The sequence below is a fragment of the Streptomyces sp. NPDC056361 genome (genome assembly GCF_042262805.1).
Lineage (GTDB): Bacteria > Actinomycetota > Actinomycetes > Streptomycetales > Streptomycetaceae > Streptomyces.
The window spans coordinates 1-181,743 of sequence record NZ_JBHJQI010000001.1 but is presented as its reverse complement, the minus strand read 5'-3'; the positions used below and the strand labels follow the sequence as shown (position 1 = coordinate 181,743).

The 181,743-nt window shown below is 72.4% G+C and carries 157 protein-coding genes, 5 tRNA genes, 2 pseudogenes and 2 riboswitches; of the genes and pseudogenes, 91 read left to right on the top strand and 73 right to left on the bottom strand.

The genetic code is table 11. The features are described from left to right. Positions 1 to 304: 304 nt before the first annotated feature. Positions 305 to 1,738 carry a hypothetical protein gene (locus ACFCY7_RS00820; protein WP_376480279.1) on the bottom strand — a complete coding sequence of 478 codons (1,434 nt, stop codon included), beginning with the start codon at positions 1,736 to 1,738 and terminating at the stop codon, positions 305 to 307. Positions 1,739 to 1,837: 99 nt separating this feature from the next. Between ACFCY7_RS00820 and ACFCY7_RS00815 the strand changes: the two genes are divergently transcribed. Next, on the top strand, positions 1,838 to 3,205 hold the full coding sequence (locus ACFCY7_RS00815) for an FAD-binding oxidoreductase (RefSeq protein WP_376480278.1): 1,368 nt from the start codon (positions 1,838 to 1,840) through the stop codon (positions 3,203 to 3,205). A gap of 25 nt (positions 3,206 to 3,230) precedes the next feature. Here the strand turns inward: ACFCY7_RS00815 and ACFCY7_RS00810 are convergent, their stop codons facing one another. After that, positions 3,231 to 3,722, bottom strand: a complete 492-nt coding sequence (locus ACFCY7_RS00810) for an SsgA family sporulation/cell division regulator (protein WP_376480277.1) — start codon at positions 3,720 to 3,722, stop codon at positions 3,231 to 3,233. A 365-nt stretch (positions 3,723 to 4,087) separates the two neighbouring features. Here ACFCY7_RS00810 and ACFCY7_RS00805 point away from each other — a divergent pair, with 365 nt between their 5' ends. Together ACFCY7_RS00805 and ACFCY7_RS00800 are read left to right on the top strand one after the other, a co-directional pair. Continuing rightward, the gene (locus ACFCY7_RS00805) at positions 4,088 to 5,680 is read left to right on the top strand and encodes an RDD family protein (RefSeq protein ID WP_376480276.1); all 1,593 of its coding nucleotides are present in this window, start codon (positions 4,088 to 4,090) and stop codon (positions 5,678 to 5,680) included. 229 nt (positions 5,681 to 5,909) lie between these two features. Further along, on the top strand, positions 5,910 to 6,644 hold the full coding sequence (locus ACFCY7_RS00800; protein ID WP_376480275.1) for an RDD family protein: 735 nt from the start codon (positions 5,910 to 5,912) through the stop codon (positions 6,642 to 6,644). Positions 6,645 to 6,711: 67 nt separating this feature from the next. On the opposite strand, the gene ACFCY7_RS00795 is transcribed toward ACFCY7_RS00800, so the two are convergent. Beyond that, positions 6,712 to 6,990, bottom strand: coding sequence for a hypothetical protein (locus ACFCY7_RS00795; protein WP_376480274.1), 279 nt, complete (start codon positions 6,988 to 6,990; stop codon positions 6,712 to 6,714). 330 nt (positions 6,991 to 7,320) lie between these two features. On the opposite strand from ACFCY7_RS00795, the gene ACFCY7_RS00790 reads away from it, so the two are divergent. Then, positions 7,321 to 9,729, top strand: a complete 2,409-nt coding sequence (locus ACFCY7_RS00790) for an immune inhibitor A domain-containing protein (RefSeq protein WP_376480273.1) — start codon at positions 7,321 to 7,323, stop codon at positions 9,727 to 9,729. 122 nt (positions 9,730 to 9,851) lie between these two features. After that, positions 9,852 to 10,163, top strand: a complete 312-nt coding sequence (locus tag ACFCY7_RS00785; protein ID WP_033208243.1) for a hypothetical protein — start codon at positions 9,852 to 9,854, stop codon at positions 10,161 to 10,163. Between the two features lie 9 nt (positions 10,164 to 10,172). Here ACFCY7_RS00785 and ACFCY7_RS00780 read toward each other — a convergent pair whose 3' ends face one another. Then, positions 10,173 to 10,772, bottom strand: coding sequence for a nicotinamidase (locus ACFCY7_RS00780; protein WP_376480272.1), 600 nt, complete (start codon positions 10,770 to 10,772; stop codon positions 10,173 to 10,175). Positions 10,773 to 10,892: 120 nt separating this feature from the next. After that, positions 10,893 to 12,221 carry a nicotinate phosphoribosyltransferase gene (locus ACFCY7_RS00775; protein WP_376480271.1) on the bottom strand — a complete coding sequence of 443 codons (1,329 nt, stop codon included), beginning with the start codon at positions 12,219 to 12,221 and terminating at the stop codon, positions 10,893 to 10,895. A 115-nt stretch (positions 12,222 to 12,336) separates the two neighbouring features. Between ACFCY7_RS00775 and clpS the strand changes: the two genes are divergently transcribed. The 4 genes from clpS to ACFCY7_RS00755 all read left to right on the top strand — a co-directional run bounded on the left by clpS (position 12,337) and on the right by ACFCY7_RS00755 (position 15,486). Beyond that, the gene (clpS, locus tag ACFCY7_RS00770; RefSeq protein WP_017237073.1) at positions 12,337 to 12,642 is read left to right on the top strand and encodes an ATP-dependent Clp protease adapter ClpS; all 306 of its coding nucleotides are present in this window, start codon (positions 12,337 to 12,339) and stop codon (positions 12,640 to 12,642) included. After that, positions 12,642 to 13,226, top strand: a complete 585-nt coding sequence (locus tag ACFCY7_RS00765; RefSeq protein ID WP_376480270.1) for a DUF2017 domain-containing protein — start codon at positions 12,642 to 12,644, stop codon at positions 13,224 to 13,226. The genes clpS and ACFCY7_RS00765 overlap by 1 nt, the downstream gene beginning before the upstream one ends. Before the next feature lie 321 nt (positions 13,227 to 13,547). Then, positions 13,548 to 14,984 carry an amino acid permease gene (locus tag ACFCY7_RS00760; protein ID WP_376480269.1) on the top strand — a complete coding sequence of 479 codons (1,437 nt, stop codon included), beginning with the start codon at positions 13,548 to 13,550 and terminating at the stop codon, positions 14,982 to 14,984. 76 nt (positions 14,985 to 15,060) lie between these two features. Beyond that, positions 15,061 to 15,486, top strand: coding sequence for a Mov34/MPN/PAD-1 family protein (locus ACFCY7_RS00755; RefSeq protein ID WP_376480268.1), 426 nt, complete (start codon positions 15,061 to 15,063; stop codon positions 15,484 to 15,486). On the opposite strand, the gene ACFCY7_RS00750 is transcribed toward ACFCY7_RS00755, so the two are convergent. After that, the gene (locus ACFCY7_RS00750) at positions 15,477 to 16,448 is read right to left on the bottom strand and encodes a GlxA family transcriptional regulator (RefSeq protein WP_376480267.1); all 972 of its coding nucleotides are present in this window, start codon (positions 16,446 to 16,448) and stop codon (positions 15,477 to 15,479) included. The two genes, ACFCY7_RS00755 and ACFCY7_RS00750, sit on opposite strands and share 10 nt — an antisense overlap. Positions 16,449 to 16,521: 73 nt before the next feature. Here ACFCY7_RS00750 and ACFCY7_RS00745 point away from each other — a divergent pair, with 73 nt between their 5' ends. The 7 genes from ACFCY7_RS00745 (at position 16,522) to ACFCY7_RS00715 (ending at position 21,694) form a co-directional block, all read left to right on the top strand. Then, the gene (locus tag ACFCY7_RS00745; protein WP_376480266.1) at positions 16,522 to 17,160 is read left to right on the top strand and encodes an HD domain-containing protein; all 639 of its coding nucleotides are present in this window, start codon (positions 16,522 to 16,524) and stop codon (positions 17,158 to 17,160) included. Next, a riboswitch (cobalamin riboswitch) is annotated at positions 17,153 to 17,288 on the top strand. (Overlaps the previous gene by 8 nt.) A gap of 41 nt (positions 17,289 to 17,329) precedes the next feature. Next, positions 17,330 to 18,301, top strand: a complete 972-nt coding sequence (locus tag ACFCY7_RS00740) for an ABC transporter substrate-binding protein (protein ID WP_376480265.1) — start codon at positions 17,330 to 17,332, stop codon at positions 18,299 to 18,301. Then, positions 18,298 to 19,368 (top strand): FecCD family ABC transporter permease, encoded by a 1,071-nt coding sequence (locus tag ACFCY7_RS00735; RefSeq protein WP_376480264.1) that lies wholly within the window; start codon positions 18,298 to 18,300, stop codon positions 19,366 to 19,368. Before ACFCY7_RS00740 ends, ACFCY7_RS00735 begins: the two co-directional genes overlap by 4 nt. 31 nt (positions 19,369 to 19,399) lie before the next feature. Next, positions 19,400 to 20,185: an ABC transporter ATP-binding protein gene (locus tag ACFCY7_RS00730; protein ID WP_376480263.1), complete on the top strand. Its 786-nt coding sequence runs from the start codon at positions 19,400 to 19,402 to the stop codon at positions 20,183 to 20,185. Positions 20,186 to 20,229: 44 nt separating this feature from the next. Next, the gene (locus ACFCY7_RS00725; RefSeq protein ID WP_017237079.1) at positions 20,230 to 20,346 is read left to right on the top strand and encodes a putative leader peptide; all 117 of its coding nucleotides are present in this window, start codon (positions 20,230 to 20,232) and stop codon (positions 20,344 to 20,346) included. A gap of 113 nt (positions 20,347 to 20,459) precedes the next feature. Further along, positions 20,460 to 20,738 carry a MoaD/ThiS family protein gene (locus tag ACFCY7_RS00720; RefSeq protein WP_376480262.1) on the top strand — a complete coding sequence of 93 codons (279 nt, stop codon included), beginning with the start codon at positions 20,460 to 20,462 and terminating at the stop codon, positions 20,736 to 20,738. Between the two features lie 5 nt (positions 20,739 to 20,743). Continuing rightward, the gene (locus ACFCY7_RS00715) at positions 20,744 to 21,694 is read left to right on the top strand and encodes a PLP-dependent cysteine synthase family protein (protein ID WP_017237081.1); all 951 of its coding nucleotides are present in this window, start codon (positions 20,744 to 20,746) and stop codon (positions 21,692 to 21,694) included. 10 nt (positions 21,695 to 21,704) lie between these two features. On the opposite strand, the gene ACFCY7_RS00710 is transcribed toward ACFCY7_RS00715, so the two are convergent. After that, positions 21,705 to 22,202 carry a type II toxin-antitoxin system PemK/MazF family toxin gene (locus ACFCY7_RS00710; RefSeq protein ID WP_376480261.1) on the bottom strand — a complete coding sequence of 166 codons (498 nt, stop codon included), beginning with the start codon at positions 22,200 to 22,202 and terminating at the stop codon, positions 21,705 to 21,707. Positions 22,203 to 22,406: 204 nt separating this feature from the next. Between ACFCY7_RS00710 and ACFCY7_RS00705 the strand changes: the two genes are divergently transcribed. Further along, positions 22,407 to 23,159 (top strand): MBL fold metallo-hydrolase, encoded by a 753-nt coding sequence (locus ACFCY7_RS00705; RefSeq protein ID WP_376480260.1) that lies wholly within the window; start codon positions 22,407 to 22,409, stop codon positions 23,157 to 23,159. 118 nt (positions 23,160 to 23,277) lie between these two features. Here the strand turns inward: ACFCY7_RS00705 and ACFCY7_RS00700 are convergent, their stop codons facing one another. After that, positions 23,278 to 24,543: a PTS transporter subunit EIIC gene (locus ACFCY7_RS00700; RefSeq protein ID WP_367823984.1), complete on the bottom strand. Its 1,266-nt coding sequence runs from the start codon at positions 24,541 to 24,543 to the stop codon at positions 23,278 to 23,280. Between the two features lie 261 nt (positions 24,544 to 24,804). Beyond that, positions 24,805 to 26,115, bottom strand: a complete 1,311-nt coding sequence (locus ACFCY7_RS00695; RefSeq protein ID WP_376480259.1) for a PTS transporter subunit EIIC — start codon at positions 26,113 to 26,115, stop codon at positions 24,805 to 24,807. Positions 26,116 to 26,311: 196 nt separating this feature from the next. On the opposite strand from ACFCY7_RS00695, the gene ACFCY7_RS00690 reads away from it, so the two are divergent. The 4 genes from ACFCY7_RS00690 to rdgB all read left to right on the top strand — a co-directional run bounded on the left by ACFCY7_RS00690 (position 26,312) and on the right by rdgB (position 28,493). Further along, on the top strand, positions 26,312 to 26,584 hold the full coding sequence (locus ACFCY7_RS00690) for a glucose PTS transporter subunit EIIB (protein WP_376480285.1): 273 nt from the start codon (positions 26,312 to 26,314) through the stop codon (positions 26,582 to 26,584). Positions 26,585 to 26,669: 85 nt separating this feature from the next. After that, positions 26,670 to 27,401, top strand: a complete 732-nt coding sequence (gene rph / locus ACFCY7_RS00685) for a ribonuclease PH (RefSeq protein ID WP_376480258.1) — start codon at positions 26,670 to 26,672, stop codon at positions 27,399 to 27,401. A 118-nt stretch (positions 27,402 to 27,519) separates the two neighbouring features. Further along, positions 27,520 to 27,876, top strand: a complete 357-nt coding sequence (locus tag ACFCY7_RS00680; RefSeq protein ID WP_376480284.1) for a hypothetical protein — start codon at positions 27,520 to 27,522, stop codon at positions 27,874 to 27,876. 8 nt (positions 27,877 to 27,884) lie between these two features. After that, complete coding sequence (gene rdgB / locus ACFCY7_RS00675) at positions 27,885 to 28,493, top strand: RdgB/HAM1 family non-canonical purine NTP pyrophosphatase (protein ID WP_376480257.1); 609 nt, start codon at positions 27,885 to 27,887, stop codon at positions 28,491 to 28,493. Positions 28,494 to 28,546: 53 nt separating this feature from the next. On the opposite strand, the gene ACFCY7_RS00670 is transcribed toward rdgB, so the two are convergent. From ACFCY7_RS00670 to bcp, 4 genes and pseudogenes are all read right to left on the bottom strand, one after another. Beyond that, positions 28,547 to 28,619: transfer RNA gene (locus ACFCY7_RS00670), tRNA-Leu, on the bottom strand. Between the two features lie 12 nt (positions 28,620 to 28,631). Further along, the gene (locus tag ACFCY7_RS00665) at positions 28,632 to 29,291 is read right to left on the bottom strand and encodes an HNH endonuclease (RefSeq protein ID WP_376480256.1); all 660 of its coding nucleotides are present in this window, start codon (positions 29,289 to 29,291) and stop codon (positions 28,632 to 28,634) included. Beyond that, positions 29,288 to 29,930 (bottom strand): annotated as a pseudogene (locus tag ACFCY7_RS00660) (HNH endonuclease). Before ACFCY7_RS00660 ends, ACFCY7_RS00665 begins: the two are co-directional and overlap by 4 nt. A gap of 126 nt (positions 29,931 to 30,056) precedes the next feature. After that, positions 30,057 to 30,524: a thioredoxin-dependent thiol peroxidase gene (bcp, locus tag ACFCY7_RS00655; RefSeq protein ID WP_376480255.1), complete on the bottom strand. Its 468-nt coding sequence runs from the start codon at positions 30,522 to 30,524 to the stop codon at positions 30,057 to 30,059. Positions 30,525 to 30,650: 126 nt separating this feature from the next. On the opposite strand from bcp, the gene ACFCY7_RS00650 reads away from it, so the two are divergent. From ACFCY7_RS00650 to ACFCY7_RS00640, 3 genes are all read left to right on the top strand, one after another. Continuing rightward, positions 30,651 to 30,971, top strand: coding sequence for a DUF3618 domain-containing protein (locus tag ACFCY7_RS00650; RefSeq protein ID WP_376480254.1), 321 nt, complete (start codon positions 30,651 to 30,653; stop codon positions 30,969 to 30,971). Between the two features lie 46 nt (positions 30,972 to 31,017). Next, positions 31,018 to 31,356 carry a GroES family chaperonin gene (locus ACFCY7_RS00645; protein ID WP_376480253.1) on the top strand — a complete coding sequence of 113 codons (339 nt, stop codon included), beginning with the start codon at positions 31,018 to 31,020 and terminating at the stop codon, positions 31,354 to 31,356. 49 nt (positions 31,357 to 31,405) lie between these two features. After that, positions 31,406 to 31,479: riboswitch (guanidine-III (ykkC-III) riboswitch) on the top strand. A gap of 31 nt (positions 31,480 to 31,510) precedes the next feature. Continuing rightward, on the top strand, positions 31,511 to 31,831 hold the full coding sequence (locus ACFCY7_RS00640; RefSeq protein ID WP_015033851.1) for a multidrug efflux SMR transporter: 321 nt from the start codon (positions 31,511 to 31,513) through the stop codon (positions 31,829 to 31,831). Here the strand turns inward: ACFCY7_RS00640 and ACFCY7_RS00635 are convergent. Beyond that, a complete protein-coding gene (locus ACFCY7_RS00635) occupies positions 31,825 to 34,059 on the bottom strand; it encodes a transglycosylase domain-containing protein (RefSeq protein ID WP_376480252.1) in 2,235 nt (744 codons plus the stop codon). The genes ACFCY7_RS00640 and ACFCY7_RS00635 overlap by 7 nt on opposite strands. Positions 34,060 to 34,252: 193 nt before the next feature. Here ACFCY7_RS00635 and ACFCY7_RS00630 point away from each other — a divergent pair, with 193 nt between their 5' ends. The 4 genes from ACFCY7_RS00630 to ACFCY7_RS00615 all read left to right on the top strand — a co-directional run bounded on the left by ACFCY7_RS00630 (position 34,253) and on the right by ACFCY7_RS00615 (position 38,320). Then, positions 34,253 to 35,053, top strand: a complete 801-nt coding sequence (locus tag ACFCY7_RS00630) for an ABC transporter permease (RefSeq protein ID WP_376480283.1) — start codon at positions 34,253 to 34,255, stop codon at positions 35,051 to 35,053. Between the two features lie 217 nt (positions 35,054 to 35,270). After that, positions 35,271 to 36,047 carry an ABC transporter permease gene (locus tag ACFCY7_RS00625; RefSeq protein WP_376480282.1) on the top strand — a complete coding sequence of 259 codons (777 nt, stop codon included), beginning with the start codon at positions 35,271 to 35,273 and terminating at the stop codon, positions 36,045 to 36,047. A gap of 10 nt (positions 36,048 to 36,057) precedes the next feature. After that, a complete protein-coding gene (locus tag ACFCY7_RS00620; RefSeq protein ID WP_376480251.1) occupies positions 36,058 to 37,038 on the top strand; it encodes an ATP-binding cassette domain-containing protein in 981 nt (326 codons plus the stop codon). Positions 37,039 to 37,051: 13 nt separating this feature from the next. Continuing rightward, entirely contained in the window at positions 37,052 to 38,320 is a 1,269-nt protein-coding gene (locus ACFCY7_RS00615) for a DUF445 domain-containing protein (RefSeq protein WP_376480250.1), read from the top strand. 53 nt (positions 38,321 to 38,373) lie between these two features. Here ACFCY7_RS00615 and ACFCY7_RS00610 read toward each other — a convergent pair whose 3' ends face one another. Further along, positions 38,374 to 38,676 (bottom strand): hypothetical protein, encoded by a 303-nt coding sequence (locus ACFCY7_RS00610; protein ID WP_376480249.1) that lies wholly within the window; start codon positions 38,674 to 38,676, stop codon positions 38,374 to 38,376. A gap of 100 nt (positions 38,677 to 38,776) precedes the next feature. Between ACFCY7_RS00610 and ACFCY7_RS00605 the strand changes: the two genes are divergently transcribed. The 4 genes from ACFCY7_RS00605 (at position 38,777) to ACFCY7_RS00590 (ending at position 43,405) form a co-directional block, all read left to right on the top strand. After that, positions 38,777 to 39,244 (top strand): very short patch repair endonuclease, encoded by a 468-nt coding sequence (locus tag ACFCY7_RS00605; RefSeq protein ID WP_376480248.1) that lies wholly within the window; start codon positions 38,777 to 38,779, stop codon positions 39,242 to 39,244. Positions 39,245 to 39,357: 113 nt separating this feature from the next. Beyond that, complete coding sequence (locus ACFCY7_RS00600; RefSeq protein ID WP_376480247.1) at positions 39,358 to 41,460, top strand: helix-turn-helix transcriptional regulator; 2,103 nt, start codon at positions 39,358 to 39,360, stop codon at positions 41,458 to 41,460. Further along, positions 41,457 to 42,440, top strand: coding sequence for a hypothetical protein (locus ACFCY7_RS00595; protein WP_376480246.1), 984 nt, complete (start codon positions 41,457 to 41,459; stop codon positions 42,438 to 42,440). The genes ACFCY7_RS00600 and ACFCY7_RS00595 overlap by 4 nt, the downstream gene beginning before the upstream one ends. After that, positions 42,437 to 43,405, top strand: a complete 969-nt coding sequence (locus tag ACFCY7_RS00590; RefSeq protein WP_376480245.1) for a DUF6339 family protein — start codon at positions 42,437 to 42,439, stop codon at positions 43,403 to 43,405. The genes ACFCY7_RS00595 and ACFCY7_RS00590 overlap by 4 nt, the downstream gene beginning before the upstream one ends. Before the next feature lie 8 nt (positions 43,406 to 43,413). Here the strand turns inward: ACFCY7_RS00590 and ACFCY7_RS00585 are convergent, their stop codons facing one another. From ACFCY7_RS00585 to ACFCY7_RS00560, 6 genes are all read right to left on the bottom strand, one after another. Further along, a complete protein-coding gene (locus tag ACFCY7_RS00585; RefSeq protein WP_376480244.1) occupies positions 43,414 to 44,397 on the bottom strand; it encodes a DNA cytosine methyltransferase in 984 nt (327 codons plus the stop codon). A 167-nt stretch (positions 44,398 to 44,564) separates the two neighbouring features. Next, a complete protein-coding gene (locus tag ACFCY7_RS00580; RefSeq protein WP_376480243.1) occupies positions 44,565 to 45,548 on the bottom strand; it encodes a DNA cytosine methyltransferase in 984 nt (327 codons plus the stop codon). A gap of 14 nt (positions 45,549 to 45,562) precedes the next feature. Beyond that, the gene (locus ACFCY7_RS00575) at positions 45,563 to 48,562 is read right to left on the bottom strand and encodes a Z1 domain-containing protein (RefSeq protein WP_376480242.1); all 3,000 of its coding nucleotides are present in this window, start codon (positions 48,560 to 48,562) and stop codon (positions 45,563 to 45,565) included. A gap of 48 nt (positions 48,563 to 48,610) precedes the next feature. Next, positions 48,611 to 49,594 (bottom strand): PD-(D/E)XK motif protein, encoded by a 984-nt coding sequence (locus tag ACFCY7_RS00570; RefSeq protein WP_376480241.1) that lies wholly within the window; start codon positions 49,592 to 49,594, stop codon positions 48,611 to 48,613. Then, positions 49,587 to 51,134 (bottom strand): ATP-binding protein, encoded by a 1,548-nt coding sequence (locus ACFCY7_RS00565; RefSeq protein ID WP_376480240.1) that lies wholly within the window; start codon positions 51,132 to 51,134, stop codon positions 49,587 to 49,589. The genes ACFCY7_RS00570 and ACFCY7_RS00565 overlap by 8 nt, the downstream gene beginning before the upstream one ends. Before the next feature lie 89 nt (positions 51,135 to 51,223). Beyond that, the gene (locus ACFCY7_RS00560; protein ID WP_376480239.1) at positions 51,224 to 52,231 is read right to left on the bottom strand and encodes an SEC-C metal-binding domain-containing protein; all 1,008 of its coding nucleotides are present in this window, start codon (positions 52,229 to 52,231) and stop codon (positions 51,224 to 51,226) included. Positions 52,232 to 52,294: 63 nt separating this feature from the next. On the opposite strand from ACFCY7_RS00560, the gene ACFCY7_RS00555 reads away from it, so the two are divergent. Then, complete coding sequence (locus tag ACFCY7_RS00555) at positions 52,295 to 53,119, top strand: class E sortase (protein WP_376480238.1); 825 nt, start codon at positions 52,295 to 52,297, stop codon at positions 53,117 to 53,119. On the opposite strand, the gene ACFCY7_RS00550 is transcribed toward ACFCY7_RS00555, so the two are convergent. After that, the gene (locus ACFCY7_RS00550; RefSeq protein ID WP_376480237.1) at positions 53,067 to 54,563 is read right to left on the bottom strand and encodes an MFS transporter; all 1,497 of its coding nucleotides are present in this window, start codon (positions 54,561 to 54,563) and stop codon (positions 53,067 to 53,069) included. The genes ACFCY7_RS00555 and ACFCY7_RS00550 overlap by 53 nt on opposite strands. A 90-nt stretch (positions 54,564 to 54,653) precedes the next feature. Here ACFCY7_RS00550 and ACFCY7_RS00545 point away from each other — a divergent pair, with 90 nt between their 5' ends. The 5 genes from ACFCY7_RS00545 to ACFCY7_RS00525 all read left to right on the top strand — a co-directional run bounded on the left by ACFCY7_RS00545 (position 54,654) and on the right by ACFCY7_RS00525 (position 59,109). Next, entirely contained in the window at positions 54,654 to 55,235 is a 582-nt protein-coding gene (locus ACFCY7_RS00545; RefSeq protein ID WP_376480236.1) for a winged helix-turn-helix transcriptional regulator, read from the top strand. Positions 55,236 to 55,299: 64 nt separating this feature from the next. Continuing rightward, a complete protein-coding gene (locus tag ACFCY7_RS00540; RefSeq protein WP_376480235.1) occupies positions 55,300 to 55,596 on the top strand; it encodes a DUF6412 domain-containing protein in 297 nt (98 codons plus the stop codon). Positions 55,597 to 55,695: 99 nt separating this feature from the next. Beyond that, positions 55,696 to 56,439 carry a YidC/Oxa1 family membrane protein insertase gene (locus ACFCY7_RS00535; RefSeq protein WP_376480234.1) on the top strand — a complete coding sequence of 248 codons (744 nt, stop codon included), beginning with the start codon at positions 55,696 to 55,698 and terminating at the stop codon, positions 56,437 to 56,439. 137 nt (positions 56,440 to 56,576) lie between these two features. Beyond that, positions 56,577 to 57,434 carry a fumarylacetoacetate hydrolase family protein gene (locus ACFCY7_RS00530; RefSeq protein ID WP_376480233.1) on the top strand — a complete coding sequence of 286 codons (858 nt, stop codon included), beginning with the start codon at positions 56,577 to 56,579 and terminating at the stop codon, positions 57,432 to 57,434. Positions 57,435 to 57,510: 76 nt separating this feature from the next. After that, positions 57,511 to 59,109 (top strand): choice-of-anchor A family protein, encoded by a 1,599-nt coding sequence (locus tag ACFCY7_RS00525; protein ID WP_376480232.1) that lies wholly within the window; start codon positions 57,511 to 57,513, stop codon positions 59,107 to 59,109. On the opposite strand, the gene ACFCY7_RS00520 is transcribed toward ACFCY7_RS00525, so the two are convergent. Together ACFCY7_RS00520 and ACFCY7_RS00515 are read right to left on the bottom strand one after the other, a co-directional pair. Beyond that, positions 59,081 to 59,563 (bottom strand): heme-degrading domain-containing protein, encoded by a 483-nt coding sequence (locus ACFCY7_RS00520; RefSeq protein WP_376480231.1) that lies wholly within the window; start codon positions 59,561 to 59,563, stop codon positions 59,081 to 59,083. The genes ACFCY7_RS00525 and ACFCY7_RS00520 overlap by 29 nt on opposite strands. Next, a complete protein-coding gene (locus tag ACFCY7_RS00515; RefSeq protein WP_376480230.1) occupies positions 59,560 to 60,648 on the bottom strand; it encodes a Gfo/Idh/MocA family oxidoreductase in 1,089 nt (362 codons plus the stop codon). The genes ACFCY7_RS00520 and ACFCY7_RS00515 overlap by 4 nt, the downstream gene beginning before the upstream one ends. Before the next feature lie 71 nt (positions 60,649 to 60,719). On the opposite strand from ACFCY7_RS00515, the gene ACFCY7_RS00510 reads away from it, so the two are divergent. The 14 genes and pseudogenes from ACFCY7_RS00510 to ACFCY7_RS00445 all read left to right on the top strand — a co-directional run. Next, complete coding sequence (locus ACFCY7_RS00510; protein WP_376480229.1) at positions 60,720 to 61,901, top strand: ROK family protein; 1,182 nt, start codon at positions 60,720 to 60,722, stop codon at positions 61,899 to 61,901. Positions 61,902 to 62,029: 128 nt separating this feature from the next. Beyond that, positions 62,030 to 62,890 (top strand): hypothetical protein, encoded by an 861-nt coding sequence (locus tag ACFCY7_RS00505; RefSeq protein ID WP_376480228.1) that lies wholly within the window; start codon positions 62,030 to 62,032, stop codon positions 62,888 to 62,890. Between the two features lie 51 nt (positions 62,891 to 62,941). Beyond that, a complete protein-coding gene (locus ACFCY7_RS00500) occupies positions 62,942 to 63,700 on the top strand; it encodes a GntR family transcriptional regulator (RefSeq protein ID WP_376480227.1) in 759 nt (252 codons plus the stop codon). Between the two features lie 131 nt (positions 63,701 to 63,831). Then, entirely contained in the window at positions 63,832 to 64,965 is a 1,134-nt protein-coding gene (locus ACFCY7_RS00495; protein WP_376480226.1) for a TIGR03364 family FAD-dependent oxidoreductase, read from the top strand. A 5-nt stretch (positions 64,966 to 64,970) separates the two neighbouring features. Next, complete coding sequence (locus tag ACFCY7_RS00490) at positions 64,971 to 65,648, top strand: phosphonatase-like hydrolase (RefSeq protein ID WP_376480225.1); 678 nt, start codon at positions 64,971 to 64,973, stop codon at positions 65,646 to 65,648. After that, positions 65,645 to 66,697: an ABC transporter ATP-binding protein gene (locus tag ACFCY7_RS00485; RefSeq protein ID WP_376480224.1), complete on the top strand. Its 1,053-nt coding sequence runs from the start codon at positions 65,645 to 65,647 to the stop codon at positions 66,695 to 66,697. The genes ACFCY7_RS00490 and ACFCY7_RS00485 overlap by 4 nt, the downstream gene beginning before the upstream one ends. Then, complete coding sequence (locus ACFCY7_RS00480; protein WP_376480223.1) at positions 66,690 to 67,583, top strand: 2-aminoethylphosphonate ABC transporter permease subunit; 894 nt, start codon at positions 66,690 to 66,692, stop codon at positions 67,581 to 67,583. The genes ACFCY7_RS00485 and ACFCY7_RS00480 overlap by 8 nt, the downstream gene beginning before the upstream one ends. Next, positions 67,570 to 68,367, top strand: coding sequence for an ABC transporter permease (locus ACFCY7_RS00475; protein ID WP_376480222.1), 798 nt, complete (start codon positions 67,570 to 67,572; stop codon positions 68,365 to 68,367). The genes ACFCY7_RS00480 and ACFCY7_RS00475 overlap by 14 nt, the downstream gene beginning before the upstream one ends. Before the next feature lie 122 nt (positions 68,368 to 68,489). Further along, positions 68,490 to 69,548: a 2-aminoethylphosphonate ABC transporter substrate-binding protein gene (locus ACFCY7_RS00470; RefSeq protein WP_376480221.1), complete on the top strand. Its 1,059-nt coding sequence runs from the start codon at positions 68,490 to 68,492 to the stop codon at positions 69,546 to 69,548. Positions 69,549 to 69,711: 163 nt separating this feature from the next. Then, positions 69,712 to 71,253: an alkaline phosphatase family protein gene (locus tag ACFCY7_RS00465; protein WP_376480220.1), complete on the top strand. Its 1,542-nt coding sequence runs from the start codon at positions 69,712 to 69,714 to the stop codon at positions 71,251 to 71,253. Between the two features lie 80 nt (positions 71,254 to 71,333). Next, positions 71,334 to 72,113, top strand: a complete 780-nt coding sequence (locus ACFCY7_RS00460; RefSeq protein ID WP_376480219.1) for an HAD-IIA family hydrolase — start codon at positions 71,334 to 71,336, stop codon at positions 72,111 to 72,113. Positions 72,114 to 72,187: 74 nt separating this feature from the next. Next, on the top strand, positions 72,188 to 72,796 hold the full coding sequence (locus tag ACFCY7_RS00455) for a hypothetical protein (RefSeq protein WP_376480218.1): 609 nt from the start codon (positions 72,188 to 72,190) through the stop codon (positions 72,794 to 72,796). 2 nt (positions 72,797 to 72,798) lie between these two features. Further along, positions 72,799 to 73,458: a class F sortase gene (locus ACFCY7_RS00450; RefSeq protein WP_376480217.1), complete on the top strand. Its 660-nt coding sequence runs from the start codon at positions 72,799 to 72,801 to the stop codon at positions 73,456 to 73,458. Positions 73,459 to 73,961: 503 nt separating this feature from the next. Continuing rightward, positions 73,962 to 74,230, top strand: a pseudogene (locus ACFCY7_RS00445) (glycoside hydrolase family 6 protein); the annotation flags it as partial. Positions 74,231 to 74,367: 137 nt separating this feature from the next. Here the strand turns inward: ACFCY7_RS00445 and ACFCY7_RS00440 are convergent. After that, a tRNA-Lys gene (locus ACFCY7_RS00440) sits at positions 74,368 to 74,441 on the bottom strand. A 184-nt stretch (positions 74,442 to 74,625) separates the two neighbouring features. Between ACFCY7_RS00440 and ACFCY7_RS00435 the strand changes: the two genes are divergently transcribed. From ACFCY7_RS00435 to ACFCY7_RS00420, 4 genes are all read left to right on the top strand, one after another. Beyond that, positions 74,626 to 76,128, top strand: a complete 1,503-nt coding sequence (locus tag ACFCY7_RS00435) for a peptidoglycan-binding protein (protein WP_376480216.1) — start codon at positions 74,626 to 74,628, stop codon at positions 76,126 to 76,128. 707 nt (positions 76,129 to 76,835) lie between these two features. Then, positions 76,836 to 78,755: an SPFH domain-containing protein gene (locus ACFCY7_RS00430; RefSeq protein ID WP_376480215.1), complete on the top strand. Its 1,920-nt coding sequence runs from the start codon at positions 76,836 to 76,838 to the stop codon at positions 78,753 to 78,755. A gap of 127 nt (positions 78,756 to 78,882) precedes the next feature. Beyond that, positions 78,883 to 79,476 (top strand): lytic polysaccharide monooxygenase, encoded by a 594-nt coding sequence (locus ACFCY7_RS00425; RefSeq protein ID WP_376480214.1) that lies wholly within the window; start codon positions 78,883 to 78,885, stop codon positions 79,474 to 79,476. A gap of 90 nt (positions 79,477 to 79,566) precedes the next feature. After that, positions 79,567 to 81,234 (top strand): AMP-binding protein, encoded by a 1,668-nt coding sequence (locus ACFCY7_RS00420; RefSeq protein ID WP_376480213.1) that lies wholly within the window; start codon positions 79,567 to 79,569, stop codon positions 81,232 to 81,234. Positions 81,235 to 81,249: 15 nt separating this feature from the next. Here the strand turns inward: ACFCY7_RS00420 and ACFCY7_RS00415 are convergent, their stop codons facing one another. Then, the gene (locus tag ACFCY7_RS00415) at positions 81,250 to 82,533 is read right to left on the bottom strand and encodes a PucR family transcriptional regulator (RefSeq protein WP_376480212.1); all 1,284 of its coding nucleotides are present in this window, start codon (positions 82,531 to 82,533) and stop codon (positions 81,250 to 81,252) included. A gap of 290 nt (positions 82,534 to 82,823) precedes the next feature. Between ACFCY7_RS00415 and ACFCY7_RS00410 the strand changes: the two genes are divergently transcribed. The 3 genes from ACFCY7_RS00410 to ACFCY7_RS00400 all read left to right on the top strand — a co-directional run bounded on the left by ACFCY7_RS00410 (position 82,824) and on the right by ACFCY7_RS00400 (position 85,250). Beyond that, complete coding sequence (locus ACFCY7_RS00410; protein WP_376480211.1) at positions 82,824 to 83,237, top strand: SsgA family sporulation/cell division regulator; 414 nt, start codon at positions 82,824 to 82,826, stop codon at positions 83,235 to 83,237. A gap of 118 nt (positions 83,238 to 83,355) precedes the next feature. Continuing rightward, positions 83,356 to 84,660, top strand: coding sequence for a sensor domain-containing protein (locus tag ACFCY7_RS00405; protein ID WP_376480210.1), 1,305 nt, complete (start codon positions 83,356 to 83,358; stop codon positions 84,658 to 84,660). Continuing rightward, the gene (locus ACFCY7_RS00400; protein WP_376480209.1) at positions 84,588 to 85,250 is read left to right on the top strand and encodes a LuxR C-terminal-related transcriptional regulator; all 663 of its coding nucleotides are present in this window, start codon (positions 84,588 to 84,590) and stop codon (positions 85,248 to 85,250) included. Before ACFCY7_RS00405 ends, ACFCY7_RS00400 begins: the two co-directional genes overlap by 73 nt. Before the next feature lie 64 nt (positions 85,251 to 85,314). Here ACFCY7_RS00400 and ACFCY7_RS00395 read toward each other — a convergent pair. Both ACFCY7_RS00395 and ACFCY7_RS00390 read right to left on the bottom strand, forming a co-directional pair. Beyond that, positions 85,315 to 85,388 (bottom strand) — tRNA-Lys (locus ACFCY7_RS00395). Between the two features lie 76 nt (positions 85,389 to 85,464). Next, positions 85,465 to 86,223 carry an IclR family transcriptional regulator gene (locus ACFCY7_RS00390; protein WP_376480208.1) on the bottom strand — a complete coding sequence of 253 codons (759 nt, stop codon included), beginning with the start codon at positions 86,221 to 86,223 and terminating at the stop codon, positions 85,465 to 85,467. A gap of 405 nt (positions 86,224 to 86,628) precedes the next feature. On the opposite strand from ACFCY7_RS00390, the gene ACFCY7_RS00385 reads away from it, so the two are divergent. Together ACFCY7_RS00385 and ACFCY7_RS00380 are read left to right on the top strand one after the other, a co-directional pair. Further along, positions 86,629 to 87,720 carry an LLM class flavin-dependent oxidoreductase gene (locus ACFCY7_RS00385; protein WP_376480207.1) on the top strand — a complete coding sequence of 364 codons (1,092 nt, stop codon included), beginning with the start codon at positions 86,629 to 86,631 and terminating at the stop codon, positions 87,718 to 87,720. Between the two features lie 257 nt (positions 87,721 to 87,977). Beyond that, positions 87,978 to 89,678, top strand: a complete 1,701-nt coding sequence (locus ACFCY7_RS00380; RefSeq protein ID WP_376480206.1) for a glycosyl hydrolase family 18 protein — start codon at positions 87,978 to 87,980, stop codon at positions 89,676 to 89,678. A 183-nt stretch (positions 89,679 to 89,861) separates the two neighbouring features. Here ACFCY7_RS00380 and ACFCY7_RS00375 read toward each other — a convergent pair whose 3' ends face one another. Further along, positions 89,862 to 91,781, bottom strand: a complete 1,920-nt coding sequence (locus ACFCY7_RS00375; protein ID WP_376480205.1) for a putative bifunctional diguanylate cyclase/phosphodiesterase — start codon at positions 91,779 to 91,781, stop codon at positions 89,862 to 89,864. Positions 91,782 to 92,106: 325 nt separating this feature from the next. Here ACFCY7_RS00375 and ACFCY7_RS00370 point away from each other — a divergent pair, with 325 nt between their 5' ends. Then, positions 92,107 to 93,387: a M6 family metalloprotease domain-containing protein gene (locus ACFCY7_RS00370; protein WP_376480204.1), complete on the top strand. Its 1,281-nt coding sequence runs from the start codon at positions 92,107 to 92,109 to the stop codon at positions 93,385 to 93,387. 69 nt (positions 93,388 to 93,456) lie between these two features. Here the strand turns inward: ACFCY7_RS00370 and ACFCY7_RS00365 are convergent. The 7 genes from ACFCY7_RS00365 to ACFCY7_RS00335 form a co-directional block, all read right to left on the bottom strand. Beyond that, a tRNA-Lys gene (locus ACFCY7_RS00365) sits at positions 93,457 to 93,530 on the bottom strand. Then, on the bottom strand, positions 93,521 to 94,150 hold the full coding sequence (locus ACFCY7_RS00360) for a hypothetical protein (protein WP_376480203.1): 630 nt from the start codon (positions 94,148 to 94,150) through the stop codon (positions 93,521 to 93,523). The genes ACFCY7_RS00365 and ACFCY7_RS00360 overlap by 10 nt, the downstream gene beginning before the upstream one ends. A gap of 194 nt (positions 94,151 to 94,344) precedes the next feature. Then, on the bottom strand, positions 94,345 to 94,707 hold the full coding sequence (locus ACFCY7_RS00355; RefSeq protein ID WP_376480202.1) for a hypothetical protein: 363 nt from the start codon (positions 94,705 to 94,707) through the stop codon (positions 94,345 to 94,347). Between the two features lie 155 nt (positions 94,708 to 94,862). Continuing rightward, positions 94,863 to 96,200 (bottom strand): AAA family ATPase, encoded by a 1,338-nt coding sequence (locus ACFCY7_RS00350; RefSeq protein WP_376480201.1) that lies wholly within the window; start codon positions 96,198 to 96,200, stop codon positions 94,863 to 94,865. Beyond that, on the bottom strand, positions 96,197 to 97,786 hold the full coding sequence (locus ACFCY7_RS00345) for a hypothetical protein (protein WP_376480200.1): 1,590 nt from the start codon (positions 97,784 to 97,786) through the stop codon (positions 96,197 to 96,199). The genes ACFCY7_RS00350 and ACFCY7_RS00345 overlap by 4 nt, the downstream gene beginning before the upstream one ends. Beyond that, a complete protein-coding gene (locus ACFCY7_RS00340; protein WP_376480199.1) occupies positions 97,777 to 98,937 on the bottom strand; it encodes a hypothetical protein in 1,161 nt (386 codons plus the stop codon). Before ACFCY7_RS00340 ends, ACFCY7_RS00345 begins: the two co-directional genes overlap by 10 nt. After that, positions 98,873 to 99,709: a phosphatase PAP2 family protein gene (locus ACFCY7_RS00335; RefSeq protein ID WP_376480198.1), complete on the bottom strand. Its 837-nt coding sequence runs from the start codon at positions 99,707 to 99,709 to the stop codon at positions 98,873 to 98,875. The genes ACFCY7_RS00340 and ACFCY7_RS00335 overlap by 65 nt, the downstream gene beginning before the upstream one ends. 144 nt (positions 99,710 to 99,853) lie before the next feature. Between ACFCY7_RS00335 and ACFCY7_RS00330 the strand changes: the two genes are divergently transcribed. Beyond that, entirely contained in the window at positions 99,854 to 100,447 is a 594-nt protein-coding gene (locus ACFCY7_RS00330; RefSeq protein ID WP_376480197.1) for a histidine phosphatase family protein, read from the top strand. A gap of 61 nt (positions 100,448 to 100,508) precedes the next feature. On the opposite strand, the gene ACFCY7_RS00325 is transcribed toward ACFCY7_RS00330, so the two are convergent. Then, complete coding sequence (locus tag ACFCY7_RS00325) at positions 100,509 to 101,795, bottom strand: tetratricopeptide repeat protein (RefSeq protein WP_376480196.1); 1,287 nt, start codon at positions 101,793 to 101,795, stop codon at positions 100,509 to 100,511. A 222-nt stretch (positions 101,796 to 102,017) separates the two neighbouring features. Here ACFCY7_RS00325 and ACFCY7_RS00320 point away from each other — a divergent pair, with 222 nt between their 5' ends. Continuing rightward, complete coding sequence (locus tag ACFCY7_RS00320) at positions 102,018 to 102,461, top strand: hypothetical protein (RefSeq protein WP_376480195.1); 444 nt, start codon at positions 102,018 to 102,020, stop codon at positions 102,459 to 102,461. Positions 102,462 to 102,521: 60 nt separating this feature from the next. Further along, complete coding sequence (locus ACFCY7_RS00315; RefSeq protein WP_376480194.1) at positions 102,522 to 103,388, top strand: spermidine synthase; 867 nt, start codon at positions 102,522 to 102,524, stop codon at positions 103,386 to 103,388. A gap of 12 nt (positions 103,389 to 103,400) precedes the next feature. Here ACFCY7_RS00315 and ACFCY7_RS00310 read toward each other — a convergent pair whose 3' ends face one another. Then, positions 103,401 to 103,985: a hypothetical protein gene (locus ACFCY7_RS00310; protein WP_376480193.1), complete on the bottom strand. Its 585-nt coding sequence runs from the start codon at positions 103,983 to 103,985 to the stop codon at positions 103,401 to 103,403. 87 nt (positions 103,986 to 104,072) lie between these two features. Between ACFCY7_RS00310 and ACFCY7_RS00305 the strand changes: the two genes are divergently transcribed. The 3 genes from ACFCY7_RS00305 (at position 104,073) to ACFCY7_RS00295 (ending at position 107,849) form a co-directional block, all read left to right on the top strand. Further along, positions 104,073 to 104,774: a response regulator transcription factor gene (locus tag ACFCY7_RS00305; RefSeq protein ID WP_017237144.1), complete on the top strand. Its 702-nt coding sequence runs from the start codon at positions 104,073 to 104,075 to the stop codon at positions 104,772 to 104,774. Further along, a complete protein-coding gene (locus tag ACFCY7_RS00300) occupies positions 104,771 to 106,177 on the top strand; it encodes an ATP-binding protein (protein WP_376480192.1) in 1,407 nt (468 codons plus the stop codon). Before ACFCY7_RS00305 ends, ACFCY7_RS00300 begins: the two co-directional genes overlap by 4 nt. Before the next feature lie 166 nt (positions 106,178 to 106,343). Beyond that, on the top strand, positions 106,344 to 107,849 hold the full coding sequence (locus ACFCY7_RS00295; protein WP_376480191.1) for a cellulose binding domain-containing protein: 1,506 nt from the start codon (positions 106,344 to 106,346) through the stop codon (positions 107,847 to 107,849). A 108-nt stretch (positions 107,850 to 107,957) separates the two neighbouring features. Here the strand turns inward: ACFCY7_RS00295 and ACFCY7_RS00290 are convergent, their stop codons facing one another. The 4 genes from ACFCY7_RS00290 to ACFCY7_RS00275 all read right to left on the bottom strand — a co-directional run bounded on the left by ACFCY7_RS00290 (position 107,958) and on the right by ACFCY7_RS00275 (position 113,070). Further along, entirely contained in the window at positions 107,958 to 109,604 is a 1,647-nt protein-coding gene (locus tag ACFCY7_RS00290; RefSeq protein WP_376480190.1) for a bifunctional aspartate transaminase/aspartate 4-decarboxylase, read from the bottom strand. Between the two features lie 195 nt (positions 109,605 to 109,799). After that, positions 109,800 to 110,624 carry a carbohydrate ABC transporter permease gene (locus tag ACFCY7_RS00285; RefSeq protein WP_376480189.1) on the bottom strand — a complete coding sequence of 275 codons (825 nt, stop codon included), beginning with the start codon at positions 110,622 to 110,624 and terminating at the stop codon, positions 109,800 to 109,802. Continuing rightward, on the bottom strand, positions 110,621 to 111,712 hold the full coding sequence (locus ACFCY7_RS00280) for a carbohydrate ABC transporter permease (protein ID WP_376480188.1): 1,092 nt from the start codon (positions 111,710 to 111,712) through the stop codon (positions 110,621 to 110,623). The genes ACFCY7_RS00285 and ACFCY7_RS00280 overlap by 4 nt, the downstream gene beginning before the upstream one ends. A 5-nt stretch (positions 111,713 to 111,717) precedes the next feature. Then, positions 111,718 to 113,070, bottom strand: coding sequence for an extracellular solute-binding protein (locus ACFCY7_RS00275; protein ID WP_376480187.1), 1,353 nt, complete (start codon positions 113,068 to 113,070; stop codon positions 111,718 to 111,720). Positions 113,071 to 113,260: 190 nt separating this feature from the next. Between ACFCY7_RS00275 and ACFCY7_RS00270 the strand changes: the two genes are divergently transcribed. Both ACFCY7_RS00270 and ACFCY7_RS00265 read left to right on the top strand, forming a co-directional pair. After that, positions 113,261 to 115,915, top strand: a complete 2,655-nt coding sequence (locus ACFCY7_RS00270) for a cellulose binding domain-containing protein (RefSeq protein ID WP_376480186.1) — start codon at positions 113,261 to 113,263, stop codon at positions 115,913 to 115,915. After that, positions 115,900 to 117,240 (top strand): endo-1,4-beta-xylanase, encoded by a 1,341-nt coding sequence (locus ACFCY7_RS00265; protein WP_376480185.1) that lies wholly within the window; start codon positions 115,900 to 115,902, stop codon positions 117,238 to 117,240. Before ACFCY7_RS00270 ends, ACFCY7_RS00265 begins: the two co-directional genes overlap by 16 nt. 56 nt (positions 117,241 to 117,296) lie before the next feature. Here ACFCY7_RS00265 and ACFCY7_RS00260 read toward each other — a convergent pair. From ACFCY7_RS00260 to ACFCY7_RS00245, 4 genes are all read right to left on the bottom strand, one after another. Further along, positions 117,297 to 117,369: transfer RNA gene (locus ACFCY7_RS00260), tRNA-His, on the bottom strand. Positions 117,370 to 117,486: 117 nt separating this feature from the next. Continuing rightward, positions 117,487 to 118,089: an oligoribonuclease gene (gene orn, locus ACFCY7_RS00255; protein WP_376480184.1), complete on the bottom strand. Its 603-nt coding sequence runs from the start codon at positions 118,087 to 118,089 to the stop codon at positions 117,487 to 117,489. A 128-nt stretch (positions 118,090 to 118,217) separates the two neighbouring features. After that, on the bottom strand, positions 118,218 to 119,381 hold the full coding sequence (locus ACFCY7_RS00250) for a helix-turn-helix domain-containing protein (RefSeq protein ID WP_376480183.1): 1,164 nt from the start codon (positions 119,379 to 119,381) through the stop codon (positions 118,218 to 118,220). Between the two features lie 415 nt (positions 119,382 to 119,796). Further along, entirely contained in the window at positions 119,797 to 120,171 is a 375-nt protein-coding gene (locus ACFCY7_RS00245; RefSeq protein ID WP_376480182.1) for a hypothetical protein, read from the bottom strand. A gap of 342 nt (positions 120,172 to 120,513) precedes the next feature. Between ACFCY7_RS00245 and ACFCY7_RS00240 the strand changes: the two genes are divergently transcribed. Continuing rightward, positions 120,514 to 121,035, top strand: coding sequence for a universal stress protein (locus tag ACFCY7_RS00240; protein WP_015033782.1), 522 nt, complete (start codon positions 120,514 to 120,516; stop codon positions 121,033 to 121,035). 228 nt (positions 121,036 to 121,263) lie between these two features. Next, positions 121,264 to 121,824 (top strand): GPR1/FUN34/YaaH family transporter, encoded by a 561-nt coding sequence (locus ACFCY7_RS00235; protein WP_376480181.1) that lies wholly within the window; start codon positions 121,264 to 121,266, stop codon positions 121,822 to 121,824. Between the two features lie 139 nt (positions 121,825 to 121,963). Here ACFCY7_RS00235 and glmS read toward each other — a convergent pair whose 3' ends face one another. Both glmS and ACFCY7_RS00225 read right to left on the bottom strand, forming a co-directional pair. Next, positions 121,964 to 123,781, bottom strand: coding sequence for a glutamine--fructose-6-phosphate transaminase (isomerizing) (glmS, locus tag ACFCY7_RS00230; protein ID WP_376480180.1), 1,818 nt, complete (start codon positions 123,779 to 123,781; stop codon positions 121,964 to 121,966). 42 nt (positions 123,782 to 123,823) lie between these two features. Next, complete coding sequence (locus ACFCY7_RS00225; protein WP_026057838.1) at positions 123,824 to 124,099, bottom strand: hypothetical protein; 276 nt, start codon at positions 124,097 to 124,099, stop codon at positions 123,824 to 123,826. A gap of 191 nt (positions 124,100 to 124,290) precedes the next feature. Here ACFCY7_RS00225 and ACFCY7_RS00220 point away from each other — a divergent pair, with 191 nt between their 5' ends. Next, entirely contained in the window at positions 124,291 to 125,937 is a 1,647-nt protein-coding gene (locus ACFCY7_RS00220) for a beta-N-acetylhexosaminidase (RefSeq protein WP_376480179.1), read from the top strand. Positions 125,938 to 126,031: 94 nt separating this feature from the next. Here ACFCY7_RS00220 and ACFCY7_RS00215 read toward each other — a convergent pair whose 3' ends face one another. The 10 genes from ACFCY7_RS00215 to ACFCY7_RS00170 all read right to left on the bottom strand — a co-directional run bounded on the left by ACFCY7_RS00215 (position 126,032) and on the right by ACFCY7_RS00170 (position 139,260). After that, entirely contained in the window at positions 126,032 to 127,252 is a 1,221-nt protein-coding gene (locus ACFCY7_RS00215) for an FG-GAP-like repeat-containing protein (protein ID WP_376480178.1), read from the bottom strand. A 119-nt stretch (positions 127,253 to 127,371) separates the two neighbouring features. After that, complete coding sequence (locus tag ACFCY7_RS00210) at positions 127,372 to 129,150, bottom strand: IucA/IucC family protein (RefSeq protein WP_376480177.1); 1,779 nt, start codon at positions 129,148 to 129,150, stop codon at positions 127,372 to 127,374. After that, positions 129,147 to 129,677 (bottom strand): GNAT family N-acetyltransferase, encoded by a 531-nt coding sequence (locus tag ACFCY7_RS00205; protein WP_376480176.1) that lies wholly within the window; start codon positions 129,675 to 129,677, stop codon positions 129,147 to 129,149. The genes ACFCY7_RS00210 and ACFCY7_RS00205 overlap by 4 nt, the downstream gene beginning before the upstream one ends. After that, positions 129,674 to 130,957, bottom strand: coding sequence for a lysine N(6)-hydroxylase/L-ornithine N(5)-oxygenase family protein (locus tag ACFCY7_RS00200; protein ID WP_376480175.1), 1,284 nt, complete (start codon positions 130,955 to 130,957; stop codon positions 129,674 to 129,676). Before ACFCY7_RS00200 ends, ACFCY7_RS00205 begins: the two co-directional genes overlap by 4 nt. Continuing rightward, a complete protein-coding gene (locus ACFCY7_RS00195) occupies positions 130,944 to 132,422 on the bottom strand; it encodes a pyridoxal phosphate-dependent decarboxylase family protein (protein WP_376480174.1) in 1,479 nt (492 codons plus the stop codon). The genes ACFCY7_RS00200 and ACFCY7_RS00195 overlap by 14 nt, the downstream gene beginning before the upstream one ends. Before the next feature lie 147 nt (positions 132,423 to 132,569). Then, the gene (locus ACFCY7_RS00190; RefSeq protein WP_376480173.1) at positions 132,570 to 133,418 is read right to left on the bottom strand and encodes a siderophore-interacting protein; all 849 of its coding nucleotides are present in this window, start codon (positions 133,416 to 133,418) and stop codon (positions 132,570 to 132,572) included. Positions 133,419 to 133,608: 190 nt separating this feature from the next. After that, complete coding sequence (locus ACFCY7_RS00185; protein WP_362557035.1) at positions 133,609 to 134,769, bottom strand: acyl-CoA dehydrogenase family protein; 1,161 nt, start codon at positions 134,767 to 134,769, stop codon at positions 133,609 to 133,611. 8 nt (positions 134,770 to 134,777) lie between these two features. After that, positions 134,778 to 135,707, bottom strand: a complete 930-nt coding sequence (locus ACFCY7_RS00180) for a hydroxymethylglutaryl-CoA lyase (RefSeq protein WP_376480172.1) — start codon at positions 135,705 to 135,707, stop codon at positions 134,778 to 134,780. Further along, positions 135,704 to 137,638, bottom strand: a complete 1,935-nt coding sequence (locus tag ACFCY7_RS00175) for an acetyl/propionyl/methylcrotonyl-CoA carboxylase subunit alpha (RefSeq protein WP_376480171.1) — start codon at positions 137,636 to 137,638, stop codon at positions 135,704 to 135,706. The genes ACFCY7_RS00180 and ACFCY7_RS00175 overlap by 4 nt, the downstream gene beginning before the upstream one ends. A 14-nt stretch (positions 137,639 to 137,652) precedes the next feature. Then, on the bottom strand, positions 137,653 to 139,260 hold the full coding sequence (locus tag ACFCY7_RS00170; protein WP_367824136.1) for a carboxyl transferase domain-containing protein: 1,608 nt from the start codon (positions 139,258 to 139,260) through the stop codon (positions 137,653 to 137,655). Positions 139,261 to 139,347: 87 nt separating this feature from the next. Here ACFCY7_RS00170 and ACFCY7_RS00165 point away from each other — a divergent pair, with 87 nt between their 5' ends. Continuing rightward, positions 139,348 to 139,956 carry a TetR/AcrR family transcriptional regulator gene (locus ACFCY7_RS00165; protein WP_376480170.1) on the top strand — a complete coding sequence of 203 codons (609 nt, stop codon included), beginning with the start codon at positions 139,348 to 139,350 and terminating at the stop codon, positions 139,954 to 139,956. A 60-nt stretch (positions 139,957 to 140,016) separates the two neighbouring features. Here ACFCY7_RS00165 and ACFCY7_RS00160 read toward each other — a convergent pair whose 3' ends face one another. Beyond that, on the bottom strand, positions 140,017 to 141,651 hold the full coding sequence (locus tag ACFCY7_RS00160; RefSeq protein ID WP_376480169.1) for a hypothetical protein: 1,635 nt from the start codon (positions 141,649 to 141,651) through the stop codon (positions 140,017 to 140,019). Positions 141,652 to 141,854: 203 nt separating this feature from the next. Here ACFCY7_RS00160 and ACFCY7_RS00155 point away from each other — a divergent pair, with 203 nt between their 5' ends. Beyond that, positions 141,855 to 142,628 (top strand): phosphatase, encoded by a 774-nt coding sequence (locus tag ACFCY7_RS00155; RefSeq protein ID WP_376480168.1) that lies wholly within the window; start codon positions 141,855 to 141,857, stop codon positions 142,626 to 142,628. 15 nt (positions 142,629 to 142,643) lie between these two features. On the opposite strand, the gene ACFCY7_RS00150 is transcribed toward ACFCY7_RS00155, so the two are convergent. The 4 genes from ACFCY7_RS00150 to ACFCY7_RS00135 all read right to left on the bottom strand — a co-directional run bounded on the left by ACFCY7_RS00150 (position 142,644) and on the right by ACFCY7_RS00135 (position 146,916). After that, positions 142,644 to 143,594 carry a cation diffusion facilitator family transporter gene (locus tag ACFCY7_RS00150; RefSeq protein WP_376480167.1) on the bottom strand — a complete coding sequence of 317 codons (951 nt, stop codon included), beginning with the start codon at positions 143,592 to 143,594 and terminating at the stop codon, positions 142,644 to 142,646. A 23-nt stretch (positions 143,595 to 143,617) separates the two neighbouring features. Beyond that, a complete protein-coding gene (locus tag ACFCY7_RS00145) occupies positions 143,618 to 144,487 on the bottom strand; it encodes an acyl-CoA thioesterase (protein WP_376480166.1) in 870 nt (289 codons plus the stop codon). Then, positions 144,488 to 145,645 carry an acyl-CoA dehydrogenase family protein gene (locus ACFCY7_RS00140; RefSeq protein ID WP_017237177.1) on the bottom strand — a complete coding sequence of 386 codons (1,158 nt, stop codon included), beginning with the start codon at positions 145,643 to 145,645 and terminating at the stop codon, positions 144,488 to 144,490. It lies immediately after the preceding gene. An 80-nt stretch (positions 145,646 to 145,725) separates the two neighbouring features. Then, positions 145,726 to 146,916 carry a helix-turn-helix domain-containing protein gene (locus ACFCY7_RS00135; RefSeq protein ID WP_376480165.1) on the bottom strand — a complete coding sequence of 397 codons (1,191 nt, stop codon included), beginning with the start codon at positions 146,914 to 146,916 and terminating at the stop codon, positions 145,726 to 145,728. A gap of 164 nt (positions 146,917 to 147,080) precedes the next feature. Here ACFCY7_RS00135 and ACFCY7_RS00130 point away from each other — a divergent pair, with 164 nt between their 5' ends. Next, a complete protein-coding gene (locus ACFCY7_RS00130) occupies positions 147,081 to 147,689 on the top strand; it encodes a hypothetical protein (protein ID WP_376480164.1) in 609 nt (202 codons plus the stop codon). Between the two features lie 191 nt (positions 147,690 to 147,880). Then, positions 147,881 to 148,903, top strand: coding sequence for a hypothetical protein (locus ACFCY7_RS00125; protein ID WP_376480163.1), 1,023 nt, complete (start codon positions 147,881 to 147,883; stop codon positions 148,901 to 148,903). A gap of 2 nt (positions 148,904 to 148,905) precedes the next feature. On the opposite strand, the gene ACFCY7_RS00120 is transcribed toward ACFCY7_RS00125, so the two are convergent. Further along, positions 148,906 to 150,549, bottom strand: coding sequence for a PucR family transcriptional regulator (locus tag ACFCY7_RS00120; protein WP_376480162.1), 1,644 nt, complete (start codon positions 150,547 to 150,549; stop codon positions 148,906 to 148,908). A gap of 120 nt (positions 150,550 to 150,669) precedes the next feature. On the opposite strand from ACFCY7_RS00120, the gene speB reads away from it, so the two are divergent. From speB to ACFCY7_RS00095, 5 genes are all read left to right on the top strand, one after another. Continuing rightward, a complete protein-coding gene (speB, locus tag ACFCY7_RS00115; protein WP_017237185.1) occupies positions 150,670 to 151,647 on the top strand; it encodes an agmatinase in 978 nt (325 codons plus the stop codon). Positions 151,648 to 151,749: 102 nt separating this feature from the next. Beyond that, entirely contained in the window at positions 151,750 to 153,432 is a 1,683-nt protein-coding gene (locus tag ACFCY7_RS00110) for a thiamine pyrophosphate-binding protein (protein WP_376480161.1), read from the top strand. Positions 153,433 to 153,587: 155 nt separating this feature from the next. Beyond that, positions 153,588 to 157,313 (top strand): ABC transporter ATP-binding protein, encoded by a 3,726-nt coding sequence (locus ACFCY7_RS00105; RefSeq protein WP_376480160.1) that lies wholly within the window; start codon positions 153,588 to 153,590, stop codon positions 157,311 to 157,313. A 260-nt stretch (positions 157,314 to 157,573) separates the two neighbouring features. Continuing rightward, positions 157,574 to 158,032 (top strand): hypothetical protein, encoded by a 459-nt coding sequence (locus ACFCY7_RS00100; RefSeq protein ID WP_376480159.1) that lies wholly within the window; start codon positions 157,574 to 157,576, stop codon positions 158,030 to 158,032. A 99-nt stretch (positions 158,033 to 158,131) separates the two neighbouring features. Continuing rightward, positions 158,132 to 159,583, top strand: a complete 1,452-nt coding sequence (locus ACFCY7_RS00095; RefSeq protein WP_376480158.1) for an aminopeptidase — start codon at positions 158,132 to 158,134, stop codon at positions 159,581 to 159,583. Positions 159,584 to 159,636: 53 nt separating this feature from the next. Here the strand turns inward: ACFCY7_RS00095 and ACFCY7_RS00090 are convergent, their stop codons facing one another. Then, complete coding sequence (locus ACFCY7_RS00090; RefSeq protein ID WP_376480157.1) at positions 159,637 to 161,460, bottom strand: glycoside hydrolase family 3 protein; 1,824 nt, start codon at positions 161,458 to 161,460, stop codon at positions 159,637 to 159,639. Between the two features lie 108 nt (positions 161,461 to 161,568). Then, entirely contained in the window at positions 161,569 to 162,480 is a 912-nt protein-coding gene (locus ACFCY7_RS00085) for a LysR family transcriptional regulator (protein WP_376480281.1), read from the bottom strand. A gap of 101 nt (positions 162,481 to 162,581) precedes the next feature. Between ACFCY7_RS00085 and ACFCY7_RS00080 the strand changes: the two genes are divergently transcribed. Together ACFCY7_RS00080 and ACFCY7_RS00075 are read left to right on the top strand one after the other, a co-directional pair. Further along, positions 162,582 to 163,622 carry an EamA family transporter gene (locus ACFCY7_RS00080; RefSeq protein WP_376480156.1) on the top strand — a complete coding sequence of 347 codons (1,041 nt, stop codon included), beginning with the start codon at positions 162,582 to 162,584 and terminating at the stop codon, positions 163,620 to 163,622. A gap of 29 nt (positions 163,623 to 163,651) precedes the next feature. Beyond that, entirely contained in the window at positions 163,652 to 164,215 is a 564-nt protein-coding gene (locus ACFCY7_RS00075) for an AAA family ATPase (RefSeq protein ID WP_376480155.1), read from the top strand. A 20-nt stretch (positions 164,216 to 164,235) separates the two neighbouring features. On the opposite strand, the gene ACFCY7_RS00070 is transcribed toward ACFCY7_RS00075, so the two are convergent. After that, entirely contained in the window at positions 164,236 to 164,799 is a 564-nt protein-coding gene (locus ACFCY7_RS00070; protein ID WP_376480154.1) for a Uma2 family endonuclease, read from the bottom strand. Positions 164,800 to 164,840: 41 nt separating this feature from the next. Continuing rightward, positions 164,841 to 165,887, bottom strand: coding sequence for a LacI family DNA-binding transcriptional regulator (locus ACFCY7_RS00065; protein WP_376480153.1), 1,047 nt, complete (start codon positions 165,885 to 165,887; stop codon positions 164,841 to 164,843). Between the two features lie 111 nt (positions 165,888 to 165,998). On the opposite strand from ACFCY7_RS00065, the gene ACFCY7_RS00060 reads away from it, so the two are divergent. Genes ACFCY7_RS00060 through ACFCY7_RS00050 form a run of 3 tightly spaced genes read left to right on the top strand, consistent with a single transcriptional unit; the run spans position 165,999 to position 169,101 of the window. After that, the gene (locus ACFCY7_RS00060) at positions 165,999 to 167,150 is read left to right on the top strand and encodes a Gfo/Idh/MocA family protein (protein WP_376480152.1); all 1,152 of its coding nucleotides are present in this window, start codon (positions 165,999 to 166,001) and stop codon (positions 167,148 to 167,150) included. After that, positions 167,147 to 168,301, top strand: a complete 1,155-nt coding sequence (locus ACFCY7_RS00055; protein ID WP_376480151.1) for a dihydrodipicolinate synthase family protein — start codon at positions 167,147 to 167,149, stop codon at positions 168,299 to 168,301. The genes ACFCY7_RS00060 and ACFCY7_RS00055 overlap by 4 nt, the downstream gene beginning before the upstream one ends. Before the next feature lie 26 nt (positions 168,302 to 168,327). Next, positions 168,328 to 169,101 (top strand): sugar phosphate isomerase/epimerase family protein, encoded by a 774-nt coding sequence (locus tag ACFCY7_RS00050; protein ID WP_376480280.1) that lies wholly within the window; start codon positions 168,328 to 168,330, stop codon positions 169,099 to 169,101. 53 nt (positions 169,102 to 169,154) lie between these two features. On the opposite strand, the gene ACFCY7_RS00045 is transcribed toward ACFCY7_RS00050, so the two are convergent. Then, positions 169,155 to 169,613, bottom strand: coding sequence for a DUF937 domain-containing protein (locus ACFCY7_RS00045; RefSeq protein ID WP_376480150.1), 459 nt, complete (start codon positions 169,611 to 169,613; stop codon positions 169,155 to 169,157). Positions 169,614 to 169,713: 100 nt separating this feature from the next. Between ACFCY7_RS00045 and ACFCY7_RS00040 the strand changes: the two genes are divergently transcribed. Then, positions 169,714 to 171,939 (top strand): ATP-dependent RecD-like DNA helicase, encoded by a 2,226-nt coding sequence (locus ACFCY7_RS00040; RefSeq protein WP_376480149.1) that lies wholly within the window; start codon positions 169,714 to 169,716, stop codon positions 171,937 to 171,939. Between the two features lie 179 nt (positions 171,940 to 172,118). Further along, entirely contained in the window at positions 172,119 to 173,408 is a 1,290-nt protein-coding gene (locus ACFCY7_RS00035) for a citrate synthase (protein WP_026057844.1), read from the top strand. Between the two features lie 410 nt (positions 173,409 to 173,818). Here the strand turns inward: ACFCY7_RS00035 and ACFCY7_RS00030 are convergent, their stop codons facing one another. From ACFCY7_RS00030 to ACFCY7_RS00020, 3 genes are all read right to left on the bottom strand, one after another. Then, on the bottom strand, positions 173,819 to 176,023 hold the full coding sequence (locus tag ACFCY7_RS00030) for a heavy metal translocating P-type ATPase (protein WP_376480148.1): 2,205 nt from the start codon (positions 176,021 to 176,023) through the stop codon (positions 173,819 to 173,821). A 73-nt stretch (positions 176,024 to 176,096) separates the two neighbouring features. After that, positions 176,097 to 176,321, bottom strand: coding sequence for a heavy-metal-associated domain-containing protein (locus tag ACFCY7_RS00025; protein WP_376480147.1), 225 nt, complete (start codon positions 176,319 to 176,321; stop codon positions 176,097 to 176,099). Positions 176,322 to 176,372: 51 nt separating this feature from the next. Next, positions 176,373 to 177,314: a PrsW family intramembrane metalloprotease gene (locus ACFCY7_RS00020; RefSeq protein WP_376480146.1), complete on the bottom strand. Its 942-nt coding sequence runs from the start codon at positions 177,312 to 177,314 to the stop codon at positions 176,373 to 176,375. A gap of 64 nt (positions 177,315 to 177,378) precedes the next feature. Here ACFCY7_RS00020 and ACFCY7_RS00015 point away from each other — a divergent pair, with 64 nt between their 5' ends. Beyond that, entirely contained in the window at positions 177,379 to 178,593 is a 1,215-nt protein-coding gene (locus tag ACFCY7_RS00015) for a cation:proton antiporter (RefSeq protein ID WP_376480145.1), read from the top strand. On the opposite strand, the gene ACFCY7_RS00010 is transcribed toward ACFCY7_RS00015, so the two are convergent. After that, positions 178,571 to 179,236 carry a TetR/AcrR family transcriptional regulator gene (locus ACFCY7_RS00010; protein WP_376480144.1) on the bottom strand — a complete coding sequence of 222 codons (666 nt, stop codon included), beginning with the start codon at positions 179,234 to 179,236 and terminating at the stop codon, positions 178,571 to 178,573. The genes ACFCY7_RS00015 and ACFCY7_RS00010 overlap by 23 nt on opposite strands. Before the next feature lie 163 nt (positions 179,237 to 179,399). Here ACFCY7_RS00010 and ACFCY7_RS00005 point away from each other — a divergent pair, with 163 nt between their 5' ends. Beyond that, entirely contained in the window at positions 179,400 to 181,709 is a 2,310-nt protein-coding gene (locus tag ACFCY7_RS00005) for an MMPL family transporter (protein ID WP_376480143.1), read from the top strand. Positions 181,710 to 181,743 lie beyond the last annotated feature (34 nt).

The window sequence follows — 181,743 nt, the reverse complement described above, 5'->3', positions numbered from 1 at the left end:
CCACAGGTACGGCTCACTGTCGGTGCGGGTCCAGGCGCAAGGGGCGGGGGCGCCGCCGAGGGCGCCGCCCCGTGTGCCCACCCGTCCCGCCCTGGGGGTCCCCCCGGACGAAGTCTGGGGGAGGGACGATTGCCCACACGGCGGTGGGCCGGGGCGACGGCCGGCGCGCGGGGGCCCACACGGTGGGTGGGTGGCGGGGGCGCGTGCGTCTGCATGGGGCAGCGGTGGGGATGCGTGCGCCCACACGGGTGTGGGTGCGTGTTCGGGCAGAGTGTCCCGGCCCGTACGGGGGCGGGTCGGGGCGTTATTCCCCCGGTTCCGTCGGCGTGGACGCCGATGGGGCCGGGGGTTTCGTGGGTTTGGGGGACGGGGCGGCGGGGCGGAGTTCGAGGGGGAGGTCGTCGGGGAGGTCGGAGAGGACCGCGAGGGCGGTGGAGGCGCGGGGGGCGTGGAGGGGGGAGAAGTGCGGGTTGATGCGGAGGGCCTCGGCGAGGTGCCGACGCGCGGGCCCGGCGAGGTCGAGGGTGCGTTCGATCTCGGCGCGGTGGTAGGTGAAGAGGGCGCTGCGTAGCCCCTCGTCGGTGGCGATCCGGGCGTAGCCGAGGGCTTCGCGGGTGGAGCCGGAGCGGTGGAGGGCCCAGCCGAGGGCGTCGGCGGCGCGCAGCGAGCGGTGGCCGCGGGCCCATTCCGCGCGCATGCGGACGGCCGCGGCGGCGGGGTCGCCGTGGTCCGCCTCGTAGAGGCCGAGGGTGGTCTCGGCTCCGGTCCAGGTGCCGGTGCGCAGGCGGGTGTAGAGGGCCTGGGCGTCACCGTCGCGGCCGAGCGACTCGTGGAGTTCGCCGGCTTCGAGGAGGTACTCGGGGAGGGGCAGCCGGGCGAGGGCGGCCCGCCAGTCGCGGAGTGCGTCGTCCGTGCGGCCGAGGGCGGCGAGGGCCCGGGCCCGGCCGGCGAGGGAGGGCCCGTGGCCCGGTAGGAGCCGGAGCGCGGCGCCGTACCGGGTGAGGGCTTCCTCCGGTTCGCCCCGTTCCCAGGCGAGGTCGCCGAGCCGGGCGAGCGACGCGGTCTTCTCGGCGTCGGTCTCGGCGAGGGCGGCGGCGTCGAGGGCGGCCGCGTCGGCGTCCTCGCGCCAGCCGCGGTCGCGGTAGGACTGGGCGGCCCGGGTGCGTACGGACGCGCCCGCGTGGAGCCCTTCGAGGGTCTCCATCGCCTTGCGCGCGGCCTTGCGGTCCCCGAGGCCGTTGTACGCGTCGATGAGCACCGGGTAGGCGGTCCAGCGCCGCGGGTCGGCCTTCCGGACCCGCTCGCCCCATTCCTTGGCGGTCTTCCAGTCGCCGCGCGCGCCCGCGAGCGCGCCGAGCCCGAGCTGCGCGTCGAGGTTGCCGCGGGCGGCGGGCCGTTCGGCGAGGGAGCGCCGTAGGGCCCGTTCGGCCCGCGGGTAGTCGCGGACGTCGCCGAGGCGCGTGCCCCGTTCCGTGTACGCGGCGCCGAGCTCCGCCCAGGACGCGTCGTCGTCCGGGTGGGCGCGCAGCCACTTCTCGCGGTCGGCGATCAGCGCGGCCAGGTCGGGGAGCGCGGCCTGCGCGCCCGCGTGGGCGGCGATCGTCGCCCGCTCGGCCGGACCCGGCGGGGGCGGCGGCCCCTGGCCGACCAGCTCGGGGACGTACAGCAGCGCCGTCGCCGCGAGCACCGCGGCCACCCCGGCCGCGAGCACGGTCCTCGACACGTTCTGGGTCTTCATGGCGCTCACTGTGCTCCCGGACGCGCCCATCCGAAGACCGTGTGAAGCGCCCGCCCCGGCGGGTTCACACCGATGGCCCCGGGTGCCAGGCTGGGACGCATGGACGATCTCCTGACGCGGCTGCGCGCCGGTCTTCCCGCCGAGGCGCTGCTCACCGATCCGGACGTGACGGCGTCGTACGCCCGTGACATGGCGAGCTTCTGCGAGGCCGGGGCGCCCGCGGTCGTCGTGCTCCCGCGCTCCGTCGAGCAGGTGCGGCACGTCATGCGGACGGCGACCGAGTTCCGCGTCCCCGTCGTGCCCCAGGGGGCCCGTACCGGCCTCTCCGGCGGCGCCAACGCCTCCGACGGCTGCATCGTGCTCTCCCTGGTGAAGATGGACCGCATCCTGGAGATCAACCCGGTCGACCGGATCGCCGTCGTCGAGCCGGGTGTCGTCAACGCCGTGCTGTCGCGGGCCGTGGCCGAGCACGGCCTGTACTACCCGCCGGACCCGTCAAGCTGGGAGACGTGCACCATCGGCGGGAACATCGGCACCGCCTCCGGGGGTCTGTGCTGCGTCAAGTACGGGGTGACCGCGGAGTACGTCCTGGGTCTCGACGTCGTCCTCGCCGACGGCCGGCTCCTGACCACCGGCCGGCGCACCGCGAAGGGCGTCGCCGGATATGACCTGACCAGGCTCTTCGTCGGCTCCGAGGGAAGCCTCGGCATCGTCGTGGGGGCGGTGCTCGCGCTCAAGCCGCAGCCGCCCGTGCAGCTCGCGCTCGCGGCCGAGTTCCCCTCCGCGGCCGCGGCCTGCGCGGCCGTCTGCACCATCATGGAGCGCGGCCATACGCCGTCACTGCTCGAACTGATGGACCGCACCACCGTCCAGGCGGTCAACAAGCTGGCGCGCATGGGGCTGCCGGACACCACCGAGGCGCTGCTCCTGTGTGCCTTCGACACCCCGGACCCGGCCGCCGACCTCGCCGCCGTGGGGGAGCTGTGCGTGGCCGCGGGCGCCACCGAGGTCGTCCCGGCCGCGGACGCCGCCGAGTCCGAACTCCTCCTCCAGGCGCGCCGGCTCTCGCTCACGGCCCTGGAGACGATCAAGTCCGCGACGATGATCGACGACGTGTGCGTGCCGCGGACGCGGCTGGCCGAGATGCTCGACGGCACCGCGGCCGTGGCGGAGAAGTACGGCCTGACCATCGGCGTCTGCGCGCACGCCGGCGACGGCAACACCCATCCCGTCGTCTGCTTCGACCACACCGACGAGGACGAGTCGCGGCGGGCCCGGGAGTCCTTCGACGAGATCATGGCGCTCGGGCTCGCCCTCGGCGGCACGATCACCGGCGAGCACGGCGTGGGCGTCCTCAAGAAGGAGTGGCTGGCACGGGAGCTGGGGCCGGTCGGCCTGGAGCTCCAGCGCGGGATCAAGGCGACCTTCGACCCGCTGGGGCTGCTCAACCCCGGAAAGCTGTTCTGAGGCCCCCTCAGGGCGCTGTACGGGCTCACAGCTCGCCGTCCTGCGACTCGTCCGACGGCCACGGGTCGCGCAGCCACAGCTCGTCGGTGACCACGGTGGTCGCCAGCAGTTCGGCCAGCCCGTCGTCCATGCCGAGCCGCTCGGACTCGGTGCCCGGCGGGACGGTCCGCAGGGTGCGCTCCAGCCAGGCCGACACCTGCGCGGACGGTGCTTCGAGGAGGGCGTCGCCGTCGGGGGAGGAGAGCGCCATCAGGATGACGCTGCGGCCGTCGACCTTCGTGGGCCAGATGCGCACGTCCCCGTGGCCGCAGGCCCGGAAGACGCCCTCGACGAGGAGTTCGCGCGCGAAGGTCCAGTTGACCGGGTGCTCCGTGCCGACGTGGAAGGTGATGTGGACGGCGTACGGGTCGTCGGTGCGGTAGGCGAGCCGGGCGGGGACGGGGATGGAGCGCTCGGGGGAGAGCACCAGCTTCAGCTCCAGCTCGCGCTCGACGGTGGTGTTGTCGGTGTTCTGCATGGTCGCGCTCCCTGTCTCGGACGGCCCCGTGCGGGCCTTCACAGGGAGAGAGCGGGGTCCGCGCGGTTCATTACGCGACTTCGGGAAGTTTTTTCGGGAAGTTTTTCCGGGGCGGCTCCGGGCAGGAAGCGGGGCGGGGAGTCGGGCGGGCAACCGGCCGCGAGGAAGGTCGGACGAGGGCCGGATGCACCGGCCCGAACATCACCGGGAGTGATCGATTCCGGTATGCGTCCCCCGAAGGCGTCCTTTCTCGCGGGCTCTTTGTTCCCTCGGGGACGTTCTTCGTTACTGTCCTCCTTGGGCGCGGCACGCCCGGCGCGCGGCCGTGCGGATCAAACGCGTTGTGACTGAACGGAGTCGGGGCAGTGGCTACTCCTCCCGGAGGCGGCGAAGAGGTACCGCAGGCGGGGTACTACCCGGATCCGTCCATTCCCGGGTACATCCGGTACTGGAACGGCGGCGCCTGGGTCCCCGGTACGAGCCGGCCCGCGCCCCCGGAGGGCCAGGTCCCGCCCCAACCGCCCGCCTCGGCCATTCCGGCCGGCCCGATCCTGGCCTCCGGACCCACGCCGGCGCCCGTCCAGCCCTCCGCCCGGGCCACCGCCCGACCCGCGGAGCCCACGGAGCCGCTCAGGCACACGGACCCCGCCCGTACCCCGGAACCCGCCCGGCACACGGGCCCCGCCCGTACCCCGGAGCCGGTCAGGACCCCGGACCCGGTCCGGACCCCCGAGCCCGTCCGGACCCAGGGCCCCGGCCCCGTACAGACGCAGGGCCACGTCCAGCCCCAGGGCCCCGCCCCCGTGCAGCCCGCCGCTTCCGTGCCGGCCCAGCACGGGCCCGTCGGGGCCCAGCCGCAGCACCGGGCCGCGGCTCCGGCGCAGGCGCAGGCGCACGTGCCCGTGCCGGCGGTGGAGGAGACCGGGCCCGTCTTCTTCGACGAGGAGCCGGCCGCGCCGGAGCCGGCCTCGGCCTGGCAGGCGGACAGCGCCCGGCAGACCGGCTTCGGCGGCGACCTCGACCGGAAGGTCTCCTGGGGCGCGCCCCGGGCCGCCGACCCGCGCACCCCGGCGGAGTGGCCGGTGGCGGGCGCGACCGAGCAGGCCGAGGCGCCGGCCGAGGTCCCCGCGCGTGGGCCCGACCCCCGGGCGACGGGCGGCGCAGCCCGCCTGGGCGGGATGCCGGTCACGCCGATCCCCACGCCTTCCCCGGAGCCCGTGCAGCCCCGGCCGGAACCGCAGCTGCGACCCCAGCCCCAGCCGGCCCCCCGGCCCCGGCCCGCGCAGTCGGCTCCGGCCCCCGCCGCCGCGGCCGTGCCCACCCCGACCCCTGCCCCCGCGGCGCCCTCCTGGGCGCAGCAGCAGCAGCAGTCGCAGCAGCCGCAGCAGCCGCAGTCGTCGCAGGAGCAGCAGCCCGTCGTCCCCTGGAAGCCGCCCGTCGAGGACGTGTTCCAGCAGGCGGCCCGTGAGCAGGCGGCGGCCAGGCCGGCGGGGCTCGGCAGGCGTCTGGCGGCGCGGCTGATCGACACCGTCGTCCTCGGGGCGCTGGTCGGCGCGGCCTCCTTCCCGTTCGTGACCGCGGCCCTCGACCACATCGACGGAAAGATCGAGGCGGCCCGGCAGTCCGGGGTCACCGTCCAGGTCTGGCTGGTGGACTCGACGACCGCCGTCCAGTTCGGCATCGCGCTGGCCGCGCTGTTCGTGCTCGGCGTCCTGTACGAGGCGCTGCCGACGGCCAAGTGGGGCCGCACCCTGGGCAAGAAGGTGTGCGGTCTCCAGGTGCGGGACATCGAGGGGCACCAGCCGCCGACGTTCGGGAAGGCGTTCGTCCGCTGGTTCCTCTACAGCGTCCTCGGGCTCCTGGCCATCGGCGTCCTCAACGTCCTGTGGTGCCTCTTCGACCGCCCGTGGCGCCAGTGCTGGCACGACAAGGCGGCCCGCACCTTCGTGGCCCGCTAGGGCCTGTCTGACAATTCCCGCCGGGTCCGGCCCGCCCGGCACGCACGCTCGGCGCACGGCCGAAACGCCCAAGTAGCTCCGCTACGAGGGCGCCCCGGCCGCACACCGAGCGCACGCACCGAACGACCCGGCCTGATCCGACGCGAATTGTCAGACGGGCCCTAGGGCCCGTCCCCCGAACGGGCGGCGATCTTTTGCGGGGTCGTCGCCCCCGGGATGCACTGCCCCCATGAGCACCGACCAGCCGCCCGACGACGACCCGTTCCGCAAGAGGCCGCAGGAGCCCCCGCCTCCCTCCGCCGGCGAGCCGCCGCCGGCTGGGCCGCCCCCGGGCGGACCTCCGCCGGGCGGACCTCCACCGGGAGGGCCGCCGCCGGGAGGGCCGCCGCCCGGGAACCCGTACGGCTCCCCGTACGGCGGCAACATGCCCCCGCCCCCGTACGGGAGCGGCTACGGCGGGGGGTACGGCGGGACGGATCCGCTGTCCGGGATGCCGCCGCTCGCGGACTCCGGGCGCCGCATCCTGGCGCGGCTCGTCGACTGGGTGATCATCGCGATTCCGCTGGCGATCATCGGCATCCCGTTCGACGTCTACGAGCGGGCCACCCGGGACGGGAACGACTTCGGGGACACGGTCAACAGCTTCAACGGGGGCAGCCAGCTGGTCTTCCAGCTCATCACGATCGTCGCGTACGTGGCGTACGACACGGTGATGGTGGCCAAGAACGGCCAGACCCTCGGCAAGAAGCTGATGAAGCTGCGGGTCGCGATGCTCAACGACGGCTCGACGCCCCCGATGAGCCAGGCGCTGCTGCGGGCCGTCGTCCTCTGGCTGCCCGCGCTGATCTGCTGCGCCTGCCTGTGGCCGCTGCTGCTGCTGATCCTGATCCTGGTCGACAAGCCGTACAAGCAGGGTCTGCACGACAAGGCGGCGAAGACGGTGGTGGTCTCGATCCCGCAGTAGGCAACCCTTTTGTGCGGGTACGCGTGCGAGTGCGCGGGTGTGTGCGCCTACGGGAACGGACGAAGCGTCACGAACCGATCCGGGTATCGGCCCCCGCGCCCACGCGCGGAGCCGGTACGCGGATCGTTTCGTTTCCGGGGGGCGCCGGAACCGCGGCGGGGCTCTTGACGGGCCTCGTCCGTGCGGGCATCGTCACCGCCACGAGAATGCCGAGCAGGAGTCCGGCGGCGCAGATCACCGCGATGCCGAGGGTCGTCGTCACACGCGAGAGCAGCAGCAGGGCGACGGTCGTGAGGACGACGGTGGCCGAACCGTAGGCGAGCTGTGCGGCGTTCGGACGCTGCATGACGGGTACCGCCCTCTCGGGACATCGGTTCGACTCTAAGACGGTGGATGCCCGAGCGGGGTCGGAAGTAAGCGTGACCTTACCCACGCCGTCGGTGCACGGGGGGCGCACAGGGTCACGAGATGCCCAATTCTCGACCGGGATGCGCCTGCTGGGCGTCCGAATACCGGAATCCGACTCCCGCATAGTGCACTTGGTATGTGCAAGTCAAGATCTGTCTTTTCTCGTCTCACTCCGGTCGAATGTCGTCACTTGTGACGCGCGACCCCGCCGGACGGACACCCCACCATTCGGTCCGAGGGCGGCGGGCGCCGGGGAGGAACACACCAAGTGACCAACAGACGACGGGCGATCAGAGCGTCCGCAGTCGTCGTGGCGCTCGCGGCCACCGCCGCCACCGCCTCGACCTTCACCACCGCCTGGGCCGACAACCACGTGAGCGTGGAGCCGGCCGGCATCCAGACCGTCGACAAGACGACGGTCGACCACGACCTCGAAGGTCCGTTCAGCGAGCAGCAGGACCAGCAGCGCAAGGCCGCTCTGGAGCAGGTGCTCAACGGCGAGGCCAAGGTCGAGAAGCGCGGCGGCTCTCAGGTCGTCAAGCTCGGCAGCAAGAAGTACGTCGAGCTGGGCCGCGAGAAGACCGACAAGATCTTCACCATCCTCGTCGAGTTCGGCGACCAGGTGGACAACACCACCCTGGTCGACCGCAAGGACGACGACACGCCGGACCTGAAGCCGAAGTTCGGCGGCACGCCCGGCCCGCTGCACAACGCGATAGCCCAGCCCGACCGTGCGAACGACAACTCCACGGCCTGGCAGGCGGACTACAACCAGCAGCACTTCCAGGACCTGTACTTCGGCACCGGCAAGGACGCCAAGGGACAGCCCAAGCAGTCGCTGAAGACCTACTACGAGAAGACCTCGTCCGGCCGCTACTCGGTCGACGGCACGGTCTCCGACTGGGTCAAGGTCCCGTACAACGAGGCCCGCTACGGCTCGAACTACTGCGGCCAGACCAACTGCGCCAACGTCTGGGACACCGTCCGCGACGGTCTGACCGCCTGGGTCGCCGACCAGAAGGCCAAGGGCCAGACCGACGCCCAGATCAAGGCCCAGCTCGCGTCGTACGACCAGTGGGACCGTTACGACTTCGACGGCGACGGCAACTTCAACGAGTCCGACGGCTACATCGACCACTTCCAGCTCGTGCACGCGGGCGAGGACGAGTCGGCCGGCGGCGGCGCCGAGGGCACCAACGCCCTGTGGGCCCACCGCTGGTACGCCTACGGCACCAACGCGGGCAAGACCGGTCCGGCGAACAACAAGGCCGGCGGTACCCCGATCGGTGACACCGGCATCTGGGTCGGCGACTACACGATGCAGCCGGAGAACGGCGGCCTCGGCGTCTTCGCGCACGAGTACGGCCACGACCTCGGTCTGCCGGACCACTACGACACCGCGGGCGGCGAGAACTCCACGGGGTTCTGGACGCTCATGTCCTCCGGCTCCTGGCTCGGCACCGGCAAGGACTCCATCGGTGACCTGCCCGGCGACATGACCGCGTGGGACAAGCTCCAGCTCGGCTGGCTGAACTACGCCAAGGTCGGCGACTGGCAGCGCGGCACCAAGACGACCCACACCCTGGGCGTCTCGGAGTACAACACCAAGAACCCGCAGGCGCTCCTCGTCGAGCTGCCGAAGAAGGGTGTCACCACTGACATCGTCGCTCCCGCCGAGGGTGCGACCCAGTGGTGGAGCAACATGGGTGACGACCTCAAGAACACGCTCACCCGTGAGGTCGACCTGACCGGCAAGACGTCCGCCTCCCTGGAGCTCCAGGGCTGGTACGACATCGAGGCCGAGTACGACTACCTCTACACCGAGGTGTCGACGGACGGCGGCGCCAACTGGACCGCCGTGGACGGCACCGCCGACGGCGTGGCGCTCCCGCGCGACGCGGCCGGCGCCCCGGCGCTGACCGACGTCTCCGGCGCGCACAAGAAGCTCGTCTACAACCTGGGTGCGTACGCGGGCAAGAAGGTCCAGCTCCGCTTCCGCTACCAGACGGACGGCGGCGCGGGCGGCAAGGGCTTCACCGCCGACGCCATCACGCTGACCGCCGACGGTGCCACCGTCTTCTCGGACAACGCCGAGAACGGTGACAACGGCTGGGTGGCCAAGGGCTTCTCCCGCGTGGGCAAGGGCTTCACGAAGGAGTACGAGCAGTACTACATCGCGGAGAACCGCCAGTACGTCTCGTACGACGCGACCCTCAAGGTCGGCCCGTACAACTTCGGTTTCACGGGTGACAAGGCGAGCTGGGTCGAGCACTACGCGTACCAGAACGGCCTGCTGATCTGGAAGTGGGACCTGTCCCAGAAGGACAACAACACCTCCCAGCACCCGGGCAAGGGTCTGATCCTCCCGATCGACTCGCACCCGACGCCGCTGAAGTGGTCCGACGGCACCCTGATGCGCAACCGCGTCCAGGCGTACGACTCGCCGTTCACGCTCGCCCGCACCGAGGGCTTCGCCCTGCACAAGGCCGGCGTCTCGACCTGGGTCCCGTCCCAGGCCGGCAACCCGACCTTCGACGACCGCAAGGGCGTCTACTGGTTCGCCGAGACCCCGCGTGCCGGTGTCCAGGTAACTGACACCAACACCAAGATCCAGGTCGTCAAGGAGCCGAAGAACGGCCAGACGATCACGGTCCAGGTGGGTCCGTCCACGAAGTAATCAGTAAAACCGCAGGTCAAAGCATGATCGGCCGTCGCCCCCTAGCGGGCGGCGGCCGATCGTGTTTAGGTGCCTCTGACGCTTTTCTTATTGACATCTGATCCACGGGGGAGTGGTTCCGCATGCCCAATGGAGGGTTCTGCAAGCTGCCGGGCGGCAGCGTGGTCGTCGCGATAGGGCTCCCGAGCCCGGCCCGCGACGGAGCCACGGTCCGCTTCCTGGTGCACGCCGCGAACCGTGCCCGCGCCCTGACCCGGCTGCGGAACCTCGGCCTGCGGGCGGTCTACCTCCGCGGCAACAGCGAGCCGCCCACCCCGGACGAGATCACGGCCGTCCTGCACCACCCCGACGGCCTGCTGTGGAAATCGACCCCGGGCACCGCGCAGGAGCTCTGGCACCCCGTACGGTCCCTCCCGAGGGAACCCGCCGCGTAGCGCCCGGCGCTACGCGACGACCGGCTTGCCGGTCAGCTCCACGCCCGCGGTCCGGAGCTCGTCGAGGGCCCGGTCCGTGGTCTCCTTCGCGACGCCCGCCGTCAGGTCGAGCAGCACCAGCGTCCGGAAGCCCTCCCGCGCCGCGTCCAGGGCCGTCGCCCGCACGCAGTGGTCGGTGGCGATCCCGACCACGTCGACCTCGGTGACGTCCCGGTCGCGCAGCCACTCCGCGAGCGTCTCGCCGTTCTCGTCGCGCCCCTCGAAGCCGCTGTACGCGGCGGAGTACGCGCCCTTGTCGAAGACGGCGTCGATCGCGCCGCTGGCGACGGCGGGCGCGAAGTTCGGGTGGAAGCCGACGCCCTCCGTCCCGGCCACGCAGTGCACCGGCCACGAGGACACGTAGTCCGGGTCCTCGCCGGCCGGCGCGAAGTGCGCCCCCGGGTCGACGTGGTGGTCGCGGGTGGCGACCACGTGCCGGTAGGAGGTGCCCGCCGTCTGGCCGACCAGGTCGGTGATGGCGGCGGCGACGTCCGCGCCCCCCGTCACCGCGAGGCTGCCGCCCTCGCAGAAGTCGTTCTGAACGTCCACAACGATCAATGCGCGGTGCATGGCGGGTGTCCTTAGCGCGTCGGATGGGGGTGGGGTCTCGGGGACGGGTTCGAGCCTAGAGACTTCCCCCTCCCGGCGGGAGGGGGCGTCCCCGAGGTCCTCCGGAGTGCTCCGGAGGACCTACAGGTACTCCGTCGGCAGCACCGGCTCGCCCCGGGAGAGCTGGATCGCCGACATCGGCAGTCCGCCGCGCGCCGCGATGTGCCGCGACCTGGCGGTCTCCAGCGGCTCCCGGGCCACCACGTCACCGCCCTTGACCAGCTCGACCAGGAGCTGGTGGTCGGCGAGCTCCGGCGGGACGGGACCGGTGCCCAGGACCTCCGCCTCGGCGACCCCGTACGCGTCCGGGCGGCGGGCCGCCCACTTGCGGCCGCCGACCGACGCCTTGCCGGCCACGGACTTCTTGGCGACCGGCACCAGGGGCGCCTTCGGGTCGGCCGACGCGGCCCGCGCCACCAGCTTGTAGACCATGGAGCAGGTCGGGTGGCCGCTGCCGGTCACCAGCTGCGTCCCCACCCCGTACGCGTCGACCGGGGCCGCCGCGAGCGAGGCGATGGCGTACTCGTCGAGGTCCGAGGTGACCACGATCCGCGTGTCGACCGCGCCCAGCTCGTCGAGCTGCGCCCGCACCCGGTGGGCGACGAGCAGCAGGTCGCCGGAGTCGATCCGGACGGCCCCGAGCTCGGGCCCGGCCACCTCGACGGCGGTCCGGACGGCCTCGGCCACGTCGTAGGTGTCGACGAGCAGGGTCGTCCCGCGCCCCAGGGAGTCGACCTGGGCCCGGAAGGCGTCCCGCTCGCTGTCGTGGAGCAGGGTGAAGGCGTGGGCGGAGGTGCCGACGGTCGGGATGCCGTAGCGGAAGCCGGCCGCGAGGTCCGAGGTGGAGTCGAAGCCGCCGACGTAGGCGGCGCGGGAGGCGGCGACGGCCGCCAGCTCGTGGGTGCGCCGGGCGCCCATCTCGATCAGGCGCCGTCCGCCGGCCGCGGCCGACATGCGGGACGCGGCCGCGGCGATGGCCGAGTCGTGGTTGAGGATGGAGAGGATCACCGTCTCCAGGAGCACGCACTCGGCGAAGGAGCCCTCGACGCGCAGCACGGGCGAGCCGGGGAAGTACACCTCGCCCTCGGGGTACCCCCAGATGTCGCCGGAGAAGCGGTAGCGGGCCAGCCACTCCAGGGTCGGCTCGTCGACGATGCCGTGCTCGCGCAGGAAGCCCAGGACGGCGGGGTCGAACCGGAAGTTCTCGACGGCGTCCAGCACCCGTCCGACGCCCGCGAGGACGCCGTAGCGGCGCCCTTCGGGCAGCCGCCGGGTGAAGACCTCGAAGACGGAGCGCCGGTCGGCGGTTCCGGCCCGCAGGGCCGCCTGGAGCATGGTCAGCTCGTACTGATCGGTGAAGAGCGCGGTCGACGGCACGTCCACCGGCAGCCCAAGGTCCGCAGCGTTCATGTCAGCGATGCTAGCGCAGAAATCGTCAGTCTGACGATTTCTATCGCCGGATGTCTTCCGCCGAGGGCGCGCCCCGTTTGTGCGACGGACCCCCAGGGGTGACAACATGGGGTGAGTGAGCGTCGCGCCTATTGAGATCGAACGTACGGAATCGGCTGAGGAGGTCTCCGCGGTCGCCGAGCCCGACGTGCCGTGGGTGACCCTCGTGCACAACGATCCGGTCAACCTGATGAGCTACGTGGAGTACGTCTTCCAGTCGTACTTCGGCTACTCCAAGGACAAGGCGCACAAACTGATGCTCGACGTGCACCACAAGGGCCGCGCGGTGGTCTCCAGCGGCACCCGCGAGGAGATGGAACGCGACGTGCAGGCGATGCACGGCTACGGCCTCTGGGCGACCCTCACCCAGGACCGCTTCTGATGGCCGGCCACTTCGAGTCCCTGCCCGGCGGCGGCGCCGCCGTCGCGCTCGACGACGTCGAGATCTCCATCCTGCGCTCCCTCGCCGTCCAGCTCATGGAGCTGATCGGGCCGGGCGACGAGCCGGCGGCGGACGCCGACCCGCTGGCCGCGCTGTTCTCCGAGGGGCCGAGCGAGCCGCCGTCCGACCCCGCGCTCAAGCGCCTCTTCCCCGACGCGTACGGCGACGACAGCGAGGAGCTGCGGGCGGCCGCCTCCGACTTCCGCCGCTACACGGAGAACGACCTGCGGGCCCGCAAGCGCGAGGACGCCCTCGTGGTGGTCCGCGCCCTGGACGGGCTCTCCGCCGATGCGGCGGGCGAGGGCGGCGCGGTCCTGAAGCTGACCCCCGACGAGTCCCGGGCCTGGCTCGGCGCGCTCAACGACCTCCGGCTGACCATCGGGACGCGCCTCGACGTCACGGACGACGAGGAGAGCGAGCAGCTGTACCGGCTGCCGGACTCCGACCCGCGCAAGCCGATGGTGATGGCGTACCTCTGGCTGGGGGCGCTCCAGGAGTCCCTCGTCATGACCCTGATGCCGTAGCGGGGTCTCCCCGACGGCGGATGTTCGCTCAGCGGACGCTCAAATCCGGATAACGAATGCGTTATCAGAGCGTCCGCCGTGTCGTCTTGAGTTCCTTTTGTCCGCATTTTTATGTGGTGCGCGTCACTCGCAACTCCCTCGATCGCCCCCCACCCCGTGATAAATCTTCACGACCGCTCGGGGACGCCACCCCTGTTCCCGAGGGCGCTTGGACCGGCTGACCGCCGGTGGCACTCCATCCACATCCGGGGGGATCAGGAACTGATCCGCAGCAGACGCACTCGCAGTCGCGCGGATCGGTATGGAGAAAGGCGCACCACCATGACCTCAGTGCAGGTCGACCAGCAGCACGACGGCAATGAGGCCGAGGACTCCGCACCGGGCGAGGGCTACCACCGGGCACTCGGCGCCCGCCAGATCCAGATGATCGCGATCGGCGGCGCCATCGGCACCGGACTTTTCCTCGGTGCGGGCAAGGGCATCTCCATCGCGGGACCGAGCCTGATCCTCGCGTACGCCATCGCGGGCCTCGTCATCTTCTTCATCATGCGGGCGCTCGGCGAGCTCCTCATGTACCGCCCGGTCTCGGGCTCCTTCTCGGAGTACGCCCGGGAGTTCATCGGCCCGTTCGCCGGCTTCGCGACCGGCTGGACCTACTGGCTCTTCTGGGTCGTCACCGGCATCACCGAGGTGACCGCCGCCGCGACCTACATGACGTACTGGTGGGACATCCCCCAGTGGCTCTCCGCCCTCGTCTTCACCGTGATCCTCTACGGCGCCAACCTGATCTCCGTGAAGCTCTTCGGTGAGCTCGAGTTCTGGTTCTCCATGGTCAAGGTCACCGCGATCGTCGGCATGATCCTGATCTGCGCCGGCATCCTCACCCTCGGCTTCTCCGACGCCGGCGACACCGCCTCCGTCACCCACCTGTGGGACCTCGGCGGCTTCTTCGCCGGCGAGGACGGCATCGGCTCGACCCTGATGACCCTCCAGATGGTCATGTTCGCGTTCCTCGCCGTCGAGCTCGTCGGCGTCACCGCGGGCGAGTCCAAGGACCCGAAGACGGTCCTGCCGAAGGCGATCAACACCGTGCCGTGGCGCATCGCCGTCTTCTACGTCGGCGCGCTGATCATGATCCTGTCGGTCGTCCCGTGGACCGCGTTCAAGCCGGGCGTCAGCCCGTTCGTCGAGGCCTTCGAGCGGATGGGCCTCAGCGTCGGAGCCGCCATCGTCAACTTCGTCGTCCTCACGGCGGCCCTGTCGTCCTGCAACTCGGGCATGTACTCCACCGGCCGCATGCTGCGCGACCTCGCGCTCAACGGCCAGGGCCCGAAGGTCTTCACCAAGCTGACCAAGTCCGGCACCCCGCTCGTCGGCACCACGGTCTCCGCCGCACTGATGATGTTCGGCGTCTGGATCAACTACCAGTGGCCCGGCGAGGCGTTCAACTACGTCGTCTCCTTCGCCACCATCTCCGGCATGTGGGCCTGGATCGTCATCCTGATCTGCCAGATCCGCTACCGGATCAAGGCCGACCGGGGCGAGCTCCCGCAGTCGTCGTTCAAGGCGCCGGGCGGCATCTGGTTCAGCGCCTTCTCGCTCGCCTTCATCACCATGGTCGTCGTGACCATGGGCATGGACAAGGACAACCGGGTCGCGCTGTACGGCGCGCCCGTCTGGGGCCTCGTCCTCGCCGTCTCCTACCTGGTCCTCAAGGCCCGCAACCCCGAGGGCGCCGCCTTCGCCAAGCGCTCCTGACCGGCCTCCGTCCAGCATCCGGGCCGCCCCGTACCACTCCTCGGTACGGGGCGGCCCGTCTGCTTATCCTGTCGGCATGCTGACCATCACCCGGGCCCTGTACGACCAGATCGTGGAACACTCCCGCGCGGACCACCCCGACGAGGCCTGCGGCGTGGTCGCCGGCCCGGCCGGCAGCGGCCGCCCCGAGCGGTTCATCCCGATGCTGAACGCCGCCCGCTCGCCCACCTTCTACGAGTTCGACTCCGCGGACCTCCTCAAGCTCTACCGCGAGATGGACGACCGGGACGAGGAGCCCGTCATCGTCTACCACTCGCACACCGCCACCGAGGCCTACCCGTCCCGCACGGACATCACGTACGCCAACGAGCCGCAGGCCCACTACGTCCTCGTGTCCACCGCCGACACCGACGACGCCGGCCCCTTCCAGTTCCGCTCCTTCAACATCGTCGACGGCGTCGTGACCGAGGAGGACGTCGAGATCGTCGAGGCCTACGCGTAGGACGCGTCCGCCGCCGTCGTGCGGAACCGCGCCAGATAGGCGGAGGGCGTCACCCCGAAATGCCGGGCGAACGCCCTCCGCAGCGTCTCGTCGCTCCCCAGACCGCTCCGCGCCGCCGCCCCCGTCACGCTCGCCCCGCCCTCCAGGAGCATCCGGGCCGCCTCCACCCGCACCCGCTCCACGTACCCCGCCGGCGTCGCCCCGATCTGCTCCCGGAACAACCGGGTCAGATGCCGGGCGCTCACCCCCGCCCGCCGCGCGAGCACCGGAGCGCTGTGGTCCGCCGCCGGATCGGCCACCACCGCGTCCAGCAGCGGCCGGACCACCGGATGCGCCGTCGGAGGAGTCCGCGAGGCCGCCGAGAACTGCGACTGCCCGCCCGGCCGCTGCAGGAAGACCACCAGGTCCCTGGCCACCGCACGGGCCACCGCCGGCCCCCGGTCCTCCTCCACGAGCGCCAGGCACAGGTCGATCCCGGCCGTCACCCCCGCCGAACTCCACACCTCCCCGTCCCGCACGTGGATCGCGTCCGCATCCACCACCGCCTCCGGGAACCGGCGGGCCAGCTCCGCCGCGTGCTCCCAGTGCGTCGTCGCCCGCCGCCCGGCCAGCAGCCCCGCCGCACCCAGCGCGAACGCCCCCGTGCACACCGACGCCACCCGCCCCGAGCGCGCCGCGAGCCCCGCCACGGCCGGCGCCGCCGCCACGCACAGCTCCACGTCCACCGCCCCCGGCACGACCAGCGTGTCCGCGCCCGCCACCGCCGCCACCGCCAGATCGGCCCCGATCCGCAGCCCGCACGACGTCCGCACGTCCCGACCGTCGGGCGTGCACACCAGGACCTCGTACCCGGACCCCGCCGGGTCTCCGGACCCCGCCGTGGAGAACACCTCCAGGGGAGCCGAGACGTCCAGGAGCCGGACACCGTCGAAAGCCGCCACCACCACCGTGTGCACCGTCACGTGTCCGATTCTGTGGGATGCCTGTCCGCAGGGACATGGCAGGGGTACGGGCCCGGCGACGAGGCTGGTCCCCATGAACGCACTCGCGCTGATCCCCGACAGCAGGCTCGCCACCGCCGCCACCGAACTCGTCCGCGACACCACGAGCGACCTGATCTACGACCACTCCCGCCGCGTCTACCTCTTCGGCGCCCTCCAGGGCCGCGCCCGCGGCCTCGCCTTCGACGCCGAACTGCTCTACGTCGGCGCGATGTTCCACGACCTCGGCCTCGGGGAGAAGCACCGGGGGAGCGGACGCCGCTTCGAGGTCGACGGCGCCGAGGAGGCCGCCGCGTTCCTCCGCGCCCAAGGCGCCGACGAGGACGCCGTGCGCCGGGTCTGGACCGCGATCGCCCTGCACACGACCCCCGGCGTGCCCGAGTTCATGGAGCCCGAGGTCGCGCTCGTCACCGCCGGCGTCGAGTACGACGTCCTCGGCATCGGCTACGACGACCCCGCCGCCGTCGACCCCGGCGACCGGGCCGCGATCGTCGCCGCCCACCCCCGCCCCGACTTCAAGCGCCGCATCCTGGAGGCCTTCGCCGACGGCATCGCCCCCAAGCCGGACACCACCTTCGGCAACGTCAAGGCCGACGTCCTGCGCCACCACGTGCCCGGCTTCGTCCCCGGCGACTTCGTGACCACCATCCGCGACTCGCCCTGGCCCGAGTGAGACACTGGCCGGGACCAAAGGGCGGCAGGACCCAGGAAGCCGGTGCGAATCCGGCACGGTCCCGCCACTGTGACCGCCTCCCCAGGGGGGGCGGAAGCCAGGAACTGACCTGCCGCCTTCTCACCACCGATCGGGGACGTGGAAATCCCCGGAGGAGGCCCGTTCCGCCGTGCCCTGGCGTCGCCCGCTGCTGTCCGCAGTCGTCCTGATCCCGCTGCTCGCCGCCTGCTCGGCCGCCCCCGAGGCCGCCGCGCCGCCCGCGAAACCCGCCGCGGGATTCCCGTACACCGTCACCAACTGCGGTGTGCAGCACACCTACCAGGCCCCGCCCCGGCGCGCGGTCACCATGAACCAGCACGTCACCGAGATCATGCTCGCGCTCGGCCTGGAGAAGTCGCTCGTCGGCACCGCCTACCTCGACGACGCGATCCTCCCCGCGTACGAGAAGGCGTACGGCACCGTGCCCGTCCTCGCGAAGGAGTACCCCTCCAAGGAGGCCCTCCTCGCCGCGAACCCCGACTTCGTGTACGGCGGCTACTCCTCCGCCTTCTCCGCCGAGGACGGCCGGAGCCGCGACGACCTGGCGCGCTCCGGCATCGCGACCCGCCTCAACACCGAGTACTGCCCCACCGGTTCGCCCTCCGTCGAGGACCTCTACCGCGAAGTCCGCGAGACCGGCCGGACGTTCGGCGTCGCCGACCGCGCCGAGACGTGGATCCGGCAGGCCCGCGCCACCGTCGCCGCCACGGAGAAGCGGCTCGACGGCACCCGGCCCGTCTCCGTCTTCGTCTACGACAGCGGCGACAAGACCGCCTTCACCGCCGGCGGCAAGGGCATCGGCAACGAGCTCATCACCCGCGCCGGCGGCCGGAACGTCTTCGCCGACCTCGACAAGGCCTTCGGCGACGCCACCTGGGAACAGGTCGTCGACCGCCGCCCGGACGTCATCGTGATCTACGACTACGGCTCCACCACCGTCGAACAGAAGAAGAAGCGGCTCCTCGACGACCCCGCACTCAAGGACGTCCCCGCCATCAGGAACCACCGGTTCGCCGTGCTGCCCCTCTCCGACACCGTCCTCGGCGTCCGCGTCCCCGGCGCCGTCGACAAGCTGGCCGCCCAGCTCCACCCCGCCCGGTGAGCACCGCACTCCGCCCGGCCCGGACCCCCGCCCGCACGGCGGCCCCGGGCACGGGCCCCGCACGGTACGCCCTCGTCGTCGCCGGACTCGTCCTCGCACTGGCCGCCGCCGCGCTCGCCTCCCTCGCGCTCGGCTCCGTCCGCATCCCGCCCGGCCAGGTCCTCGACGCCCTGACCGGACGGGCGGGCCCCTCGCCGTACCGGACGATCGTGCTCGACGTACGGCTGCCCCGCGTCCTCCTCGGCATCGTCGTCGGCGCCGGACTCGCCGTCGTCGGCGCCGTCCTCCAGGCCCTCGTCCGCAACCGGCTCGCCGACCCCTTCCTCCTCGGGATCTCCTCCGGAGCCTCCGCCGGCGCCGTCCTCGTCCTGGTCCTCGGCATCGGGGGAGGGGTCACCACCACCCTCGCCCTCCCCGCCGGAGCCTTCGCCGGCGCCCTCCTCGCACTCGTCCTCGTCTACGGGCTCGCGCGCCGCGGCGGCACCATGACCGGCGCCCGGCTCGTCCTCGCCGGGGTCGCCGTCTCCTACGTCCTGTCCGCCCTCGCCACCCTGCTCCTCGTCGTCGCCGGGCGCCCCGAGCAGTTCCAGGAGGCGCTCCACTGGTCCCTCGGCGGCCTCGGCAGCGCCCGCTGGGACACCCTCGCCCTGCCCGCCGCCGTCCTCGCCCTCGGCGTCGGCGTCCTCCTCACCCTCGCCCGCCCCCTCGACCTGCTCCTCACCGGCGAGGAGGGAGCCACCGTCCTCGGCCTCGACACCGCCCGGTTCCGCGCCGCCGTCTTCGTCCTCGCCTCCCTCGTCACCGCCGTCATGGTCGCCGCCAGCGGAGCCGTCGGCTTCGTCGGCCTGATGGCCCCGCACGCCGCCCGCCTCGCCGTCGGCGCCCCGCACCGCCGCCTCCTGCCGGTCGCCGCGCTCGGCGGCGCGCTCGCCCTCGTCCTCGCCGACCTCGCCGCCCGGACCGTCGCCGCACCCCAGGACATCCCCGTCGGCGTCCTCACTGCCCTCACCGGCGGCCCCTTCTTCCTCTGGCTGATGCGCCGCCGCCCGGAAGGAACACCCCTGTGACCGCGCCGCACCGCCCGGAAGGACCCCGCCCGTGACCGAGCTCCGCCTGCGCGGACTCTCGTACGAGGACCGCCTCCGCTCCGTCGACCTCACCGTCGGCCCCGGCGAGACCGTCGGCCTCATCGGCCCCAACGGCAGCGGCAAGACCACCCTCCTGCGCTGCGTCTACGGCACCCTCGCACCCACCTCGGGCCGCGCCACGCTCGACGGCGACGACCTCCGCGCCCTCGGCCCCAAGGCCCGCGCCCGCCGCGTCGCCACCGTCCCGCAGGACGGCGGAGCCGAGTTCGAACTCACCGTCCGCGAACTCGTCGCCCTCGGCCGCTCCCCGCACAAGCGCTTCTGGGAGGGCGACACGGACGCCGACCGGGAGCACGCGGCCGCCGCCCTCGCCCGCGTCGGCCTCGCGGACCTCGCCGACCGCCCCTACCCCACCCTCTCCGGCGGCGAACGCCAACGCGCCCTCGTCGCCCGCGCCCTGGTCCAGGACCCGGCCCTCCTCGTCCTCGACGAGCCCACCAACCACCTGGACATCCGCCACCAGCTCGACGTCCTCGCCCTCGTCCGCACCCTGGGCACCACCAACCTGCTCGCCCTCCACGACCTCAACCTCGCCGGGGCGTACTGCGACCGCCTCTACGTCCTCGAACGCGGCCGGATCGTCACCGGCGGCACCCCCGCCGAGGTCCTCACCCCCGCCCTCCTGGACGCCGTCTACGGGGTGGACGCCGAGGTCATCCCGCACCCGAGGACGGGCAGCCCGACCGTCGTCTACCTGCACAGTCCGCCAGGCGGTCAGGAACCATCCAGCATGTGAGATCACATTCCGGAACCCGGACCGGGAATCGATACGATGAGCCCATGGTTTCCCACGACGTGAGCGAAGAGACTCCGGGCACAGTCATGCTCGTAGGTCGCCTGCACGTCGACCTGTGCCGCCTCGCCAGCGCGATGTGTACGACCCGCGCCGCGTTCTGAACCACCGGCGAACCACCGGCGAACGACCGGCCGAGCGCACCTCACCGCACGACCCCTCCGCGCGGGGCCCCAGCAGCGCGCCCACCACGCCACTTCCGACAGGAGCCCACGCCATGGCCATCGAGGTCCGCATCCCGACCATCCTCCGCACCTACACCGACGGCGAGAAGGCCGTCGAGGGCAGCGGTGACACCCTCGCCGAGCTCTTCGCCGACCTGGAGTCCCGCCACAACGGGATCGAGGCCCGCATCGTCGACGGCGGCAAGCTCCGCCGCTTCGTCAACGTCTACCTGAACGACGAGGACGTCCGCTTCCTCGACGGCATCGACACCAAGCTCACCGACGGCGACAGCGTCACGATCCTGCCGGCCGTCGCCGGCGGCATGGTCTGATCCACATGCGCTACGACTCCTCGCTGGCCGCGGTCGGCAACACGCCGCTGGTCCGCCTCCCCCGGCTCTCGCCCTCGGACGACGTCCGCATCTGGGCGAAGCTGGAGGACCGCAACCCGACCGGCTCGGTCAAGGACCGCCCCGCGCTCCACATGATCGAGCAGGCGGAGAAGGACGGCCGGCTCACCCCCGGCTGCACCATCCTGGAGCCGACCAGCGGCAACACCGGCATCTCGCTCGCCATGGCCGCCAAGCTCAAGGGCTACCGCATCGTCTGCGTCATGCCCGAGAACACCAGCGAGGAGCGGCGTCAGCTGCTCGCCATGTGGGGGGCGGAGATCATCTCGTCCCCCGCGGCGGGCGGCTCCAACACGGCGGTCCGCGTCGCCAAGGAGCTGTCCGCCGAGAACCCGTCCTGGGTGATGCTCTACCAGTACGGCAACCCGGACAACGCGGGCGCCCACTACGCCACCACCGGGCCCGAGATCCTCGCCGACCTCCCCTCCATCACCCACTTCGTCGCCGGCCTCGGCACGACGGGCACGCTGATGGGCGTCGGCCGCTACCTCCGCGAGCACAAGCCCGACGTCAAGATCGTCGCCGCCGAGCCGCGCTACGACGACCTCGTCTACGGCCTCCGCAACCTCGACGAGGGCTTCGTCCCCGAGCTCTACGACGCCTCCGTGCTCACCACCCGCTTCTCCGTCGGCTCCGCCGACGCCGTCACCCGCACCCGCGAACTCCTCCAGCAGGAGGGGATCTTCGCCGGCGTCTCGACCGGCGCCGCCCTCCACGCGGCCATCGGCGTCGGCAACAAGGCCCTCAAGGCCGGCGAATCCGCCGACATCGCCTTCGTCGTCGCCGACGGCGGCTGGAAGTACCTCTCCACCGGCCTCTACACCGCGGCCACCACGGAAGAAGCCATCGCGACGGTCCAGGGCCAGCTCTGGGCGTAGGCCCACCCCGCTACCGCGCGAGATGGCGGACCTGGTCCCACACGACCGGGTCCGCCGTTCCGACCTTCCGGCGGAAATCCCCCACGGGAACCTCCCGCAGCTCGTCCGTCTCCAGGAAACTCGGCCGCCCCTGCGCGTCGCCCACCGCCCCCGGCGGCAGCGCGATCACCCCGGGCCGCTCGTCGTGGTACTTGCTGGTGATCTTCGCGACGAGCGCGCTGTCCCCGCGTACCGACAGCACCAGACAGGGCCGGTCCTTCGACCCGGGCCCGTCCTCGAAGGGCACGTCGGCCCACCAGATCTCGGCCGCCCGCGGCGCCCGCCCCGGAGCCCGCCGGGGTCCTTCGGGCCGCGCCTTCGGCCGGACCGGCGGCCGGGCCGGCGGACGCGTCCGCCCCGACGGCCCCCGACGCGGGCGCCGCGACGACCGCTTCCGTCCGTCGGCGAGCGCCACCACCAGTGCGATCACCACGACCGCGACCAGCGCGGGCCACCACGACGTGTCCATACCTCAAGACGGTACCGGCGCACGGTTCACTTCGCCGTAGCGGCCCGCCATCCATCCGAACCGGTGACAGAGCCCGTGAGTTCGCCCACAACGGGCCACCACGAAGGAGCGACAGGCCCTGGTGCGCCTTACGCTCGACAGATCGCACAGCCTCCCCCCTCCCTCAGCGCGCTTTCCGTACCCGTCCACGGAGGTTCACGCTCCATGAAGCTCACCGTCGTCGGTTGCTCCGGGTCGTTCCCGTCCGCGGATTCGGCCTGTTCGAGCTACCTCGTCGAGGCCGACGGCTTCCGGTTGCTCCTCGACATGGGCAACGGCGCCCTGGGCGAGCTGCAACGACACATCGGTCTGTACGACCTCGACGCGATCTTCCTCAGCCATCTGCACGCGGACCACTGCATCGACATGTGCGGGTACTTCGTCGCCCGCTACTACCGGCACGAGGGCGGACGCTGCGACGCGATCCCCGTCTACGCGCCGGAGGGCGCCGAGCAGCGGCTGACCACGGCGTACGCGGACACCCCGTCCGCCACGGCGATGAGCGAGGTCTTCGACTTCCGCACGCTGAAGTCGGGCAGCTTCGAGATCGGCCCGTTCTCCGTCCGCACGGAGAAGGTCTGCCACCCGGTCGAGGCGTACGGCATCCGGGTCGAGCACGGCGGCCGTTCGCTCACCTACTCCGGTGACACCGGCGTCTGCGAAGCCCTCCACGACCTCGCCGACGGCACCGACCTCTTCCTCTGCGAGGCCTCCTTCACCCACGGCAAGGAGGACATCCCCGCCCTCCACCTCAACGGCCGCGAGGCCGGCGCCGAGGCGACCCGCGCCGGCGTCGGCCGTCTCGTCCTCACCCACATCCCCCCGTGGACCGACGGCGAGCAGAACCTGACGGATGCCCGCGCGCTCTACCGGGGCCCGTCGGAGCTGGCCAGGCCGGGCGCGGTGTACGAGGTCTGAGTCGGATCGTACGAATCCGCCGGTACGGGATCCGCTCGTACGGAATCCGCTCGTACGGAAACGGGGAAGGCCCCGGAACCTGTCGGTTCCGGGGCCTTCCCTTCGGTGCGGGTGAGGATCACGCCTTGGTGAGGTCCTCGAGCTCCTCGTCGGACTCGCGGCCCGGGGTGGGGAGGTTGAACTTGGTGATCGCGAAGCGGAAGACCACGTAGTAGATCGCCGCGAACACGAGACCGATCGGGATGATCAGCCACGGCTTGGTCGCGAGGTTCCAGTTGAGCAGGTAGTCGATGCCGCCGGCGGAGAAGGTGAAGCCCGCGTGGACACCGAACGCCCAGGTGACGGCCATCGAGACGGCGGTCAGGACCGCGTGGATCGCGTAGAGGACCGGCGCGATGAACATGAAGGTGAACTCGATCGGCTCGGTGATACCGGTGACGAAGGAGGTCAGCGCGAGGGACACCATCATGCCCATGACGGCCTTGCGGCGCTCCGGGCGAGCGGCGTGGGCGATGGCGATGGCGGCGGCCGGCAGGCCGAACATCATGATCGGGAAGAAGCCCGACATGAAGATTCCGGCGCTCGGGTCACCGGCGAAGAAGCGGTTCAGGTCACCGTGGACGACCTCGCCGGCCGCGTTGGTGAAGTCGCCGATCTGGAACCAGGAGACGGTGTTCACGAACTGGTGCATGCCGACGGGGATCAGCGCGCGGTTGATGAGACCGAAGAGGCCGGCGCCACCGGCACCGAGGCCGGTCATCCACTCGCCGAAGTTGGAGATGCCCTCGCCGATGGGCTCCCAGACCAGACCGAACACGACGCCGACGGCGGTGCCGACGAAGGCCATGATGATCGGGACGAGACGGCGGCCGTTGAAGAAGCCGAGCCAGTCGACCAGCTTGGTGCGGTGGAACCGCTGCCACAGGACGGCGGAGAGCAGACCCATGAGGATGCCGCCGAGGACGCCCGGGTTGTTGAACGTCGCGGCGACGTCGACACCCTTGTTGGCGGTCGTGTTGACGACGGCCTCGGTGATGGGGAAGGCCTTCAGCACGTTGCTGTAGACCAGGAAGCCGACGAGCGCGGCCAGGGCGGTGGAGCCGTCCGCCTTCTTGGCGAAGCCGATGGCGACGCCGATGCAGAAGAGCAGGGGCAGGTTGTCGAAGACCGCGCCGCCGGCGGTGGCGAAGACGGAAGCGACCTTGCCCCAGCCGAGGCCGTCGGCGCCGAAGACGTCGGGCTGGCCGAGACGGAGCAAGATACCCGCGGCCGGCAGCACGGCGATCGGCAGCTGCAGGCTGCGACCGACCTTCTGCAGGCCCTGGAACAGGCCGGATCCGCGCTTCTTCGCGGGAGCGGCGGCCTGGGCGGTGGCCGTACTCATCAACTTCCTCCAGTAAGGCAAGGCGCCGCCAGGGACGTGAACACGGGGGGAGGCGACGTCTCGTGGAACGCGGTGGTCTGGACCGCGTGGTCTACACCAATGAGTGGTGTAGACCAGTTTTAGCACGTGAGACTTAGATAAGGAACCTGCGAATTTTGTGGGCTCAGCCATAGCCTGAAATGCACGACATAAGGCCCCCGGACGGTGAGGTCCGAGGGCCTTTGGCGGGGCTTACGAGGGGGGCGAAAGCCCCGAATCAGGTCACGCCTTCGTGTTGTCCCGCTCGATCTCCTCCTCCACCTCGTCGGGCTCGCGGCCCGGGGTGGGGAGGTTGAACTTGGTGATCGCGAACCTGAAGATCACGTAGTAGACGACCGCGAATCCCAGGCCGATCGGGATGATCAGCCACGGCTTCGTCGCGAGATTCCAGTTGATCACGTAGTCGATCAGACCCGCCGAGAAGCTGAAGCCGTCCTTCACGCCGAGCGACCAGGTCAGCGCCATCGAGACGCCGGTCAGCACGGCGTGGATCGCGTACAGCAGCGGGGCGATGAAGAGGAACGAGTACTCGATCGGCTCCGTGATGCCGGTGACGAACGACGTCAGCGCGACCGACAGCATCATGCCGCCGACCGCCTTGCGCCGGTGCGGCTTCGCGGTGTGGGTGATCGCGAGCGCCGCCGCCGGGAGGGCGAACATCATGATCGGGAAGAAGCCCGTCAGGAACTGCCCGGCGTTCGGGTCGCCCGCGAGGAACATGGGGATGTCGCCGTGGACCACCGTGCCGTCCGGCTTCTCGTACGTGCCGAACTGGAACCAGATCGGCACGTTCAGGAACTGGTGCAGGCCGATGACGAGCAGCGCCCGGTTCGCGACGCCGAAGATGCCCGAACCCCAGGCGCCGAGCCCGACCAGCCAGTCGCTGAAGTTCTCCAGGCCGTCACCGATCGGCGGCCAGACCCACAGGCACAGCGAGGCGAAGGCGATCGCCACGAACGTCATGATGATCGGCACGAGCCGGCGGCCGTTGAAGAAGCCCAGCCAGTCGACGAGCTTCTTCCGGTGGTACCGCTGCCAGAACCACGCGGCCATCAGGCCGATCAGGATGCCGCCGAAGACACCCGGGTTCTGGTACGTGTACCCGCTGAAGACCTGCTCGGGCGAGAGGCAGCCGCCGTTGACGTCCACCGTGCCCCCGGGGCAGGTCTCGGGGAACTGGCGCAGCACGTTGTAGTAGACGAGGAAGCCGACCACGGCCGCGAGGGCGGTCGAGCCGTCCGCCTTCTTCGCCATGCCGATGGCGACACCGATGCAGAACAGCAGCGGAAGGCCGAGACCGCCGTCGAGCAGGGCGCCGCCCGCGCCCGCCATCACCTTGGCGACGTTGTCCCAGCCGAGACCTTCCGCGCCGAACACGTCCGGCTGGCCGAGCCGGTTGATGATGCCGGCGGCCGGAAGGACGGCGATGGGGAGCTGGAGGCTGCGGCCCATCTTCTGGAGCCCCTGGAAGAGGCCGCCCCAGGACACGGACCTCTTCGGTTTCGGTGCGGCCGCGGCGCTGTCGGTACTCATCGGCGTCCTCCCTGCCCGGAACAAGCCGGGTCCGCATCTCGTTGCAGACTGGTGTAGACCAGTTGCGGTAGGCTCCGGGAACCCGCTGAGGACAGGCCGCCGGTGATCGTCATCATTCGGCAGAACGGCGGCACTCGCTCGCGAAGTTGGGCCAACCGTGGGTTACCGTGACAAAGCGGACCACAGGTGCGCCGAGATTCGCGTTCGCGCGAACGGAACGGACAGGGAGAAACACATGGCCACCAAGGCTGAGAAGATCATCGCCGGGCTCGGCGGCATCGACAACATCGAAGAGGTCGAAGGCTGCATCACCCGCCTGCGCACCGAAGTCGTCGACGCCGCCCTCGTCGACGAGGCCGCCCTGAAGGCCGCCGGCGCCCACGGAGTCGTCAAGATGGGCACCGCCATCCAGGTCGTCATCGGCACCGACGCCGACCCCATCGCCGCGGAGATCGAAGACCTCATGTGAGCGTGAGCCGCCCGCTCACCACCTGACCGAGGACCCGTTCCGGCAGGGGAACGGGCCCTCCGTCATGTCCCGCTACGCTCGTCCCATGTCTCGTATCGACGGCCGTACCCCCGAACAGCTCCGCCCCGTCACCATCGACCGCGGATGGAGCAAGCACGCCGAGGGCTCCGTCCTCATCTCCTTCGGCGACACCAAGGTCTTCTGCACCGCCTCCGTCACCGAAGGCGTCCCCCGCTGGCGCAAGGGAAGCGGCGAAGGCTGGGTCACCGGCGAGTACTCCATGCTCCCCCGCGCCACCAACACCCGCGGCGACCGCGAATCCGTCCGCGGCAAGATCGGCGGCCGCACCCACGAGATCTCCCGCCTCATCGGCCGCTCCCTGCGCGCCGTCATCGACTACAAGGCCCTCGGCGAGAACACGATCGTCCTCGACTGCGACGTCCTCCAGGCCGACGGCGGCACCCGCACCGCCGCCATCACCGGCGCCTACGTCGCCCTCGCCGACGCCGTCGCCTGGGCCCAGGGCAAGAAGCTCGTCAAGGCCGGCCGCAAGCCCCTCACCGGCACCGTCGCCGCCGTCTCCGTCGGCATCGTCGACGGCACCCCCCTCCTCGACCTCTGCTACGAAGAGGACGTCCGCGCCGACACCGACATGAACGTCGTCTGCACCGGCGACGGCCGCTTCGTCGAGGTCCAGGGCACCGCCGAGGCCGAGCCCTTCGACCGCAAGGAACTCAACGCCCTCCTCGACCTCGCCTCCGGCGGCTGCGCCGAACTCGCCGAGATCCAGCGCAAGGCCCTCGAAGGAACCCTCTGACACCTCGCTGCGTCCTGTCGGGCGGGCACCCGGATACGATCCGGGCGCCCGCCCGTCCGCTTGTACGTCCGAACGTCTCCGGAGAGGACCCGCCTTGAAGCGCCGTCTCGCACTCGCCATGGCCACGGCCGCCGCACTCACCACCGTCCTGAGCGGCTGCGGAGCCCTCGACACCGCAATGGACTGCGTCAAGACCGCCGACGCGATAGCCACGTCCGTGCAGAACCTCCAGCAGGCCGTCTCCAACGCCTCCAACGACGTCACGCAGATCGAGGAATCCCTCAACTCGATATCCACCGAGCTCGGCAACCTCAAGAACACCACCGACAACGCCGACCTCTCCAAGGCCGTCGACGACCTCACCAAGGGCGTCGACTCCGTCCGCGCAGCCGTCAAGAACGGCGACACCACCCCCGACATCACGCCGATCACCGACGCCGCCGGCGAAGTGGCCAAGGTCTGCACCCCGGGATAATCGGGCCCATGACCCGACAGCGACTGATCCTCGCCACCCGCAACGCGGGCAAGATCACGGAACTCCACGCGATCCTCGCCGACGCAGGCCTCGACCTCGAACTCGTCGGCGCGGACGCGTACCCCGACGTCCCCGACGTCAAGGAAACCGGCGTCACCTTCGCCGAGAACGCCCTCCTCAAGGCCCACGCCCTCGCCCAGGCCACCGGCCACCCCGCCGTCGCCGACGACTCCGGCCTCTGCGTCGACGTCCTGGGCGGCGCCCCCGGCATCTTCTCCGCCCGCTGGGCCGGCACCCACGGCGACGACAAGGCCAACCTCGACCTGCTCCTCGCCCAGCTCGCGGACATCGACGCCACCCACCGCGGCGCCCACTTCGCCTGCGCCGCCGCCCTCGCCCTCCCCGACGGCACCGAACGCGTCGTCGAAGGCCGGATGCGGGGCATCCTCCGCCACGCCCCCGTCGGCACGAACGGCTTCGGCTACGACCCGATCCTCCAGCCGGAGGACCACGAGGTCACCTGCGCCGAACTGACCCCGGCCCAGAAGAACGCCATCAGCCACCGGGGCAAGGCCTTCCGCGCCCTGGCGCCGGTGGTGAAGGAACTGCTGGGCTGAGGCCCGGCATGCGAACGGCCCAGCGGCACTCGGCGCGCTGGGCCGTCGTACGGTACGCCCGGTCGGATTCGAACCGACAGACACGACCACCTAAAGATCGCCGCTCAGCCCTTGGCGTACGGGCGCGTACACGTTCCCTCACTCTACCCGCCGCCCTCCCCTGCACCAGGTGTCGGTCACCGCATGGCAGTTGGGGCAGAGCAACCGCAGGTTCTCGCGCCGGTCGTCGCTCCAGTCCCCGTTGATGTGGTCGACCTCCAGCGTCATCGGCTTGCCGAGCCACTCAGGGCCGACGCCGCACCCGGCGCACTCCTCGGGTACGCCCACCTCGCTCAGCGCGCGCCGCAGCAGGTGGGTTCTCGTCCGCCGCTCTCCGCAGTGCCGTACGAGAATCTCGTCGGGCCGCCTGACCGGAGTCGGCCCCGGTTTCCCCCGCTGGTGAGCCTGACCCAGGAAGTGGGAGGTGCTGAGCCCGTCCTCCGCCACCCATTGGTGGAAGAGCGTGCGCATCTGGCCACTGGGCGGCTTGCCCAGGGCGCGCAGGGCACCCGCCACGGAGGTCGCCCCTTCGACCGCGAGGCGAAGGGCTTCCGCTGCTGGGCGAGGCGGTCGTCCGCCGCGTCGACGGTGCGGAAAGTGAGAGACGTCGATGCCGTACTGGGCGAAGCGCCGTAGCAGGTGACGACGCAGATTGCCGTACGGTCGCGTGCCCAGGAACGCGATGACCTCGTTGATGTCCGCGGATCGCGCCGCCGCCTCGGCCAGCAGCTCGCGGCTGTACCGCACGCCGGCTGTCATCCCGCACGCCTCTTGCCGCGCCCCCGGTAGCCGTCCGTCGTCGAGTGGCAGTTCGGGCAGAGGAACCGCAGGTTCTCGATCCGGTTGTTCCGCCAGTCCCCGTCGACGTGGTCGACCTCCAGGGGGAGCGGCCGGCCGAGCCAGACGGCCTTGTTGCCGCACAGGGCGCACTCCAGGCGAACGCCGGACTCCGCCATCGCCCATGCGATGCGATCGCGCGGCACGCGCCGGGTCTGCGGGCCGGTCTGCTCGACCAGCAGCGCTGCGGGTGTGCGCGGCTGCTTGGGTTCACCGCGCCGGGACGGCGGCCGGGAAGTGCGAGGTGTCGATCCCGTAGGCCTTGATGCGCCGGCTGATGTGCGCGTGCTGCCCGCCGACGACATCGATCCCCAGTCGACGCAGCACCTCGCACATGGTCGTAGAGGCGGCCGCCGCGTCCTCCAGTACCTCCCGCGTCCACCGCACCCCCTCCCGCTCGAAGTGGGACGTGTCCACCCCCAGCTTTCGCATGCGGTCGTGGAGATAGCGTCGCGAACCGCTCCTCGGGTCCACTCCCAGTCGCTCGAGCGCCTCCGTCAGCGTCCGTGCCCCTCGCGCCGCCGACTCCAGCCGGTCCTTCGTGTACGGGCTCGTCCCCATCGGGCTCCCTCCCCAGTACGGATCTCGTACGGTCTAACGAGCCGAATATCGGACGGTCACACCCGGAATGCGGAACGGCCCGCGCCGCCCTTGCGGGGGTGCGGGCCGTTTCGGCGGGGGGTGGGGTCAGATGCCCAGGTCGCGGATGATCTTGGCGACGTGGCCGGTGGCCTTGACGTTGTAGAAGGCGTGTTCGATGTTGCCGTGTTCGTCGACGACGACGGTGGAGCGGATGACGCCGGTGACGGTCTTGCCGTAGAGCTTCTTCTCGCCGAAGGCGCCGTAGGCCTCGAGGGTGGTCTTGTCGGGGTCGCCGACGAGGGTGACCTTGAGGTTCTCCTTGTCGCGGAACTTGGCGAGCTTCTCCGGCTTGTCGGGGGAGACGCCGATGACGTCGTAGCCGGCGGCGGCGAGGACGTCGAGGTTGTCGGTGAAGTCGCAGGCCTGCTTGGTGCAGCCGGGGGTGAGGGCGGCGGGGTAGAAGTAGACGATGACCTTGCGGCCCTTGTGGTCCGCGAGGGAGACCTCGTTGCCGTCCGCGTCGGGAAGGGTGAAGGCGGGGGCGGTGTCGCCGGGCTGCAGTCGCTCGCTCATGGCTGGCTCTCCTCGGAGTGTTCGCGTACGCGTTCAGAGCCTAATGGGGGTCTGGCGCGCCCCCTCGGCGCAGGAACTGACAGACTGGCCGTAATCGACTGGATACACGACTACGGAGGCAGCGCGGTGCCGGACGTCAGGACCCCTGCGCAGATCGAGGCGGACATCGTCCGCCGGCGCGAGCAGCTCGCCGTCACTCTCGACGAGATCGGCATTCGGGTGCACCCGCAGACGATCATCGGGGACGCGAAGGCCAAGGTCGCCTCGTCGGTCGACCAGACCGTCGGTCGCGCCTTCGTCGCGGTCAACCGGGTCGTGTCGGACGTGAAGGCACGTTTCACCCACGAGGACGGCACGCCCCGTCTGGAGCGGGTCGTTCCGGTGGCGCTGGCGACCGTGGCGGTCGTGGGGCTGCTCGTGGCGTCCTCGCGGAAGGGCCGGGGATGACTTCTCCCGGCTACGGGCGACACGCCCGGGCAGGTAGGTTCGGTTCGTGAGCGACAACACGCACGACAAGCTGCCCATCCGGATGCTGCACGACCGGGTCCTGGTCCGCACCGACTCTCCGGAGGGGGAGCGGCGCTCCGGCGGCGGCATCCTTATTCCGGCCACCGCCGCGGTGGGCCGCCGGCTGTCCTGGGCCGAGGTGGTCGCGGTCGGCCAGAACGTCCGTACGGTCGAGATCGGAGACCGGGTGCTGTACGACCCCGAGGACCGCGCCGAGGTGGAGGTGCGCGGCATCGCGTACGTCCTGATGCGGGAGCGGGACCTGCACGCGGTGGCCGCGGACCGGTTCCAGGGGGCTTCGGACTCGACCGGCCTGTACCTGTAGAGACGGGGATCCCTCCCGGGGCCCTGGTGACGACCGTCACCAGGGCCTTTGCGCGTTCTTTGCTAGCCTGGGGGACACCCCGACGAGACGCGCCGTACCGGGTTGACGACAAGACGACGCACCCCTGTTTCCCGTCTCGCGGAGGTGTCTCGTCATGGCCTGGGTTCTGCTCGTCGTCGCAGGTCTGCTGGAAGTCGGCTGGTCGATCGGCATGAAGTACACCGACGGCTTCACCCGGCTGTGGCCCAGTGTGTTCACGGGTGCGGGGATCGTCGCCTCCATGCTGCTGCTGTCGCAGGCGGCCAAGACGCTGCCGATCGGTACGGCGTACGGCGTGTGGGTCGGCATCGGGGCGGCCGGTGCGGCGGTGCTCGGCATGGTGGTGCTCGGTGAGCCGGCGACCGCCGCCCGGATCTTCTTCGTCTGTCTGCTGCTGGTCGCCGTGGTGGGGCTGAAGGCGACCTCGGGTCACTGACCCCGGACGGTGGTGCGCGTGGGGCGGGGGCCGCGTGAGGCGGCTTCGGGTCCCGCCTCGCCCGTCACGTACTCCTCGTCCCCGGTGTCCGGTGCCCCGGTGTCCGGTGCGCCCGTGGTGTCCGGTGCGCCCGTGGCGTCCGGCACCGGCGGTACGGCCGGCATCTCCTCCGCTCCGGGCATCAGTCGGAGGTCGAAGTCCTTGGGCGGGGTGCCGGCCAGCGCGTTCCGGGTGAACTGGCCCCAGATCGCGGCGGGCGGTCCACCTCCGCTGACGCGGGGCAGTCCGAGGGCGCCGTAGAGGGGTTCCTGGTGGCCGGATTCGGGGTCCTGGCCCATGAGGGCGACGACCGTGGCGAGTTCGGGCGTGTAGCCGGCGAACCAGGCGGCCTTGTCGTCCTCGGCGGTGCCGGTCTTGCCGGCGGCGGGGCGTCCGGCGGTCTGGGCGGCGGTGCCGGTGCCGGCCTCGACGACGCTGCGGAGGATGGACGTGGTGGTGTCGGCGGCCTCCCGGCTGACGGCCTGCCGGGCCGTTCCGTCGGGCAGGACGAGTTCCCGGCCGCCCCGGGTGACGGCGGAGACGAGGGTGTACGTGCCGTGCCGTCCGTGCGCGGCGAGGGTCGCGTACGCCGCCGCCATGTCGAGGACGCTCGCGGTGGCGGGGCCGAGGGCGATGGAGGGGGAGGCGGTGAGGTCGGGGGTGGAGCGGGGCACGCCGAGGGCGATGGCGGTCCGCCGGACGTGCGTGGGGCCGACGTCCACCGCCATCTGGGCGTACACGGCGTTCACGGACAGGTTGGTGGCGGCGCCGACGGCGATCTCGCCGTAGCTGGCGTCGTCCTCGTTGGCGGGGTCGTAGAGGGCGCCGTTCCAGCCTTCCACCGGGCGGCGGTTGGTGCCGTCGTAGAGGGTGTAGGGGGTGATGGGGAGGCCCTGCTGGGTCTGGGCGCCGCTCTGTACGGCCGCGGTGAAGACGAACGGCTTGAAGGTGGAGCCGACCTGGTAGTCGCGGCGGGTGGCGTTGTTGACGTACTGCTGGGTGTAGTCGATGCCGCCGTAGAGGGCGAGGACCCTGCCGGTGCCGGGGTCGACGGCGGCGGCTCCGACGCGGACGTAGCGGTCGGCGGGGGCGCGGGCCGGGTCGAGGCGGGACGTGACCTGGTCCTCGACGGCCTGGACGAGGGCGTCCTGCTTGGCCGGTTCCAGGGTGGTGGTGATGCGGAAGCCACCGCCGGCGAGGGTCTTCTCGTCGACGATCCCGTGGTCGGTCAGGTACTCCTCGACGGCTTGGACGAGGTAGCCGCGCTGGCCGGAGAGGGCGGTGGCGGGGCGGGCGGTCTGGGGGGCGGGGAAGCGGGCGGCGGCGCGGGCGGCGGGGTCGAGCCAGCCTTCGCCGACCATGCCGTCGAGGACGTAGTTCCAGCGGGCGACGGCGGTGGCCCGGTTCTCGGGGTGGGTGGTGACGTCGTAGGCGCTGGGGGCTTTGAGGAGGGAGGCGAGGTAGGCGCCCTCGGCGGTGTCGAGGCGGTCGACGTCCTTGCCGTAGTAGGCGCGGGCGGCGGCCTGGACGCCGTACGCGTTCCGGCCGAAGTAGCTGGTGTTGAGGTAGCCCTCGAGGATCTCGTCCTTGCTCTTCTCGCGGCCGAGCTTGATCGCGATGAAGAACTCCTTGGCCTTGCGGGTGAGGGTCTGCTCCTGGCCGAGGTAGTAGTTCTTCACGTACTGCTGGGTGATGGTGGAGCCGGACTGGCGGCCCTTGCCGGTGACGGTGTTCCAGGCGGCGCGGAGCATGGCCTTGGGGTCGACGGCCCGCGAGGTGTGGAAGTCGCGGTCCTCGGCGGCGAGGACGGCCCGCCGGACGGTGAGCGGCACCTGGCCGAGGGGGACGTTCTCCCGGTTGACCTCGCCGTCGCGGGCGAGGGGGCTGCCGTCGCGGTAGAGGTAGACGTTGGACTGGGCGACGGCGGCGGCGTTGGCGGGCGGGATCTCCACCAGGAGGTAGCCGGCGGCGAACGCGCCGGCGAGCAGCAGCGTGCCCAGCAGGAGCAGCCCGAAGAGGGTCCGCAGGAAGCGGCGGACGCCGCCGGGGCGCCGGGGGCGGCGGCGTCGTCGTTCCGGCCGCTCGTCCGGTCGCGGGGCGGGGAGGGTGGGGTCCCTCGGCTCCCAGCTTGCTTCCCGGTCCGGGCGGGATGGCCGGGGGGTGTCGCTCGTACCTGAGGAAGGGGACATGGCATCACATACTGCACGGAACGGGACGAAACTCCCGAACGCGACCCGAACCTGACGCGAAATCCGCTCGCGGTGCCCCGCCGCGCACCGCTAGGGTCGTGCGCTTCGCTGTCATTCGTGCCGAAAGGTGCGTACCGAAACGTAAGTGCTGAAAGGTGCGTGCCGAAGGTGCGCACCGGGAGGGAGCTTCATGCTGCGGCTGTACGCGACGGTGGCCGCGGGCGGCTTCCGGCGCCACGCCACGTACCGGGTGGCGACGCTGGCGGGGGTGTTCACCAACAGCGTCTTCGGCTTCATCCTGTCGTACACGTACATCGCCCTCTGGGACGAACGGCCGCAGCTCGGCGGCTACTCGATGGACGACGCCCTCGCCTACGTGTGGATCGGGCAGGGGCTGCTCACCGTCTGCGGACTGATGGGCGGCGGCTTCGAGGACGAGCTGATCGAGCGGATCAGGACGGGCGACATCGCGGTCGACCTGTACCGCCCCGCCGACCTCCAGGCCTGGTGGTTCTCGGCCAACGCCGGCCGGTCCGCCTACCAGCTCCTCGGCCGCGGCGTCGCCCCGATGGTGTTCGGCGCACTCGTCTTCGGCTTCACCCTGCCCTCCGGTCCCGGCGGCTGGCTGGCGTTCCTGGTGGCGGTGGCGCTCGGCTCGGTCGTCGGCTTCGCGATCTGGTACGCGGTGGCGATGAGCGCCTTCTGGTTCCTCGACGGCCAGGGCGTGGTGCAGGTCGCCTGGCTCGGCGGCCTCTTCTTCTCCGGCATGCTCCTCCCCCTCAACGTCTTCCCCGGCACCCTCGGCGAGATCGCCCGCCTGCTGCCCTGGGCCTCCCTCCTCCAGGTCCCCGCCGACGTGTACCTCGGCCGCTACGAGGGCCGGGCACTCGCCGGCGCGTACGCCTTCCAGGGCTGCTGGGCCCTGGTCCTGCTCGGCGCGGGCCGGGCGGCACAGGCGGCGGCGACCCGGAAGGTGGTGGTCCAGGGTGGCTGAGCACCTCCGGACGGGTGCCGCTTCGCACCCGCCCCGGGCGGCGGCCGAGTCCCCGGACCGTTCCCCGTCCCCGTCCCCGTCCCCGTCCCCGTCCCCGTCCCCGTCCCCGTCCCCGTCCCCGTCCCCGTCTCCGTACACACCCCCATCCCCACCCCCACCCCCATCCCCGTTCCCGTACGCGTCCCGGCCGGTGGTCGACTCCCTCCGCACGTACCGCATGGTCGCCGGCATGTGGATCCGCTCGACGATGACCTACCGGGCGTCCTTCGCGCTGACCGTGTTCACCAGCTTCTGCGTCACCTTCTTCGACTTCGTCGTCATCCTGCTGATGTTCGGTCAGGTCGAGGGCCTCGGCGGGTTCTCGTTCGCGGAGGTCGCCCTCCTGTACGGGCTGACGGGCACGTCGTTCGGGATCGCGGACCTCACGATGGGCTCGCTCCAGCGGATGGGGAGACGGGTCAGGGACGGTTCGCTCGACACGTTCCTGATGCGGCCGGCGCCCCTGCTCGCGCAGGTGGCGGCGGACAAGTTCGCGCTGCGGCGGTTCGGCCGGGTCGCACAGGGGCTGATGGTCCTGGTGTGGGCCCTGGTGCTGCTCGACGTGGAGTGGACGCCGGTGAAGGCGGCGCTGCTGCCGGTGACCCTGGTGTGCGGTGCGGTGATCTTCGCCGCGGTGATGGTGCTCGGGGCGTCGGCGCTGTTCCTGATGCAGGACGCGGCGGAGGTCACGAACTCGTTCACGTACGGCGGGAACACGCTCCTCCAATACCCGCCGACGATCTTCGCGCAGGAGCTGGTGCGGGGGGTCGTGTACGTCGTGCCGCTCGCGTTCGTGAACTGGCTGCCCGCCCTGCACCTCCTCGGCCGGCCGGCCCCCGCGGGCGTGCCGGACGCGGCGGCGTTCGCGTCGCCGCTGGTCGCCGCCGTCTGCTGCGCGGTCGCGGGCCTCGCCTGGCGCGCCGGCGTCCGCTCGTACCGATCGACAGGAAGCTGAGGTCAGGGGCATGCCCTTCATCGAGTTGGACGAGGTCGAGAAGACCTTCACGGTCCGCCGCAAGGCCGGCCTGTTCCGCCGGGAGAAGCGGGAGGTCCGGGCGGTCGACGGGATCGGCTTCGGCGTGGAGCGGGGCGAGATGGTCGGCTACATCGGCCCCAACGGCGCCGGGAAGTCGACCACGATCAAGATGCTGACCGGCATCCTCACCCCCACCGGCGGCCGGCTGCGGGTCGCCGGCATCGACCCGGCGCGCGAACGCACCCGGCTCGCCCAGCGGATAGGGGTGGTCTTCGGCCAGCGCACCACCCTCTGGTGGGACCTGCCGCTGAGGGACTCGTACCGGCTGATGCACCGCATGTACCGCATCCCCGACGCCCGCTACCGCGAGAACCTCGACCGCTGCGTCGACCTCCTCGACCTCGGCGAACTGCTCGACGTCCCGGTCCGCCAGCTCTCCCTCGGCCAGCGGATGCGCGGCGACATCGCGGCGGCCCTCCTGCACGACCCCGACGTGCTCTACCTCGACGAGCCGACGATCGGCCTCGACGTCGTCTCCAAGGTGCGGGTGAGGGACTTCCTGCGCGAGTTGAACGCGACCCGGGGCACCACGGTGCTGCTGACCACCCACGACCTCACCGACATCGAGCAGCTCTGCTCCCGCGTCATGGTCATCGACCACGGGCGGCTGATGTACGACGGTGAACTCGCCGGCCTGCACGCCGTCGGCGAGAGCGAACGCCTCCTCGTCGTCGACCTGGAGCGCGAGCTCCCCCCGATCACCGACGTGCCCGGCGCCCGCTTCGTACGCGCGGACGGCCCCCGCCAATGGCTCGCCTTCCCGGCCGGCGCCTCCGCCGCCCCGCTGGTCGCCGCGGTCGCCGCCGGCCATCCCCTCGTCGACCTCTCGGTGCGGGAGCCGGACATCGAGGCGGTGATCGCGAAGATGTACGGGGGAACTCGGGACGAGCGCCGGGAGTCCCTGATGTAGGAGGTCGAGTGCATTGGTGAGTTTCTCGTACACGGCGGCGGACGAGGAGAAGAGCAGAGGCGTCCGGCGGATGAAAACGCTGGCGACGTCCCTGCTCGTCGGCGTGGCCCTGGTCTACGCCCTCGCGACCTGGGCCCACCACGCGGGCTGGGGCGCCTGGACGGGCTACGTCGCCGCGGCGGCCGAGGCCGGCATGGTCGGCGCCCTGGCGGACTGGTTCGCCGTCACCGCGCTCTTCCGGCGGCCCCTGGGCCTGCCCATCCCCCACACGGCGATCATCCCCACCAAGAAGGACCAGCTCGGCGCCTCACTCGGCTCCTTCGTCGGCGAGAACTTCCTCTCCGCCGACGTCGTACGGGGCCGGCTGCACGCCTTCGGCATCGCCCGCCGCCTCGGCGGCTGGCTCGCGGAACCCGCCCACGCGGACCGCGTCACGGCCGAACTCTCCACGGCGCTGCGCGGCGCGCTGACGGTCCTGCGCGACGCGGACGTCCAAGCGGTCGTCGGCGAGGCGATCACCCGTCGGGCGGAGGCCGCGGAGATCGCCCCCGGCCTCGGCAAGACCCTGGAGAAGATCGTGTCGGACGGCGCCCACCACCGGGCCGTCGACCTCGTCTGCACCCGCGCCCACGACTGGCTCGTCACCCACGGCGACTCCGTCATGGACGCCGTCCAGGGCGGCGCGCCCGGCTGGACGCCCCGCTTCGTCGACCGGCGCATCGGCGAACGCGTCTACAAGGAGCTCCTGCGCTTCGTCACGGAGATGCGCGACATGCCCGGCCACCCCGCCCGCGGGGCCATCGACCGCTTCCTCGCCGACTTCGCCGCCGACCTCCAGGCCGACACCGACACCCGCGCCCGCGTCGAACGCCTGAAGTCCGACCTCCTCGCCCGCCCGGAAGTCCAGGACATCATCGCCTCCGCCTGGTCCTCCGTCCGCAACCTCATCATCGCCGCCGCCGAGGACGACCACAGCCAACTCCGCCTCCGCGCCCGCGCCTCCCTCATCTCCCTCGGCAAGCGCCTCGCCACCGACGCCCGCCTCCAGTCGAAGGTCGAAGGCTGGGCCGAAGACGCCGCCGCCTACCTCGTCACCACCTACCGCGACGAGATCACCTCCCTCATCACCGACACCGTCGCCGGCTGGGACGCCGTCCAGACCTCCCGCAAGATCGAAGCCAACATCGGCCGCGACCTCCAGTTCATCCGCATCAACGGCACGGTCGTGGGCGCCCTCGCCGGCCTCCTCATCTACACCGTCAGCCACGCGGCAGGCGCCTGACACCGCAGTCCGAGCGAGTCGGCCCTTCCGGCGGGTGACGGCCGGGTACGGGATCAGCTCTTCCCGCGGGTCACGGCCCAGGAGGCGACGGCCATGCCTCCGGCGACGGAGAACACCGCGGGCCAGGCCCCGATCTTCTTCGCGAGGGGATGGGACCCGGCGAACGCCGCGACGTACGCGGTGCCGAGCCCGGCAGCCACCTTCGCCCCACCGACCTGCCGCCACTCCCGAGCGGCCACCCCACCGGCTGCGGCGAGCACCACCCCACCAAGCGGCCGCTTCTTCGTCCACCGAGCAACGGCATACCCCCCGACGAGCCCGGCAGCGGCTACGGCGGAGGAGGGGATACGGGACATGGCGGTGCCTTTCGGGTCGCTGGATTTCCTCCGAGCGTAGGGCACGGCGAATCGGCGCCGAATGGCACTCCCGCTTGACGACCGCGTCACAATGGCCGCCATGAGGGCCCTGGAGACGAACCCGGCGACGAGCTCCCGGATGAGCAGGCAGCGGAGCCGGGACACCGGTGTGGAGAAGGCGCTGCGCAGTGCGCTGCACGCCGACGGGCTCCGCTTTCGGATCCATCGGCGTCCGCTGAAAGGCCTCCGCCGAGAGGCCGACATCGTCTTCGGGCCGGCCCGCGTCGCCGTCTTCGTCGACGGCTGCTTCTGGCACGGCTGCCCGGAACACGCGACGTGGCCGAAGAGGAACTCCGAGTTCTGGCGCGAGAAGATCGAGAAGAACCGCGCGCGGGACGCGAACACCGATGCGCGATTGAAGGAAGCGGGGTGGGTGTCCGTACGGGTCTGGGAGCATGAGAGCCCGGACGAGGCCGCCCCGAGAGTGGCTGCGATCGTCGCGGAGCGGCGAGCGCTTCTGCGGGGTCGATCGAAGGCCGCGGAAAAGCCCCCGCCTACCGAAAATTGACAGACTGCAAGTTGTCAAATGGCCGGTGATAGCCTGTCCAGCGGGTGCATGTGGTGTGAGCGGCGCGCGGTACGGGCACCGCTGCGCGGCGACCAGGGCTCGGGGGGATGCACATGGTGGAACGACAAGGCGAAGAGTTCGGTCCCTGGCTGGAACGCCAGCTCGCGCGGGCCGACATGAAGCAGGCCGACCTCGCGCAGCGCCTCAATCTCACCCGGGCGGCCGTCTCCGCTTGGATCAACGGTCGTGCCGAGCCCCGCGACGAGACCAAGCGGGCCATCGCCGCAGTGTTCGGGGCCGATCCCGCCTCGGTTCACGATCGGACGACCGACATCGCTTCGGCACGTCCTCGCCAGTGGCACCATCGACCGGCCCATGCCGACGGCGGGCGTGAGTACGGCAACGCCGCGGCTTTCGCCTTCGACGCCGATCTGTCCGTCCTCGCTCGTGAGGCGACCCAGAACTCGCTCGACGAGCGCCACGACTCCACGACGCCGGTCCGTGTCCGTTATGTGCTGCACGAGATCACCGGCGAGCACCTCGACGCCTTTCTCGCGGCGGCGCGGTGGGAAGAACTTCGTCCTCACTACGAGGCGGCAGCCGTCGGCGGGCAGAAGGTGTCCCGTAGTCTCCGCGCCGCGCTCGACGACCTCGACGAGCGGCGCTCGCTGCTGCTGCTCCGTGTCGAGGACTACAACGCCGCCGGTCTCACCGGCCCGGAGTACGAGGACGGCCGCTACGCCGCCGTGGTCCGTCGCCAGCTCGACAGCCACAAGCAGGCGGGAGGACGGGCCGGTGGCTCCTACGGACTGGGCAAGGCCACTCTCTGGGCCACCAGCCGGCTGGGACTCGTTCTCGTCAACTCCACCCTCTCGACATCCCACGAGGGGCGTGTCGAGCGTCGTGTCGTCGGTCGACTCGACCTGCCCTGGCACGAGCTCGAAGGCGAGGCATACGCCGGTCCCGCGTGGTTCGGCGAGACGGAGCCGGGGCCGGTCCACAAGGGCGTGTCCCGATCCTGGTGGGCGGACGAGGACGAGGTTCGTTCCCTCCATCTCGACCGGTCGAGCTCCGACTCGGGTACTTCCTTCCTCATCGTCGGCGCGCACGATGCCTCCGGCGACGCCGAGACCCTCCAGGAAATGCACGACAAGCTCGTGCGCTCCCTCGCCGACGGGTTCTGGGCGACCATGATCGGGGGCAGGACGGCCGGAGCATTGATGGAGGCCAGTGTCACCACCCTCCGCAACGGGCGCGTCCTCGTCTCCGAGGAGCGCGTCGACCCGCACGCGCACCACCCGGCTCTCGGACGTGCCCTGCAGACTTACCTCGACGGGGAGACGGTTCCCGAACTGACCGCCGGCGATCAGGTCGCGCTCGTCGAGGTCCCGCTCGTCGTCTCTCCGCTGAAGGGCCGGGGCCGTGCCCGGGACAAGGGACGGGAACATCGCGCGGTTCTTCTGCTGACCTCGGCCGCGGATCGCGACGAGCGGCACAGCCGGGTCGTCTGCATGCGCGGCAACCGGATGACCATCACCGAGCAGCGCCCCCGCGAGCTGCCCCTCGGTACGGCCCCCTTTCAGGCCGTGCTGCTCGCCGGCTTCGCGACCGGGCGGGAAGGCGAGGACGTCGAACTCGCGGAAGCATTTTTGCGTGCCTCCGAGCCGCCGGAGCACGACCGTTGGGACCGTACGGAGGAGCTCACCTCGCTCTACGAGCGCGGCGCTCTCACTCGTCTCAAGGAATTCCGAGCCGAGATCGACAAGGCCGTGCGGAGCCTGGTCGGACGGCGGGAGACCGTTCGTTCGGAGGGGCCGGCCGCACTGCGCGAGCTGCTCAGGCTGGACGGCGGTGCCGGTACCGGCGGCGGCAAGCGGACGCAGGGCTTCCCCGTAGTCCGCAACGTGGAGGCCCGCGTCGACGACAGCGGCGCCTGGAACGTCACGGTCGGCCTCAAGCTCCCCGATGCCGAGGACCCCTGGGTTCTGACCCCCGTGGCCAAGTTCGACGTACGATCCGGTGGCCGTCCTGCCGTCGGCTGGGCCGTACTCGCCGCCTCGGACGACTGCCGAGTGGAGAACGGCAACCTCGTCGTCGCCCCCGGTGTCCGGACGGCCGTGTTCACCGGCGTCACCGACCCCGCCACCCACCCCGTTCAGGGTGCCCTCGCGCGACTCGTCGTCGATGTCCAGAAGGCCCGCGGAGGAGCGGCATGAAGTCCGTCTATCCCTACCCGACCCTCTTCGGCGACGTCGATCTGGACGTCCTCTCGATCACCGTCGACGGAACGTCCTCACTCCCGTACTCGCACGTGTCCAAGTCCGAACGGACCGTGGCCCTCCACCGCTCCGGCAGGGAGAACTGGGAGCACTGCACACTGCGGCTCCAGGCCACGCTCCCCGAGCCGGAGATCGCCGACGGGCGGTGGACGGACGTCGTCTGTCTGGCGGCACTCACGGAGAAGGCGACGAACGCCCGCACGACCGCGCGCCTCGAGCGGGCAGCCGACGGGACGTGGGTCGGCAGCATCGACCTGCACCGGAGCCGACACCTCGATCGCGCGACGCTCGGCCTGACCGTCGTGGCGACCTGTGACGGCGTCGCAGGAAGGGCCATCGGCGCGACGGCGGAGGACTGGTACGTCGACCTCAAGGGAACGACTCCCGTGCGCCGACGCGAGATCGAGATCGTCGAGGCGGACTTCCGCGAAGGACCCGAGGAGTGGCTTCGTCCATACAAGGACTCGCCCTGGATCGTGGACACCACCGGAGAGGTGCCCACCGTCTATCTCAACACCGCATCCGTCGACGGCCTCGTCGGCCTGCTCGGCGGCAGCGGAGGCGGCCCGGCCGAGAAGCTCCTGCGCGACGTGACCTCCAGCCAGATCGCGCAGGACGCCTGGACGGCCATGTTCCACACGGCCGTCAGTGATCTCGACGTCGACGAGGACGGAACTCCCCTCATGCCGGCGGGATGGCGTGAGTCCGTCCTTCGGATGATGTTGCCCGACGTGCTGCCCGGCCGGCAGCTCACCGACGCCCTGTACGACATCGAGGAGCGTCGCACCAAGGGGTTCGGCTGGGCCGAGCTTCAGACGGCCGTGCAGTACGCGGCCGGCAGGAGAAGCCAGATCACGAAGAGGCTGACCAATGCGGTGAGATCCGTCGACGCCGCGGAAAGGAGCGGCAGTCGATGAGCCTCCTTGCCCCCGTCGATCCGCCGGCGGTGCTTGCGCTGTTGCCCGACGCGGCCGTCACCAAGTACCTAGGCCGCGGCATTCAGTCCGGCCTGGAACTTCCCCCGCAGGTGGCACTGACCCGTGCCTGTGTCACGTACGACCCTCGAACCGCAGAACGTCGCCGGACCGCACCGGTCCGCGAACTCCTCGACGAGGCGATGCGGCGCTTCGTCGACGATCGACGCGCCGCCGACAGCTGGCTCGCCCCCCGTGTGCACGCCACTCTCCGGATGACCCGTGCCGAGGCCGCCGACAGCCGCCTCTGGAACCACCTGGCCATGGTCGTCGCCCCCGACTACGTCGTCTGGCGCCACAGGGGCCCCGATACCGCCGACGGCCGCGGCATCGCCACCGCCGCCCGCTTCAGCGGTCCCCACTACACCCAGGCGTTCTCCCGGCTCTGGTGGGCGGCGGAACTCTTCCGCGACGGCGATGACTACGCCCCGGTCGTCACCGCCTGTCGGAACCAGGACATCCTCAACACCACGATGCGCCTGGACGTCATCGATCACCGTCCCACCGCCCAGGCGATGATCCGCCTCATCGGCGGTTTCCTCGACGCCGGAGTCCCTCGCCCCGGCGACCACGTCAACGCCTTCTCCGCCGCCGTGAACGCGGCCGGCAGCACCCTCGTCTACGACGTGCTGGCCGAGGACGTCGATCCCGACGCGGACGAGTTGCTCGAATGGATCGAGGCGGGTTCCGGCGCGGTGGTCGGCTGGGAGCGACTGCCGGAAGGCCCCTCCGACGGACGCGTCAAGCCGGCCGCCATCGACGCGTTGATCCCGCTCTTCGAGAAGCTGCGGGTCGAGGCCCCACTCCGAAAGAGGACCTCCTCCGGGGACGACATGCAAGCGGACATGTCCGTTCCTGCTCCCAGGGCCCCCGGGGTGGTGCTGTCGAAGCCCTCCGACTTCGTCTGACCGCCTGCTCAGCCCTCGGGGTCGCTCGCGTATTCCTTCGCGGTGCCGAGGGCCGCGGTCAGGACCGCCTTGCCCAGCAGCGGCGGGATGGCGTTGCCGACCTGCTGGGCGATCGCCCTGCCGGACCACGGATAGTCGCGGGGGAACGTCTGCAGCACGCCCGCCTCGTGCGCCGAGAAACGCGGAAGCTCTCGACCGTCGGTCGCGACGACCCGGTTGCGCGAGACCTTGCCGGTGACCGTGAACGCGGGTTCGCCGGAGGTTCGACGACCCCGGGTCCTGGGGTCGCCCCCGGTCCCGTAGTTCGAGACGACCTCGAAGGGCGTCGGCCGATCGAGGACCTCTGCCATGGACACCCACGGCTTCAGGGCAGGGTCGCCCTGCTCTTGGGGTACACCCTTGCGGTACAGACGGTGAGTGGGCTCCGGCAGCTCCGCGATGCGGTTGAGCCGGGCCACGAGGATCGCGCGGCGCCGGGTCTGAGGGACGCCGAACTGCTCCGTGTGCAGCACTTTCGGCTTGGCCACCCAGTATCCGTTCGCGGACAGGACCTTCGCGTACTCCTCCCAGACGGGAAGGACCGCGGGCACCTGCTCCAGCACGATCGCCTCGTAGGGCCGCCCGTCACGGAGCGCTTCCAGGGCCCAGCGCAGCGGTTCCAGGACCAGGCCGGTACGGTCGTCGTCGAGTACGGCGAGCTTGGAACGGACGTCCTCGCCGCGCGCCATCCGCCGGACGAATCCGATCACCTCGTCCAGCGCACGACGACCCGCTCCGGTGCCGGCCACGGTGAACGTCTGGCACGGGGGGCCGCCCGCCAGTACGGTCGCGTTCGGGAACTTGTGAGGGCCGAAATCCCGTACGTCGCCCTGCAGGGTGAGGAGGCCGGCCTCGGCCCGGGTGTCGCACGCGTCCTGATCGAACTCGATTCCCGTCACCTCGTAGCCGAGGTCGCGTGCCGCCACGTCGAGCCCGCCGGGCCCGGCGAACAAGTCGACAATCTCGGGGCGTGGCACGGTGGTCTCCAGGGGATGGTGTGTTCGTCAAGGGGACCGGGGACCCCGCAGCGCTACAGGTTACCCGGCGCGGCCGACCGAGCGGCTCGGCTGTCGGGCGTCGCCCCCGATCGGCCGGAGGTGATGCGTTCCGTACATCGAAGTCAGCATTTCAGAGCCGTTCCGATCGCCTCGCCGAGCGCCCGCCCGACCGGTGGAGGAGTGGCGTGGCCCACCTGCCGGTACCGCGCGGTCTTACGGCCCGCGAAGTGCCATTCCGGTGGAAAGCCCTGCAAAGCGGCGGCTTGGGGCACGGTGAGGGGCATCATCCCGGAGCGTCCGAGCGACGGATCCCAGTCGAAATCCGGCCCCGGCACGTCGTCGGCAACCGTGCCACCGTCGACGCCCATGCGTGCCCAGGCGCGCTTGCTGCCCGTCGGCCCCAGGTCCGCACCACCGCGATTCCAGGAACCTCCGACCAGTGTCGGGGCCGGGCGATCGGCCTGAGCGGCCCACGAGGCGGCCTGGGGCCAGCCGCGGGCCGCCATCGAGGAGCCCAGCACTTCCCCGACCGTCCGATGTCGTGTGACAGAGGCCATGGGAGTCGTGAAGGAGTCCAGACGTCCATCCCTGAAAGCGACGACGACCCCCTCTTTACGATCTTGCGCCACTCCGAAATCGGCGGCGTTGAGCACGAACCAATGAATGTCGTAGCCGAGGTGGACGAGTTCCTCGGTGATGTACTCCCGGATAGGGCCGTACGCCGCCTTGGTCACGAGATCGGGGACGTTCTCGATCAACAATGCGCGTGGCCGGACGCCGTGCATGAGCATGATCGTGGCCTTGAGTGCCTCCAGTTCGTCGTCCCTTTCGGGACGGTGCACGGAGGCGGTGGCCTTGACGCGGGGGAGCCCGGCCGCGAGCAGGTCCACGTCGTAGGTCTGCTGATGCTCGACGGGATCGAAATCGAGGAGGTCGAGATCGAGGACGTCCCAGGCGGGCCTGTTCGCACGGAGCGTGTCACAGGCGACGGTCCTGTTGTCGAGAAGGAGCACAGGATCGAAACCCGCCTGCTCCAACCCGAGGGCGAGACCTCCGGCGCCGGCGCAGACGCCGACGCTCCGCAGGCGGGCCGTCGTGGTGGCCATTCCGTTCGCCGTCCTCATCCGAGTCCCGCAGCCGCTCCGGAGGCCGTGTCGATGATGGCGACCCCCTCCTGAGAAGAGTCGACGGTAGTGAAGCGCAACACGCGACCGTCGTCACTGCGGGCCGAGGCCGGTGCGACGAATCCGAAGGCCATCACGACCCGGCTGGGATCGAGCGAAACGCCCTCCACGAGTGTGGCTCGGTGCTCGGGCTCGACGATCGGGTACAGGACGATCACGCCGCGGCGCGGGGCGACCAGGCTCTCGACGCTCGCGTCGCCGGCATCGGTGAGCGAGCCCGCGATGCGCAGGGCCGCCGCGCGGTGCTTGACGTCGCTGATGGCACCGAAGAGCGGGGCCCGCCGACGGTCACGGGCGAAGTAGGAGTAAGGGCGACCATCGGCCGCCAGCCGGATCCGTTTGCCCGGCTGGGCGTGCTGCGGAGCGAGCACGATCCAGTCGTCCACCTGGGCGGTGCCGCCCGCGGTGATCTCCCGCAGGTAGTCCAGGTGAGGGACGAACTGCGAAGGGGCGCCCCACCGCACTCCTGACACCAGGGCGAGGAGCTCCGCGGCGCCGATCCGGCCCGTGAGCGCGGAGAAACGATGGGTGACGTCCTTCTCGCGCAAGTGGTATGAGAGCTGTGCCGGCTCTGCCGACAAGGAGTCCAGGACGGGTGTCCACAGGCTGGTGTTGTGCCGGAGGTCGACAGCCCTCGTCGGGTAGGCCGTGGGTTCCTGCCACTCACCGGGAGAGCGGACGGTGACCAGGCGGGAGTTGTACATCTTGTTCGGGCTCGTCGGCTTGAGCCACGGGATGTGCTGCCAGACGAGCGGTGGCACCCTGTCCGGGGTGACCTGCGGACGGCCGTCGACGGTCACCGAGTACTGGGCCAGCTCCGCCCGGAACGCCTCTTCGTCCCGGCAGATCGCCTCGAAGCCCTCGTACAGGTCGATCTCCTTTTTCCCCATGGTCTCCTGGCGCCCCAGGTAGAGACGTACCAGGTCCCGGTATCCCTCGCGGAAGCCGAACCAACGGCCCATCTGCATGAGCGTGGAGGCGTTTCCGGCGCGACGCCGGAAGTACGAGACGGTCAAGCCTTCCACGGTGAACCCGCGAGCCAGTTTCTGTCCGCCGATGAGGATCTTCCAGATCGACCGCTTGTCGAAGTCGGCTTCGCCGGTCTCGATGTCCTTGTCGCCGTTGACCACGATGATCGGCTTGTCGTCACCGCCGATCCGGATTGCGGCGGGGCCGATGAACGGCGCGAGCTCCTCGAACGAGGACGGCACGGCCTGGCCGTCGGCGCGCACCGCGGAGACGGGGGCGATGTCCGTGTCGAAGAGGTGGCGCAGCCGCTCGCGGCCGGCAGGGCCGAGGTAGCCGGCGTTCCACCACAGCCGGGTGACGCGACCGAGCAGCTCTCGATGGTCGTCCTGCCGAACGGACTCGTGGATCAGCATGGTGTGGTGTTGGAAGTAGCGATCGCCGAGACCGCCCTTGTCCTCGCGGTACAACTTCATCGCCGCGGTCAGTACGAACATGTCCATGGCGCCTTCGAGGCATGCGTCGTCTTCGTCGCCCTCGCCGTCTCCCTCCACCACGATGGAGCGGACGTGCGCCCTCTCGTTGGAGTTCACGAACGTCCGCTCCTCGTCGGGCAGATCCGAGTCGAGGTCGTGGAAGTCACGGGCGCCCATGTATCCGTCCGGACGCGGCAGGGAGATGATGAAGTCCTTCGGGAAGATGTCCTCTGTGTCGCTGGGGTCGATGAAGACGTTTGCGAAGGGCGTCGCCGTGTAGCCCACGTACTGGGCGCGCGGCAACATCCGCAGCAGTTCCGAGATCTTCTGGTTGATCGCGGTCCGCTCGGCGTTCGGCTTGGCCAGGTCGGCCGTGTTCACCGATGCCTCGTCGGACTCGTCGTCCACGATCAGGACCGGGATCTCGGCGAGGGGCGTCTGGATCTTCCGCAGGTCCTTGACCAGCTTTTCCAGGACCCTCTTGTTCTTCTTGACGACCATCAGGCGGGCCGCCGCCCGGTGCAGGTTGCGCGGGTCGTACAGGGGGAGGCCGGGTTCCTGCTTGTCGGCTTCGAGAGCGGCGATCCCCATCTGGAGGCTCTGGTAGTCGACGTCGCGGGTCGTCATCCGGTGGATGTCGAAGGCGCCGAGCGAAGAGGGCATCGCTCCGAAGGCAGCGAACTTGCCCTGACTCCAGGCGGGGTCGTCGGCGTAGTCGGACTCGTACTCGTTCCCGCCGCGCAGGATGTTCTCGCGGCCCACCAGCTCCATGTCCAGGCGGCGTTGGGTCTGCGCGCGCAGCATGTTGAGCGTGCCGCCCAGGACGATCACGAGTCGGTAGCCGGCGTCGATCGCCTTGGCGATGACACCGGCGAAGTTGGCGGTCTTGCCGGATTGGACATAGCCGACCACCAGCCCCTTCGACTGGTACGCCTCGGCCGCCGTCGGGTCGGCCAGTCGCTCCACGACGCGGTCGGACGCCTCGTCGAGGCCGGCGACGATGTCCTCGGGCCATCCCTTGTCCACCAGCAGCTTGCGATACGCAGGCCAGTACCAGGGGCGACCCTGGAGCGACTGAGGCGTGTACCAGATCTTGTGCTCGGTGCTGATGACGACCGCTCCGGCGGCCTTGGACACGGGGACGAGGGCATCGAGCAGCTTGCCGGTCTCCTCGCCGAGGCCGAGCAGGGCGTACACGTCGGCCCGCCGCTCGTCCGTACGGGGAAGGTGGGACGACCACGCCACCTTCTCGTTGTAGTCCCAGCGAGTGAGCTGCTTGCGCCACGTCTCCACCAGCCGGTCGGTGGCGGCTGCCGTGCGGAGCACGGACAGGAAGTCCGCCTCGGTGGTGTACTCGAAGGCTCCCGGCTGCAGGTCCTCGGCCTGGTACTCCAGGGCGCGGACCAGCCGCTTCGGCTTGCCCGAGCTCATGTCGCCGAGCGCACGGTGGTGCAGGTCGAGACGGATGTCGGCGGCGCTGTCGGGGCTCGTCATCGGTGGTTCCTCGGCTGTCGGGGCGGTGCGGTAGGGGAGCACGGGGGATTACGGGAGGTGAAGACCGGACAGGTTCACGGGCGCGTCTGCGGTGGGGGTGAGCCCGGTGACATCGGTTTCGTAGTGGACGGCGGAGATCCGCTCGAGTGCGGCCGCGGCAAGCAGCGCCGGTTCGAGGCGCGGCACGGCCTCGGCCGCCAGGACCAGGGCCTCGTCGCGAGGTGTCCAGCGCTCGTCGTCGGCGCGCTCGACCGACCAGCCGGACCGCTCCAACGCGGAGTCCAGACGCGCGAGCGCTGCCGGGGCCTGCTCCGCCACGCAGCCGCGCACGGCCGCGACCGACTCGGCGAGCGTGCGGCCGCCGGTGCCGCCGCGGGTGAGCCGGAGCGACGCGAACCACAGCGGCCGGCCGGGAGTGGCCTGCAGCTGCCCGATTCCATGGATCATGTGACGTCGCCGTTCCGACGCCGTCGTCTTCACCTCGATGTCGAAATCCACGAGGGCGAAGTCGTGTTCCTCGCCGTACGGGCCCGTCCATGCCTCGACGGCCGCTTCCCAGCTGTACGTCTCGGCGAGCCGGGTCAGTATCGAGAGCTCGCCCAGAAGCCCGATCCGCTGCTCCAACCCCATGGCGCGCGGCCGGCCGAGCAGGGAGCTCCAACCGTCCACGGTCTCGGCGAAGGCACGGTCGAGTGAACGGTTCTTCATGACGATACGGTCGGCGACCGCGAGCAACAGATCGTGGAATTCGCGCATCAACTCCACTTGGGTGGTCCGGATGCGGGCCATGCGGACGCCCTGGCCCACGGCCACCTGGTCGATGAGGACGGCGGGCAGCGGGGAGCGGGGTGGCTGCTGGTTCCGGCCGAGTTCGACGAACAAGGCGATGTCATGACCGCCGTGCCCCACCTCGTATGAGACGACCGGGTGCCCGTCGCCGGTGGAGAGACGGTAGCTCGTGCCGAGACCTTCTCCCAGGTAGTGCTCGACGGCCGACCAGGCGAGGGCCGGGCCCGTCGTGGGGTCAGTCATCGTCCGCCACTCGATTCAGCTCGGCGCGGGCAGCCGCGACGAGCACGGACTGCCACAACTGCAGATTGTCCTTTTCGCGGCTGCCGCTGTACTCCTTTTCGAAGATGCCGTGAAGCAGCAGGTACATGAGCGACTTGAGGGTCGGGGCGTCGTTGAGTCCGCCTCGCCGACCGCCGAGGATCGCGGCACGATAGTGATGGTTGAGAATGATCGTCCGGTTCTCCCGGTCGATCTCGAAGAACGTGCCGTTGTCGATCTTCTGCCAGCGGACGGAGATCGGTTCCTCGCCGGGGATGACCGGCAACTCGTCCTCTATGGCCTCCCGCACCGACGACTCGAAGCCCTTGCCCGCAGGGATCACCGGCTTGCGGGTCGTGCCGGTCCGCTTGCGCGCCTCCCGATACGTCGCGTCCGCGTCCGCCACGTACGTGGTGAAAACGCGCCCGTCGGCATCTGTCGCGGACTCAAGGGCGGTCACGAACTCCGGAGACGTGGCGACACCGTCCTTCTTCACCGTGAGACGGAAGACGTCGGAGGTGACGGAGGAGTCGGGAAGCTCGACGGCGACCCGCGCGAGGGCGAGGTGTTGCTCGGGCTGACGGAAATTGTTCCAGCCGCCGGCCTGGACCAGGCGGTCGTGCCGGTAGAAGTAGAGGCCCTGCCGGTCGATGACCGTCCCGACCGCCTTGAACTCGTCGTTGTTCATCTTCGGCGGCCAGATGTGCGCGGTCAGGGTGACGGGTCCGACGGAGGGGACGGAAGCGACGAAGTCACGGGCGTAGTCGGGGTGCCCACTGACCGGGTAGGCGAACGGATCGAGCGGCTGGACGCCGAAGTTCATGTACTCGACGCCGGTGGAGACGTCCTCGACGGCGATGGTGATGTTGAAGTCGTCGCGTGCCAGGAAGCGGTGCAGATGCAGACCGAGGTGGAGGCCGAGCTTGTTGATCGTTCGATGCAGGTAGCGATCGGTCTGGCCACCACCGCCGGTCTGCGGAAAGTCCTTGACCGAGTCCCAGCGGACGATCGTGCCCTGCCAGACGATCGGGCAGTCGTAGTAACGATCGATGAGTTGCTGGGCGTAGTCCGGCGCGACGATGTCGCACTGGTAACCGGTCACGGCCCGTTCCATCGTCCAGCGGCGTCCGGCCGGTGCGGCCGCCCGGGTGCGTCGTACTTTGCTGACGACGGTGACGGCCCCTGCGTGACTGAGCGAGGCGGATTTCAGTCCGGTGCCGAACATGCCGAGGGCCTGAGGGGCGTAGTCACGGCGCCCGCCGACCGTCATTGCGACGTCCAGTCCCTCCTCGTCCATGCCTTTGCCGTCATCGACGATGAGCAGACTGACGAGCCTGTCCCCGTCGCGCAGGAAGTGGATCACGACATCCTTGGCGCCGGCGTCGATGGAGTTGTCCACCAGGTCCGCGACCGCCGCCTCGAAGCCGTAGCCCTGACTGCTCAGCGCTTCCATGTATCGAGCGTCCGGAGGCAGGTGTTTGCTGCCGGTGGTGGGTACCTCGAACTGCCAGTCAGTCGTCATGATCGCCCTGGGATATGCGCGCTACATCAGATCAAGCACGACCCTAACGGACGGCACTGACATCGTTACGAGGGGTTCCTTTCCCCGGGTCACGGGGAGACCAGGCCTCCGTGGCAGTCGCCGTAGGTCGCTTTCGAGCCGCACCAGCAGGGTGCGGTGCGGGCTGGGGGCCAGGGGGTGGCGCGGGCTCGGGCGGCGAGGGTGGTGGCGTATTGGGGGAGGAGGGCGGGGTGGGAGGGGTGGGTGGATTCGGAGGCGGCGAAGGCTTCGTAGGAGGGGACGGTGGCGCGGACGATGCCGAGGTTGGGGGTGCCGGCCTGGGAGAGCTCGCGGAGGGAGGCTTCGAGGTCGGTGAGGTGGGCGCGGTAGGTGGGGTACTCGGCTTCGAGCTCGGGGTAGGCGGCGAGGAGCTCGTCGAGTTCCGGTTCGGGCCAGTGGAGGACGGCGACCGGGAAGGGGCGCGAGAGCGCGGTGCGGTAGGTGCCGAGTTCGGAGCGGAGGCGGGTGATCTCGGCCTGGAGTTCCGCGGGGTCGGAGGAGCCGAGGGACCACAGGCGCTTGGGGTCGTGGAGTTCGTCGAGGGGGACGGCGGCCGTGTGGAGGCGGTCCGCGAGGTCGTCCCAGTCGTCGTGGGGGAGGGCGAGCATGCGGCGGATGCGGTGCCGGGTGGTGAGGAGTGAGCGGGTCGCGTGGGGGAGGTCCTCCGGGGTGGCGGCGAGGAGGGTCGCCGCTTCCGTCAGCGTCGACTCCGCCGCCTCCAGCTCGTCGTGGGCCTCCAGCGTCTCCGCCGTGATCTCCCAGGCCGCCGCGTCCGACGGCGTCGCGCGGCGGATGCCGTCGATGATCGCGCGGGCCTCGGCCTCGTGGCCGTACTCCCAGAGGTTCGCCGCCATGAGGGCGCGGATCAGGTGCGGGTTCGCCGGTTCGCCGGTGAGGAGCGTGTCGTAGAGGGCGGTTGCGCCCGGTCGGTCGCCGGCCAGTTCCAGGTGGGCCGCGGCCTGGAGGTAGAGGGGTTCACGGTCTCCCGGGTACTGCGCTGCCGTGCGCAGCAGGCGCTCGGCTTCGGTGGTGTGGGCGGCAGGGGTGTCGGGGCGCATGCTCTCCACCGTACTGCTGTACGGGCCTGGAGAGTTGGCGCCTCAGCGCTTATGGTGCCCCGCGTGCGGGCCAGGGTGCGGGAGCGGGTGCCGGTCGTCGTCCAGGGGCGGGGGCGGCGCCGTACGGGTGCGCGTGTGCTGTGGGTCTGTGCCGAGGCGGTCGTCACCTGCGGGGTTGTCGTCCTGCTCCTCGTCGTCCATCAGGTGTGGTGGACCAACCAGGAGGCCCGTGCGGAGGCCCGCGGCCAGGTGAGCGCGCTGGAGCGGGAGTGGGGCATGTCTCCCCCCGGCGACCCCGTGGATCCCGCGCGTTCCGCGCGTCCCGTCCGACCCGTGGGTCCTGTGGATCCGGGAGAGGCCGGAGACGCCGTCGTGCCCGTGGATCCGGGTGCGGCCGGGGACGGCGGCGCGTCCGGTGGTTCCGGGGGCGGGCCCGCCGCTCCCTCCGCCGCCTTCGCCGTGCTGCGCATCCCCCGGATCGGGCTCACCGCGCCCGTGGCGCACGGGGTGTCGAAGCGGGCCGTGCTCGACAAGGGGTACGTGGGGCAGTACCGGGGGACCGCGGCGCCCGGAGCGGTGGGGAACTTCGCGCTGGCGGGGCATCGGAACACGCACGGGGAGCCGTTCCGGTACATCGATCGGCTCGGGGTGGGGGACGAGATCTCCGTGCGGACGCGGGCGCGTACGTACGTGTACCGCGTCGACCAGGTGTTGCGGGCGACGTCGCCGAGGGACGTTGGGGTCATCCGGCCGGTGCCGCGGTCGATCGTGAAGCCGTCGTACGGGTACGGGGCGCCGGGGGCGTATCTGACGTTGACGACGTGTACGCCGGAGTTCAGCAGCGCCTACCGGCTGGTGGTGTGGGCGAGGCTGGTGTCGGCCGGGTGAGCGGTGTCGCGCCGGGTGCGGTCGGAGGCGTTCGGCGGTGCGGCCGTGCCCGTACGAGTCGTCCCAGGGCGAGGGTGAGTGCCGCGCCCGCGAGGGCCAGGGCCGCCGAGGCGAGGAGGGCCGTGTTCGGGTCGGTCGCGGCGAGGGCGAGGGTGAGGGCCACGCCGGCGGAGGAGCCGATGTAGCGGGCGGTGTTGTTGGCGCCGGAGCCCATCGCGGCGCGTTGCGGGGGGACGGAGTCGACGGCGAGGCGCGGGAGGGCGGCGTTCAGGAGGCCGCTGCCGGCGCCCGCCGTGAGGAGGCCGGGGAGGAGCCGGGGCCAGGGGCCGTCGAGGCCGCCGAGCAGGGCGAGGACGCCGGCCGCGGACAGGGCGAAGCCGAGGGCGAGTTGGTACGGGGCGGACAGGCGGCCCGCGAGGCGGCGGGCCTGGAGGGCCACGGCGAACGCCGTTCCCGACCAGAGGAGGAACAGCCAGGCGGCGCCCAGGGGGGACATGCCGGCCCCGCTCTGGAGGAGCGCCGGCACGACGCTGAACAGGCCGATCACGGCCAGGCCCGTGAAGAGCGCCCCGAGGGTCGACGCGAGGAACGCGGGCCGCCGCAGCAGGGCGAGGTCGATCATGGGCGTACGGCTCCGGTGCTCGACCGCCACGAAGGCGGCGGTGAGGGCGGCGGAGGCGAGGAGGAGCAGGCCCACGGGGGCGCGCAGCCAGCCGTCCCGGCCGAGGGTGAGCGCGGTGAGCAGCGACGCGAGGGCGAGGCCGAGCGTGACGGCGCCCGGGAGGTCGGGCCGTGCGGGGCGGGCCGCCTTCGTCGTGTCGGGGGCGAGCGCACGGGTTCCCGCCGCCGCGATGGCGAGGGCCGCCGCGCCCAGCGCCCCGTACGCGAGCCGCCAGTCGAGGAGGCTCAGCGCGCCGGCGAGCAGCGGGCCGAGGGCGATGCCGCCGCTGACCGCCGCGCCCCAGACGCCGGTGGCCCTGATCCGGTCGCGGCCCGCCGGGTGGGCCTGGGCGAGCAGGCCGAGGCTGCCCGCGAGGACGGCCGCGCTCGCGGCGCCCTGGGCGGTGCGGGCCAGGGTGAAGGTGAGGGTGGAGTCGGCGAGGGCGCCGAGGGCGGTGGTGACGCCGAGGGCGAGGGTGCCGAGGAGGAAGACGCGGCGGCGTCCGTGCGCGTCGGCGAGGCTGCCGGCCACGAGGAGGAGGACGGCGAGGCCGAGCGGGGTGCCGTTGAGCAGCCAGGCCTGGGCCGATGCCGGGGTGTGGAAGGCGGCCGCCATGGCGGGGAGGGTGAGCATCGGCGCGGTGTAGTTCATCAGCGCGACGGCGGTGGCCGCGGCGGTGACGGCGAGGGTGGCGCCGGGGCGGGGTCCGCGGGCGGGGGGTGTGGGGGCGGCGGTTCCGGCGCGGGTGGCGTCGGCGGGGCGGGGTGTGGCGGGGATTTCCACGGACAGGACCTCCACCCGTCGGTTCGGTGAATGAACTCAACGTAGCAGGAAGGTTCGGTCAATGAACCGTGAATGCGTAGGATGGGCTCCATGGCTCTCGGCAAGGACTACGCCCACCAGCAGTGCTCCATCGCCCGCGCCCTGGAGGTCGTCGGGGAGCGCTGGACCCTCCTCGTCGTCCGCGACGCCTTCTACGGCGTCCGCCGCTACAACGACTTCCTCGTCCACCTCGGCGCCCCGCGAGCCGTCCTCGCCGCCCGCCTCCAGGCCCTCGTCGACGCCGGTGTGCTGGACCGGCGGCGCTACCGGGAGTCGCCGCCGCGCGACGAGTACGTGCTCACCGAACGCGGCCTCGCCCTCTGGCCCGTCCTGCGCTCGCTCGGCGCCTGGGGGCGGGCCGAGGTCCCCGGAGCCGTGCCGGTGCGCCACTTCCACCACGCCGACTGCGGCACCGAACTCGGCGCGTACGGCGAATGCCCCGCCTGCCGCGTCCCCGTGCCGCCCGCCGACGTCGAGATGCGGCCCGGCGCCGGCCTCGACCCGGACCCCGGCGACCCGGTGAGCCGCGCCCTCCTCCGGCCCCGCCGCCTCCTGGTCCCCCTGGAGCACGGGAACACCGGCGAGTTCTCGCACGGGGGAACTCCCGAGGGGCGTCGCGCGTCCTCACGGTGAGACACGGCGTGCCGGGCGAGACGGACACGACGGACGGGACGAGCGCGACGAGGAGGTGGTGGTGATGACGGCCAGGGACCTGGTCCTGCGCGTCCTCGCGCCGCTCTTCTTCCTCCTCGCCCTCGCCGACCTGCTCCTCTCCGACGGTGCGAGCGTCTCCGCCGCCGTCGCCCTCGCCGCGACCACCGTCGTCTGCGCCCTGATCGGAGCGCGTACGGCCCCGGCCGTGCCGCCCACCGCCGTCCGTACGGCCATCCGCGACCGGGAGCGGCGGACCGCCTTCCTGCCGCAGCGGGACCCCGACGCCGCGGGCCGCAGGAGACCCCGAGCTCCCGGCCGTCCCCTCCCGACGGCCGCGTAGGGAGCCTCCGCACACCACACCGGACAGGCCCGCGCGCGGATCCGTCATGCCGAGAACCGACATCTCCCCGGCACGACGAGACCCCACGGAGGGCTCCCCTTGTCCGTCTTCGCTTCCCTGGTCGAGCGGCTCGCCGACCTGCTGCAGCCGCTCTTCGCCACCACCGCCACGGCCGCCGCGATCGTGCTCTTCACGATGCTCGTACGGCTCGCGATCCATCCGCTGTCGCGGGCCTCGGCGCGCGGCCAGAAGGCCCGCACCCGGCTCGCGCCGGAGCTCGCGGCGCTCCGCAAGAAGCACGCCAAGGACCCGGAGCGGCTCAGGAAGGCGGTCACGGAGCTGCACGCGCGGGAGAAGGTCTCGCCGTTCGCGGGGATCCTGCCCAGCCTGCTGCAGGCGCCCGCGTTCCTGCTCATGTACCACCTGTTCTCGGGCGACCGGATGACCGGGCACACCCTGCTCGCCGCCCCGCTCGGCGACCACTGGGCCGACGCGCTGTCCCACGGCGGGGTCTTCGGGCCGGCCGGGCGGGTCTACCTCGTCCTGTTCGCGCTCGTCGCCGCCGTGGCCACGTTCACGTACCGGCGTACGAAGGCGCAGCTCGCCGCCCAGCCCCTCGACCTGGGGCAGCCCACGCCGGGGGCGGGCGCGATCACCAAGGTGATGCCGCTGCTGTCGTTCGCCACCCTGATCTCGGTCGCCGTGGTGCCGCTCGCCGCCGCCCTCTACATCGTCACCAGTACGGCCTGGACCGCCGTCGAGCGGGCCCTGCTCTTCCGCACGGGTGCGGGGGGCGAGGACGGTGCCGAGGGGGTCGCCGGAGCGGTTGCTACTCGCGCGTAAGGGTCCAGTGTGTGAACGGGGTCTTGCAGAGTGACCCGTTCTCTTGGAGGATCGACCAATCCTCCGATGGCCGCACTCCATCGGCCGGGGTACCGCAGGGTCCTTCCCGGGCCCACCTCGACCACAGGGAGAAGACCATGAAGCTGCTGCGTGTCGGCCCGCCGGGAGCCGAGCGTCCCGCCCTGCTCGACCAGGACGGGACGCTCCGCGACCTGTCCGCCCTCGTCGACGACATCGACGGCAGTCTGCTCGCCGACGCCTCCGCCCTCGACCGCGTCCGGGCGGCGGCCGGCGCCGGCGTGCTGCCCGCGCTCGACGCCACCGGGCTGCGCGTCGGCCCGCCGGTCGGCCGGATCGGCAAGGTCGTGTGCATCGGGCTGAACTACCACGGCCACGCCGCCGAGACCGGCCAGGCCACCCCCGCCGAGCCCGTCGTCTTCCTCAAGGCCGCCGACACCGTCGTCGGCCCGGACGACACCGTGCTCGTCCCGCGCGGCTCCGTGAAGACGGACTGGGAGGTGGAGCTCGCCATCGTCATCGGCCGCACCGCCCGCTACCTGGAGACCGACGAGGAGGCCCTCGCGCACGTCGCCGGCTACGCGGTCGCGCACGACGTCTCGGAGCGCGAGTTCCAGATCGAGCGCGGCGGCACCTGGGACAAGGGCAAGAACTGCGAGACCTTCAACCCGCTCGGCCCGTGGCTCGTCACCGCCGACGAGGTGCCCGACCCGCAGGCCCTCGGCCTGCGGCTCTGGGTCAACGGCGAGCTCAAGCAGGACGGCCACACCTCCGACCAGATCTTCCCGGTCGCGGAGGTCGTCCGGTACGTCAGCCGGTTCATGACGCTGTACCCCGGTGACGTCATCAACACCGGCACGCCCGGCGGCGTCGCCATGGGGCAGCCGGACCCCAAGCCCTACCTGCGTCCCGGCGACGTCGTCGAGCTGGAGGTCGACGGCCTCGGCAGGCAGCGCCAGGAGCTCAAGAGCGCCTGACGGTCCGCGAGATGAAAACGGCGGCGCCCCGCGTGGGGCGTCGCCATTTTCGTATGATTTTTGCATATTGCCGGATATGGAAAGAAATTCCGATGATCAGCGGCGCGATCGGCGCCGTCTCGCCCTCATCGCCGCGGCCACGGTCGCGGCCACCGCCCTCGTCGGCACGCTGGCCGTCACCGGTCACGCCGATCCGCTGCCGGGCGGCCTCGGCCCCTGCAAGCCGGGCAACTGCCCCCCGAAGTACCCCGACGACAACGGCAGCGGCACCGTCAAGTACCGCGACGACAACATCAACGTCTTCGTCGGCGGCGACATGCTCGTCCGCGAGTCCGCGGCGGAGGCGGAGGGCAAGGTCGTCGTCCTCGGCGGCTTCGACCAGAACAAGGCGGCGGGCGTCTCCGCCGTCTACAACGTCGGCGTCGCGGGCGTCGGCTCCCGCGTCCCGCCCACCGACGGCACGGACTTCCTCACCGTCGGCGCGGACCTCACGGTCGCCACCGGCCAGCGCCTGCTCGCCGAGGAGGGCGCGACCCACGGCGTCGTGCGGTACGGCGGCGACCTCTCCGGCACGGTGAGCCCGGCCCCCGCACACGACTCCGCGGCCGCCGCCCCGTACACCGCGCTCCGCGACCGGCTCGCCGACGCCAGCCAGTGCTACGCGTACGTGGACGGGGCCTCCCGCACCCCCACCGGAACCGCCGTCAACAACGACTACGAGACGCGCTTCACGGGTGACGGGAGCTCGGCGCTCCAGGTCTTCACCGTGGACTTCGACCTGGAGTCGGCCAACGAGGGCCAGCAGGGCATCACCTTCACCGGCATCCCGGCCGACGCCACCGTCCTCGTGAACGTCCTCGGCGCCGACCGCACCGTCGACTCGTACATCAACGGCCTGCCGGACGGCCTGCGCGAACGCGTGCTGTGGAACTTCCCCGACGCGACGACCGTCAAGTTCGAGGGCACGGCCCAGTTCGCGGGCAGCGTGCTGATCGGCAACCAGGCCAGCACGGCGACGGTGACCATGCCCGGCGTCAACGGCCGCTTCTTCACCACCGGCAACCTCACCCACACCTCGGAATCCGGCCGTGGCGGCGGTCAGGAACTCCACGCCTACCCGTTCAACGGCGACCTGCCGTCGTGCACGGACCCGACGCCTACGCCTACGCCTACGGATCCCACGCCGACTCCGACGGATCCCACGCCTACGCCTACGGACCCGACGCCGACTCCGACGGATCCCACGCCGACTCCCACGGACCCGACGCCGACCCCCACGGATCCCACGCCGACTCCCACGGACCCGACGCCGACCCCCACGGATCCCACGCCGACCCCGACCGACCCGACGCCGACCCCCACCGACCCCACCCCCACCCCGACCGATCCCACCCCGACGCCCACGGACCCGACCCCGACCCCGACCCCGACGCCCACCCCCACGGACCCCACGAGCGGCGGCTCGACGGACGGTGGGGCGGCGAACGGCGGCTCGACGGACGGTGGTTCGACGGGCGGTGGCGGTGACTCGGGCGGGAATCACGGGCCGAACGGTCATCTGCCGGACACCGGCGCGGGCGCCGGGGAGATCGTCATGGGGGCCGCGGCGGTCGGCCTGGCGATCGGCGGCGGAGCGCTCGTGCTGGTCAGTCGTCGCCGGCGGCGTACGAGCTGAGCAGTCGCTCCAGCGCCTCGACGACGAGGGCGTGGTCCTCGGCCTGCGGGAGTCCCGAGACCGTGACCGAGCCGATCACGCCGGCGCCCTCGACCGCGACCGGGAACGAACCGCCGTGGGCGGCGTACCGGTCGGGGTCGAGGCGCGAGGACGCCTCGAACGTGGTCCCCTTCGCGCGGAAGCGGGCCCCGACCAGGAGTGAACTCGTGCCGTAGCGCTCGACGACCCGTCGCTTCCGGTCGATCCAGGCGTCGTTGTCCGCGCTGGACCCCGGCAGCGCGCAGTGGAACAGCTGCTGCGCGCCCCGCCGGATGTCGATGGCGACGGGGGCGCGGTGCTCGCGGGCCATGCCGACGAGGAGGGTGCCGAGCGTCCAGGCGTCCTCGTACGTGAACCGGGGGAGGACCAGGCGGGCTTCCTGGGCCTCGATCTCCAGGACTTCCGGGCTGCTCACAGGGTCACCGTGACGCCGTCGCGGGCCGAGCGCCTGGCGGCTTCCAGGACTTCGAGGGCGGTGGCGGCCTCGTGTGCGGTGACCGGGTTCGGGCCGGTGCCGCGCAGGGCGGCGGCGACGGCCGCGTAGTAGGCCGGGTAGTCGCCGGGCAGGGACTCGACCGGGGTGCCGCCGCCGGTGAGCGGGGATTCGCCGGCGCCGAGCCGGCCCCACAGCTCCGGCGGCTCGGTGCCCCAGACGGTGCCGGGGACGGGGCGGAGGCCTTCGCGGAGGGCGGCCTCCTGGGGGTCGAGGCCGTACTTCACGAAGCCGGCGCGCTGCCCGAGCACCCGGAAGCGGGGGCCGAGCTGGGCGGTGGTGGCGCTCACGTAGAGGTGGGAGCGGACGCCGTTCGCGTGCGTGAGGGCGAGGAACGTGTCGTCGTCGGCCTCGGCGCCCGGCCGGCGCACGTCCGACTCGGCGTACACCGAGACGACCGGGCCGAAGAGGACGAGCGCCTGGTCGACGACGTGGCTGCCCAGGTCGTAGAGCAGACCGCCGATCTCCTCGGGGGCGCCGGACTCGCGCCAGCCGCCCTTCGGCTGCGGGCGCCAGCGTTCGAAGCGGGACTCGAAGCGCTGGACCTCGCCGAGCGCGTCCTCGTCGAGGAGGCGGCGGAGGGTGAGGAAGTCGTTGTCCCAGCGGCGGTTCTGGAAGACCGAGAGCAGCAGGCCGTGCTGCTCGGCGAGCGCGGCGAGCGCGCGGGCCTCGGCGGCGGTGCCGGCCAGCGGCTTGTCGACGACGACGGGGAGGCCGGCCTCCAGGGCGGCCGTGGCGACCGCGACGTGCGTCCTGTTCGGCGAGGCGACGACGATCAGGTCGAGGTCGTCCGCTCCCCGCTCCCACAGGTCCTCGGGGCGGGCGGCGACGCGGACGCCGGGGTGGGCGGCCCGGGCCTCGGCGGCCCGCTCGGGGTTGCCGGTGGTGACGGCGGCGAGGACGAGGTCCTCGGAGGCGGCGATCAGCGGGGCGTGGAAGACGGATCCCGCGAGGCCGTAGCCGACGAGTCCGACGCGGAGCGGGGTACGGGGGTCGGTGCCAGTCATGCGCCTCACTTAAGCAACGCTGTTGCCAAAGTGCAAGCGACGGCGACAATGGGGGAGTGAGGAAAGACCTGGTGGGAGTGAACGTGCCGGCCCTGCGCAGCCACAACGCCGCGCTCGTGCTCGACCTGCTGCGCACGGCGGGCGAGGCGGGGATCAGCCGGCTGGAGCTGGCCGAACGGACCGGGCTCACCCCCCAGGCCGTCAGCAAGATCACCGCCCGCCTCCGGGACGAGGGCCTCGCCGCCGAGGCGGGCCACCGCGCCTCCACCGGCGGCAAGCCCCGCACGGTCCTGCGCCTGGTTCCCACCGCCGCGTACGCCGTCGCCGTCCACCTCGACCGCGACGAGCTCACCACCCTCCTGACCGACCTCGCGGGCACGGCCGTGTCCCTGCGCCGCCGGCCCCTGGACCTGGGGGCGGGGGCCGGCCCGGTCCTGGACGCCGTGACGGAGGAGGTGCGGGCGCTGCTCGCCGCCGTCCCGCCCGGCGGGACCGTGCTCGGCGCCGGGGTCGCCATGCCGGGGCCACTGGACCACCGGGCCGGCGTGCCCGGCCGGGTGACGGGCTTCCCCGAGTGGGAGGGCCGGCCCGTACGGGACGAGCTGACCCGGCGCCTCGGCCTGCCCGTCGTCCTCGACAAGGACACCAACGCCGCCGCCCTCGGGCTGGCCCTCCGCCCCGCAGCCCCCGGTTCCTTCGCGTACGTCCACCTCGGTACGGGCCTCGGCGCGGGCCTCGTCCTCGGCGGCGTGCCGCTGCGCGGCGACCGGACCGGGGCGGGCGAGCTCGGACACCAGACCGTCCAGCTCGACGGCCCCCCGTGCGCCTGCGGCGGGCGCGGCTGCCTGGAGGTCCTGTGCCTGGCGGCGGTGGCCCGCGGCGAACTCGCCGAGGCCGCGCGCGTCCTCGGCGCGGGCGCCGCCAATCTCGTACGCCTCCTCGACATCGACGAGGTCCTCCTCGGCGGCCGCGTGGTGCTCGCCGCGCCCGAGGTGTTCGCCGCCGGCGTCCGCGAGGTCCTGGCCGGGCTGGGGCTGACGGCCCCGGTGACGGTCGTGACGGAGGCGGACACCGGGGGAGCGGACGCGGGGACGGCCGCCGGGGGCGCGGGTGCGGGAACGGCCGCCGGGGGCGCGGGCGCGGGGACGGCCGCCGTCGCCGTGTCGCACGCCGGTGCCGTGGCGGTGTCGCACGCCGGTGCCGTGGCCGAGGGCGCGGTCTGGCTCACCCTCGGTCCGATCTTCGGACAATAGGCTGATCGGGCGGAACGGCCGGGCCGTTCAGGGGGACGCGCGGTGTCGCTGCCGCCTCCGCCCGTTCCCGCGTGGCAGCGTCGCGGCCGACCCGTACGCCCGCCCCGCGATCAGCAAAGGCCCCGCCCATGGCATCAGCACCCCAGCACCGGAGCCGCCGGCAGCGCACCCCCCGAGCCGCGGCCACGGCGGCGGCCACGACGGCGGCGCTGCTCACCCTGGCGGCACCGGCGCTCGGAGCCCCCGCCCCCGATCCGCCGGCCGCCCCCACCTGCGGCGAGGTGCCCGACACCGGGTTCCCGATCGACACGCGGATCCACGGGGGGCCGGCCGCCTACCCGGCCGGCGGGCCCTTCCAGGAGTGGAAGCTCGACCTGACCAACGGCACGGACGCGCCCTGCTCGGACATCCATCCGGTGCTGGTGTTCGCGGACGGCGGGCGGACGCTCCGGCCCGCGCAGATCCGCTTCGAGTTCTACGACGCCGGGTCCGCGCGCTGGCGGCCGGTGGCCTTCGAGGTCACGGAGGAGGCGGAGAGCGTGGGGGCGTTCACCGACTTCGGCGGCTTCGCGGTGCCGGCGGGCGAGACCCTCACCGTCCCCGTGCGGCTGGCCTTCGGCGCGGACGCGGCCCCCGACGAGGTCGTCGTCAACGCGGCGGTCGTCCAGCGCCGGGGCGCGGACGGCGACTGGGTCGGCGAGTCCGGCGACTACCGCCTGACGGTCGGGCCGCCCGCGCCGACCGGACCTGACACATCTGCGCCGCCCGAGGTGCCCGAGGTGCCCGGGAAACGGGTCGACCCACCGGCCACCGTCCCGGGGGTCAAGGAATCGGCGACCCCCGGCGCACCCGAGGCGCGCCGCGAACTCGCCCGTACGGGACGGGGGGCCGGACGTGACGAGGTCCTGGTCCTCGCCCCGTACGCGGCGGCACTCGTCCTGCTCGGCGCGGTGCTCGTCCGGGCCTCCCGACGCGCCCGGCACCGCTGAGCCATGCTCCGTACACCTTCCCGTTCATGACCGTCTGCGACGATCACTCGGGTGAACTACCAGAGCACCCCCGGCGCCCCCGTCCGATCCGGCGTCCCCGAGCACGGCCGTGTCCCCAAGTACTACGCGGTGAAGGCGAAGCTGACCCTGCTCGTCGACGAGTTGGGAGAGGGCGGGCTGCTGCCCACCGAGCGGGACCTCGCCGTCCGGTACGAGGTGTCCCGCGAGACCGTCCGGCAGGCGCTGCGCGAACTCCTCCTGGAGGGGCGGCTGCGCCGCCAGGGCCGGGGCACGGTCGTCGCGGGCCCCAAGCTCGAACAGCCCCTGTCGCTCGCCAGCTACACGGAGGGCGTGCGCCGCCAGGGCCGCCGCCCCGGCCGCAGCCTGATCTCGCTCGACCGCTTCCCCTGCCCGGAGGCGCTCGCCCCGGAGGTCGGTGCCGAACGCGGCGAGCCCGTCTGGCACATGGAGCGGGTGCTGCTCGCCGACGACGAGCGGGTCGGCCTGGAGAGCACGTACGTCTCCGAGGCCCGCGCCCCGCACCTGGACGCCGAGTTCGACCCGGACTCGTCCTTCTACGCCTATCTCCACGACCGCTTGGGCATCTCGTTCGGCGACGCCGACGAGCGCATCGAGACGGTGCTCGCCACCCCGCGCGAGGCCCTCCTGATCGGCACCCCGCCGGCCCTGCCGATGCTGCTGCTCCACCGCGTCTCCCGGGACACCGAGGGGCGGCCCCTGGAGCGGGTCCGCACGCTCTACCGGGGCGACCGCTTCAGCTTCACCGCCCATCTGGGGCGACAAGAGTGACGAAACGGCAGGTCGCGGAGCGCCGTTGATTACGTAAAGGTAACGGGTCTGGTCCAAGCTTGGCGGTCTGTTCACCGTTCTGTTGCCGTCCGGATTCGTCCGGTCCACACATCGGCGCGACCGTTTTCGACATGAAGGTGATCGTCGTAGGAGCCGGCGTGGTGGGAACCATGCACGCCTGGCACGCAGTGGAACGCGGCCACGAGGTCGTACACATCGAGCGCGAGGCGGAGGCGCGAGGGGCCTCCCTCCGCAACTTCGGCCAGATCTGGGTGAGCGGCCGCGCGGGCGGTGAGGAGCTCGACACCGCCCTGCGCGCCCGCGAACTGTGGGAGGGCATCGGCGCCCGCGTACCGGGGCTCGGCTTCCGGGCCATCGGCTCCCTCACCCCCGTGCGGAACGCGCTCGAACTCGCCGTCGCCGAGGCCGCCCTGGCCAGGCCCGACGCCGCGGCCCGCGGCTACAAACTGCTCACGCCCGGCGAGGCCCGCGCCGTCAACCCCGCCCTGCGCGGCGACTTCGAGGCCGCCCTCTGGTGCGAGCGCGACGCAGCCGTCGAGCCCCGCCTCGCCCAGCTCGCCCTCCGGCAGGCCCTCCTGGCCACCGGGAAGTACACCTTCCTGCCGAACCGCGAGGTCCGTGACGTCATCGGCGGCGGCAGCGGAAGCAGCGGCGTCCGCGACGACCACGGGGACGTCCACACCGGCGACGCCGTCGTCCTGTGCACCGGCGCCTGGCTCTCCGGCCTCGTCCGCGAGATCGCCGGCCCGATACCCGTCCGCCGCGTCCGGCTCCAGATGATGCAGACCGAACCCCTCGGCGAACCGCTCACCACCTCCGTCGCCGACGCCGACTCCTTCCGCTACTACCCCGCGTACGCCTCGGGGGCCCTCGACGCCCTCCAGGCCGCGCAGCCGCAGGACCCGACCGCCGCCGCCCACAAGATGCAGCTCCTCATGGTGCAGCGCCTCGACGGCGGGCTGACCATCGGCGACACCCACGAATACGAGCACCCCTTCGCCTTCGACACCCTCGAAGACCCCTACGAGCACCTCACCCGCGTCGTCGAATCCTTCCTCGGCCGCCCGCTGCCGAAGATCCGCCGACGCTGGGCCGGGGTGTACGCGCAGTGCACCGACACCAGCCGGGTCGTGCACCGCCAGCGGGTCGACGACGGCGTGTGGCTGGTGACCGGGCCCGGCGGCCGGGGCATGACCTGCTCGCCCGCCATCGCCGAGACGACCGCGAACGAACTGGGCTGGTGAACCCCATGAACAACCTGAACCTCGTCGTCCTCGACATGGCCGGCACGACCGTCGCCGACGGCGGCCTCGTCGAACAGGCCTTCACCGCCGCCGCCGAGCGCCTCGGCGAAGACCCGGCCACGATGATCGACTACGTCCGCGCCACCATGGGCGAGTCCAAGATCTCCGTCTTCCGCCACCTCTTCGACGGCGACGAGACCCGCGCCCGGCAGGCCAACCTCGCCTTCGAGGAGGCGTACGGCGAGCTGGTCGCCGGCGGCCTGATCGCCCCGATCCCCGGCGCCGCCGAGGCGATCACCGCCCTGAAGGAGCAGGGCAGGACCGTCGTCCTCACCACCGGCTTCGCCCGGACCACCCAGGACGCCATCCTCGACGCCCTCGGCTGGCGCGACCTGGCCGACCTCACCCTCTGCCCGGCCGACGCCGGCGGCCGGGGCCGCCCGTACCCGGACATGGTCCTCGCGGCCCTCCTCCGCACCGGAGCCGTGGACGACGTCCGGCGGACCGTCGTCGCGGGCGACACCTCGTACGACATGCTCAGCGGGTCCCGCGCGGGCGCCGGGATCGTGGCGGGCGTCCTCACCGGGGCGCACGACGAGCCGGCGCTCGCCGAGCACGGCGCCACGCACGTCCTCGCCTCCATCGCCGGACTCCCCGCACTGATACGGGAGTCCGAGGCATGACCAGCGGCATCCGCTTCGACGGCGTCACCGTCGCCTACGGCAGCACCACCGTCCTCGACTCCCTCGACCTGACCGTCGAGCCCGGCGAGGTCATGGCGCTGCTCGGGCCCTCCGGCTCGGGCAAGACCACCGCCCTGAGGACCGTCGCCGGCTTCGTCCGGCCGGCCTCCGGGCGGGTGTTCATCGGGGACCGCGACGTCACCGCGCTCCCGCCCTACCGGCGGGGCATCGGCATGGTCGTCCAGCAGTACGCCCTCTTCCCGCACCTGCGGGTCGACGCCAACGTCGCCTTCGGCCTGAAGGCCCAGAAGGCGCCGAAGGCCGAGATCCCCGGCCGGGTCGCCGAGGCCCTGGAGATGACCGGCATGGCGGCCTACGCCCGGCGCTACCCCCGGGAGCTCTCCGGCGGCCAGCAGCAGCGCGTCGCCATCGCCCGCGCCCTCGCCATCCGGCCCCGCGTCCTGCTCCTCGACGAACCCCTCTCGGCGCTCGACGCCCAGCTGCGCTCCGGCATGCTCGCCGAACTCGCGCGACTCCACCGCGAGTTGCCCGACGTGTCGATCCTGTACGTCACCCACGACCAGGTCGAGGCGCTCACCCTCGCCGACCGGATCGCCGTCATGGACAAGGCCCGCCTCCAGGACTGCGGCACCCCGCAGGACCTCTACCGCCGCCCCCGCACGGAGTTCACCGCGTCGTTCGTCGGCAACGCGAACCTGCTGCCGGTGACGGTGGCCACGGACGGCGTCGCTTTCGAGGGCGCCGCCCTCGACGTCCCTGTTTCCGACGCGGCCCCCGGCTCGGCCGCCACCCTCTGCGTCCGGCCCCACCTGATCGGTCTCGGCCCGGGCCCGAACGCCCTGACCGGTCGCATCACCGAGGTCCAGTGGCGCGGCTCCACCCACCGGCTGTACGTCGAGGTCGGCGGGCACCGGGTGAAGGCGGACGTGCGGGAGCTGCGGGAGACGCCGGCGCTCGGGGCTGAGGTCACGTTGCACTTCGCGCCGGAGGACGGGGTGCTGCTCGGTGCGGGGGTCACTGATGGGTAGCCGTGGCATCGGGCTCAGCGAACGGCCCCCGGCAACGGGCGTCGTGCCCACCCGTTCCGCCCCTGCGGAACGTACGCCCACAACGGTGGCCATCCCCCGTTGGGTCTGGGCCCTGCCCCCCGTCGCCGTCCTCGCCGTCGTCTTCCTCTACCCCCTCGCGCTGGTCGTCCAGGAGTCCCTCGCTCCCGGTGCGTACGCCGACGTGTTCGCGTCGGAGTCGTTCAGGGACGCGCTCGTCACGACGGTGTGGCTGGCGGTCGCCTCGACCGCGGGGTGCCTCGTCCTCGGCTTCGTCCTGGCCGTGGTGATCGCGTTCGTGCCCTTCCCCGGGGGGAAGGCGGTGTCGAAGTCCATCGACGTCTTCCTGTCCTTCCCGTCGTTCCTGATCACGCTCGCGCTGCTGTTCCTGTACGGGACGGTGGGGGTGGCGAACGGGATGTGGACGGACCTGACGGGGGACGCGAGCGGGCCGTTCCGGTTCCTGAGCACGCCGTGGGGCGTGCTGCTCGCGGAGATCACGTACTTCACGCCGTTCGTGATGCGCCCGCTGCTGGCCGCGTTCTCGCAGCTGGAGACCGCGCAGCTGGAGGTGGCGTCCTCGCTCGGCGCCCGGCCGCTGCGGATCGTCCGCCAGGTGATCCTGCCCGAGGCGCTGCCCGCGCTCGCGGCCGGCGGAAGCCTCGTCCTCGTCATGTGCCTCAACGAGTTCGGGATCGTCCTGTTCACCGGTGCCAAGGGGGTCACGACCCTCCCGATGCTCGTGTACGGCAAGGCGATCCTCGAATCGGACTACGCCGCCGCCTGCGTGGTCGCCGTCGTCAACGTCGCCCTCTCCGTGGGCCTCTACGTCCTCTACCGGGGGGTCAGCCGCCGTGCTGGTGCATAGCCGTACGGGCAAGTGGGCGGTGTGGGCCGGCTTCGCGGCCCTCTTCGTCCCGCTGTTCGCCCTGCCCCTGCTCGTCATCGTCGCCGCCTCGTTCTCCACCCACTGGTCCGGCGCCTTCCCCTCCGGCCCCACCGCCGCGCACTACACGGCGGCCGTCCGCGGGGAGTCCCTCCAGGCGCTGACCACCAGCCTGGTCACGGCCGTCACCGCGAGCGTGGTCGCGCTGACCGTCGGCACCTGGGCCGCGCTCGCCGCCGCCGCGCTCGGGAAGAAGGGCAAGCGGGTCCTCGACGCCCTCTTCATGCTGCCGGTCGCCGTGCCGTCCGTGGTCGTCGGGCTCGCCGTGCTCGTCGCCTTCTCGCAGCCGCCGGTGCTCCTCAACGGCACGCGCTGGATCGTGATCCTCGCCCACACCGTGCTCGTCACGGCCTTCGCCCACCAGTCGGTCTCGGCCGCCGTCCGCCGCCTCGACCCGATGTACGAGCAGGCGGCGGCCGGCCTCGGCGCCCGCCCCTCGTACGTCCTGTTCCGGGTGAAGCTGCCGCTCCTGCTGCCGTCCCTGACCGCCGCCGTCGGACTCTGCTTCGCCCTGTCCATGGGCGAGCTGAGCGCCACGATGATGCTCTACCCGCCCGACTGGACGCCGCTGCCGGTCCTCGTCTTCACCTCCACCGACCGGGGCTCCCTGTTCACCGGCTCGGCGCTCGCCGTGGTCCTCATGGCCGCGACCCTGCTGGCCCTCCTCGCCGTCTCCCGCATCCGTACCAAGGCCTCGTACCGCTAGTCCCGCGAGTCCTGCCCACACGGCCGGCCCTGCCCACACCGCCGGTCCCGCGAGTCCTGCCCACACCGCCGGTCCCGCTCGTACCGCCAGTCCCGCTCGTACCGCTAGGAGAGAACAACGTTATGCGCACGTACGCCAAGCCGATCGCCGCCGTCACCGGCGCGCTCGCCCTCGCCACCACCCTCACCGCCTGCGGCGGCTCCTCCGCCGCCTCCGACGAGAAGACCGTCACCGTCTACAGCGCCGACGGCCTCAAGGGCGAGGCGGGCGACGGCTGGTACGACAAGGTGTTCGCCGACTTCGAGAAGGAGACCGGCATCAAGGTCGAGTACGTCGAGGGCGGCTCCGGCGAGATGGTGCAGCGCGCCCTCCGCGAGAAGAGCAACACCCAGGCCGACGTCATCGTGACCCTGCCGCCCTTCATCCAGCAGGCCGACTCCAAGGGGCTGCTCCAGGCGTACACGCCCCAGGGCGCCGACCAGGTCGACGGCGGCGACAAGGCCGACGACGGCAAGTGGATCTCCGTCGTCAACAACTACTTCGGCTTCGTCCACAACAAGAAGGAGCTGCCGACCGCCCCGAAGACCTGGGAGGAGCTGCTCGACGCCAAGTACAAGGACAAGCTCCAGTACTCCACCCCCGGCGTCGCCGGCGACGGCACCGCCGTCCTCATCAAGGCCATGCACGACTTCGGCGGCCAGGAGCCGGCGATGGCCTACCTGAAGAAGCTCCAGGCCAACAACGTCGGCCCGTCGTCCTCCACCTCCAAGCTCGCCCCCAAGACCGACAAGGGCGAACTCCTCGTCGCCAACGGCGACGTCCAGATGAACTTCGCCCAGTCCAAGTCCATGCCGAACCTCGGCATCTGGTTCCCCGCCAAGGACGGCGGCAAGCCGACCACCTTCGCCCTGCCGTACGCCGCCGGCCTGGTGAACAAGGCCCCGCACACCGAGAACGGCAAGAAGCTCCTCGACTTCATGCTGAGCGAGCGGGCCCAGCGCGAGGTCAGCGCCATCGGCGGCGGCTTCCCCGCCCGCAAGGACGTCAAGCCGACCGACGCCAACGCCATCGAACTGGCCAAGCTGATGGAAGGCGTCGAGGTCTTCGAGCCCGACTGGGCCGACATCGACAAGAACCTCACGACGTACGTCGACGCGTGGAAGTCCGCGACCGGCAGCTGATCGACAGCGGCCGAATCCACTCGGAAGCCAAGAGTTCACCGTACGACCCTGGAACACCCCCCGCACATCGCGGAAAGATAACGGGTACGGACCAACGCCCCTGAGAAATCAGGGGCGTTGGCGTGCGTTCGCACCTCGTCACCCCCCTACGGAGGACTCCGACATGCCGATCACCGGCATCTCCCGCCGCACCGTGCTCGCTGCCGCGGGCGCCACCGCCGCCGTCGCCGCGACCGGACTCGCGGCCGCGCCCGCCGCCCAGGCCGCCGTCGCCGCCCCGACGCTCCCGAACGGCACCAGCAAGGACAAGGTCCTGGTCGTCGGCATGGACGGCCTGCGCCACGACCGGATCGACGCGGCCCAGGCGCCCACCCTCAAGTCCCTGATGGCGAACGGCACCTACGGCCGCTCGCTGCTCTACGCCAACCCGATGGCCGCGACCTCCTCCGGCCCCGGCTGGTCCACGATCTCCACCGGCGTCTGGCCCGACAAGCACGGCGTGAAGGACAACACCTTCACCGGCAAGAACTACGGCCGCTACCCCGGCTTCCTCGCCCGCCTGAACCAGGTCCGCCCCGAACTCTCGCTGTACGCCGCCGTCGACTGGCCCGAACTCGACACCCACGGCACCGTCACCCCCGGCGCCGACGCCAAGCTCGTCTACAACAACGACTACGCGGTCAACGACCTCGTCATCACCGACATCACCGAGGACGTCCTCCGCAACCAGAACCCCGACGTCCTCTTCGTCTACTTCGGCGAGACCGACGAGATCGGCCACGCGTACGGCGCCGCCAGCCCCAGGTACACCGACGCCATCGACGTCCAGGACGGCTACCTCGGCCGGCTCCTCGCCGCGATCGAGGCCCGCCCGTCGTACGCCACCGAACGGTGGACGGTCATCGTCGCCACCGACCACGGCCACACCGACGGCGGCGGCCACGGCGGCTCCAGCATCGAGGAACGCCGCACCTTCGTCCTCGCCCAGGGCCCCGGCATCGCCGCCGGCGCCCGCCCCGTCGACACCCGGCTCGTCGACGTCGCCGCCACCGTCTTCCAGCAGCTCGGCATCGTCCCCGACCCGGCCTGGGGCCTCGACGGCAAGCCGATCCAGCTCCGCTCCACCGACCCCTTCGACACCCTTTACCCGTCCCTCTCCGGCCGCGTCGACGAGACCGGCATCCCCGCCGGCATCCTCGGCTTCACCCGCACCGCGCCCAGCGGCTGGTCCATCGTCAACAACGCCATGGGAACCGGCGGCATGACCGAATGGCGCGGCTGGTCCTTCGCCACCGACGAGTTCTGGTCCCGGACCCAGCGCGACCAGTCCCGCGAACTCAACGTCCGCGCCCGGGGCGTCTTCGCCGTCGCCGACTCCGACGAGTGGGCCGACAAGGCCTTCTCCGGCCCGTACGACTCGACGCTGGTCACCCCGGCGTACAACGTCACCGGCGCGTCCACCGTGACCCTCGACTTCACCACCCTCTACCGCCAGGAGGGCGCCCAGAGCGCCCAGGTCCTGGCGAGCTTCAACGGCGGCACCCCGACGGTCGTACGGAGCTACACCGCCGACGTCCTCTCCCAGCCGCAGTCCCTCGCCGTCCCCGTCCCCGCCGGCGCCTCCAGCGTCAGCTTCCGCTTCCGCTACACCGGCGCCAACAACTGGTACTGGACGATCGACGGGGTCAAGATCAGCACATCCTGATTACGCTGGGGGGCGTCGCCACAGCGCTGTCGCGGCGCCCCCAGCACACCGCACGTTTGTACGGCAGGAGTCCCGCACCCATGGCAGAGCGCAAGCCGATCGAATCCTGGCTGACCGACATGGACGGCGTCCTCATCCACGAGGGCGTGCCGATCCCCGGCGCCGACGCGTTCATCAAGAAGCTGCGGGAGACCGGGAAGCCCTTCCTCGTCCTCACCAACAACTCCATCTACACGGCCCGCGACCTGCACGCCCGCCTCCGCCGCATGGGCCTCGACGTGCCCGTCGAGAACATCTGGACCTCGGCCCTCGCCACCGCCAAGTTCCTCGACGACCAGCGCCCCGGCGGCACCGCGTACGTCATCGGCGAGGCCGGCCTCACCACCGCCCTGCACGACATCGGCTACGTCCTCACCGACCACGACCCGGACTACGTCGTCCTCGGCGAGACCCGCACGTACTCCTTCGAGGCGATGACCAAGGCCGTCCGCCTCATCAACGCCGGCGCCCGCTTCATCTGCACCAACCCCGACGAGACCGGCCCCTCCCTCGAAGGCCCCCTCCCCGCCACCGGCTCCGTCGCCGCGCTCATCACGAAGGCCACCGGCAAGGAGCCCTACTTCGCGGGCAAGCCGAACCCCCTCATGATGCGCACCGGGCTCAACGCGATCGGCGCCCACTCCGAGTCCAGCGCCATGATCGGCGACCGGATGGACACCGACATCCTCGCCGGCCTCGAAGCGGGCATGCAGACCTTCCTGGTCCTGACCGGCCTGACCAGCCAGGCCGAGATCGACCGCTTCCCGTTCCGCCCGTCCAAGATCGTCGACTCGATCGCGGACATCGTCGACCGCGTCTGACCCGCCCCCGCGCCACCCCCTGCGGATGCGAAGAGCGCCGATCCGGGTGACCCTGCCAGTACCAGGAGGTCACGATGCGTTCAGGTCCCATTGCTCTCCGTGCCGCAGGGGCGGCGCTCGTACTCGTGCTGGCGCCCACGGCCGGCAGCGCGTACGCCCACGACGGTGTGCAGGCCACCGTCACCCCGTCCACCGCGTCACCCGGCGCCGACATCGACGTCCGCGTCCAGGGCTGCAAGGGCACCACCGGTGCCGCCAAGTCCCCGGCGTTCGTCGCCGACGCCGAGCTCACCGGCCGTGACGGCGGCAAGAACCCCCTCTTCGGCGACACCACCCTCAGGTCCGGCCTCGAAGACGGCACCTACAAGGTCAGCGTGACCTGCGACGGCCACGACCACCCGGACGTCGGAACCCTGCAGGTCCGCCGCGACCAGCCCACCCACCGGCCGACCCACCACCCGAGCCCCGTCGCCCCCGTCCGCGCCGGCGGCGGCGGCACCGCCGCGTTCGCCGCCCCGGCCGCCCCCGGCGTCGCCCAGACCGCCGGCGACAGCGGACTCGGCACCCCGTACACCCTGCTCGGCCTCGGCATGGCCGCGCTCGCCGCCGTCGCCGTCGCCTTCCGCAGCTCCCGCCGCCGCACCGCCGGGCCCGCCACCGGCCCCGGCAGCACCGAGGAGTGACCGTGTCGTCCGGAACCCGCCCGGCGGGCACCGGGCGACTCGTCACCGGCGTGGCCTGGGCCCTGCTCCTCCTCGGCCTCTGGCTCTGGGGCCGCGACATCACCGAGGGCCCCGGCGGCCTCTCCGCGCCCACCACCGGCGACATCGCCGCGGTCGGCCGCCCCCTCGGCGTCGCGCTCCCCCCGGCCCGCGACCCCCTCCCCGCCGTCGAGCCCCGCCGCGTCGAGATCCCCTCCCTCGGCATCTCCGCCCCCGTCGTCGCCCGCGGCCTCGACAGCACCGGCGCCATCGATCCGCCGCCCTTCGAGATGTCCCACACCGTCGGCTGGTTCGGACCCGGCACCCGCCCCGGCGCCGCCGGCGCCGCCCTCCTCGTCGGCCACGTCGACACCGAGACCCGACCCGCCGTCTTCTACGGCCTCAGCGCCGCCCGCCCCGGCGCCAAGGTCCTCGTCACCCGCGCCGACGACTCCCGCGCCGAATTCACCATCGACGACGTCCAGGTCTTCCCCCGCGACCGCTTCGACCCCACCAAGGCCTACGGCCCCCGTGACCCCCGCCGCTCCGAACTCCGCCTCATCACCTGCGGCGGCACCTTCGACCGCACCACCCACACCTACACCGCCAACGTAGTAATCTCCGCCTACCTCACCGGCCCCTAACCCGCCCCCCCTGCGCCCCCGCACCCATCGGCCGCGCCCCCCTGGCCCCGCCGATGGGCCTCCGCCCGATTGCCCTTCCCACGCTGCCGGGCCCGTCGCTCCGCGGCCCGCCGGGTCTGCCCGGTTGCGGTCTCACGCGCCGCCCGGGCGTCCCCCGGTTGTGGCCGCGCGCCACCCGCCTGGCCCCGGCTCCCCCGGTTGCGCCCCGGGCGCAGGCTCACGCCGGGCCCGTGCCCCCCCGTTGTGGGCAACTGTTCCGCAAGGGCGGAACGGGTGGGCACAACCCGACCACGGCGATCAGCCGCCCCCTTGTTTGTGCCCCGGGACCAGCCGGTGGGCGTGCTGGTCAGAGGGCTGGGCCTGGTGGTTGCCGTAGGTGCGGGGAGCTAGGCCCGGCAGGGGCGCCGTCCGTTGGGCGCGCAACGGGGGGCGGGGAGCCTCGGGGCCGGGATGGGGGTGGCCGTGTCTTGGTGGGGAGGGTGGCGAGGGCGCCCGCGGCACGCAAGGCGGCGGTGCTGCGGCTGAAGCGGCGGCCCGCGACGACGGTCTATCTGGACGCGGGCAACGCGGGCTGGGGAAGCCGGCGGATTTGAGGCTGCCGCTCCAGGAGGCCGGGATCGCGGACGAGGACGGCTTCGCGGTGAACGTGTCGAACTACCAGACGACCGAGGCGGGCATCGCGTACGGGAAGGGGCTGTCGGCCCTGGTGGGCGGCAGGCCCTTCGTGGTCGACACCAGTCGGAACGGGAACGGCCCGTACGCGGAGGGCGAAGGCAGGGGAGTGGTTCGATTCCTACGCTCTGGAACTGACGGGTAACGCACGGTAGTTCGGCGGCCCGGGCGGGGTGTCGGGGGGCTCCAGAAAACGACTGAGGCCCCTCACCATCGGTGAAGGGCCTCAGTCTCGCGTGCGCCGCCAGGGACTCGAACCCCGGACCCGCTGATTAAGAGTCAGCTGCTCTAACCAACTGAGCTAGCGGCGCCTGCTGACAAAGAGAACTCTACCTGACCTGAAGGCGTGCTCCTGACCAATACCGGTCGCCCCCGGCCTGTCGGATGGTCGTATCAGGCCTTCGATCCGTCAAAATGCGATTTGTCCAGACAGTTGAGACACTGGCGCCCGAAACAAGGGCAAAAAAGATCTTGACGAGTGTGGAGGGGAATCGCATGAGCGTGCCGGTCTTCGAGGAGTTCGAACCCGCGGCCGACTGCGGCTGCCCGGGCTGCGCCCGGTACCGCCGTGACCTCGTGCTGGGCCTGCCCGTCCGGGTGGGCGGTCACCCGGCCGCGCACGGCGCGCGTCGCGCGCTGGTCCTGGTGACCGCGGCGGGGGTGGTCCTGGGCGGGGGAGGGGGAGGTGTGGCCGCGGCCCTCCCGCACCCTGCGGAGCCCGCTGCCCCGGTGGGGCCGCTCACCCCGGCGGACGCGGGGGACGCCGCGGATGCCGCCGACCGTACGGGCGGCACCGCTTCCGGCGACGCCGCGGCGGCCGACTCGGCGGTCCTGCGGGAGGCGGCCGGCCCCGGCGCCACGCCCTGGCCGGGGCCCGAGAACCCGCAGGGCGGGCGGGAGCCGCTGCACGGAACGCCGGGACCCGGCTCACTGCCGGGGCCGAACGCGCCCGCCGGCACGGTCCCGGCCTCGAACCCGGACCCGAACGCGACCCCGACGACCAGTCAGATCTCGACGGGCTCGCTGCGGCAGACGACCCGGGCCGACATCATCAACCGCGCCAAGCTGTGGGTGACCGCGCAGGTCCCGTACTCCATGGAGAAGTACTGGTCGGACGGCTACCGCCAGGACTGCTCGGGCTACATCTCCATGGCCTGGAACCTCCGCAGCAACGAGTGGACCGGCAGCCTCGACCGCTTCGCCGACCGGATCGACCGCACCGAGCTCCAGCCCGGCGACATCCTGCTCTTCCACAACCCGGCCAACCCGACCCGCGGCTCGCACGTCACGATCTTCGGCGGCTGGACCGACTACACCCACACCTCCTACATCGCGTACGAGCAGACCAAGCCGCGCACGCGGAAGCAGGCGACGCCCATGGCGTACTGGGAGAACTCCGACCGGTACGTGGCCTACCGCTACAAGGGCGTGATCAGCGGCGGCAGCGGGGGCGGCGCGACCGCGACGCCGACGCCGTATCCGGGCGCGACGAAGTTCGGCCCCGGCGCCGACAACGCGTACGTCACCCAGCTCGGGGAGCTCCTCGTCGCCCGCGGCGGCAAGAAGTACTACAGCAAGGGCCCCGGCCCGAAGTGGGGCGAGGCCGACCGCCGGGCGACCCAGGCGTTCCAGCTGGCGCAGGGATGGAAGGGCAAGGAGGCGGACGGCCTTCCCGGCCCCGAGACCTGGAAGCTCCTCGTGACCGGCGGGGGCAGGAGCATCGGCGGATCGGGTGGTTCGAGCGGTCCGAGCGCGAATGCGACGGGGTTTCCCGGGCGTGGCTACTTCCGTCCGGGCCAATCCAACGCATATGTGGAGAAGCTGGGCAAACAACTGGTGAAGCGGGGCTTCGGCAAGCACTACCTGTCGGGACCCGGTCTGCGCTGGACGGAGGCGGACCGCCGCAACGTCGAGGCGTTCCAGCGGGCACAGGGCTGGCGCGGCGGAGCGGCCGACGGCTACCCGGGCCCGGAGACCTGGCGGCGTTTGTTCCGATGACCCCGAGAACATGAGGTGGACCCCGAATGACCGCATCGACCCCGAACCCCGCGGACTCCGGCGCGGCCGCCTCCCGTGACGCGGCCCGCACGGCCAGACGCCTCACCGGCGGCACCCTCCCCCGCACCTCGCCCCCGACCCCCACCGAACCCCCGTCACCCCCAGCCCCCGCCGACGGCGACGCCGAGTCCGGGACCGGGGCCGGGACCGGCGGGGCAGACGCAGGGGCAGGGGCGGAGGCCGGTTCTTCGGCGGCCGACGGCGCCATCGGGGCGCTCGTCTCGGCGCCGCTGCCCCAGGCCGTGGCGCCCGTGGGTGCCGTCGAGGCCGCGCCCTCGGCGGCCCCCGGCCCCGGCGGCTCCCGGCCCACCCCGTCCGTCGGTGCCACCGGGTCGGGACCCTCGACGTCCCGCGACGCCACCGGCCCCGGGACTCCGGCCCCCGCCCGCCCGGCCGCGTCCGGCACTCCGGCATCCGGCGAACCCTCCGCGGCACCGGCACCGGCACCGGCACCGACACCGGCACCGACACCGGCACCGACACCGGCACCGACACCGGCACCAGCACCGACGCCGGTACCGGCACCGGCACCGACCCCTCAAGGAGTCGCTACGGCCCCGGCTTCCGGAGCCACCGCCCGACCCGCCGCCGCCTCCCCGCTTCCCCACCCCGTTTCGGTCGGGACCGGGACGCCCGGCGATGCCACGGTGAACCGGACGCCCGCAGCGCCCCACCCTGCCCGGCCCCCGGCCGCGACACCGCGCGAAGCGGACCCCTCGCCCGCCAAGCGGGAGGAGACGGGCGGTACGGCGGCGTCCGCGACGCCGATCAACCAGCCCATCGAGCCGCCGATCAAGGAGCCGGTCAGGGAGCCGGCCAGGGAGGCGATCAAGCAGGAGGCCAAGCAGGAGGCCAAGGGGGAGGACGAGCAGACGGACAAACAGACGGACCCGACTCCGCACCCGACTCCGCACCCGGCTTCGGCATCGGTTCCGCTCTCGGGTTCCGCCGCTCTCACGGCCGCGCCCGAGGGCGGGATCGCCACCCGCAAGTCGGCGGAGGTCTTCGCGTCCGCCGCCGTGCGGACCGGGGGCGCGCCGGCGATTCCGGTGGCCGTCACCATCATCGGCGCCGCAGCGGAAGCCGGGACCGCCACCAACACCAACACCGTCACCGACACGGCCACCGCCACCGCCACGGCCCCCGGAACCGGAGCCGGAACCGGTGACCGCGTCCCCGACTTCGGGCGGATCGCCGGCGCGGAAGTCGGGGTCGTGGCCGTGCCGGTGGCGGCCGTGGTGAGGGTGGCGCGGCGGAAGAACGTGATCGGGACGGAGACGACCGGGTCGATTCCGGTGCATCTGCTGTTCCGGGACGAGCCGGAGGGTGTTGTTCCGGCGGGGGTGGCCGACGACGGGGGGCCCGACACCGTCGCGATGGCCGCGCCCGTGCCGTCGAACGGCTCGGCCGGGTCGAAGAGCAAGGCGAGGCCCGCGATTCCGGCACCGTCGAAGGTGCAGTCGCCGGCTGCTGCGGCGGCCGCACAGACGAAGCAGGCCAGGCACGCCAAGCCGTCCAAGCAGCCCAAGCAGCCCAAGCAGCCCAGGCCGGGCGGGCAAGTCCAGCAACCCCCGCAACTCCGGCAGCCCCAGCCCCCGCAGGGCGTACGGAAGTCCCGGCAGTCCGACGCCGTGTCGGGCTCGCGGCCCGCGCCGACGGCGGATCCGGGGCTGGTGGAGCGGCCGGGGCCGGTGCTGCCGGGGTGGGTCGGGGTGGTGGCGGGGGCGTTGGCCGTGGTCGGGTCGGCGGCGGTGGTGTGGTGGACGGGGGCGGTGCCGGACGAGGCGGCGCGGATGCTGCGGCTGCCGGTGCGGCCGTACAACGGGATTCATCTGTGGCAGTGGGTGCTGCTGGCGCTCGGTGTCGTGGCGACGCTGTTCGCGCTCGGCGGTCTGGGCCGGGTGCGGGTCGGCTACGCGTGGGTGCTGACGCTGTTCGGCGACTACCGGGGGACGGTGCGGCGCACCGGTCTGGTGTGGGTGAGCCCGCTGCTGCTGCGGCGCCGGGTGGACGTCCGGCTCCGGCACTGGCGCAGTGAGCCGCTGTCGGCGGTGGACGCCAAGGGCACGGCGCTCGACGTGGTGGTCCTGGTGGTCTGGCGGGTGCGCGACACGGTCCGGGCGGCGCTGGGGGTCGAAGGGCACGAGGAGTACCTGCGGGAGCAGGTGGAGGCGGCGATGGCGCGGGTGCTGTCGCAGCTGCCGGCGGACGCGTTCCACGAGGACGCGCCGACGCTCCGGGACGCGGAGGCGGTCGGGGAGGCGCTGACGCGGATGCTGTCGGCGGAGTGCGCTCCGGTCGGGGTGGACGTGTTCTCCGCGCAGCCGACGAGGATCGAGTACGCCCCCGAGGTCGCGGCGGCGATGCAGCGGCGGCGGATCGCGGCGATCGACGCGAAGCACCGGGACAGTGTCCTGACGTCGGTGGTGGACGCGGTGGACGACGTGGTCCACCGGCTGACCAGTCGTGGTCTGGTGGAGCTGGACGACTACGAGCGCAAGACGCTGGTCAAGGACCTGACGGTGGCGTTCTACACGGGCCGGACGGCTCCGGTCGAGGGTGCGTGAGGGGATGGACATGTTCAACTTCCGTCCATACCTTGGTACTTGGTCCAGACCAAATTGAGTCACCCGCAAGACAGCACGCGTGCAGCACGACCCAACGGAACTCCCCACGTTCTCCTGGAGCGACAGCATGCGCAACAAGTCAGTCGGGGCGGCGGTGGTGGCGCTCGGCGTCGCCGGCGTCACCCTCCTCGGTACCGGTAGTGCCGGCAGTCACGGGTACACCGACTCGCCGATCAGCCGCCAGAAGCTCTGCGCCAACGGCACCGTGACCAACTGCGGCCCCATCCAGTGGGAGCCGCAGTCGGTCGAGGGCCCGAAGGGGTTCCCGGCCGCCGGTCCCGCCGACGGCAGGATCTGTTCGGCCGGGCTCACGCAGTTCGCCCAGCTCGACGACCCCCGGGGCGGCGCCTGGCCGGCGACGAGCCTCACGGCGGGGCAGAGCTACAGCTTCCGCTGGCAGTTCACGGCCCGGCACCGCACCACCGACTTCAAGTACTACATCACCAGGAACGGCTGGGACCCGAGTCAGAAGCTGACCCGGGCCGCGCTCGACCCCCAGCCGTTCCTGACCGTCCCCTACAACAACCAGCAGCCGCCGGCGACGCTCTCGCACTCCGGGACGATCCCGGCGGGCAAGACGGGCCGGCACCTGATCCTGGCGGTGTGGACGATCGCGGACACCGCGAACGCGTTCTACGCCTGCTCGGACGTCAAGTTCTGACGGGTCGACCGGCCGGGAGCCGTCGGTGCCCGGCCGGTCGGCGGGTCGCGGCCGTTCAGTTCTGACGGTACGTCAGTTACAGTCCGGCCCATGAGGGGTGCGGACACCGTCGCGGAGCTCGTACGGCGCCAATGGGGCGACCACCGGATCGGCCTGAGGGACGAGCACCACACCCTCACCCACCACCAGGTCGCCGCCGGCGCCGCCGCGCGGGCCGCACTGCTCGTGGACCTGATGCCACCCGTGCCGGGGGGCGAGCCGCACCTCGGCATCCTGCTCGACAACACGCCGGAGTACCCGCTCTGGCTCAGCGCGGCGGCCCTCGCGGGGGCCGCCGTCGCCGGGATCAACCCGACCCGGCGCGGCGCCGAACTCGCCCGGGACGTCCGGCACACCGCCTGCCGGGTCCTGGTCACCCAACGCGCCCACCTGCCCCTCCTCGACGGGCTCCCGCTGCCGGGCGTGCGCATCCTGGTCACGGACACCGACGCCTACCGGGCCCTCCTCGCGCCCTACGCCGGCGCCCGCCCGGGAGACGCGGCCCTCGGCCCCGTACGCCCCGACAGCCGCTTCCTGCTCTCCTTCACCTCCGGTTCCACGGGCGCACCCAAGGCCGCGCTGTGCAGCCAGGGGCGGCTCGCGGCCGCCGGGGCCTCCCTCGTCTCCCACTTCGGGGTCGGCCGCGACGACGTCCACTACGTCTGCATGCCGATGTTCCACGGCAACGCCGTGATCGCCGACTGGGCGCCCGCACTCGCCGCCGGTGCCGGGGTCGCCCTGCGGGCCCGCTTCTCGGCCTCCCGCTTCCTGCCCGACGTACGCCGCTTCGGCGCCACCTACTTCACCTACGTGGGCCGGGCCGTCCAGTACCTGCTCGCCACCCCGCCCGCCCCCGACGACCGCACGCACCCGCTCCGCCTCGGCTTCGGCACCGAGGCGGGGGCGGTCGACGCGGCCCGCTTCCGGGAGCGCTTCGGGGTCCCGCTCGTGGAGGGGTACGGATCCTCCGAGGGCGGCGCGGCGATCCAACGGACCCCCGACACCCCGGCCGGGGCGATCGGCCGGGCGGCGCCGGGCGACGACCTGGCGGTGATCGACCCCGAGACGGGCGAGGTCTGCGCACCGGCCCGCTTCTCGCCCACCGGCCTGCTCCTCAACACCTCCGAGGCCGTCGGCGAACTCGTCAACCGCGGCCGCTCGCCCTTCGAGGGCTACTGGCGCAACCCCGAGGCCGAGGCGGCCCGGCTCCGCGACGGCTGGTACTGGACGGGCGACCTCTTCTACCGGGACGCCGACGGCTTCCTCTACTTCGCGGGCCGTACGGACGACCGGCTGCGGGTCGACAGCGAGAACCTGGCGGCGGCGATGATCGAGCACATCCTCGCCCGCTGGGACCGGGCCGCCGGGGTCGCCGTCTACGCGGTGCCCGACCCGGTCGCGGGCGACCAGGTCATGGCGGCGCTCGCCCTGCGCGAGGGCGCCGACTTCGACCCGGCGGCCTTCACCGACTTCCTCGCCGCCCAGCCGGACCTGGGCACGAAGATGCCGCCGCGCTTCGTCCGCGTCCTGCCCGAACTGCCCCTCACCGCGACCAACAAGGTCCACCGCGTGGGCCTGCGCCGGGCCTCCTTCCTCTGCCCGGACCCCGTCTGGTGGCGCCCCGCCCCCGACGCCCCCTACGAGCCCCTCACCGGGACCGCGCTCGACGCCCTCCGCGCCCACTACGCGCGGCAGGGCCGCCCCCAGGCCTACCCGTAGGGGCGGCCCCCGGGGTCATTCCAGCGGGTCGCGGACCACGCCGGGCAGGTGCAGCAGGGCCTGGAGCGCGATGTACAGCTCGGCCGAGTCGAGGCGCCGCTCGAAGGACCGCCCGGAGAGCTGCTCGATGCGGCGCAGCCGGTAGCGCACGGTGTTGGCGTGGCAGAACAGCAGCTTCGCCGCCTTCTCCGCCGACCCGTCCACCCGGAAGTACGTGGACATCGTGGTCAGCAGCTGCTCGCGCTGCGCCTCGGGCAGGTCCATCAGCTCGCCGAGCACCTGGTGGCCGATCCGGGAGGCGGTGGACGGGGCGCTCACCACCAGCATCGGCAGCGGGGCGTCGTCGAACAGCGAGACCGTCTCGTCGTGGGGCGCGGCCCCCGCGAGGGCGACCTGCGCGAGGTGGAGCGCCTGCGGCGTCTGGTCGAGGCGCGTGTAGCGGGGGCTGACGCCCGCCCGGTGCACGGTCAGCACCCGCAGCGTCTCGACGAGCCGGCCCATCGCGCCGTCGTCGCCGCGCATCGACACGACCCCGATCTGCGCGTCGGGGGTGAGCCGCCACGCCGACCCCATGTCCTGGTCGCGCAGCGCCGGTTCGATGTCGGGCAGCGCCTGCCGGGCGAGCCCGGGCACCTGGGCGACCACGACCACGAACGTCCCGTCGTACGGGAGGGTGAGCAGGTCCGCCGCCTCCAGGACGGAACCGGGGTTGCCCATCCCGCCGCGCAGCACGACGTCGACGAGGGCCGACCGCTGCTGGTCGCGCTGGACCATGAGGGCCGCGGCCCGCTCGTTGTAGGCGTTGACGACCGCGGTGGTGGACTCGTCGTTGAACCGCCACACGTCGCCGGCCATCGCCACCAGCTCGGCGTCGGTCGCGATGCCGGTGCGGGCGGCCTCGGCGACCATGGACCCCCAGAAGGTCCGGTAGCCGATCCGGAAGGCGGACTGCACCGACGCCAGCGGCACCCCCTGCTCGGCGCGCAGCCGGCCGGTGCTGCGGGGGGCGGCCAGGGAGACGTCCTCCTCGCGGGCCAGTCGGCGCAGTGTGAACTCGATGTTGTCCCGCACCGACAGGTACAGGTCGTCCTGCCCCGTCGGTGCCGAGGCCTGGTAGACCGACAGCTCCTCGCGGATGTGCCGGGTCGTCGCCTCGGCCAGCTCCGGCAGCCGGCGGAGGAGCGCCGTGGCGAGCCTCCTCGCCGCGTCGACGGACACCGCGTCGGCGGACACCGCGTCGACCGGTGCCTTCGCCGTCGTCGTCGTGCCGGTGGATTCCTCGCTGAGCAGTGCCCCCATGCCGTCACCGTAGGCGGGCCGGGGCGCGGTGCGCGGGGGCCGGAGGGCGGCCGGAGGCGGCCCGGGGGACGGTGCCGTGGCGGGATGCGGCGGCTGCCGCGCGCGCGTTCGCAGGGTGAGGGGGTCTCGCGGTGGTGACGCGGGGATGTCGCGGCCCCGTTTGTCCCGGCCGACAAAACCGGAGGGGCCCGCCTGTTCCCGCCGACAGCATCCGCGCCGGGCCGGTTGCCGCATCCCGCCCGTCTCGTTTCTCCGGACACCGCTGAGAGTACGAACGGAGTGATCACGTCATGGACGGCGCCGTGGTGGAACGCGACCTCGTGATGGACCTGCTGCTGTCGCCCGGGCACGGCGTCCCGGTCCTGACCCGCCTGCAGTACAGGGCGGACGACCCCTTCGCCGTGCGGATCGTCTTCCACGCCGACGCGGCCGCCCCGGTCGTGTGGACCTTCGCCCGCGAACTGCTCCTCGAAGGGACCTTCCGGGCGGCCGGCGAAGGAGACGTCCGGGTGTGGCCGACGGCGACGGGCGCCGAGCACGAACTGAACATCCTGCTGCGGTCGCCGGACGGTGACGCCTTCCTGCGCACCCGGGCCGCCGCGGTCTCCGTCTTCCTCGGCCGCACCCTCGACCTGGTCCCGCCCGGCACCGAGTCCGACGGCACCGGCCTGACCCGCGTCCTCGACGCCCTCCTCAACCCGTAGGCCCTGCCCGGACGGTCCCGCCCGGCTCGTACGGCGGCGGGGGTAGGGCCTGCCCCACCTCCGCCGCACCCTCCAGGCCCATGGCCCCGGCCGGGCGTCCCGCCTAGCGTGGGCGGACATGGAACCCCGCAACCCCTGGCAGGCACTGACCCGGCCCCGCTTCCCGCTCGGCGTCTGGCCGTGGCGGGCCGCCGGGTACCTCGCGACCGGCGCGGTGGTCGGCGCCGCCGTCTGCCTGGTGCTCCTGGTCCTCGGGGTGTTCTCGCTGTTCCTGGTCGGGTTGCCGCTGCTGCTGCTCGCCGGGCCCGCGGTCGGCGGGATCGAGCGGTGGCGGCTGCGGCTCGCGGACCGGGACCCGGCGCCCGACCCGCACCGGGTCCCCACCGCCCCCGGTCTCGGCGCCTGGCTCCGGCTGCGGGCGGGGGAGCAGGCCACCTGGCGGGAGCTCGCGTACGCCCTCCTGCTCGCGACCGTGCTGTGGCCGCTCGACCTGCTCGTGCTCGCCGTCGGCGTCGGGCTGCCCGTCGCGCTGCTCGCCGCCCCGGTCCGGTACGCGGTGGACGGGGCGGAGACGAAGGTCGTCAAGGCGTACCTGGTCACCTCCTATCCCGAGGCCTTCGCCGCGGCGCTCCTCGGCGCCGTGCTCCTGGTGGCCCTCGCCTACCCGCTGGCGGCCGTCGCCGGGGCCCGCGCCGCCCTCGCGCGCGCCCTGCTCAGCCCCCGGGAGACCGGGAGGGAGGACGGGATCGGCGAGGTCATCGCCTCACGGGCCCGGCTCGTCGACGCCTTCGAGGCGGAGCGCCGCCGCATCGAGCGGGACCTCCACGACGGGGCCCAGCAGCGCCTGGTCGCCCTCACCATGACCCTCGGTCTGGCACGGCTCGACGCCCCGCCGGGCCCGCTCGCCGAGCAGCTGGCGAAGGCGCACGCGGAGGCCGGGCAGGTCCTCACCGAGCTGCGCGAGCTGATCCACGGCATCCACCCGCAGGTCCTCGCCGACTACGGCCTCGGCGCGGCGCTCGCCGACGCCGCCGACCGCTCCGCCGTGCCCGTCGACACCGACATCGAGCTGCCCCGGCTGCCGGCGAGCGTGGAGAGCGCCGGCTACTTCGCCGGCTGCGAGGCGCTCGCGAACATCGGCAAGCACAGCGGGGCGACCCGGGCGGCGATCACCGCCCGGCACGCCGACGGCGTGCTGCGGCTCGACGTCGAGGACGACGGGCGGGGCGCGGCGGACCCGGCCCGGGGGAGCGGACTCACCGGACTCGCCGACCGGATCGCCGTCCTCGATGGCACACTGACGATCATGAGCCCGCCGGGCGGGCCGACCCTGCTCCGAGTGGAGATCCCGTGCCGACCGCTCCCCGCAAGCTCCGCGTCGTCCTCGCCGAGGACGGCGTCCTCCTCCGGGAGGGACTCATAGGGCTCCTGGCCCGTTTCGGCCACGAGGTCGTCGCCGCCGTCGGCGACGCGGACGGGCTGCGCGAGGCGGTCGCCGCCCACGCGCCGGACATCGTGGTGACCGACGTCCGGATGCCGCCCGGTTTCCAGGACGAGGGGCTGCGCGCCGCGGTCGCGCTCCGCGCCGAGCGGCCCGGCCTGCCGGTGCTCGTCCTCAGCCAGTACGTGCAGCGCAGCTACGCCGCCGACCTCCTCGACTCGGGCGACGGCACCGGCGTCGGCTACCTCCTGAAGGACCGGGTGGGCCAGGTCGAGGAGTTCGTCGAGGCCCTCGCCCAGGTCGCGGACGGCGGCACGGTCGTCGACTCGGAGGTCGTACGGCAGCTGCTGCGCCGCCACCGGGACCCCCTGGAGGCGCTGACCCCGCGCGAGCGGGAGGTCCTCGGCCTGGTCGCGGAGGGCCACTCGAACGCGGAGATCGCCCGGCGCCTGGTGGTGACCGAGGCCGCCGTCGGCAAGCACATCGGGAACATCCTGGCGAAGCTCGGCCTGCCGCCGGCGGAGGACACCCACCGTCGGGTGCTCGCCGTCCTCACCTACCTGCGGGCCTGACGGGCAGGGGCCGGAGGGAACGACAAGAAAGCCCCTCGCTTTCGCGAGGGGCTTTCTCTGTCGGTGCGCCGCCAGGGACTCGAACCCCGGACCCGCTGATTAAGAGTCAGCTGCTCTAACCAACTGAGCTAGCGGCGCCTGCTGACAGAGAAAATACTACCTGGTCCCGAGGGGTGCTTCCGACCACCCCGCGGGACCGGGTCTCCGCGTGTCCTCAGATCGCCAGCGAGAGCACCACCGGGGCGGCCCTGCGGTTGAGCGTGTCGGCCGCCGCGCGCAGCCGGTGGGCGTGCTCGATCGGCAGGGACAGCGCCAGGCAGCCCACGGCCGAGCCCGCCGTGAGCGGGACGGCGGCGCAGACCGTGCCCACCGCGTACTCCTGGAGGTCGAGGACGGGGACGGTCGCCGGCTGGCTGTCGAGCTTCGAGAAGAGGATGCGTTCGCTGGTGATCGTCCGGGAGGTCAGCCGGGCGATCTTGTGCCGGGAGAGGTGGTCCCGCCGGCCGTTCTGGTCGAGCTGCGTGAGCAGGCACTTGCCGACCGCGCTGGCGTGCGCGGCCGAGCGGAAGTCGACCCACTCGTTCACCTTGGGCGTGCGAGGTCCGTCGGCGAACTGGGTGATCTTCACTTCGCCGTCGATGTACCGGCTGATGTAGACCGCGGCGCCGACGGAGTCGCGTAGCTCGGTCAGGGTCTCCTGGAGCTTCGCCTCCAGGGCCTCGCGGCGGGTCAAGCCGGAGCCGAGGAGGACGAGGGAGTCCCCGATCACGTACGCGCCGTCGGCCACCTGCTCGACGTACCCCTCGCGCCGGAGCATGAGGAGCAGTGAGGACAGGTGGGCCACGGGCAGGCCGGTCTCGCGCGCGATCTGGACGTCCGTCACTCCGCCACCGTGCCGTGACACCGTCTCGAGGACGCGCAGGGCGTATTGCGCCGAGTGGAACGGCGCGGTGGGCTCGGGCTTCAGCGCCACGGTTTCCCCCTACCAGGTTGTGACCGCAAGCTTTCGTACCACGATAGCCGCCAAGGGCCGTTTGCGGGGCGGCTGTTGGCGAGAATGATGCGGGCGATCCGGGCCCTACGCTGGGGCGCACCCTTCTGGCATATGCCCATGTCATGAGTGGTGTGGAGAGTCTCAGGTCAGGGCTGTGCGCGACGGCGCTCCCGGGTGCGTTCGGCCGGCGGCGAACGGGAGATTTTTTACGGGGAGGCGGACCCGGTGGGCGCTCTCCCGGTGGCCGAGAACCCTCCCTTCCCGGAGGAATAACCGGAGACACCCTCCTGTTGTAGCCCTGATGTATCCGGACGCGCGTCCGGCTGCGCACCCGGAGAAGCCTCCGGAGATGGATCCGCACGTGTGCCGAGGAGGGTCTCGACGGTGACCGACGCTATTCGAGGAGAGGCGCGGGGTTCCGCGCCCGTACCGCTGTCCGTACTGGACCTGGTGACCGTCGGCAGCGGGCGGACCGCGACGCAGGCGCTCGCCACCAGCGTCGAGCTGAGCCGGCTCGCCGAGCGGCGCGGCTTCCACCGCCACTGGGTGGCCGAGCACCACTCCATGCCGGGAGTCGCCTCCTCGTCCCCGGCGGTGATCCTCGCCCACCTCGCCGCCCACACCCGGCGCATCCGGCTCGGCTCGGGCGGCGTCATGCTCCCCAACCACGCCCCGCTCGTCATCGCCGAGCAGTTCGGCACCCTGGAGGCGCTCGCCCCGGGCCGGATCGACCTCGGGCTCGGGCGCGCGCCCGGCACCGACGGGGCCACGGCGGCCGCCCTGCGGCGCACGGACTCGCTGAACGAGGGGGCCGACGACTTCCCCGAGCAGCTGGCCGAGCTGACCCGGTTCCTGGACGACGACTTCCCGGACGGGCACCCGTACGCCCGGATCCACGCCGTGCCGGGCCCGGTGCAGGGTCCGAAGGGGCGCCCGCCGATCTGGCTGCTCGGCTCCTCCGGCTTCAGTGCCCGCCTCGCCGGCCTGCTCGGCCTGCCCTTCGCCTTCGCCCACCACTTCTCGGCGCGGAACACGATCCCGGCGCTCGACCTCTACCGGGACTCGTTCCGGCCCTCGGCGGTCCTCGACGCCCCGTACGCGATGATCGGCGTCTCGGCGCTCGCCGCGGACGAGGCCGCGCGGGCCCGCCGCGAGGTCCTGGCCGGCGCCCTCGCGATGCTGCGGCTGCGCACGGGCCGGCCCGGCCTGGTGCCGACGCCCGAGGAGGCGGAGGCGTACGGATTCAGCCCCGCGGAGCGGGAGTTCGTGGACGGCTGGCTGGCGAACGTCGTGTACGGCACCCCGGACGAGGTGCGGTCCGGCCTCGACGACCTGCGCAAGCGGACGGGCGCCGACGAGTTGATGATCACGGCCAACGGGCACGGCGGGGACGCGCGGGTGCGGAGCTACGAGTTGATCGCCGACGCGTACGAACTCCCCGTGCTGCCGGACCCCGAGGAGGGTTCGGCCGGGTGAAAACGGAGTTCCGGAGGCCGGTTGGTTCACCCTCGAACGAACCCCGGATCCTGCCCTAAGTGAACCTTAAACCGCTCGTCACCGATGGTGGCGGGCGGTTCCGTTTTGTGCTGCACGTCTCTGACAAGGGCTTTCTCCGTCAAATTGGTCTAGTCCTCAATCTGGTTCAGACCATTGACGCGCCGTTCATGCGGCGGCTATCACTTCCTCAGCTCCTGTACGGCACCACCCAGTACTCCCCCCATCGGAGGCCGCACGTGCACCCCCGTAAGCCCTTGATCGCCGCGCTCCTGAGCTCGGCCCTCGCCGCCGGCACGCTCGCCGCGACCGTCGGCCTCGGCTCCGCCCAGGCGGCCGACACGTCGACCACCGCCTCTACGGGCAACGTGCGCATCGCGTACTACGACCAGTGGAGCGTCTACGGCAACGCGTTCTACCCCAAGCACCTCGACACCCGGGGCATCGCGAGCCAGCTGGACGTCATCAACTACTCGTTCGGCAACATCCACCCCACCAACCTCACCTGTTTCGAGGCCAACAAGGCCGCGGGTGACGACAACAACCCCAACGCGGGTGACGGTGCGGGCGACTCGTACGCCGACTACCAGAAGTCCTTCAGCGCGGCCGACTCCGTCGACGGCGTCGCCGACAAGTGGGACCAGCCGATCGTGGGCGTCTTCAACCAGTTCAAGGAACTGAAGGCGAAGTACCCCCACCTGAAGATCAACATCTCGCTCGGCGGCTGGACCTACTCCAAGTACTTCAGCGACGCGGCCAAGACGGACGCGAGCCGCAAGAAGTTCGTGGCCTCCTGCATCGACCAGTACATCAAGGGCAACCTGCCCGTCGAGGGCGGCTACGGCGGCGCGGGCACGGCGGCCGGCATCTTCGACGGCATCGACATCGACTGGGAGTACCCCGGCTCCTCCGGCGGTCACCTCGGCAACCACTACGCCCCCGAGGACAAGCAGAACTTCACGCTGCTCCTCGCCGAGTTCCGCAAGCAGCTCGACGAGTACGGCGCGGCCAACGGCGGCAAGAAGTACCTGCTGACCTCGGCGCTCCCGGCCGGCCAGGACAAGATCAAGTACATCGAGACCGACAAGATCGGTCAGTACCTCGACTACGCCAACATCATGACGTACGACATGCACGGCGCCTGGGACGGCGACGGGCCGACGTACCACCAGTCCCCGCTCTACCCCTCGCCGAACGACCCGACCGACGTGATCGCGCCGGGCACGGAGAAGTACAGCATCGACTCGGCCATCGACTCCTGGATCGACGGCAACCCGACCTACGGCATCACCGGCGGCTTCCCCGCCAACAAGCTGACCCTGGGCTACGAGTTCTACTACCGCGGCTGGAAGGGCGTCCCCGCCGGGACCACCAACGGCCTCGCGCAGACCGCGACCGGCGGCTCCAACGTCCGCCCGCTCAGCCAGCAGGCCGGCATCGCGCACTACAAGGAGCTCGGCGGCATCGTCGACAACGCCGCCACCACCTTCTGGGACGACCAGTCGAAGTCCTCGTACTTCTACAAGGACGGCGAGTTCTTCACCGGCCTGAACCAGAAGTCCATCCAGGCCCGCGTGGACTACGCCAAGCAGCGCGGCCTGGCCGGCGCGATGATGTACTCGCTCCTCGGCCTGGACGACAACGCCACCCTGCTGAAGCAGATCAACACCGCGCTCGGCGGCACCACCGCCCCGCCGACCACGACGCCGCCGACCACCCCGCCGACGACGCCCCCGACCACCCCGCCCACCACGCCGCCGACCACCCCGCCCACCTCGGGCTGCGGCTCCGTCCCGGCGTACGTGGCCGGCACGATCTACAACGCGGGCAACGAGGTCTCCCACAACGGCCGCAAGTGGAAGGCCAAGTGGTGGACGCAGAACGAGGCCCCCGGCACCACCGGCGAGTGGGGCGTCTGGCAGGACCTCGGCGCCTGCTGAGTGCCTGACCCGCTGAACCCCCCATGACCACTGCCCCCGCCCGGAATGTCCCTCCGGCCGGGGGCAGTTCCATGCCCGGAGCCGTACGCGCCCGCCCGCCCGCACGCGACGGATCCGGGCATCGGGCGCGCCCGGCGCCCGGGTCGTCGAGCGCGGTCGGACCGGCAGGGGCTCCGGGCGCGGTCAGACCGGCAGGGGCTCCGAGCCGATCAGCTCGGCGATCCGGTCCGGGGTCACCGCCCGCGAGTACAGCCAGCCCTGGCCCGTGTCGCAGCCGATGCGCCGCAGCCGGTCGGCCTGACCGGAGGTCTCGACGCACTCGGCGGTGACGGTGAGGCCGAGCCGGTGCGCGAGGTGCACGAGCGCCTCGACGATCAGCTCGTCCGCCGGGTTGGCGTGCTCCTCGTCCTGGAACCCCCGGACGAAGGACCCGTCGAGCTTGAGCACGGAGACGGGGAGCCGGCTGAGATAGGCCAGGTTCGAGTAGCCCGTGCCGAAGTCGTCGATGGCGATCCGCACCCCCATGTCGCTCAGCGCCTGGAGCGCCTGGAGCGGCCGGCCGGCCGAGCCCATCACGGCGGACTCGGTCAGCTCCAGCTGGAGCAGGTGCGGGGCGAGCCCGGTCTCGGCGAGGATGCCGGCGACGTCGGCGACCAGGTCGGAGTCCCATACCTGACGGACCGCCACGTTGACGCTCACGAAGATCGGGCGCTCCCGCGGATGGTCCTTCTGCCACTGCCGGGCCTGCCGGCAGGCGGTGTTCAGGACCCACCGCCCGAGCTCCACGATGGAGCCGTCCTCCTCGGCGATCCCGATGAACCGATTCGGCGCGAGGGAGCCGAACTGCGGGTGGTTCCAGCGCACCAGCGCCTCCACCCCGCGCACCCCGCCGTCCGCCAGGTCCACCAGCGGCTGGTACTCCAGGGCGAACTCGCCGAGGTCGACGGCCGGCCGCAGCGTCGAGGAGAGCGCCTGCCGGGTCATCCGGTGCGCGTTGCGCTCCGGGTCGAAGAGGGTCCAGCGGGCCTTGCCGTCGGCCTTGGCCCAGTACAGCGTGGTGTCCGCGGCCTGCATCAGGGCGGTCGCCGTCGTCCCGCGCGCGGAGCGCTCGACCACGCCGATCGAAGCGGAGACCGAGAGTCGCTGGCCGGCCAGGTCGAACGGGTGCTGGAGCGCGCACAGCACCGAGCGCGCCAGGTCCGCCAGTTGCTCGGTGCCGGTGGAGTCCTCGACCAGGATCGCGAACTCGTCGCCGCCGAGCCGCGCCACCAGGTGGCCGCCGCTGCGGGTGTAGCCGTCGCTGTCCGCGCACTCGGTCAGACGGGCGGCGACGGCGGCGAGGAGCCGGTCGCCGACCCGGTGGCCGAGGGTGTCGTTGACCGCCTTGAACCCGTCGAGATCGAGGTAGCAGAGGCCGATCCGCCCTGTTCTGCCATACCCGTACGACTCGTATGAACGGTCGGGCCGGTGCGAAGGGCCGACCGGCACCTCCTCCTCCGCGGCGTCCGGCACGGCGGTCTCCAAGGCGTCCGGTACGGCGGCCTCCAGGGCGGCCGACAGGCGCTCGAAGAACAGCGCCCGGTTGGGCAGCCGGGTCACCGGGTCGTGCATCTGGAGGTGGCGCAGCCGCGCCTGGAGCTCGCGCCGGTCGCTGATGTCGGCGACCGACAGCAGGACGCGCGGGCTGTCGGGCACGGGGGCGACGGTGATCTCCGCCCACAGGGAGCGCCCGTCGGGGTGCTTGAGGCGCCGGGTGCAGCGGAAGCGGGAGCGGCGGCCGCCCAGCACCTCGCGGTACGCGTGCCAGGTGCGGCCGTCGGAGGCGAGGTCGACGAGGTCGGCGGCGGCCTGCTCGCGGAGCGCCCCGGCGTCGGTGCCGAGGAGCGCGCCGAAGGACTCGTTGGCGGTGACGACGGTGCCGTCCTGGTCGACGACGGCCATGGCGAGCCGGGAGACCCGGAAGGCGGCGCGGTAGTCGCGGAGTTCGGAGTCGGAGCGCTCGCCGGCCCGGCCCGCGGGGCTCGGATGCTCGGTGTGACGCTCCGTGAGTGCGCGCTTCTCCGGCGGTTCTGGGTGCACCGGTCCTTCGGGGGTTCCGCTCACCGCTCGCTCCCGTAGTGCAGTCGGGCCGGTCGCATGTGGTCGGGACGGTCGGCCAAGGAAGAGTGAGCCGATCATAGAGCCCGTGCGGGGGAGCGTTCCAGCTTCGGGACGTGCGCGAGGGGCGCCCACCCGTGTGGTGATGGCCACCCCCGTGCGTCGCCCGATCGTTTCTGCGCGGGTCTGACATGGGTCGACGACGACTGACCGAATGTGACTTTCCGTGAGCTGAAGTGCGTTCGTCTCGCGTCGACCCCGTGGCGCGCCCTCACCCGACCGGGGCAGCGGAAACGTGCGAAACCTCGTAAATCGTCACAAGGTGGGTGGGGTGTCCCGCATTCGCGATCCGGAGGTCCACGTGAGGGGTCAGCAGCCACCCGGGGGAGTGGAACGCTCGCGGCTGCGCGCGGGAGCGGCCGCCTTCACCTCGCTCGCCGCCCTGGCCGCCACGGGCCTCGTCGCGGGCCCCGCCGTCGGCGCGCCGTCGGCGAGCCCCTGCGCCCTGCCCCGTACCGCCGCCCACCACTCGCTGGGCCTCGACACCTGGAACGGCTCCTACCCGCGCCCGACCCGCACCCTCGACGCGGTCATGATCTTCCTGTCGTTCCCGGACTCCGACCCGCTCACCGAGCCGGCCGAACTCGCCGCCGACCACTTCCCCGCCACCAGCGAGTTCTTCGACCGCGCCTCCTACGGACGCTTCACCCTCCGCCCGCATCCCCGGCACACCTGGACCCCGATGCCGAAGGAGTCCGGCGCGTACGACATACGGCGGGACTGGGACGCGGGGAAGCGCGCCGCGTACCTCCGCGACGCCATCACCGCCGCCGACCCGGACGTCGACTTCTCCGCGTACGACATCGTCTACCTGGTCGCCGACCCGGACGCGCCCGGCGTGGACTCGGACGCCACCAAGGTCGTCAACCTCGAACGGCCGCTGGAGGCCGACGGTGCCGAGATCAAGCGGGTCGTCACGGTCTTCGAGCGGCACCCGCCCGACCGCAACGTCCTCGCCCACGAGACCGGCCACGTCTTCGACCTGCCCGACCTCTACCACCGCCCGGTGGACGGCAAGGGCGACTGGGACACCCATGTGGGGGACTGGGACGTCATGGGCAGCCAGTTCGGGCTCGCCCCCGACATGTTCGGCTGGCACAAGTGGAAGCTCGGCTGGCTCTCCCGGGCCCAGGTGAGCTGCGTCCAGGGCGCCGGCACCCGGGTGGTCAGCCTGGAGCCCAGCGACGCCCCGCCCTCGGTCGGCGGCATCCTCGGAACCCGGCTCGCCGTCGTCCGCACCGGCCCCGACAGCGTCCTCGCGATCGAGGCCCGCAGCGCCCGGGGCAACGACGCCGAGACGTGCACCGAGGGCGTGCTCGTCTACCGGGTACGGGCCGGCGCGGCTTCCGGCGACGGTCCCGTCGAGGTCGTCGACGCACACCCGCGCACCGACGCCTGCTGGGACCGCTCGGTCTACCCGCCGCTCGCGGACGCTCCGCTGGAGGAGGGCGAGACCCTCACCGTGCCCGGGACCGGCGTCCGCGTCGAGGTCACGGACCGGATCTCGACGGGCGGCTGGACGGTACGCATCACCCCGCCGGCCGTCGACTGAGCCCCCGCGGGCCCGCGGAGCCGGAACACGAAGAAGCCCCCCGCTTCCGCGAGGGGCTTCTTCCGTCGGTGCGCCGCCAGGGACTCGAACCCCGGACCCGCTGATTAAGAGTCAGCTGCTCTAACCAACTGAGCTAGCGGCGCCTGCTGACGTCGTAGACATTAGCATCCGGATCGGCGGGAGGAAAAATCGATACCCGCACGTCGGCGGCGGAAGCCGCCCGGACGGCCCGCACGCAGGCCCACAGCACGACCTCGGGGCCCGGCAGCCACGGGTGCCGGGTGTCGGGGGCGACCAGCCAGCGGGGCCCGGCGGTGTCGGCGGAGGGCACGAGCGGCGGCACGGTCACCGCGTCCCCGACGCCGTGGCAGAGCGGCCGGGGGACCGCCTCCCCCCACTCCTCCCAGTCGAGCAGGGCCGGCAGCCGCTGCGCCGTCCCCGGCGCGGCGAACAGCATCATCCGGCCCCGGTGCATCGCGACCGGCCCCGAGCCGGGGCCCTCCTCCCACAGCCGGTCCAGCATCCGGCGCCCGAAGACCGGGTCCACGTTGACGACGTCGAAGACCGACCCGCAGGGCAGCGCCGCGGGCGAGGCCGGCCGGGCCTCCCAGCGGGTGAGCGCGGTCCCGTGCCCGCCGGCGGCCGAGGCGAGCCACGCGGCCCCGTCGGCGGTCACCCGGGCCGTCTGGTGCCGTCCCTCGTCACCCTCCCGGAGGAACCGGAAGATGTCGTGCGGGGTCTCGTCGCGCAGCCAGGTCGTCATGCGTCCAGGTCTACCGGCCGTAACCGACCGGTTTCCGAGGGTTCACGGATTCTCGGACAGGAGGGTCCGGCGAGGAGTATCGTGCGCTCCGCATATGCCAGGGGGCGCACTCGGGGCGCAGATGCTCCGGGCAGGGCGCGCAGGCTCGTGCCGGGCGCCTCACCGCCCGCACACGCCCCCCGAAGCCCGGCCCGTCAGGCCTGCTCCTCCGCGGGCCGGCCGTTCGTCCGGATCAGGTCGCGGCCGAACTCGATCATCTTCACCGCGTAGTCCTCGGTCCACTGGGCCCGCTCGGCGACGGCCGCGGCCGTCAGCCGGTCGAACCGGCGCGGGTCCGCGAGCTGGGCGGCGGCGATGGCCTGGAACTCGGTCGCCCGGTCCGTGGCCGCCCGGAACGCGAGCGTCAGCTCGGTCGCGCGGGCGAGGAGCTCCCGCGGATCCTCTATCGACTCCAGGTCGAAGAAATGCTCCGGATCGGCGGTCGCCTCGGCAGGCTCGAAGACCAGCGGGGCCGGCCGAAGCCGCCGCTGTCCGCTCCGCTCCGCGGGTTCCGCCATCGTCCTTCTCCTCCTCGCACAGGCACGGCCCGGAATCCCGGGCCGCTTTCCATTGTCCCGCGTGCCGCAAGGGCGCGAACCTCGTCCCCCACGCCCCCGCTCTCCTCCCGAGCCCCGGTTCGGGGACGCGGGGAGGTTTGCCGGCCGGGCCGGGCTCACGGCGTCCAGGTCACCCGGTGCTCCGCCAGGTGGGAGAGGACCGCGTGGTTCGCCTCCCAGCCGTCGGGGAACGACACCGCCGCGCCCAGCTGGACCGGCTCCGTCGACGGGTGCTCGTCGAGGAGTTCGGCCACGCCCGCCCGGCAGACCACCACGCAGGCGTGCCGGTGCCGGGAGGCGAGGACGCACAGCCGGCCCGTCTCCAGATGGAAGGCGGTCGCGTCCGGGCGGCCGGACAGCGGATGGAGGACGACCGTCACGTCGTACTCGCGCCCCTGGAGCCGGTTCGCGGTGTCCACCGTCACCCCGGTGACGCCGAGCTCCGCGAGCGCGGCCCGGACCGCCGCCGCCTGGTCGCGGTGGGCGGTGCCGACCGCGACCCGGTCCGGCGTCAGCGGAACCGGATGCTCCGACTGCTCCGAGACCGCGGTCCCGCCCCGGTCGAGCAGCCGGCGCACCACGAGCGCGACCGCGCCGACCGCCTCGGGGTCGGTCCGCGGGGTGTGCCGGGCCGGCAGTTCGAGCAGCCCCCAACCCGACTCGGCCGCCTCGTCGAGGACCCGGTCGGGACCCGAGCCGTCCGACGGCACCGAGAACGAGAGCGAGCGGTCCCCGGGCCCGGTGCCGCTGCGGAACGGCGTGAACGGGTAGAAGGCGTCCGAGACCAGCGGCGCCGCCGAGGCCGGCAGCCGCCACGACACCGGCAGCCGGTGCTGCGGCAGCTCCGGATTGTGCGCCAGGAGCGTGGAGACCGCGCTCGCCGACGGGTCGTACGAAAGCCCCGCCCACTGCTCCGCGCCCACCACCGAGAACGGGTCGAGCTGCCCCGGGTCGCCGACGAACAGCGCCCGCTCGAACAGCCCCGCCACCGCGAGCAGCGCGTCCGAGCGCATCTGGTACGCCTCGTCGACGATCGCGTGCGCCCACGGCTCGACGTTCTTCACGTGCGCCCACTTGGCCGAGGTGGAGAGGACCACCGGCAGCCCGGCCAGCTCACTCGCCTTCGCCGCCTTCCGCACGTTGTCCAGGGCGTCGAGCGCCTTGTCGTACGGGTCGCTGTCGCTGGAGTGCAGCCGACCCACCTCCAGGTCGGGCTCCTTCGCCGCGAGCCGCAGCACCAGGTCGTCCACCTGCGCGTTCGTCTGCGCCACCACCATCAGGGGGCGGCCAGCGGCGGCCAGTTCGAGGGCCGCGCGCACCACCAGGGTCGACTTCCCCGCGCCCGGCGGGGAGTCGACGACGACACCGCGCGACGAGCCGTGCAGGGTGTCCGCGAGGATGCCGGCCGTCGCACGGCCGGCCTCGGCGGAGGGATCGAACACGGTCACGCTCACAGCACGTCCTCGGGGGTCACGGCGTCGGGCAGCTCCACGGCGTCCGTCCGGGGCGGACCGCCGTGCGTCCAGGGGGTCTCCTCCGGATCGGGCAGCTTCGGACCGACCCGCTGCTCGTGCTCGAACAGCGTCCAGGCGATCCGCTCGCCCTTCTCCGGCACCGAACCCTCCGCCGGCTCCCTCGACCGGCCCATCCGGTCCAGCACCCGGAGCAGCAGCGAGCCGTCCTCCTCGTACCCCACGAACTCCGCCGCCTGCGGCTTCCCGCCGAGCGAGCGGAACACCCTCGTCTTCTCGCCCAGGTGCGGCCGGTCGTCCGTGCGGACCGTGACGAGCGGGCGCGGCGCGGGCCGCTTCGACTCCGTCCAGGCCATCGTCACCTCGACCACCTCGGCGGTGAACGCCTCGCCCGCGAGCCGCCGTCCGGCCAGCACCAGCGGGTCGTCCAGCGCCTCCTGCGCCTCCAGCTGCCCCTGCGCCTGCTCGCGGGCGGCCAGCTTCGAGGCCGCCGTCACGGCGTCGTCCCGGCGCGGCTGCGGCGGCTCGCCCGCGGCGACCCGGTCGCGGTGGGCGGTGAACGACCAGCGGTCCCGGGTCCAGCGGTCCTCGACCCTGGCCCCCTCCGGCAGCTCCCGCAGCAGCCCGATCGCCCGCCACACCGCGTCCCAGGTCGGCTTCAGCTGCGAGACGACCAGCCGGCGCAGCTCCCGCTCGGCCGCGTGCAGTTCGCCCAGCCCCGCGTCGGCCGCCTCGCCGTCCTCGGCCGCGCCCACCGCCTGCCGGGCCCGGTCGTACCGCTCGATCGCGGGCGCGAGGAGCCGGTTGTCGAAGGCCGGGTCGGTGGCGGGACCGGCCGGCGGGCACAGCAGCTGCCCCTGGGAGTCCCGGCCCACCTCGGCCCGCAGCGCCGCCTCGGCGCCCGGCTCCCCGTCGTACGGATCGATCCAGGCGAGCAGCGCGCCCAGGTGCTGGTCCTCCAGGGACGACTGGCCGGTCGCCCAGTGCCGGTTGAGCAGGTCGGTCGCCGCGAGCAGCAGCGAGGAGCCGGGCACCCGGGCCCGCTCGCCGAAGTGCGTCAGCCAGCGCCCGAGCAGCGGCACCCGCGGCGGCGCGGGGAACGGCGTCTCCGGATCCTGCTCGGCCGTCCGCCGGAACCGCGTCGACCGGCCGAGCAGGCGCACGTACTCCACACCCGCCCGGCTCGGCACGATCAGCTGCGGCGCGTCCGCGCACAGCTCGACCGCGACCTTCACCTTCCTGCCGGTCTCCGCGTCCACCTCGTTCCGCTCCACCGCCTCGACGGCGCCCGTGAACGAGTCGACGTACGGCAGGACCTCCTCCGCCAGGTCGGCGAGGAACGCGAACCGCAGGTCCCGGTCCCGGGGCTGGGGCACCACCAGGAGCCGCGGCTCCTCGGGATCGGTGCCGACCAGCGCCCCCAGCGGCGCGCCCGCCTCACCGGCCGTCGTCAGCGGCACGAGCACGAGCGGCCGCTCCGCGAGCCGCCGGTGCCGTACGGTCGCCAGCGGCTGCGCCCGGCCCGACTCGACGGCCTCCATCCGGGCCAGCATGGAGATCAGCGACATGCCGGGTCCCCCGTTCCGGTCAGGGACTCCCGGCCGGGGGTCCCGGCCGTCGACAGCGCCTCCTCGCGCAGCGCCCGCGCCCGGCGCAGCGCCGCCACCGCCGGGTCCCGCGGGTCGCCCTGCTCGCCGCGCGCCGCCGCGAGGACCGCGCCGACCGTCGTCAGGCCGCCGAGCTCGGCCCGTACCGAACGGCCCAGGGTCTCCACCGCGTCGGCCTCCCGGGCCCGGGACCGGCAGTGGAAGGCCAGCTCGCAGGCGGCCAGGCACTCCGGCGCGTACTGGTGGGGCACGCACTCCACGGACCGCGCGAGCTCCTCGGGCGAGCGCTCCACCACGTCGAAGCTGACGCCCTCGGGGAGGGCGCCCGCGATCTCGTCGATCCGGGTCAGCCGGTCCAGCTGGCGCCGGGTGACCGACCGCTGCTTGCGCACGTCGACGACCGAAGCCGTCGGCACGTTCGAGAAGTCCTTCGGGCAGACGAGGACCACCGAGTGCGCGACCCGCGCGCCCTCGGTGCGGGCCGCCACCCGTTCGAGCGCGAGCACGTAGACCGCGGCCTGCCGGGCCGCCGCGCCCACCTTCGCGGCGTCGGCGGAACCGTCGATCATCGGGAACGACTTGATCTCCACGACCGTCCACCCGCCGTCGGGGCGGACCACCACGGCGTCCGGCTCCAGGTACACCGGCGAGCCCGCCACCTCCAGGGCGAGCAGCGGATGGTCGAGCAGGGTCCAGCCGCCGGAACCGGTCGCCTCCCGCAGCGCCAGCGCCGTGCGGGCCGTCCGGCCCTCCGGTCCCGCCGCCGCCAGATCGGGCACGGAGACCCCGTCCGGCTCGTCGGCGCCGATCAGGCGCAGCAGCTCGCGGCCGCCGTCCGCCTTCACCTTCGCCTCGAAGGAGTTGCCGCGGACGATCGCGAACTGGGACTGGCCGAAGGGGGCCGGGGAGCCGAGCTTCGCGGCCAGGGCGGACTTGTCGACCCCGGCGCCGTCGAGCAGGGCCCGTCGCCGGCAGCCGGGGTTGGCGGCCAGCGCCGCGAGGGCCCGCGCGTCCAGCGGGCGCGGGACGACGGTCGGTCCGCGCAGCTCAGCGAGCAGCGTGCGTGTCGTCTGCGGCGGTAGGGACGGACCGCTGTCCGGGGATGCGCTCACCCGCGGAAGTCTCCCATCCGCCACTGACAACCGGGGGAGCTTCCGGTTCCCCGCGCCACCGCCCGGCGGCCCGGAGCAGGGAGGGGGCGAGGAGCAGCCCGGCGCCCATGACGGCCACCCCGGCGACCGCGTCGAGCAGGTAGTGATTGGCGGTCCCCATCACGACCAGCGCGGTGACCAGCGGATACGCGACGCCGAGGGCCTTCGTCAGCGGCGTCCGCCCGTACCGCCAGAGCATCACCCCGCACCACAGCGCCCATCCCACGTGCAGGCTGGGCATCGCCGCGTACTGGTTCGTCATCCCGCCGAGTCCGCGCGGCGCGCTGGCCTCGCCGCCCCACCAGCCGTACGCGCTGAAGTGCGCCATCGTGTCGGTGAAGCCGTACGCCGGGTCGAGCAGCCGGGGCGGGCAGGTCGGCAGCAGGGTGAAGCCGACCAGGCCGAGCAGGGTGGAGGCCATCAGCCAGGTGCGGGCGGCCCGGTAGTGCGCGGGGCGGCGCCGGAACAGCCACACGAGGATCGCCGGGGTCACCAGGTAGTGCAGGGAGGCGTACGCGAAGTCCGCCGGGATCCCCAGCGCCGGGACGTCCGTGAACAGCCGGTTCAGCGGGTGCTCGGCGTCGATCCCGAGCGCCTCCTCCGCCCTCAGGATCGCGAGCCCGTGCTCCACGGCCGTCGCCTCGTCGCCGCGCACGAGGAGCCGCCCGCCCGTGTACGCCGCGTAGACGACGGCCAGCAGCGACAGCTCGGCCCACCACCGTGGCTTGCGCATGGATCGGTCCCCCCCAACTGTGTCCGCCCCGGGGGAGGGACGCCGGACGCCGCCGGGGGGTTGCCCGGACGTCACCGCGAATTCGGTTGGGCGATGATGGGAGAGGCACGTCCCCGCACCGTGAACCCCTGGAGCGTCCTTCCCATGGCACCGCGCATCCTGCTCGCCCGGCACGGCCAGACCGAGTGGTCACTTCTCGGCCGGCACACCGGCAGGACCGACATCCCGCTGCTCGACGAGGGGCGGCGCGGCGCGAAGCTGCTCGGCGAGCGCCTGCACCGCGGGCCCTGGCAGGGGCTGCCCGGCGTGGAGATCCGCACCAGCCCGCTGGTGCGGGCCGCCGAGACCTGCGAGCTGGCCGGCTTCGGCGAGCGGGCCGAGCCGTGGGACGCGCTCATGGAGTGGGACTACGGGGCGTACGAGGGGATGACCCCACCCGAGATCCAGGCCGTCCAGCCCGGCTGGTTCATCTGGCGCGACGGCGTCCCCGAGGGCGAGACCCTCGCGCAGCTCTCGGACCGTGCCGACGAGATCGTGAACTGGGCCCGCTCGGCCGACCGGGACGTCCTGGTCTTCGCGCACGGCCACATCCTGCGCTCGATCGGGGCCCGCTGGCTCGGCGAGGACGTGTCGTTCGCGGCCCGCATCCGCCTCGACCCGACGAGCCTCTCGGTCCTCGGCTGGGCGTACGGCGACCCCGCGATCGAGCGATGGAACGACACCGGCCACCTGGAGTAGCCGGAGCCGGCGGCCCGCAGCGGGCCGCCGTACCGGACGGCCCGGACACCGGCACGGGGCCTCAGCGCGATCCGATGACCCGGTCGGTGTCGGCGAGCAGGCCGCGGATGCGGGCCGAGGCGATGCCTTCGAGGGAGTCTGCCACCCGCCTCGCCTCCACGGCGGCCTCGTCCGGGCGCCCGGCGTGCGCCAGGTCGTTGGCGAGGTGGGCGCGGTAGAGCGCGAGGTTCCGGGCGAAGTGCGGGTTCTGCAGGACCGTGGCCCGGTGGGCGTGGCGAGCCGCCCGGCCCCACTCGCCGAGCGCCGACCAGCACTGCGCCTCCAGCGCCTCCCGCTCCGGCTCGCCGAAGAAGGACATCCACTCGGGGTCGCCGTCGGCCGGGCCCCGGTCGAAGTGGCCGTGGGCGCGGCCGAGGGCCTGCTCGCAGGCCGAGCGGTCGCCGAGCCCGGCCCACGCGCCCGCCTCCCGCAGCGACAGCAGCGACAGCAGCCGGGCCGAGTCGAGCGGTTGGGCCGCCCGGAGCCCGGCCTGCGCCGCCCGTACCGCCTCGCGGTAGCGGCCGGTGTCCCGGGCCAGGAACGACGTGTTGCAGAAGGCGTGCGCCTCCAGGGCCGCGTTCCCCGCCACGCGCGCGGTGGCCAGCGCCTCGGCGTAGTGCGAGCGCGCGTCGTCGTGCCGGCCCGAGTCGTGGGCCAGCCAGCCGACCGAGAGGGAGAGCTCTCCCGCGCCCGCGTGCAGCCGGTCCTCGGTGGAGCGGCGGGTCATGGTGCCGGTGTCGAGCAGCGCGTACGCGGTGCGCAGCGGCTGGGCGGCGACCCTGTAGAGCCCGTCGGCGCCGTGCCGGTCGTCGAGCAGGCGGATCTGCCGTACGGCGTCCTCGACGGCCCGCACCTCGGTCTCGCCGATCCGGTGGGTGCCGCGGGGGGCGGGGATCGCGACGGCGGGGCCGCCGAGTCCCAGCGAGGCGGCCGCCAGGGTGGCGGAGCCGCTCGTCATGAATGCGCGACGCAGCACGTCGCTCTCCTCATCGTTCCGGGTGGTGATGGTGGCGGGAGGCGCTGCCCCGGCCGGGACGGCCTGCCGCCGGCCGCGCACCGTCTCCCGCGCGGAGAACCCCAGGTCGGCCAGGCCGAGTCCGGGGAACATGTGCAGGAAGACCCGCTCGTACGCGTAGTTGGGGCAGCGGATCTCGCCCGCCTCCACGCGCCCGATGTAGCGGGCGTCGCACGCGACCTGTTCGCCGATCTCCCGCGCCGCCCGGCGGACCACCGCCGCGAACTCCGCCGGCGAGTGCTGTCCGCGAAGCCGGCGGAAGGCGAGATTGGGAACTGCCCGTGACGTCGCCATGGCGAGCCCTCTCCTGGTGCTGCCGGGTGTCCGGCGGCAAGAACGTACCTGCTGTGACCGGATGCGTACGCTGAGTTTGGCTACAAATCGGATATCTCGCCTGCGATCTGCCATGAACTGCCATCCTTTGCGGCGGCATGGCGCCGTAGCCGTTGACGCGGACGGGCGTTGAACCGTAAAGGAGAGACGGCACGTGTCTCCTCAGGAGCGAGGAGGGGTCCCATGTCGGAGATCGGTTCGCAGTCGGCCACGCGGCACGCATCCGCCCCGGACGGCGACGCCTCCCAGCCCGCCGCCGAACCCTGGGACCTGGTCACCGTGCCGGTCCGGCAGGGCCTGGAGGCCGTCGACATCCTGCGGCGCGGCAGCGCCCCCGCCGTCGGCCCCGTCGTGCACGACGGGACCTGCGACACCCTGGGCTTCCTGGTGCCGCCCGGCACCGCCGCCGCCTGGGACATGCCGGGCAGCGCCTGTACGCGGACCTCGGGACGCGGCCTGCGCCTTCCCGAGCTGCCGGAGCTGCCCGAGCCCGCCGGTGACACGCCCCGGCCGGCCGGCTGGCTGCTGCCCCCGGGCGACACCGACCCCGTCACCGACCCGGTCGTCCTGCGCGAGGCGCTCGGCGAGGCGGCCCGGCTCATCGAGGCGGCCGACGGCTGCCGCTGACCGGCCCGCCCCCGGCCCCATCTCGGGCGGGTCCGTCCCGAGTGCGCCGATAATGGGGCCGTGGCCAGGAACAAGCAGCGTGACCGGGCGGCGGCGGCCGTCCCCGTCGTCGAGACCGTCGACGGCGGACTCGCCGAACTCATACCCGACCGGGAGCGCCCGCGAGGCTGGACGCTGCTCATCGACGGCGCCCCGCAGTCGCACGTCGACCTGGACGACCCGGCCCACCTCGCCTTCGAGTACCAGCGGCGCCTCGGGCACATCGCCGACCTCGCCGCCCCGCCGAACCGGCCGCTCCAGGTCGTGCACCTCGGCGGCGGCGCCTTCACCCTCGCCCGGTACGTCGCCGCGACCCGGCCCCGCTCCACGCAGCAGATCGTGGAGCTCGACGGGCCCCTGGTCCAGCTGGTCCGCCGGGAGCTGCCGCTCGACGCGGGAGCCCGCATCCGGGTCCGCTCGACCGACGCCCGGGCCGGCCTCGCGAAGGTCCAGGACGGCTGGGCCGACCTCGTCATCGCCGACGTGTTCAGCGGGGCCCGCACCCCGGCCCATCTGACCAGCACGGAGTTCCTCGCCGAGGTGCGGCGGGTGCTGCGGCCCGGCGGCTTCTACGCGGCGAACCTGGCGGACGGCCCGCCGCTGACCCATCTGCGCGGCCAGATCGCCACGGCCGCCGTCGTCTTCCCCGAGCTCGCGCTGACCGCCGACCCGACGGTCCTGCGCGGCCGCCGCTTCGGCAACGCGGTGCTGCTCGCCTCGGACACGCGGCTCCCGGTGGCCGAGCTGACCCGCCGGGTCGCCACCGATCCGCACCCGGGCCGGGTGGAGCACGGGCGGGCGCTCGCCGACTTCGCCGGGGGAGCGGTGCCGGTCACCGACGCGAGCGCCAAGCCCTCGCCCGTACCGCCGGCGTCCGTCTTCCGCTGAGCCGGCCGGGTCTCAGGTGGCCCGGTCCTCGATCTCGACGCGGGGCGCGCTGTCGTGCCAGAGGCAGAAGACCGACAGTTCGCGGCCGTCCTTGGTGAAGGTGACCCGGATCCACGTCGGCTGCTTCCACACCTGCATCTGCCAGCCGGAGGCGGGCGTCGCCGAGACCAGCTCGGCCGAGGTCTCCCCGAGGTCGAAGGTGACCCGGCCGCCGTCGACCGGATAGCTCTTCACCCCGGACCCGAAGTCGGAGCCGGCGCCCGGGGCGGACGTGGTGGGAACCGCCGCCGAGCTGGGCCGCGGGTCGCGGGGCGGGCGCGACGACGGGGTGGCGGCGGTCGTGCGGTTCGCGGTCGGGGTGGCCTTGGGGGCGGCCGGGGCGGAGGGCTCGGCCGACTCGGGGCCGCGGCTCGACGAGGCCAGCGGGTCGCTGCCGGAGGCGGCCGTTCCGACGCTGGCGCCGGCCGGCAGGGGCAGCGCGCGCGGGGGGTCGTAGACGGTGCCGGACAGCACGGTGTGCACTCCCCACCAGGACAGGGTGACCGCCGCGCCGGTGGCGAGCGACCAGGCCAGGGCGTGAACGAGTCCTCTTCGCACCGGGACATAGTGCACCACCCGGCCGGGGGCCGTACCGGGGGGTGGAGATTGCTCTCGGGTTCCCCCGAATGGCGTACGGTGCGCCCCATGGCAAGTGTGCTCGTGGTCGAGGACGACCAGTTCGTGCGCTCCGCCCTCATTCGGCAGCTGACCGAGGCCTCCCACACGGTACGGAGCGTCGGCACGGCCCTTGAGGCGCTGCGCGAGGTCGCCCATTTCCGCTTCGACGTCGTGATCCTGGACCTCGGTCTGCCCGATCTCGACGGGTCCGAGGCGCTCAAGATGCTGCGCGGGATCACCGACGTGCCGGTGATCATCGCGACGGCCCGGGACGACGAGGCGGAGATCGTGCGGCTCCTCCACGCCGGCGCGGACGACTACCTGGTGAAGCCCTTCTCGGTCGACCACCTGTCCGCCCGGATGGCGGCCGTCCTGCGCCGGGCGCGGTCCTCGGCGGGGGACCTCCCGCCGTCGCGGGCGATCCGGGTCGGCGGGCTCACCGTCGACCCGCTGCGCCGTCAGGCGGAGCTGGACGGGGCGCCGTTGGACCTGACCCGGCGCGAGTTCGACCTGCTGGCCTTCCTCGCGGGGCGGCCCGGTGTGGTCGTGCCGCGCAAGGAGCTGCTCGCCGAGGTGTGGCAGCAGTCGTACGGGGACGACCAGACCATCGACGTACATTTGTCATGGCTGCGGCGGAAACTGGGTGAAACGGCCGCCCGGCCCCGCTATCTGCACACCCTGCGCGGGGTGGGCGTGAAGCTGGAGCCGCCCCGGGAGCCGCAGCCGTGAGATGGGCGCTCGTCAAGGTGTCCCTGGCCGTCACCGTGATGGTCGTCGTCGCCTTCGCCGTACCCCTCGGGCTCGTCGTGAAGGAGATGGCCCGCGACCGGGCGTTCTCCAACGCCGAGCGGCGGGCCGCCGGGCTCGCCCCGGTCCTCGCGATCACCACCGACCGCGACGAGCTCGACAAGGCCGTCGCCACCACCGAGGACGGGTCCGTCGGACGGCTCGCCATCCACGTGCCCGCCGCGGAACCCGGCGGGACGCCCGTCGAGATCGGCACCCGGCGGGCCGACGCGGAGGAGCTCGACGCGACCCGCAGCCTCGGCCGGGCCTCCATCGCCGAGGTGCCGGGCGGCTTCGCGCTGCTCCAGCCCACCGCGCTCAGCAGCGGCCAGGTCGCCGTCGTCGAACTCTTCGTCCCCGAGGGCGAGGTGACCAACGGGGTCGCCACCGCCTGGCTGGTCCTGGCCGGGGTCGGCATCGCCCTGATCGTGGGCTCCGTCGCCGTCGCCGACCGCCTCGGCGTCCGCATGGTCCAGCCCGCCCAGCGGCTCGCGGGCGCCGCCCACGACCTGGGCGAGGGGCGGCTCGGCGCCCGGGTGCCCGAGGAGGGGCCGCCGGAGCTCAAGTCGGCGGCCGTCGCCTTCAACTCGATGGCCGACCAGGTCGTCCAGCTCCTCGCCAACGAACGCGAACTGGCCGCCGACCTCTCCCACCGGCTCCGCACCCCGCTGACCGTGCTCCGGCTCAACGCCGCCTCGCTCGGCTCGGGTCCGGCCGCCGAGCAGACCCGCGCCGCCGTCGAGCAGCTGGAGCGGGAGGTCGACATCATCATCCGCACCGCCCGGGAGGCGAAGCCGCAGACCCAGGCGACCGGGCCCGGCGCCGGCTGCGACGCCGCCGAAGTGGTCCGGGAGCGGATGGAGTTCTGGTCGGCGCTGGCCGAGGACGAGGGCCGCCGGGTACGGGTCGCGGGCGTCGAGCGCCCGGTCCGCATCCCGGTCGCCCGCCCCGAACTCGTCGCCGCGCTCGACGCCCTGCTCGGCAACGTCTTCCGCCACACCCCCGAGGCCACCGCCTTCTCCATCGACGTCCACAACGGCGACGACGCCGTCATCGTCCTGGTCTCCGACGCCGGTCCCGGCATCGCCGACCCGGCCGCCGCCCTGGCCCGCGGCAACAGCGGCGCCCGGGCCGGCTCCACGGGCCTCGGCCTCGACATCGTGCGGCGGATGGCCGAGGCCACCGGCGGCGACGTCCGCATCGGGCACTCGGTGCTCGGCGGCACCGAGGTCCGCGTCTGGATCGGCCTCGACGGCCGCCGCGGTGCCGAGGCCGGCCGGCGCGGACACCGCCCGGCCCGGCGCAGGCGCGGCGGAACGGGGACCCGGCGGGCCGTCGACGGCTGACCGGGACGGTGTTCCCGGCGCCGAACCTTTCCTGGTTCCGATGCCTTCCTTAAGCGGAGCGTAAGAATCCCAACCGGCGCCCCCGGAAGCCCTTTTGTCCGGTTTCCAGTCGCTAGCGTGCTGCCGCACCCCACCACCACCCCCGGCACGCAGAGGCAGGCACGCGATGGGTACGAGTTCGCACCGGCGCAGGGCGACCACCAGGACCAAGGTCGTCGGCGCGGCCGTCGCGGCGGCCGTCGTCGGCGGCGCCGTCCTCGCCCTCACCGGCACCGCCCAGGCCGCGGCCGTCGGCGCCGCGTACACCAGGACCAGCTCCTGGACCGGCGGCTACACCGGCCAGTACGTCATCACCAACGAGACGTCCGCCGTCCGGACCGGCTGGACCCTGGAGTTCGACCTCCCGGCCGGCACGACCATCGGCTCCCTCTGGAACGGCGAGCACACCGTCTCCGGCCGGCACGTCACCGTGACGCCCGCGAGCTGGAACCGGCAGCTGGCGCCCGGCCAGTCCGTCACCGTCGGCTTCGTCACGGCCGCCGCGGGCGAGGCCGGCGACCCGGCGAACTGCCTCATCGACAAGGCCGCCTGCTCGGCCGGCGGCCCCGCCCCCACCCCCAGCGGCCGCCCCACCGAGCAGCCCACCGCGACCGCCACCCCCTCGGCGACCGCCACCGTGAAGCCCACGCCGACCGCCACCGCGAGCCCGAAGCCCACCGCGACCGCCACGGCGACCCCCACCCCCACGCCCACCGCGACCTCGACGGGGGCACCCGCCGGAGCCGCGAAGTACGCCCCGTACGTCGACACCTCGCTCTACCCGGCGTACGACCTGCTCGCGACCGCCGACGCCACCGGCGTGAAGGAGTTCAACCTCGCCTTCATCACCTCCGGCGGCGCCTGCGCCCCGCTGTGGGGCGGGGTCACGGACCTGGCGAACGACAAGGTCGCGGCCCAGATCGGCGCCCTGCGCGCCAAGGGCGGTGACGTCCGCGTCTCCTTCGGCGGCGCCGCCGGCCACGAGCTGGCCCTGAACTGCTCGACCTCCTCGGCGCTCGCCGCCGCGTACGGCAAGGTCGTCGACCAGTACAAGCTGACCAAGGTCGACTTCGACATCGAGGGCGCGGCCCTGCCGGACACCGCCGCCAACACCCGCCGCTCCCAGGCGATAGCCCAGCTCCAGAAGACGCACCCGGGTCTGAACGTGTCCTTCACGCTGCCGGTCATGCCCGAGGGCCTGACCCAGCCGGGCGTGGACCTGCTCGCCGACGCGAAGCGCAACGGCGTCCGCGTCGACGCCGTCAACATCATGGCGATGGACTACGGGCCGGCGTACAGCGCCGACATGGGCACGTACGCGATCCAGGCCGCGACGGCGACCCAGGCCCAGGTCAAGGGCGTCCTCGGGCTCTCCGACGCGGCCGCCTGGAAGGCCGTCGCCGTCACCCCGATGATCGGCGTCAACGACGTCGCCAGCGAGGTCTTCAAGGTCGACGACGCCACCCAGCTCGTCGACTTCGCGAAGTCCAAGGGCATCGGCTGGCTCTCGATGTGGTCCTCCACCCGCGACAAGCAGTGCGCGGCCGGCGCCGTGAACTACGCCGACGCCACCTGCTCGTCGATCCTCCAGCAGCCCCTGGCCTTCACCAAGGCCTTCGCCGCGTACAAGTAGCCCCCTCACCCCTCCCGAGCCCCCACACCCCCACACCCCCCCACACCGCGCGCCCCGGTCGGAGCCACCCCACCCCCGACCGGGGCGCGCACCCCTTCCCGCCCTCCGCTAGGGCCTGGCCTTCCACTCCTCGGCGTAGTCGTGGAAGATCGCCCGCAGGTGGTGGCCGATCTTCAGGTAGTCGAGGTCGTCCAGGTTGGCGAGCGAGACGCGCACCGACCACTCGGGGCCGTCGAAACCGCCGCCGTTGAGGAGGACGACGCCGGTCTGCTCGGCCAGGCGGAACAGCGGGTCGACGGGCTCGTAGCTCTTCTCCAGGAAGTCCGCGAAGTCCTTCCCGTGCACCCGCTCGGCCTCCGCGAGCAGGTCGAGCTCGATGTAGTACGCGGCCCGCTCCGGGTCGTCGGCGATCTTCATCCGGGCGCCTTCGAGGAGCAGGCCGAGGCGCCGGCGCACGATCTCCCGGATCTTCTCCTTGTAGGCCCGGCCCTCCTCCAGCATGGCGAAGAGGGAGAAGAGCGACATCATCACCTGCTGGGGCAGTGAGAGCCCGGCGGTGTGGTGGAGGGCGACCTGCCGGGAGTCGGCCACCAGGCGGTCGATGAACCGGATCTTCTCCGGCTCCAGGCTGAGGGACCCGTACCGCCTGTTCAGCCGGTCCTTCTCGGTCTGCGGCAGGTCCGCGATCATCCCGTCGACCACGTTGTCGTCGTGGAGGCCGATGACGCCGAGCCGGTGGCCGGTGCAGCCGAAGTGCTTGGAGTACGAGTACACCAGCAGCGTGTTGCGCGGCAGGTCGGCGGCGAGCGAGCGGAAACCCTCCACGAAGGTGCCGTAGACGTCGTCCGTGACGATCAGCAGGTTCGGGTTCGGGCCGGCGACGATGTCCTTGATCTGGTCGGTGACCCGGCGGCTGAGCGCGAGCGACGGCGGGTTGGACGGGTTGACGACGCAGACCAGCCTCACCGACGGGTCGGCCAGCTTGGCGACCTCCTCGGTCGGGTAGCGCCACTCGCGCACGCCCGTCTCCGCGAAGAGGCTCGCGTGGACGGTGACGACGTCGAACGCGTACGTGTCGAGCTCGGGGATCTCGATGTACGGGGTGAAGACCGGCACCATCAGGGCGATCCTGTCGCCCTTCCTCAGGACTCCGTTCTTGACCAGGGAGTCGAAGACGTAGCACATGGCGGCCGTGCCGCCCTCGGTCGCGAAGAGCGACAGCGGGCCGGCGGGCGGGCGCTTGTCGAACAACTCGTCGTGGACGTAGCCGCGCACGATCTGCTCGGTGTGGGCCAGGATCCGGTCCGGCACGGGGTAGTTGTCGCCGATCGAGCTGTCGGTCAGCTCGTGCACGAAGGCGTCCTTGTCGAAGCCGAAGCGTCGGATCGCGTACTCGACGCAGTCCCGCAGGAGTTCGATGCCGGGCAGGTCCGGGTGCCGCCGCACGAAGGCGTCGAAGCGGGCGCCGGAGCCGGCGAGCTCGGGCATGCCGCCGAGGTCGTCCGCAGTCCACACCCGGCGCGACTCGGAGAGCGCGAAGTGGCCGAGCGTGAAGAACGCCTCGCGGGGGCCGGTGGCGATCCAGTTCGGGTTGCCGCGGCCCGCGTTGAGCATCTGCGTCTGCGACTTCCCCTTCTGACCGGGCCTGTCGGCCTGCGCGGCCTGCGCGATCCGGATGAACCTGTCCTTCAGCTCGAACGGTGAGAGCTGCGCGAAGGACTGGATCTCCTGGCGGGTGAACGTGGTCTTGGGCACGGCGGGTCCTTGGTGAGCCGGTTCGGGGTGGTCGCGCGGAACTTCCGTCCACCCTCACGCGACCCAAGGCGGACGAAACGTGAAGATCACGGACACAAGGGGGAAGTTAACAGGGCGCGCCGACCGTGGTGGACCATTGCCGCGCCGTACGAGTGAACGATTTCGGACCGGTCCGATCGGAGGCGTGCGCGCAGCTCAGCCCTTCACCGCGCCCCGCATCACCCCGCCCACGATGTGCCGCCCGAACAACGCGAGGACCACGAGCAGCGGCAGCGTCCCCAGCAGCGCCCCCGCCATCACCACCGACTGGTCGGGGACCGCCCCGCGCCCCAGGCCCGTGAGCGCCACCTGCACCGTCGGGTTCCCGGTCTGCGTCAGCGCGAGCACCGGCCAGAAGAAGTCGTTCCAGGCCGCCACGAACGACAGCATCCCGAGCACCGCCATCGCCGGGCGCGCCGCCGGCAGCACCACGTGCCACACCGTCCGGACCGTTCCCGCGCCGTCCATCCGCGCCGCCTCCAGGAGCTCCGACGGCAGGGCCCGCAGCAGGTGCTGGCGCATGAAGAAGACGCCGAAGGCCGACACGAGCGACGGCAGGACCACCGCCTGGAGCTCGTCCGTCCAGCGGAGCCGCGCGATGAGCAGGTAGAGCGGGACCACCCCCAGCTGGGGCGGGATCAGCATCGTGGCGCCCACGAGCAGGAGCAGCGTGCCCCGGAGGCGGAACCGCAGCTTGGCGAAGGCGAAACCGGCGAGGGTGGAGAACAGCACGGTGCCGGCCGCGACCGCCCCGGCCACCACGGCGGTGTTCGCCAGCGCCTCGCCGAGCCGGGCGTCGGTCCAGGCGATCTCCACGTTCCGCGGCAGGTTCCGACCGAACCGGAAGGGCGGCGGGGTGGCCGCGAGCCGGGTGTTGGTCCGCGAGGCCGCGACCGCCGTCCACACCAGCGGGAAGAGGGAGACGGCCGTGAACAGCGCGAGGAGGGTGTACGTACCCCAGCCGGCCCGCACCGTCCTCATCGCGACCACCCCCGGCGCACGGACCCCCGGCGACCGGAACCCCGGCGCACGGACTCCCGATGACCGGACCCCCGGCGCACGGCCCCCCGTCGACCGGACTCCCGGCGCGCGAGGCCCGCCCGCAGCAGCCGGACCGCGCCGAACAGTACGACCAGGACGAGCAGCATGGTCCAGGCGATGGCGGCGGCCCGCCCCAGATGGAGGTTCACCCAGCCCTGCTCGTACAGGTAGAGGCCCAGCGTCTGGAACTGGTGGTCCGCGCCGCCCGTCGCCCCGCCCCCGCTGCCGAACAGCAGCGGCTCGCCGAAGAGCTGCATCGCGCCGATCGTCGACACCAGCACCGTGAAGGCGAGCGCCGGCCGCAGCCCCGGCAGCGTCACGTGCAGGAACTGGCGCAGGCGCGAGGCCCCGTCCAGCGACGCCGCCTCGTACAGCTCGGGCGGGACCGTCTGCATCGCCGCCAGGTAGATCAGCGCGTTGTAGCCGGTCCAGCGCCAGATCACGATCGACGCCACCGCGAACTTCGACGCCCACGGGCCGTTCTGCCAGTCGACCGGGTCGAGACCGACCAGCCCGAGCGCCCAGTTGGCCATCCCGTGGTCCCGGCCGAAGAACAGCGCGAACACCAGGGTCGCCGCCGCCACCGACGTCGCGTACGGGGCGAGCGCCACCACCCGGAACACGCCCCGGCCCCGCAACCGCACGTCGAGCAGGTGCGCCACGCCGAGCGCGAGCAGCAGCTGGGGGACGGTGGCGAGGACCCCGATGGTCACCGTGTTCGCCAGCGCGTTCCAGAAGAACTCGTCGCCGGCCAGGCGCGCGTAGTTGTGCAGCCCCGCCCACTCCCGCTCGTCCGGCGCGGTCAGCTCCATCCGGTACAGCGACGCCCAGGCGGTGGCGGCCAGCGGGAACACCCCGAAGGCGGCGAAGAACACGAAGAACGGAGCGACGAGCACGTACGGGGTCCACCGCGATCCCGTCCGCGTGCGCCGGGGCGCGGAACGGCGCTGCGGACGGCGGGCTCCGGCGGCCCGGCCGTGCGGGCCGGGCCCGTGCGCGGAGCCCGCCGCGGTCCTCGTCACCGGCATCCCGCTCACCGGTCCAGCGCGTTGTCGATCGCCTTCATCGCCGCCCGCCACGCGGAATCGGGCGACCGGCCCGTCTGGTCGACCTGGAGCATCCCGACGTCGGCCAGCGCCTGCCAGACCAGGGCGTCCTTCGGGCCGATGGGGGCCCGGGGGACGCCCAGCGCGGCTCCGGCGAAGATCGCGCCGACCGGGGCGTCGCCGAAGTACGGGTGGCGGGCGTCCGCGACGGCCGGGAGGGTGTACGCGGCCGAGGCGCTCGGGAAGCTGCCGCGCCGTGCGAAGAGCGTCGCCTGCTGGGCGGGTGCGGTCAGCCAGGCGGCGAGCCGGGCCGCCTCGGCGCGCTGCCGCCCGGCGGACGGCACGACGAGGAAGGAGCCGCCCCAGCTGCCCGGCCGGGGTGCCGGGGCGACGTCCCACCGGCCGCGCCCGGCCGGGCCCGCCTTGTCCTCGATGTAGCCGAGCATCCAGGCGGGGCAGGCGATGGTGGCGAACGCCCCGTTGGCGAAGGCCTGGTCCCAGCCGGGGGTGAACTGCTGGAGCCGAGCGGTCAGTCCCTGCCGGGCGAACGCGGCGGCGAGGTTCCAGGCCGCGCGTACGGCGGGGTTCTCCGCCACGATCAGTTCGCCCCGCTCGTCGTAGAAGCGCGGGGACACCCCGCCGGTGACCGCCGCGAGGACCCCGGACGCGGAGTCGGTGAAGGCCGTGCCCTCCGGCGCCCGCTCGCGGTAGCGGACGCCCGCCGCCAGGTACTTGCGCCAGTCCCCGGCCCACAGCCGCCCGACCGCGCCCCGCTCGGTGGGCAGTCCGGCCCGGGCGAAGAGGTCCTTGCGGTAGCAGACGGCCTGCGGCCCGATGTCGGTGCCGAGCGCGAGGGTGCGGCCGTCGCGGGTGGTGCCCTGCGCCCACTTCCACGGCAGGAACGCCCGCCGGTCGACGCCGGGGGCGGTGCCCAGCTCGTCGAGCCGGTCCGCCTGGGTGTCGAGGACCTCGGCGATGTTGCCGACCTCGACGGCCTGGACGTCGGCGAGGCCGGAGCCCGCGGTGAGATGGGTGAGCAGCTGCGGGTAGTAGACGTCGTTGCGGGTGAGCGAGGTCTGCCGGACGGCGACGTCGGGGCGGAGCCGCATGTACGCGTCGTAGAGGCCGGCCTCCTGGAAGCCGAAGGTGCCGAACACGCCGACGGTGAGGGTGACCGGCCGCCCGCGGCCGTCGACCGGGCCGCGGGCGCCCGCCGGGCGCGGTTCGGCGGGGTCGGTCGCGCAGCCGGCGGAGGGCGCCAGGCCGAGCAGGAGGGCGAGGGCGAGTCCGTACGCCCCGCCGCGCGTCCGCTTCCGGTCCCGGATCCGTCTCCACCCCATGGCGCCCGACCGTAGTGCGGCGCCTTCCGCGCGGCCGGGGGCAGCTCGCCGGGAAGGCGTAACTCGCCGCTCCCGCTCACCCGTTCGGCCGACGGTCGTCGAACGTCTTCGACGACGTACGGACCTTGACCGTGTTCTGACGGCGACTCAATAGTGGGAGCGCTCCCATTCAATCTTCGACAGGACACCCATGCGCAGAACACGCCACCTCCTGGCAGGGCTCGCCCTCACCGCCGGCCTCCTCACAGCGGCCGCACCCGGCGTCACAGCGGCACCGGCACCCCTCGAAACGGCCACCACGAACACCTCGTACCACTGGAAGAACGTCCGGATCGACGGCGGCGGCTTCGTCCCCGGCATCGTCTTCAACCGGACCGAGAAGAACCTCGTCTACGCCCGCACCGACATCGGCGGCGCCTACCGCTGGAACCAGTCCACCGCCACCTGGACCCCGCTCCTCGACTCCGTCGACTGGGACCACTGGGGCCACACCGGCGTCGTCGGCCTCGCCTCCGACGGCGTCGACCCGAACCGGGTGTACGCGGCCGTCGGCACCTACACCAACGACTGGGACCCCGGCAACGGCGCCGTCCTCCGCTCCGCCGACCGCGGCGCCACCTGGCAGCGCGCCGACCTCCCCTTCAAGCTCGGCGGCAACATGCCGGGCCGCGGCATGGGCGAACGCCTCGCGATCGACCCGCACAAGAACAGCGTCCTCTACCTCGGCACGCCCAGCGGCAACGGCCTCTGGCGCTCCACCGACTCCGGCGCCACCTGGGCGAAGGTCACCTCCTTCACCAACCCGGGGAGCTACCGGCAGGACCCGACCGACACCAGCGGCTACAACTCCGACCAGCAGGGCGTCGTCTGGGTCGCCTTCGACGAGTCCACCGGCACCGCCGGCACCGCCACCCGCACGATCTACGCCGGCGTCGGCGACAAGGACAACGCCGTCTACCGCTCCACCGACGCCGGCGCCACCTGGACCCGCCTCCCCGGCCAGCCCACCGGGTACCTCGCCCACAAGGGCGTCCTCGACGCGGCGAACGGCCACCTCTACCTCGCGTACAGCGACAAGGCGGGCCCGTACGACGGCGGCAAGGGCCAGGTCTGGCGGTACGCCACCGCCACCGGCGAGTGGAAGGACATCAGCCCCGCCGCCGAGGCCGACACCTCCTACGGCTTCAGCGGCCTCACCGTCGACCGGCAGCACCCCGGCACCGTCATGGTCTCCGGCTACAGCTCCTGGTACCCCGACACCCAGATCTTCCGCTCCACCGACAGCGGCGCCACCTGGACCAGGGCCTGGGACTACACCTCGTACCCGAACCGCGCCAACCGCTACGCCCTGGACGTCTCCTCCTCGCCCTGGCTGACCTGGGGCGCCAGCCCCGCCCCGCCCGAGCAGTCGCCGAAGCTCGGATGGATGACCGAGGCCCTGGAGATCGACCCCTTCGACTCGAACCGCATGATGTACGGCACCGGCGCCACGCTCTACGGCACCACCGACCTCGGCAAGTGGGACACCGGGGCCACCTTCACCATCAAGCCCATGGTCCAGGGCCTGGAGGAGACCGCCGTCCTCGACCTGGCCTCGCCGCCCTCCGGCGCCCCGCTCCTCAGCGCCCTCGGCGACATCGGCGGCTTCCGGCACACGGACCTCGCCAAGGTCCCCTCGATGATGTTCACCGGTCCCGACTTCACCTCCACCACCAGCGTCGACTTCGCCGAGGCCGCGCCGGACACGGTCGTACGGGCCGGCCACCTCGACGGCGGACCCCGCGTCGCCTTCTCCACCGACAACGGCACCACCTGGCGCGGGGGACAGGAGCCCCCGGGCGTCACCGGCGGCGGCACGGTCGCCGCGTCCGCCGACGGCACCCGGTTCGTCTGGAGCCCGGACGGCACCGGCGTCCACACCGGCACCGGGGGCGCCTGGACCGCCTCCACCGGCATCCCGGCCGGCGCGACCGTCGAGTCCGACCGCGTCGACCCGCTGACCTTCTACGGCTTCAAGGCCGGCACCTTCTACGTCAGCACCGACGGCGGCGCGACCTTCACCGCCGAGGCCACCGGGCTCCCCGCCACGGGCCCCGCCCGCTTCAAGGCCGTCCCCGGCCGGAAGGGCGACATCTGGCTCGCCGGCGGATCCACCGGCTCGACGTACGGCCTCTGGCACTCCACCGACGGCGGCACCGCCTTCACCCGGGTCACCGGCGTCGACCAGGCCGACACCGTCGGCTTCGGCAAGGCCGCCCCGGGAGCCGCCTACCCCGCCCTCTACAGCAGCGCGAAGATCGGCGGCGTCCGCGGGATCTTCCGCTCCACCGACGCCGGCGCGAGCTGGGTCCGCGTCAACGACGACGCCCACCAGTGGGGCTGGACCGGCGGCGCGATCACCGGCGACCCCCGGGTCTACGGCCGCGTGTACGTGTCCACCAACGGGCGCGGCATCCTCTACGGCGACACCACCGAGACCGGCGGCGGAGACGGCGGCGGAACCGACCCCGGCACCCCGCCCACCGGCGCCTGCAAGGTCGCCTACAAGGTCACCAACCAGTGGCAGGGCGGCTTCCAGGCCGACGTCACCCTGACCAACACCTCCACCACCGCCTGGACCGGCTGGCAGCTCGGCTGGGACTACCCCGCGGGCCAGCGGATCGGCGGGATGTGGAACGCCACCCCGACCCAGGCCGGCACCGCCGTCACCGCCCGGAACGCCGGCTGGAACGGCTCCGTCGCCGTCGGCTCCTCCGCGTCCTTCGGCTTCACCGGCAGCTGGACCGGCACCAACCCCGTACCCGCCGCCTTCCTGCTCGGAGGTACGACGTGCTCCGTCGCCTGATCGCCGCGACGGCCCTGCTGGCCGCCGCCCTCACCGCCCTGCCCGCGACCACCGCCTCCGCCGCCGACACCCCGCTGCGGGACCTCGCCGCGGCCCGCGGCGTCTACCTCGGCACCGCCGTCACCTCCGGAAGGCTCACCGGCGGGTACGCGGACGTCGCGGGGGCCCAGTTCGGCTCGGTCACCCCCGGCAACGAGATGAAGTGGGGCTCCGTCGAACCCACCCGGGGCACCTTCGACTGGACCGGCGCCGACCGTGTCGTCGCCTTCGCCGAGGCCCACGGCCAGCGGGTGCGCGGCCACACCCTCGTCTGGCACAGCCAGCTGCCGTCCTGGGTCACCGACGGCACCTGGACCGCCGACCGGCTCCGCACCCTCATGACCGACCACGTCACCGCCGAGGCGAGCCGCTACAAGGGCCGCGTCGACCACTGGGACGTCGTCAACGAACCCCTGAACGACGACGGCACCCTCCGCCGGTCGGTCTTCGGCGCCACCCTCGGCGAGTCCTACATCGCCGACGCCTTCCGCGCCGCCCGGGCCGCGGACCCGGCCGCGAAGCTGTACCTCAACGACTACTCCACCGACGCCGTCGGTGCGAAGAGCGACGGCATGTACGCCCTGGTCAAGAGGCTCCTCGCACAGGGCGTCCCGATCGACGGCGTCGGCTTCCAGGCCCACCTCGTCCTCGGCCGGGTCCCCGACTCCCTGGAGACCAACCTGCGCCGCTTCGCCGACCTGGGCGTCGACGTGGCGATCACCGAGCTGGACATCCGCATGACCCTGCCGGCGACCGACGCGCAGCTCGACCGGCAGAAGGCCGACTACGCAGCCGTCGTCCGCTCCTGCCTCGCCGTCACCCGCTGCGCGGGGGTCACCGTCTGGGGCTTCACCGACTCCGACTCCTGGATCCCGGACTTCTTCCCCGGCCAGGGCGCCGCGACCCCGTACGACGAGAACCTCGCCCCCAAGCCCGCGTACGCCGGGATCGCCGGAGCCCTCGCCCCGGTCACCCCGCCGAACCCCGGTGTGTGCTCCGTCACCTACGCGGTCACCAGCCAGTGGACGGGCGGCTTCACGGCCCAGGTCACCGTCCGCAACACCGGCACGGCCCCGCTGAACGGCTGGACCGTCCGCTGGACCCAGCCCGCCGAGCAGCGGGTCACCCAGGCCTGGAACGCCACGGTCGCCCAGACCGGCGCGGAGGTGACGGCCACCCACCTCTCCTCCAACGCGACGATCGCCCCGGGCGGCTCGACCGCCTTCGGCTTCAACGGCGCCTGGACGGGCACCAACCCGGCCCCGGCGTCCCTCACCTGCGCGTAAGGCGTACGAAAACGACTCAGGCCCCGGTTCTTCCGAACCGGGGCCTGAGCCTTCAGGGTGAGTAACGGGACTCGAACCCGCGACATCCTGGACCACAACCAGGTGCTCTACCAGCTGAGCTATACCCACCATGACCGGCGGTTTTCCCGAAGGTTTCCCTGACCGGCCGAGAAGAAGTCTACAGGGTCCCGGAGGGTGCTCGCGCCCGCGTTTTCCCGAGGGGGTTCCGAGGGCGCGAGCGGGCGGTCATTCGGCGGGCAGGACGTGGCGGGCCGCGATCTGCTTCGCGGTCTCCGAGTCGGGTCCGGGCTGCGGGACGAAGACCGCCTCGCGGTAGTAGCGCAGCTCGGCGATGGACTCGCGGATGTCGGCGAGCGCCCGGTGGTTGCCGTTCTTCTCCGGACTGTTGAAGTACGCCCTCGGGTACCAGCGGCGGGCCAGCTCCTTGACCGAGGACACATCGACGATCCGGTAGTGCAGGTGGCCTTCGAGGGCCGGCATGTCCCGGGCGAGGAAGCCGCGGTCCGTGGAGACCGAGTTCCCGCACAGCGGCGCCTTGCCCGGCTCCTTGACGTGCTCGCGGATGTACGCGAGCACCTGGGCCTCGGCGTCGGCGAGCGTGGTCCCCTCGGCGAGCGCGTCGAGCAGTCCCGAGGACGTGTGCATCCGGCGCACGATCTCGGGCATGGTCTCCAGGGCCGCGTCCGGCGGGCGGATCACGATGTCCACCCCTTCGCCGAGCACGTTCAGTTCCGAGTCGGTGACCAGTGCGGCCACCTCGATGAGTGCGTCGTCCGTCAGCGAGAGCCCGGTCATCTCGCAGTCGATCCACACCATGCGATCGTTCATGTGTCCACCTTAGGGGGTGTCGTGCCGATCGGGCCGGGCTCGGGGCAGGCCGACGGGCGCCCGGGGTAGGTGTCCCCGGGCGCCCGTAGGTCCCTGCGGTGCGCGGCTTGTGGCCGTGCGGATCGTGGTTACGGCGCGCTGCGCTGGCCCGGCAGCGAGGCGCGGCCGGGGGCGTAGGCGTCGGACTGCGGCTTGCCCGGGTCGAGCGACGGGCGTCGGATGCCCGCCGGGACCTGGGCGGGCACGATCGGGTCGAGCACGACCGTGCCGGCCTCGCCCTGCGGCCGCCGGGCGCGGTACGCCGCCCGGTAGGCGGCCGGCGAGGAGCCGAGCTGCCGCCGGAAGTGGCCGCGCAGCGCCACCGGGGAGCGGAAGCCGCACCTGCCCGCGACCTCGTCGACCGAGTAGTCGGAGGTCTCGAGCAGCCGCTGCGCCTGGAGCACCCGCTGGGTGATCAGCCACTGGAGGGGGGCCGAGCCCGTCAGCGAGCGGAACCGGCGGTCGAAGGTCCGCCGTGACATGTACGCGCGAGCGGCGAGCGTCTCCACGTCGAACTGCTCGTGGAGGTGCTCCAGCGCCCAGGCGACGACCTCGGCCAGCGGGTCGGCGCCGATCTCCTCGGGTAAAGACCTGTCGAGGTAGCGCTCCTGGCCGCCGCTGCGCCGCGGCGGGACGACCAGCCGGCGCGCCAGCGCGCCCGCGGCCTCGGTGCCGTGGTCGGTCCGCACGATGTGCAGACACAGATCGATTCCGGCCGCGGTGCCGGCGGAGGTCAGCACGTCCCCGTCGTCGACGAAGAGCTCCCGCGGGTCCACGTGGACCGACGGGTAGCGCTTGGCGAGCGTCGGCGCGTACATCCAGTGCGTGGTCGCCGGGCGGCCGTCGAGCAGGCCGGCCGCGGCGAGGACGAACGCTCCGGTGCAGAGGCCGACGATCCTGGCCCCCTCCTCGTGTGCGCGGCGCAGCGCTTCGAGTGCCTCCGGCGGCGGTGGCGAGGTGATCGACCGCCAGGCCGGGACGACGACGGTCCCCGCGCGGCTGATCGCCTCCAGGCCGTACGGCGCGGTGAGTTCGAGGCCGCCGGTGGTCCGGAGCGGTCCCTCCTCACCGGCGCAGACGAGCAGCCGGTATCGGGGCACTCCGGCGTCCTGCCGGTCGATGCCGAACACGGAGAGCGGGATGGAGCTCTCGAAGATGGGGCCGCCGCTGAACAGCAGCACCGCGACGACTTCGCGACGGCGGCGCCCGGACAGCTTCCGTGCGACCTCCGGTGCGGCGGAGTCCTGGCTCATGACGCTAAGCCCCCCTCGGTGTTCGCGTCTCCCTGGTCGTGTCGCTCCTGCACGTTTCCCCTCGGTTTTGCACGAGACCCCAGTCTTCGGTACCCATGATCGAATCTACTGTGTCCCGTGGCACCGGCGTGACAAGTTCTCCATCCGGTGGATTGTCGACAAGGCAACTTGGCGTGAAGCGATCGATCGCGAACTCTCCCCTCCGGACGGCGAGTGGAAGCGGGCGCGACCGTGAATGACCCCGTACATGGGGGGTGCGGGGCCTGGGAACCGGGCTTTTGCCGGTGCCCTTAGCGGGGTTGGCCAATCGTTCCGCCAAGGACTCGCCGACGCGTGGAACTTGGCTGAAAACATATGGGTTCGGGTGTACGAACCTGTCAACTCGAAGGGGTGCGGGGGTGGCTAGGCGCCCCGCTCAGGCCTGATCGCGACGCCCGCCGCGGCCGCTCCCGGTGCGCAGTCCGCGCTCCGAGTGGCGCAGCAGCACCCGGCAGGCCGCCGTCACCGAGACGAGCCCGAGCGCCGCCCCGGCGGCCCCGCCGAGCGAGGTGCCGTAGACGACGAGCACCACCGGGACCAGGACGCAGCAGAAGACCGCCCAGCGGACGACGTCGTCGGCCGGGCCCCTCGCTCCCCCTCCCGCGCCCGCCGCCGCTCCCGGGTCCGGCTCCGCGGCGGCGGTGGCGGTCGGTGCGGGAGCGGGTGCCCGGCGGCGGCCGCGGGGGGCGCCGAGGGCGGGGGAGGAGGGGACGGCGGAGGTCTGGCCGGCGGCGGTCGATGGTGCGGGCACGGGCGGTCTCCCTGCGACGGTGGGCTGGACCTGTGGCAACGAGGAACGGAACGTTCCGGTCACTCTGGGCAACGTCCGTTTGGCCCCCGTACGGACGCCTGTAGGGCACAACCGGCATTGCCAGATCGCGAGCCGCTCGTGCATGCTCCCTGGAGCGCCGCCCGCGGGCGGCGGGCACGCCGGGCGTGACATGGCGGGCTCTGGGCAGGAGAGGAGTGGCGCCGTACCCTTGGGGGTATGGGGTTGGGAAGATGATTCCCGGACACAGCTCCGCCGTCACCCGTCGTTCGTCCCCTCTTTTCCCCGTCCCTTCGCACGAGGACCCTCTTCGCCGAGACACCGATGGCCGGTCACGAATTCCCCGAACCCGCGGACCGCAAGCGCGTCGCCGATTCCACGGTCGACCCCCTCGCGGTAGAACAGCCACGTCACGCCTGCGACCCGGCCTTCCGGCACGGGGTCGTCGTCGGCTTCGACGGCTCCACGTCCAGTGAGCGAGCCCTCGCGTACGCCATCGGCATGGCCAGGCGCTCCGGATCGGGCCTGATCATCGTGCACGTGGCCAACCGGCTGCCCACCACGGTGTGGGCCGGCTGCGAGCCGCCCGTCTTCGTCGACGTGCCCGACCACCGCACCGAGGTCCTCGGTCTGGAGCTGGCCTGCGCCGAGCACCTCTCCGAGGTGCCGTGGATCCTCGTCGAGCGCGGCGGGGACATCTGCCACGAGCTGGAGGAGGTCGGCCGCGAGTACTCGGCCGACGCCATCGTGGTCGGTTCCACGCACGGGATCGTCGGGCGGATCTTCGGCTCGGTGGCCGGCCGCCTCGCGCGCCGCGCCCAGCGGCCCGTCATCGTCATCCCGTAAATCCTCTGCGTCACCCTTCCGGGGGACTTCTTCGACCCCGTCGAGCCCCCGCGCGACCGCCCGGTCCGGCTTCTTCCCTCACGGTGTGTCAGGTCTCTTCTTCAACTGCCGTCATCCGGCCATAAATTCGGCCTTCCTCAGGTGAATTGTGCGCTTGTGAAGGGTACATAAAGGTCACCGGATCACGCAGCTCACGCAGCACGACTGCACACCTGAAGGGAGCCCGCCGTGAACAACGAAGTCGCCGCGGGAAACACCGCCTCCACTCTCGGACACCTCGCACTCGGACTGACCCTGCTGGCCTTCGGCCTGGGCGGCACGGGGGTCATCGACAACGTCGCGGCAGCGGATGCCGCAGGCCTCGCCACCTGGGTCGGCGGGGTCACGCTCTTCCTCGTCGGCCTGCTCGCGCTCAGGGCGGGCGACAAGGGAGAGGGCACGGCGTACGCGGCGCTCGGCGCCTTCTGGTTCACCTGGGGGACCGGCGTCGGCGGCACCGGCTCGGCCGACGCGGCGGGCCTGTTCCTCCTCCTGTGGGCGCTCCTCGCGCTCACGCTGACCATGGCCTCCTCGGGCAGCGGACTCTTCGGACAGGGCGTGTACGGGCTGCTGTTCGTCGCGCTGCTGCTCCTCGGCGTCGGCGCCCTCGTCGACAACGGCGGCCTCGGGAAGGCGGGCGGCTGGGTCGCGGCCGTCGCCGGCCTCGTCGCCTGGTACGGCGCCACGGCGGCGGTGGCGGGCTGGCCGACGTCCCTCCGGCGCGCGGCGAGCGCTCCGGCCGCCGGCTGACCCACCCCGCTCCACCGCGCAAAAGGACAGCGGTCCCCGTGCACCTGGGTGTGCACGGGGACCGCTGCGTGTCAGGCCGAGATCCGCCGGGGGACAGGCCCGGCGGCGCGGCTCGGGGGGACAGGCCCCGAGGTCGCTGCTACTCGACCGTGACGGACTTGGCCAGGTTGCGCGGCTTGTCGATGTCGCGGCCCATGGCGAGCGCCGTGTGGTAGGCGAGGAGCTGGAGCGGGATGCCCATCAGGATGGGGTCGAGCTCGTCCTCGTTCTTCGGCACGACGATGGTGTGGTCGGCCTTCGCCTGCGGCTGGTGCGCGACCGCGAGGATGCGGCCGCTGCGGGCCTTGATCTCCTCCAGGGCGGCGCGGTTCTTCTCCAGCAGGTCGTCGTCGGGGACGATCGCGACCGTCGGCAGGGCCGGCTCGATGAGGGCGAGCGGGCCGTGCTTCAGCTCGGAGGCCGGGTAGGCCTCGGCGTGGATGTAGGAGATCTCCTTCAGCTTGAGGGAGGCCTCGAGCGCGACGGGGTAGCCGCGCACCCGGCCGATGAACATCATCGACTGGGCGCCCGCGTACTCCGCGGCGATCTTCTTGATCTCGTCCTCGGTCTTGAGGATCTCCTCGATCTGCGCGGGCAGCTTGCGCAGGCCCTCGATGATCCGCTTGCCGTCGGTGACGGACAGGTCGCGGATGCGGCCCAGGTGCAGGGCGAGCAGGGCGAAGGCGGTGACCGTGTTGGTGAAGCACTTGGTGGAGACGACGCAGACCTCGGGGCCGGCGTGGACGTACACGCCGCCGTCGGCCTCGCGGGCGATGGCCGAGCCGACGACGTTCACGACGCCGAGGACGCGGGCGCCCTTCCGCTTGAGCTCCTGGACGGCGGCGAGCACGTCGTAGGTCTCACCGGACTGGGAGACGGCGATGTAGAGGGTGTCGGGGTCCACGACCGGGTTGCGGTAGCGGAACTCCGAGGCCGGCTCGGCGTCGGCGGGGATGCGGGCCAGGGACTCGATGAGTCCGGCGCCGATGAGGCCGGCGTGGTACGAGGTGCCGCAGCCGAGGATCTTGATGCGGCGGATGGTGCGGGCCTCGCGGGCGTCCAGGTTCAGGCCGCCGAGGTGCACGGTGGAGAAGCGGTCGTCGATCCGGCCGCGCAGCACGCGGTCGACCGCGTCGGGCTGCTCGGAGATCTCCTTGTGCATGAACGTGTCGTGGCCGCCCATGTCGTAGGAGGCGGCCTCCCACTCGACGGTCTCGGGGGTCGCGGTGGTGGACGCGCCCGAGGTCGTGTAGGTGCGGAAGTCGTCGGCCTTGAGGGTGGCCATCTCGCCGTCGTCGAGGGTGACGACCTGGCGGGTGTGGGCGATCAGGGCGGCGACGTCGGAGGCGACGAGCATCTCCTTCTCGCCGATGCCGAGGATGACCGGGGAGCCGTTGCGGGCCACCACGATGCGGTCGTTGAAGTCGGCGTGCATCACGGCGATGCCGTAGGTGCCCTCGATGCTCTTGAGCGCCTCGCGGACCTTCTCCTCAAGGGTGTCGGCCTGGGAGCGGGCGATGAGGTGGGTGATGACCTCGGTGTCCGTCTCGGAGGCGAAGACGACGCCGTCGGCCTCCAGCTTGGCGCGGAGCTCCTGGGCGTTGTCGACGATGCCGTTGTGGACGACGGCGACCTTGTTCTCGGGGTCCAGGTGCGGGTGCGAGTTGATGTCGCTCGGCGCGCCGTGGGTGGCCCAGCGGGTGTGGGCGATGCCGGTGGTGCCGGTGAAGCGCTTGGGGACCTTGGCCTCCAGGTCGCGCACGCGGCCCTTGGCCTTCACCATCTTCAGGCCGGCGGCCTTCGGGCTGGTGATGACCATGCCGGCGGAGTCGTAACCCCGGTACTCCAGCCGGGCCAGGCCCTCCAGCAGCAGCGGGGCGACGTCACGCTTACCGATGTAACCGACAATTCCGCACATATAGGTGTTACCCCTCCAGATCGGTGAGTGTGCCCGGCCGACTCAGCCGTAGACGATGCGGCGCAGCTGCCGGAGCGAGAGCTCCTGCGGCGCCACGGCCCGGTGCGGCAGTTCGCCCGAGATCCGTTCGAAGATCTCGGCGTTCACGGCCCCGCCGGACTGCAGCTCGCGGTGGCGGCGGCGGACGAACTCCTCGGTCGTCTCGTCGAAGTACGCCAGCACGTCGAGCACCACCCGGGCGGCCTCACCGCGCTGGAGCGCGGTGCTGCGGACCAGATGGTCGATGAGGTCGTCGTGCGACGGACGGCGTTCGAGCACCCATGAATAGTGAGGTGTGCGGTTCGTTTTCGCAAGAATCCTGCCCGATATCGGGCAGGAGGGTCCCGGTCCGGCCCCCGATCGGGGAAATTGGTCCAGACCTCAACTGATCGGAGTCATGGCGGTACGCAAGGTGACCGTACGGATATAGAACTCGACAGACGCGTCCAACGACCGAAGGGGAGCCGCCCGTGACACAGCGCCGAAGGATTCCACGCCTGATCGGTTCGCTGCTCCTGGTCGCGGCCGCCGGTGCCGCCTGCGGCGAGGCCGCCGCGGGCACCGGGACCGCCGCGGCCGCCGCGGGCACCGGGACCGCCGCGGCCGCCGAACCCGAGGTCCGCCCGCTCGGCCGGATCGTGCCCGTCCCCGCCTCCGTCACCCCCGAGGGCGAGCCGTACACCCTCACCGGCGCCACCCGCATCGGTGTGGACGGCACCTCCCGCGAGTCCAGGGCCCTCGGCCAGTACCTCGCCGGGCTCCTCCGCCCCGCCACCGGCTTCCCGCTCCCCGTCGTCGAGGAGGCCGCCGCCCCGGGCGGCATCCGGCTCCGGATCGACCCCGGCGCCACCGCGCTCGGCGCCGAGGGCTACCGACTCGTCTCGGGACCCGACGGCCTCACCCTCACCGCCCGCGAGCCCGCCGGCCTCTTCCGCGGCGTCCAGACCCTGCGCCAGCAGCTGCCCGCCGCCGTCGAACGCAAGACCGTCCAGAACGGCCCCTGGAAGATCGCGGGCGGCACCGTCACCGACACCCCCCGCTACGCCTACCGGGGCGCGATGCTCGACGTCTCCCGCCACTTCTTCACCGTCGACGAGGTGAAGCGGTACATCGACCAGCTCGCCCTCTACAAGGTCAACACCCTCCACCTGCACCTCTCCGACGACCAGGGCTGGCGCATCGCCGTCGACTCCTGGCCCCGCCTCACCACGCACGGCGGCTCCACCGAGGTCGGCGGCGGCCCCGGCGGCTTCTACACCAAGGCGCAGTACCAGGAGATCGTCCGGTACGCCGCCTCCCGCTACCAGGAGGTCGTCCCGGAGATCGACATGCCGGGCCACACCAACGCGGCCCTCGCCTCCTACCCCGAACTCAACTGCGACGGCGTCGCCCCGCCCCTCTACACCGGCACCAAGGTCGGCTTCAGCTCCCTCTGCGCGCCCAAGCCCGTCACGTACGACTTCGTCGACGACGTGATCCGCGAGATCGCCGCGCTCACCCCCGGCCGGTACGTCCACATCGGCGGCGACGAGGCCCGCTCCACCAGCCACGACGACTACGTCGCCTTCATGGACCGGGTCCAGCCCGTCGTCGCGAAGTACGGCAAGACCGTCATCGGCTGGCACCAGCTCACCGGCGCCACCCCCGCCCCCGGCGCCCTCGTCCAGTACTGGGGCCTCGACCGCACCCCGGCCGCCGAGAAGGACCGGGTCGCCGAGGCCGCGCGGAACGGGACCGGGCTGATCCTCTCGCCCGCCGACCGCACCTACCTCGACATCAAGTACACGAAGGACACCCCCCTCGGCCTCACCTGGGCCGGGACGGTGGAGGTCCAGCGGTCGTACGACTGGGACCCTGCGGCCTACCTCCCCGGCGTCCCCGAGACCGCGGTCCGCGGCGTGGAGGCCCCCCTCTGGACCGAGACCCTCGCCACCACGGCCGACCTCGACGTCATGGCCTTCCCCCGCCTCCCCGGCATCGCCGAACTCGGCTGGTCACCGGCCTCCACCCACGACTGGGACACCTACAAGGTCCGCCTCGCCGAACAGGCCCCCCGCTTCGACGCCCTCGGCATCGCCTACCACCGCTCCCCGCAGGTCCCCTGGCCGGCGGAGTAGCACCCACCGAAACGGAACGCCCGGCCGGGGAGACCCGGCCGGGCGTTCACGTGTCGGTGCGGCGGTCGGACGGGGCAGTCTCCCCGCCGGTGGGTCAGAAGGCGCCGTTGAGGCCCCACCACTCGCCGTCGGTCGTATCGCCGGCCGCGAAGGCGCCGGTGCCGAGGCCGCGGTAGGCGACCAGCCATCCCGGGTTTCCCCGGAAACCGCCGAGGACGTAGTCGCTGTTGGTGACGGTCGAGAGGTCGGGGCGGCCGTCGCCGGTGGTGTCACCGACCGCGAGGAACGTGTCCATCGCGTTCCAACCGCCGGTTCCGATCAGCTTGCGGGCGCCGAGGCCACCCGAAGCGGTCCCCGGGTAGGACCAGAGCCTGCCCGTGGACTTCTCCCGGGCGATCACGTCGACGCGGCCGTCGCCGTTCGTGTCGCCGGGGCCGACCAGGGCGTCCATGGCGTTCCAGCCGCCGGCTCCGAGCAGCTTGCGGGACCCGAGGCCACCGGAGGCGGTGCCGGGGTAGAGCCAGAGCTTGCCCGTGGCCGTCTCGACGGTCAGCACGTCGGGACGGCCGTCCCGGGACAGGTCGCCGACGCCGGCGATCCGGCCCATGGCGTTCCAGCCGCCCGACCCGATGAGCTTGCGCGTGCCGAGCCCGCCCGTCCCCGTACCGGTGTACAGCCACAGCCTGCCGGTCGAGCCCTCGCGGGCGAGGACGTCCTCGCGGCCGTCGCCGGAGAAGTCACCGTGGCGCACGAAGGCGTTCATGGCGTTCCAGCCGCCGGAGCCGACCAGCCGGCCCGAGCCGTCGCCGGGCAGGAACCACAGCCGCCCCACCAGGTCCCGTACGAGGACGTCGGCCTTGCGGTCACGGTTCAGGTCGCCGAAGCCGGCCGTCGTCGGCGACGCCACCGCATCCCACGAGGGGTAGGCGGGCCGGGAGCACTCGCGCTCCGTCCGGACGAACTTCACCGAGGCGATCGTGCTCGCCGTTCCGCTGGTCCAGGAGCCGTTGACCGACGGATCCTCCGACCAGTAGCCGTCGTACCACTTGTACTCCGGGGACTCGTACAGGCAGGCGTACAGGGAGGCGCGGTTGATGTACGAGCCGAACCGGGTGCCCGACGAGCCCATCGTGGCCATGTTCGTCTTCGTCTTGAGCATCGACCCCTTAGCGTTCTCCTGCGTCCAGGCGCAGAAGTAGCCCGCCGGGCAGTCGGACACGGCTGCCTGGGCCGGCGCCGCGGTGCCGACGGCGACGCCGCCCAGGGCCGCGAGGCCCAGCAGCGACGCCAGACCGCGCTTGATCATCGTGCGCATGTGTTCCCTTTCCGCCAGGCCGGACCGCCGACCTGCCGGAAGATTGTACGAGCGGGAAACAGATGCGAGCCCCGGCGGAGGACCGTACTCCGGCGGGGCTCGCATCGGTTCGGGAGGGGTCAGGCGAAGCGGGCGATCGGGTTGGTCAGGTCGCCGACGAGCTGGAGGGCGGCGGAGGGGTCGGCGAGGTCGACCATCTGCTTGTTGTTGCGGAGCTGGAGGCGGTTGAGGGCGGAGAGGGCGAAGGTGGGGGCGAACATGTCGTAGTGGGCGAAGCGGTCGGAGAGTTCGGGCTTGGAGGCCTGGTAGCCCTTCACGCATTCCGCGACCGTGCGCCAGAAGGAGTCCTCGTCGAGGACGCCCTCGGCGGCCAGGGTGGCGGCCATGAAGCGGAAGAAGCAGTCGAAGACGTCCGTGAAGACGGACAGGAGCTTCATGTCCTCGGGGACCTCGGCGCGGACCCGCTCCACGGCCGGCGGCAGGACCGCCGCCGGGTCCATGACGACGATCTCCTCGGCGATGTCCTTGAAGATCGCGCGGGAGACCGTGCCGTGCTCGTCGAGGACGAGGATGACGTTCTCGCCGTGCGGCATGAAGGCCAGGTCGTAGGCGTAGAAGCTGTGGAGGACCGGGAGGAGGTACGCGTCGAGGTAGCGGCGCAGCCAGACGGACGCCTCCAGGCCCGACTCCTTGATCAGCGCGCCCGTGAAGGAGGCGCCCGCGTGGTCCACGTGGAGGAGCGAGGCCATCGTCGCGAGCCGCTCGCCGTCGGCGAGGGACGGGACGGGGGACTCGCGCCAGAGGGCGGCCAGCATCTTGCGGTAGGGCGAGTAGCGGTCGGTGGCGGCCTCGTACTCGAGGTGGCGGTAGCCGACGGCGGCGCGCTCGCGGATGATCGAGAAGCGGGCCGCGGCGAAGACGGAGTCGGACGCGATCAGCTGGTGGAGCCAGTCGTTGATGGCCGGGGTGGCCTCCATGTAGGCGGCGGAGAGGCCGCGCATGAAGCCCATGTTGAGGACGGAGAGGGCCGTCTTCACGTAGTGCTTGGCCGGGTCCGAGGTGTTGAAGAAGGTACGGATGGACTGCTGGGCCAGGTAGGTGTCGTCGCCCTCGCCGAGGTAGACCAGGCGCTGCTGGGCGATCTCGGCGGCGAAGGTGACGGACAGCTTGTTCCACCACTGCCAGGGGTGGCAGGGCATGAGGAGGTAGTCGGCCGGGTCGAGGCCGCGGGCGGCGAGGGTCGCCGCGAAGCCGTCGACGGTCTCGTCGCCGAGCTCGGCGCGGACGAAGGCGTCGTACTCGATGTCCGCGCCGGCGGTGAAGGTGGCGCGGTCGCGGCGGGCGGCGAGCCAGATCAGGTGGAGGGGGCTCGCCGCCTCGGGGGCGTAGGCGCGGAACTCGTCGACGCCGAAGCCGAGCCGGCCGTTGTTGGCGACGAAGCAGGGGTGGCCCTCGGTCATGCCGGTCTCGACGGCCTGGAAGCCGGCGTGGGCGAGCTCGGCGGCGGTGACGGGCGGCTTGGTCGCCTTGTAGGCCGTACCGGCGAGGGTGGAGGAGATCTCCTCCAGGTAGACCGGGAGGATCTCGTCGCTGAGGCCGAGGGAGCCGCGGAGGTCGGTGATGAAGACGAGCGCGTCGAGCGGGAGCTGCTCGTCGCCGCGGTGCCGGCTGATCGACTCGGGGTAGACCTGCCAGTGGTCGAGGGCGAACCGGTCGGCGGTGAAGCGGTACTCGGTCGTGCCGTCGTCGCTGCGGACCTGGTAGCGGCTCTCGCCGAGCTCCTGCGGGTTCAGCAGCCGCTCGTGGGCGAACTCGGCGAGGCCCTTGCGGATCAGGGCGCGGTTGGCGTCGGCCCAGCGCTCGGGGGTGAGGTGGGCGACGGGGTCGGTGAGGGTCATGCCGCCACCGCCGCGACGGCCTCGAACTGCGCGCGGGTGCAGAAGCTCAGCAGGGCCTTCTTCTCGGGCTTCTGGATCTCGCGCTCGGGCACGAAGCCGACGGCCTCGTTGAGGGCGTGGACGGCCTTGTTGGAGACGTCGGGCTCGACGACGACCCGCTCGGTCGCCGGGTCGGCGAACAGCTCGGCCATCACGGCGGTGATCACCCGGCGGGTGAAGCCGTGCACGGGGGTGTCGGTGGGCGCGACGAGGAAGTGCATGCCGACGTCGCCGGGGAGCGGGTCGTAGAGGCCGACCAGTTCGAGGCGCGACGGGTCGTACCGCTCCATCAGGAAGGCGGGCTCGCCGTCGATCAGTCCGATGAAGGCGTCGTGGTGCGGGTGGGCGGTGATCGCCGTGTACTCGCGCTCGACGTCCTGGAGCGTGGCGCCCTGCATCATCCAGAAGGCGGCTTTCGGATGGGTGACCCACGGGTGGATCAGCCGGGCGTCCTTCGACGGGTCGAAGGGACGTATCTGGACGGTCATGCGGCGAACTCCTGGAAGGCGATGGTCTTCTCGACGGGGTAGTGCTCGTATCCCAGCATCGCGCCGATGATGTACGCGTTGCGGTAGGCCCCCATGCCGAGGTCGGGCGAGGTGATCGAGTGGGTGTGCACGCCGGCGTTCTGGAGGAAGACCCCGCGGCCGGTGGTGTCGATCGCGTAGTTGCGGGCCACGTCGAAGCGGCCCCGGCCGTCCCAGCGGAGGCGGTCGCGGACCGGCTCCAGGAAGGCGGGGACGGCGTACTTGTAGCCGGTGGCGAGGATCAGGCCCTCGGTCTCCAGGTCGAAGTCCTTCTCCTGCTCCTCCTGGCGGAAGCCGAGCGTGTACGTGCCGGCCGCCTCGTCGTACGCGGCGGTGTGCAGCGCGGAGTTGGTGAGGAGCCGGGTGGGGACGGGGCCGTTCAGGTTCTTCTGGTAGAGCAGGTCGAAGATGGCGTCGATCAGCTCGCCGTCGATGCCCTTGAAGAGGCCCTTCTGCTCGGTCTCCAGGCGGTAGCGGGTCCGCTCGGGCAGTGCGTGGAAGTAGTCCACGTACTCCGGGGAGGTCATCTCCAGGGTGAGCTTGGTGTATTCGAGCGGGAAGAAGCGCGGGGAGCGGGTCACCCAGTCGAGGCGGTAGCCGTGGACGTCGATCTCCGAGAGGAGGTCGTAGTAGATCTCGGCGGCGCTCTGGCCGCTGCCGACCAGGGTGATGGACTTCTTCTTCTGCAGCTCCTCCTTGTTCGGGAGGTAGTGCGAGTTGTGGATCAGGTCGCCGCCGAGGTCCCGGCAGGTCTCGGGGACGTAGGCGGGGGTGCCGGTGCCGAGGACGATCCGGCGCGAGCGGAACGTTTCACCGGCCTCGGTGGCGACCACGTACACCTGGTCGGCCTCGTCGAAGGACACCGTCGCGACGGTGGTCGAGAAGCGGATCGAGGAGAGCTTCCCGGCGGCCCAGCGGCAGTAGTCGTTGTACTCGGTCCGCAGCGGGTAGAAGTTCTCGCGGATGTAGAACGAGTACAGCCGGCCCTTCTCCTTCAGGTAGTTGAGGAAGGAGTACGGCGAGGTCGGGTCGGCCATCGTGACCAGGTCCGACATGAACGGGGTCTGGAGGTGCGCGCCTTCGAGGAACATCCCCGAGTGCCACTCGAAGTCCGGCTTGGACTCCAGGAAGAGGCCGTTCAGCTCGTCGATCGGCTCGGTCAGGCAGGCGAGTCCGAGGTTGAACGGACCGAGCCCGATGCCGATGAAGTCGTGGATCTCGGGCGTCTCAGGCGTGGACAAGGTTCTCTCCCAGGTACTGCTCGGCGTGGCCGGCGATCAGATCGAGGACGGCGGCGATGTCGGCCGCGGTGGTCTCGGGGTTGAGCAGGGTGAACTTCAGGTACTGGCGGCCGTCGACCTTGGTTCCGGCGACGACGGCCTCGCCCGAGGCGAAGAGGGCCTTGCGGGCGTGGAGGTTGGCCCGGTCGACCTCGGCGGGCGGGACGTCGCCCTCCGGGACGTACCGGTAGACGAGGGTGGAGAGCTGCGGGGCGACCACGACGTCGTAGCGCGGGTCGGCGGTGAGCAGGTCGAAGCCCTCCGCGGCCAGGTCGCACACCTCGTCGAAGAGCTCGCCGACGCCGTCGGCGCCCATCACGCGCAGCGTCATCCACAGCTTGAGCGCGTCGAAGCGGCGGGTGGTCTGGAGGGACTTGTCGACCTGGTTCGGTATCCGCTCGGCGACCGTGGTGGGGGTCTCCCCTGCTCGGGCGGAGCCGAGGGCTTGGGGGCGCGGGTTCAGGTAGTCCGCGTGGTAGGTCGCGTGGCGCAGGGTGGCGCCGTCGCGGACCAGGACGGCGGAGGAACTCACCGGCTGGAAGAAGGACTTGTGGTAGTCGACGGTGACCGAGTCGGCCCGCTCGATGCCGTCGAGGAGGTGGCGGCGGGTCCGGGAGGCGAGCAGGCCGCAGCCGTAGGCCGCGTCCACGTGCATCCAGGCGCCGTACTCCTCGGCCAGGGCGGCGATCTCGGGCAGCGGGTCGATGGAGCCGAAGTCGGTGGTGCCGGCGGTGGCGACGATCGCCATCGGGACGAGGCCCTCGGCGCGGCAGGTCTCCAGCTCGGCGGCGAGGACGACGGACTGCATCCGCTTGTTCCGGTCGACGGGGACGGAGACGACGGCGTCGCGGCCGAGGCCGAGCAGCTGGGCCGACTTCTGGACGCTGAAGTGGCTGCACTCGGAGGAGAAGATCCGGAGCTTGGCCAGGTCGGCGGTCTTGGCCTCCTCGCGGGCGAGGAGCAGGGCCTGGAGGTTGGACTGCGTGCCGCCGCTGGTGAAGACGCCGTCGGCGGCCGGTCCGAGGCCGATCCGGCCGGTGGTCCAGTCGATCAGCTTGCGCTCGATGAGGGTGCCGCCGGCGCTCTGGTCCCAGGTGTCGAGCGAGGAGTTGACGGCCGAGAGGACCGCCTCGCCGAGGACGGCGGGGATGACGACCGGGCAGTTGAGGTGGCCCAGGTAGCGGGGGTGGTGGAAGTAGACGGCGTCCCGCAGGTAGACGCTCTCCAGCTCGTCGAGCGCGGCGGAGGAGTCGCCGAGCGGCCGGTCGAGGTCGACGGCGTCGATGACGGGCGCGAGCTCGGCGGGCGTCACGCCGGTGAAGGGGCCTCGCGTCGCGGCGAGTTTGCTCGCCACCCGCTCGACTCCTTCGGTGACGGAGCGCCGGTAGCTCTCCGCCGTGGCGTCGTTGAGGAGGTGGGAGCGCATGTGGGGCCCTTTCGGGAGGGAACGCCGGGAATGCCGGATCGCTGGGCGATCAACAGTAGTTAGGTTAGCCTAACCTAATTTTACAACGCAATGACCCTCCAACCCCGAAGGGATGGAGGGTCGTCGCGCACGGTGCCCGAAGGGCCGTCAGGCTTCTTCCTGCGTCTCGTCCGGGACCTCGCGCAGCGCGTCCTCGGACAGCCCCTTGCGCCAGTAGCCGACGAACGTCACCCGGCGGCGGTCGAGTTCGCGCTCCCGCACGAAGTGCCGGCGCAGCGCCTTGACCGCCCCGGACTCGCCCGCGATCCAGACGTACGGGGACGTGCCGGGCAGTTCCGCTTCGCGCACCGCGTCCACGGCGGACGGCGCCCCCTCCTCCCGTACGAGCCAGGTGACCGTCGCGTCCGCCTCGGTCGCGAGCTCCGTGCGGTCGCCGGAGAACGGCACCTCCAGGAACACCCGGGCGCGGGTCTCGGCCGGCAGCCACTCCAGGATCGCCGAGGCCGCCGGGAGGGCCGTCTCGTCCGCCCAGATCAGCACCGAGTCGGCGTCCTCGGGCAGCCGGAAGCGGACGCCCGTGTTGTCGGCGACCGCCGGACCCAGGACCACCACCCGGTCGCCGGCCTTCGCGCGGCCGGCCCAGCGGCAGGCGGGCCCGCCGTCCTCGTGGATCGCGAAGTCGATGTCGACCTCGTGGGGTTCGGTGCGCTGCTCCCGGACGGTGTACGAGCGCATCACGGCCCGCTCGTCGTCGGGCATCGCGCGCCAGGCGCCGAGGATCGCGTACATGTCCGGGTCGTCCAGCGGCGGCAGGACGGGCGCCTCCTGGCCGGGGTGCGGCAGGAAGAGGGAGAGCGACTGGTCGCGGCCCCCGGCGGCGAATTCCTTCAGGTCGTCGCCGGTGAAGGTGACGCGGACCAGGGACGGGCCGAGCCGTCGCGTCCGGTCGACCTGGAGGGCGAAGAACTTGAAGGGGGCGGTGTCGGCGTTCGTCATGGGGGCAGGGCACCTTCTCGGTACGGGCAGGGTCGCTCCGGACGGGATGAAAGGAAGGTTAGCCTAACCTACTATCGATCAACAGGGGCGGGGTTCCCCGGAAACGACGGAGCCCGCCGCCCCCGAAGGGGACGACGGGCTCGTGCGCCGATGCAGGCCCGAGCGGGCCTCGGGTCGGTCTCGGCCGGTATCAGGCCGGGAGGCCCAGCTCCCGGGCGATCAGCATGCGCTGGACCTCGCTGGTGCCCTCGCCGATCTCCAGGATCTTCGAGTCGCGCCACATGCGGGCCACCGGGTACTCGTTCATGAAGCCGTAGCCGCCGTGGATCTGGGTGGCGTCACGGGCGTTGTCGACGGCCACGGTGGAGGAGTACAGCTTCGCGATGGCCGCCTCCTTCTTGAAGGACTCGCCGAGGACCAGGCGCGAGGCCGCGTCACGCCAGCCGATGCGGGCCATGTGGGCCTTCATCTCCATGTCGGCGATCTTGAACTGGATGGCCTGGTTGTCGCCGATCGGCCGACCGAACGCGTGGCGCTCGTGCGCGTACTTCACCGACTCGTCCACACAGCCCTGCGCGAGGCCCGTCGCGAGCGCGGCGATGGCGACCCGGCCCTCGTCCAGGATCCGCAGGAACTGCGCGTAGCCGCGGCCCTCCTCGCCGAGGAGGTTCTCCACCGGGACGCGGACGTCGTCGAAGGACAGCTCACGGGTGTCCGAGGCGTTCCAGCCGACCTTGGAGTAGGGGGCGGCGACGGTGAAGCCCGGGGTGCCGGACGGGACGATGATCGAGGAGATCAGCGGGCGCCCGTCGGGCTTGCGGCCGGTGACCGCGGTGACCGTCACCAGACCCGTGATGTCCGTACCGGAGTTGGTGATGAAGCACTTCGAGCCGTTGATGACCCACTCGTCGCCGTCCCGGACGGCCGTCGTGCGGGTGCCGCCGGCGTCGCTGCCCGCGCCGGGCTCGGTCAGGCCGAACGCGCCGAGCATCTCGCCGGCGCACAGCCGCGGCAGCCACGTGCGCTTCTGCTCCTCGGTGCCGAAGAGATGGAGCGGCATCGCGCCGAGCGAGACGCCCGCCTCCAGGGTGATGGCGACGGAGGAGTCGACGCGGGCGAGCTCCTCCAGGGCGATGCCGAGGGCGAGGTAGTCGCCGCCCATGCCGCCGTACTCCTCGGGGAACGGCAGGCCGAAGAGGCCCATGCGGCCCATCTCGGCGACGATCTCGTACGGGAACTCGTGCCGCTCGTAGTAGTCGCCGATCTTCGGGGCGACGACGTCGTGCGCGAACGCCTCGACGGTGCGGCGGAGTTCCTCGTGCTCTTCGGTGAGCCGGTGGTCGAGGGACATGGGTTTCGTCACTCCTTGTGGGAGAGGGCGCGGACGGTACGGGACGGGCTGGGGCGGCCCAGTTGTTCGGCCATCCACCCGCTCGTGGCGGTGAGGGCGGCCAGATCGACCCCGGTCTCGATGCCGAGACCGTCGAGCATCCACACGAGGTCCTCGGTGGCGAGATTCCCGGTCGCGCTCTTCGCGTACGGGCAGCCGCCGAGGCCGCCGGCGGAGGCGTCGACCGTGGTCACCCCGTGCCGCAGCGCGGCCAGGGTGTTGGACAGGGCCTGCCCGTAGGTGTCGTGGAAGTGCACGGCGATACGGGAGGTGGGGACGCCGGCCTCGTTCAGCCCCGTCAGCAGGGCCTGGACGTGGCCGGGGGTGGCGACGCCGATCGTGTCGCCGAGGCTCAGCTCGTCGCAGCCCATGTCGGCCAGGGCCTTGGTCACGCGGACGACCTGCTCGACCGGGACGGCCCCCTCCCAGGGGTCGCCGAAGCACATCGACAAATAGCCGCGGACCTTGAGCCCGGACTCTATGGCCCGGGTGACGGTCGGCCTGAACATCGCGAGCGCCTCGTCGACGGTCCGGTTCAGGTTGGCCTTCGCGAAGGACTCGGTCGCCGAGGCGAACACGGCGACCTCGCGGGCGCCGAGCGCGAGCGCCCGGTCGAGACCCCGCTCGTTCGGGACGAGGACGGGCAGCCGGACCGGCAGGTCGCGGACGAGCGGGAACAGCTCCTCGGCGTCCGCCAGCTGCGGCACCCACTTCGGGTGCACGAAGCTGGTCGCCTCGATCGTGCCGAGCCCCGCGGCGGCGAGCCGCCGCACGAACTCCGCCTTCACCCCGGTCGGGACCGTGGTCTTCTCGTTCTGCAGCCCGTCCCGCGCCCCGACCTCGTGGATCCGGACCCGGGCGGGGAGGGAGGGGTCCCTCACGGTCATCGGCAGGCTCACGCGTCCTCCTCCTCACGCGGCGCGACCACGGCCAGGATCTGGTCCATGGCGACGGTGGTCCCCGGCGTGACGTCCAACTCGGTGACGGTCCCGGCGTGCGGGGCGGAGATGACGTGCTCCATCTTCATCGCCTCCACCACCAGCAGGCTCTGCCCGGCCTCCACCTCGTCCCCGACGGCCACCTTCACCACGGTCACGGTGCCGGGCATCGGCGCCGCCAGCGTGTCCGCGCCGCCGTGCCGCGCCCCGCTGAGCGCGGCCTCGACCGGGTCGTGGTCCAGGACGTTCCAGGAGTCGCCGTCCCGGCCGAGCCAGGAGCCGGCGCGCCGGAAGTGATGGGTGATCCCGTCCACCGTCACGGTCACGGAGGTGTCCGTCACCCGGCCGCCGGCGGGGGCGTCGACCGTCACGGGTTCGAGTCCCGCGACCCGGAACGGGAAGGCGAGGGGCTTCGGCGTGCCGCCGAGGCGGAAGCCGCTCGGCACCGAGAACGGGTCCGTCCAGCCCTCCCGGGGCTCCGGGGCCAGCTCGGCGGCCCGCACGGCCGCCGCCGCCGCGTACACCTCGTCCGGGACGCCCGTCGGGACCAGGGACTCCGCGTCGCGCTCGACCAGGCCGGTGTCCAGCCGGCCGGACACCACGTCCGGGTGGGCGAGGAGGCGGCGCAGGAAACCGGCGTTCGTCGGGACGCCGAGGGTGACCGTGGAGGCGAGAGCGGCGCGCAGCTTGCGCAGGGCCGCCTCGCGGGTGGGCGCGTGGACGATGACCTTGGAGAGCATCGGGTCGTAGAGGGACGAGACCTCCGTGCCCTCCGACAGGCCCGAGTCGGTGCGGACCCCGTCGCCCTGCGGCTCGTGCAGCGACAGGACCGTGCCGCCCGAGGGGAGGAAGCCCCGGGAGGGGTCCTCCGCGCAGATGCGGGCCTCGATCGCCCAGCCGTCCAGGCGGATGTCGTCCTGGGCGAAGGGGAGCGGCTCGCCCGCCGCGACCCGCAGCTGCCACTCCACCAGGTCGACGCCCGTGATGAGCTCGGTGACCGGGTGCTCGACCTGGAGACGGGTGTTCATCTCCATGAAGTAGTACGAGGAGGGGTCGCCGCCCGGGACGATGAACTCGACCGTGCCCGCGCCGACGTAGCCGCAGGAGCGCGCCGCCTCGACCGCCGCCGCGCCCATCGCGGCGCGGATCTCGGGGGTGAGGAGGACGCTGGGCGCCTCCTCGATGATCTTCTGGTGGCGGCGCTGGAGGGAGCACTCGCGCTCGCCGAGGTGGATCACGTTGCCGTGGGTGTCGGCGAGGACCTGGATCTCGATGTGCCGGGGGCGGTCGATCCAGCGCTCCACGAGGAGCGTGTCGTCGCCGAACGAGGAGCGGGCCTCGCGGCGGGCCGCCGCGATCTCGTCCGTCAGCGTCGCCAGGTCGCGGACCAGCCGCATGCCCTTGCCGCCGCCGCCCGCGCTCGGCTTCAGCAGGACGGGGGCGCCCAGTTCGCGGGCGGCCGCCTCCAGCTCGGGGTCGGCGGCACCCGGCACCACCGGGACGCCCGCCGCCTTCACGGTCTCCTTCGCGCGGATCTTGTCGCCCATGAGGGAGATCGCCGCGGCGGACGGGCCGATGAAGACCAGCCCGGCGTCGGCGCAGGCCTGCGCGAACCCGGCGTTCTCGGCGAGGAAGCCGTAACCCGGGTGGACGGCCTGCGCGCCGGTGCGGCGGGCCGCGTCGAGCAGCGCCGGCACGGACAGGTAGGACTCGGCGGCCGGCGGCGGGCCGATCCGCACCGCCGTGTCCGCCTCCCGCACGTGGCGGGCGTCGGCGTCCGCGTCGCTGTAGACGGCCACCGAGCGCACGCCCATCTCCCGCAGGGTGCGGATGACGCGGACGGCGATCTCGCCCCGGTTGGCCACGAGGACGGTGTCGAACATGCTCTGCATCTTCTGGGGGCCCTTCACATCCGGAAGACGCCGAACTGGGGGTCACCCAGGGGCGCGTTGGCACAGGCGGTCAGGGCGAGGCCGAGGACCTGCCGGGTCTCCAGCGGGTCGATGACCCCGTCGTCCCACAGCCGGGCGGACGCGTAGTAGGCGTTGCCCTGGCTCTCGTACTGCTCGCGGATCGGGGCCTTGAAGGCCTCCTCGTCCTCGGCGCTCCACTCGTCGCCGAGCTGGTCGCGCTTGACGGTCGCGAGGACGGACGCCGCCTGCTCGCCGCCCATGACCGAGATCTTGGCGTTGGGCCACATCCACAGGAAGCGGGGGGAGTAGGCCCGGCCGCACATCGAGTAGTTGCCCGCGCCGTACGAGCCGCCGACGACGACCGTCAGCTTCGGCACCCGGGTGGTGGCCACGGCCGTGACCATCTTGGCGCCGTGCTTGGCGATGCCGCCGTGCTCGTACGCCTTGCCGACCATGAAGCCGGTGATGTTCTGCAGGAAGACGAGCGGGATCCCGCGCTGGTCGCACAGCTCGATGAAGTGCGCGCCCTTCTGGGCGGACTCGGCGAACAGGATGCCGTTGTTGGCGACGATGCCGACCGGGTGGCCGTGGATCCGGGCGAAGCCGGTGATCAGCGTCTGCCCGTACTCGGACTTGAACTCCTGGAAGCGGGAGCCGTCCACCACCCGGGCGATGACCTCGCGCACGTCGTACGGGGTGCGGGAGTCCACCGGCACCGCGCCGTACAGGCCGTACGGGTCGACCTTCGGCTCCTCGGCCGGCTCGACCGACCAGGGGAGCGGGCCGCGCTCGGGGAGCGTGGCCACGATGTTCCGGACGATCCGCAGCGCGTGGGCGTCGTCCTCGGCCAGGTGGTCGGTGACGCCGGAGATCCGCGAGTGGACCTCGCCGCCGCCCAGCTCCTCGGCCGTGACGACCTCACCGGTGGCCGCCTTCACCAGCGGCGGACCGCCGAGGAAGATCGTGCCCTGGTTCCGCACGATCACGGCCTCGTCGCTCATCGCCGGCACGTACGCGCCGCCGGCCGTGCACGAGCCCATGACCGCCGCGATCTGCGGGATGCCCGCGCCGGACATCCTGGCCTGGTTGAAGAAGATCCGCCCGAAGTGCTCCCGGTCGGGGAAGACCTCGTCCTGCATCGGCAGGAAGGCGCCGCCCGAGTCGACCAGGTAGAGGCAGGGGAGACGATTCTCCAGCGCCACCTCCTGGGCCCTGAGGTGCTTCTTCACCGTCATCGGGTAGTACGTGCCGCCCTTGACGGTCGCGTCGTTGGCGACGATCACGCACTCCCGGCCGGAGACCCGGCCGATGCCCGCGATGACGCCGGCCGCGGGGGCCTGGTCGCCGTACATGCCGTCCGCCGCGAGCGGGGCCAGCTCCAGGAAGGGCGAGCCCGGGTCGAGGAGGGTGTCCACCCGGTCCCGCGGCAGCAGCTTCCCGCGCGCGGTGTGCCGGGCCCGGGACTTCTCACCGCCGCCCAGGGCGGCCTTCGCGAGCTTGGCGCGCAGGGTCGCCGCCAGCTCGTGATGGGCCGCCTCGTTGGCCTGCCAGGCCGCGGACGCGGGGTCCGCCGCGCTCGTCAGCACAGGTGCCTGCTGCATCCCTCGAGCTCCCTTGCTCGGTTAATGAGCGTTAACGTACGTCGCCCAGGTTAACGACCGCTAACGGGGTTGTCTAGAATCGAATCCATGACCACGACCCCCGCCTCGACCTCGATCGCCACCGGCAGGACCGATGCCCCGACGCGGCGCGAGCAGATCCTCAAGGAGGCCGCCCGCCTCTTCGCGGCCCGTGGCTTCCACGGCGTGGGCGTGGACGAGATAGGAGCCGCCGTCGGCATCAGCGGCCCCGGCCTCTACCGCCACTTCCCGGGCAAGGACGCGATGCTCGCCGAACTGCTCGTCGGCATCAGCGAGCGGCTCCTCGACGGCGGCCGGCTGCGCGTCGGCGAGGCCGACGGAGACCCCCGGGCCCTCCTCCGCGCCCTCATCGACGGCCACATCGACTTCGCCCTCGACGACCGCCCGCTCATCACCCTCCACGACCGCGAGCTCGACCGCCTCAAGGACGAGGACCGCAAGCGGGTCCGCCAGCTCCAGCGCCAGTACGTCGAGCTCTGGGTCACCGTCGTCCGCGAGCTCTACCCCGACGCCGCCGAGTCGGAGGCCCGCACCGCCGTCCACGCCGTCTTCGGCCTCCTCAACTCCACCCCCCACCTCGCCGCCCTCGGCCGCGGCCCCATGGAGGACCTCCTCAGGCGGCTGGCCGACGGGGCGTTCGGGGCGCTGGGGCGGTAGCGGCGGGCGGACCGCCAGGCCGTCTCTTCCGGATCTCGCCGGGCGCGGCGCGGCGGCCGCTCACAGCTCGACGTCGGCGCCCACGACGTCCTCGTCGTCGCTCTCGGCCTCCGCCCCGAGCTGGGTCTCGATGAAGGCCCGGATACGGCGCTCGACCGTGTTCTGGAGGAAGGCGAACTCGGACTCCGTGATCGTTCCGCGCTTCGCGTCCATGATCTGCCGGTGCACGAGGTCACGCCCGAGGGGGCTGACGATCGTGATCTCGTAACTGATCCAGTCCGCCATCAGCGGTGCGCCGGCCAGGATGGGCGGCGCGGCGGGATTCGACTGCTCCGGCGCGTTCTCCATGGTCGCCCGCACCCGCAGCTCGATGGCGTAGCCCTCCGTGCGCAACTGGCGCACATAGCGGCGCAGGCCTATCTCCATGGCCAGCTGCTCGGTGTTCACGGCGTTGGTGCCGATCACGAGGTTCTGCGGAATGTTCGGCCCGCTGTCGCCGTCGCCGATCAGATGGCACCACTCGTACTTGGCCAGGACGCCCGGCTTGCCCCCCATGGACCCCCGGGCGTCCATCCACTCGTGTGCCTGGGTGTTCGCCATGGCCTGGGAGGTGCTCCGCCCCGCCGTGCGCCGATCGTGGAGGGGCGGCTCGGAATGGCGCACCTGCTCGCGCGCGGACCCGGTCAGCCCGGCCATGAGGTACGCGTGGTCGAACGCGGCCCCGGTCATGAACCGCCGGTCGTCGTCCAGGAACCGGTCGTCGGGCCGGTCTTCCTCGACGAGGAAGACGAACGGGTGCGTGTCGTCCGAGGGGAGCGCGACGAACTCGTGCTCCTGCGGCCCGAGCTGCTCGTCCGGGTCCAGTCCGAAGAGCTCGGCGATGTCCGCGACGTCCTGACCGGGTGCCCAGGCGTAGCCCGGATTGGGAGCCCACCGGTGCTCGAACAGATACGTCCTGCCCTGCGAACCGCGTCCGTTCGACCGGGGGGTCTGGGTGAGCACCCGGAAGACCATCCCCGGGTTGATGTGCGTCTCGGACGCCGCGTCATTGGCCAGCTCGACCCGGTAGTTGAAGTAGGCGGAGTGGTAGTTCGCGATGAAGCTGGTCTGCAGGGAGCCGCCGCGTGTGGCCGTGTTCGGGGGCCGCCAGCCGGCGTCCCGGTAGACGGTGATCGTGTCCACGTCGCCGTAGTCGGCGTCCGGATGCGCCGCCCCCTCGGGCAGGGAAGGGGGAGAGCCCTCGCACACGGCTGGGATGACCAGCGTGTGGAGCCTCGCCATGGCCTCCGCCTGCGCTTCGCGCACGTCCCTCTCGGCGCGGGGCCGGCTCAACTGGTGCGGGGTCCAGGCCAGGTTGTACAGGTCCAGGGACGGAAAGGACGCGCTCTGCTGCGAGGCCTGGCTGCTCACGGTGGCCTGGCTCGACTGGCTGCCGTAGTCGGACTGCTGGGTCCCCATGTGGAGGTCGCCGTCCGTGTCGAGGCTTCCCGGGCTTCCGTTCCACATGCGCTGGACGGGCGTCTGCGCCCAGGGGTGTCCCGCGCCCTGGAGGAGTCCGGCGACGGCGGCGTTCCCGGCGCTCCGCTGGAGTGCCAGGAGGCCCCGGAGCCGCGCGTCCGGCTCGTCCGCACGTACGTGCTCCGGCGTACGGTCGCCGTTGGTCCTGATCGGCACGGGGTTCTCGTCGCTGCGCAAGGGAGCCTCTTTCGGCACAGAGGTACGGGCTCCCCCTGGATACGCGGGGCAGGAGGGGCGCGACGAGGAACCGAAGGGCAGCACCGGGGGCAGCGTCGGCGGTCCGGGCAGTCCGCCGGCGCCCGACGGAACCCGGGGGACAACCGGTCCACGGGGCGGAACCGGTTGTCCCGTCGGCATGGTGCTCGGACAGAATGAGCACCATGCCGATACTCAGCCGCGCCGCCCTTGTCGAGCACCTCGTCCGCACCCGGATCGCGGGAGACGTCGCCACCCCGCGCGACAACAACCTCTCCCACTACCGCAAGCTCGCCAACGGCGACCGGCACTACTGGTTCGGCCTCGAGTTCGGCGACCGCTGGACCGACGAGCAGGACGTGCTCGCCGTCATGGCCGAACGCTGCGGCGTCATCGACGACCCCGCCCACCGGGCCGGCCAGGACACCATCGACCCCGAACTCACCGTCGACGGCCTCGACCGGCTGGCCGCCCGGCTGCGCAAGGCCGCCGCGGGCCGGGAGCGCGTCCTCTTCGCGACCGGCCACCCCGGCGCGCTCATCGACGTCCACAGCCGGGTCGCCGCCGCGCTGCGCGCCCAGGGCTGCGACATCGTGCGCATCCCCGGCGGGCTCGTCGCCGACGAGGGGTACGTCGTGCAGTTCGCCGACGTGGCCGTCTTCGAACGCGGGGCCAGCCTCTGGCACACCCACTCCCCGCAGCCGATGAACGCGATCCTCGACGCGCTCGGGGAGTCCGGGCGGCCGGACCTCGTCGTCGCCGACCACGGCTGGGCCGGGCGCGCCGGTCAGCGCGGCATCGACGCCGTCGGCTACGCGGACTGCAACGACCCGGCGCTGTTCCTCGCCGAGGCCGAGGGCACCCTCCAGGTCGCCGTCCCCCTCGACGACCACGTCCTCGACCCGCGCTTCTACGAGCCGCTGACGGCGTACACGCTGAACGCGGCGGGCCTCGCCTGACCGGCCGCCGTCCGATCAGGCGGGCTCCGGCGGCCTGGGCCGGCGCTGCGCCACGCCCGGCGTCGGGTCCAGGTAGACGCGGCGGATCGACGGGAAGCGTTCGCGGAGTTGGGCCTCCGCGTCCTCGCACGCCCATTCCACCTGCTCCGCGGACGCCACGTCCCGGAAGTCGATCTTCGCCGCGACCAGGACCTCCCCGGGTCCCTGGATCAGGGTGATCAGGTCGAGGACGTCGACGACGTGCGGGACGGTCAGGATCTCCTCGCGGATGCCGGACCGCATCTGCGACGGGGCCGGGCGGCCGATGAGGAGTTCGGCGTTGGAGCGGCCGAGGACCCAGGCCACGTACACGAGCAGGACGCCGATGAGGATCGACGCGATGCCGTCCCAGACGCCGGAGCCGGTGAGCTGGCCGCCGAGGAGGCCGGCGGCCGCGAGCATGAGGCCGGTGAGGGCGGCGGAGTCCTCCATGACGACGGCCTTGACGGTGGTGTCGGGGGTGCGCCGCAGGTAGGCGGCGAAGGGGGCCCTCATGCGTTCGGCCTCCGCCTTGACCTGCCGGACGCCGGTCCGGAGGGAGAAGCCCTCCAGGACGAAGGCGACGCCGAGGACGATGTACGAGATCGTCGGGTCGCCGAGCTCCTCGCCGTGGGCGAGGGTGTGGATGCCGTCGTAGACGGAGAAGACCGCGCCGCCGACGAAGGTCGCGACGGCCGCCAGCATCGCCCACACGTACCGTTCGCCCGCGTAGCCGAGGGGATGGTCCTCGTCGGCGGGCTTCTCGCTCCGCTTGAGCGCGGTGAGCAGCATGACCTCGGTGACGGTGTCGGCGACCGAGTGGGCGGCCTCGGAGAGCATGGCGCTGGAGCCGCTGACGAGGCCCGCGACGACCTTGGCGGCGGCGATCCCGAGGTTCGCCGCCGCCGCCACGATCACCGTGAAGGTGCTTTCGCTGTTTTCCGTCATGAATCGGACGGTATGTTCGGTCGTCAGCGCGGGACGCGAACGACACCCTCCTGGATGACGGAGATCGCGAGCCGCCCGTCCTGCGTGTAGATCCGGGCCTGGCCGAGGCCGCGCCCGCCGGACGCGGTCGGCGACTCCTGGTCGTACAGGAGCCATTCGTCGGCCCGGAAGGGCCGGTGGAACCACATGGCGTGGTCGAGGGAGGCCCCGACGACGTCGCCGACGGCCCAGCCGCCGCGCCCGTGGGCGAGGAGGACCGAGTCGAGCAGCGTCATGTCGGAGACGTACGTGGCGAGGACGACGTGCAGCAGGGGGTCGTCGGCCAGTTTCCCGTTGGTGCGGAACCAGACCTGGGAGCGGGGTTCGCGCGGGGTGCCGACCGTTCCCCACGGGGGCGTCTCGGCGTAGCGGAGGTCGACGGCCGCGCGGGCCTCGATCAGCCGGTCCGCGACCTCGCGGGGGAGGTCGCGGGGGAGCATCTCGGCGGGCGTCTCCAGCGACTCCGGGTCGGGCGCGGGCGGCATCTCCACCTGGTGGTCGAGCCCCTCCTCGTACGTCTGGAAGGACGCCGCGAGGTGGAAGATCGGCCGGCCGTGCTGGATCGCGACCACCCGGCGGGTGGTGAAGGAGCGGCCGTCGCGGATCCGGTCGACGTTGTAGACGATCGGCGCGCCCGGGTCGCCGGCGCGCAGGAAGTACGCGTGGAGCGAGTGGGCGAGCCGGTCGGCCGGGACGGTCCGGCCCGCCGCCACCAGCGCCTGGGCGGCCACCTGGCCGCCGAAGACGCGGGGGACGATCGAGGGCCGGGACTCGCCCCGGAAGATGTCCTGCTCGATCTGCTCCAGGTCGAGGAGATCGAGCAGGTCATCCAGAGCCGTGTGCGCGTCGGGCACTTACAGGCCCATCGACTTGGCGATGATCGACTTCATGATCTCGCTGGTGCCGCCGTAGATGCGGTTGACGCGGTTGTCGGCGTAGAGGCGGGCGATCGGGTACTCGTTCATGTAGCCGTAGCCGCCGTGCAGCTGGAGGCAGCGGTCGATGACGCGGTGGGCGACCTCGGTGCAGAAGAGCTTGGCGCTCGCGGCCTCGGCCGGGGTCAGCTCGCCGGCGTCCAGGGCCTCCAGGGCGCGGTCGGCGACGGCCTCGGCGGCGTCGACCTCGGCCTGGCAGGCGGCCAGCTCGAACTTGGTGTTCTGGAAGTGCGCGACCGGCTTGCCGAAGACCGTGCGGTCCGTGACGTACTGCTGGGCGAAGCGGACGGCGGCCTTGGCCTGGGCGTAGGCGCCGAAGGCGATGCCCCAGCGCTCGGAGGCCAGGTTGTGGCCCAGGTAGTAGAAGCCCTTGTTCTCCTCGCCGAGCAGGTCCTCGACCGGCACCTTCACGTCGACGAACGCCAGCTCGGCGGTGTCGGAGGTGCGCAGGCCGAGCTTGTCCAGCTTGCGGCCGATGGAGTAGCCCTCGGACTTGGTGTCCACGGCGAAGAGGGAGATGCCGTGGCGGCGGTCCTCGGCGGTGGGGGCGGAGGTGCGGGCGCAGACGATCACGCGGTCGGCGTGGACGCCGCCGGTGATGAAGGTCTTGGCGCCGTTGAGGACGTAGTGGGTGCCGTCCTCGGAGAGCTTGGCGGTGGTCTTCATGCCCGCGACGTCGGAGCCGGTGCCCGGCTCGGTCATGGCGAGCGCCCACATCTCCTCGCCGGTGACGAACTTCGGCAGGTAGCGCTTCTTCTGCTCGTCGGTGGAGAGCATCTTGATGTAGGGCAGGGCGAGCAGCACGTGCACGCCGGAGCCGCCGAACTGGACGCCCGCGCGCGAGGTCTCCTCGTACAGGACGGCCTCGAACTTGTGGGTGTCCAGGCCCGCGCCGCCGAACTCCTCGGGCACGTTGATGCCGAAGATGCCCAGCTCGCCCAGCTTGTCGTAGAACTCGCGCGGCGCCTGGCCCGCGGCGAACCACTCGTCGTAGACCGGGACGACCTCGGCCTCGATGAAGGCGCGGATGGTCTCCCGGAACGCCTCGTGGTCCTCGTTGAATACGGTACGGCGCACGGTGCGTCTCCTCCGGTGTGCGGGCGGGCCCAGTTGTCTAAGCGCTTGCTCAGCCTGTCGTCTACGAAGTTACCCATCGGTCACCCACCCTGTCCAGACTCCTCGCCTGTGATCCAGGCCCGCCCCACGGAGTCGTACCCGTACACGGGCCGCCCCTTCGCCCCGCTCGTCCGAAAGGGTGCGCCGTCCTCGTCCCCGATCCGGACCGTGCCCCGGCGCCCCTCCGAGCTCCACTCCAGCTCCAGGTACCAGCGGCAGTCGCACCCCGCCGCCCCCGCCGAGACCAGCAGCTCCTCCGGCTCGGCGGCGCTGACCGCGTACGGGAACGAGACCGCCGGGAGCGTCCGGCCCTCCTCCCCGGAGGCGTCGTACCCGTCCAGCGCCCGCGCCACCGGCCGCGGCCGGTCCAGGTCCACCTCGAAGCGGCGCGGCGTCACGGCCCCGCCGCACCCGTCGTCCATCCGGTACGCCGCCCACGGCAGCGGCGCGCCCCGCTCCACCACCCGCACGTGCAGCGCCTGGAGCACCACCGCCGCCGCGCCCTTCCCCTGCACCGACACCCGCACCAGCGTCTCCCCGCCGTCCACGGCCCCCTGCGCCGCCGCCCAGCTCCGCGCGTCGGCCGCCTCCGGCGGGGGAGCGGGCGTCCGCTCCACGAGGTAGGTGTGCCCGCACCCGTTCTTCCAGAGGTCCGAGGCGACCGTCCACGTCAGCGGCGCCGGTGATTCGGCGGCCCGCTCCCGGGTCTTCCCGGGCAGGAGTACGGCTCCGAGCGTCACCGTCCCCACGACCGCCAGCGCCCCGCAGACCACGCCCACCCACCCCCACCGACGCCTCCGCCGCTCGGACGGGAGGCCCGGCACGCGCGCGTGCACGGGTTCCGGCTCGGGCTCGGGCGCCGGCTCGGGGACCGGCGCGGGCTCCGGCACAGCTTCCGGGGCCGGCTCCGGCTCCGGGCCGGGCTCGGGCTTCGGCTCCGCGCCGGGCTCGGGCGCGGGCGCGGGCTCCGGTGCCGGAGGGCGGCGGGCGCCGTCCGCGCGGGTCCAGGCCGCCTCCAGGGCGCGCCGCTCCTCCTCGTCCGCACCGCACAGCAGGGCGAGGCGGTCGACCACGGCGAACTCCTCCGGGACGGTCGCGCCGGAGCAGTAGCGGTGGAGGGTGGACGCGCTGACGCTCAGGCGCCGGCCCAGCGCCTCGTAACTCCTCCCGTCCCGCGCCTTCAGCGCGCGCACGAGCCGCGCGAACTCCTCGACGGCGGCGTCCTTCGGCATTCCATCCCCCTCGCCCCTGCGTCCCACCCCTCACGTCCTTGCACGTCAGCGGGGGTGGAATGGTTCCGGGACGGACGGTGGGCGCGTCACCGTTGCAGGCGGCGGGACGCCGGCCCGACGCTGGTCGAGCACTGACCGAACGACCCGACGGGGGATCCACCACCATGAGCAAGCTCCGTACCGCACTCGCCACCGCCGCCGCTGCCGCCCTGGGCCTCGCGGCCCTCGCCACGGCCCCGGCGCAGGCCGCTGCCCAGCCCGCCTTCCTCGCCGCCTCCCAGATGCCGCCGTCGTCGACGCCGTGGACCGCCACCCAGGTCTTCACCGGCGTCCCGGAGAACGGCGGCGCCCTCTGCGCCCCGTACAAGATCCCGGCGCAGAACACCCGCTACCGCGAGTTCGGCACCGAGCTCGACACCAACGGCGTCCAGATCACCACCGTCGCCCGCACCGAGGCCGACGCCGTGAAGCTGGTCGACACCCTCCGCAAGGCCCTCGCCGGCTGCGGCCCCCTCCTTGAGCGGCAGAACCCGGGCCTGCGCGCCGTCAGCGCCTCCCACGGCACGCTCGCCGTCGAGGAGGGTGCCTGGGTCTACAGCCTGGACACCGCCGACCCGCAGATCGGCACCACCGACATCCACCTCTTCTCCGTCGGCCGTGACGGCCGCACCGTCACCTTCGTCCGCTGGGGCCAGATGGGCGACTTCGAGGACGCCCCCCTGACCGCCTTCCGCACGACGACCCGCACCGCCGTGAACAAGATCTGGCCCTGACACAGTGTCATCTCGACGGATGGCGAACTACTCAGAGTGACCGTCAGGTCGCGGGGTACCGCCGTTCGGGGGATACTGAGAGGTGGGTTTCCGACGTCGGCGTGCTCGTGCGTCCAGCCGAGCGGCCCATCCGTCATCAGACCGGTACCGGTCGGGGGGACCGTTTCGAATGTGATGCGAAAGGACGCGTCATGGAACTCGAACTCGAAGCCCTCCCCGACGAGGTCATCGCCGAGATCGAGGTGCGGGACCGCTGGAGGCGCGCCACGGCCGCCGACGGCCTGGAGTTCCTCGTCACCGACATCGGGAAGTGGCCCCTGGGCAAGACGGTGCGGGTGGCGTTCCTCGACGGGAACGACCAGCTGCACGCGGACATCGAGGGTGCGACGAAGCAGATCACCGACGCCTGCAACCTGACGCTCGACTTCGGGCGGAACGGCGGGACCTACCGGAGATGGACCCCGGCCGACACGGTCCTGGCCGCCGAGGTCCGGGTCAGCTTCGACCTGCCGGGCTACTTCTCCCTGGTGGGCACCGACAGCACCGACAGCTCCATCGGCGCGGGAGGGGGTCAGGTCGGCGGCAACCCCGGCCAGCGCAGCCTCAACCTCGGGCGGTACGCGACGAACAGGCCCGCCCAGTGGGAGGGCACCGTTCGGCACGAGTTCCTGCACGCCCTGGGGTTCCACCACTCCCACCAGAACATGCGCGGCACCTGCGAGGGCGAGTTCCGCTGGGAGGACGAGGTCGGGTACGTCCCCACCCAGGACCCGGCCGGCACCTTCGTGGCGGACGCCCAGGGCCGGCGCCCCGGCATCTACACGTACCTCGCGGGCGCGCCGAACCGGTGGCCGCGGGCGAAGGTGGACCACAACCTGCGCACCGTGGACGCCCCGGATCTCGTCGCCGGGCCGTTCGACACGAAGTCCGTGATGCTGTACCGGTTCCCGGCCTTCTTCTACAAGTCCACCCCCAGCAGCTGCGCGCCGAACGGCAACGGGCAGAACCTGTCGGACGGCGACAAGCGCGGGCTCGGGCTGCTGTACCCGCACGCCGTGGACGCGTTGGCGGACCGTCAGGCCCGTGCCGACGCGGTCCTCGAGGCGCTCGGGGCCGGCCCGGAAGGGGTTCCCGAGGCGAACGGCGGCGACCTGGCCGGGGCGTACCGCAGCCGGGTCGAGGAACTGGCCGCCGAGGCCGCGAGCGCCCGCTGACCTCACCGGGACTTGAGCGCGAACCACAGCTCCATCCGTACGTCGGGGTCGTCCAGGTCCCGGTCGAGGAGCGCGGTGCAGCGGGTGATCCTCTGCCGGACGGTGTTGCGGTGGATGTCCAGGGCCGCCGCCGTCCGGTCCCAGCTGCCGTGCAGCGAGAGCCAGACCCGCAGGGTCTCGGCCAGCGGCTCGGTGAGCGGGGCGAGGAGGCCCGCGGCGTACGCGGCGGCCTCCTCGCGGTCCACCAGCGCCGCGAACCCGCCGGCCCGGTGCCGCACCAGGGCCGTCCGGGTGGCCTCCGCCCTGCGCAGCGCCCTCGCCGCCTGCGCGTCCCCGGCCGCCAGCTCCTCGGCCCCCACCGGCGCCCCGGCCCCGAGCGTCCACCCCGGCTGGGCCGTCACCTCGACCGAGGCGGGCAGCAGCAGCCGCACGGGAGAGGGGCGCGCGTCGCCGCCGACGGCCGGGTCGAGGCCGAGACGCTGATCGGCGCCCGCCCCCACACCGGCGGCGCCACCCCCGATGCCGGCGGTGCTTCCCCCGATGCCGGGGGTGCCGCCCCCCACGCCGGTGGTGCGGCCCTCCACACCAGTGGTGCCTCCCCCGATGCCGGTGGTGCCGCCCTCCACGCCAGGGGTGTCGCCCCCCGCGTCCACCAGTGCCGTTCCCAGTGCCGCCGCGAGCGAGGTCGCCGCGAAGGGGGTGCCGTCGCCGCCCCGGGCGTGCACCACCGTCCAGGGGCCGGGGCCGAGCGAACGCGCGACCTCGGCCGGGGGCGCGCCGAGGAGCAGTCGGACCAGGGACGCGTCGCGTACGGTCACGTCCGCGCCCCGGTGCGGGGCCGTGAGGAGCGAGAGCAGGACGACGGCGACGCCCGCGATCGTGTGGTCGCCGGGGCCGCGGCGGTCCGTCGCCACGCCGAGGGTCAGGCCGTCCCCGCCGCCGAGGGCGTACGCCGCGAGTCGCAGCCCGCCGCCGTCCCCGCTCGCCGAGGCCGGGCCGCCCGGGCGCGGGCCGAGGACGCCCGCCAGCTCCCGCAGGGCGCGGGCCGCCTCCGCCGGGACCTCACGGCCGGCCGCCACGGACTCCGTGCCGTCCGGCGCGAAGAGGACCGCCCGCCCCGCGAGCCGGGACGCGAGCGCGCCGAGCACCGCGGGGACGGGGGCCGGGCGGGCGGCGGCCGTGGCGAGGGACTGCTGGGCCTCGGTCACCCGGCGCAGCTCGTACAGCCTGGCCTCCGCCATCAGCCGCCACAGCGCCCGCGCGACGGCGGTGAACGGCGTCCTCGGCGGCACCTCGACCAGCGGGAGGCCGTGCCGCGCGCAGGCCTCGACGAGCCCGGCCGGGACGGTGTCGTACACCGGCGTCACCCCGAAGGCGAGCGCCGCGGCCCCCGCCTCCACGACCCGCCCGACGTAGTGCGCCGGGTCGGTGAGCTGGACGCCCGCCGTCATCAGCAGCTCGCCGCCCAGGAGGTACGGATAGGGGTCGGCCATCTCCGAGGTGTGCACCCAGTGCAGCGGTACGTCGCCGGGCCCGGCGAGCAGCCGCAGACCGAGGTCCGGGTGCGCGAGCAGCGCGGCCAGCGGGACCGGCGGCGCGGGGGGAGTGGAGCCGGGCCCGGGCTCCGGGGCGGTCGGTGCGGTCATCGGAGTGGCCCCTTCGTACATTCACGGTCCGTACAGTGGAGGGAACGTACACTTCAATGTCGCTTTCGGGCCACTTACCGTCGAGCCGGACCCACCGACACCCCCAGGAGGACCCCGACCATGAGCAGCAGCGACCAGAACACCCCGCGCGGCCCGATCGACTCGTCCCGCATCCCGCGGTACGCCGGTCCCGCGACGTTCGCCCGGCTGCCGCGGCTCGACGAGGTCGGCACCGCCGACGTCGCCGTGGTCGGCATCCCCTTCGACAGCGGCGTCTCCTACCGCCCCGGCGCGCGCTTCGGCGGCAACGCCATCCGCGAGGCCTCCCGCCTGCTCCGCCCCTACAACCCGGCGCAGGACGCCTCCCCGTTCGCCCTCGCCCAGGTCGCGGACGCCGGCGACATCGCCGCCAACCCGTTCAACATCAACGAGGCCGTCGAGACCATCGAGGCCGCCGCCGACGACCTGCTCGCCACCGGCGCCCGCATGATGACCCTCGGCGGCGACCACACCGTCGCCCTGCCGCTGCTGCGCTCCGTCGCCAAGAAGCACGGCCCGGTCGCCCTGCTCCACTTCGACGCGCACCTCGACACCTGGGACACCTACTTCGGCGCCGAGTACACCCACGGCACCCCGTTCCGCCGCGCCGTCGAGGAGGGCATCCTCGACACCTCCGCCCTCTCCCACGTCGGCACCCGCGGCCCGCTCTACGGCAAGCAGGACCTCACCGACGACGAGAAGATGGGCTTCGGCATCGTCACCTCCGCGGACATCTACCGCCGGGGCGCCGACGAGGTCGCCGACCAGCTGCGCCAGCGCATCGGCGACCGCCCGCTGTACATCTCCATCGACATCGACTGCCTCGACCCTGCCCACGCCCCCGGCACCGGCACCCCCGAGGCCGGCGGCATGACCTCCCGCGAGCTCCTGGAGATCCTCCGCGGCCTGTCCTCCTGCAACCTGGTCTCCGCCGACGTCGTCGAGGTGGCCCCCGCCTACGACCACGCCGAGATCACCGCGGTCGCCGCGTCGCACACGGCCTACGAGCTGACGACGATCATGAGCCGCCAGATCGCGGCGAGCCGCACCTCGATGTGACGCCGGTCGGGTCGTGGGCATACGTTCCGCAGGGCGGAACGGGTGGGCACGACCCGACCACCGGGCCGCACCCGATCGTCGAGCCACGCCCAGAGGGACCCCATGACCCACGACCACGACCTCGTGCTGCGACCCACGGAGGCGCAGACCGCCGCCGCGCTCAATCCGCCGAAGGGCCGCACCGGCGGTGACCTCGTCATCGAGACGCTGTCGGGGCTGGGTGCGACGACCGTCTTCGGCCTCCCCGGCCAGCACGCGCTCGGAATGTTCGACGCGCTGCGCCGGTCGCCGCTCCGGTACGTGGGCCTCCGGGTGGAGAACAACGCCGGCTTCGCCGCCGACGCGTACGGCCGCATCACGGGCGAGGCGGCCCCGCTGCTGCTGTCCACCGGACCCGGCGCGCTGATGTCGCTCGCCGCGCTCCAGGAGGCGGCGGCCGCGTCGGCCCCGGTCCTCGCGATCGGCAGCCAGATCCCGGTGGCCGGGCTCGGCGGCGGACGCCACGGCTACCTGCACGAGCTGCGCGACCAGCAGGCCTCGTTCAGGGACGTCGTGAAGTCCGTGCACACCGTCCGCACCCAGTCCCAGATCCCGTCCGCGCTCGCGGCGGCCTGGGAGTCGGCGCTGACGGCCCCGCACGGGCCGGTGTGGGTGGAGATCCCGCAGGACGTGCTCACCGCCGAGACCCTCCTGCCCGTGGTCACGGCGATGGACGCGACGCCCGAGGACGTCGCACCGCGCCCGGAGCTCACCGCGGTCGCGGCCGACCTGCTGACGAGGGCGGAGCGGCCGGCGATCATCGCGGGCGGCGGCGTCGTGCGCTCCGACGCGTCCGGCAAGCTGCGGGCCCTGGCGGAGCTGATCGACGCGCCCGTCGTCACCACCTTCGGCGGCAAGGGCGCGTTCCCGTGGGCGCACCCGCTGTCGCTCCAGTCCTGGCTGGAGGACCGGCACACCACCGACTTCCTGGAGGACGCCGACGTCCTCCTCGTCGTGGGCTCCGGGCTCGGCGAACTGTCCTCGAACTACCACACGTTCGCGCCGCGCGGCCGGGTGATCCAGATCGAGGCCGACGCCGGGAAGCTGGAGTCCAACCATCCGGCGCTGGGCATCCACGCGGACGCGCGGCTCGCCCTCCAGGCCCTCCTGGAGACGGCCGGGAAGCGCACCGACCCGACCGCGGCCGAGCGGGTCTCGGCCGTCCTGACCAAGGTCAGGGAGCGGATCGCCGCCCAGGACCTCGGCCTGGAGCAGCGGGTCGTCGCGGCGGTGCGGAAGGCGCTGCCGGCCCGGGCGCCGAGCTTCTGGGACATGACGATCCTGGCCTACTGGGCCTGGTCGGCGTTCGACGCCCGGCACCCCAACACCATGCACTCCGCCCAGGGCGCCGGCGGCCTCGGCTACGCCTTCCCCGCCGCCCTCGGCGCGGCCGTCGCCGACCCGTCCGAGCCGGTCCTCGCGGTCTCCGGCGACGGCGGCGCGATGTACTCGATCGCGGAGCTGGCCACGGCGAAGCAGTACGGGCTCGACGTGACCTGGCTGATCGTCGACGACGGCGGCTACGGCATCCTGCGCGAGTACATGACGGACGCCTTCGGCGAGACCACGGGCACCGAGCTGACCCGCCCCGACTTCGTCGCGCTGGCCGAGTCCTTCGGCGTCCCCGCCACCCTCACCGACCCCGACCACCTGGCGACGCACCTCGCCGAGGCCCTCGCGACCCCCGGCCCCTCCGTCGTGGTCCTCCCGGCCCTCCTCCGCATGTTCGAACCGACCCACCTCTGAGCGCCCCCGCGGGTGCGCGTGCGGTACGGGTGACGTCCGGTCCCTGGTCCTAGGACCAGGGACCGGTTTCGTCCCCGGGTTTGTTGCGGTGGGATGAAATCGCACGTCGGCCGCGTTGGGAGTTCCGGTAGAGCAGGACGAGCGGGAGGCCACTGGTGGCGGAGACCGGGCGGAAACAGCAGGGGTGGGCGCGGAGGCTGGCCGGGTACGCGTGGCGGTACAAGGCGAACACGCTGCTGGCACTCGGGTCCTCGCTCGCGGGCATGGCCGTGCTGGCCTTGGTGCCGCTGGTGACCAAGGTGATCATCGACGACGTGATCGGGACGAAGACCCGGGACCTCGCGGTGTGGACCGGACTCCTGATCGGCGCCGCGGTCCTCGTCTACGTCCTGACGTACGTCCGCCGGTACTACGGGGGCCGCCTCGCCCTCGACATCCAGCACGACCTGCGCACGGACATGTACCGGACGATCACGCGGCTCGACGGGCGGCGGCAGGACGAGCTGTCCACCGGGCAGGTGGTGGGGCGGGCGACCAGCGACCTCCAGCTGATCCAGGGCCTGCTGTTCATGCTGCCGATGACGATCGGCAACTTCCTGCTGTTCTTCATCTCGCTGGCCGTCATGGCCTGGTTGTCGGTCCCGCTCACCCTGGTTGCGCTCGCCGTCGCCCCCGCCCTGTGGTTCATCGCCAAGCGCAGCCGCACCCGCCTCCACCCGGCCACCTGGCACGCCCAGCAGCAGGCCGCGGCCGTCGCCGGCGTCGTCGACGGGGCCGTGACCGGCGTCCGGGTCGTGAAGGGCTTCGGGCAGGAGGACCAGGAGACCGGCAAGATCAGGGAGGCCGGGCGGAAGCTGTTCGCCGGCCGGCTCCGGACGGTCAGGCTGAACGCGAAGTACACCCCCGCGCTCCAGGCCGTCCCCGCCCTCGGCCAGGTCGCCGTCCTCGCCCTCGGCGGCTGGCTCGCCTACCGCGGGCAGATCACCCTCGGCACCTTCGTCGCCTTCTCCGCCTACCTGGCCTCGCTCGTCGGCCCGGTCCGGATGCTCGCCGTGGTCCTCACCATCGGCCAGCAGGCCCGCGCCGGCGTCGAGCGGGTCGTCGAGCTCATCGACACCGAGCCCGCCATCCAGGACGGCACCAGGGAACTGCCGGCCGACGTGCCCGCGACCGTCGAGTTCGACGACGTGTCCTTCGCCTACCAGGACGGCACCCCCGTCCTCGACGGCTTCTCCCTGGAGATCCGGCCCGGCGAGACCGTCGCCGTCGTCGGCGCCTCCGGCTCCGGAAAGTCGACCGTCTCGCTGCTCCTGCCCCGCTTCTACGACGTGACCCACGGCGCCGTCCTCGTCGGCGGCCACGACGTCCGCGAGCTCACCCTCGACTCCCTGCGCGCCGCGATCGGACTCGTCCCCGAGGACTCGTTCCTCTTCTCCGACACCGTCCGCGCCAACATCGCGTACGGCGCCCCGGACGCCACCCCGGAGCAGATCGAGACCGCCGCACGCGCCGCCCAGGCCGACCGGTTCATCGCCGAGCTGCCCGACGGGTACGACACCAAGGTCGGCGAGCACGGCCTCACCCTCTCCGGCGGCCAGCGCCAGCGCCTCGCACTGGCCCGCGCGATCCTCACCGACCCCCGCCTGCTGCTCCTCGACGACGCCACCTCCGCCGTCGACGCCAAGGTCGAGCACGAGATCCACGAGGCGCTGAAGTCGGTGATGGCGGGTCGTACGACCCTGCTCATCGCGCACCGCCGCTCCAGCCTCGGCCTCGCCGACCGGATCGCCGTCCTGGACGGCGGCCGGCTCTCCGACATCGGCACCCACGAGGAACTGGAGGAGCGCTCGGAGCTCTACCGGCGGCTCCTCACCGACCCCGACGAGCTGGGGGCCGTCTCGCCCGGCCACGCGGCGGCGTCAGCCGAGCCTCCCGAGGACCGCATGCTGCGGGCCGAGCTGGACGCCGAGTTCGACGCCGAGCGGGGCATCACCCCCACCCTGTGGGTGCGGGACGGCGCCGCCGACCGGGAGAGCGCCGCGCCCGGCGCCACCCCCGAACTGCTCGCCGCCGTCGCCGCCCTGCCGCCCGCCGTCGACACCCCCGCCGTCGACGAGACCCGGGCCGTCTCGGCGGAGGACGCGTACGGCCTGCGCAGGCTGCTCCGCGGCTTCGGCGCCCCGCTGCTCATCAGCCTCGGGCTCGTCGCCCTCGACGCCGGCGCGGGCCTCCTGCTGCCGGTCCTGATCCGGCACGGCATCGACGAGGGCGTGAACCGGCTGGCGATCGGCGCCGTCTGGGCGGCCTCCGCGCTCGCCCTGGTCACCGTGCTCGTGCAGTGGGTCGCGCAGACCGCCGAGACCCGCATGACGGGCCGTACCGGCGAGCGGGTCCTCTACGCGCTGCGCCTCAAGATCTTCGCCCAGCTCCAGCGGCTCGGCCTCGACTACTACGAGCGCGAGCTCACCGGCCGGATCATGACCCGGATGACCACGGACGTGGACGCCCTGTCGACGTTCCTGCAGACGGGCCTGGTCACCGCCTTCGTCTCGGTCGTGACCTTCTTCGGGATCATGGTCGCGCTGCTCGTGCTCGACCTCCAGCTCGCCCTGGTCGTCTTCGCGACCCTGCCCGTCCTCGCCGTCGCCACGTACTTCTTCCGCCGGTCGAGCGTGCGGGCGTACGAGCTGGCGCGCGACCGGATCAGCGTCGTCAACGCCGACCTCCAGGAGTCCGTCACCGGCCTCCGGATCGTGCAGGCCTTCCGCCGCGAGCAGGCCGTCGCGGACCGGTTCGGCGCCCGCAGCGAGGAGTACCGCGCGGCGCGCGTCCGGGGCCAGTGGCTGATCTCGGTCTACTTCCCGTTCGTCACGCTGCTGTCCTCCGCCGCGGCCGCCGCCGTCATGATCGTCGGTGCGAACCGCATCGAGGCCGGCACGCTCACCACCGGCGCCCTCGTCGCCTACCTCCTCTACATCGACCTCTTCTTCGCCCCCGTCCAGCAGCTCTCGCAGGTCTTCGACGGCTACCAGCAGGCCTCCGTCTCGCTGAAGCGGATGCAGGAGCTGCTCCGGGAGCCGACGTCCACGGCCCCCGCCGCCGCGCCCCTCGGCGTGCGGTCGCTGCGCGGCGAGATCGCCTTCGAGGACGTGTCCTTCGGATACGGCTCCGCCGACGCGGGCGAGGAGGCGCTCACCGGCATCGACCTGCGCATCCCCGCCGGGCAGACCGTCGCCTTCGTCGGCGAGACCGGCGCCGGCAAGTCCACCCTCGTCAAGCTGGTCGCGCGGTTCTACGACCCGACGGGCGGCCGGGTCACGGCCGACGGCACCGACCTGCGGGACCTCGACCTCACCGCGTACCGCCACCGGCTCGGCGTCGTCCCGCAGGAGTCGTACCTCTTCGCCGGGACGATCCGCGACGCCGTCGCGTACGGCCGTCCCGAGGCGACCGACGCCGAGGTCGAGGCGGCGGCCCGCGCGGTCGGCGCCCACGACATGATCGCCACGCTCGACGGCGGCTACCTCCACGAGGTCGCCGAGCGGGGACGGAACCTGTCCGCGGGGCAGCGCCAGCTCATCGCGCTCGCCCGCGCCGAACTCGTCGACCCGGACATCCTGCTCCTCGACGAGGCCACCGCCGCCCTCGACCTCGCCACCGAGGCGCAGGTCAACCGGGCCGCCGACCGCCTCGCCGGCCGCCGCACCACGCTCGTCGTCGCCCACCGCCTCACCACGGCCGCCCGCGCCGACCGTGTGATCGTCATGGACCACGGCCGGGTGGCCGAGGACGGCACCCACGACGAACTCCTCGCCCTCGGCGGCCGGTACGCCGCCCTCTGGAGCACCTTCATCGGGGAGGCCGAACCCGAGCGGGTCTGACCTCCCCCGCAGCGCACGAACGCGGCCGACCGGCCTTCCCCCGGTCGGCCGCGGCCGTTTCCCGGGCGCCCGTCAGGCTGCTTCCGGGCGCCGGCGCGACCGCTCTCCGGGGGCTGCCCGACCGCTTCCCGGCGCACGCCGGGCCGGGCGCGCTTTCCGGCCTTCCGGCGTCGCCCCGGATAGCCGGAGGCAACCATTCCGGGGTGGGGTGCGTCGTACGGCCGTATGCCCGTACGGCGATTCACCCGGGAGGGGAGCGCATGACCTCGGACCCGACGGCCACGGACCACCGCGCCGGCCGGCGCGGCGGCGGGCGGCGACCGGCGGGCGGGCCCGCCCGGGCGCTCGCCCGCGTGCTCGGCCCGCTCCTCGCCGCCCTCGCGCTGCTCGTGCTGCCCGGCCCGGGGCCCGGCGGCGGGACCGCCGACGCCGCCTCCGTCTGCCACGGCCGGCCGACCAGGACGTACGCCTTCTCCACGGGCGAGGTGCGGGTGTACCGGACCCGGAACTACGTCTGCGCCGTCACCGTGGCCAAGCGGCCCGGCCCGCGCCGCCCGATGTCCGTCTCCCTCCAGCCGCGCGGCGGGCGGCCCGCCGTCAAGGCCGGGCGGTTCGACCGGCAGGCCGGTCCCGTCACCGTCCACGCCCTCAACCGCTGCGTGCGGGTGAACGGTTCGGTGGCCGGGAGGGGCACGGCCACGGGCTGGATCCTGTGCTGATGTGAAGGAAAGTCCAAGAGTAAGGACCAACTGGGTCTGGCGGTCCACACGTTGCCCCCGCTAGGTTCGCGACACCGTTGTGAACCAAGGGGAGGGTGAATGCGCAAGTCGCTGAGATGGGCGCTGTCGCTTTCGGTGCTCATAGGCACCGTCGGGTCGACCGGAACGGCTACCGCCGTGGACGCGGAGACCGGCAGCGCGACCGTCGTCGACTCGCAGAGCACGAGTACGGACATCAAGGACCGCATCCTGGCGATCCCCGGGATGAGCCTGATCGAGGAGAAGCCGTACGCCGGCTACCGCTACTTCGTCCTGGAGTACGTCCAGCCGATCGACCACCACCGCCCGTGGGCGGGCACGTTCAAGCAGCGCCTCTCGCTCCTCCACAAGGACACGAGTCGCCCCACCGTCTTCCGCACCAGCGGATACGGCCTGAGCACCACGCCGAGCCGGACCGAGCCGACCCGGATCATCGACGGCAACCAGGTCTCCATGGAGTACCGCTTCTTCACGCCGTCCCGTCCGCAGCCCGCCGACTGGTCCAAGCTCGACATCTGGCAGGCGGCCAGCGACCAGCACCGGATCTACACGGCGCTGAAGAAGATCTACGGCAAGAACTGGCTGTCCACCGGCGGCTCCAAGGGCGGCATGACCGCCACGTACTACGAGCGCTTCTTCCCGCGCGACATGGACGGCGTCGTCGCGTACGTCGCCCCGAACGACGTGGTGGAGAAGGAGGACTCGGCGTACGACCGGTTCTTCGAGACCGTCGGTACGAAGGACTGCCGCGACCGCCTGAACAACATGCAGCGCGAGGCCCTCGTCCGCCGCGAGCCGCTGGAGAAGAAGTTCCAGGCCTGGGCCGAGTCCGAGGGCGCCACCTTCAACACCCTCGGCTCGCTCGACAAGGCCTACGAGGCCGTCGTCCTCGACTTCGTCTGGGGCTTCTGGCAGTACTACGGCCAGGACGTCTGCGACCAGATCCCGGACGCGGCGACCGCGAGCGACGACACCGTCTACGAGACGATCGACGCCTACTCCGGCTGGTCCGCCTACACCGACCAGGGCCTGGAGTACTACACGCCGTACTACTACCAGGCGGCGACCGAGCTCGGCTCGCCCTCCATCAAGCAGCCGCACCTCGCCGGCCTGAGCCGCTACGGCTACCAGCCGGCCGGCAGCTTCGTGCCGCGCGAGATCCCCATGAAGTTCAAGCCGCAGGTCATGCGCGACGTCGACGACTGGGTCCGCAAGAACGCGAACCACATGCTCTTCGTCTACGGCGGCAACGACCCGTGGGGCTCCGAGAAGTTCCGTCTCGGCAAGGGCGCGCGCGACAGCTTCGTCTACACGGCCCCGGGCGCCAACCACGGCGCCAACGTGGCCGGGCTCGTCGACGCCGAGCGCGAGAACGCCACCGCCCGCATCCTCGCCTGGGCCGGCGTCCCCGCCCCCGCCGTCCAGGCCGCCCAGCCCCTCGCCCGCTTCGACTCCCGCCTCGACGCGGTCGTCGACGAGGACACCACCCGGGAGCACGGGCTGCGCCCGTAGCGCCTGAGCGTGACAGCGGGGTGCGTCCCGGCGGACGCACCCCGCTTTCGCGTCTACCGCGCGTACGACAGGCCGTGGCCCACCGGGTAGAGGACCCGGGAGGGGTCGTCGGCGTGCTGGACGGGGACGGGGAGGCGGCCGAGCGGGCGGGCGCGGCCGGCGAGGACGCGGACCGCGGCGCGGAGTTCGACGTCGGTCCAGGAGTAGCTGGCGAGGGTGGCCCGCTGCCCGGAGATCCGGGCGATGTCGTAGGGGTTGCGGATGGCGACCGTGACGACGGGGATCCCGGTGGCGACGAGCCGGGCGACGAGGGTGCGCTGGGGACTCGTCGCGGAGACGTTGTACGTGCCGACGAGGATCGCGGACTTGCCGGCCGCCGCGGCGACCGCTTCGTCGATCTTCGCGGCCGTGGGGGTGATCCCGGTGGAGAGCGCGGTCGCGGTGAAGCCCAGTTCGTTCAGGGCGGTGGCGAGGGTCGTGGTCGGCGGGCCCGTCGTGCCGGACGGCGAGGCGGGGTCGGCGCCGACGACGAGGACGGAGCCGTGGGTGGCGGGGCTCAGGGGGAGGAAGTCGTCCTCGTTGAGGAGCAGGGTCGTCGTGGCCTCGGCGATCCGGTCGGCCCCGGCGCGGTGGGCGGCGGTGCCGACGACGCGGTCGACGCCGGCCCGGGTCACGTACGCCTTCCGGAACAGGCCGAGCTTCGCCTTGAGCCGCAGGATGCGCAGGATCGATTCGTCGAGCCGGGCCTCCGTCAGCTCGCCGTCCCGGACCGCCGCCAGGACCGCGTTCCAGGCGACGTCGAGCTTGGGCGGGTTGAGCAGCTGGTCGACGCCGGCCTTGAGGGCGAGGACCGGGACGCGCGCGTCCCCGTACTTGGTGCGCACGCCCTCCATGCCGAGCGCGTCCGTGACCACCACGCCGTCGTAGCCGAGCTGTTCGCGCAGGATGCCGGTGAGGATGGGCCGGGACAGCGTCGCGGGGTCCTCGCTGGGGTCGAGCGCGGGGACGACGATGTGCGCGGTCATGATCGAGTCGATCCCGGCGGCGATGGCGGACCGGAAGGGCGGCGCGTCGAGCTCGGCCCACTGCTCCCGGGTGTGGGTGATGGTCGGCAGGCCGTAGTGGCTGTCGACGGCGGTGTCGCCGTGTCCGGGGAAGTGCTTGGAGGTGGCCGCGATCCCGGCCCGCTGGTATCCCTTCACCTGCGCGGCGACGAGGCCGGCGACCGCCTGCGGGTCGGAGCCGAACGAGCGGACGCCGATGACCGGGTTGGCGGGGTTGACGTTCACGTCGGCGACCGGGGCGTAGTTCTGCCGGATGCCGACGGCCGCGAGTTCCTCGCCCGCGATCTGCGCGGCCTTGCGGGCGTCCGCGTGCGAACCGCCGGCGCCGAGGGCCATCGCCCCGGGCAGCAGGGTGGCGGGCTTCCCGACCCGGCAGACGATGCCGTGCTCCTGGTCGGTGGAGATGAGCACCGGGATCGGCGTCGGCTGGGCGAGCGCGGCCTGCTGGATCCCGTTGGAGAGCGCGGCGATCTGCTGCGGGTCACGGGTGTTGTGGGCCCAGGCGAAGTAGATGACGCCGCCCACGTGGTAGCGCTCGACGAGTTCGGCGGCGGTCCGGACGCCGATCTCGGTCAGGTTGGCGTCGATGTCGGCCTGGTCCGGCGTGGTCGCGGAGTGGCCGTACACCCGCATCACGAAGAGCTGGCCGACCTTCTCCTCCAGGGACATCCGGTCGATGATCCGCCGGAGCCTCCGGTCGTCGGTCCCGGCCTGGGCCACCGGTGCGGTGACCCCGGTGACGGCTGCCGCCGCGGCTGCGGCGGTCACCGTGAGAAGGGTGCGTCGGGAGGGGGCGGGGGCGCGGTGGTGCACTGCTGCTCCTTCCGGCCGTGCGGGATGAAGGAAACTTCCAAGGTGTCACGGATAGCCCGAAAGTAACTGCCAGGTCAAGGATCCGCGCAGGAATCGTCCACGTGCTCCTCACCCGGCGGAGGCGATCGAAGGCCAGAGCTCCTGGAGCGTACGGACCGTCTCCCGGATCGCCGGGCGCCGCGCCGCACCGGTCCGCCACATGGCGTGCAGCCGGCGCGTCGGCATCGGGTCGAGCCGCACCGGCACCACCTCGGGCGGCAGCCCGCCCCGCCCGAGCCGGGGGACCAGCGCGATCCCGAGGCCGGCCGCCACCAGCGCGACCTGCGTGTGGTTCTCCTCCGCCTGATGGACGATCAGCGGCTCGTACCCCGTCGCCCGCAGCGTCCGCGTCAGCCAGTCGTGGCAGACCGTCCCCGGCGGCTGCGAGATCCACCGCTCCGCCGCCAGCTCCTCCCGCCGCACCGACCCCCGCGCCGCCAGCGGGTGGTCCCGGTGGACGAGGAGGTCGCACAGGTCGTCGCCGATGACCGCCCGCTCGACCCCCGGCGGCGTCGGCAGCGGAGCGATGTCCCAGTCGTGGGCCACGGCCAGGTCGATCACGCCGCGCGCCACCAGGTCGACCGACAGGTGCGGATCCACCTCCGAGAGGCGGGCGTCGAGCTCGGGGTGGAGCCGGCCGAGCTCCGCGAGGGCCCGGGGCATCAGCCCGCGCGCCGCGCTGGCGAAGCAGCCGATCGCGAGCCGCCCGGACGGCAGGCCCCGCCGCTCTTCGAGCCGCACCTCCGCCCGCTCGACGAGGGCGAGCAACTGCCGTGCGGTGGCGGCCAGATGATGGGCGTCGTCGGTGAGGCGGACGCCGCGCCCGCTGCGTTCGAGCAGGGTCGTGCGGGTCTCCCGCTCCAGCTTGGCGATCTGCTGCGAGACGGCGGACGGCGTGTAGCCGAGGGCGGTGGCGGCGGCGCCGACACTGCCGTGGACGGCGACGGCGTGCAGGGCGCGAAGGCGGCCGAGATCCAGCATGGGCTTCTCCTGGCGGTGCCGGTCGATGAAGGAACGCTTCATCCCACCATGAAGGAACCCGTGCTGGTGCTACACGGTCGGGACCGGCGATGCTCGATCGCATGCGCCCCGCACACCTCGCCCTCGCCGCCCTGGTCGCCGCCGTCTGGGGCGTCAACTTCGTCGTCATCGAGATCGGCCTCGACCACTTCCCGCCGCTGCTCTTCTCCGCACTCCGCTTCCTCGCCGCCGCCCTGCCCGCGGTGTTCCTCGTCGGCCGCCCGAAGGTCGCCTGGGATGGGGGCTCCCCTGCTCGAACGGAGTTGAGAGCTTGGGGAAGGATCGCGGGCGTCGGACTCGTCCTCGGCGTCGCCAAGTTCGGCCTCCTCTTCACCGGCATGGACCTCGGCGCCCCGGCCGGACTCTCCTCCCTCGTCCTCCAGGTCCAGGCCGTCTTCACCGCCCTCTTCGCCTTCGCCGCCCTCGGCGAACGCCCCGGCCGCCGCAAGCTCGCCGGGATGGCCGTCGCCCTCGCCGGGATCGGCGTCGCCGCCGTCGACGAGGGCGCGGCGGGATCCGCGACCGGCTTCGTCCTGGTGATCGCGGCGGCGGCCTGCTGGGGCGTCTCCAACGTCCTGACCCGCAAGGCCGCCCCGCCCGACGCGCTCAACTTCATGGTGTGGGTCAGCACCGTGCCCGTCCTGCCGCTGCTCGCCCTCTCCCTCCTCCTGGAGGGCCCCGAACGGGATCTCGCCGCCCTGCGCGGACTGGACTGGACCGGCGCCGGCGTCATCGTCTACGTCGCCTGGATCACCACCGTCTTCGGCTTCGGCGCCTGGGGGTTCCTCCTCCGCCGCTACCCGGCCTCCTCCGTCGCCCCCTTCTCCCTCCTCGTCCCCGTCTTCGGCATGTCCTCGGCCGCGCTGTTCCTCGGGGAGGGCGTGAGCCCGCTCCGCTGGTGCGCGGCCGCGCTGCTGGTGGGGGGAGTGGCGCTGACGTCGTTCCAGCGGAAGGCCGCCGGCGGCGGGCGGTCGGCGGTCGGGGAGCCGGCGGTCACGCGCCCGGTGGCCGAGGAGGCGAGGGTCGGGGAGCCGGAGGCCCCGGGCGCCGAAAACATGATCGACACCCCCGGGGGGCCGGGCTACCGTGTCACGCCGGTGTGACCGTGCCCCACTGAAAGGCTCCGCCCCGTATGACCTTCGAGAACGTCACCGTCGACAGCTCCGAACCCGCCCCCGGCGCCGTCCTGCTCGTCGGCATCCCGGGAAGCGGGAAGAGCACCGTCGCGGCGGCCCTCGCGGCCCGCTTCGCCCGGTCCGCGCACATCGAGGTCGACGACCTGCAGGAGCTGATCGTCCAGGGCTGCCACTGGCCGAGCCCGGACGGCGACCCCGAGGCGGACCGGCAGATCCTGCTGCGGGCCCGCAACGGCTCCCTGCTCGCGGACAGCTTCGCCTCGGCGGGCTTCCTGCCGGTCCTCGACGACGTGGTCGTACGCCGCTCCCACCTGGACTTCTACCGCGCCCACGTCAAGGCGGTGCCGCTCCACGTGGTGGTCCTCGCCCCCGGCCCCGACAAGGCCTGGGAGCGCAACAACGCCCGCCACAAGAAGCTCACGACGAACTGGGCCTTCCTGGACGAGGCCATGCGCGCCGAACTGTCCGGCGAGGGCGTCTGGATCGACAACGCGGACCAGACCGTCGAGGAGACCGTCGAGGCGGTCCTGGCGGCGACGGGCCTGAAGCCGGAGAAGTAACCGGCCCTCGGCCCGAGTTCTCAGTCCTCGGAGCGGGGGAACCCGCCGGTCTCGACGACGATCTCCCGGCCTTCGAGGGGGAGGGTCAGGTCCTCGCCGAAGGGGATGCGCTCCTGATCCGTGTAGACGCCGGTCCGGGCGGGGGCGCTGTGGACGACGCAGACGTTCTCGGAGGGGTCGATGATCACGTAGAGCGGGATCGCGCACTCCGCGTACATGCGGAGCTTCTTCTCGAAGTCGTTGTCCCGTGTGCCGAGCGAGACGATCTCCAGGACGGCCTCAAGGCTGTGCCACTCGAAGCGGCCCCGGTTGTTCCGCTCGGAGCCGGGGGCGACGATCGCCAGGTCGGGGGCGTATCCGTACAGACTCGACGGGAAGTCGATCATGACGTCCGAGAGGATCTCACCGTGTCCCGCGAGCTGCTGCTCGATCTGGGGGGCGGCCCGCAGGATCACTTTCCACTGCCGCTCGCCCCGGGGGGTCATGATGATCTTTCCGTCCGTGATCTCGACGCGGTAGCCGTTGGGCAGGTTGACGCCGTCCAGGACGTCCCACGCGCTGGAAAGGTCCATCAGTATCGTCATGCGATCCTCCAGGTGGCGCTCGTCGCCACGATAGCCGTCCGCTACCCCCGAGGCCGGGCCGTCGACCCCCGCACCACCAGCTCTCCCGGGACCGTCACCGGGCCGCCCGCCGGGGGCTCCTCCGCGCCCATCGCCAGGCGGCCCGCCCGGGCGCCCGCCTCGTGGAGCGGGAGGCGGACGGTCGTGAGGGCCGGGACCGCGTCCACCGAGAAGGGCAGGTCGTCGAAGCCCGCCACCGAGACGTCGTCCGGGATCGACAGGCCCCGCTCCCGCAGGGCCGCGCAGACGCCGAGTGCCACCGTGTCGTTGGCGGCGACGACCGCCGTCAGGGCCGGGTCTCGGGCGAGGAGTTCGGCGGTCGCGTCGTACCCGGAGCGGCGGTCGTAGGGGCCGTGGACGGTCGGGCCCTCGGGGACGCCCGCCGCGGCGAGGGCGTCGCGGTGGCCTTCGAGGCGGTGCCGGGTGGTCGTGCGGTCGGCGGGCCCGGCCACGTAGCCGATGCGCCGGTGGCCGAGGGCGAGCAGGTGCTCGGTGAGGAGCCGCGCGCCGGTGCGGTTGTCGAAGACGAGGGCCGCGGTGTGGGCGTCGCCGGGCGCCGGCGGGCGGCCGCAGAGCACGACCCGGGTGTCGGCCTCGGCGAGTTTGGCCAGTTTGCCCGCCGTCGCCGCGAGGTGCCCGGGGTCCTCCAGGGAGCCGCCCATGAGGATCACGGCGGCGGCCCGCTGCCGCTGGAGCAGGGTGAGGTAGGTGAGTTCGCGTTCGGGGGAGCCGCCGGTGTTGCAGACGACGGCGAGCTTCTGCCCTCCGGCCCGGCCCGTCGCGCTCTCCCCGATGGAGCTCTGCGCCGCGCTCGCCATGATCCCGAAGAAGGGGTCGGCGATGTCGTTGACCAGCACTCCGACCAGGTCGGACGTGGCGGCGGCGAGGGAGCTCGCGGGGCCGTTGAGGACGTAGTCCAGCTCGTCGACGGCGCGCAGGACCCGTTCGCGGGTGGAGGCGGCGACCGGGTAGTTGCCGTTGAGGACGCGGGAGACGGTCGCGGGGGAGACCCGGGCGCGGGCTGCCACGTCCGCCAGGGTGACGGTCATCGTGTGCGTACCTCCGGGGCCCTTGTCGACGGTGATGTCGGCAGGCTAGCGTCATCGTCGATGGAAAGCGCTTTCTATCGAGGCGCGGAGCACCGGGGAGAGGAATCTTTCGTGACACGCAGGACAGTCCGCATCGCCATGAACGGCGTCACCGGACGCATGGGCTACCGCCAGCACCTCGTCCGCTCGATCCTCGCCCTGCGCGAACAGGGCGGCCTCGACCTCGGCAACGGCGAGACCCTCTGGCCCGAGCCCGTCCTCGTCGGCCGCCGCGAGCCGGCCCTGCGCGCCCTCGCCGAGCGCCACGGCCTCACCGAGTGGTCGACCGACCTCGACGCTGTCCTCGCCGACGACACCGTCGACGTCTACTTCGACGCCCAGGTCACCTCCGCCCGCGTCGAGGCCCTCACCAAGGCCATCGCGGCCGGCAAGCACGTCTACACCGAGAAGCCCACCGCCGCCGACCTCGCCGGCGCCCTGGAGCTCGCCCGCCTCGCCGAGGAGAAGGGCATCAAGCACGGCGTCGTCCAGGACAAGCTCTTCCTCCCCGGCCTGCTCAAGCTCAAGCGGCTCATCGACGGAGGCTTCTTCGGCGAGATCCTGTCCGTGCGCGGCGAGTTCGGCTACTGGGTCTTCGAGGGCGACTGGCAGGACGCCCAGCGCCCCAGCTGGAACTACCGCGCCGAGGACGGCGGCGGCATCGTCGTCGACATGTTCCCGCACTGGGAGTACGTGCTCCACGAGCTCTTCGGCCGGGTCACCTCCGTCACCGCCCACGTCGCCACCCACGTCCCGCGCCGCTGGGACGAGCACGGCAAGCCCTACGAGGCCACCGCCGACGACGCCGCGTACGGCATCTTCGGTCTCGAGGGCGGCGCCGTCGCCCAGATCAACTCCTCCTGGACGGTCCGCGTCAACCGCGACGAACTCGTCGAGTTCCAGGTCGACGGCACCCACGGCTCCGCCGTCGCCGGCCTGCGCGGCTGCCGCGTCCAGCACCGCTCGGCCACCCCCAAGCCGGTCTGGAACCCCGACATCCCCGTCACCGAGTCCTTCCGCGACCAGTGGCAGGAGGTCCCCGACAACGCCGAGTTCGACAACGGCTTCAAGGCCCAGTGGGAGCTGTTCCTGCGGCACGTCGCGCTCGACGAGCCGTACCACTGGGACCTGCTCGCCGGCGCCCGCGGCGTCCAGCTCGCCGAGCTGGGCCTGCGGTCCGCAGCCGAGGGCCGCCGCCTGGAGGTCCCGGAGGTGTCGCTGTGACGCTCCGCCTGCCCGCACCCGGCGGGTCGACCAGGGAGTACACGCCCCGCGCCGAACCGCTCGCGCCCGCCCCGGGCGGCGCCCTGACCTCCCGCACGGTCTTCTCCGCCGCGCACGTCGTCGCCGACCCGTACGCCGACACCACCCCCGACTCGCCCGCGGCCGTCGACTGGGACGCCACCCTCGCCTTCCGCCGCCACCTCTGGTCGCACGGCCTCGGGGTCGCCGAGGCCATGGACACCGCCCAGCGCGGCATGGGCCTCGACTGGGCCGGGGCGGCCGAGCTGATCCGCCGCTCGGCGGCGGAGGCCCACAGCGTGGGCGGCCGCATCGCCTGCGGCGTCGGCACCGACCAGCTCACCGGCCCCGCCGACCTGGTGGACGTCCGCGAGGCGTACGAGGAACAGCTCGCGCTCGTCGAGGAGACCGGCTCCCAGGCGATCCTCATGGCCTCCCGCGCGCTCGCCGCGGCGGCCGAGGACCGGGAGGACTACCTCGACGTCTACGGCCACCTCCTCCGCCAAGCGAGCGAACCGGTGGTCCTGCACTGGCTGGGCCCGATGTTCGACCCGGCCCTGGAGGGCTACTGGGGCTCGGCGGACCTCGACGCCGCCACCGAGACCTTCCTCGAAGTGATCGCCGCCCACCCCGACAAGGTCGACGGCATCAAGGTCTCCCTCCTCGACGCCGGGCGCGAGGTCGCCCTGCGCCGCCGCCTCCCCGAGGGCGTCCGCTGCTACACGGGCGACGACTTCCACTACCCCGAACTGATCGCGGGCGACGAACAGGGCTTCAGCCACGCGCTGCTGGGCATCTTCGACCCCCTCGCGCCGCTCGCGGCCGAGGCGGTCCGGATCCTCGACACCGGTGACACCGACGGCTTCCGCAAGGTCCTCGACCCCACGGTCGCGCTCTCCCGGCACCTCTTCCAGGCCCCCACCCGCTTCTACAAGACGGGTGTGGTCCTCCTCGCCTGGCTGGCCGGCCACCAGGACCACTTCACGATGGTCGGCGGCCTCCAGTCCGCCCGTTCCCTCCCGCACCTCGCCCGCGCCTACGAACTCGCCGACGGCCTCGGCCTGTTCCCCGACCCGGCGCGCGCGGAGTCCCGGATGCGGTCCCTGCTCACCGTGCACGGAGTCCCCCAGTGAACCTCGACCGCTTCTCGATCAACCAGATGACGGTGAAGCAGCTGGCCCTCCCCGAGCTGGTCGCCCAGTGCGTCCGGCGCGGCGTCCCGGGCATCGGACTGTGGCGCGAACCCGTGCGGGAGTACGGGATCGAGGCCGCCGCCGCCCTCGTCCGGGACGCGGGCCTCACCGTCACCACCCTCTGCCGGGGCGGCTTCTTCACCACCGACGGCTGGGAGGCGGAGAACCGCGCCGCCGTCGACGAGGCCGTGACCCTCGGCACCGACACCCTCGTCCTGGTCTCCGGCGGCCTCACCCCCGCCTTCCCCGACCTCCCCTCCGCCCGGGCCCGCATCACCGAGGCCATCGGCGCCCTCGCCACCTACGCGGGGGAGCGGGGCGTCCGCCTCGCCATCGAGCCCCTCCACCCCATGTACGCCTCCGACCGCTGCGCCGTCTCCACACTCGACCAGGCCCTGGAGATCGCCGAGCACTTCCCGGCCTCGCAGGTCGGCGTCACCGTCGACACCTACCACCTCTGGTGGGACGACCGCGCCCCGGCGGCCGTGGAGCGCGCGGGCGCCGCCGGCCGCATCCACTCCTTCCAACTCGCCGACTGGACCACCCCGCTCCCCGCCGGAGTCCTCAACGGCCGCGGCCAGTTGGGCACCGGCGCCATCGACCTCCGCGCCTGGGCGGACCTGGTCGAGAAGGCCGGCTACACCGGCCCGGTCGAGGTGGAGCTCTTCAACGACGACCTGTGGGCGAGGGACGGCGTCGAGGTCCTGGAGGAGACCCTGGAGGCGTTCCTGGCGGTCTGACCCACAACCGGCGAACGGTCACCCGGCCAGGTGCCGTACGTCCTGTTGCGGTGCTACTTCCGGCCGCCGCCCAGCAGGTCGCCCAGGCCGCCGCCCTTCTTCGCGGCGGCGCGCTTGGTCAGGGCTGCGACGACCACCGGGACCAGGATGTCGACCGCGCGGTCGACCGTCGCCGGCGGGAGGCCGGTGCGCTTGGCGACCGCGTCGGCGGCCGGTCGGGCGAGTCTGGCGAGCACGCCGGCCATCAACCCGCCCGCGGCGAGGCCGCCGAGGGCGGCGACGCCCTGGAGGGGCGGTTCGGCGGAGGTCACCTCGTCGACGGCGGCGCGGACCTCGTCCGCGCTGCTCGGTTCGGCCGCGGCCAGGCGCAGTTCGCCGGAGAGCTCGGTGACCGAACTGCCCACGAGCTGCCGGGCCCCGGCGGTGTCGGTGCCGAGCACCCCGGCGATCTCCCGGAGCCGGTCGTCGCCGAGTTCGGTCAGGACCTCGTCCTGGAACGAAGAGTCAGTCATGCCGGAAACGCTACGGTTCATCACGTTTCCCGGCACCCCGAACCGGGCCTTGTCGGCCGGTGCGCCCGCGGGTGTCCGAGCCCTTCGCTACGGTCGTTGCATGTCGAACGAGGGTCGGGGGCCGGCCGTGGTCGAGGGGGTCCTGGAGCGGATCACCTACGCCAACGAGGAGAGCGGGTACACGGTCGCCCGCGTCGACACCGGCCGGGGGGCGGGGGACCTGCTGACGGTCGTCGGGGCGCTGCTCGGCGCCCAGCCGGGGGAGTCGCTGCGGATGGAGGGGCGCTGGGGCTCCCATCCGCAGTACGGGAAGCAGTTCACCGTCGACAACTACACGACGCTGCTTCCCGCCACGATCCAGGGCATCCGGCGGTACCTGGGGTCGGGGCTGGTCAAGGGCATCGGCCCGGTCTTCGCCGACCGCATCACGACGCACTTCGGACTCGACACCCTCGACGTCCTCGAAGAGGACCCCGCGCGGCTGATCGAGGTCCCGGGGCTCGGCCCGAAACGGACGAAGAAGATCATGGCCGCCTGGGAGGAGCAGAAGGCGATCAAGGAGGTGATGGTCTTCCTCCAGGGGGTCGGCGTCTCCACCTCCATCGCGGTGCGCATCTACAAGAAGTACGGGGACGCCTCGATCTCCGTCGTGCGGAACCAGCCCTACCGGCTCGCCGCCGACGTCTGGGGCATCGGCTTCCTCACCGCCGACAAGATCGCCCAGTCCGTCGGCATCCCGCACGACAGCCCGGACCGGGTGAAGGCCGGCCTGCAGTACGCCCTGTCGCAGTCGACCGACCAGGGGCACTGCTTCCTGCCCGAGGAGCGGCTGATCGCCGACGCGGTGAAGCTCCTCCAGGTCGACACGGGCCTCGTCATCGAGTGCCTCGCCGAGCTCGCGGAGGACCCCGAGGGGGTCGTACGGGAGGTGGTGCCCGGTCCCGAGGGGACGCCGGTCACCGCCGTGTTCCTGGTGCCGTTCCACCGGGCCGAGCTGTCGCTCGCGGGGCAGCTGCGGCGGCTCCTGCGCACGGAGGAGGACCGGATGCCGGCCTTCCGGGACGTGGCCTGGGACAAGGCGCTGGCCTGGCTCGCCGATCGGACGGGGGCCTCGCTCGCGCCCGAGCAGGAGGAGGCGGTGCGGCTCGCGCTGACCCGGAAGGTCGCGGTCCTGACGGGCGGCCCCGGCTGCGGCAAGTCCTTCACGGTCCGCTCGATCGTGGAGCTGGCCCGGGCCAGGAAGGCCAAGGTGGTGCTCGCCGCGCCCACCGGCCGGGCCGCCAAGCGGCTCGCCGAGCTGACCGGCGCCGAGGCCTCGACCGTCCACCGGCTCCTGGAGCTGAAGCCGGGCGGCGACGCGGCCTACGACCGGGACCGGCCGCTCGACGCGGACCTCGTCGTCGTCGACGAGGCCTCGATGCTCGACCTGCTCCTGGCGAACAAGCTGGTCAAGGCTGTGGCACCGGGTGCCCATCTGCTGCTCGTGGGGGACGTCGACCAGCTCCCCTCGGTCGGCGCGGGCGAGGTCCTCGGCGACCTGCTCGCCCCCGGCAGCCCCGTACCGGCGGTCCGGCTGACCCGGATCTTCCGGCAGGCCCAGCAGTCCGGCGTGGTCACCAACGCGCACCGGATCAACGCCGGGACCCCGCCGCTCACCCAGGGCCTGCCGGACTTCTTCCTCTTCGTCGAGGAGGAGACCGAGGACGCCGCCCGGGTGACCGTGGACGTCGCCGCCCGCCGGATCCCGGCGAAGTTCGGCCTCGACCCGCGCCGGGACGTCCAGGTCCTCGCGCCCATGCACCGCGGCCCGGCCGGCGCGGGCTCGCTCAACGGGCTGCTCCAGCAGGCGATCACCCCGGCCCGCCCCGACCTGCCGGAGAAGCGGTTCGGCGGCCGGGTCTTCCGGGTGGGCGACAAGGTCACCCAGATCCGGAACAACTACGAGAAGGGGGCCAACGGGGTCTTCAACGGCACGGTCGGCGTCGTCACGGAGCTGGACGCCGTCGAACAGCGGCTGACCGTGCGGACGGACGAGGACGAGGAGGTGCCCTACGCATTCGACGAGTTGGACGAACTCGCCCACGCGTACGCGGTCACCATCCACCGCTCGCAGGGCAGCGAGTATCCGGCGGTGGTGATTCCGGTCACCATGAGCGCGTGGATGATGCTCCAGCGGAACCTGCTCTACACGGCCGTGACCCGGGCCCGGAAGCTGGTCGTCCTGGTCGGATCCCGGCGGGCCATCGCCCAGGCGGTCCGTACGGTCTCGGCGGGCAGGCGCTTTACCGCACTGGCCCATCGCCTCACAGGGGACCCCCTCGTGTGAAAGATCACGGGGGGCTACCGGAACCGGGGCGAAGGGGGCAGGATAGGGAGGTTGGCGGCACTGAGTGCCGCCGAATGGCCCAATGAGCGACCCCGAGTGCACTCTCCTGAGCCAAATGGGGGATGGTAGAGACAGTCAGGGCACCTCGAAGAAGAGGCACTACGTCGGTGAGGGATGACGTGAGCGACAACTCTGTAGTACTGCGGTACGCGGACGGTGAATACACCTACCCGGTGGTCGAGAGCACCGTCGGCGACAAGGGCTTCGACATCGGGAAACTCCGAGCCCAGACCGGGCTTGTCACCCTGGACAGCGGATACGGCAACACCGCCGCCTATAAATCCGCGATCACCTACCTCGACGGTGAGCAGGGCATCCTGCGGTACCGCGGTTACCCCATCGAGCAGCTGGCGGAGCGCTCCACCTTCCTTGAGGTGGCGTACCTGCTGATCAACGGCGAGCTGCCCAAGGTCGACGAGCTGGCGACCTTCAAGAACGAGATCACGCAGCACACGCTCGTCCACGAGGACGTCAAGAACTTCTTCCGCGGCTTCCCGCGGGACGCCCACCCGATGGCGATGCTGTCCTCGGTGGTCTCCGCGCTGTCGACCTTCTACCAGGACAGCCACAACCCGTTCGACGAGGAGCAGCGCCACCTCTCGACGATCCGGCTGCTCGCCAAGCTGCCGACGATCGCGGCGTACGCGTACAAGAAGTCGATCGGCCACCCGTTCGTCTACCCGCGCAACGACCTCGGCTACGTCGAGAACTTCCTGCGCATGACGTTCTCGGTCCCGGCGCAGGAGTACGACCTCGACCCGGTCGTCGTCAACGCGCTCGACAAGCTGCTGATCCTGCACGCGGACCACGAGCAGAACTGCTCGACCTCCACCGTGCGCCTGGTCGGCTCCTCGCAGGCGAACATGTTCGCCTCGATCTCCGCCGGCATCTCGGCGCTGTGGGGCCCGCTGCACGGCGGCGCCAACCAGTCGGTCCTGGAGATGCTCGAAGGCATCAAGGCCAACGGCGGCGACGTCGACTCCTTCATCCGCAAGGTGAAGAACAAGGAGGACGGCGTCCGCCTGATGGGCTTCGGCCACCGGGTGTACAAGTCCTTCGACCCGCGCGCCAAGATCATCAAGGCGGCGGCGCACGATGTCCTCTCGGCCCTCGGCAAGTCCGACGAGCTGCTCGACATCGCGCTCAAGCTGGAGGAGCACGCGCTCTCCGACGAGTACTTCGTCTCGCGCAACCTCTACCCGAACGTGGACTTCTACACGGGCCTCATCTACCGCGCCATGGGCTTCCCGACCGAGATGTTCACGGTCCTCTTCGCCCTCGGCCGCCTCCCGGGCTGGATCGCCCAGTGGCACGAGATGATCAAGGAGCCCGGCTCCCGCATCGGCCGTCCGCGCCAGATCTACACCGGCGAGGTCCTCCGAGACTTCGTCCCGGTCGAGGCCCGCTAGGACCTCGCGAGGCCCGGTAGCGCCCCGGAGGCGAACCGAGCCTCGAAAAGTTACGAGAGGCGCCCCGCCGTCGATCCCCCCACGGGTCGACGGGCGGGGCGCTTCCCTTTTCCCGGTGCGGATTCCCCCCACGGGATCCGGGCCGGGCGTCTGCGGGTGTCAGCAGAAGCTACGCGGGTCGGGCGCGATGCGGTCTGCCGGGGTACGTACGGGAGGGCCGCTCAAAGCTCCCCGGTGCACGTGCCCCGGCCAACGCTTGCCTGGAACGTCCCCCAAGACATTCCATGAACGTCCCCCAAGACGTTCTCGGCATCGCCCACTTAGACTCGCGAACAGCCCAGATGGTTACCCCACAATATCTGTGATCTAGATCTCTTTGTGAAGGTCCTGTGCGTCACGTGTAGGTGAAATCACGTGAAGCGACGGAGCCGAAGGCTGTTGGACACGACGAACACGGACGAAAAGGCCATGGCGAGGCCGGCGATCATCGGGTTGAGGAGTCCGGCGGCCGCGAGGGGGAGCGCGGCGAGGTTGTAGCCGAAGGCCCAGCCGAGGTTGCCCTTGATCGTCGCGAGGGTCCGCCGGGAGAGCCGGATGGCGTCCGCCGCGACCCGCAGGTCGCCCCGGACCAGGGTCAGGTCGCTCGCCTCGATGGCCGCGTCCGTGCCCGTCCCCATCGCCAGGCCGAGGTCGGCGGTGGCGAGCGCGGCGGCGTCGTTGACCCCGTCGCCCACCATCGCGACGGTCCGGCCCTCCGCCTGGAGCCGCCGCACGACCTCGGCCTTCTCCTCGGGCAGCACCTCGGCGATCACCTCGTCGATGCCCACCTCGGCCGCCACGGCCTCCGCGACCGCCCGGTGGTCCCCGGTGAGCAGCACCGGGCGCAGGCCGAGGCCGCGCAGCCGGGCGACCGCCTCGGCGCTGGTGTCCTTGACGGTGTCGGCGACGGTCAGGGTGCCCCGGGCGACCCCGTCCCAGGCGACGTGGACGGCGCCGGGCTCCGTCGCCGCGGGCGCCTCGACGCCCTCGGCCGCGAGCAGGGCGGCGCGCCCGACGAGGACCAGCCGGCCGTCGACCGAGCCGCGGACGCCGAGGCCGGGCACGTTCTCGAAGGTCTTCGGCGTGGGGAGCGTGCCGCAGCGCTCGGCGGCGGCGGCCGCGACGGCGCGGGCGACCGGGTGTTCGGAGGAGTGCTCCAGGGCGCCCGCGAGCCGCAGCAGCTCCGTCTCGTCGGCGGAGTCGGTGCCGTACCGCCCGCCGTGCACGTGCACGCCGGTCAGCCGCATGCGGCCGGTGGTGACGGTGCCGGTCTTGTCGAGGACGATCGTGTCGACCTTGCGGGTGGACTCGAGGACCTCGGGGCCCTTGATGAGGATGCCGAGTTGGGCGCCGCGGCCGGTGCCGACCATGAGGGCGGTCGGGGTGGCGAGGCCGAGGGCGCAGGGGCAGGCGATGATCAGGACGGCGACGGCCGCGGTGAAGGAGGCGGTCGGGTCGTCCGTGAGCAGCAGCCAGGTGACGAGGGTGCCGAGCGCGACGAGGAGCACCACGGGCACGAAGACGGCGGAGATGCGGTCGGCGAGCCGCTGCACCTCGGCCTTGCCGTTCTGGGCGTCCTCGACGAGCTTCGCCATCCGGGCGAGCCGGGTGTCGGCGCCGACCTCGGTGGCCCGGACGACGAGCCGGCCGGAGACGTTGACGCAGCCGCCGGTCACCGCGGAGCCCTCGGTGACGTCGAGCGGCAGCGACTCGCCGGTGAGCAGGGAGGCGTCGACGGCGGACGCGCCCTCGGTGACGGTGCCGTCGGTGGCGATCTTCTCCCCGGGACGTACGACGAAGAGGTCGCCGGCCCGCAGCTCCGCGACCGGGATCCGCGTCTCGGTGCCGGCGCGCAGCACGGCCACGTCCTTGGCGCCGAGGTCCATGAGGGCCCGCAGGGCCGCGCCGGCCTTCCGTTTGGCGCGGGCCTCCAGGTACCGGCCGAGCAGGATGAAGGTGACGACGCCGGCGGCGACCTCCAGGTAGATCGCGGAGGAGGCGTGGGCGCGGTCGGCGGTGAGGTCGAAGCCGTGGCGCATGCCGGGCATGCCGGCGTCGCCGAGGAAGAGTGCCCAGAGCGACCAGCCGTAGGCGGCGAGGGTACCGATCGAGACGAGGGTGTCCATGGTGGCGGCGCCGTGCCGCAGGTTGGTCCAGGCGGCCCGGTGGAAGGGCAGTCCGCCCCAGACGACGACGGGGGAGGCGAGGGTGAGCGACAGCCACTGCCAGTCGTCGAACTGGAGCGAGGGGACCATGGCGAGCAGCACCACGGGCGCGGAGAGGAGTGCGGAGACCGTGAGCCGCTGCCGGAGGGAGGCGAGCTCGGGGTCCTGCGGCTCGTCCTGCTCCTCCACCGGCGGGAGGGGTTCCTCGGCGGTGTAGCCGGTCTTCACGACGGTCGCGATCAGTGCGTCGACGCCGGTGTCCGACGGGTGCTCGACGTGCGCCTTCTCGGTGGCGTAGTTGACGGTGGCGGTGACGCCGTCCATCCGGTTGAGCTTCTTCTCGATCCGGGCGGCGCAGGAGGCGCAGGTCATCCCGCCGATCGTCAGCTCGGTGACGGTGGTCGTGGGCATGGCGGTTCCAAACGGGAGCAGGGCCGTACCAGGTAACGGTACGGCCCTGCGGTGCTGCCTCGTCCGGCGGCGGTCAGACCAGTTCGTAGCCGGCCTCGTCCACGGCGGCGGCGACGGCCTCGCGGTCGAGGGCCGTGTCGGAGACGACGGTGACCTCGCCGGTCTTGGCGGCGGCGGTGACGGAGGAGACGCCGGGGATCTCGGAGATCTCGCTGGAGACCGCGCCCTCGCAGTGGCCGCAGGTCATGCCCTTGACCTGGTAGACGGTGGTGAGTTCGGTCTTCGTCTCTGCGGACATGGCGCTCTCCTCCTGGGGGATTCAGGCTCTTACGATACCGAGACTATACCCCTAGGGGGTATAAATTCCACTTGGCTCCGACTCGCGCCGCGCGAGCGATCTCAGCCATGCCAGCCCCACCAGTGTCACCAGGGCGAGCCCGCCCACCGAGAACAGGGTGAACAGGTGCTCCTGCTGGGAGGTGGGCCTCGGGATGTACCCCTGGGCGAAGAGCGAGCGGTCCAGGTCGGTGGTGGTCATCCGGAGCACCAGCCAGAGCGCGATGCCGTGCATCGAGTCCCAGAGCGCGTGCAGGACCGCGACCCCGAGGTACGTGCCGATGACGGGCCCGGTGAAGCGGAAGCGGCCGTCGGGGCGGCGGAAGGCGAGCAGGACCGCGCCGGCGACGGCCGTCCACAGGCCGTGTCCGAAGGGGGCGAGCACCCCGCGCAGGATCTCGGTCTCCAGGAGCGAGCGCAGGTCGATGCCGTCCATGGTGACGGCGGCGTTGAAGGCGTACCCGGCGCTCTCGAAGGCGGCGAAGCCGAAGCCGACCGAGCCGCCGAGGACGAGTCCGGCGCGGTAGCCGCGCAGCCGGGGGTGGCGGCGCACGACGAACATCAGGGCGAGGAGCTTCACCGCCTCCTCGATGAGGCCGACCCCCAGGAACATCCACAGGGAGGGGTGGAGCAGGTAGTACTCCATGACCGAGGCGCCCAGCACGCCGAGGACGCCGCCGGTCACGAAGCAGCCCAGGATCACCGGCACCCCGAGGTCGCGGCCGTGCCGCTCGTACGCCCAGAGGACGAAGACGGCCGGGACGAGGAAGCTGCCGAGCAGGATGAGGGTGGGGAGCAGGGTGGTGTTCTCGGTGGCGTACGTGACGACCGCCGTCAGGACCCAGAGCGCGAGGCCGCCCCAGAGGCAGCGCCTCCAGAGGCCGGGGCGCGGCTGCGGGACCGGTGGGGCGGCGGGCGGCGAGGGCGTTCGGGTGGGGGGCGGGTACTCGTGCACGGCTGGACCTCCAAGTCCCTCCGTCGGCCGGGTATCTGACCGGAGCTTATGGTAAATACCCGATATGTCGCATTCGGGGACCACGCTCATCCTGATCATGACGATCGCCGTGCTGGCACCGCTGCTCGCCTACGGAGCGGGGCGATGGCTCCCCGTGCCCCTCGTCATCTTCGAGATCCTGCTCGGCATCGTGATCGGCCCCGACGTCCTGGGCTGGGCCCGCACCGACGCGCTCGTCGACGGGCTCTCGCAGCTCGGCCTCGCCATGCTGATCTTCCTCGCGGGGTACGAGATCGAGTTCGGCAAGGTCCGCGGCGACACCCTCAAGCGCTCCGTGTGGGCCTGGGGCGCCGCCCTCGCCCTCGGACTCGCCACCGGCGTCCTGCTCGGCGGCGGCTACACCAAGGGCGTCTTCATCGGCGTCGCCCTCACCAGCACCGCGCTCGGCACCGTCCTGCCCGTGCTGCGGGACTCCGGCGAACTCCACGGGCGGTTCGGCTCGGTCGTCATGGCCTTCGGGGCCGTCGGCGAGTTCGGCCCCATCATCGCCATGGCGCTGCTGCTCAGCGGGCGGGGCGCCGCCGAGTCGACCGCGCTCCTCGCCGTCTTCGCCGCGCTCACCGCCGGCGCCGTGCTCTGGGCGCTGCGGCCCCGCCCGCCGTGGTTCTCGAAGGTCATCGCCAAGACCCTGCACGGCAGCGGCCAGTTCGCGGTCCGGTTCGTCTTCCTGCTGCTCGCCCTGATGCTCGGGGCGTCCACGGCGCTCGGGCTCGACGTGCTCCTCGGCGCCTTCGCCGCCGGGCTCATCACCCGGCTCGTGCTGACCGGGGCCGCGCCGGACTCGGGTCCGGAGATCCTGGAGAAGATCGAGGGCGTCGGCTTCGGCTTCCTCGTCCCGGTGTTCTTCGTCGTCACCGGGATCGAGTTCGACCTCGCGTCGCTCCTCGACGGGGGCAGGGCCCTGCTCCTGCTGCCGGTCTTCCTGCTGCTCTTCCTCGCCGTGCGCGGTGGACCGATCTGGTTCCTCGCGCCGCGCGACCTCGACCGCGAGGACCGGGGCGGGCTCGTGCTCTACGGCTCCACCGCGCTGCCGCTCGTCGTCGCCATCACCACGATCGGCGTGGACGACAAGGCGATGACGGCGGGCGAGGCGGCCGCGCTCGTCGGCGCCGGCATGCTCTCCGTCCTCGTCTTCCCGCTGCTCGCCCTGAGGCTGCGGGCGCGGGCGGGGGAGCGGACGCCGCCCGCCGAGTCGATCAGCGGGTCCGAGGCGTGGTGACGGGAGCGGGGGCCGTCCCGTCGGTCAGCGGGGTCAGGTAGCGCAGCAGGACCGTCTTCAGCTCGGCGATCGTCGCCTCCCGCTCGGCCCCCTCGGGCGCGGCGAGCACGAGCCCCAGGCCGCCCTTGAAGATCGCGAACGTCATGCCGGCGATGCGGGAGCGGTCGCCCGCGGACAGCGCGGGGGCGTAGTGGGCGATCACCTCCTGGACGCTGGTGAGCAGTGACGCGTGCAGCTCGTCGTGCTCCTCGGCGATCCGGCCGGGCACCTCGGAGCCGTGCATCAGGGCGAGGAAGACCGGGTTCTCGCAGTTGAACGCGATCATCGGGTCGACCACGACGTCGAGCAGCTCGGGCAGCGGCAGGGTGAGGTTCTCCGGCGTGAACGCCTGGCCGTGGGCTGCCCGCATGTCGTGCAGGAGGCGCTCGCCGAGCTCGACCGCGATGGCCTCCTTGTTCGGGAAGTACTGGTAGAGCGTGCCGGGCGAGACGTGCGCCTCGCGGGCGATCGCGTTGGTGCTGGTCGCCGTGTACCCGTTCGCGCAGAACACGTTCGCGGCGGCGGAGAGCAGCTGCGCGATGCGGCGCTCTCCGCGCGCCTGGCGGCGGCGCGGCTTCGGTTCCTCGGGCGTGTCTTCGGACATGACTGTCCCCAGCTCTCCTCGGCACGTTTGACAAACACGAGAGGTCGCTCGCATTCTTGGAAAATGCGAGTGATCACTCGTGTTTGCCAGTCTATGGCAATGGGCGACCCATGCGACCTGCCGGGAAGCGAGCGCAGGGGTCAGGTGAAGGGGACACCGCGTCATGGCCGAAGTCAAGAAATCAGCGCCCGGCGGGGCCGGAACGCCAGGTCAGGCGGGGTCTCAGGGCGGGGGGTGGACGCGGTTCGCGACCGCGCGGCCACGCCTCACCCTCCTCGTGGCGCTCGTCCTCACCGCCCTCGCCGTCCTGGCCGGCGGCGGGGTCGCCGACCGCATGGGCAGCGGCGGCTGGGAGGACCCGTCGGCCGAGTCCACGTACGCGACGAAGGCGCTGGAGCGGGAGTTCCCCGGCTCCCAGCCGAACCTGCTCCTCCTCGTCGACACGGGGGCCGAGGCGGCGGGCGCCGGCGGCACCGCGGCCGTGGACGCCCCCGCCGTCGCCGCCGAGGCGCGGAAGCTCGCCGAGCGGCTCGCCGCCGAGCCCGGCGTCGACGGCGTCGGCTCCTACTGGTCCACCGGCTCGCCCGCCCTCCGCTCCGAGGACGGCCGCCAGGCGGTCATCGGAGCCCGGATAGCCGGCGAGGAGAAGGACGCCGCCGCCGTACTCGACCGGATCGCCCCCGAGTACCGGGGCACCCACGGTCCCGTCGAGGTCTCCCTCGGCGGCGGCCTCGCCGTCCGCCACGAGATGCAGACCGTCATCCAGGAGGACCTGCTCCGGGCCGAGCTCATCGCCCTGCCCCTCACCCTCGTCCTGCTCGTCATGGTCTTCGGCAGCGCGGTCGCCGCCCTGCTGCCGCTCGGCGTCGGCATCGTCGCCATCCTCGGCACCAACGCGGTCCTGCGCGGCATCACCGAGTTCACCGACGTCTCCGTCTTCGCGCAGAACCTGACGACCGCGCTCGGCCTCGGACTCGCCATCGACTACGCGCTGTTCGTCGTCCGCCGCTACCGCGAGGAGCTCGCGGCCGGCGCCGACACGCACACCGCCGTCCGCACCACCCTGCGCACCGCGGGCCGCACCGTGCTCTTCTCCGCCCTCACCGTCGCCGTCTCGCTCTCCGCGATGCTGGTCTTCCCGCAGTACTTCCTGCGCTCCTTCGCGTACGCCGGCATCGCGGTCGTCCTCCTCGCCGCGACCGCCGCGCTCACCCTGCTCCCGGCGGCCCTCGTGCTGCTCGGCGACCGGGTCAACGCGCTCGACCTGCGGCGCCTCCTCCGCCGCCGCGGCCGGCCGGACGGCGCCGGATCCGAAGCCGGATCCGGGGCGGGCTGGGCGCGGGCCGCCGCCCTCGTCATGCGCCGGGCGCCGGTCTTCGCCGTCCTCACCACCGCCGGGCTCGTCCTCCTCGGACTGCCCTTCCTCGGCGTGAAGTTCGGCACCGCCGACGACCGCCAGCTCCCCGTCACCGCCTCCTCCCGAGTCGTCCAGGACCAGCTGCGGGACGGCTTCCCCGGCAACCCCGGCGGCGGGATCACCGTCCTCGCCGAGGGCTCCGCCACCCCCGCGCAGTACGCGGCCTACCGCGAGCGGATCGCCGCCCTCGACGGCGTCGACCGGGCCGACGGCCCCGTGACCGCCGGCAGCGGCGGCCCCGGACACGCCTACTTCACCGTCGTGCCCGAGGGCGAGACCGTCGGCGCCGAGGCCCAGCGGGTCGTGGGCGAACTCCGCGCCGTCCCCGCCCCCTTCGACACCTCGGTCACCGGCCAGTCCGCCGTCCTCGTCGACTCCAAGGACGCCCTCGCCGAACGGCTGCCCTGGGCCGCGGCGATCGTCGTCCTCGTCACCCTGCTCCTCGTCTTCCTGCTCACCGGCAGCGTCGTCATCCCCGTCCAGGCCGTCGTCCTCAACGCGCTCAGCCTCACCGCGATGTTCGGCGCGGTCGTCTGGGTCTTCCAGGAGGGCCACCTCGCCGGACTCCTCGGCTTCACCTCCACCGGCGACATCGAGACGACCCTGCCCGTCCTCATGTTCTGCGTGGCCTTCGGGCTCTCCATGGACTACGGCGTGTTCCTGCTCTCCCGCATCAAGGAGGAGTACGACGCCACCGGCGACCACGAGCACTCCGTCCGCTTCGGCCTGCGCCACACCGGCGGGCTGATCACCGCCGCCGCCGTGATCCTCGCCGTCGTCATGGTCGCCATCGGCACCTCCCGGGTCACCAACACCAAGATGCTCGGCCTCGGCGTCGCCCTCGCCGTCCTCATGGACGCCATGGTCGTCCGCAGCCTCCTCGTCCCCTCCGTCATGAAGCTGACCGGCCGCCTCACCTGGTGGGCCCCGGCACCGCTGCGGCGCTTCCACGACCGCTTCGGCATCAGCGAGTCGGACGCCTCCGCGGCCGCCCCGGCGCCGGAGGACCCCGGGGCGACCGGGGAGCGGCAGGAGACCGCGACCGCGCGGCGGTGACACGGCGCGGCGCCGGGCCGGGGACTCCGGACCC

Bases quoted from the DNA above. Each gene is read 5' to 3' on its own strand.
- ACFCY7_RS00820 (WP_376480279.1), bottom strand. From the start codon at position 1,738: ATGAAGACCCAGAACGTGTCGAGGACCGTGCTCGCGGCCGGGGTGGCC.
- ACFCY7_RS00815 (WP_376480278.1), top strand. From the start codon at position 1,838: ATGGACGATCTCCTGACGCGGCTGCGCGCCGGTCTTCCCGCCGAGGCG.
- ACFCY7_RS00810 (WP_376480277.1), bottom strand. From the start codon at position 3,722: ATGCAGAACACCGACAACACCACCGTCGAGCGCGAGCTGGAGCTGAAG.
- ACFCY7_RS00800 (WP_376480275.1), top strand. From the start codon at position 5,910: ATGAGCACCGACCAGCCGCCCGACGACGACCCGTTCCGCAAGAGGCCG.
- ACFCY7_RS00795 (WP_376480274.1), bottom strand. From the start codon at position 6,990: ATGCAGCGTCCGAACGCCGCACAGCTCGCCTACGGTTCGGCCACCGTC.
- ACFCY7_RS00785 (WP_033208243.1), top strand. From the start codon at position 9,852: ATGCCCAATGGAGGGTTCTGCAAGCTGCCGGGCGGCAGCGTGGTCGTC.
- ACFCY7_RS00780 (WP_376480272.1), bottom strand. From the start codon at position 10,772: ATGCACCGCGCATTGATCGTTGTGGACGTTCAGAACGACTTCTGCGAG.
- ACFCY7_RS00775 (WP_376480271.1), bottom strand. From the start codon at position 12,221: ATGAACGCTGCGGACCTTGGGCTGCCGGTGGACGTGCCGTCGACCGCG.
- ACFCY7_RS00765 (WP_376480270.1), top strand. From the start codon at position 12,642: ATGGCCGGCCACTTCGAGTCCCTGCCCGGCGGCGGCGCCGCCGTCGCG.
- ACFCY7_RS00760 (WP_376480269.1), top strand. From the start codon at position 13,548: ATGACCTCAGTGCAGGTCGACCAGCAGCACGACGGCAATGAGGCCGAG.
- ACFCY7_RS00755 (WP_376480268.1), top strand. From the start codon at position 15,061: ATGCTGACCATCACCCGGGCCCTGTACGACCAGATCGTGGAACACTCC.
- ACFCY7_RS00745 (WP_376480266.1), top strand. From the start codon at position 16,522: ATGAACGCACTCGCGCTGATCCCCGACAGCAGGCTCGCCACCGCCGCC.
- ACFCY7_RS00725 (WP_017237079.1), top strand. From the start codon at position 20,230: ATGGTTTCCCACGACGTGAGCGAAGAGACTCCGGGCACAGTCATGCTC.
- ACFCY7_RS00720 (WP_376480262.1), top strand. From the start codon at position 20,460: ATGGCCATCGAGGTCCGCATCCCGACCATCCTCCGCACCTACACCGAC.
- ACFCY7_RS00715 (WP_017237081.1), top strand. From the start codon at position 20,744: ATGCGCTACGACTCCTCGCTGGCCGCGGTCGGCAACACGCCGCTGGTC.
- ACFCY7_RS00710 (WP_376480261.1), bottom strand. From the start codon at position 22,202: ATGGACACGTCGTGGTGGCCCGCGCTGGTCGCGGTCGTGGTGATCGCA.
- ACFCY7_RS00705 (WP_376480260.1), top strand. From the start codon at position 22,407: ATGAAGCTCACCGTCGTCGGTTGCTCCGGGTCGTTCCCGTCCGCGGAT.
- ACFCY7_RS00700 (WP_367823984.1), bottom strand. From the start codon at position 24,543: ATGAGTACGGCCACCGCCCAGGCCGCCGCTCCCGCGAAGAAGCGCGGA.
- ACFCY7_RS00695 (WP_376480259.1), bottom strand. From the start codon at position 26,115: ATGAGTACCGACAGCGCCGCGGCCGCACCGAAACCGAAGAGGTCCGTG.
- rph (WP_376480258.1), top strand. From the start codon at position 26,670: ATGTCTCGTATCGACGGCCGTACCCCCGAACAGCTCCGCCCCGTCACC.
- ACFCY7_RS00680 (WP_376480284.1), top strand. From the start codon at position 27,520: ATGGCCACGGCCGCCGCACTCACCACCGTCCTGAGCGGCTGCGGAGCC.
- rdgB (WP_376480257.1), top strand. From the start codon at position 27,885: ATGACCCGACAGCGACTGATCCTCGCCACCCGCAACGCGGGCAAGATC.
- ACFCY7_RS00665 (WP_376480256.1), bottom strand. From the start codon at position 29,291: ATGACAGCCGGCGTGCGGTACAGCCGCGAGCTGCTGGCCGAGGCGGCG.
- bcp (WP_376480255.1), bottom strand. From the start codon at position 30,524: ATGAGCGAGCGACTGCAGCCCGGCGACACCGCCCCCGCCTTCACCCTT.
- ACFCY7_RS00640 (WP_015033851.1), top strand. From the start codon at position 31,511: ATGGCCTGGGTTCTGCTCGTCGTCGCAGGTCTGCTGGAAGTCGGCTGG.
- ACFCY7_RS00635 (WP_376480252.1), bottom strand. From the start codon at position 34,059: ATGTCCCCTTCCTCAGGTACGAGCGACACCCCCCGGCCATCCCGCCCG.
- ACFCY7_RS00625 (WP_376480282.1), top strand. From the start codon at position 35,271: ATGGTCGCCGGCATGTGGATCCGCTCGACGATGACCTACCGGGCGTCC.
- ACFCY7_RS00620 (WP_376480251.1), top strand. From the start codon at position 36,058: ATGCCCTTCATCGAGTTGGACGAGGTCGAGAAGACCTTCACGGTCCGC.
- ACFCY7_RS00610 (WP_376480249.1), bottom strand. From the start codon at position 38,676: ATGTCCCGTATCCCCTCCTCCGCCGTAGCCGCTGCCGGGCTCGTCGGG.
- ACFCY7_RS00605 (WP_376480248.1), top strand. From the start codon at position 38,777: ATGAGGGCCCTGGAGACGAACCCGGCGACGAGCTCCCGGATGAGCAGG.
- ACFCY7_RS00600 (WP_376480247.1), top strand. From the start codon at position 39,358: ATGGTGGAACGACAAGGCGAAGAGTTCGGTCCCTGGCTGGAACGCCAG.
- ACFCY7_RS00595 (WP_376480246.1), top strand. From the start codon at position 41,457: ATGAAGTCCGTCTATCCCTACCCGACCCTCTTCGGCGACGTCGATCTG.
- ACFCY7_RS00590 (WP_376480245.1), top strand. From the start codon at position 42,437: ATGAGCCTCCTTGCCCCCGTCGATCCGCCGGCGGTGCTTGCGCTGTTG.
- ACFCY7_RS00580 (WP_376480243.1), bottom strand. From the start codon at position 45,548: ATGGCCACCACGACGGCCCGCCTGCGGAGCGTCGGCGTCTGCGCCGGC.
- ACFCY7_RS00575 (WP_376480242.1), bottom strand. From the start codon at position 48,562: ATGACGAGCCCCGACAGCGCCGCCGACATCCGTCTCGACCTGCACCAC.
- ACFCY7_RS00570 (WP_376480241.1), bottom strand. From the start codon at position 49,594: ATGACTGACCCCACGACGGGCCCGGCCCTCGCCTGGTCGGCCGTCGAG.
- ACFCY7_RS00565 (WP_376480240.1), bottom strand. From the start codon at position 51,134: ATGACGACTGACTGGCAGTTCGAGGTACCCACCACCGGCAGCAAACAC.
- ACFCY7_RS00560 (WP_376480239.1), bottom strand. From the start codon at position 52,231: ATGCGCCCCGACACCCCTGCCGCCCACACCACCGAAGCCGAGCGCCTG.
- ACFCY7_RS00545 (WP_376480236.1), top strand. From the start codon at position 54,654: ATGGCTCTCGGCAAGGACTACGCCCACCAGCAGTGCTCCATCGCCCGC.
- ACFCY7_RS00540 (WP_376480235.1), top strand. From the start codon at position 55,300: ATGACGGCCAGGGACCTGGTCCTGCGCGTCCTCGCGCCGCTCTTCTTC.
- ACFCY7_RS00530 (WP_376480233.1), top strand. From the start codon at position 56,577: ATGAAGCTGCTGCGTGTCGGCCCGCCGGGAGCCGAGCGTCCCGCCCTG.
- ACFCY7_RS00525 (WP_376480232.1), top strand. From the start codon at position 57,511: ATGGAAAGAAATTCCGATGATCAGCGGCGCGATCGGCGCCGTCTCGCC.
- ACFCY7_RS00515 (WP_376480230.1), bottom strand. From the start codon at position 60,648: ATGACTGGCACCGACCCCCGTACCCCGCTCCGCGTCGGACTCGTCGGC.
- ACFCY7_RS00505 (WP_376480228.1), top strand. From the start codon at position 62,030: ATGGCATCAGCACCCCAGCACCGGAGCCGCCGGCAGCGCACCCCCCGA.
- ACFCY7_RS00495 (WP_376480226.1), top strand. From the start codon at position 63,832: ATGAAGGTGATCGTCGTAGGAGCCGGCGTGGTGGGAACCATGCACGCC.
- ACFCY7_RS00490 (WP_376480225.1), top strand. From the start codon at position 64,971: ATGAACAACCTGAACCTCGTCGTCCTCGACATGGCCGGCACGACCGTC.
- ACFCY7_RS00485 (WP_376480224.1), top strand. From the start codon at position 65,645: ATGACCAGCGGCATCCGCTTCGACGGCGTCACCGTCGCCTACGGCAGC.
- ACFCY7_RS00480 (WP_376480223.1), top strand. From the start codon at position 66,690: ATGGGTAGCCGTGGCATCGGGCTCAGCGAACGGCCCCCGGCAACGGGC.
- ACFCY7_RS00470 (WP_376480221.1), top strand. From the start codon at position 68,490: ATGCGCACGTACGCCAAGCCGATCGCCGCCGTCACCGGCGCGCTCGCC.
- ACFCY7_RS00465 (WP_376480220.1), top strand. From the start codon at position 69,712: ATGCCGATCACCGGCATCTCCCGCCGCACCGTGCTCGCTGCCGCGGGC.
- ACFCY7_RS00460 (WP_376480219.1), top strand. From the start codon at position 71,334: ATGGCAGAGCGCAAGCCGATCGAATCCTGGCTGACCGACATGGACGGC.
- ACFCY7_RS00455 (WP_376480218.1), top strand. From the start codon at position 72,188: ATGCGTTCAGGTCCCATTGCTCTCCGTGCCGCAGGGGCGGCGCTCGTA.
- ACFCY7_RS00435 (WP_376480216.1), top strand. From the start codon at position 74,626: ATGAGCGTGCCGGTCTTCGAGGAGTTCGAACCCGCGGCCGACTGCGGC.
- ACFCY7_RS00425 (WP_376480214.1), top strand. From the start codon at position 78,883: ATGCGCAACAAGTCAGTCGGGGCGGCGGTGGTGGCGCTCGGCGTCGCC.
- ACFCY7_RS00420 (WP_376480213.1), top strand. From the start codon at position 79,567: ATGAGGGGTGCGGACACCGTCGCGGAGCTCGTACGGCGCCAATGGGGC.
- ACFCY7_RS00415 (WP_376480212.1), bottom strand. From the start codon at position 82,533: ATGGGGGCACTGCTCAGCGAGGAATCCACCGGCACGACGACGACGGCG.
- ACFCY7_RS00410 (WP_376480211.1), top strand. From the start codon at position 82,824: ATGGACGGCGCCGTGGTGGAACGCGACCTCGTGATGGACCTGCTGCTG.
- ACFCY7_RS00405 (WP_376480210.1), top strand. From the start codon at position 83,356: ATGGAACCCCGCAACCCCTGGCAGGCACTGACCCGGCCCCGCTTCCCG.
- ACFCY7_RS00360 (WP_376480203.1), bottom strand. From the start codon at position 94,150: ATGACGACCTGGCTGCGCGACGAGACCCCGCACGACATCTTCCGGTTC.
- ACFCY7_RS00355 (WP_376480202.1), bottom strand. From the start codon at position 94,707: ATGGCGGAACCCGCGGAGCGGAGCGGACAGCGGCGGCTTCGGCCGGCC.
- ACFCY7_RS00345 (WP_376480200.1), bottom strand. From the start codon at position 97,786: ATGTCGCTGATCTCCATGCTGGCCCGGATGGAGGCCGTCGAGTCGGGC.
- ACFCY7_RS00335 (WP_376480198.1), bottom strand. From the start codon at position 99,709: ATGCGCAAGCCACGGTGGTGGGCCGAGCTGTCGCTGCTGGCCGTCGTC.
- ACFCY7_RS00330 (WP_376480197.1), top strand. From the start codon at position 99,854: ATGGCACCGCGCATCCTGCTCGCCCGGCACGGCCAGACCGAGTGGTCA.
- ACFCY7_RS00325 (WP_376480196.1), bottom strand. From the start codon at position 101,795: ATGGCGACGTCACGGGCAGTTCCCAATCTCGCCTTCCGCCGGCTTCGC.
- ACFCY7_RS00320 (WP_376480195.1), top strand. From the start codon at position 102,018: ATGTCGGAGATCGGTTCGCAGTCGGCCACGCGGCACGCATCCGCCCCG.
- ACFCY7_RS00305 (WP_017237144.1), top strand. From the start codon at position 104,073: ATGGCAAGTGTGCTCGTGGTCGAGGACGACCAGTTCGTGCGCTCCGCC.
- ACFCY7_RS00295 (WP_376480191.1), top strand. From the start codon at position 106,344: ATGGGTACGAGTTCGCACCGGCGCAGGGCGACCACCAGGACCAAGGTC.
- ACFCY7_RS00285 (WP_376480189.1), bottom strand. From the start codon at position 110,624: ATGAGGACGGTGCGGGCCGGCTGGGGTACGTACACCCTCCTCGCGCTG.
- ACFCY7_RS00280 (WP_376480188.1), bottom strand. From the start codon at position 111,712: ATGCCGGTGACGAGGACCGCGGCGGGCTCCGCGCACGGGCCCGGCCCG.
- ACFCY7_RS00275 (WP_376480187.1), bottom strand. From the start codon at position 113,070: ATGGGGTGGAGACGGATCCGGGACCGGAAGCGGACGCGCGGCGGGGCG.
- ACFCY7_RS00270 (WP_376480186.1), top strand. From the start codon at position 113,261: ATGCGCAGAACACGCCACCTCCTGGCAGGGCTCGCCCTCACCGCCGGC.
- orn (WP_376480184.1), bottom strand. From the start codon at position 118,089: ATGAACGATCGCATGGTGTGGATCGACTGCGAGATGACCGGGCTCTCG.
- ACFCY7_RS00250 (WP_376480183.1), bottom strand. From the start codon at position 119,381: ATGAGCCAGGACTCCGCCGCACCGGAGGTCGCACGGAAGCTGTCCGGG.
- ACFCY7_RS00240 (WP_015033782.1), top strand. From the start codon at position 120,514: ATGGCCGGTCACGAATTCCCCGAACCCGCGGACCGCAAGCGCGTCGCC.
- glmS (WP_376480180.1), bottom strand. From the start codon at position 123,781: ATGTGCGGAATTGTCGGTTACATCGGTAAGCGTGACGTCGCCCCGCTG.
- ACFCY7_RS00215 (WP_376480178.1), bottom strand. From the start codon at position 127,252: ATGCGCACGATGATCAAGCGCGGTCTGGCGTCGCTGCTGGGCCTCGCG.
- ACFCY7_RS00210 (WP_376480177.1), bottom strand. From the start codon at position 129,150: ATGACCCTCACCGACCCCGTCGCCCACCTCACCCCCGAGCGCTGGGCC.
- ACFCY7_RS00205 (WP_376480176.1), bottom strand. From the start codon at position 129,677: ATGACCGTCCAGATACGTCCCTTCGACCCGTCGAAGGACGCCCGGCTG.
- ACFCY7_RS00195 (WP_376480174.1), bottom strand. From the start codon at position 132,422: ATGCGCTCCCACCTCCTCAACGACGCCACGGCGGAGAGCTACCGGCGC.
- ACFCY7_RS00190 (WP_376480173.1), bottom strand. From the start codon at position 133,418: ATGACGAACGCCGACACCGCCCCCTTCAAGTTCTTCGCCCTCCAGGTC.
- ACFCY7_RS00185 (WP_362557035.1), bottom strand. From the start codon at position 134,769: ATGTCCCTCGACCACCGGCTCACCGAAGAGCACGAGGAACTCCGCCGC.
- ACFCY7_RS00175 (WP_376480171.1), bottom strand. From the start codon at position 137,638: ATGCAGAGCATGTTCGACACCGTCCTCGTGGCCAACCGGGGCGAGATC.
- ACFCY7_RS00170 (WP_367824136.1), bottom strand. From the start codon at position 139,260: ATGCAGCAGGCACCTGTGCTGACGAGCGCGGCGGACCCCGCGTCCGCG.
- ACFCY7_RS00165 (WP_376480170.1), top strand. From the start codon at position 139,348: ATGACCACGACCCCCGCCTCGACCTCGATCGCCACCGGCAGGACCGAT.
- ACFCY7_RS00155 (WP_376480168.1), top strand. From the start codon at position 141,855: ATGCCGATACTCAGCCGCGCCGCCCTTGTCGAGCACCTCGTCCGCACC.
- ACFCY7_RS00150 (WP_376480167.1), bottom strand. From the start codon at position 143,594: ATGACGGAAAACAGCGAAAGCACCTTCACGGTGATCGTGGCGGCGGCG.
- ACFCY7_RS00135 (WP_376480165.1), bottom strand. From the start codon at position 146,916: ATGCCGAAGGACGCCGCCGTCGAGGAGTTCGCGCGGCTCGTGCGCGCG.
- ACFCY7_RS00130 (WP_376480164.1), top strand. From the start codon at position 147,081: ATGAGCAAGCTCCGTACCGCACTCGCCACCGCCGCCGCTGCCGCCCTG.
- ACFCY7_RS00125 (WP_376480163.1), top strand. From the start codon at position 147,881: ATGGAACTCGAACTCGAAGCCCTCCCCGACGAGGTCATCGCCGAGATC.
- ACFCY7_RS00120 (WP_376480162.1), bottom strand. From the start codon at position 150,549: ATGACCGCACCGACCGCCCCGGAGCCCGGGCCCGGCTCCACTCCCCCC.
- speB (WP_017237185.1), top strand. From the start codon at position 150,670: ATGAGCAGCAGCGACCAGAACACCCCGCGCGGCCCGATCGACTCGTCC.
- ACFCY7_RS00110 (WP_376480161.1), top strand. From the start codon at position 151,750: ATGACCCACGACCACGACCTCGTGCTGCGACCCACGGAGGCGCAGACC.
- ACFCY7_RS00100 (WP_376480159.1), top strand. From the start codon at position 157,574: ATGACCTCGGACCCGACGGCCACGGACCACCGCGCCGGCCGGCGCGGC.
- ACFCY7_RS00095 (WP_376480158.1), top strand. From the start codon at position 158,132: ATGCGCAAGTCGCTGAGATGGGCGCTGTCGCTTTCGGTGCTCATAGGC.
- ACFCY7_RS00085 (WP_376480281.1), bottom strand. From the start codon at position 162,480: ATGCTGGATCTCGGCCGCCTTCGCGCCCTGCACGCCGTCGCCGTCCAC.
- ACFCY7_RS00080 (WP_376480156.1), top strand. From the start codon at position 162,582: ATGCGCCCCGCACACCTCGCCCTCGCCGCCCTGGTCGCCGCCGTCTGG.
- ACFCY7_RS00075 (WP_376480155.1), top strand. From the start codon at position 163,652: ATGACCTTCGAGAACGTCACCGTCGACAGCTCCGAACCCGCCCCCGGC.
- ACFCY7_RS00070 (WP_376480154.1), bottom strand. From the start codon at position 164,799: ATGACGATACTGATGGACCTTTCCAGCGCGTGGGACGTCCTGGACGGC.
- ACFCY7_RS00065 (WP_376480153.1), bottom strand. From the start codon at position 165,887: ATGACCGTCACCCTGGCGGACGTGGCAGCCCGCGCCCGGGTCTCCCCC.
- ACFCY7_RS00050 (WP_376480280.1), top strand. From the start codon at position 168,328: ATGACGGTGAAGCAGCTGGCCCTCCCCGAGCTGGTCGCCCAGTGCGTC.
- ACFCY7_RS00045 (WP_376480150.1), bottom strand. From the start codon at position 169,613: ATGACTGACTCTTCGTTCCAGGACGAGGTCCTGACCGAACTCGGCGAC.
- ACFCY7_RS00040 (WP_376480149.1), top strand. From the start codon at position 169,714: ATGTCGAACGAGGGTCGGGGGCCGGCCGTGGTCGAGGGGGTCCTGGAG.
- ACFCY7_RS00030 (WP_376480148.1), bottom strand. From the start codon at position 176,023: ATGCCCACGACCACCGTCACCGAGCTGACGATCGGCGGGATGACCTGC.
- ACFCY7_RS00025 (WP_376480147.1), bottom strand. From the start codon at position 176,321: ATGTCCGCAGAGACGAAGACCGAACTCACCACCGTCTACCAGGTCAAG.
- ACFCY7_RS00015 (WP_376480145.1), top strand. From the start codon at position 177,379: ATGTCGCATTCGGGGACCACGCTCATCCTGATCATGACGATCGCCGTG.
- ACFCY7_RS00010 (WP_376480144.1), bottom strand. From the start codon at position 179,236: ATGTCCGAAGACACGCCCGAGGAACCGAAGCCGCGCCGCCGCCAGGCG.
- ACFCY7_RS00005 (WP_376480143.1), top strand. From the start codon at position 179,400: ATGGCCGAAGTCAAGAAATCAGCGCCCGGCGGGGCCGGAACGCCAGGT.